The 165,968-nt window shown below is 51.7% G+C and carries 140 protein-coding genes, 2 riboswitches and 1 other annotated feature; of the genes, 106 read left to right on the top strand and 34 right to left on the bottom strand.

Features of this window, described 5'->3' with window-relative positions; translation table 11 throughout:
* Positions 1–422 precede the first annotated feature (422 nt).
* Complete coding sequence (locus tag RSX24_RS26230) at positions 423–1,427, top strand: ketoacyl-ACP synthase III (protein ID WP_343262222.1); 1,005 nt, start codon at positions 423–425, stop codon at positions 1,425–1,427.
* A gap of 135 nt (positions 1,428–1,562) precedes the next feature.
* Here RSX24_RS26230 and RSX24_RS26225 read toward each other — a convergent pair whose 3' ends face one another.
* Positions 1,563–3,500: an amidase family protein gene (locus RSX24_RS26225; RefSeq protein ID WP_343262221.1), complete on the bottom strand. Its 1,938-nt coding sequence runs from the start codon at positions 3,498–3,500 to the stop codon at positions 1,563–1,565.
* Positions 3,501–3,868: 368 nt separating this feature from the next.
* On the opposite strand from RSX24_RS26225, the gene RSX24_RS26220 reads away from it, so the two are divergent.
* A complete protein-coding gene (locus RSX24_RS26220; protein ID WP_343262225.1) occupies positions 3,869–5,998 on the top strand; it encodes a DNA topoisomerase III in 2,130 nt (709 codons plus the stop codon).
* Between the two features lie 70 nt (positions 5,999–6,068).
* On the opposite strand, the gene RSX24_RS26215 is transcribed toward RSX24_RS26220, so the two are convergent.
* Positions 6,069–7,253 (bottom strand): helix-turn-helix domain-containing protein, encoded by a 1,185-nt coding sequence (locus tag RSX24_RS26215; RefSeq protein ID WP_343262220.1) that lies wholly within the window; start codon positions 7,251–7,253, stop codon positions 6,069–6,071.
* Between the two features lie 228 nt (positions 7,254–7,481).
* Here RSX24_RS26215 and RSX24_RS26210 point away from each other — a divergent pair, with 228 nt between their 5' ends.
* The 24 genes from RSX24_RS26210 (at position 7,482) to RSX24_RS26095 (ending at position 32,665) form a co-directional block, all read left to right on the top strand.
* Positions 7,482–8,399, top strand: coding sequence for an ROK family protein (locus tag RSX24_RS26210; RefSeq protein ID WP_343262219.1), 918 nt, complete (start codon positions 7,482–7,484; stop codon positions 8,397–8,399).
* A gap of 114 nt (positions 8,400–8,513) precedes the next feature.
* Positions 8,514–8,651 (top strand): hypothetical protein, encoded by a 138-nt coding sequence (locus tag RSX24_RS26205; RefSeq protein WP_236420597.1) that lies wholly within the window; start codon positions 8,514–8,516, stop codon positions 8,649–8,651.
* 125 nt (positions 8,652–8,776) lie between these two features.
* The gene (locus RSX24_RS26200; protein ID WP_236420716.1) at positions 8,777–9,040 is read left to right on the top strand and encodes a DUF1294 domain-containing protein; all 264 of its coding nucleotides are present in this window, start codon (positions 8,777–8,779) and stop codon (positions 9,038–9,040) included.
* A 99-nt stretch (positions 9,041–9,139) separates the two neighbouring features.
* Entirely contained in the window at positions 9,140–9,574 is a 435-nt protein-coding gene (locus RSX24_RS26195; protein ID WP_236420717.1) for a universal stress protein, read from the top strand.
* A 260-nt stretch (positions 9,575–9,834) separates the two neighbouring features.
* Positions 9,835–9,936: riboswitch (purine riboswitch) on the top strand.
* A gap of 163 nt (positions 9,937–10,099) precedes the next feature.
* Positions 10,100–10,585, top strand: coding sequence for a 5-(carboxyamino)imidazole ribonucleotide mutase (gene purE / locus RSX24_RS26190; protein ID WP_339276050.1), 486 nt, complete (start codon positions 10,100–10,102; stop codon positions 10,583–10,585).
* Entirely contained in the window at positions 10,582–11,778 is a 1,197-nt protein-coding gene (gene purK, locus RSX24_RS26185) for a 5-(carboxyamino)imidazole ribonucleotide synthase (protein ID WP_343262218.1), read from the top strand. Before purE ends, purK begins: the two co-directional genes overlap by 4 nt.
* On the top strand, positions 11,775–13,073 hold the full coding sequence (purB, locus tag RSX24_RS26180) for an adenylosuccinate lyase (RefSeq protein ID WP_339276052.1): 1,299 nt from the start codon (positions 11,775–11,777) through the stop codon (positions 13,071–13,073). Before purK ends, purB begins: the two co-directional genes overlap by 4 nt.
* Positions 13,074–13,297: 224 nt before the next feature.
* Positions 13,298–14,173 carry a phosphoribosylaminoimidazolesuccinocarboxamide synthase gene (locus RSX24_RS26175; protein WP_236420601.1) on the top strand — a complete coding sequence of 292 codons (876 nt, stop codon included), beginning with the start codon at positions 13,298–13,300 and terminating at the stop codon, positions 14,171–14,173.
* Positions 14,174–14,608: 435 nt separating this feature from the next.
* On the top strand, positions 14,609–14,854 hold the full coding sequence (gene purS, locus RSX24_RS26170) for a phosphoribosylformylglycinamidine synthase subunit PurS (protein WP_236420602.1): 246 nt from the start codon (positions 14,609–14,611) through the stop codon (positions 14,852–14,854).
* A 4-nt stretch (positions 14,855–14,858) separates the two neighbouring features.
* Entirely contained in the window at positions 14,859–15,548 is a 690-nt protein-coding gene (purQ, locus tag RSX24_RS26165) for a phosphoribosylformylglycinamidine synthase subunit PurQ (RefSeq protein WP_343262217.1), read from the top strand.
* Positions 15,526–17,769 carry a phosphoribosylformylglycinamidine synthase subunit PurL gene (gene purL / locus RSX24_RS26160; RefSeq protein WP_343262216.1) on the top strand — a complete coding sequence of 748 codons (2,244 nt, stop codon included), beginning with the start codon at positions 15,526–15,528 and terminating at the stop codon, positions 17,767–17,769. Before purQ ends, purL begins: the two co-directional genes overlap by 23 nt.
* A complete protein-coding gene (purF, locus tag RSX24_RS26155) occupies positions 17,754–19,232 on the top strand; it encodes an amidophosphoribosyltransferase (protein WP_236420605.1) in 1,479 nt (492 codons plus the stop codon). The genes purL and purF overlap by 16 nt, the downstream gene beginning before the upstream one ends.
* A 2-nt stretch (positions 19,233–19,234) precedes the next feature.
* Positions 19,235–19,669 (top strand): immunity 26/phosphotriesterase HocA family protein, encoded by a 435-nt coding sequence (locus tag RSX24_RS26150; RefSeq protein WP_339276059.1) that lies wholly within the window; start codon positions 19,235–19,237, stop codon positions 19,667–19,669.
* 58 nt (positions 19,670–19,727) lie between these two features.
* On the top strand, positions 19,728–20,768 hold the full coding sequence (gene purM, locus RSX24_RS26145) for a phosphoribosylformylglycinamidine cyclo-ligase (RefSeq protein WP_343262215.1): 1,041 nt from the start codon (positions 19,728–19,730) through the stop codon (positions 20,766–20,768).
* Positions 20,768–21,388 (top strand): phosphoribosylglycinamide formyltransferase, encoded by a 621-nt coding sequence (purN, locus tag RSX24_RS26140; RefSeq protein WP_343262214.1) that lies wholly within the window; start codon positions 20,768–20,770, stop codon positions 21,386–21,388. Before purM ends, purN begins: the two co-directional genes overlap by 1 nt.
* Before the next feature lie 240 nt (positions 21,389–21,628).
* Positions 21,629–23,176 (top strand): bifunctional phosphoribosylaminoimidazolecarboxamide formyltransferase/IMP cyclohydrolase, encoded by a 1,548-nt coding sequence (gene purH / locus RSX24_RS26135; protein WP_343262213.1) that lies wholly within the window; start codon positions 21,629–21,631, stop codon positions 23,174–23,176.
* Between the two features lie 409 nt (positions 23,177–23,585).
* Positions 23,586–24,851, top strand: a complete 1,266-nt coding sequence (gene purD / locus RSX24_RS26130) for a phosphoribosylamine--glycine ligase (protein ID WP_343262212.1) — start codon at positions 23,586–23,588, stop codon at positions 24,849–24,851.
* Positions 24,852–25,354: 503 nt separating this feature from the next.
* Complete coding sequence (locus RSX24_RS26125; RefSeq protein WP_236420611.1) at positions 25,355–26,680, top strand: hemolysin family protein; 1,326 nt, start codon at positions 25,355–25,357, stop codon at positions 26,678–26,680.
* An 83-nt stretch (positions 26,681–26,763) separates the two neighbouring features.
* Positions 26,764–27,846, top strand: a complete 1,083-nt coding sequence (locus RSX24_RS26120; RefSeq protein ID WP_343262211.1) for a hemolysin family protein — start codon at positions 26,764–26,766, stop codon at positions 27,844–27,846.
* 204 nt (positions 27,847–28,050) lie between these two features.
* Positions 28,051–29,004 carry a ring-cleaving dioxygenase gene (locus RSX24_RS26115; RefSeq protein WP_236420718.1) on the top strand — a complete coding sequence of 318 codons (954 nt, stop codon included), beginning with the start codon at positions 28,051–28,053 and terminating at the stop codon, positions 29,002–29,004.
* Between the two features lie 11 nt (positions 29,005–29,015).
* The gene (locus tag RSX24_RS26110; RefSeq protein ID WP_343262224.1) at positions 29,016–29,627 is read left to right on the top strand and encodes an alpha/beta hydrolase; all 612 of its coding nucleotides are present in this window, start codon (positions 29,016–29,018) and stop codon (positions 29,625–29,627) included.
* Positions 29,628–29,821: 194 nt separating this feature from the next.
* Positions 29,822–30,700, top strand: a complete 879-nt coding sequence (locus tag RSX24_RS26105; RefSeq protein ID WP_343262210.1) for an alpha/beta fold hydrolase — start codon at positions 29,822–29,824, stop codon at positions 30,698–30,700.
* Positions 30,701–30,779: 79 nt separating this feature from the next.
* Positions 30,780–32,072 (top strand): threonine ammonia-lyase IlvA, encoded by a 1,293-nt coding sequence (gene ilvA / locus RSX24_RS26100; protein ID WP_339276065.1) that lies wholly within the window; start codon positions 30,780–30,782, stop codon positions 32,070–32,072.
* The gene (locus RSX24_RS26095) at positions 32,072–32,665 is read left to right on the top strand and encodes a GNAT family N-acetyltransferase (protein WP_343262209.1); all 594 of its coding nucleotides are present in this window, start codon (positions 32,072–32,074) and stop codon (positions 32,663–32,665) included. The genes ilvA and RSX24_RS26095 overlap by 1 nt, the downstream gene beginning before the upstream one ends.
* A 90-nt stretch (positions 32,666–32,755) precedes the next feature.
* Here RSX24_RS26095 and RSX24_RS26090 read toward each other — a convergent pair whose 3' ends face one another.
* Complete coding sequence (locus tag RSX24_RS26090) at positions 32,756–33,718, bottom strand: hypothetical protein (protein ID WP_343262208.1); 963 nt, start codon at positions 33,716–33,718, stop codon at positions 32,756–32,758.
* Positions 33,719–33,989: 271 nt separating this feature from the next.
* Here RSX24_RS26090 and RSX24_RS26085 point away from each other — a divergent pair, with 271 nt between their 5' ends.
* Together RSX24_RS26085 and RSX24_RS26080 are read left to right on the top strand one after the other, a co-directional pair.
* On the top strand, positions 33,990–37,193 hold the full coding sequence (locus RSX24_RS26085; RefSeq protein ID WP_343262207.1) for a stalk domain-containing protein: 3,204 nt from the start codon (positions 33,990–33,992) through the stop codon (positions 37,191–37,193).
* 72 nt (positions 37,194–37,265) lie between these two features.
* A complete protein-coding gene (locus RSX24_RS26080) occupies positions 37,266–38,243 on the top strand; it encodes an AraC family transcriptional regulator (RefSeq protein WP_343262206.1) in 978 nt (325 codons plus the stop codon).
* 120 nt (positions 38,244–38,363) lie between these two features.
* Here the strand turns inward: RSX24_RS26080 and RSX24_RS26075 are convergent, their stop codons facing one another.
* Complete coding sequence (locus RSX24_RS26075) at positions 38,364–39,185, bottom strand: DUF1129 domain-containing protein (protein WP_343262205.1); 822 nt, start codon at positions 39,183–39,185, stop codon at positions 38,364–38,366.
* 426 nt (positions 39,186–39,611) lie between these two features.
* On the opposite strand from RSX24_RS26075, the gene RSX24_RS26070 reads away from it, so the two are divergent.
* The 3 genes from RSX24_RS26070 (at position 39,612) to RSX24_RS26060 (ending at position 41,884) form a co-directional block, all read left to right on the top strand.
* On the top strand, positions 39,612–39,845 hold the full coding sequence (locus RSX24_RS26070; RefSeq protein ID WP_236420627.1) for a hypothetical protein: 234 nt from the start codon (positions 39,612–39,614) through the stop codon (positions 39,843–39,845).
* Positions 39,846–40,106: 261 nt separating this feature from the next.
* Complete coding sequence (locus tag RSX24_RS26065) at positions 40,107–40,940, top strand: alpha/beta hydrolase (RefSeq protein WP_236420628.1); 834 nt, start codon at positions 40,107–40,109, stop codon at positions 40,938–40,940.
* A 158-nt stretch (positions 40,941–41,098) separates the two neighbouring features.
* Entirely contained in the window at positions 41,099–41,884 is a 786-nt protein-coding gene (locus RSX24_RS26060) for a DODA-type extradiol aromatic ring-opening family dioxygenase (RefSeq protein ID WP_343262204.1), read from the top strand.
* A gap of 134 nt (positions 41,885–42,018) precedes the next feature.
* Here the strand turns inward: RSX24_RS26060 and RSX24_RS26055 are convergent, their stop codons facing one another.
* Together RSX24_RS26055 and RSX24_RS26050 are read right to left on the bottom strand one after the other, a co-directional pair.
* Positions 42,019–42,234 carry a hypothetical protein gene (locus tag RSX24_RS26055; protein ID WP_236420630.1) on the bottom strand — a complete coding sequence of 72 codons (216 nt, stop codon included), beginning with the start codon at positions 42,232–42,234 and terminating at the stop codon, positions 42,019–42,021.
* A gap of 180 nt (positions 42,235–42,414) precedes the next feature.
* Complete coding sequence (locus RSX24_RS26050; RefSeq protein ID WP_236420631.1) at positions 42,415–42,948, bottom strand: DoxX family protein; 534 nt, start codon at positions 42,946–42,948, stop codon at positions 42,415–42,417.
* Between the two features lie 352 nt (positions 42,949–43,300).
* On the opposite strand from RSX24_RS26050, the gene RSX24_RS26045 reads away from it, so the two are divergent.
* The 4 genes from RSX24_RS26045 (at position 43,301) to corA (ending at position 47,534) form a co-directional block, all read left to right on the top strand.
* Entirely contained in the window at positions 43,301–44,365 is a 1,065-nt protein-coding gene (locus RSX24_RS26045; protein ID WP_343262203.1) for a DUF3048 domain-containing protein, read from the top strand.
* 266 nt (positions 44,366–44,631) lie between these two features.
* Complete coding sequence (locus RSX24_RS26040; RefSeq protein ID WP_339276077.1) at positions 44,632–45,246, top strand: DUF47 domain-containing protein; 615 nt, start codon at positions 44,632–44,634, stop codon at positions 45,244–45,246.
* A gap of 13 nt (positions 45,247–45,259) precedes the next feature.
* On the top strand, positions 45,260–46,258 hold the full coding sequence (locus RSX24_RS26035; protein WP_236420634.1) for an inorganic phosphate transporter: 999 nt from the start codon (positions 45,260–45,262) through the stop codon (positions 46,256–46,258).
* 316 nt (positions 46,259–46,574) lie between these two features.
* Positions 46,575–47,534 (top strand): magnesium/cobalt transporter CorA, encoded by a 960-nt coding sequence (gene corA, locus RSX24_RS26030; RefSeq protein WP_236420635.1) that lies wholly within the window; start codon positions 46,575–46,577, stop codon positions 47,532–47,534.
* Positions 47,535–47,708: 174 nt separating this feature from the next.
* Here the strand turns inward: corA and RSX24_RS26025 are convergent, their stop codons facing one another.
* Together RSX24_RS26025 and RSX24_RS26020 are read right to left on the bottom strand one after the other, a co-directional pair.
* On the bottom strand, positions 47,709–48,794 hold the full coding sequence (locus tag RSX24_RS26025; protein WP_343262202.1) for a DNA alkylation repair protein: 1,086 nt from the start codon (positions 48,792–48,794) through the stop codon (positions 47,709–47,711).
* A gap of 166 nt (positions 48,795–48,960) precedes the next feature.
* Positions 48,961–49,572 carry a tyrosine protein kinase gene (locus RSX24_RS26020; RefSeq protein WP_343262201.1) on the bottom strand — a complete coding sequence of 204 codons (612 nt, stop codon included), beginning with the start codon at positions 49,570–49,572 and terminating at the stop codon, positions 48,961–48,963.
* Between the two features lie 456 nt (positions 49,573–50,028).
* Here RSX24_RS26020 and RSX24_RS26015 point away from each other — a divergent pair, with 456 nt between their 5' ends.
* Together RSX24_RS26015 and RSX24_RS26010 are read left to right on the top strand one after the other, a co-directional pair.
* On the top strand, positions 50,029–50,319 hold the full coding sequence (locus RSX24_RS26015) for a YerC/YecD family TrpR-related protein (RefSeq protein WP_017690665.1): 291 nt from the start codon (positions 50,029–50,031) through the stop codon (positions 50,317–50,319).
* A gap of 4 nt (positions 50,320–50,323) precedes the next feature.
* A complete protein-coding gene (locus RSX24_RS26010; protein WP_343262200.1) occupies positions 50,324–51,103 on the top strand; it encodes a sirohydrochlorin chelatase in 780 nt (259 codons plus the stop codon).
* A 165-nt stretch (positions 51,104–51,268) separates the two neighbouring features.
* Here the strand turns inward: RSX24_RS26010 and RSX24_RS26005 are convergent, their stop codons facing one another.
* The gene (locus tag RSX24_RS26005) at positions 51,269–51,985 is read right to left on the bottom strand and encodes an NPP1 family protein (RefSeq protein WP_343262199.1); all 717 of its coding nucleotides are present in this window, start codon (positions 51,983–51,985) and stop codon (positions 51,269–51,271) included.
* 485 nt (positions 51,986–52,470) lie between these two features.
* Here RSX24_RS26005 and RSX24_RS26000 point away from each other — a divergent pair, with 485 nt between their 5' ends.
* The 5 genes from RSX24_RS26000 (at position 52,471) to RSX24_RS25975 (ending at position 63,590) form a co-directional block, all read left to right on the top strand.
* Positions 52,471–53,352, top strand: a complete 882-nt coding sequence (locus RSX24_RS26000) for a diacylglycerol kinase (RefSeq protein ID WP_343262198.1) — start codon at positions 52,471–52,473, stop codon at positions 53,350–53,352.
* Between the two features lie 824 nt (positions 53,353–54,176).
* Positions 54,177–55,802, top strand: a complete 1,626-nt coding sequence (rlmD, locus tag RSX24_RS25995) for a 23S rRNA (uracil(1939)-C(5))-methyltransferase RlmD (protein ID WP_343262197.1) — start codon at positions 54,177–54,179, stop codon at positions 55,800–55,802.
* A 353-nt stretch (positions 55,803–56,155) separates the two neighbouring features.
* Positions 56,156–60,607 carry an endo-1,4-beta-xylanase gene (locus RSX24_RS25990; RefSeq protein WP_343262196.1) on the top strand — a complete coding sequence of 1,484 codons (4,452 nt, stop codon included), beginning with the start codon at positions 56,156–56,158 and terminating at the stop codon, positions 60,605–60,607.
* A 408-nt stretch (positions 60,608–61,015) separates the two neighbouring features.
* On the top strand, positions 61,016–61,915 hold the full coding sequence (gene cysD / locus RSX24_RS25980) for a sulfate adenylyltransferase subunit CysD (protein ID WP_343262194.1): 900 nt from the start codon (positions 61,016–61,018) through the stop codon (positions 61,913–61,915).
* A gap of 1 nt (position 61,916) precedes the next feature.
* Complete coding sequence (locus RSX24_RS25975) at positions 61,917–63,590, top strand: GTP-binding protein (RefSeq protein WP_343262193.1); 1,674 nt, start codon at positions 61,917–61,919, stop codon at positions 63,588–63,590.
* A 194-nt stretch (positions 63,591–63,784) separates the two neighbouring features.
* Here RSX24_RS25975 and RSX24_RS25970 read toward each other — a convergent pair whose 3' ends face one another.
* Positions 63,785–63,991 carry a DUF2536 family protein gene (locus tag RSX24_RS25970; RefSeq protein ID WP_343262192.1) on the bottom strand — a complete coding sequence of 69 codons (207 nt, stop codon included), beginning with the start codon at positions 63,989–63,991 and terminating at the stop codon, positions 63,785–63,787.
* Positions 63,992–64,672: 681 nt separating this feature from the next.
* Complete coding sequence (locus RSX24_RS25965) at positions 64,673–65,293, bottom strand: class I SAM-dependent methyltransferase (RefSeq protein ID WP_343262191.1); 621 nt, start codon at positions 65,291–65,293, stop codon at positions 64,673–64,675.
* 313 nt (positions 65,294–65,606) lie between these two features.
* Here RSX24_RS25965 and RSX24_RS25960 point away from each other — a divergent pair, with 313 nt between their 5' ends.
* Positions 65,607–66,176: an SF0329 family protein gene (locus RSX24_RS25960; RefSeq protein ID WP_339276092.1), complete on the top strand. Its 570-nt coding sequence runs from the start codon at positions 65,607–65,609 to the stop codon at positions 66,174–66,176.
* A 283-nt stretch (positions 66,177–66,459) separates the two neighbouring features.
* A complete protein-coding gene (locus tag RSX24_RS25955) occupies positions 66,460–67,449 on the top strand; it encodes a tRNA dihydrouridine synthase (RefSeq protein WP_343262190.1) in 990 nt (329 codons plus the stop codon).
* Positions 67,450–67,681: 232 nt separating this feature from the next.
* On the opposite strand, the gene RSX24_RS32375 is transcribed toward RSX24_RS25955, so the two are convergent.
* Entirely contained in the window at positions 67,682–67,756 is a 75-nt protein-coding gene (locus RSX24_RS32375) for a putative holin-like toxin (protein WP_438286888.1), read from the bottom strand.
* Between the two features lie 331 nt (positions 67,757–68,087).
* Between RSX24_RS32375 and RSX24_RS25950 the strand changes: the two genes are divergently transcribed.
* The 3 genes from RSX24_RS25950 to RSX24_RS25940 all read left to right on the top strand — a co-directional run bounded on the left by RSX24_RS25950 (position 68,088) and on the right by RSX24_RS25940 (position 73,953).
* Positions 68,088–69,248, top strand: coding sequence for a cobalamin-independent methionine synthase II family protein (locus RSX24_RS25950; protein ID WP_339276095.1), 1,161 nt, complete (start codon positions 68,088–68,090; stop codon positions 69,246–69,248).
* 429 nt (positions 69,249–69,677) lie between these two features.
* Positions 69,678–73,049 carry a HEAT repeat domain-containing protein gene (locus tag RSX24_RS25945; protein WP_343262189.1) on the top strand — a complete coding sequence of 1,124 codons (3,372 nt, stop codon included), beginning with the start codon at positions 69,678–69,680 and terminating at the stop codon, positions 73,047–73,049.
* Between the two features lie 94 nt (positions 73,050–73,143).
* Complete coding sequence (locus RSX24_RS25940; RefSeq protein ID WP_343262188.1) at positions 73,144–73,953, top strand: AAA family ATPase; 810 nt, start codon at positions 73,144–73,146, stop codon at positions 73,951–73,953.
* Positions 73,954–74,151: 198 nt separating this feature from the next.
* Here the strand turns inward: RSX24_RS25940 and RSX24_RS25935 are convergent, their stop codons facing one another.
* Positions 74,152–74,697: an NAD(P)H-dependent oxidoreductase gene (locus RSX24_RS25935; RefSeq protein WP_236420652.1), complete on the bottom strand. Its 546-nt coding sequence runs from the start codon at positions 74,695–74,697 to the stop codon at positions 74,152–74,154.
* Positions 74,698–74,921: 224 nt separating this feature from the next.
* Here RSX24_RS25935 and RSX24_RS25930 point away from each other — a divergent pair, with 224 nt between their 5' ends.
* Positions 74,922–75,323, top strand: coding sequence for a winged helix-turn-helix transcriptional regulator (locus tag RSX24_RS25930; RefSeq protein WP_343262187.1), 402 nt, complete (start codon positions 74,922–74,924; stop codon positions 75,321–75,323).
* A 257-nt stretch (positions 75,324–75,580) separates the two neighbouring features.
* Positions 75,581–76,759 (top strand): DUF4317 domain-containing protein, encoded by a 1,179-nt coding sequence (locus tag RSX24_RS25925; protein WP_236420654.1) that lies wholly within the window; start codon positions 75,581–75,583, stop codon positions 76,757–76,759.
* Positions 76,760–76,819: 60 nt separating this feature from the next.
* Here RSX24_RS25925 and RSX24_RS25920 read toward each other — a convergent pair whose 3' ends face one another.
* Positions 76,820–78,625: a flagellin N-terminal helical domain-containing protein gene (locus RSX24_RS25920; protein ID WP_343262186.1), complete on the bottom strand. Its 1,806-nt coding sequence runs from the start codon at positions 78,623–78,625 to the stop codon at positions 76,820–76,822.
* Between the two features lie 375 nt (positions 78,626–79,000).
* On the opposite strand from RSX24_RS25920, the gene RSX24_RS25915 reads away from it, so the two are divergent.
* The 8 genes from RSX24_RS25915 to RSX24_RS25880 all read left to right on the top strand — a co-directional run bounded on the left by RSX24_RS25915 (position 79,001) and on the right by RSX24_RS25880 (position 87,528).
* A complete protein-coding gene (locus tag RSX24_RS25915; protein ID WP_236420656.1) occupies positions 79,001–79,705 on the top strand; it encodes an ABC transporter ATP-binding protein in 705 nt (234 codons plus the stop codon).
* A gap of 5 nt (positions 79,706–79,710) precedes the next feature.
* The gene (locus RSX24_RS25910; RefSeq protein WP_343262185.1) at positions 79,711–82,044 is read left to right on the top strand and encodes an ABC transporter permease; all 2,334 of its coding nucleotides are present in this window, start codon (positions 79,711–79,713) and stop codon (positions 82,042–82,044) included.
* 112 nt (positions 82,045–82,156) lie between these two features.
* The gene (locus RSX24_RS25905; RefSeq protein WP_339276108.1) at positions 82,157–82,864 is read left to right on the top strand and encodes a DNA alkylation repair protein; all 708 of its coding nucleotides are present in this window, start codon (positions 82,157–82,159) and stop codon (positions 82,862–82,864) included.
* A 99-nt stretch (positions 82,865–82,963) separates the two neighbouring features.
* Positions 82,964–83,845, top strand: a complete 882-nt coding sequence (locus RSX24_RS25900; protein ID WP_343262184.1) for an aminoglycoside 6-adenylyltransferase — start codon at positions 82,964–82,966, stop codon at positions 83,843–83,845.
* A 60-nt stretch (positions 83,846–83,905) separates the two neighbouring features.
* Positions 83,906–84,154 (top strand) — a binding site (T-box leader).
* A gap of 52 nt (positions 84,155–84,206) precedes the next feature.
* Positions 84,207–85,013: a class I SAM-dependent methyltransferase gene (locus RSX24_RS25895; protein WP_343262183.1), complete on the top strand. Its 807-nt coding sequence runs from the start codon at positions 84,207–84,209 to the stop codon at positions 85,011–85,013.
* 45 nt (positions 85,014–85,058) lie between these two features.
* Positions 85,059–85,502 carry a GNAT family N-acetyltransferase gene (locus RSX24_RS25890; RefSeq protein WP_343262182.1) on the top strand — a complete coding sequence of 148 codons (444 nt, stop codon included), beginning with the start codon at positions 85,059–85,061 and terminating at the stop codon, positions 85,500–85,502.
* 40 nt (positions 85,503–85,542) lie between these two features.
* Positions 85,543–86,397: a GNAT family N-acetyltransferase gene (locus RSX24_RS25885; protein WP_343262181.1), complete on the top strand. Its 855-nt coding sequence runs from the start codon at positions 85,543–85,545 to the stop codon at positions 86,395–86,397.
* 105 nt (positions 86,398–86,502) lie between these two features.
* On the top strand, positions 86,503–87,528 hold the full coding sequence (locus RSX24_RS25880) for a phosphotransferase enzyme family protein (protein WP_343262180.1): 1,026 nt from the start codon (positions 86,503–86,505) through the stop codon (positions 87,526–87,528).
* 96 nt (positions 87,529–87,624) lie between these two features.
* Here the strand turns inward: RSX24_RS25880 and RSX24_RS25875 are convergent, their stop codons facing one another.
* Both RSX24_RS25875 and RSX24_RS25870 read right to left on the bottom strand, forming a co-directional pair.
* On the bottom strand, positions 87,625–88,617 hold the full coding sequence (locus RSX24_RS25875; RefSeq protein WP_343262179.1) for a DUF4003 family protein: 993 nt from the start codon (positions 88,615–88,617) through the stop codon (positions 87,625–87,627).
* Between the two features lie 71 nt (positions 88,618–88,688).
* Entirely contained in the window at positions 88,689–89,630 is a 942-nt protein-coding gene (locus RSX24_RS25870) for an AraC family transcriptional regulator (RefSeq protein ID WP_343262178.1), read from the bottom strand.
* A 231-nt stretch (positions 89,631–89,861) separates the two neighbouring features.
* Here RSX24_RS25870 and RSX24_RS25865 point away from each other — a divergent pair, with 231 nt between their 5' ends.
* From RSX24_RS25865 to RSX24_RS25855, 3 genes are all read left to right on the top strand, one after another.
* Positions 89,862–90,884 (top strand): glycoside hydrolase family 88/105 protein, encoded by a 1,023-nt coding sequence (locus tag RSX24_RS25865; RefSeq protein WP_236420664.1) that lies wholly within the window; start codon positions 89,862–89,864, stop codon positions 90,882–90,884.
* Between the two features lie 12 nt (positions 90,885–90,896).
* Positions 90,897–93,098 (top strand): 1,3-beta-galactosyl-N-acetylhexosamine phosphorylase, encoded by a 2,202-nt coding sequence (gene gnpA / locus RSX24_RS25860; RefSeq protein ID WP_343262177.1) that lies wholly within the window; start codon positions 90,897–90,899, stop codon positions 93,096–93,098.
* 87 nt (positions 93,099–93,185) lie between these two features.
* On the top strand, positions 93,186–93,917 hold the full coding sequence (locus RSX24_RS25855; protein ID WP_343262176.1) for an SMI1/KNR4 family protein: 732 nt from the start codon (positions 93,186–93,188) through the stop codon (positions 93,915–93,917).
* A 342-nt stretch (positions 93,918–94,259) separates the two neighbouring features.
* On the opposite strand, the gene RSX24_RS25850 is transcribed toward RSX24_RS25855, so the two are convergent.
* On the bottom strand, positions 94,260–94,655 hold the full coding sequence (locus RSX24_RS25850; protein ID WP_343262175.1) for a hypothetical protein: 396 nt from the start codon (positions 94,653–94,655) through the stop codon (positions 94,260–94,262).
* A 570-nt stretch (positions 94,656–95,225) separates the two neighbouring features.
* Between RSX24_RS25850 and RSX24_RS25845 the strand changes: the two genes are divergently transcribed.
* The 3 genes from RSX24_RS25845 to RSX24_RS25835 all read left to right on the top strand — a co-directional run bounded on the left by RSX24_RS25845 (position 95,226) and on the right by RSX24_RS25835 (position 100,634).
* The gene (locus RSX24_RS25845; protein ID WP_343262174.1) at positions 95,226–96,593 is read left to right on the top strand and encodes an amino acid permease; all 1,368 of its coding nucleotides are present in this window, start codon (positions 95,226–95,228) and stop codon (positions 96,591–96,593) included.
* 382 nt (positions 96,594–96,975) lie between these two features.
* Complete coding sequence (locus RSX24_RS25840; RefSeq protein WP_343262173.1) at positions 96,976–97,878, top strand: SDR family oxidoreductase; 903 nt, start codon at positions 96,976–96,978, stop codon at positions 97,876–97,878.
* A 377-nt stretch (positions 97,879–98,255) separates the two neighbouring features.
* Entirely contained in the window at positions 98,256–100,634 is a 2,379-nt protein-coding gene (locus RSX24_RS25835; RefSeq protein WP_343262172.1) for a GH36-type glycosyl hydrolase domain-containing protein, read from the top strand.
* 85 nt (positions 100,635–100,719) lie between these two features.
* Here the strand turns inward: RSX24_RS25835 and RSX24_RS25830 are convergent, their stop codons facing one another.
* On the bottom strand, positions 100,720–101,475 hold the full coding sequence (locus tag RSX24_RS25830; RefSeq protein WP_343262171.1) for a GNAT family N-acetyltransferase: 756 nt from the start codon (positions 101,473–101,475) through the stop codon (positions 100,720–100,722).
* Positions 101,476–101,660: 185 nt separating this feature from the next.
* Between RSX24_RS25830 and RSX24_RS25825 the strand changes: the two genes are divergently transcribed.
* From RSX24_RS25825 to RSX24_RS25800, 6 genes are all read left to right on the top strand, one after another.
* Positions 101,661–102,317: a M48 family metallopeptidase gene (locus tag RSX24_RS25825; protein WP_236420673.1), complete on the top strand. Its 657-nt coding sequence runs from the start codon at positions 101,661–101,663 to the stop codon at positions 102,315–102,317.
* An 83-nt stretch (positions 102,318–102,400) separates the two neighbouring features.
* Positions 102,401–102,787 (top strand): iron chaperone, encoded by a 387-nt coding sequence (locus RSX24_RS25820; RefSeq protein WP_343262170.1) that lies wholly within the window; start codon positions 102,401–102,403, stop codon positions 102,785–102,787.
* A 55-nt stretch (positions 102,788–102,842) separates the two neighbouring features.
* Entirely contained in the window at positions 102,843–103,376 is a 534-nt protein-coding gene (locus RSX24_RS25815) for an isochorismatase family protein (RefSeq protein WP_343262169.1), read from the top strand.
* A 171-nt stretch (positions 103,377–103,547) separates the two neighbouring features.
* Positions 103,548–105,137 (top strand): glycosyltransferase family 39 protein, encoded by a 1,590-nt coding sequence (locus tag RSX24_RS25810; RefSeq protein ID WP_343262168.1) that lies wholly within the window; start codon positions 103,548–103,550, stop codon positions 105,135–105,137.
* Positions 105,127–105,720: a hypothetical protein gene (locus tag RSX24_RS25805; RefSeq protein WP_343262167.1), complete on the top strand. Its 594-nt coding sequence runs from the start codon at positions 105,127–105,129 to the stop codon at positions 105,718–105,720. Before RSX24_RS25810 ends, RSX24_RS25805 begins: the two co-directional genes overlap by 11 nt.
* 398 nt (positions 105,721–106,118) lie before the next feature.
* A complete protein-coding gene (locus RSX24_RS25800) occupies positions 106,119–107,105 on the top strand; it encodes a phosphotransferase enzyme family protein (protein ID WP_343262166.1) in 987 nt (328 codons plus the stop codon).
* A 77-nt stretch (positions 107,106–107,182) separates the two neighbouring features.
* Here RSX24_RS25800 and RSX24_RS25795 read toward each other — a convergent pair whose 3' ends face one another.
* Positions 107,183–107,749 carry a hypothetical protein gene (locus tag RSX24_RS25795; RefSeq protein WP_343262165.1) on the bottom strand — a complete coding sequence of 189 codons (567 nt, stop codon included), beginning with the start codon at positions 107,747–107,749 and terminating at the stop codon, positions 107,183–107,185.
* Between the two features lie 238 nt (positions 107,750–107,987).
* Here RSX24_RS25795 and RSX24_RS25790 point away from each other — a divergent pair, with 238 nt between their 5' ends.
* Genes RSX24_RS25790 through RSX24_RS25775 form a run of 4 tightly spaced genes read left to right on the top strand, consistent with a single transcriptional unit; the run spans position 107,988 to position 111,303 of the window.
* Positions 107,988–108,560 (top strand): RNA polymerase sigma factor, encoded by a 573-nt coding sequence (locus RSX24_RS25790; protein ID WP_343262164.1) that lies wholly within the window; start codon positions 107,988–107,990, stop codon positions 108,558–108,560.
* Positions 108,535–109,380 carry an ABC transporter permease gene (locus tag RSX24_RS25785; RefSeq protein ID WP_343262163.1) on the top strand — a complete coding sequence of 282 codons (846 nt, stop codon included), beginning with the start codon at positions 108,535–108,537 and terminating at the stop codon, positions 109,378–109,380. Before RSX24_RS25790 ends, RSX24_RS25785 begins: the two co-directional genes overlap by 26 nt.
* Positions 109,361–110,236 carry an ABC transporter ATP-binding protein gene (locus tag RSX24_RS25780; protein WP_343262162.1) on the top strand — a complete coding sequence of 292 codons (876 nt, stop codon included), beginning with the start codon at positions 109,361–109,363 and terminating at the stop codon, positions 110,234–110,236. The genes RSX24_RS25785 and RSX24_RS25780 overlap by 20 nt, the downstream gene beginning before the upstream one ends.
* A complete protein-coding gene (locus RSX24_RS25775) occupies positions 110,233–111,303 on the top strand; it encodes an ABC transporter permease (protein WP_343262161.1) in 1,071 nt (356 codons plus the stop codon). Before RSX24_RS25780 ends, RSX24_RS25775 begins: the two co-directional genes overlap by 4 nt.
* A gap of 431 nt (positions 111,304–111,734) precedes the next feature.
* Here the strand turns inward: RSX24_RS25775 and RSX24_RS25770 are convergent, their stop codons facing one another.
* Entirely contained in the window at positions 111,735–112,220 is a 486-nt protein-coding gene (locus RSX24_RS25770; protein WP_343262160.1) for a hypothetical protein, read from the bottom strand.
* A gap of 220 nt (positions 112,221–112,440) precedes the next feature.
* Between RSX24_RS25770 and RSX24_RS25765 the strand changes: the two genes are divergently transcribed.
* Complete coding sequence (locus RSX24_RS25765; protein WP_343262159.1) at positions 112,441–113,367, top strand: copper amine oxidase N-terminal domain-containing protein; 927 nt, start codon at positions 112,441–112,443, stop codon at positions 113,365–113,367.
* 200 nt (positions 113,368–113,567) lie between these two features.
* Here the strand turns inward: RSX24_RS25765 and RSX24_RS25760 are convergent, their stop codons facing one another.
* Positions 113,568–113,972, bottom strand: coding sequence for a CBS domain-containing protein (locus RSX24_RS25760; RefSeq protein WP_236420722.1), 405 nt, complete (start codon positions 113,970–113,972; stop codon positions 113,568–113,570).
* A gap of 148 nt (positions 113,973–114,120) precedes the next feature.
* Here RSX24_RS25760 and RSX24_RS25755 point away from each other — a divergent pair, with 148 nt between their 5' ends.
* The 7 genes from RSX24_RS25755 (at position 114,121) to RSX24_RS25725 (ending at position 121,448) form a co-directional block, all read left to right on the top strand.
* Positions 114,121–116,226, top strand: a complete 2,106-nt coding sequence (locus tag RSX24_RS25755) for a penicillin-binding transpeptidase domain-containing protein (RefSeq protein ID WP_343262158.1) — start codon at positions 114,121–114,123, stop codon at positions 116,224–116,226.
* Positions 116,227–116,332: 106 nt separating this feature from the next.
* The gene (locus tag RSX24_RS25750; RefSeq protein ID WP_290371496.1) at positions 116,333–116,461 is read left to right on the top strand and encodes a hypothetical protein; all 129 of its coding nucleotides are present in this window, start codon (positions 116,333–116,335) and stop codon (positions 116,459–116,461) included.
* Between the two features lie 185 nt (positions 116,462–116,646).
* Entirely contained in the window at positions 116,647–117,885 is a 1,239-nt protein-coding gene (locus RSX24_RS25745; protein WP_236420687.1) for an FxLYD domain-containing protein, read from the top strand.
* A gap of 12 nt (positions 117,886–117,897) precedes the next feature.
* Positions 117,898–119,046, top strand: coding sequence for a S1C family serine protease (locus tag RSX24_RS25740; protein WP_343262157.1), 1,149 nt, complete (start codon positions 117,898–117,900; stop codon positions 119,044–119,046).
* A gap of 123 nt (positions 119,047–119,169) precedes the next feature.
* Positions 119,170–119,766 (top strand): TetR/AcrR family transcriptional regulator, encoded by a 597-nt coding sequence (locus RSX24_RS25735; protein ID WP_236420689.1) that lies wholly within the window; start codon positions 119,170–119,172, stop codon positions 119,764–119,766.
* Between the two features lie 88 nt (positions 119,767–119,854).
* Positions 119,855–121,078 (top strand): MFS transporter, encoded by a 1,224-nt coding sequence (locus RSX24_RS25730; protein ID WP_339276153.1) that lies wholly within the window; start codon positions 119,855–119,857, stop codon positions 121,076–121,078.
* A 202-nt stretch (positions 121,079–121,280) separates the two neighbouring features.
* The gene (locus RSX24_RS25725; protein ID WP_236420691.1) at positions 121,281–121,448 is read left to right on the top strand and encodes a DUF3934 family protein; all 168 of its coding nucleotides are present in this window, start codon (positions 121,281–121,283) and stop codon (positions 121,446–121,448) included.
* 72 nt (positions 121,449–121,520) lie between these two features.
* Here RSX24_RS25725 and RSX24_RS25720 read toward each other — a convergent pair whose 3' ends face one another.
* Positions 121,521–122,582 (bottom strand): hypothetical protein, encoded by a 1,062-nt coding sequence (locus RSX24_RS25720; protein WP_343262156.1) that lies wholly within the window; start codon positions 122,580–122,582, stop codon positions 121,521–121,523.
* 332 nt (positions 122,583–122,914) lie between these two features.
* Here RSX24_RS25720 and RSX24_RS25715 point away from each other — a divergent pair, with 332 nt between their 5' ends.
* The 3 genes from RSX24_RS25715 (at position 122,915) to RSX24_RS25705 (ending at position 124,877) form a co-directional block, all read left to right on the top strand.
* A complete protein-coding gene (locus RSX24_RS25715) occupies positions 122,915–123,538 on the top strand; it encodes a deoxynucleoside kinase (protein WP_236420693.1) in 624 nt (207 codons plus the stop codon).
* Positions 123,535–124,191, top strand: a complete 657-nt coding sequence (locus RSX24_RS25710; protein WP_343262155.1) for a deoxynucleoside kinase — start codon at positions 123,535–123,537, stop codon at positions 124,189–124,191. The genes RSX24_RS25715 and RSX24_RS25710 overlap by 4 nt, the downstream gene beginning before the upstream one ends.
* A gap of 206 nt (positions 124,192–124,397) precedes the next feature.
* Complete coding sequence (locus tag RSX24_RS25705) at positions 124,398–124,877, top strand: hypothetical protein (RefSeq protein WP_343262154.1); 480 nt, start codon at positions 124,398–124,400, stop codon at positions 124,875–124,877.
* A 747-nt stretch (positions 124,878–125,624) separates the two neighbouring features.
* Here the strand turns inward: RSX24_RS25705 and RSX24_RS32370 are convergent.
* From RSX24_RS32370 to thiM, 5 genes are all read right to left on the bottom strand, one after another.
* The gene (locus tag RSX24_RS32370; RefSeq protein WP_356724477.1) at positions 125,625–125,720 is read right to left on the bottom strand and encodes a hypothetical protein; all 96 of its coding nucleotides are present in this window, start codon (positions 125,718–125,720) and stop codon (positions 125,625–125,627) included.
* Positions 125,721–125,861: 141 nt separating this feature from the next.
* Positions 125,862–126,608 (bottom strand): MerR family transcriptional regulator, encoded by a 747-nt coding sequence (locus tag RSX24_RS25700; RefSeq protein WP_236420696.1) that lies wholly within the window; start codon positions 126,606–126,608, stop codon positions 125,862–125,864.
* A 239-nt stretch (positions 126,609–126,847) separates the two neighbouring features.
* Entirely contained in the window at positions 126,848–127,513 is a 666-nt protein-coding gene (gene thiE, locus RSX24_RS25695) for a thiamine phosphate synthase (protein ID WP_343262153.1), read from the bottom strand.
* Entirely contained in the window at positions 127,513–128,325 is an 813-nt protein-coding gene (gene thiD, locus RSX24_RS25690) for a bifunctional hydroxymethylpyrimidine kinase/phosphomethylpyrimidine kinase (protein ID WP_343262152.1), read from the bottom strand. Before thiD ends, thiE begins: the two co-directional genes overlap by 1 nt.
* Positions 128,322–129,152 (bottom strand): hydroxyethylthiazole kinase, encoded by an 831-nt coding sequence (thiM, locus tag RSX24_RS25685; RefSeq protein WP_438286887.1) that lies wholly within the window; start codon positions 129,150–129,152, stop codon positions 128,322–128,324. Before thiM ends, thiD begins: the two co-directional genes overlap by 4 nt.
* Positions 129,153–129,405: 253 nt before the next feature.
* A riboswitch (TPP riboswitch) is annotated at positions 129,406–129,505 on the bottom strand.
* A 213-nt stretch (positions 129,506–129,718) separates the two neighbouring features.
* On the opposite strand from thiM, the gene RSX24_RS25680 reads away from it, so the two are divergent.
* The 9 genes from RSX24_RS25680 to RSX24_RS25640 all read left to right on the top strand — a co-directional run bounded on the left by RSX24_RS25680 (position 129,719) and on the right by RSX24_RS25640 (position 139,792).
* Positions 129,719–130,594 carry a radical SAM/SPASM domain-containing protein gene (locus RSX24_RS25680; RefSeq protein ID WP_343262151.1) on the top strand — a complete coding sequence of 292 codons (876 nt, stop codon included), beginning with the start codon at positions 129,719–129,721 and terminating at the stop codon, positions 130,592–130,594.
* Positions 130,595–130,916: 322 nt separating this feature from the next.
* The gene (locus RSX24_RS25675; protein WP_236420723.1) at positions 130,917–131,585 is read left to right on the top strand and encodes a pectate lyase; all 669 of its coding nucleotides are present in this window, start codon (positions 130,917–130,919) and stop codon (positions 131,583–131,585) included.
* Positions 131,586–132,098: 513 nt separating this feature from the next.
* The gene (locus RSX24_RS25670; protein ID WP_339276166.1) at positions 132,099–132,692 is read left to right on the top strand and encodes an ECF transporter S component; all 594 of its coding nucleotides are present in this window, start codon (positions 132,099–132,101) and stop codon (positions 132,690–132,692) included.
* Positions 132,693–134,168, top strand: coding sequence for an ABC transporter ATP-binding protein (locus tag RSX24_RS25665; protein ID WP_343262150.1), 1,476 nt, complete (start codon positions 132,693–132,695; stop codon positions 134,166–134,168).
* Positions 134,143–134,937 carry an energy-coupling factor transporter transmembrane component T family protein gene (locus tag RSX24_RS25660; protein ID WP_236420703.1) on the top strand — a complete coding sequence of 265 codons (795 nt, stop codon included), beginning with the start codon at positions 134,143–134,145 and terminating at the stop codon, positions 134,935–134,937. Before RSX24_RS25665 ends, RSX24_RS25660 begins: the two co-directional genes overlap by 26 nt.
* A 140-nt stretch (positions 134,938–135,077) precedes the next feature.
* Positions 135,078–137,342 carry an outer membrane protein assembly factor BamB family protein gene (locus RSX24_RS25655; RefSeq protein WP_343262149.1) on the top strand — a complete coding sequence of 755 codons (2,265 nt, stop codon included), beginning with the start codon at positions 135,078–135,080 and terminating at the stop codon, positions 137,340–137,342.
* A gap of 131 nt (positions 137,343–137,473) precedes the next feature.
* Positions 137,474–138,256 (top strand): methionine ABC transporter ATP-binding protein, encoded by a 783-nt coding sequence (locus RSX24_RS25650; RefSeq protein WP_343262148.1) that lies wholly within the window; start codon positions 137,474–137,476, stop codon positions 138,254–138,256.
* On the top strand, positions 138,246–138,914 hold the full coding sequence (locus tag RSX24_RS25645) for a methionine ABC transporter permease (protein WP_236420706.1): 669 nt from the start codon (positions 138,246–138,248) through the stop codon (positions 138,912–138,914). Before RSX24_RS25650 ends, RSX24_RS25645 begins: the two co-directional genes overlap by 11 nt.
* A gap of 41 nt (positions 138,915–138,955) precedes the next feature.
* The gene (locus RSX24_RS25640) at positions 138,956–139,792 is read left to right on the top strand and encodes a MetQ/NlpA family ABC transporter substrate-binding protein (RefSeq protein ID WP_343262147.1); all 837 of its coding nucleotides are present in this window, start codon (positions 138,956–138,958) and stop codon (positions 139,790–139,792) included.
* 417 nt (positions 139,793–140,209) lie between these two features.
* Here the strand turns inward: RSX24_RS25640 and RSX24_RS25635 are convergent, their stop codons facing one another.
* On the bottom strand, positions 140,210–141,439 hold the full coding sequence (locus RSX24_RS25635) for a nitrate/nitrite transporter (protein ID WP_343262223.1): 1,230 nt from the start codon (positions 141,437–141,439) through the stop codon (positions 140,210–140,212).
* An 833-nt stretch (positions 141,440–142,272) separates the two neighbouring features.
* Here RSX24_RS25635 and RSX24_RS25630 point away from each other — a divergent pair.
* Positions 142,273–144,993 (top strand): glycoside hydrolase family 3 C-terminal domain-containing protein, encoded by a 2,721-nt coding sequence (locus RSX24_RS25630; RefSeq protein ID WP_343262146.1) that lies wholly within the window; start codon positions 142,273–142,275, stop codon positions 144,991–144,993.
* A gap of 102 nt (positions 144,994–145,095) precedes the next feature.
* A complete protein-coding gene (locus tag RSX24_RS25625; protein ID WP_343262145.1) occupies positions 145,096–146,640 on the top strand; it encodes a glycoside hydrolase family 30 protein in 1,545 nt (514 codons plus the stop codon).
* Between the two features lie 209 nt (positions 146,641–146,849).
* On the opposite strand, the gene RSX24_RS25620 is transcribed toward RSX24_RS25625, so the two are convergent.
* The 4 genes from RSX24_RS25620 to RSX24_RS25605 all read right to left on the bottom strand — a co-directional run bounded on the left by RSX24_RS25620 (position 146,850) and on the right by RSX24_RS25605 (position 149,896).
* Positions 146,850–147,638 (bottom strand): formate/nitrite transporter family protein, encoded by a 789-nt coding sequence (locus RSX24_RS25620; protein ID WP_236420725.1) that lies wholly within the window; start codon positions 147,636–147,638, stop codon positions 146,850–146,852.
* A gap of 383 nt (positions 147,639–148,021) precedes the next feature.
* Positions 148,022–148,432, bottom strand: a complete 411-nt coding sequence (locus RSX24_RS25615) for a hypothetical protein (protein ID WP_343262144.1) — start codon at positions 148,430–148,432, stop codon at positions 148,022–148,024.
* A gap of 109 nt (positions 148,433–148,541) precedes the next feature.
* Positions 148,542–148,763: a bacteriocin immunity protein gene (locus RSX24_RS25610; protein WP_343262143.1), complete on the bottom strand. Its 222-nt coding sequence runs from the start codon at positions 148,761–148,763 to the stop codon at positions 148,542–148,544.
* A gap of 140 nt (positions 148,764–148,903) precedes the next feature.
* Complete coding sequence (locus RSX24_RS25605; protein WP_343262142.1) at positions 148,904–149,896, bottom strand: zinc-binding dehydrogenase; 993 nt, start codon at positions 149,894–149,896, stop codon at positions 148,904–148,906.
* Positions 149,897–150,060: 164 nt separating this feature from the next.
* On the opposite strand from RSX24_RS25605, the gene RSX24_RS25600 reads away from it, so the two are divergent.
* From RSX24_RS25600 to RSX24_RS25590, 3 genes are all read left to right on the top strand, one after another.
* Positions 150,061–150,951: a LysR family transcriptional regulator gene (locus RSX24_RS25600; protein WP_343262141.1), complete on the top strand. Its 891-nt coding sequence runs from the start codon at positions 150,061–150,063 to the stop codon at positions 150,949–150,951.
* Complete coding sequence (locus RSX24_RS25595; protein ID WP_343262140.1) at positions 150,948–152,048, top strand: threonine aldolase family protein; 1,101 nt, start codon at positions 150,948–150,950, stop codon at positions 152,046–152,048. Before RSX24_RS25600 ends, RSX24_RS25595 begins: the two co-directional genes overlap by 4 nt.
* Positions 152,049–152,292: 244 nt before the next feature.
* Entirely contained in the window at positions 152,293–153,669 is a 1,377-nt protein-coding gene (locus RSX24_RS25590) for a discoidin domain-containing protein (RefSeq protein WP_343262139.1), read from the top strand.
* Positions 153,670–153,788: 119 nt separating this feature from the next.
* Here RSX24_RS25590 and RSX24_RS25585 read toward each other — a convergent pair whose 3' ends face one another.
* Entirely contained in the window at positions 153,789–154,832 is a 1,044-nt protein-coding gene (locus tag RSX24_RS25585; RefSeq protein WP_343262138.1) for a PocR ligand-binding domain-containing protein, read from the bottom strand.
* Between the two features lie 332 nt (positions 154,833–155,164).
* On the opposite strand from RSX24_RS25585, the gene RSX24_RS25580 reads away from it, so the two are divergent.
* The 5 genes from RSX24_RS25580 (at position 155,165) to RSX24_RS25560 (ending at position 161,859) form a co-directional block, all read left to right on the top strand.
* Positions 155,165–156,304, top strand: a complete 1,140-nt coding sequence (locus RSX24_RS25580; RefSeq protein ID WP_343262137.1) for a glycerol dehydrogenase — start codon at positions 155,165–155,167, stop codon at positions 156,302–156,304.
* Entirely contained in the window at positions 156,305–158,080 is a 1,776-nt protein-coding gene (gene dhaK, locus RSX24_RS25575; RefSeq protein ID WP_343262136.1) for a dihydroxyacetone kinase subunit DhaK, read from the top strand.
* Between the two features lie 206 nt (positions 158,081–158,286).
* Positions 158,287–159,462 carry an alanyl-tRNA editing protein gene (locus RSX24_RS25570; protein WP_343262135.1) on the top strand — a complete coding sequence of 392 codons (1,176 nt, stop codon included), beginning with the start codon at positions 158,287–158,289 and terminating at the stop codon, positions 159,460–159,462.
* Positions 159,463–159,623: 161 nt separating this feature from the next.
* Positions 159,624–160,928, top strand: a complete 1,305-nt coding sequence (locus RSX24_RS25565) for a DUF1963 domain-containing protein (RefSeq protein ID WP_343262134.1) — start codon at positions 159,624–159,626, stop codon at positions 160,926–160,928.
* Positions 160,929–160,983: 55 nt separating this feature from the next.
* Positions 160,984–161,859: a PhzF family phenazine biosynthesis protein gene (locus tag RSX24_RS25560; protein WP_343262133.1), complete on the top strand. Its 876-nt coding sequence runs from the start codon at positions 160,984–160,986 to the stop codon at positions 161,857–161,859.
* Positions 161,860–161,996: 137 nt separating this feature from the next.
* Here RSX24_RS25560 and RSX24_RS25555 read toward each other — a convergent pair whose 3' ends face one another.
* On the bottom strand, positions 161,997–162,569 hold the full coding sequence (locus RSX24_RS25555) for a GNAT family N-acetyltransferase (RefSeq protein WP_343262132.1): 573 nt from the start codon (positions 162,567–162,569) through the stop codon (positions 161,997–161,999).
* A gap of 283 nt (positions 162,570–162,852) precedes the next feature.
* On the opposite strand from RSX24_RS25555, the gene RSX24_RS25550 reads away from it, so the two are divergent.
* From RSX24_RS25550 to RSX24_RS25540, 3 genes are all read left to right on the top strand, one after another.
* Positions 162,853–163,308, top strand: coding sequence for a GNAT family N-acetyltransferase (locus RSX24_RS25550; RefSeq protein ID WP_236421049.1), 456 nt, complete (start codon positions 162,853–162,855; stop codon positions 163,306–163,308).
* 268 nt (positions 163,309–163,576) lie between these two features.
* Positions 163,577–164,926, top strand: a complete 1,350-nt coding sequence (locus RSX24_RS25545; RefSeq protein WP_343262131.1) for an amino acid permease — start codon at positions 163,577–163,579, stop codon at positions 164,924–164,926.
* 160 nt (positions 164,927–165,086) lie between these two features.
* Positions 165,087–165,812 carry an endonuclease V gene (locus RSX24_RS25540; protein WP_343262130.1) on the top strand — a complete coding sequence of 242 codons (726 nt, stop codon included), beginning with the start codon at positions 165,087–165,089 and terminating at the stop codon, positions 165,810–165,812.
* Positions 165,813–165,968 lie beyond the last annotated feature (156 nt).

Genomic DNA, 165,968 nt, shown 5'->3' with positions numbered 1-165,968 from the left:
ACACGACCGTTAAGCCCTCTAGCGCCGATGGTACTTGGACCGCAGGGTCCTGGGAGAGTAGGAAGCCGCCAAGCGAAGAACCACTGCCGATGTAATCGGCGGTGGTTTTTTTTGTTTAAACTAGCAGCCCAATAACTTAATTGGGCTGCTTTTTTTATTAAGAATCTTGTGCATCATTTGTTTTTGATGGAGCTGGACTCGGGCGTTGATCCTGTTCTGCAAACGGGTAATGCATGATCAGAGGCTCTTTAAGACATTACATATAATATTTATAAAGAGAACGTAATTTATCGTTACTTCTTGGAATAGATAACAGTATTGTAATGCCAATATGGCATGACTAATTAATCGATTATAATTTTAGTACCAGATACTAATAGTTGGTGCTATAATATTGAAAACACACTAACGGAGGTGCTAGCATGTTGCAGTCAAAAGCTAAAATCACCGCATTTGGAACGTATGTCCCAGAGCGCATTCTGAGTAATGCGGATTTGGAAAAAATGGTCGACACAAACGATGAATGGATCGTTCAGCGGACGGGCATGAGAGAGCGTCGCATCGCAGCTGAGGATCAATTTGTTTCGGACCTTGCCGTCAAGGCGGTGGAGGATATGATTCAACGCTACGGGGCAGACGTTCAAGACGTAGATATGATTCTGGTGGCGACGAGCACGCCAGAGTATCCTTTTCCCAACACGGCTTCAAGAATTCAGACAAAACTAAATATTCCGCAGACAGGAGCGATGGATTTAAGCGCAGCATGCGCGGGTTTTGTATATGGTCTGCAACTGGCAGACAGCCTGATTACGAGCGGGATGTATCGCAAGGTGCTAGTGGTCGGCACGGAGACGTTATCGAAAATTACGGATTATACGGATCGTTCCACATGCATTTTGTTTGGCGATGGGGCGGGGGCTTTTTTGTTGGAACGGACCGAGGGGAAAGGAAATTCCCTTGCAGCGTTGTCCGGAACGCAGGGCGAAGGCGGCATACACGTTTATAGCAGCGGGCTCTCTTCCGAAATGGACGGCGTATCTCTTCAGGGGAATGGCAGTCTCGTGCAAAACGGCAGAGAGGTCTATAAATGGGCTGTGCGTCTGATCCCGGAACAATTGCCGAAATTGATTGCCAAAGCCGGATTGCAGGCAGAGCAAATCGACTGGTTCGTGCCCCACAGCGCTAACCTGAGAATGATTGAAGCGATGTGCGAGCGCGGCCCGATTCCCATGGAACGTACGTTGACCAGTGCGGAATATCGGGGCAACACGTCGGCAGCTTCCATCCCGCTGGCCATCCAGCTTGCCGTGGATGCAGGGAAAGTAAAACAAGGACAGCGACTTGCTTTATTTGGATTTGGAGGCGGACTAACTTATGCTGGCCTTGTGGTGGAATGGGGAGTTCCTGATTTGGCTCAGCAAAGCTAAAGGTTGCATTGATTCGAGGAAAAATGAGTGTTAATGATCAAACAATGGTCAACTAAAAAAGTACACTTCACTGTGTTAAGAGTGAGGTGTACTTTTTTTTATGGAATGATTTTGTAATTAGTCCGTCATAACAGTTTATGGCGTGAATTTGGGTGCTTGGCGGTGGTGCGTTCCTTGCTCGTAGCTGTACGCCAGCTTGATCAGCGTACCTTCATCAAAGGCACGGCCAAGGAATTCCATACCTACGGGCAAACCTTCGCTGGTGAATCCGGCAGGCACGGTGATCGCCGGGAAGCCGGAGAATGGACTCAACCGGTTGTTGCCGCCGGAATTTTGTCCTTCGCCGATGACGCCCGCAGCTTGCGTGGATGTAGGATAAATGATGGCATCCAGATGATGGTCGGCCATCACTTTCAACAAGGAATCGCGAGTCAGCTGCGTACGTTTCAGCACGATATCCTTGTATTCGGTCGTATCGAGCGTGGCTCGCGCATCTCTGGCTTTCATGGATTGCTCTTGGGACTTATCGAACTGACCGGAAGCGATGATCTCGGACAGGCTGTGGTAAGGAGCTTCGTCTCCCAACGATTCCAGATAGTCATTCAATTGGAATTTGAACTCGTATCCGCTAAGGCTCGGGTACTTGTTAATTTCCGCAAGGTTCGGAATTTGGATCGGCACAGCCGTCGCACCCAGCGACTCCAGTTCTGCCACGGCATGGTTGATGACGTCGGCCACTTCTTTTTCCTCGGCTTTGGTGCTAGGAATCAGCTCGGTGGCTACGCCGATGCGTGCACCTTTCAACCCGTTCACATCCAGATAATCCGTGTAGCTGGAAGGAATACGGCCGACGCTGTACGCTGTGGCCGAGTCTTTTTTGTCATAGCCAACCGTGGCGTCGAGCATGATCGCAGCATCGCTGACGGTGCGTGCCATCGGACCGCCCACATCCTGGGTCAGCGCAAGCGGAATGATGCCGTCGCGGCTGGACAAGCCGATCGTTGGACGAATGCCGACCAGGCTGTTGAAGCTGGATGGGATCCGAATGGAACCGCCCGTGTCGGTACCCAGTCCGGCTGCGGCAAAGTTCGCGGCAATGGCTGCGCCCGTACCGCCGCTGGAACCGCCCGGATAGTGATCCAGTGCATAAGGATTCAGCGTTTGTCCGCCAAGCGAGCTGGAGGTGGTGATGCCAAAGGCGAATTCATGCAGGTTGGTTTTGCCCAAAATGATGGCCCCGGCATCTTTCAAACGTTTGACTTGCTCCGCATCCGTCGAAGGCACGGAATCTTTCAGGCAAAGGCAGCCCGCGGTTGTCGGCATGTCGTTGGTATCGAAGTTGTCTTTGACCAGCACCGGTATGCCGTGCAGCGGTCCGCGTGCGCCCTTCGTTGCGCGCTCCTCATCCAGAGCTTCGGCGATGTTCAGCGCTTCCGGATTCAGCGTCAACACGGCTTTGAGGCTGACGCCTTGATCATCGTATTTTTCGATCCGGTCCAGATACTTCTGAACCAGCTCTTTGGAGGTGATTTTTCCCTGCGTCATGGCAGCCTGAATCTCAGTAATCGTGGCTTCTTCCAGGACAAAAGGTTTGATGTAGTCATAAATGCGGTCTTTCAAGACGGCAACGTCATTTTCCGTTAATACCGCATTGGGCAGAAACAAGGATTCGGTGTATCCTTTCATCAGGCCCGCCTGGTTCAGGGCGCTTACGGCGCCAGCATAATCGGCATCATCCGGTACGTCCTTGAACGTCTCGGTCGCAGGCTCCAGCTTTAGCCATTGTTGCAGCGCCTTTGCCGCGTCCTTGCGTTTGACGGTTGTGCCTATAGGCGTGTCCATGGAAAAAGGAACGCCTGCAAATGTTGCGGCTTCTTCCATCGCTTTCACAAAGGCTGCTGCCGTAGCAGGAGCTTTCCCAGCCGTTGCTGCTGCTGTTTTGCCCGCAGGTACGGTTGTGCTGGCCGCTGCCGCTGCCGATGGAGCCGGGCTTCCAAAACCGGTGGCGAGCACTGCGCCTGCAAGAAGCAAGGCTCCTGTTTTTTTCATCATGGCTGATTGTTGATAACTCATGCCTTCACGCTCCCTTTTCTGAAAAAATCTGAAGATGTGCGATGGATCGGTGATCTATTTATTGATCCATTCTAATTACATGTTAGATATTCTAACAACATTTATATTTATTCAAAAAAACGCATACATAATGTTGTTTAATCTGTCATTCTTCGAATAGCTTTGATTCTCTTTCACCTAAAATAAAGTTGGGATTCGCTGTTATTTGTAATGTTATCTAACATTATAGTGGTGGTAAAAATTTAGGAGATTGGAATAAGGAGAAGATGAGGAGGCAGACGGATGTTGTGAAATGTTATAATGGACAGGATGGGAAAAACACGCCCCGAACGGGGAATTATGTGCTTCACGGGAAAGGAAGAGATCGATTGAAAACGTTGGTGCTCGCAGAAAAGCCTTCTGTCGCACGCGAGATTGCCCGAGTAATGGGCGCGCGTGATAAACATAAAAGTTACTTCGAAGGTCCGAAATATATCGTGACCTGGGCGCTGGGCCACCTGGTCGGCCTAGCCGAGCCCGAGGATTACGACAAAAAGTATGCCACCTGGAATCTGGAGGATCTGCCGATTCTGCCGGAACGCGCCAAGCTGAAGGTGCTCAAGGAGACGAACCATCAGTACAAAGCGGTGCAGCAGCTCATGAAACGCCAGGATGTCGGCGAATTGATCGTTGCCACCGATGCCGCGCGGGAAGGGGAACTGCTGGCCCGCTGGATCATGCAGATGGCGCAGTGGAAAAAGCCGTTCAAACGGCTGTGGATTTCCTCCCAGACCGATAAGGCGATCAAGGAAGGTTTCGCTTCGCTGAAGCCGGGCAGCCAGTTTGACCGTCTCTATGAGTCTGCGCGCTGCCGGGCCGAGGCTGACTGGATGATCGGGCTCAACGTGACGCGCGCATTGACTTGCCGCTTCAATGCCCAATTGTCCGCAGGCCGGGTACAGACGCCAACGCTGGGTATGATTATGGACCGCGAAAATGAAATCAACCGATTCCGTTCCGAGGAATATGAGACGTTGACCGCGGACATGGGCGGTTTCCAAGCGACGTGGAGAGCTTCGGGCGGGGACGCGCGCATTTTCGACAAACAGCAGACCCAAGCGCTCAAGAAACGGGTTGAAGGCCGAGCCGGTGTGATTGCCCAAGTCAAAAAGAGCGAAAAAGTCGAGCCGCATCCGCTGGCTTACGACCTGACCGAACTTCAAAGGGATGCCAACCGGAAATACGGTTTCTCGGCCAAGCAAACCTCCAACGTGCTTCAACGCCTGTACGAGCAGCACAAACTGGTGACATATCCGCGGACGGACAGCCGTTACTTGACTTCGGATATGGCCGGCACGCTCAAGGAGCGTTTGGAGAGCGTGGCGGTGGGGCCTTATGCCGCGCTGGCTCGTCCTCTTTTGCGCAAAAGCTTGAATCTGACCAAACGCATTGTGGACGACAGCAAAGTGACGGATCACCATGCCATTATCCCGACGGAACAGACAGTGCTGCTCAACCAGCTGAACCCGGAGGAACGCAAGCTGTACGATCTGATCGTGCGCCGTTACATCAGCCTGTTCTACCCTGCGGCTAAATACGATTCGGTGGCAGTGACGGTAAAGGTTGGCGAGGATTCCTTCCATGTGAAAGGAACGACCGTGAAGGATAGCGGTTGGCGCGAAGTCTACGGGTCCGATTATACGGACGACGACGACGAATCGGCGGACGATTCGCTGGACCAGGAGCGTGCGCTTCTGCCGGAGGTGCACCAGGGCCAGAGCGTGACGATCCAGCGCTGCCACATCAAAAGCGGGCGCACCATGCCTCCGAAACGGTACACGGAAGCCGCGCTGCTGGCGCAGATGGAAAAACACGGACTCGGCACGCCGGCTACGCGCGCGGACATTATCGAGAAGCTGGTCAGCTCCGACACCATCGATCGCCAAGGCAACAGCCTGCACCCGACAGGCAAGGGCAAACAGCTGATCGAACTTGCTGCGCCGCAACTGCGCACGCCTGAGCTGACCGCCCGTTGGGAAGCCGAATTGGAGCGCATCGCGAGGGGACAAGGCAAGCCTGAGCCTTTCCTGCAGGGCATCCGTACGATGGCACGGGAGCTTGTATCGACCGTCAAGGGGAGCCAAGCCGAGTACAAACCGCATAACGTGTCAAACAGCCACTGCCCGGACTGTAATGCAAGGTTGCTGGAGAAGAAGGGCAAGCGGGGAAGGTTCCTCGTTTGTCCGACAGAGGATTGCGGTTATCGCCGTTCGGCAGAGAAACAGCTGTCCAATCGCCGTTGTCCGCAGTGCCACAAAAAGATGGAGCTGAAGGAAGGCAAAGCGGGAATGTTCGTGCGCTGCCTGCCTTGCGGCATTACCGAGGTGCTGGACAAGGACAAGAAACATGTGAACAAGCGCGAGCAGCAGAAGCTGGTGAAGCAGTATTCCAAACAGGAGAGCCTGGGTTCGAACCTTGGCGACCTGCTGAAAGCGGCGCTGGAGAAAAAGGGCGAATAGGTTTTAGACTAGACGCGGATCTACGCTCTTGGCCCAATAGGATGCATGATGCGGTCGGCCGCATTCGCCGTCAGGACGTTCTGGCGGCAAAGCGGTCGCGGTATTGTTTCGGCGTGACGCCTGCATGCTTTTTGAATATTTTAATGAAATAACTTTGGTCGTGGAAGTTCAACAGGGGATAAATCTCGCTGAGACGATAGTCGGTAAAAACGATTAAATGTTTCGCTTCTTCAATCCGCTGTTTTTGAATGAACGTCTTGAGAGCCTCTCCCGTCTCGTCCTTGAATTTCCTGGACAGATAGGAGGGGCTCATTTTGACATGCGCTGCCAGTGTGCCTAAATCGAGGTCCTCATACAAATGCTCAAGAACATACTCCTGGCACATCAGGATATCCCTGGAAAAATGGGCTCGCTGAACGCGTTCCACCCGTTCCGTGAATTCAAGCAGGATCTGTTCCAACACAGGCTGAATGGAATCGATGTGAGGCATGCTTTCCACGTATTGAATGAACGTGTCGCTAAGCGTCAGTGCCACTTCCGAATACAATCCCCCCTCAATCGCTGCGCGGGTGCCCATCGTAATGGCCGCGATGATGAGGTTTTTTTTGCTGCGCAAATTGTCGGTTTTGGACAAGGTCCCATAGATTCCGTCCATGTTCACATGCTGGTTCAAGTAACGGAGCATCTTGACTTTGTTCCCCAGACGGATTTGTTCGAAAATCTTTTTCTCTGCCAGATAGGACTTATGGTAAAGGCTGTTCTCCCTTTGTTCCATGAGCGATATCTCGAGCGCATCCGCTTTGTGTTCTTCGTTCGGAAGCTGATCGTCCTCCAGTCTTTCGTTGTACAGAAGATAGTGCAATAGCGATGCGGTATGGATCAGTTGTCCGGGATCGGGCGGCTGCAATATTGAAGGCTCCAGGTGCTGGTCCATCGGATGAGGGTCCAAAAACTTGCGATAATTGGGCCACAGGATGAGACGGCCCTCGCCCATTTCGTGAGTGGTTAGGGGCATGACGATCATTTGATCCGCCTGATTGTTGATATTCACCAATTGTATCGGTTTCCGGAACTGGACGGATTGGATGGAGTGCAGCAGATCGGCAGGCGCCTTCTTCAGGTTCGAACGGGAAATGCGAAACCCGCCGAAAGACCACAGCTCATCCGAGCCGGGATACATATAAAAGACGGGAACGCGAGTGGCGTTTGCAACCAATTGAGAGGCCTGTTCAAGGGAAGTGATGGAGATCGGCATAAGATTAGAGCCTCCTTGTATGCACGAAGTCGAAAAAACACCTTTTTTCGCAAATAAATACCATAAATATAAGAGAGATCATTTTATATTTCAAGGGGACGTGCCATGAAGGTTTGGATGTAAAGCCAACCTTGGATATCCGTGTGCAACAGTTTGCATGATATGACTTAAGAGATAAGTGATAAGTACCTTTTGAGCCTTGAACTTAAATGCGGGGAGTCGATAAAGATGTATTTGGTTGTGGACATTGGCGGTACATTCGTGAAATATGCGTTGATGAGTTCCGGAGGGGAAATCCTGCATAAAGATAAACGCCATGTGGGCAGAACAAACCTGCAGGAGCTGGAAGATGTGTTATATTCGGTAATTGACGCACAGGACCTGTCCGACATTAAGGGCATCGCCCTGAGCTGTCCGGGAACGGTCGATGTGGATACGGGCGTCATCTACCACGGGGGCAGCTTTCCGTTTTTGCATGAAGTGAATTTGCGGAAAATGATTCATGATCGATACGGAATCGAAGTATCCATCGAAAACGACGGCAAATGCGCGGCCCTGGCCGAGCTGTGGCTCGGCAGCGTCCGCCATGTGAGCAATTCGATCGTGCTTGTCCTGGGCAGCGGCATCGGTGCGGGGATCATCGTGGACGGCAAACTGCATCGGGGAGCGAACCTGTCTGCCGGAGAAGTCAGTTACATCATGAGCGACGTGGCTCCGGTGACGCGGGAGGCGACGTATTTTGGCCTTGAATGCTCGGCGGTGGAAATGGTGCGTACCATCGGCATGATGAAAGGGTTGGAAGACCCGACGGATGGCGAAGCCGTGTTTGAATTCATTGTGAACAGAGACCCTGAAGCGGCAAAAGTTTTTGATAACTACTGCCTGAACGTGGCTGCACAGATCATGAATTTGCAATATGTCCTTGATCCGGACCTGTTTGCCATCGGGGGCGGAATCAGTGCCCAGCCTATCCTTATCGAGCGCATTCGGTGGGGTATCGACGAAATCAAACGAATCAACCCGTTCCATATGGCAAATCCCCAAATTACGGCCTGCGCATTCAGAAACGATGCCAATCTGTATGGAGCATTATATCATTTCATCGTGCAAAGGGATCTGAAGACGCGCAGCGCTCGGACATCATAACGCGTCGTTCGGAACTGGACGGGCTCAGGATAACGCAGCGGGGATGTACTGACCAGAACGTCTGAATAAGTTACCTCTTTTTCAGGAAACGTAACGGTGGGAGGTGACTTGCAAATGCCGTATCATAAGCCCGAAAAGATTCATAATCAGCAAAACAAAGACAGTATTAAGGAAGAAAGCATCGGTGCGCGCCCGCAAAAAGCAGGCAAGAGAGTGCCCAGCCTGAACGGGATCCCGAAACAGGAATCCTAGGATTGCATCTCGCGGCTCATCGGCTGCCCGTAAAAAGGAGAGGTCAAGCTTTGTAGTTTGGCCTTTCCGGGATTATAATGAGGGTACAGGGAGATGTCCCGGGTTAGGGGGGCCGCTTGCAACATATGCAAACCGGAATCATTGTATGGTTTATTTTCATTAACGTGGTCGGATACCTCGTCATGTCGGATGACAAAAAAAGAGCCCAGCGCCGGAAGGACCGCACACCGGAACGAACGTTGTTCTTGCTTGCCTTTATCGGCGGAGCGTTGGGTGTATGGATCGCGATGTACCGCAAAAGGCACAAAACCAAACATCCCAGTTTCGTGATCGGAGTACCGCTGCTGTTGTTCCTGAATGCAGTCATTTATGGATATTTTCTTTGGTAGACAAGCGGGACCTACCGAGGCTAAGGGCATGTTGCCTGTGATTCAATCGCTTGCGCAAGGTTTAAAGGGTGTTACATAACAAGGAAGGGACGGATGTTCATGTTATTCTCCAAAATTTTGGTTGCCTATGACGGTTCCAAAGCTTCAAACAAGGCTCTTGATCGTGCCATCGAGCTGGCAAAGGCGTCACCGGGGGCCGTAATAGATGTCGTCCATGCCTATGATTTTCCGCGCGTATTTATCGGTGAAGGACTGGCACCGCTGCCGCCATCGCTCAATAACGATTATTACAATCTGGCGGTGCAGACGACGGATGAGGCGAAAGAGCGTATCAAAGCTGCAGGCGTGACGGCAAATGTCGACCTGATCCAAGGGGCCGCTGCCGAGGTGCTGCTGGATTATGCCAAAGAGAACGGTTCCGACGTGATCGTGATCGGCAGCCGGGGGCTCGGCGGGATTCGCGAATTCGTACTGGGCAGCGTAAGCCATAATGTCGTGCAGCATGCCCGGATCCCTGTTCTTGTCGTAAAATAATCGTTTGTTCAATAGTGGAAAACGCCTTGCGGCGTGTGGGCCGGCTTTCTTCCTTCATGGAGAAGCCGGCTTTTCCGTTTTTTTCATAAGATAGACTGGTTTGATGTGGCTCGTTCAGTAATTTCCGAACATTAGATTTGTCAATATGTTAAATGTTCGTCTTTAAGTTGACATTCCTTGTAGGGGATTGTTAGAATGTTAGATGTGTCGATCAGATGAAAAAATGGTCGAACTGGTGCGAAAGTTTGGATTCATAATTCAATGACGAAATGATATTTGCTCGTATAATGCCGGGGATAGGGCCCGGAAGTTTCTACCTGGGAACCGTAAATTTCCGGACTACGAGGAGATACGGCTGTGAGTCGCATGCATTCCGATGCGGACAGCAAGCCCCCTTTTGGTATGCCCAAATGCTGGCGGCGTATTTCCTGGAGTCCGGTGTCCGGAGAAAATGTGATGTTTTCGCGGGTAGCGGACTTTTTGTTGTTTTAAACCAAAACGATCAGACGGGAGTGGAGTGAATTCATGTCAGTTCAGGTTGCTGTGATCATGGGCAGTAAGTCGGATTGGGAGACGATGAAGCATGCGTGCGAGGTGCTGGACGAGCTAGGGATCGGTTACGAAAAAAAGGTGGTATCCGCGCATCGTACGCCGGATTTGATGTTTGAATACGCCGAGCAGGCGGCCGGCAGAGGCTTCAAAGTCATCATTGCCGGAGCTGGCGGAGCAGCGCATCTTCCAGGCATGGTCGCTTCAAAAACGATGCTTCCGGTCATCGGCGTGCCGGTGCAATCCAAAGCGCTAAATGGTCTGGATTCCTTGCTGTCGATCGTGCAAATGCCTGGCGGCATTCCCGTGGCCACCGTGGCCATCGGCAAAGCGGGAGCGACGAACGCGGGACTGCTGGCTGCGCAAATGATCGGGGCATTCGATCCGGAAGTGCAAAGCCGGAGCGAAGCTCGGCGGGAGCGCATCAAGCAGGAAGTGCTCGAAAGCAGTGATGAGCTATGAGCGGAACGGAAAAAAGTAAAAACGGATCGCAGCATCGGGTGATGCTGCCTGGACATACGACGATCGGCATTCTTGGCGGGGGCCAACTCGGCCGCATGCTAACGCTTGCCGGTACTGCAATGGGATATCGCTTCATTACGCTGGATCCGGCGAAGGACGCTCCGTGCGGGCAGGTAGCCCGGCAGATCGAGGCCGGTTATGCGGATGAAGGAGCGGCGCTGGAGCTGGCTCGCCAATGCGATGTCATCACCTATGAGTTCGAAAATGTGGATGCGGGCGTAGCTGCCCTGCTTGAAAGGGAATCCTACGTACCGCAGGGAAGCAGCTTGCTTTATACGACGCAGCATCGACTCCGCGAAAAGAGAGCCATTGAAGCTGCAGGGGTCCGCGTTGCCCCTTATCGCGAGATTACGAGCGCGGACACGATGCAAGCAGCGGTTGGCGAACTGGGCGTGCCTTGCGTGCTCAAAACCGTTACCGGCGGCTATGACGGCAAAGGACAGCGCGTTATCCGCGATGCGGCCCAGGCTTTGAAAGCCTATGAGGAACTTGCAGCCACGGGAGCAGAACTCGTGCTGGAGCAATTCATCAAGTTCGATTGCGAGATTTCCGTCGTGGTCGCGCGCAGCACGGCAGGAGAGATCAAAACGTTCCCGCCTGCGGAGAATATTCATGTGAACAACATTTTGCATGCTTCTATCGTTCCGGCGAGAGTCCCTGCCGACATCCAGCTGGAAGCGCAAAAATTGGCCGCCGCGGTCGCGGAATCGATGGAGGCGGTTGGGCTGCTCGCCGTCGAGATGTTTGTGGCGGCGGATGGAAGGTTGTATGTGAACGAGCTTGCACCAAGGCCGCACAACTCGGGTCACTACACGATGGAGGCTTGCGCCACGTCCCAATTCGAACAGCATATTCGCGCGATTTGTGGATTGCCGCTCGGGGATACAACGTTGCTTAGTCCGGTGGTCATGGTCAACGTACTCGGGGAACATCTGGAACCGATCATCGAGAGAACGGGCGCGCCGGATGCCGATGCCATTGAACTGGGTGTTATCCCCAAGCTTCATATATACGGAAAAACCGAGGCGAAAACAGGACGGAAGATGGGGCATGTCAATCTGCTTTGTCACGATGTTGAAGAAGGATTACAATGGATTGAACAAACTACGATTTGGAGGAATACAAATTCATGATCGAACGTTACAGCAGACCTGAAATGAGAGCCATCTGGACGGAAGAAAACAAATTCAAAGCATGGCTGGAAGTCGAAATTTGCGCATGCGAGGCATGGGCGGAACTGGGCGTCATTCCTAAAGAAGATGCAGCGCTGCTGCGCGAGAAGGCTACTTTTGACATTGACCGGATTTACGAGATCGAGCAAGAAACGCGCCATGACGTGATCGCATTCACGCGTACCGTATCCGAAAGCCTGGGCGATGAGCGGAAATGGGTTCACTACGGCCTTACATCTACGGACGTCGTGGACACGGCACTCGGCTATCTGCTCCGTCAAGCAAACGAAATCCTGGAGCGCGACATCGTGAACTTCATCGACATTTTGCGGGAAAAGGCACTGGCATACCAACACACACCAATGATGGGACGTACGCATGGGGTACATGCCGAGCCGACGACGTTTGGTTTGAAAATGGCCTTGTGGCACGAAGAGATGAAGCGTAACCTGGAGCGTTTCCGCCATGCGGCAGACAACGTGCAATACGGCAAAATTTCCGGCGCGGTAGGCACGTACGCCAACATCGATCCGTTCGTGGAAGAGTTCGTTTGTGCAAAGCTCGGTACGAAAGCCGCACCAATCTCGACCCAAACGCTGCAGCGCGACCGTCATGCGGAATACATGGCGACGCTCGCCCTGATCGCTACATCGCTGGACAAGTTCGCTACAGAAATCCGTGCATTGCAGAAGAGCGAGTTCCGCGAAGTGGAAGAAGCTTTTGCCAAAGGTCAAAAAGGTTCTTCGGCCATGCCGCACAAACGCAATCCGATCGGCAGCGAAAACATCTCCGGCCTGTCCCGCGTCATTCGCGGACACATGGTATCGGCATACGAGAACGTTACGCTGTGGCATGAACGCGACATCTCGCATTCTTCCGTCGAGCGCGTCATCCTGCCGGATGCAACGATGCTGCTGAACTACATGCTGAACCGTTTCGGCAACATCGTAAAAAACCTGACCGTGTTCCCGGAAAACATGAAACGCAACATGGAGCGCACGTATGGCGTGCCGTTCTCCGGCCGCGTCATGACGAAGCTGATCGACAAAGGCTTCAGCCGCGAGCAGGCGTACGATACCGTTCAACCGCGTGCGATGCAGGCATGGGAAGAGCAGCGTCAGTTCAAGGACATCGTGAAGTCCACACCTGAAATTACCGAGGCGCTGAGCGAAGAGGAAATCGAAGATGCGTTCAACCCGGCGTGGCACCTGAAACACGTTGACACGATCTTCAAAAAGCTTGGCCTTACCAACTAATCAAAAATATAAGCTCATTATGAGTTCACGCAGAAACGGAGAAGGCAGAAAAACCTGGAGAAGCGAAGCGGTCGCCTTTATCCCCGGATTTTCACTTTGCAAACGTGTGATTCGAAAAATCCGGGGATAACAGCGATCGGAGGGTGTTCTGCATTCGTAGTGGCAAGCGTGATTAAGGGAATGAGCTTATATGTTTACCATCTCCTGAAAGAAGGTGAGCCTTCATGGCGCTGTCCACTGCGGCAGATCTTGTTAAAGCTCCATTGTTGTATAAAGGCAAAGTACGCGAACTGTACGATCTGGGCGAACACTTCCTGATCGTTGTGACGGACCGGATTTCGGCTTTCGACTACGTGCTGGAGCCGGCGGTACCGGAGAAGGGCAACGTGCTGAACAAACTCAGCAGCTTCTGGTTCGAGCTGACGGGCAGCATGATGGAAAACCATGTCGTTCATACCGACGTAAGCCGATTGGGCGATATCGTAACCGAACCCGAATTGCTAAAGGACCGCATTATGGTTACCCGCAAAGCGGAACGCATCGACATCGAATGCGTGGTGCGCGGCTACATCACCGGCGGCGGCTGGAGACAATACCAGCAAACGGGCGAAGTCAACGGCATCAAGCTGCCGGAAGGCCTTCGCAAGAATGACAAGCTGGCGTCCCCGATCTTCACCCCGGCAGCCAAAAACGACGTGGGGCATGACGAGGATATCCCGATGGAGCGCATGAAGGAACTGGTAGGCGACGAGCTGGCGGTGGAGCTTCAGGAAAAAAGCCTGAGGCTGTACGAATTCGCCCGCGACTACTGCGATCAGCGCGGCATCATCCTGGCGGATTGCAAATTCGAATTCGGCATCGTGGATGGCAAGGTCATCCTGATCGACGAAATATTCACCCCTGATGCATCACGCTTCTGGGCAAAGGAAAACTACGCGCTCGACATCGAGATCGACAGCATGGACAAAGAACCGGTGCGTGCGTATCTGTCAGGCACGGATTGGGACAAGAACAGCCAGCCAGACCCGCTGCCGCAAGAGGTGGTTGAGGCAACCACCGCCAGGTACGTCGATATTTACAACCGTTTGACGGCAAACTAAAGTTAATTGTTCTCAGCAATGTTCTTTCTACCATTACCGCCTAACGTAAAGGTTTAAGCCTTTTAAAGCTCGCATGGACTAGCGGAGGGACGGAATTGTTCTTAAAGGAGCGATAGTGTTCGCCTTTATCCCCAGGTTACGACCACTATGCAAACCGCAAAAAAACATACACACGTTAACGGAGAGGCAGAACCAATCTGGAGAAGCGAAGCGGTCGCATTTATCACCGGATTTTCCCCTTAGGAAGGGGATCAAAAAAATCTGGGGATAACAGCGATCGGAAGATGGTACTGCACTCGCAGTGGCCTTGTGTGATTGATTAGTGTTGGGGGCAACAGCGATCGAAAGCCAAACTTCTCCGGAGCAAGCGCCAACGCCACTTTTAACAGCATAAAGCATTTATCCCGTTCATTACTGAGGAGGAACTGAAGGATTATGATCAAAGCAACCGTCTATGTCACTATTAAGCAAAGCGTACTCGACCCGCAAGGCGTGGCAGTTCAAGGAGCGCTGCATTCCATGGGTTTCAATGAAGTGGAAGCCGTAAGAATCGGTAAAGTCATGGAGCTGAAACTGGATACGAACGATCGTGTCGAAGCGGAAAGCCGTCTGAAAGTGATGTGCGAGAAGCTGCTCGCCAACACCGTTGTTGAAGATTACCGCTACGAATTGGAGGGTTAATCCCATGAAATTTGCAGTTCTTGTGTTCCCCGGCTCCAACTGCGATATCGATTGCTACAAAGCCGTGGAAGAGGCGATTGGTCAAGAAGTGGATTATGTGTGGCATACGGCAACGGACTTGTCTGCCTATGATTGTATCCTTGTTCCGGGCGGTTTCTCTTACGGGGATTACCTGCGGTGCGGAGCGATCTCCCGGTTCGCCCCGGTCATGAATGAGGTAGCGAAGGCTGCGGCAGAAGGCAAATATGTGCTGGGCATTTGCAACGGGTTCCAAATTTTGACGGAAGCAGGCTTGCTGCCGGGTGCACTGATTCGCAACATGTCCCTGAAATTCCGTTGTCACGATACAGTATTGAAAGTGGCTAATGCAAATACGCCGTTTACCCGCGATTATGCGGCTGGCGAAGAGATCGTCATCCCGATCGCACACGGCGAAGGCAACTATTATTGCGATGAAGAAACGCTTGCCAGCTTGAAGGTGAACAACCAGATCGTCTTTACGTACGGCGACAACCCGAACGGTTCCCTGGCGGACATCGCGGGGATTTGCAACGAAGCAGGCAACGTGGTCGGCATGATGCCGCATCCGGAGCGCGCGGTGGATTCGCTGCTCGGCTCGGAAGACGGCAAACGTATGTTTACATCTATTTTGAAAGCATGGAGGGATCGACATGACGCAGCAGCTATCCGCTAAGGAGCCAACGGCAGAACAGGTCGCAGAACATAAACTATATGCACAAATGGGCGTATCCGACAGCGAGTACGAGCTGATCTGCGAGTTCATGGGACGCAAGCCGAACTATACCGAAATCGGCGTGTTCAGCGTGATGTGGTCCGAGCATTGCGCGTACAAAAACTCCAAGCCGCTCCTGCGTCGTTTCCCGACGAGTGGACCGCGCGTCCTGATGGGTCCGGGCGAAGGTGCCGGGATCGTGGACATCGGCGACAATCAAGCGGTTGTGTTCAAAATCGAGAGCCATAACCATCCTTCCGCGGTCGAGCCTTATCAAGGTGCGGCAACAGGCGTTGGCGGTATCATCCGTGACATTTTCTCCATGGGCGCAAGACCGGTGGCCTTGCTAAACTCCCTTCGTTTCGGCAAATTGGAGAGCGATCGCGTGAAATACCTGTTCGAGCATGTCGTTTCGGGTATTGCCGGATACGGTAACTGTATCGGGATTCCAACGGTAGCCGGGGAAGTGATGTTCGACGAAAGTTATGAAGGCAATCCACTCGTCAATGCAATGTGCGTAGGTTTGATCGATCACGACAAAATTCAGCGCGGCGTAGCCAAAGGCGTAGGCAACCCGGTGTACTATGTCGGTCCTCCAACAGGACGCGACGGAATTCACGGGGCAACGTTTGCTTCGGTGGAGCTGACGGAAGAATCCGAATCCAAGAAGACAGCGGTTCAAGTCGGCGACCCGTTCATGGAAAAACTCGTCATGGAGTCCTGCCTTGAACTGATCGACACTGGCATCGTGCTCGGTATTCAGGATATGGGTGCTGCAGGACTGACTTGCTCCAGTGCGGAAATGGCAAGCAAAGCGGGCAATGGACTTGAATTGTATCTGGATCAGGTGCCGCAGCGGGAAGAAGGCATGACGCCTTACGAAATGATGCTGTCCGAGTCCCAAGAGCGCATGTTGTTCGTCATCGAACCGAAGGATGAAGCGCAAGCGCTGGAAATCTTCGAGCGTTGGGGCGTCATCTGTGCGAAGGTCGGCAAAGTAACGGACGACGGCCGCCTCAAGCTGTTCCATCACGGCGAGGTTGTCGGCGACATGCCGGTAAAAGCGCTCGTGGACGAGTGCCCGGTGTACGACAAACCATCCACGGTACCCGCATACTACGAGCAAAGTGCTTCCATCGACACGCTTCGTTACGACGAAGTGACGGACCTTGGCGGTGCGTTGAAACAAGTGCTGGCTTCGCCGACCGTGGCGAGCAAAAAGTGGGTGTATGACCAGTACGATTACATGGTGCGTACAAGCACGGCCGTTCGTCCAGGTTCGGACGCGGCAGTCGTAACCATTCACGGCACGCGCAAAGGCCTGGCGATGACGACGGATTGCAACGGACGTTACGTGTATCTTGATCCGGAAGTAGGCGGACGCATCGCGGTCAGCGAAGCGGCGCGCAACATCGTTTGCTCCGGTGCGGAGCCGCTGGCTCTGACGGACAACCTGAACTTCGGCAGCCCGGAGAAACCGGACATTTTCTGGCAGATGGAAAAAGCGGTGGACGGCATGGCTGAGGCTTGCCGCGTGCTCGATACGCCGGTAATTGGCGGTAACGTCAGCTTGTACAACGAAAATGCCAAGGGTGCCATTTACCCGACGCCGGTGGTCGGCATGGTAGGTCTGGTGCATGACGTGGATCACATCACGACGCAAGGGTTTAAAGCTGAAGGCGACGTCATTCTCCTGCTCGGCGAGACCAAAGCCGAACTGGGCGGCAGCGAGCTGCAATACGTCGTTCACGGCGCAACGGAAGGCCGTCCGCCGGAGCTGGACCTGAACAAGGAAAAAGCATTGCTCGGCACGGTGCTCGAAGCGATTCAATCCGGCCTCGTTCGCTCGGCGCACGATTTGTCCGAAGGCGGTTTGGCTGTAGCGCTGGCGGAATCTTGCATCAGCGGCAAGCTGGGAGCTCAAGTGAATGTCGAAACGTCGCTGCGCGGCGACCATGCATTGTTCAGCGAAAGCCAGTCCCGGATCTTGTTGTCGGCTGCGCCGGAGCAAGCCGGCAAGCTGGAAGCTTTTGTGCGCGAACGGGGCGTGCCGGTTGCTGTCATTGGACGTGTTGAAGGAAGCAACCTGACGATTGAAGTGAACGGAACAACAGCCGTGAATGAACCCGTAGGAGGTTTGACACAGGTCTGGGAGGATGCGATTCCATGTCTCATGAACTGACGACAGGACAATTGTGGACAGGCGATTATTACAACCAAGGGTCCGGCAAGGAAGGACTCGACAAATTGAAAGAAGAATGCGGCGTATTCGGGGTGTTCAAGCACCCTGACGCGGCTTCCCTTTCTTATTACGGACTTCATGCCCTGCAGCACCGCGGGGAAGAAAGTGCCGGAATGTGCGTCAGCGACGGCAATGAGTTTCATTACCATCGCGGCATGGGATTGGTCAAAGAAGTATTTACGAAAGACCTGATGCAGACGCTCAGCGGCGACATTTCCATCGGTCACGTCCGGTATTCCACCAGCGGCGACAGCAAGCTGACGAATGCGCAGCCCTTGGTGTTCAAGTATCGCGACGGCGATTTGGCGGTTGCCACGAACGGAAACATCGTGAACGCACCGACCATTCGGCGCGAGCTGGAACAGAGCGGTTCCATTTTCCAGACGACCAGTGACACCGAGGTGATCGCGCATCTGATCGCGCGGTCGCCAAAGGGCCTTGTCGAAGCAGCAAAAGATGCGTTCCAGCGCATCGTTGGCGGATATGCGTTCCTCATCATGACCAACGACAAGCTGTTGGTCGCTTCCGATCCGCACGGTCTGCGTCCGCTGACGATGGGACGTTTGGGCGATGCCTATCTGTTTGCGTCCGAGACATGCGCGCTTGAAACGATCGGCGCAGAATTGATTCGCGATATCGAGCCCGGCGAACTGCTGATCTTGGATGCGGACGGTTTGCACGAGGACCGTTTCGATCATCACAAGCATCGCAAGGCGCTGTGCGCGATGGAATATATCTACTTTGCGCGTCCGGACAGCGACATGAACGGGGCGAACCAACACGCGGCCCGCAAACGGATGGGAAGCCGCATGGCCCTGGAAGCGTTCGTTGATGCAGACCTGGTGACCGGCGTGCCGGATTCCAGCATTTCCGCAGCCATCGGTTATGCCGAGCAAACGGGCATCCCGTATGAGATGGGCATGATCAAAAACAAATATACGGGCCGTACGTTCATCCAGCCAAGCCAGGAATTGCGCGAGCAAGGCGTGAAAATGAAGCTCAGCGCCGTACGCCGCGTGGTGGAAGGCAAACGCGTAGTCATGATCGACGACTCCATCGTTCGCGGAACGACTTCCCGCCGGATCGTAAACATGCTTCGCGATGCGGGAGCTGCCGAGGTCCATGTGCGGATTACGTCGCCGCCGTTCAAGAATCCGTGCTTCTACGGCATCGACACGCCGGACAGCCGCGAATTGATCGCGTCTTCCCTGTCGGTGGAAGAGATTTGCCGCGAAATCAATGCGGACTCCCTGGCCTTCCTCAGTCCGGAAGGACTGATTGCATCGATTCAGGGCAACAACGAAAGTGATTACAAAGGTGGCTTATGCCTCGCTTGTTTTGATAACGACTATCCGACCCGTCTCGATTTCGGCGGCGAAGAGAAATTCGGCTGCAGCTGTTAAACATGTTGAAACGGATAACGTATCACGAAGGCGATATCTTCCTTCTTCCGATGGAGGACGGCCGCACGGCGATCTGTCAGGTCGTGTGCGCGCTCAGAGGTCGGTTCAAAAAGGCGTTTTCCTTTGGCGTGATTCGCATTCAGCCTGACGAAACCGCCGAGCTGAGGGACGGTGACTTCCTGCCATATACGTTCGGCAAGCGGCGGAGCAGCGTCATTTTCGCTTCGCCGGCCTATATCCGAAGTGGAGATTGGAGGATCATTGGCAACATTCCTCTGACGCAAGAAAAAGAACAACTGAAAGTGTTTGAATGCGCCGGGCATTTATATTGCGGGGATGAGTATGTTCGGCATTTGCAGCAGGAGGAGTACGGCAAGTTCAACACGCTGGGTGTGGCCGGTTTTGAATTGGTGCAAATTCATTTGTCAGGGATGTAACGGTGGCAAGAACGATTGGAAATGTGATCTATAGAACCAGATGAAGGGTGCGATGGTAGTGTCAGAAGCATACAAAAATGCCGGTGTCGATATCGCGGCAGGTAACGAAGCGGTAGAACGGATGAAAAAACACGTGAAGCGGACCTTCCGTCCGGAAGTGATGACCGACCTGGGGGGATTCGGCGCCCTGTTTGGCTTGAACAAAGACAAATACGAAGAGCCTGTGCTCGTATCCGGCACAGACGGTGTAGGGACCAAGCTTAAAATCGCGTTTGCCATGGACCGCCATGATACCATCGGGATCGACGCCGTGGCCATGTGTGTGAACGACATCGTCGTGCAGGGTGCGGAACCTTTGTTTTTCCTCGATTATCTGGCCTGCGATAAGGTTATTCCCGAGAAAATTGAAGCTATTGTGGCCGGGATCGCCGAAGGCTGCCATCAATCGGGTTGTGCGCTGATCGGCGGCGAAACGGCGGAAATGCCGGGCATGTACAGCGAGGGCGAGTATGATATCGCCGGTTTCACGGTAGGTATCGTGGACAAGGCAAAAATCATCAACGGCTCTGCGATTGCGCCTGGAGACACGGTGATCGGACTGGCGTCCAGCGGCGTGCACAGCAATGGATTTTCCTTGGTGCGCAAGCTTCTCCTCGAGAAAGCCGGACTTGGCCTTCAGGATCACATTGAAGAGCTGGGCGGCAAGCTCGGCGACGTTATTTTGGAGCCAACCAAAATTTACGTCAAACCACTGCTTTCCTTGCTCGAAAAAGTGAACGTCAAAGGCATGGCCCACATTACGGGCGGCGGTTTCATCGAGAACATTCCGCGGATGCTGCCAGGCAGCGTGAACGTGGATATCGAATACGGCTCTTGGCCGATCCTGCCGATCTTCGACTTGCTTCAGAAAACGGGCGACGTTTCGAACCGCGACATGTTCACCACGTTTAATATGGGAATCGGTCTCGTGCTCGTCGTGAACGAGGCGGATGCCGCTCAGGCTGTGGAAGAGCTGAAAGCATCCGGAGAGGAAGCATACGTCATCGGCCGTGTAACTGAAGGGGATGCACGAGTAACCTTCACGGGAGCGGATGTTTAATGGCTCAATACCGCATTGCCGTATTTGCTTCTGGCGAAGGGACGAACTTTCAGGCCTTGGTCGATGCGGCACGGAACGGGGAGATCGAAGCTTCCGTTGACCTGCTGGTCTGCGACAAGCCTGCTGCACGGGTCGTGCAGCGGGCCGAAGAGGCGGGCGTGGCCTGCCATCTGTTTACGCCGAAAAACTATGCATCCCGCGAAGACTACGAAGCGGAAATCGTGGATGTGCTGGAATCCCGAAACATCGATCTCGTCGTCCTGGCCGGCTACATGCGCCTGCTGACTTCGGTCATGGTGGATCGGTATGCAGGCCGGTTAATCAACATCCATCCGTCCTTATTGCCGGCTTTTCCCGGCAAGGATGCGATCGGCCAGGCAATGGATTATGGCGCGAAGGTGACGGGGGTTACGGTGCATTTCGTGGATGGAGGCATGGATACCGGGCCGATTATTGCCCAGCATCCTGTACCAATTTTGCCTGGGGATACGCCGGATTCAGTTAGTGATGCCATTCATGCTGCCGAGAAGCAGCTCTATCCTGAAGTGGTGTCCTGGTTCGCCCAAGGTTTGGTCCAACTTGAAGGCCGTCAGGTTACGATTCAATCACGAATGGATTAAACGGATAAGCGGACATTTTGGTACATTGACGCCGAATAAGCGCGCATCAGAGAAATGATGGATTTTTGCGCATTCTGCGGCGTCAGGATTTGATCATCGCAAGAAATTTCCCGTGAGTGGCGGTCTGTCTTCTATGAAAGCACGGCAATCGACGTTTTCTAATATTTCTCGGGAAATAAATCGGCTCACGTTTCACCAAGAAGCGCGTGGAGTCCGGAGACAATAAAGGAGGAGCAAATTGTGAGTATCAAAAGAGCGCTGGTCAGCGTATGGGATAAAACGGGCATCGTGGATTTTTGCCGCGAGCTGTCGCAAATGGGCGTGGAAATTATTTCGACGGGTGGTACAAGCAGCCTGTTGGCAGAGGAAGGCGTGCCTGTCATCGGCATTTCCGACATTACCAACTTCCCTGAAATTATGGATGGCCGGGTTAAAACCCTGCATCCGGCGGTTCATGGCGGATTGCTCGCAGTTCGTGACAACGAGGAGCACACACGTCAGATGGAGGAATTGGGCCTGGGCTACATCGACTTGGTCGTCGTGAACCTGTACCCGTTCCAACAAACGATTGCGAAACCTGACGTATCCTATGAAGATGCGATCGAAAATATCGACATCGGCGGTCCAACCATGCTTCGTTCCGCAGCCAAAAACCATGCTTTTGTCACCGTCGTCGTAGATGCGGGGGATTACGGCAAAGTATTGGAAGAAGTACGCGGCAATGGAGATACGACATTGGAAACGCGCAAACAGCTCGCAGCAAAAGTGTTCCGCCACACGGCGGCTTACGATGCCCTCATCTCCGATTATCTGTCCAATATCAATGGTGATCCGCTTCCGGAGCGCCTGACGGTGACTTACGAGAAAATCCAGGACCTGCGTTATGGCGAAAACCCGCATCAACAAGCGGCATTCTATCGCAAACCGCTGGCAGCAGCCGACACGCTTACATCTGCCGAGCAATTGCACGGCAAAGAGCTGTCTTATAACAATATCAACGACGCGAATGCGGCGCTGCAAATCGTCAAAGAATTTGAAGAGCCTGCGGTGGTCGCGGTTAAACACATGAATCCGTGCGGCGTGGGCGTAGGCGCGAGCATTTTCGAAGCTTACGGCAAAGCCTATGCGGCTGACCCGACTTCGATCTTCGGCGGCATTGTCGCAGCAAACCGCATTATCGACAGCGATACGGCCGCGAAGCTGAGCGAGATTTTCCTCGAAATCGTGCTCGCACCAGACTTTACCCAAGAAGCTCTCGACATTTTGACGAAAAAGAAAAATATCCGCTTGCTCAAAACCGGCGAGCTGAGCGCGGCGCGCCATCGCGAAAGCCAGTTCGTTGTAACCTCCATCGACGGCGGCATGATCGTGCAGCAAAGCGATGTTCACTCCATCGAAGCAACCGAGCTGCAGGTCGTGACGGATCGTGCCCCTTCCGAAGAAGAAATGAAGCAGCTGCTGTTCGGATGGAAAGTGGTGAAACACGTCAAGTCCAACGCGATCGTGCTTGCAGCGAATGACATGACCGTGGGCGTAGGCGCAGGGCAAATGAACCGTGTCGGCGCAGCCAAAATCGCTATCGAACAAGCCGGCGATCTGGCCAAAGGTGCCGTGCTCGCATCCGATGCGTTCTTCCCGATGGGCGATACGCTGGAGCTTGCGGCAAAAGCTGGCATCACAGCGGTCATTCAGCCGGGCGGTTCCATCAAAGACGAGGAATCCATTAAAGTGGCGAACGAATACGGCATTGCCATGGTCTTCACGGGCGTGCGCCATTTCAAACACTAGAATATAAACGTCACAATGAAGATGAACAAGCATTCCCGGCTTGTTCATCCTCATTTTCGGCTTAAGGTACGATGCCTGACGACACTAGCGGCCGAATGTGTTTGGACGGGGAACGAGTTGTTTACGAAGTGTACTTCTATATAAGTTGAACTAGACATTTACACGATAACGGAGAGGGCAGAAAGAATCTGGAGAAGCGAAGCGGTCGCTTAAAAGCTTTCTGTAAGAAAGCTGCATCGGAAGCATAAGCTTCACCGGATTTTCCCTTTGAAAAAAGGGGATCAAAAAAATCTGGGGATAACAGTGATCGGAAGATGGTTCTGACCACGTAGTGACTCCGTGTAAAAATCATCGGTTCAACTTATATAATTTGAATTGATCCTGTTATTTTCATGGAGGGGAACAACGAATGGATATATTGGTCGTAGGCGGCGGAGGCCGCGAACATGCCATCGTGTGGGCTTTGGCTAAAAGTCCTAAAGCAGGCAAAATTCACTGCGCGCCGGGAAATGCCGGCATTGCCGAGCTCGCCGAATGCCACCCGATCGCGGTGCATGAATTCGACAAGTTAACGGCGCTCGCCGTGGAACTTCAAGTGGGCCTGGTGGTCATCGGACCGGATGATCCGCTGGCTGACGGCATCGTGGATGCGTTTGATTCGACAGGCATTCCCGTATTCGGCCCGCGCCGCAATGCGGCAGAGATCGAAGGAAGCAAAACGTTTATGAAGGATCTGCTGCACAAATACAGCATTCCGACGGCGGCGTACGAGAAATTCGACAATTACGAGCAGGCGCAGGCGTATCTTGATCAGCAGCCTGTCCCGATCGTCATTAAGGCGGACGGGCTGGCTGCAGGAAAAGGCGTGACGGTTGCCCAGTCCCGCGAGGAAGCGAACCAGGCGCTGCGCAGTATCATGGTGGACAAGGTGTTCGGCGAAGCCGGAGCCAAGGTCATCATCGAGGAATTTTTGGCAGGCCAAGAAATGTCGATTCTGGCGTTTGTCGACGGGGAAACCGTTCGTCCGATGGCGGCGGCCCAGGATCATAAGCCGGTATTCGACAATGACGAGGGACCGAACACGGGCGGCATGGGAACGTATTCGCCACTGCCGCATATCGCTTCCTCGATCATCGAAGAAGCGGTGGAAACGATCATCAAACCGACGGCCAAGGCAATGGTGGCCGAAGGACGCCCGTTTCGCGGGGTGTTGTTCGCGGGACTGATGATTACGCCGGACGGCAGACCGAAGACGATCGAGTTCAATGCCCGCTTCGGCGATCCGGAAACGCAAGTGGTATTGCCTCGCCTGAAGAGCGATCTGCTGGACATTTTCTGGGCTACCGTGCACGGCAAGCTGGCGGATATCGAGATTGAGTGGAGCGACGAGGCCGCTGTGTGCGTCGTGCTGGCATCCGGCGGTTATCCTGGCCCTTACCCGAAAGGCATCGTGATCGAAGGTCTGGATCAAGTACAGGATGCCGTCGTATTCCATGCAGGCACGGCTCGCGGCGAGAACGGCGAGTGGCTGACGAACGGCGGGCGCATTCTTGGCGTCGTCGGCTTGGGTGCGGACATCGCAGAAGCCCGGAACAAAGCATACACCGAGGCGGATCGCATCCGTTTCGAAGGCAAACATCAGCGTTCCGACATTGCGGCCAAAGCGCTGGTATAGTGAGCGAAATGTGAAAGAAAGCCCAGAAGACAAAACGTGTCAAAAACGTTTTGCATCTTTTGGGCTTTCTGCATCGTATAGATAAGTTAAAGATGTTTGGCGAGTGATTGAGCCTTTTAAGTTCTAGAACCATAGGTCATATATATAAGAAAATATCTACATATAGCTGAGGAATTGTGAACAAAATAGTGAACGGATCGATGGAACATTGGCCCAAACCATGACGTGCAACTGGATGGTTTGGTGATGAACATGCTATACTACTCTGAAATAATGAATATGTTTTGGCGAGGAGGTGGATATCCATTGGGTAGGCGATACTGCATACTGTCGAGATGGCTGATCTAGGTTGGCCCCTATGACTTTTCGATTTCATATAGCTTGTAGAACCCATGGTGAAATATTTTTTGAATAATACAGCCTGTTCTTTGTTAACTTCATGAAGTTAACGGTTAGCGCTGTAACTATATCTGGAGGTGAATCCCTGTCTACCGGGGAAGTCATTGGACATAATTACCGTCATTAATTTGGCATTACTCATTTTTTTGATTGCAGCAACTGCATTTTTCGTAGCATCCGAATTCGCTGTGGTTAAAATTCGGCCGTCACGCGTGGATCAGCTTGTGGCTGAGGGGAACAAAAAGGCCGTGTTGGCCCGTAAAGTCGTTTCGGATCTGGATTATTATCTCTCGGCGTGTCAATTGGGAATCACGGTCACGGCACTCGGTCTTGGCGCTTTGGGTAAACCCGCGGTGGAGAGATTGTTGTACCCGGTGTTTGATTGGCTGAGCATTCCGGCGTCGTTCTCATCGGCAGCTTCCTATGCCATTGCTTTTATACTCGTAACCTTCTTGCACGTTGTTGTCGGGGAGATGGCACCGAAGACGCTGGCCATTCAGTTTGCCGAAAAGCTGACCTTGTTGCTTTCGCCGCCGCTGTATTGGTTCGGGAAAGTGATGTATCCGTTCATCTGGGCGCTCAACGGCGCTTCCCGCGTAATCCTTCGTATGTTCGGCGTCAAGCCGGCAGGGCATGAACAGGCTTACTCCGAAGATGAAATCAAGATCATCATGAACCAAAGCTACGAAGGGGACGAAACCAGCCAGACCAAGCTGGCCTATCTGGAAAATGTATTTGTGTTCGACGAGCGTGTCGCCAAGGACATTATGGTACCGAGAACCGAGCTCGTCACGCTGGATCAGAGAATGAATTATGATGATATTATTCCTTTATTGGATGAATATAATTATTCCCGTTACCCCGTCACCGAAGACGGCGACAAGGACCGGATCATCGGCGTGGTCAACGTGAAAAAGATTTTGCCTGACATGGTTGCCAGCAGGGAACATCAGCTTGTTGATTTTCTGCGCGAAATCCCATTTGTATCCGAACTCACCAGCATCCAGGACGCCATGATCAAAATGCAGCAAGAGCGGGTTCATATGGCCGTTGTTGTTGACGAATATGGAGGTACGTCCGGGATTATCACGATGGAGGACATCCTGGAAGAGCTTGTTGGCGAAATCCGGGATGAATTCGATGCCGACGAGGTCGCGGACATTCAGGAAACCGGGGATCAAAAGTATCTGATCAATGGACGTGTGCTTTTGGATGAGCTGGAGAGGCAATTCGGCCTTCAGTTCGAAGGCAATGAAGAATTGGATACCGTCGCAGGCTGGATTCAGTTTCAAAAGGGTGTGCAGGTGGAGAACGGCGACATCGTGGTACAAGGCGAATATGTCTGGACCGTGGTCGAAGCCGACAACTTCCAGATCAAACAACTGATGCTGGAACGTGTGGCGAACGTTGAAGCCGAGCAGCAAGCCTGATCTTTTTCGGAATAATCACATGTTCACATTAAAAATACGATGGTAAAACTTTGGAGGTGAATCCCTCTGACGGAGGGAAATCATTGGACGGAATAATAGCGTTAAACTTATTTTTGGTCGCGGTATTCATTGGATTGACGGCGTTTTTCGTAGGGGCCGAATTTGCGATTCTGAAAGTGCGGATGTCCCGGATTGACCAATTGATTGCGGAAGGAAACAAACGGGCCGTCGTGGCGAAAAAGGTAGCCCATCAACTGGATTATTATTTGTCCGCGTGTCAATTGGGAATTACGATAACAGCTTTTGTTCTGGGCGCGCTCGGTGAACCCACCGTTGAGAAAATGCTGCATCCGCTGTTCGAGCGGCTGGCCGTGCCTGAGGCATTGGCGACCGTGCTTTCCTATGGTATTGCTTTGGCGGTAATCACGTTCCTGCACGTCGTGATCGGCGAACTTGCACCGAAGACGATGGCCATCCAGTTCGCGGAGAAAATGACGCTGATGTTTGCCGGTCCGCTTTACTGGTTCGGCAACATCATGAAACCTTTCATCCATGCCTTGAACGGATCAGCACGTTTTCTGCTTGGCCTATTTCGCATCAAGCCGGCCGGGCACGATACGGTTCACTCCGAAGAGGAGTTGAAGATGATCATGGCACAGAGTTATGAGAGCGGAGAAATCAATCAGACCGAGCTTGGTTACCTGAAAAACATCTTCGCTTTTGATGAGCGGCTGCTGCAGGAGATCATGATTCGCAAGGAAAAAATCGTTACGGTGGATAAAGAGATGCCGCTGGAACGCATGCTTGAAATTTTGAATCGGCATGAATATACGCGTTATCCGGTGACCGCGCCCGGCGATTCGAACCGTTTTGTCGGGTTTATCAATACGAAAGAGATGTTGACCAGCGTCGCCGCAGGGCGAGCTTTCGAGATTGATGCATATGTGCATGACATGCCCGGTTTCTCCGAACAGGCTCTGATCAGGGATGTCCTGATTCAGATGCAGCAGAGCCGCGTGCACATCGCCACAGTGCATAATGCAGAAGGGGATACCGTCGGTCTCGTGACGATGGAGGATATTTTGGAGGAAATCGTCGGCGATATTCGGGACGAATACGAACACAAGGATCTCGTGCAGCCTCCGAAAAAGCTTAAGTTGACGTAAAGTTGCGCCAATAAAATCAGGCTCTCGCATAAGGCGAGGGCTTTTTTTGCGGATAAATCTTAATTTTAAAATAAATGCTTGCATTCTGAAGGAATATGAATTAATATGAATTTAAAGAATCTTAAATTAAAGATAAATAACAACAAGCCATTTGGTTCAAGCTAAGATAACCGATCCATATTAAACCAAACCAAGGGAGTGGAGATTATGTTCAGAACGGCAGGCATTCACCACATTACGGCATTCGTGAACGATGCTCAGAAAAATGTTGATTTTTACGCAGGTGTACTCGGACTCAGACTGGTGAAAAAAACGATTAACTTTGACGCGCCGGACGTGTACCATCTGTATTACGGAAACGAGAATGGGGCACCAGGCACGATCATTACGTTTTTCCCTCATCCTAATGCGATGAGAGGCATCATCGGCTCCGGCCAAACTGGCGTGACCGTTTATACGATCCCTGTGGGTGGTCTGCCATTCTGGGAAAAACGCCTCGCTTCCTTCGATATTCCGTTCGAACGCAAAACCCGGTTCGGCGAGCAGTATATTCGTTTCTTCGACAAAGGTGGTTTGCTGCTTGAGTTGGTGGAACGCGAAGAGGGCGCACCAAGCAAATGGTCGTTCAATGGCGTAACGCCGGAATATGCGATCAAAGGATTTGGCGGCGCGGTATTGTATACATCTGTACCAGACAAAACGATTCAAGTGCTGGAAAAAATGCTCGGTCTGGAACCAATCGGCGAAGAGGACGGCATCATTCGTCTGCGGGCGAGCGGGGATATCGGACAGATCATCGACGTCCAGTCCACCGGCATCCAGCGGGGCGTCGGCGGCGCGGGTACGGTGCATCACATCGCATGGCGCGCCAAAGATTACACTGAGCATGAACAGGTGCAGAAACAGCTTGATCAAGCCGGATATAATCCAACGCCAATCATTGACCGCCAATACTTCAATGCCGTCTATTTCCAAGAACCGGGAGGCATCCTGTTCGAGCTGGCTACCGATCCTCCAGGATTTGCACGGGATGAGCCCCAGGAAAGCATGGGGACGAAACTGATGCTGCCTGAATGGTATGAACCGCACCGCGAGCAGATCGAACAGCTGCTGCCGCCGATTGAAGTCCGCGAATGGAAAGGAGATTCCCAATCATGAGTACAACTACGATGAAACATATCTATAAAGCAGGTTCCCGTCCCGATGCGCCAACGCTTCTTTTGCTGCATGGCACTGGAGGTAACGAAAATGATCTCATCGGCCTCGCAAGTCTTATCGCGCCGGGTGCAGCCATCCTCGGGGTGCGCGGCAACGTCTCCGAGAACGGCATGCCGCGTTTCTTCCGCCGGTTGGCGGAAGGCGTATTCGACGAGCCGGACCTGATCGCACGGACCGCCGAGCTGGGTAGTTTCCTCGATGCGGCTGCCGAGGAGTACGGCTTTGACCGCGCCAACGTATACGCACTCGGATATTCCAATGGGGCGAACATTGCCGCGAGCCTGATGTTCCATCAGGCGGGCGTATTTAAGGGAGCCATTCTGCATCATCCGATGGTGCCGCTGCGCGGCCTGGAGCTGCCTGACCTGAACGGCCTGCCGGTATTCATCGGCGCGGGCGAGAACGACCCGATCGTGTCCAGATCGGAGACGGAAGAACTCGCTTCGCTGCTGAGCGGAGCGGGAGCTGATGTTGAGATCCATTGGGAGCGCCAAGGGCATCAGTTGACGCGAACTGAAGCTGCTGCCGCTGCCGATTGGTTTAAGGCCCAAGCTTCCTCTTGATCTGAATGGAGGAAAACTGCGAATACTGTAAATATCGAAACAGCCTGATCCGCACGGATCAGGCTGTTTTTTTACCGTCCATTTGGCAGCGCGCCTTGTCGTTGATTAGGGAATATTTTATAATGGATCAAATGATAATGATTTTCAATTAGAGGCGGCGAGCAGTGAAACGTCGAATGGGTGGGAGGAGAGCCATGGGTCATAATCCAAAGCTGCATTCGTTGGGAACAAGTTCGTTTATTACGACAAAGGATGGGCGCAAGCTTCATTATATGAGCAAAGGGAGCGGGGACCTGACGGTTGTATTCGAATCGGGCATGGGAGCCTCGCGATCGAATTGGGGATTGGTGGCGCCATTGGTCGCCGAGCATTGCCGGACAGTGGTATACGACCGGTCTGGCTTGGGCCGAAGTGACGCGGATTCCGAGGATCGCATTCTTCGCCGGCTGGCAGATGACTTGGGAGAGCTATTGTCGGCTCTTGGGCCCGGACCGTATATTCTGGTTGGACATAGTTGGGGTGGGCCGGTTGTGCGTACAGCGGCAGCGACGGATTTGTCACGTATCAAAGGACTGGTGCTGGTCGACCCTTCGGATGAGCATTGCGGGCTGTACTTTTCCAGGTTGACCAAAATCAGTTTTGCATTGAACGGCCTGCTGCTGCCTTTCATGGCGCGCATCGGTTTGCTTCGGCGAATGGGCAGTGTCCTTGGCGAGGTCCTGCCCGAAGACGTGAAACAGGACCACCTTTTTGAGGATTTTACGGTGCAGGCTGCACGAACGGCGGCAGCAGAAGCGAAAGCGTTTCTGGACGATTTGTCTTCGCTTCAGGTTGCTCCTCCCCGTCTGGGGAATGCGGAGGTCAGCATCATTTCGGGAACGAGGGCAGGAAAAGGCGAGCGCAAGATCAGGCCGGCGATTGTGGAGGCTCATCATCGGACCGTGAGCAAACTGCCGAATGCAAGGTGGATCGAAGCAGCGGAGTCGGGGCATATGGTGATATATACGGAACCTCAGTTAATCGTGGACGAAATTCTGCGCATGGGAAATGTTGCGGGTCTTGGCGCAGAATGAGCCAAAAGTGATACAATAATACGTAAATACAAACAATGCTTGCAGCTGCAAGCCAATATAAGCGGAGTGTGGATAAGAGATGAAACCATTGGAACAGGAAGCAGCGGGAACGCCAAGCTACGCCCGTGCCCAAGTCGGCATGGAAGACATCGTGCGCGCGCATCATGTGCTTCGCGAAGTGATTGTGAGAACGCCGCTGCAGCGGGACGCTGTATTGTCGGCCAAATATAACTGCAATGTGTATCTCAAAAGAGAAGATCAGCAAGTGGTGCGTTCCTTCAAGATCCGCGGTGCGTACAACATGATTCGCAGCTTGTCTCCGGAAGAACTGGAAAGAGGCATCGTGTGCGCAAGCGCGGGCAACCATGCGCAGGGTGTTGCCTTCTCGTGTAATGCGCTGGGCATTTTCGGGAAAATATTCATGCCAAGCACGACTCCGAACCAGAAGGTGAAGCAAGTTCGACGTTTTGGCGGCAGCAATGTGGAAGTGGTGCTGACCGGCGACACGTATGATGATGCATATGAAGAAGCAATGCGTGCCTGCGACGAGCAGGGCATGACATTCATCCACCCGTTCGACCAACCCAAAATCATTGCGGGCAACGGTACGGTAGCGATGGAAATCATGGAAAGCCTTGAGGAGAAAGCCGATTATGTATTCGTCACGATCGGCGGCGGCGGTCTTGCCGCAGGCGTGGGCACATATGTGAAGACGGTCAGTCCGGAAACACGCGTCATCGGCGTTGAGCCGCTGGGTGCTGCCTCCATGAGCGAAGCGATGTTCCGGAAGCAGGTCGTCACGTTGGACGATATCGACAAATTCGTGGATGGTGCTGCCGTTAAACGGGTGGGCGACCTCACCTTCGATATCTGCTGTGACACGCTGGATGACATCGTGAAAGTGCCGGAAGGCAAAGCCTGCACGACCATTCTGGAGCTGTATAACGAAAATGCGATTGTAGTCGAACCGGCCGGTTCGCTCACCGTGGCGGCTTTGGACCAGTACCGCGAACAAATCGCGGGCAAAACCGTCGTTTGCGTCATTAGCGGGGGCAACAATGACATCGACCGCATGCAGGAGATCAAGGAGCGCTCCCTGATCTATGAAGGGCTCAAATATTACTTCATGGTTAACTTCCCGCAGCGGGCCGGAGCTTTGCGCGAATTCCTCGTGGACGTTCTGGGACCCGATGACGACATTACCCGTTTCGAATATACGAAGAAACATGACAAAGAAAACGGACCTGCGCTCGTAGGCATCGAATTGCTGCGTAAAGAGGACTATCAGCCGCTGATCGAACGGATGAACCGCAAAGGCATCGCTTATACCGAACTGAACAAAAATCTGAACCTGTTCAACATGTTAATCTGATGAACCATTACGATCCGAACAGGTTGACTGACGGGGTACTGCGGGCTGCGGTCAAGGAAGACGCTGCACAGGTGATTCCGCTTTTGGTGCAAGCGATCGATGATATTGCGTACGCCTTGGCGGGCGAAGGGGATCACGAGCAGGCCATGCACATTTTGCGGGAGCTTTACGAGCAGGAGGACACACGAATCAGCTATCGCAACGTAACCGTGATGGAACGCGAAGGCCATGTTGCGGGCATTCTCGTTGCCTATGACGGCGGAGATGCGGACCGGCTCGATCAGCCGATTCTGAACCGCCCGGGCCGCAGCAAAGACGAGAAGTATCGGCTTGGGAAAGAAACCCGGCCCGGTGAATACTACCTCGACACGTTATCCGTGGACCAGGCCTATCAAGGGCAAGGCATCGGAAAGGCGCTCATGGCTGCTTTCGAAGAGCAGGCCAGGGCGCTCGGGCATTCGCGGACAGCGTTAATCGTGGAACGAGACAATGACCGGGCCAGAATGCTGTATGAACGGCAGGGGTACGTCAAAGACGACGTCTTAATCATTTCGGGTCATGAGTATAACCACATGGTCAAGCCGATCGAATAAACAATCGAATTCGTTTACGGGTACAAACAAAAAAACATCGCCATGCGCCATAATGCGCCGGGCGATGTTTTTTTGAACTGACAGGGATCATCACTCCGAAGCCGGTACATGTTTTTCCAGCCAACGTTCCACCGCCGGTGTCTTTTCGAAGTTGGAAGCAGCGGCGACATCCAGGAAATCGGCGAGTTGTTCAAGAAACGGACTTTCTACGGAGGCGAGGCGTTCGATGACAGCCTTGTAACCTTTTTGAGCATTTGCGGTCATTTTGTTGGTTTCATAGTCGAATAAAGGCGTGTTGATCAATCCATAGAATGTATATTGGGTGTAGCTGTCAAACAGGCTTTGCACTTGGGCAGACCGTTTGGAATCCGGATATAGTTTCAGGAAATGCTCCTGACTGAGTGCACGCAACAGCATCTCCTGGTATCCGATGAGCAAATCGCCGTCTTCTGCCGGAATTTTGCGTGTCTCGGCAGCCATGATGTTGATGTAATTGGCGATATCCGGTTTGACGTATTGGTTGTATTTTTGGAACGCCGAGTAGTTCATGATCGGGTACAGCGCGCCTTCCAGCATGATCAGCTTGTACCCGTTATCCCGTGCTTCCTGCAGCAGATTATACGCGGCAGCATCGTCGATCCGGCTCATGAGCTTGGTGAAACTGTCCCCTGTTCGGTAAGCTTGCAGCAGCTTGGCTTGAACGTTGGGAACCAGCATGCGGTCTGTCATGGGCGACAGCGCCTTCAGCCGCGCGTTCTCCAGTTGGAGCACCATGAGCGAGGCGTGGTGGGACGTTACCCGTTTGATATTGGAGGCGAGATAGTAGTCAGCGGCGGGCAGGCCGTTCTTTTTTTGAAGCATGGATTGGTAGGTATTGTATATGGATGCGGATTGGCTTGCATGGGTCTTGTCCGTCTCATTGGACGTTGCGGCAGCGGCGATCCCCGCCACGGAAGCGAAACCGGGCTGCAGCATCAGAACAGCGGCTGTCACGGCGATGAGTGTACGCGTTGCACGGCCTTTGTCAGATAGAGTAGAGAAGAATGAAGGCATGGAACGGATCCTCCTGTTATTTTCAAGATGATTACTATAACCTTACCCAATATTTGAAATAGGTTGGTCTCGGAATGGTAACAAAATGTCTTGTTATTTTAACCTTTGAACGGTAGATGATGGAAGCGTGTTTCTGCCAAAATATTTTTTGGGCGGGATCGGAAACTTTTGGAGGGATTCGAACGTCTATGAATTGTACAGGAATAAATAGGAATTTTCCGACGAAAACAACGATACACCTTTCAATTAACGGGAGAATGGGGATACAGGTATGAAGAAAGCAGGAGGAAACCAAGTCAAAAAGGTGATGTCCGCACTGGCCGTTTCGGCCATGCTGATGTCCGCATTGCCAGCGCCGGCCATTGATGCCGCAGCACCGATCAGCATTTACATCAACGATTCCGCGCTAAAGGCGCCGCAGCCGCCGGTCATGAAGGCAGGACGGGTGCTCGTACCGCTCCGGTCCATCTTCGAAGGGCTGGATGCCAATGTGCAGTATACCAACAAAACCAAAACGATCAAGGCGACCCGCGGCGATCAGGAGGTCATCCTGAAGCTTGGTTCCAAGACGGCTTACATCAACGGGGAGCTGACCTATCTTGACGTGCCTGCGAGCACGATCAAAGGCAATACGATGGTGCCGATCCGCTTCGTAAGCGAGGCATTTGGAGAAAAAGTGTACTGGAATTCCCGTATGCAGCGCGTGGATATCAAAACGACGACAACACCGCCACCAGTGGATAACACTTCGTATGCTGCCTGGAACATTTATGGTACCGTATCCGGAAACAATGGGGATGGTCGCGATGTGACCGTAAGTTTTACGCGTCCTGCTTCCGAGAACGGGGTATCCGAATACCGCGTCATGCTGGTTAAAACGCGCGACGTCAACAGTTTTAACGAATCGGCTGCCACGGCGGTGCCTTCCGGCAATTACACGCGGGTCGTTCCGAACGGCACCAATCCGAAGCTGACGCTGAATGCGCAGACCCGTGACGTCAACGGCGATCTGCTCTCGACGACAGAAACCTATCGTCTGTACGTGCTTACGGTGGGCGGCAGCGGCAATAACTATAAAAACGCTCTTGCCTGGTCCTCGCAGGCGTTGAAACTGTCCAGCGTGAAGACGGAAGTTCAAGCGGTGAACAGCCTCAAAATTGCCGATGTAAGTGACTATGGTGACGGACGCGATCTGGAGATCAGTTTCAATCAGCCGTCCAACACGTCCAATATTACGTATTACCGCGCTTTTGTCGTTAAAGCGAAGGATGCGTCTTCGTTTAATCTGGCAGCAGCAAACAAGGTTTCGAGTTCCAACTCTACGATCATTTATAAGAACAACACGACATCGGTGACAAGCAAGCTGTCTTCCACGTCGCGGGATACATCCGGGGAATTGATCAAAAACGGCACGTCCTATGTGGTGTACATCATGTCGGTAAGCGCGAACACCGCATCGGCGGAAAGCAAATTATCCACCGTTTCATCGTCCCTGACACTGGGCGCGAATACGGCGGCTGCACCGGTCATTACGCAGGTTTCGGACAATTCGGATTATGGCGACGGCCGCGACATTCGAGTGAGCTTTAACCGGGTATCCGACGAATCCAAAGTTGGAAGCTACCGTATTTTCGTGGTGCGCAACTCCGTAGCCGGCAGCTTTAATTTGACCACGGCGAGCAATTTGTCATCCAGCCTGTATTATCAAGTGAACAAAACGGGCGGCAACATCACCGTCTCGCTGCCTTCCAACATGAGGGATACCAGCGGGTACAGCGTAACGAATTTGCAGGATTATCGCATTTACGTCATGGCGGTAGGCAACCAACAGAACAATTATACCAACGCGTTGTCTTCCTCGTCGTCGGTGTTGAGGCTGGCCACGAATGCCAATGCCCCTGCGGTAACCAACGTGGCGGCAGCAGACGTGAGCGATTACGGGGACGGCCGCGATTTACGGGTATCGTTCAATCGGCCTTCTAGTGAAGACAATATCGCTTCCTATCGGATCTATGTTGTACGTAATGGAAATACCGGCAGCTTTAATCTGAGTGCAGCGAATGCGTCCAATAACTATATCCAAGTGAACAAAACGGGCGGCAATCAATCATTGACGCTGCCGTATTACGCAGTAGATACAAATGGCTATACCCTGACTAATGGAGTAAGCTACCGCGTATTCGTCATGTCGGTGAGCACGAGCGGCAATACGAGCCAAAACGCGCTTTCCTCGTCATCGGCAAGCATTACATTATCGCAAAACTCAGCTATAGCAGCACCGACTAACGTGGTGGCTTCCGATGTGGGCGATAGCGGTAACGGCAGTGACTTGCAGGTTTCCTTTACCCGTTCCGTAGATGAAACAAATGTGAATCATTATCGCGTTTTCGTGGTGAAGGCGGATAGAGCCGGCAGTTTCAACCTGTCGACGGCGAATGCCATCAATAGTGCCAATTATACGTATGTGAGCAAAACCGGGAATAACCCGACTTTGAAGTTGTCCGGCACAGCCAGGGATACAGATGGTCAGGCGATCAGAAACGATGTGAGTTACCGTGTGTTTGTGCTCGCGGTCAATACCAATACATCGATTGCCAATGCCCTGTCCTCAGGGTCAACTGCGCTGACGCTGACGTCGGTTAAGGCCGTTTCCCAAGCAACCAATGTGAATGTGACCGTTAAAAATACAGGGCAGGCCGGTAATGCCTCCGATGTCACATTCAACTTCAGCAAACCTGCTGATGAATCGGGAATTTCGGGATATAAGGCGTTTATCGTTCCCGCAGGCCAGGTGAGTTCGTTCAATGTGGCCTCTGCGGAAAGAATCGGCAGCTATGTGGATATTGCCAAGTCGAGTGCGGGGTCAGCCATTCAACTGAATAGCGGCCATGTGGATATTAATGGAGGCACATTGGTTCCTGGAACCAAGTACAACATTTTCGTCATGTCCGTTGCGGATAGTCCTGCTCGCACTTCTGTCCTGTCGGCTCCTTCCCAGGAGTTTACGATTCTTGCCAAAGCGGCAGAGCCGGTGGTTGCGGATAAGGTCTCGGGCGTTTCAGCTACCGTGAATAATGCGACGACTTCTATCGATGTAAGCTTCAACAGAGCAACGAATCAAACGGGGATTTCAAGGTACGACGTTTACCTCGTCAGACAAGGCGATACGTTGAATCTGGGCAATACCAACATCGCCGGAGCAGTGCAAACGAATAGCGAAAACCCTGCTTTTAACATAACAAGCAGCATGAAGGATTCGGAAGGCAGACCGATTGAGGCAGGAAAATCCTACTCCGTATATGTCGTGAGTGTCGCCAACGGGCAAGCAGCTACAGTGAGCTCCATATCGAGTCCTTCCAATTCGGTGCAGTTTCCTTCCGCCCCTGCCAATCCAGCAGGAAGCGGGAACAGCGATTCTCCGGCTCCCGCTATAACTCCGCCTGTAACCGCAGCGCCGGAATCCGGGACGCCTTAACCCCCCGTCAATTTGAAATAGGTACAATAAGCCCTTATCCATTGGATAGGGGCTTTTCGGTGTAAAAGGGCCATGCCCAAAACAGTTCCTGTAACGCTTGCGGGCGGTACCCCGCCGGGAGATAATAAAGGGAAAAGAGCGTGGCCCGAAAGGAAGGATGAAATGCTTGCATTTCGCTTGAGTAGGCTGCCGGATGCCCGGCTGCCTTTATATCTGTATTGCGTAGGTACCCATGAAGAGAGAGCGCTGATCAGAGCGGATGGCTTCCCGGTGTACCAACTGTTTTTGTCGCGGAGCGGAGAAGGGCAGCTTAACGTTTCCGGTGAGGGGACGTGGAAGGTAACCGCCGGACAATTGTTCGTGTTGGCCCCTGACAAGGGTTATGAGTATTGCCCGCGTTTCAAAACCGATTGGGAGCTGGGGTACATCGGCATCGGGGGCGATGCGGCAGCTTCCATCCTGCGGGCCGCAGGTTTGTTGCAATCGGGGCCCCGAACGCTGCATGATTTCGAGCAATTCTGGTCAAGAATGACGGCGCTATGGCACTCCTTGAATCAAGGTTTGGGACCGGATGCGTGTTGGGAAGTTTCGGCCATGCTGTACCAGCTCATTCTGGATTTGTCGCGTTGGATCGATGGGGAGCCAGAGAATGCAGCCAAGAGAACGGGACGGGTTGCCAAACCGGCAATCCAAGCAGGACTCCAGCATCTCGGCCAGTCTGACCCAAGGCAGGAGGCCTTTGACCGGGCGGTCGACTTGATGCATATGCATTACAGGGATGATTTGCTCCTGAAACATGTTGCGGAGGCCGTCGGCTATTCGGTGCAGCATCTTAACCGGATTTTCCATCAAAAGCATGGTATAACGGGACACCAGTACATGCAGCGCCTGCGTTTGCGCAAGGCGGCGGATTGGCTGAACGAGCATCCGCATGCCAGCGTGAAGCAGGCCGCCGAGACGATCGGCATGGAAGTGAACTATTTTATCCGCATGTTCAAGCGGGAATTCGGGGAGACGCCGGGAAGATCCCACACCCACGCAAGAGAATGAATACGGCCTGCGAGAAAGAATATGACCACCTAGGTGGCATCGCAAACAAACGGGCGGACATCCGCGCCTCCTGCGGGATCAGAAAAGGCTGCCGAGTTCCCGGCAGCCTTCTTACAAACACTATAGCTTCTTGTTCCCGAAGATCGGTCTCAAGGTAAACAGTCCCGCCAAGCCGATCAGCAAGCTGACCCATGGCGGGAGCCAAAAGACCGGAAAGCTGTCACGCAGCGGGTATCCCACGAACAAAACAACGAGCACGATGGCGATATAGATCGCGATGCCGCGAAGATTGACTTGCGGACGGGTCGTCAGGTCAGCGCCTTCGTCATCCGGTCGCTCCGCCAGCCGGCGCAGCGTTTCCACGAGAGCGATGCCGCCTACAGCCGCGACGATCAGCGTGAACAGGCTGATGTGGCTGAAGGGTCCCGTATCTCCGTCGGTCCAGCCCATGAACAGCCCTGCTGCGCCCTGCATCAGCAGTACGACCGAAATGGCCGCCCATGCGATCATGATATACCATTTGAGCGTACGTTTCGTTCGAGCAGGAGGTTCGGCATCGTCTTGTTCTCCATCGTTTTCCTCTTCATGCTCGGGTTCGGGCGTCCACGTTTGGCTCAGAGAGTTCTTCATGTTTCCGTACCGAGTTACGGGAGCTGTCGTCATTTCTTCCGCGGTGCTGTCTTCTGCACCAAGGCGCGCAAATATATCTTTTTCCAGATCTTCGGCATATCGCGCGCGAGCGGACTCGCCGTTCTTCTGGGCTTGCACGATCGCTTTGCCTTCTTCGAGAATCCATTCTTCCTGCGTTTTCTCGTCAACAGGGATTTGGCGCGCAATGTCGCTGATCTGGTTGTACAATTTTGCATTTTCGGGAGTCATTTGGCTTAGTTCGGTAATTTGCCGATTCTGTAATTCTTTAAGCTTCTTATAAGAAATCCTCAATGATTGCTCCTCCTGTCTAAACACGCTACGGTATCCGGGTTAGGCAACCCTGACGATATTTTAGTATACGGGAAGGGCTCTCATTTCGCAAAGTCATTCCTTATAGAAAAGCTGTTTGTGATTCACCCACAGGCCGATGAAGGCCAGTACGACACAGGTGCAAAGAAGTGTCAGTTTGCCGTGGCTGCGGATCCATTCGATGAGATGTTCCATGATTCAAATCCTTTCGCCCGAAATCACCGGGTTCGAAAAACCGGCTTCGTTGTCGCTTTCCGTTGATGTATAGAATTCCCGAAATACTGGCAGAGATATACCTGTACATGGAACGTATTGTATCAATATGGTGAAACGTGAATAAAGAACGGCCGCTTCCTGCACAATATAAGCAATTTCCAACAGAATTCAGGGATGGGAGCGTGCGACAGGATGAATCAGAATCATAGCGAATTGACCCGCCGGCTGCTGCTGAACAGCAATTCCCGAGGCGTCAAGGATGAAGTGATTCCTATGGGACAAGAGGCGGAGGATGTCGAACTGGCTGGCGAATTAACGGAAGATGGCATCCATCAAGAAAGCATTTGGAGCAGTCTGGATGATGCGGCAGATGATTGGCAGGGACGGGTGGAAACGCATGAGATGTTCCGTCGGAGTTACGAGTAACCGGTAAGACTTCGGATCGGGTAGGGCCAGCTGACAAGCTGGCTTTTTTGCTATGGCCATAAAGTGATCCCGGATCGAGAATATTCAATTCCTGCAGGCCATTGCCGATAAAAGACGAATACAAAACCAACAAAACAAGCGATGCTTTCGTTGACTTTGTGCAGTGTACAATGATAATATACAGTTAACTTCTTTAATTCACATTAAACTCATCGGATTTATATATTATGAAATTGGAATTTGTGGAAAGGGGCAAGCGATATGGAGCGTCAGATCAGCATACGTCATGGGCAGGAGGAGCTTACGGCCACCATTCATTATCCGGTCGTTCAGGACATCAAGGAGGTTAACGCGCAGCAGAAACGCGTACCGCTCGCGGTGATCTGCCATGGGTTCGTGGGCAGCCGGATCGGCGTGGACCGCCTGTTCGTCAAGACCGGGCGCGAACTGGCCGAAGACGGGTATCTGGTTCTGCGCTTTGACTACATCGGGTGTGGGGAGAGCAGCGGCGAATACGGCGCGGAAGGCCTTGAATCGATGATTGCCCAGACGCGCTCCGTGCTGGATTATGCGGTAAACTGCAGTGACGTTGACCCTAGCCGCATCACCTTGATCGGACATAGCTTGGGCGGCGCGGTTGCGCTGTTGACGGCCATTCGCGATAAACGGGTCAAAAATCTCGTAATGTGGTCTTCCGTCGGGTATCCTTTCAACGATATTGTGAAAATCACCGGACGCGACGTGTACGATGATGGAGTGAAGCATGGTCATGCGGACTATTTGGGATACAAATTCACGCCGCGTTTCTTCGAATCGCTCGCCGAGCATCAGCCGTTTCAGGAAGCGGTCAAATTCAACGGGGATGTTCTGGTCGTTCACGGCACGTCCGACGACGTTATCCCGGTGGATTATGCGTTTCTGTATCAAAAGGTATTTTGGATGCGTCAGGAAGGACGCTGCGACAAGGAGATCATTTTCCAGGGAGACCATACGTTCTCGTCCGGCAAAGAGCGGGAGCAGTTGATTAACCGTACCAGGGAGTGGCTTGGCGAACGCCAGAAGATCGAACAGGATTGGCAGCACTGGATGATCTGATTGCAGAGATGAAACAGGTCCTGAATGCATCAACAAGGTGAATGGAGTGTATCACGGGCTCGGCTTGGCGGCTCCAGGGGATGTAAGCTTGGAAAAGCGCCTTCTTCGCGGTAAAATAGAAGAGTAACCATTCTATCCGTGTCTGGAGGTTGGCAGCAATGACATTACCCGCATTATTCATTGCACATGCTTCCCCCGCCCTGGCGGTGGAAAGCAACGACTACACTCGTTTCCTGAACCAGCTTGGAGAGAGGCTGCCGGCTCCGAAGGCTATCGTGGCATTCACGGCCCATTGGGATTGTCCCGAACCGTCCGTGACCATGGACGAAACGCATCGGACTTTGCATGACTTTTACGGATTTCCAGCAGATATGTATGATCTCGATTATCCAGCCCTTGGCATGCCAAGCCTGGCCAATGAGATTTGTGCGCTGTTTGCACGAAGCAACTTGCAGCATCTTCCGATCACCGGGCGTGGGCTTGATCATGGCGTATGGGTTCCGCTTTTGCATATGTACCCGAAGGCTAACATTCCGGTTGTGGCCGTATCCGTCGATTCCTTGCGTTCCCCGCAGGAGCAGTATGATATTGGTCGGATGCTGGAGCAGCTGAGGCATGATGACGTGTTGATCGTAGGCAGCGGGGGAATGGTGCATAACCTGCGTCTGCTTGGCGACAGCAAAGAACCGCAGGATTGGGCGGTGGAATTTGACGATTGGATGGGACAGCGGCTCGAGCAATGGAATACGAGGGAGCTGTTTCAGTACGACAAAAAAGCCCCGCATGCTCGCATGGCCGTACCTTCCTATGGAACGGAGCATCTGGCGCCATTGTTCTATGCCATGGGCACGGCAGATATGACGCGCAAGGCGAAAAGGCTGTTTCAAGCCTACTCCCACGGAACGCTTAGTCTGAACTGCTGGCAGTTCGGCGACGACGCATAACTTGGAGCAGACGACAGGGAATATGTGGAAACAGACCGCGTTGCGTAGGATGGACTCCAACAAAATGACATTGATCTTGTAAAAAGGTTCCGATCCCATTCATCAAGAAGGGAGGAACCTTTTTTGGCGTTGGATCAAGACTTCCGAATCTCGAAAAATTCGCAGTCGGTACGGGCGTGATAGGCGAGATCGCTTACGCTGGATTGAATGACGATGGTGTTGCTGTCAAAACGAATGATAATGCCGCCGGAATCGATCTGATGATTGTCTTTGAAAACACGAATTCGGTGCTGGCGATCCATCGCTTCCTGAAAATCGGCATCCGTCTCAAGACGGCGGTTAATGGCCATGTTTGCTGCTCCTTTGGCTTGTCTGGTATATGTTCATCATAATATGTCTTTCTACAGAGGGCAAATGCATACGGGTCAATCCATCTGCGTCGGGAGAAAGCTGGCCTTGGCGAAAGTAAGCTCGAATTCATAAAAAAGCCCCGCTCCGAATTGGAGCAGGACTTCCGTATTATTTATGAGTTACGCTGTTTTTTGTGCGCTGCTTATGGTTGGTGTATCTTTTGGACCTTTGTTGCGAGTGAACAATCCGCGGAGGTAAGGCAGTACCCAACGATCCAGGCCGATTTTACCAGCATTTGCGCCAGCGACAACCAGGAAGATTTCCATCAGTACCAATTGGGCGTTCGTGCTCACGGTGCCCGAGAAGAGGAACGCGAAGTTCATGACCATTCCCATCAGCGCTGCCAGCGTTGTGAAGCATCCGAGGATGAGGCCGACACCGACGAGGAATTCACCGAGCGGGATCAGGAAGTCGAACAATCCTGCATTCGGAATCGCGAATTTCTCAAGGAACGTTCCCCACCAAGCTTGCACTGCGGGATGGTCACCCGTTGTTTTTTCCAAAGCGCCTTGCAGGAACCCGCCTGCCGCGAATCCGCCGGTCAATTTTTCCCAACCGTGGGTCATCCAGTCGTAACCGATGTAAACCCGAAGCACCGTCAAAATCCACATTGCCACTTTATTCTCTCTAAGCCATACGTTGAAGCTGAACATATAAACCACTCCTTCATGGGATGTATTGAATTTTTTTGTTTTTTGGTTTCTCTAAAGTGATCACCTTTGATGTCTTTATTGTATAGTTCCAACGTCATTTTGTTTGTGATTAAAATCACAATCTAATTCAAATTTTAAGTAAGGACGTTTTAGTTCACATTTTATCCACATTGTTGTTCGTTTCCTGCGTTTCATTTCAAAGATTCAAGGGTAGACAATCCCGCCTAAAGCGAAGACAAACCGGGCCGTCTGTGATTAAATGGAAAGAAATACGTGGTAATGGCGATCCGCATCGAGATTGGAGCACCCGGAAATGGAAGCCATATTTCAAACCATCGGGAGGGACCATCGATTGAAGTTATGGAAATGGAATAAAAGCAGAACAGCCGCGTCGCTGCTCATTGTCGCCTTGAGTCTGTCCGCCTGCCAAAACAAGGAGCTTGCGCAGCCGACGCCGGAGCCGGTGCCTGCTCCCATTCAGGAAGAACAGGTGCCGGAAGAGGAGCCAGCGGCGAAGTTCAAGGCACCATTGACGGGGTTGCCCAGCGAAGAAGCGATTACCCGCCGCCCGCTGGCCGTTATGATCAACAATGCGCCGGCCGCTCGTCCCCAATCCGGGCTTAGCTCCGCCGACATTATCATGGAAGTGCTTGCAGAAGGCGGAATTACGCGGTATATCGCCATTTTTCAAAGCGAAGGCGCAGATGAAACCGTGGGACCCGTGCGCAGCATCCGTCCGTATCTGATCGAGCTGGGGGAGAGTTATGACGGAGTGCTGATTCATGCAGGCGGAAGTCCGGAGGCGTATTCCATTTTGCAGAAGCAGCAAAAGCAGCATATGGACGAAATTTCGAACGGGGGCCCCTATTTCTGGCGTTCTTCCGATCGCAAAGCCCCGCACAACCTGTACACTTCATCGGACAAGCTAAGGGAAGGCCTGCAGAAAAAAGGGTATGACCATGACAGCCTATCTCCGGTTTACCTCTACAATGAAGAAGGCTCTACGGCTGCGGGCGAAGAAGCAGCGGCGTTTGACGTGAAATATTTGCTCGATAGTTACCGCGTGACGTATGAATATGATGAAGTTAGCGGACGATATATGAGACTGGTCAACGGGAAGGCCGATGTGGATCAGGATAACGGCGAGCAGCTCGGTGCTGCCAATATCATCGTGGCGGGCGCCGATCACAAAGTGCTCGATAGTGTGGGCAGATTGTCCGTCGACGTGGATCAGGGCGGTGAAGCGATGTTGTTCCAAAAAGGAAAAATGATTCGGGGTCAGTGGGTCAGAAAGTCAGGGGATATTATTCGTTTTATTTATAATGGAAAAGAAGCCAATTTGATCCCGGGGAAAACGTTCATCTCCATCGTTCCGAATTCGCCTGATTTTGCAGGACACGTTCAAGTGAAACAATGAAAAACCGTATCGCAATGTCGAAAAATATAATGTCGAATAATGTAAAATAATGACTTTGGGTGGAGAAGTGTAAACGCAGTGTAAAATGTGAACATCATTTTTCCACTCTTTCCATATTATTAAGATTCATTTCAGAAATGTGTGATAAGAATATAAAAAAGGATCGCAGGTTTTGTACAAACCGTGAAACAAATATGATAAGATAGCAAAGGTTGTCATTTCATGTTTCAAGGTTATCAGCATTTTCTCGTAAAGGGGATAGAACGATGAAGTTTAAGAAGAAGGATATATTTTTCGAAACATTGGAGAATATGGCGGATACTGTCGTACAAGCGGCTGACTACTTCTCCCAGCATGTTTCCAACCTTCAGGATGTGACTCTGTTTACCAATGAAATGAAGAAATACGAGTCCAAATGTGACGACTACGTGCATACCATCATTATGGAGCTCAACAAAACATTCATTACGCCGATCGAGCGTGATGACATCATGGAACTGACAACAACCCTTGATGACGTATTGGACGGGCTTGAAGCAACGGCTTCCCGTTTCTATATGTACCAACTGACCGAGCCGGACGAATTCATCGTGCAGTTTGCGGAAATTTTGCGCCAATCTGCGTATGAAATCCAAAAGGCCGTTCATTTGCTGTCCCAGAAAAAATTGCTGGCGATCCGCGAGTATACGATCCGCATCAACGACCTGGAGAACCAAGGCGACGAAGTATTGCGCATGTGCATTAAACACCTGTTTGCCACGGTATCCGATCCGATCGAGTTGATCAAACGCAAGGAAATCTACGAGCGTCTTGAGACGACGACGGATGCTTGCGAAGACGTAGCGAATATGCTGGAATCCATTATCATGCGTAATTCTTAAGGAGCCATAGAACATGGAAACAACGATTTTGGTATTAGGTATAGTCGTCTTCCTTGCGCTGGCTTTTGACTTCATCAACGGGTTCCACGACACGGCGAATGCCATTGCAACGTCGGTGTCCACGCGGGCGCTCACGCCAAGACGCGCGATTCTTCTCGCGGCCGTGATGAACTTTGTCGGGGCGATGATGTTCACCGGCGTGGCGAAGACGATCGGGGGAAGCGTGACCGACCCCACGAAGCTGGACAACGGGATCGAAGTCGTCATCGCCACCTTGATCGCCGCGATCATCTGGAACCTCGTGACCTGGTGGTTCGGCATTCCGTCCTCTTCATCCCATGCACTGATCGGTGCGCTTGCCGGCGCGGTATTGGTGGGAGCGGGATCGGACAAGGTAAAATGGAGCGGTTTTATCGATATTGTCGGAGGTTTGATTCTTTCGCCGCTGATCGCGTTCGCGATCGGTTACGTGGTCATGATTATCCTTAAATACATTTTTGCCAGACGCAGTCCGCATACGGTGAACAAAGGTTTCCGTACGGTTCAGATTTTCACGGCTGCATTGCAGTCGTTCACCCATGGTACAAACGATGCACAGAAAGCGATGGGGATTATCACATTTGCACTCGTGGCTGCCAAAGTCCAGGATCACCTGGAGGTTCCGCTTTGGGTCAAAATTTCTGCGGCTACCGCCATGGCCTTGGGTACGTCCATCGGCGGATGGAAAATCATCAAAACGATGGGAACGAAAATTTTCAAAATTGAGCCGATCAACGGTTTTGCTGCCGATTTGTCTGCCGCTTCCGTTATTTTCACCGCAACTTTGCTGCACCTGCCGGTAAGTACGACGCATGCGATTACGTCGGCCATTCTTGGCGTAGGTTCCGCGAAGCGTTTCTCTGCGGTCAAATGGGGCGTGGCCGGGCGCATTGTCGTGACATGGTTCATCACCATCCCGATCTCGGGCCTCCTTGCAGGATTGTTGTACTGGATCATTTTCGACGTCCTTTAAAGGTAGAAGCTGTGAACAAAAATTTCCGCATGCCGCGGAGCGGCTGTTCATAACCGTGTGAATATCGGGATATGTGGACAATTTTTCATCAAAAAGAACGAACGCCTGTGCATGAACGTGTGGACAGGCTGGATATGTGGATAGCCATCCGTGGAATGATAAACCAAAAGCAAATAGATCCTGTGGATACAGGACGCTGTGGATAGAAATGAGAGAAGCCAACAGGGTTGGCTTTTTTTGTTTTGGTTTCGCACGGGACGTGCGGCCGTTCACGTTGTAAAATAACGTCAAGCCTATGAATAAGGACGTGATCAGCATGATTCGTACACTCGCCATTACGCGGGAACACCAGGTCTCCGTTAATCAGCCCCTCACAGACCTTATACTGGAAGACTACGCCTGGGTCTGGGCCGATTTCAGCAAGCCGACGGAAGAGGAGAGCCTTTTGCTGGATACCTATTTTCATTTCCATCCGCTGGCGATCGAGGATTGCTTGCATGTGCTGCAAAGACCCAAGCTCGATTATTACGATAACCTGCAGTTTTTGGTATTGCATGCGCTGAATCCGCAGACGCTCGAGGCCGAGGAAGTGGATCTGTTTTTGGGCTCCAATTTTCTGGTCTCCTATCACCATGGCGAGCTGAAGGAAGTCGATGAAGCATGGCAGCGGATTTTGCAGCATGCCCACGAACGCACCATATGGGCACGGGGGCCGGTTGCAGCGGCGTATACCGTGATGGACAAACTGGTGGATCATTATTTTCCGTCCCTGTTTGCCATCGAAGACGAACTGGCCGAACTGGAAAACCGGGGCGGACAGGAATCGGTGGAAGAACTGATGAACCAGGTGTTCGACCTGCGCAGCCGCCTGCTGAAGCTCAGACGAACGATCGTACCCATGCGGGACTTGCTCTACCGGGTGGTCAACTCCCAGCATGTGCAGCGAACGGGTGAGCATACCGCGTATTTTACCGATATCTATGACCATTTGCTCAAGCTGACCGACATGATCGAGGCAGATCGGGAAATGACGGCAGACTTGCGTGACAGCTACATATCGCTGAATTCCAACCGGATGAACGCCATCATGAAAACACTCACGGTCATTACGACCATTTTCATGCCATTGACGCTGATTGCCGGGATTTATGGCATGAATTTTGCCTATATGCCTGAGCTGCAATGGAAATATGGGTATGGTGCCGTCATGCTGCTGATGTTTGTGCTTGGCGGAAGCATGGTGGCCTGGTTTGTGAAGCGCGGCTGGTTCAAATGAATATCCCCATGTGGACAAGTCGAAACGTTCCTCGAAGATATGCAGTGTTGATAAAAAAACGGAGTGTTGCCTGCTCCGGCGCGAGAAAGACATCTTCATAGACGAAGATGTCTTTTTTGTCGTCTGGATTTGTCGCGGTTGAGCCGTTTTTGGACGAACGATTACTGTACCACATTATTCGCCCAAGGTAAACGTGGTCGAAGCAGCGGGCTGTCCATTAACGAGGATCGTTAAGGTATGTTCGCCGGGATAGTAGACCCGTGTTGTAATAACCTTGAACGATTGTTTGGTGGCCACGCGGGTTGTTCCAGACGAGTAACTTTTGTCCGAACATTTGAAGCGCTTGGGCGCCTGTTTGCCGTTTGCTTTCATATAACCGATCTCATATTCGATGCGCAGCATCTGGGGCTGTCCGCTATCATTCAATACATGAAAGGAGAAATGAAGCTCATCCCCCACAGAGATGCTGTCCTTGGCAAGCTGCAGCTGTTCGATGCGAACGGCTTCCTGCTCATGGTAACCGAAGAGGGCCAGCGCTTGGGGATGACCCTTCTTCAACAGGGAACGGCAGGCATGCCGGACGATCCAATCCGTATGCGGATGCTTCCCGTGCCAGTCGGCGGCCAAAGCGAGAACAAGGTCCGGATGGTCCTTCGAAATGTCGTTCAGGTGATTGGCGACGCTTTTGCGAACGTATAACGATTCGTCCTGCTTCAGAGCGTTTAGAATAGGCAAGGCAGGTGTCGGATCGGCGATGAGCGATCGCAATTTGGAGCCCCAAGGCAGGCGGGGCCGGCTGCCCTCGCTGGCGAGCCTGCGAACGTGCTCGTCGGCACTGCTCGTCCATTCCAGCATGCGTTTGAGCGTTTCTTCGGGGTACTTCTCGATAAACGGGCGCACCGCGAACTCCGAACTGGAATAGGGTGTGAATGTCGCAAGATATTCCATGGACAGTTCGTAATGCTCGGGCGCAAGCCCGTTGACTTCGATGAAATCCGGCACGAACAGGCATTCCACGCCGCGCAAACGGGGGGCTGCCTGTTCGAGCACATGCAGCGCCTCGGCATAGTCGCCCGGCAGCACTTCGGTCATGGACAGGGCAACGCGCCGAATGCGCCCCTTGAATTCCAATTCGTCCCATCCTTCGGCGAATACCAGATCGCGGAAGCGATGCTGGTCCAATGCCGGGGCAAACTGCTTGAGCAGCATGCCTGTCCGTTCAATCAGGGCTGGGGTGTATTTGTCTTTGAATAGTTCCATGGGCCGCCTCCTTTTGCTTACCATCCAGTATAACCTAAAATCGGAGAAATGAGAACATCAGTTCTTTTTTTGTTGGGATAGGATGGATTGGGGGAGGCGAGCTGGCGAGGTCCGTGCAGCAAAAGGCATCCCCTTTCCAGGAAAGAGAGATGCCTTGGTATTGTCGTTAACGTTTGCTGCTCTTGGGACGACGTTTAGCGGGATTCGATTTCTGCCGGCGCGTGGTGCCCGATGATTTCTTGCCCGATTTGCGCTTGCGACGGCGGGGCGATGTGTAATCTTCGTAATCTTTTTCCGCGGCTGAACTGCCGTTGGTGGTTTTGCTCTTGCCGAAGGGAAGCATGCCCATGAACAGCTTCACCATCGGGGCCATCTGCTGAATGCTGCCGACGACTTTTTGCATTTTGCCAATGCCGCTTATGATGCCATCGATCCCGCCGAAGCGGTCAATCATTCCTTTGAGCTCGCCAAGGTTGGCCAGCGAAAAGCCGGTGCTGCCGGAAGCCGAAGAGTTTTGCACGGGTACCGCAGGGCCGGAAGATCCGGAACCGCCACCGTAAAACGATTCTCCCGGCGCGTTCTGCCCATAAGGCACGATGCTTGATGCTTCCGCTTGGCCGAATGAAAATTGGGGTTCGACACCCGGATACATGGACTGGGTCTCGCCATCGGTCAACGCACGCTGCGCCGGCGCGTAAGCGGAGGTATTCGCCCGATGATGCTTGGAAGACGGACGCTGCCGTGGCGCTGGCGGACGGTGATAATAATGCTGTGGCATACATGATCACGTTCCTTCTGTTATGGATTTTGAAATTGCGTTCCGGCTCCTTGGCCCCAAGAGACCAAGGGGACTGTCGATGCGGAACTCCCTTTTGCTACAATGTATGTCATTCGCGGAGAGACGGCGTAGGCGGATACCCCGAGAAACGGGATATTTGCGGATTTGGGCGCATGAGGCGCCACAGGGAGAAAAGCGCCGGGAAAGCAGTTTTGACACAAAATTGTAACAAATAAGATGAATGAAATCCTACATAATTCATCGGGAATAAATGGGCCAAAAAAGGGCGAAATCCCGCCTATGGCCTTGGATGTCCACTGAGAGTGGACATTTGTATGTTTGTAAGCGATAACATGTATTTTTTCTCTGTAGTGCGTGAAATCGTTAACGCTTGAAATACCAACTCATGCTGAGTACAATGAAGGTACACAGTAACCGCTAGGGGATGATAATAAAATGCAGCTGAAGAAGCTAAATGATAAAAGTATTGAACAACTATTCGAAGCGATTTTGACGTTGAAGGATATCGAGGAGTGCTACGTCTTCTTTGACGACCTCTGCACCGTAAACGAAATTCAATCCATGTCCCAGCGGCTGGAAGTGGCGCGCATGCTTGGCAAAGGGAACACGTATAACCAAATCGAAGCAGAGACAGGCGCGAGCACGGCAACGATCTCGCGCGTAAAGCGCTGCCTGAATTACGGCAACGACGGTTACAAGATGACGCTGGAACGTTTGGGACGCTAAGACGATGAAACCGGGCGTTCTCATCATCAGCCACGGTTCACAGGAACAGAGCTGGGTGGAATCCGTCGATGAGGCGATCTCCCGGCTGCAGCTGCCTGCGGCGCTGCCTGTTGAAGCCGGTTTTCTTGAACTGGTGGAAGGACGATTGATCCAGGACGGTATCGACCGACTGGAGGCAGCCGGGGCAACGGATCTGTTGGTTGTTCCCCTGTTTGTGTCGTCGGGCAGCACGCATGTAGATGAGATCGAGTATGCCATCGGCGCCAAGCCGGCGCCGGAGCGGGAAACCGATCTGGAGCCGTTTCGGGTCTCGGCAAGGGTACATTTCGGTTATCCGGTCGATAGCGATCCCGACATCGCCGTCATGGTATGGGACAAAGTAAAGCCGTTGTCCCGGCACCCGCAGGAGGAAACGATCCTGCTTGTCGGACATGGGAGCGTGCATGACGGATTCCGCCAGCGCTGGGAAGAAGGAATCTCCTCGCTCGCTGGGCGGGTAAGGGATATCAGCGGCGTAGCGCATGCGGATGTTGCTTTGCTTAATCCGGACAACGTGCACGCCAAGGCAAAGTACTGGAGCGAGGAGCGGGGATGCCGCGTCATTGTGGCGCCGCTGTTTTTGAGCGCCGGTTATTTTACGATGAAGGCGATTCCCCATCGGCTTAAAGGGCTGGACTGCGCATACAGCGGAGAGACGCTGCTGCCGCATCCGCTGCTTGGCGGGTGGCTGGAACGCCAGATTGGGATTTTGCTGCAACGATGCCAGGAGCATCGGGAGACATGATGGTTCAATGAATGAATGATCGAATGAATAGCAAGCTTTTTGTTTCGCAGGCGACATGGAATAAAGGCTTTTTACGATATACACATACACAAGGAAAATCCCTGTCTTTCTCAAAGGCAGGGATTTTCCGCGTGCTCAGTATGGCGTGCTTCGGCGGCGAATGAGTCACTTGAACCAGGCTTTGGCCAGGTTGTTCACGAAATTGCTGTCATTCATGGGCACGTTGGCGCTGCCGAAGTCGGTAGTGTTCAGTGCATCTCTTGCTGCGGGGGTCAGGTCGTCCCAGCCGATTAGCGGCTGCTTTCCGCCAATGGTACCGTCCACGCCCAACTCGTGGTTAATGGGCCAAGTGCTGTTATACGTGATCAGGGGGCTGCTGCCGCTCATGCTGGTGCTGCTTGGTGCAACGTTGGTAAATTGGCCGTGGCCCGAATAAGCGATGGACAGGACCTTCGGTTCGGGAACGGCGGGATTGTCTACCCAGACGACGATGCCTTCCCAATCATGCCGATGGCCAAGGCCGGGAGAAGGCGAATCTTTGGGGAAGTACCAGGCATACATGATGGCCCAGACGCCGTTGTACCAAGCCGAGCGGGAGTATACTTGCCCGGTGCTTTGGCTGCACTGCCCATTGGATGCACCGCTTGTTTGCAATCCGCCGCTGGTGTTGCCTGCTGCATCGACTGCAGGGAAGGGCACGCAGCCATGATACACCTTCAGATAGGGCTGAAAGCGCTTGGCTGCCTGCTGCGTGACGGTTGCCGGCGTCACTTCCGCAAAGCCGACGACCTGGTCGTGGCCGATCACGGCTGCGGATGCGGCAGGGATTACGGTGAAGGCGGTCATCATGGCCGCAAGAAGCAGCAGCGTTATTTTTTTCATGCACATCGCTCCTTCATTCTGCGTTATAATGTAAGATACTGTATTTCTACCGAAATCATAGCAACGATATGTCAATGGAGACGGGTAGTATTTTAAATTTAACGTAAATAAGACCGGGGGCTCAGGTTAAATCGCTGACGAGCGGGCAGAATGGATGATTGATTAAAGGATTTGAAAAAGGACGGTACGGCCTGATTCATCGGGCTGGAAGAAGGTTTATGGTGTGGAGATACATATCGGATAACGCAGGGAGACGGAGCCTTGAAAGGCTAGGACATCTTAACATTTGATGATATGATATAACATATTGGCTTTGGAATCAGATGGAATTCCTTGTGCATAGATATAAAAAGAATGATATATATTCGAACGGCATAAACGGAAATGTGTTGTTTCGTAAAATATGCGAAGGTACGGAATCTCGTGATGACAACGATGAGGCTGGGATCAGCTTCATGGATTATGTGGAATAGGTGGCGTATGGAATGAAAAGAGCTCGATTAATATACAATCCGACCTCCGGCCGGGAGGAAATGAAGAAACGTCTGGCAGACATTTTGCAGCGTCTGGATGAAGGCGGCATCGAAGCCTCGTGCCATGCGACGACAGGCGAAGGGGATGCGACCCGGGAAGCGGCGCTCGCCGTCGAGCGCGGGTATGACATGATCATTGCCGCAGGTGGGGACGGAACGCTGTACGAGGTCATCAACGGCATGGCCGAACGCGAGAACCGGCCGCCGCTCGGCGTGTTTCCGCTCGGGACGACGAACGATTTTGCGCGTGCGCTGGGCATTCCAAGACAGTGGGAAGACTATGTCGATCTGGTGGTCAACCAGCAGACGCGTCCGCTCGATTTGGGCAAGGCCAACGACAGGTATTTTATCAATATCGCCGGCGGCGGATCGTTGACGGAACTGACCTACGAGGTACCTAGCCGCTTGAAAACGATGATCGGACAGCTTGCCTACTATATGAAGGGCATCGAGAAAATGGCGAGCCTGTCGCCCCAGGAGCTCTACATCCGCGCTGCGGGGCAGGAGGATATGCATGACGAGTTCATGCTTTTCCTCATTACCAACACGAACTCCGTGGGCGGCTTCGAGAAGCTGGCTCCGGGAGCAACGATCGACGACGGACTGCTGGACGTGATCGCCATTCGCAAATGCAACCTGGCAGACATGATCCGTCTCGTGACGCTGGCGCTGCGCGGGGAACATTTGAACGATAAAAAGGTCGTGCATTTCCAGACGGATTATATGGAAGTGACTTCGCCGGGATATGTGCAGCTCAATCTGGACGGCGAGCTTGGCGGCACGCTGCCGGCGACCTTCTCGAACCTGCGGCATCATCTGATGCTGTACCGGTAAAGGTGTTGGCCTCCTTAAGATTATATTTACCTCCCGCCGCCACCGTATCTATACTTGCAATGGCATTATGCCGCATCTAACCCTAATTCGGTCTAACAAGCTTGGGGATAGGGGACAGGGTAGTGGCGGAGTCGGTTGTAGGGTGGAAAGGTGCAGGCGGGACCGTGGTGAGTGGTGCAGGGGTGTGTTACGAGCAGACCGTGGTGCGAATGTCGCTTGTAGAGGATGCAAAGGATAGTTATGGAGGATGGAAGGTGCCAGCGTGCTTTTTCAGTTGCCGCGTGTGGCAAGGATCGCGTATAATCTCATGGTGCCGCGCGAGTGGAATATGCAAGATATATGCGTAAGTACGCATGAGATTGGCGTGAGAGTGCGCATGATGAAGTACGGTAAGATTTGCGTGAGAGTACGCATGAAGTACGTGTGAAGACGCATGATGTATGCATTGATGAATGTATGGGGTATGCGTGGCAGGAGAAATGGAGTAGGCTTAGTCTCGTTCAAGGCAGCCGGGAGCGGCTAACGAACCTAGGAAGTCTTATTTTGGCGAAAACGACGTTGCTGCTGCTCTAACGAACATCAGTGTCGCTATTGGGGCGGAAATGGCTGGAAAGCACGGTTATGAGGCGGAATAACGTGTCTGAAGTTCGTTAGAATATTAGAAGACGGTTTTAGGTGCGAATAAGGTGTGTCAGGTTCGTTACAATTCGAGGACGTGAGATTTGCGTTGGGAATTGCCTTAAGTTGTCGCTGGAATAGTAATGATAGAATCCCCTTGCCTACACAGGCAGGGTCATATATGGATAGAAAGAAGTGAATGTACGTTGTCAAACAGTAACCGCAGCGGTCGTGGAAAAAGCCGCCGGAATTCGGCTGGCCCGCAAGGTAAAGGAAGCGCAGCAGCGTCCCGCCAGCCGCAGAAAACATCTCGTCAGACTACACACCAGCAAACGAAGGAGGTGCGGCAACAAGGCGCATCTCTTTCTGCCGTTCGTCCGAAGGGGGGCGCTCGGAGCGCTCCGATCGAAGGACTGCCCGTGAGCAAAAATGAAGAGACCGTCATTGACATCATCGGCATGAACCATGACGGCGAAGGCGTAGGCCGCGCGAACGGGTACACACTTTTCGTGCAAGGTGCGCTTCCGGGCGAAACCGTGCGCGTAAAGGTGCTCAAAACCAAGAAGCAGTACGGCTACGCCAAACTGCTGGAGATCGTGAAAGCCAGCTCGGATCGCATCGCCGCCCCGTGCCCGATCTATGATCAATGCGGCGGCTGCCAGCTCCAGCATATGAGCTATGATGGACAGCTGGCATGGAAGCGTCAGCTCGTCATCGACAATTTGCAGCGGATCGGCAAACTGGACGTGCTCGCTGAGGGAGATGGCGCTGACAGCGAGAGTGAAAGCGGGACAGGCATTCGCGTGCTGCACACGCTCGGCATGGAGGAACCTTGGCGGTACCGCAACAAGGCACAGGTGCCCATGGGTGCGGTGGAAGGCGGCCTTGTCGGCGGTTTCTATGCCCGCGGCAGTCACCGCATCATCGATATGGAGGCGTGCCTGATCCAGCATGAGCACAACGACGAAGTGGTTGCCAAGGTGAAGGAAATCGGCAGCCATCTCGGCATCAGTGCATACAATGAGGAGACAGGCCGCGGGCTGCTGCGTCATGTCGTGGTCAAAAAGGCATTCCGCACAGGCGAAATGATGCTGGTGCTGGTCACCAACGGAAGCGACATCCCGCATCGGGACGAATGGATCGGCAGCATTCGCGAAGCTTTGCCGCAAGTCGCGAGCATTTGCCAGAACATCAACAAAAAACAGACCAACGTCATCTTCGGCGACGAAACCCGCGTCCTGTGGGGCCGTGACGTGATCTATGATTATATCGGCGACGTGCAGTTCGCCATTTCCGCACGCTCGTTCTACCAAGTCAACCCGGTGCAGACCGAAGTGCTCTACGGCAAAACGGTAGAATATGCCGAGTTGACCGGCAAAGAGACCGTCATTGACGCGTACTGCGGCATCGGTACGATCTCCCTGTTCCTGGCGCAGCATGCGGATCAGGTATACGGGGTCGAGATTGTTCCCGAAGCCATCGAGGATGCCCGCAGTAATGCCCGCCTGAACGACATGCGCAACGTTACCTTCGAGGTCGGCGCTTCCGAGGACGTCATTCCGCGCTGGAAAGAGCAGGGCATCGAAGCCGACGTGATCGTCGTCGACCCGCCGCGCAAAGGCTGCGATCTGCGCCTGCTGGAAACGATCCTGCAAATGCAGCCGGAACGCGTGGTGTACGTAAGCTGTAATCCTAGCACTCTTGCGCGCGATTTGCGTGTGTTGGAGGATGGCGGGTATAGGACGCTTGAGGTCACTCCGGTGGACATGTTCCCGCATACGGTGCATGTGGAGAGTGTGGCGGTGTTGATATGGAATGAAACAGAGCACTAGAAAGAGAGCAATGTGCGAAAGGCTCTATGCCAGAAGACCGACGCATTAAAAGAAATGAAAGACGCTGGGTAAATTCCTTCCCAGCGTCTTTTTTGTCAGTTTGCTTTCTAAGTACACTACAAACATTCCCGTATTTATCTCCCGCGGCCTGATCAGCGGAACGAAGAGCATCGTCTCGTACCCGTATCAAACTTTGTATAATTCTGAAATAATCTAGGATTCACCTTTAATTTGGAGTAAGATTTCTTTCCTATGAAATGGTATTATCTGGGGAGAAAGGAGGCTGGTTACAGTAAATTATGTAAGCGCTTTACATGGTTTTTGAAAAATTTCATGTGGGGGGAATGCTTCGAATGAGGAAATCATTTAAGCGGGTCGTATCCGGGTTGCTTGCAGCGGCTCTGCTTCTTCCAGGCGGCTTGGTTGCTCCGACAATCAGCGCGGCTGATCCAGTGGAATCTAATTCACAAATCGTTTACCAGGAAACGTTCCAGAATGGTCAAGGCAAGGCAGCTCAATCAGGCGGTGCCCAGCTGAGCGCTGTAACTGGCAAGCCGTTTGCCGGAAATGATGATGGAGCTGCTTTAAAAGTGAATAACCGATCCAATAACTGGGACGGCGTGGACCTCGCATTCAGTGACCTTGGTTTGGCGGTTGACAAACAGTATACTGTAACCGCTTCTGTTTATGTTGATGAAGATTCTGACGTACCTGCAGCCGGGAAAGCCGTCCTTGAAATTGTAACCAACAAGGGTGTCGCTGGCTCAGAGGCATACAATGGAATCAGCTCTTCGGACTTTAAAGCAGGAGAAGGTGTTTTACTGTCTGCAGATCTCTCCGTTACCAGTGTGGTCAATACAGCCCTGCGAATCAAGTCTGATGAAGCAGGGAAGGAGGTTCCCTTCTATATCGGGGATATCACGATCACCCAAGTAGCAACACCTGTCCAACCTGCTGTGGTCCTGAACCAAAGCTTTGAAGACGGAAATACCGGAGGCTGGGGCAAGCTGGGTTGGGGATCGAGCGGGGATATTGCGGTCGTTGACGGCGTAGCCTCCGAAGGTACGAAATCTCTGAAGTTCTTCAACCGGGCCGATGAGAAGGCCGTTCCTGCCCTCGTACTTACGGACAAGATGAAATCCGACCGTAAGTATGATATTTCCCTCAAGGTCAGACTCGGTTCAGGTGAAGGCGAATTCCATCTGGCTTCCAAGATGGATTCTGAAATATTGCCCGATGATCAGAAGTATCCTTGGCTTATAGGGAACAAGCTTGTAACCGCTTCCGACTGGACGCTATTTGAAACGAAAGGCTACGAAGTCCCTTCTAGAACGAATGAGATCATCATCTATGTTGAACCATCGGGAAATACGTTAACCTCCGATATTTACATTGATGAAGTCATCATCACCGATGTGACCCTTGGTGAAACCGCACCAGAGATTGTGGATAAAACGGGCATCTCTGCAGACTTTGAGAATGGTCTGGATGGATTCAAAGCACGGAACGGCCGTGAAACGGTAGTCCTTTCCCAAGACGATAATCATACACCTGACGGCAAGCAAAGCTTGCTTGTGACGACTACGGCGCAATATGATGCAGCCTTGGTGGGTGCTGCCGGTAAAATGGCAAAGAATCACGAATACGAGCTGTCTGCATGGGTGAAAATGGCGCCTGGCCAAGCACCTACAACACTTCGTATCAGTGTTCAATATGCGGACAGCGGCTTTGCAAACGTTTCACAGAATGCAACCGTTACAGATCAAGAATGGGTACGCCTAACAGGCAAGTATACGCTCACCACTACTCCAAGCGTACTCAACGCTTATATTGAAACGGCAAACAACGACGGCGGCAGCCGTACCTTTTACTTAGATGACTTTACTCTAAAATATTTGGGACCTGTAACTGCTGCGCCTCCGATTCAAGAAAATCTTCCTAATCTTAAGGATGTCTACAAGGATGATTTCCTGATCGGCAACATTGTTAATCCGTCCACCTTTGACGAGACAAGGCTTAAGCTTCTGAAGAAGCATCACAATGTCGTTACGTTTGAGAATGATATGAAGCCGGATTATGCCTATGACAAGGACAGAGAATTTGATTTCACCGCAGAAGATGCCCTTGTCCAAAAAGTACAAGATGCAGGTCTTGACTTGCACGGCCACGTGCTCGTCTGGCATGCGCAGTCACCTACATGGCTTCATACGGCAGCGAGCGGTGCACCATTGAGCCGTGATGAAGCTCTCACTAACCTAAGGACGCATGTTAAAACGGTCGTTGAGCACTTTGGTGACCAAGTCATTTCCTGGGACGTCGTCAACGAAGCCATGAACGATAACCCGCCTAATCCGGAAGACTGGAAAAATGCATTGCGTAATTCCGGCTGGCTGCAAGCCATCGGCCCCGACTTTATTGAGGAGGCATTCCTTGCGGCAAAAGAAGTCATTGATGAGAACGGCTGGGATATAAAGCTTTACTACAACGATTACAACGATGACAACCAGAATAAATCTACAGCCATCTACAGCATGGTGAAAGAGATCAATGAGAAGTACGCCGCCAATCACCCTGGCGAGAAACTGATTGACGGCATCGGCATGCAAGCCCACTATAACCTGGGCACGAGATTGGACAATGTCAAGATGTCGCTGGAGCGTTTCATTTCCTTGGGCGTAGAAGTCAGCGTGACCGAATTGGACATCATGGCAGGCACCAACTCTGCAATCACTGAAAAAGAAGCGAAACAGCAGGCATACTTGTATGCCCAATTGATGGATCTCTATAAGAAAAACAGCGAGCATATTCCGCGTGTCACCTTCTGGGGGTTAAATGACGGCACCAGCTGGAGAGCCGAGCAGAACCCGACCTTGTTCGATAAGAGTTTTCAAGCCAAAGAGGCGTTCTACGGGGTCGTTGATCCGGAGAAGTACCTGAGGGAAAATCCACCTGAAGAGCTTGAATACAAGAAATCAACCGCTCACTATGGGACACCGGCTATCGATGGCTCCGTAGACAGCATATGGAGCAACGCTCCTGAATTGAAACTGGATACGAAGCAAATGGCATGGTCCGGTGCGACGGGAACAGCAAAAGTACTCTGGGATGACGACAATCTGTATGTGCTCGTTCAAGTCAGAGACGATCAACTGAACAAGACCAACCCGAATGCATGGGAGCAGGATTCCGTCGAAGTTTTCGTTGATGAAAATAACGGAAAAACGTCCAGCTTCCAAGACGATGATGGACAATACAGAGTGAATTTTGAGAACGTCGCATCCTTTAATCCTGCGGAAATCGCAGCAGGTTTCGAATCCAAAGTCGCTGTTGCCGGTACCAACTACACCGTTGAAATGAAGATTCCATTCAAAAAGGTTAAACCTGCGAACAATGCCAAAATTGGCTTTGATGCGCAGATTAATGATGCCAAAGACGGCAACAGAATCAGCGTAAACGCATGGAACGATCCATCCGGTCAAGGCTACCAGGATACTTCCGTATTCGGTGAATTGACGCTGACTGGCAAACCTTCTTCCGGCGGCAACAACGGCGGAGGCAACAACGGTGGAGGTAACTATGGCGGCGGCAGTGGCGGATCGAGCTCAGGGACTACTCCGCAGCCCCAGCCTCAACCACAGCTGCCAGGGAACGATTCGGTGATTGTACCGGTAATTAAAGTCGAAAATGAAACAGCCACAGCAACCATTTCGAGCGAGAGCCTGAATAAAGCCATTGAAAAAGCTTCTCCAGGTGAAAATGGCAAAAAACAGGTTTCCATCGAAGTGCCGAAGCAAGCAAATGCACAATCCTATGTTGTGCAATTCCCGACTACAAACCTGCAAAGCAACAATAACATTGAGTTTGTGCTTAAGACGGACCATGCAACACTTCACATTCCGTCCAACATGCTTTCTGATATCACGGAACAAGCAGACCAAGTCTCTATTCAGATTAACAAAGTCTCGGCAGATCGCTTGAGTGCAGATGTTCGCGCTAAAGTGGGCAGCCGTCCGGTGATCGATCTAAGCGTAAAAGCCGGGGATCGTGTTCTGGCCTGGAACAATCCTGCGGCGCCTGTAACGGTATACGTTCCTTACACACCGGCTGCGCAGGAGCTTGTCAATACAGATCAAATCGTGATTCTACGCATTGATAATCAAGGACAGGCAACAGCGATACCAAACGGACGCTATGATGCTAAATCCGGCTCGGTTGTGTTCAAAACAACTGAATTTAGCACCTATGCCGTAGCCAACGTAACCAAGTCTTTTGCCGATGTACAACATGTCCTCTGGGCAAAACAAGCAGTCGAAGCGATGGCTGCGCGCGATATTATTAAAGGCGTTTCCGATGATAGCTTCGCTCCTGCGGCTTCCATCACAAGAGCAGACTTTATCACCTTGCTTGTTCGTGCGCTTGAATTGAAGGGCTCGGACACGAACAATGCAGCCTTCAGCGATGTACAGCCAAACGCTTACTATGCACAGGCCGTTGCTATTGCCAAAGAATTGGGTATCGCATCCGGATTCGCAGATAATACATTCAAACCAGGCAGCAGCATTTCTCGTCAAGATATGATGGTTCTGACGGCGAAAGCCCTGAAAGCAGCTGGTAAGCAAACTGTCGGCAGCGGAAATCTGGTTCCTTATTCCGATGCTGCAAGCATTTCCACTTACGCTGTAGATAGTGTAACATCCCTCGTAGGAAGCGAAATCGTCAACGGCAAAGATGGCAAAATTGCACCAGCCGAACCATTGACCCGCGCTGAAGCAGCGATGATTCTCTACCGGATCTGGAAAATGTAAGTGATTTTAAAGGATATCTCGAAAAATTAGGCAACTCATTGAAGCTGCTGTCTGTACTTTACAGGCGGCAGCTTTTTCAAATTCCATTGCCCTCGATCATGATTGTAATAGTACTGCAACTTTTGTAACCTTCGATGTTTTGCTTCATCCATTTCATAATTTGCAACTACTCGACTTTATGCCAATATGGGGCGAACTGAATCCCGTGAACCTAGAAACCGACTCAAAATCATTCGTTTACGCGATTTTATTTAGGAGGGAGCCGCTACTCAATGCGGAATATCGTTGATCCAATACATAAACATCATAAATTTTACTTTTTTCCACTTTGCAATAAAGATGGAATCTGATAGGATAAGGTTATAAATACGATGGTTTTAGTAAGGATTAAAAGGAGGCCGCCTTGCCATGCAAGAACTAACACATCTGGATCAACTTGAGGCTGAAGCGATATACATTATCAGAGAAGTAGCAGCGGAGTGCGAGAAACCGGTCATGTTGTACTCCATCGGCAAGGACAGCTCGGTCATGCTGCACTTGGCCCTCAAGGCTTTCTACCCCGAGAAGCCGCCGTTCCCGTTCATGCATATCGATACAACCTGGAAGTTTAAGGAGATGATCGAGTTCCGCGACCGAAAGGCGAAGGAGTTCGGTATCGAGATGATCGTGCACTCTAATGAAGAGGCTATTCAACAAGGAATCAACCCCTTCGACCATGGTTCCGCATATACCGACATTATGAAAACCCAAGCCCTGAAGCAGGGATTGGACAAATACGGATTCACGGTTGCGTTCGGCGGGGGAAGACGTGATGAGGAGAAGTCGCGTGCCAAGGAGCGGATTTTCTCGTTCCGGAACAAGAACCACTCGTGGGACCCGAAGAACCAACGTCCGGAGATGTGGAAGCTGTTCAACACGCGAATCAACAAGGGAGAGAGCATTCGAGTCTTTCCGCTGTCCAACTGGACCGAGAAGGATATCTGGCAATACATTCGTCGGGAGAACATCGATATCGTTCCGCTTTACTCCGCGGACGTAAGACCGATCGTTAATCGTGACGGGCATATCATCATGGTGGATGACGATCGGATGAAGCTTGAGCCTGGCGAGAAGGTAGAGATGAAGAAGATTCGCTTCCGCACGTTAGGTTGCTACCCGCTCACGGGCGGAGTCGAGTCCGATGCCGTTACGCTGGACGAGATCATTGAGGAGACTTTGGGTGCGGTATCTTCCGAACGGACCAGTCGGGTTATCGACCAAGAAGCGGCGGGAAGCATGGAACGACGCAAACGGGAGGGCTATTTCTAACATGAAGAGTCTACTTAAATTCATTACCTGCGGAAGTGTGGATGACGGCAAGTCCACGCTGATCGGACATATGCTCTATGACGCCAAGCTGCTGTTCGCCGATCAAGAACGCGCGCTTGAGCTCGATAGCCGACTGGGAAGCCGAGGCGGCAAGATCGACTACTCGCTGCTCCTCGACGGCTTGCTGGCTGAACGCGAACAAGGGATTACGATTGACGTGGCTTATCGTTATTTTACGACGTCTCATCGTTCCTTCATCGTGGCGGACACGCCGGGACACGAAGAGTATACGCGCAACATGGCTGTAGGCGCTTCCTTTGCCGATCTAGCCATCATTCTGGTGGACGCTACCAAAGGCATCATTACCCAGACCAAACGCCATGCTCGGATCTGCGCCCTGATGGGGATCAAGCACCTCGTATTGGCTGTGAACAAGATGGATCTGGTCGGCTTCGACCAGAGGACGTTCGAGGCGATCAAGGAAGAGTTCATCCAAACGACGGCTGAATTGCAAATCAAGAGCATTCAGGTCATTCCCGTGTCCGCTACGGAAGGGGACAATATCACAACCAAGTCGCCGAATGCCCCTTGGTACGAAGGGTTAGCTTTACTGCCGTATTTGGAAAATATAGATATTCATACTGCCGATGATGCGAAGCCTTTCATGATGCCGGTTCAGCGTGTAAGCAGACCGGACCATACGTTCCGTGGGTTCCAGGGCCAGATCGAGGCTGGTAAGATTTCGGTCGGAGACGAACTCATGACTCTGCCAAGTCGGGAGAAAGCAAAGGTTAAACGGATTTTGGTGACGGACCAAGATCGGGATTCGGCTTATGCCGGCCAACCGGTTACGATACAACTGGACCGCGAAGTCGATGTCTCGCGGGGCTGCGTGCTCACGATGGACAATCAAGTCCAAGAAGCGGAAAGCTTCGTATCTACGATCCTGTGGATGGACGATTCCGTCCTGACTCCGGGCAAGCATTATTGGGTAAAGGTCGGAACGAAGACTCTTCCGGGCACTGTAACGGCGATTACCCATAAGATTGACATTAACACGGGCCATACCGTTCCGGCGGATCAAATTGTTAAGAACGAATTGGCCAAGTGTGAATTCACGCTGTCGGATCGCATCGTCTTCGATTCCTTCGAACACAATAAGAGCATCGGAGGTTTTATCCTTATCGATCGTGTCACCAACATGACGTCGGCTTGCGGAGTCATCGATCAAGCGTTGAAGGGAGACAGCCGATTTGCCACACTGGATACGGGGATCACGAGAGAGGTTCGCGCCCAGCAGAAAGGACAATCTCCGCTCACCGTCTGGTTTACTGGCTCGGATACGGCAGCTCTCGCAAAGGAAGTGGAGAAGCGACTCATGTCATCCGGTCACCATACGATGCTGCTTGAGAGCGTCGGGGGAGAATCGTTCCGCCGCACGGCGGAGGTGGCAAAGGTGTTGAACGACGCCGGCCTAATCACACTGGTATCCCATGATTCTATCAGTGCGGGCGAACTTGAGACAGCTCGAGAGATCATCGGGGGCAAAGGATTTATCGAAGTTAACGCGGACGAGATCGGCGGAACGTCCACCCAGGATGCCGCGAAATCCGTGGTTAAACGAGTCGTGCAATCCGTTATCGCTCACAGTCCTTCGAATAGCTACGATATTTAATAAGCATGTCAGATACAGCGGTTGCCGTCAGGCAGCCGCTTGTTGTTTCATCAAGATTCCTTTAGGTGGGGAGAGTGATCTCTGAATTTGCTTTATTCTGGGGAAGGAGATTTGAGCTGTTACAAAAACAATAAAAAAACCGGATTGCTATATTTCGCACAATTCGGTTTTTTACTGTTCAACGTTCTGGTCCATCAATCTGCTGAAAAATGAACAACTGCACTATACAACATCTTGTTTCGAATCGGGTCGAACGTCACTTGATGCTGGACCTGCTTCACCCGCAGCAGCAGCGCCTTGTTCATTCCGATTCGGTCTTCAATCGCCCGTTCCAGTTCATGGAAGTCATAAGCCTGCAGGCATTCGACTTTGTCTTTGATCATATCCAATGAAATTTCCATAATATCGTTCAGACCTCCTCCATGTCACGATTTGCAGGTACAAAAACCTGCCGAGCTTTTATTGTAGAGGAGCTTTTCCGGTTCGGCAAGAGTAGACGAAGCGAAGAAAACGATGGAGACGGTTTGATTTCTATACTGGGGTTCAAGAATAAAGGGATAAAAGCATTTTACGAAATATCGACCATTGCAGAACATCAATCACTTTTGAGTTAGATGAAGCAAAGAAACAAGCTGCACCTATTGAAATGACCTTTTTCGGAAGATTTTCCGTCTTTCCTAACGATTATGATCGGCCCTCAGAGCATGGCAATATTTAAGCTAGCATACAAGATTCGCTTAACAATATAATAACCTTTAAAAAGTCCTGTAATCGATGAGGACGATGAGGTGGTCGACGCGATTGCGTTCTTAGTTGGCGCCCAATCCTTTCTATATTTCGGAAAATTTATAGGGCCTATTCTAGGCGGTTTTTTGTTGAACCGCTTAGGTGGAACAGGCCTTTTTATTATCATGGTTTTCTTCACTTTAATTAGGTACTGTATTTTATCGTATTAATGTAGAGAGAAATTTAGCGCAGCTTTAACATGAATAATTTGGACAAAATACTAAAAGAGGATAACAATATCTAGTAACGTTATCCTCTTAGCTTTAGATATTAAATTTGAATGACAGTATTTTGCATTATTTTTTGGTGATAATAATGGATCTTAGCTGAATCCAAGCATTACTTTGATGAGTGTAAGCGAGCTGCTCCTTGAAATGAGAAGTTTCCAAAATAGTGAAGTCTTTGAAATGCTCTCGTAGGTCATCATCAGTAAAAAAATGAGCGATTTTTCCTTGTTTATATTCATATGTAAAGGGTTCAATCTCAGTCCCTTTTTTATTGCTGTCTTTGTCTGAAAAAACAGTAAAGAAGCCTAACCCATTTTTCTTAAGAAGTTTTTTGCATTTGTCTATGATTAGAAGTCTTTCTTGCTGTTTGAATAAATGAAGAAGATTATAACAGAATATCGCGTCATATTTCTTTTCTAATTCGATATCAAAAATAGATGAATGAATAAAATTAGTCCTTGTATCAAATTCCTTAGCGTGTTTGATTGCAGTAGAAGAAATTTCAATCCCGTCTACGTCAAAAAAATTCGATAATTCTTTTGTATTTCGTCCATATCCGGCACCTAGGACTAGAATATTTTTAAAATTATATTGCCTAAAAAGCGATATTGCTTTATATACACTTTGGCTAGGATCTTCTCCCCAAATTTTCCCTTCCGTTTCGAACCTGTGCTCCCAATAAGATTCCATCAATCGGATTCCTCCTAAGCCCTCATTATAAAAAGTATGACTTTTTAGGTAGATTCAATATCTATTTTACAATAAAACAATATATATAATTTATCGTTTAAACTAAACTTTCTGAAAATTTTCGCTAATTCAAGGGATTTCGAGGATGTTTTAAATGGCGTTGCAGTGTTGGCTGCGGATACATACTCTAGCCCTACAGAAAACAGAATAAATGATGTAAAATATATAGTAAGTTATAAATGCCACACCTTTCAAAAAAAACGCCTAACAGCCGAGAGATACAGATAATAGGTCTTAGAACATAGGAGGGACCATGTCCTGGAGTAAATTGAAGCAAAATTTGGAGAGTTTCATCTCTCCTGCGTTAAATGAAAGGGTCGAATTTCGGGCAACCAGTTACCGTTATCTACCTGATAAATCCGGAAGTTGTTATCTCACTGTAGATAAAAAGAACGTGCTTAATATGAGTGATGCAACTAGCTCCATCCGTTGGTATAAGACAGAGCAGGAAATCAAAAATGATCCGGAACTCTACATCCCGATTAGCGTTGAAGACATTGAAGCGGTCCGAAAAGATGCCAAAGGCACGATTCCCGAGGATCGTCTAAAAGTCATTGCAAGAAGTCGGAAAATTTCAGAGCTTGCTAAAGAGCTTTTAGCCGCGCAGACCGCGTTAAGCAAATCCAATTTTACCGTTACAGCGACGACGTTCTTGTCGACTTCAATCGAGGAAAGTCTGGAGAGCAACGATATTTTACTGAATATTTTGGCTTTGGTGGACAAGCGAGTTGGCAAAAAGCGAATTTTAAATATGTCGGATAAGGTAAAATTAAAACATCCCGCCGTGCAGTATTTTTATGAGCTGCGGCGCAGTACGTTATGACAACAAACATCTTTCATTGACGAGGCACATCGTGTCATCCATCGGAGGTAAGCAGGGAGGGGCGGCGCCCTTCCTTTTTTTGCGAGTTCATTGGGGAGTCTGCTGGTCTCTTGGGTATGATATACTCATTTAGATGTCTGCCATATAACATATACCGTGACTGTCGTTTGAACTACGTTGCTAAAGCATGTTATAAGTGAAGATGAAGCAAGGGCATGAAGGGTTAATTTTTTTTATTTTCGAGGACAAAGAGTTGTCCTGATATTATAGAGGGGTTTTTGAGATGACGAACAATTTTTGGCGTGATTTGCCACGGCCTTTTTTTATACTGGCACCGATGGAAGATGTGACGGATGTGGTGTTTCGCCATGTCGTAAGCGCAGCAGCCAGACCGGACGTGTTTTTTACGGAGTTTGCGAATACAGAGAGCTATTGCCACCCGGAGGGGAATAAAAGTGTGCGCGGGCGTTTGACGTTTACAGAGGATGAACAGCCCATGGTCGCCCATATCTGGGGGGATAAGCCGGAATATTTCCGTGAAATGAGTATCGGTATGGCGAAAGAAGGCTTTAAGGGCATCGATATCAATATGGGTTGTCCTGTAGCGAATGTAGCCGAGAATGGAAAGGGGAGCGGCCTGATCTGCCGTCCTGAAACTGCAGCGGAAATCATCCAGGCTGCCAAAGCCGGAGGACTGCCCGTCAGTGTGAAAACAAGGCTTGGCTTCACTGCCGTAGACGAATGGCGCGACTGGTTAACCCATATTTTGAAACAAGACATTGTAAATCTGTCGATTCATCTGCGCACCAGGGAAGAAATGAGCAAAGTCGATGCTCACTGGGAACTGATTCCGGAGATTAAAAAACTTCGCGACGAGGTGGCGCCAGATACACTGCTGACCATTAACGGGGATATTCCTGACCGTCAGACTGGCTTGAAGCTCGCTGAACAATACGGCGTGGATGGCATTATGATTGGACGCGGTATTTTCCAGAATCCGTTTGCTTTTGAGAAAGAGCCGAAGGAACACAGCAGTGAAGAATTGCTTGGTCTGCTTCGGCTGCATCTGGATCTCTATGATCAATACTCAGCACAGGAGCCGCGTTCGTTCAGCCCTCTTGCCCGCTTCTTTAAAATCTATGTCCGTGGATTTCGAGGCGCAAGCGAACTTAGAAATAACTTAATGAACGCTAAATCCACAAGTGAAGTGCGTACATTGCTTGATGAGTTTGGAAGCAAGGATGATGAAGGGGCGGAGGAACGTGGAAATTAAGTCTCCATTTTGAGATACGACGGGTAATTATAAAGGCTCCCTCGTTCCATTGATGAGCACATCAAGATTGAAATCCTCTTCCATGATGTTATAATAAGGGAAAGAACAGCTTATAATGCAAAGAGAGCCGTGCTGTAACACGACTCTCCGCGCAATAGCCGCTTTTAAGGGCGGTGGGCTTAACAAGAGGAACACGATCAAGTAGACCGCAACCTTTGCATGGGAGGGCGGTCTACTTGTGTTTATTGGACAGCAGCGCTGCAATCAGCGAACCAAAGGTTAGCATCAGCATCATCGCTTCAAACACTGTCACAAGGCATCACCTCCCTTCAGGGAGATTAGCCGACCGCCCATATCAGCCTTTCTATCGCGTAACGATTATACCAAATATTTCTAGTCATTGAATAGATAAATAGCGCTAGTATAAATGTATTGTAATGTAATAAGAATTAATCAGGGGGGTAACAATGATCGGAAGATGGTACTGCGCTCGCAGTGGCCTGATGGGATTTATTACAGATTTATATAGTCCTTTCTTGCTATAGCTTTTAACTATAACTAGTTATGTTTTTTAAGTAATCCTACTAACCCTACTCTGCGTGATATGATAGGCCATATACAACGAGGGGGTTTTTTACATGACTGATAAGTTCCAGATCGTAGGCAGTTTGTTGCGTCCTGAGGAATTGTTGAAATATAAAACGCAAATTGAGCATCGTGATGATATCCAATATCCGTTCTATGAAAACTTTGAAGGGTATGCGCAGTGCGAGGCGCAAGCCATTGAGCAGGTTGTGAAGAAAGAAATCGAGCATGACCTGTCGGTGATTACGGACGGCGAGTTCTCCAAATCGATGTGGCATCTGGATTTTGTGTGGGGCTTTGATGGCGTAGAGCGTTATATCGCAGATCATGGCTATTTTTTCAGAGATGTGGACGGCACATCGAAATATGAAACACGCAAAGATATCGGTTTGCGCATTACGGGCGAGTTGAGCGGCAAAAATCATCATTTCATCCAAGTGTTCAAACAGCTGCAAGAGACGGCTGGCGACCAGCAAACCAAGCTTTGTGTACCGTCTCCTTCCCATATTTTCGGTGAACTCTCTTGGTCGGATAACATTGGCGGCAAGGATGCCGTTTACCAGAATAAACAGGAGCTCAAAGAAGGTCTGGTGCGTGCATATAAGGAATTCGTAGAGGAGTTCGCTGCGGCGGGCGGCAAAATCCTGCAATTCGATGATTGCTTGTGGGAGCTGTTTGCGGACGACAACCCCAACTCTCCGTTTACAGGCGAGCATATCAATCAAGAGGAAGTGGCGGGGCTGGCCACTGAATTTATTGACATTAACAATACGGTGATTGACTTCGGCCATAGCCTGGGCTTGAAAATGTGGACGCATAACTGCCGCGGCAACTATGACTCCCGCAACATGGGCGGTGGATCTTACGCAAAAATCGCGAATCTGTTCCTGAAACAGTTGAAATATGACCGCTTCTTCCTGGAATGGGACGATGAGCGCGCGGGTTCACTTGAAGCGCTGGAAGTATTCAAGGACCGCCCTGAAACGGAGATTGTACTGGGGCTGCTGTCGTCCAAAACCAATACCCTTGACGATGAGGAGCGTGTATATCGTCTGCTGGACGAAGCATCCAAAATCATTGACAAGGATCGCTTGCTGCTGTCCCACCAATGCGGATTTGCGTCCTGCGATGGCGGTAACGAACTCAGCGAAGCCGAGCAATGGGCGAAAATCGACCAGGGTCAGAAGATTGCCAAGCAATACTGGGGCAACTAAGAAGCTGCAAAGAGATTTGTACCCTGCTGTTGCTGAATAAGTCTCTATGGTTGTAACGCTTTCTTGATCTGTGTCTGAATTTGAAATAGTAACATGTTGAGCAAATAGAGATGACTCGAAGGTCCATGAACGGGCCGGAAGTCATCTCTATTTTTTATGCAGCGTTTCGGTCTGTCTGAGCAAACTTCATTGCACGTTCTTGCGTCATATATACTGCAAGGATTTATGGGAAAAACATTTGATCCGCCTATATGATTGAGGCTGCTCATAAGAGTCTAATCCAAGGCATATGCCTTCGCGAAACAAGGCCTTTAAACAGGAGAAGTTCGCGCTTGCGCAGAAGTTATAACCTTTCGAGCTTCTGTGCGAAATAATTGCACGGGTGCTTTCATCCGGTTACAAGACATAGAAAGGAGAGACACACCCATCATGACATTGAACCATAATCCGTTAGACAAAGAGCAAGTACTCGAAGAACTGGATTCGCTCGGTTACTCGGAAAGAATGAAGCACATTGCGCTTTTGGGACGTCAGCATCAAGACGAGGCGGCGTATTCTGCGCTGCTCATCGCTTTACTGGAAAGCGGCACCGCCTATGAGGGGCATCTGGCTTTAAGTGGTGCCAGCGTAGTGAAGGATGCCCAAGCTGTTTTGCTTGCCCTTGAGCATCCCAAAGCAGGCGTTAGAGGACGGGCGGCCGGGCTGCTGCCCGAAGTCGTTACAGATTCCAATTATTCGATCGAAGCCGCAATGGTTGCGCTGTCGTACCATGGTCGCCGTCAACTGCTGCGTAGCATCGTGAATACATATCGTCAGGATTGGGCGGAACGACTGCTGCCGCTCGTGCTTGCCCGGTGGGGCGCACAAGAAGCTTCGTTGATCTTGTCTGTATGCAGCGAGGAGACGGTTCGCAACCGGCTTCCGGAGCTTGGGTATGCGCTGCGAAATTGGCGGATCTTAACGAAGCGTTATCCCGATCTGGTTGCGGATTATTTGGAGAAATCTTTACAGAACGCCACGCATCAAGAGAAGGCCTATGTATGGTGGAGACTTTCTTCCGCGATCGAAGTGCTGAGCGTCTCAAGACCGGCGGTCGTTCTGGAATGTGCGTTGAAGTACGGACCTACGGATACGATTCACCCCGTGCTCAAACGGCAATTGGGCATTCTGATTCAGACGAATCCCGAAGGCGTATTCGAGCTGCTGACCCGGGAGGAGGCACGAGGGTATCTTCTGAATCATGGCGTGCCTGCAGGCGTTTTGAAAAAGAAAAAATGGTTCACCGCAGCACAATGGACAATGCTGACAGTATTGCTCGCCGATCAACCCCTGCATGTCGCCAAGGTGCTGGATGCCCTTGCGCCCTCATGCCGCGCGGCGATGTTTGATGCGGCATATCCGGAGAACGAGCGCAAGACGCGCGTTTTCCCTAAACAGCTATTGGACGTGCTGCCGCATCGACTGCGCGATAAAGAAGCCGCCCGCATGCTGGAACTGCGCGATATTCGGGATCATCGGGACAACATGCTTGAAATGACGGCGCGCCGATTAATTGCTCATTCTAGGGAGAAGCTGGAGCAAGCCGTGCAGGTGTCCAATGCGGATGAGCGTGCTGCGGCCTATGCGCATCTGATCCGGAGCACTGCTTTATCCCGGCGCGGGATGGAGGAAACGCTGCGTTTCCTGACACGGGTCAAAAACGACCAAGACCCGGTACGCAGCACGGTTATGGCGGAACTGTCAAACTGCCCCACACCCATGTTTACGGAAGAGCATATCGACGACCTGACTTTGCTGGTAGATAGCGTGATCGAGGCCAGAGATACGTCATATGGGACCAGGTCTGCCACGGAGAAACTGGCTTTTGCCATACTGCGAGAACATGCATTGGAGCCGGAGAGCGAACTGTTCCAGTTCGCCTTGAGAACGTTTGGAAGATTGGCGATGCGGGACGGGCACTTTGCGCCCTTCTCCATGGACTGGGACAGCATGCCAAGCCGTGCACTGGAAACGTTGTTCGAGACGATTTATGCCTTTGGCGTGGAAGCCAACAAGCGTGAAAACGATAATGTGGTCCTTCGAATGGCTGGTTCGTTTGGCAAAGCGGTGGAGCGATTGCCCAAGCTTCAGCTTTTGCTGAAGGAACTGGTGCATGCCAAAACGGTGTCGACTCAGGCAGTCCGCTATTGGCTGCTTCCGTATAAAACGCGGGATGAGAGGGTCAGAGAACTGCTGGACAGAGATCCATCCTTTATCTCGTTCCACGACGTATTTATGCATCTGCACCTGAAGCGCCAGGAATGGCTCGACCCCTTCATCTCGGGAAAAGTGATCAAAGGCAAACACTTGTCGGGTAAAACGATTTATGTTGTGCCTGCCCATAACGGGTTTCATCGGTGGCTGCCGCGCCAGCAAAAGGCGCTCGCATCCCTGCTGGAGCGGGTGGCACTGGATGGCAAACGGAGTTTCCATGAACGTGCATCCGCGATGCGCAGCTTGGCAAGCATGCCCGATTATTGCTCCGATCAACTGGAAGTCCTGTTGCAGGACGAGGAAGTGCATGTTGTAGAAGCAGCGCTTTATGCCTATTCGTTGTGGGAAGAGCCGGAGCAGGCACTGCCTGTATTGTTGGACAACCTGGACGGAGACCGTGCTCGTGTCGCCATGTATTCGATCCCTAGATGCATGCGCAGGGTGAGCCCAGTGTTGTTGACGTCGCTGCTTTCGGAATTGCTGAATCGGGAGAAATTGAAAATTACGGTCAGAAAAGAGGCCATCCGGCTGCTCGGTGCTTATAAAAGCAGTGAGAGCATGACGCTTCTCATTCGCGAATACGAGAAACCGAATGTACACAAAGATGTAGTCATCGCCATAGGCCATGCCGCAAGACAATGTCTGGACGATGAACGCAGCTGGACCATGCTGGGCACCATGGCTTCTTCCCCGCAGCGGGACATCGCACGAAGTCTGCTGAACCAGCATTCCGGGGAGCTTCCCGAGAAGGATCGACCAAGGTATTTGCAGTTGATTACCGAAATCGCAGACCATGACGATGCCGTTGTGGCAAAAGCCGCTTTCCAAACGATGAGCCTTTGGGTAAACGGAAACGAAGAGACGATCGCGGCCTCCGCGGGCAAGGCGATCATTGATTTGGAGGACAATGCCAGGTGGAAAACCGCGCTGGATACCCTCATTGCGGCCTGCCGTGACGGAAAAGTGAATGATCAGGTCATCGACGTCGGCAGGCAGTTGGCCGACACGAAGACAAAGGCAGAGTGGAACGCTGCCGCCGAGCGGGATGTTCCGGAGCGACAACGTTTGCTGGCATTGGTGGACAGGCTTGCCGCGCTGCCCCAAAATGCAAGGCGGGTGCTCATTCCTCTATATTTAGGCATGATCGATGTCCTCAAGTCCAAAGAAACGATGAAACCAGCCGTAATCAAGCTATATTTGGCGGTTGTCGAATGGAACCAGGCGGATAAAGCTGACGTACGGCTGGAACCGGTTATTCAAATGGCGGACACCCACCCGCATTTGTTGGATTACGCCTACAGACAAATAACGCAGGCAGTAAATGCCAGCAAGGCGTATTGGAGACCGGAGGCGATTCTGGATCTCGTGGACAGATTGCGAGCACGGCAGTCATTTGCGGCTCAGTATATCGGGCTTTCTTTGCTGAAGGCTGCCGGAACGGCGCTATTGTGGGATGAGGCTTGTGCTGACCGTTTGAGAGCTTACCGGAATCATGAGCATGAGGCCATTCGTTTGTCGGCATTGGATATTTGGACTGTGCTTGAGTAGAATGAACGGTACTTGGGCGGAACGGTTACACCATAGAATAATGGCCAACACGAGTGCCAAACTCGCATGATTTTCCGAAAGGGGGAGCGAGACGATGCTGTATCTAGGGAGCTTCAAACTTTCCCCGTATATCTCCAGCAATCCCAATATCTATCCCGATCATGTGTTCAAGCACATTGCAGGGGAAGTTCTTTTGTTTGACCGGATTACCGTATTATATGGCAGCAACGGCTCCGGCAAATCAAGCCTGCTGAATGTAATCGCTAATAAATTGGAAATTACGGGCTCTGAGCGAATGACCAGTTACGGCCACAATATTTATGCCCAGCGCTTTATTGAGGAAAGCAGCTACGAACTCGGACATGATGATCAGGAGCGTCGCATATACAAGCTTCCCGATGGGAGCCGGTACATCAAGTCAGAGGATATATTGTATGAAATCAAGAAAATACAGCAGTCCAGCGTGCTGCGCGAGGGATTGTTATATGAGCAGGCCGTACAGGGGAAGAGCAGGGAAGAGGTAGAGAAACTGGAGCAGTCATATGAATTCAAAACGAAAATGGCCAACATTCAATTCGCTCAAGAGAAATATTCGAATGGGGAAACCTCGATGCAGTTTTTTGAGGAATATTTGCTTCCCGGGCAGCTGTATTTGTTGGACGAACCGGAAACGTCGCTTTCTCCGGCGAACCAAATCAAGCTGGCAGAGCAGATGAACGATCTGGCGCGGTATTTCGATTGCCAATTTGTCATTGCTTCGCATTCTCCCTTTGTTCTCGGAACGCTTCATGCAAAGATCTACAATCTCGATGCCAAGGTTTTGCAGACGGCAGAATGGTACGAACTGGACAATGTACGATTTTTTTATCAATTCTTTCATCAGCATCAGCGATTGTTCGAATGAAAAGGACCCGGTACACATGGTCGGCGGGTTCCTCGCATAACGGTGTTTGAAACGGTAAGCGGCGCCGAAACAGAGCAACATGAATATGGAGTTGCGGAGCATTTCCGTACCTCCATGTTTCATTCGCAATCATGGCTTTCCTGCAAATCTTAAATCAGATGAGCAGGAGCTTTTTTTATCACAAATATCGAAAATGAATCAAGAAACGCTATATTGCTGGTCTTTCAAAATATGCTGGACATACTGTTCGGCGCTTTGGTCGATGTGCTCATCGCTGGCCTGAAACGAAGACCCAAAGACGGCGAAATAGGGGAGCACCGACGCGCCCACATGTTTTGCGCTGGCTTTGAACGGAGCGATCACTTCATCCACGGTAAACGAAACCGAGCCCTCTGGCCGGTAATTTTCCTCTTTGTCGCCGATGGACAGGGCAAGCCCGAACCGTTTTCCTTGGAGCTTGTCGCCTTTCGATCCGTAAGCCCAGCCGTGCGCGAACACATCGTCGAACCATTTTTTCAATAACGGGGGATAACTGTACCAATAGACTGGGAATTGAAAGACCACATGGTCGTACCCTTCCAGCAGCTCTTGTTCTTTCGGAACGTCAACGTTCCAGTCGGGGTATGCTTTGTAAATTTCATGTATGGCAATATCATCCGAATACTTCAGCAGCTCTTCTTTCCAGCGCCGATTGACCCTCGAAGCCTCTATATTCGGATGTGCCAAAATCACCAGTGTTTTCATCGTTCAAATCCTTTCACAGGCCAAAATTCAAATGTGTATTTGGATGTGCCTTGCCTCGTTTATTTGGAATAACCCCATTATGTTGCAGGTCCGTAGAAAAGAAAATACACACAATGAAGTAAGGTAGTTACCTCAAGGTATGTACTCGACTAGGGTGGTCAAATATGCAACAATAGAGGATCAGGCCCATGCGGTTAAGACCAGAATGAACGAGGTGTCCGTGCATGAAGCAATATCATTTAGGCATCGAGGCCACGCTGGAAATCATCGGGGGAAAGTGGAAGGCGCTGATCATCTGTTTGCTGATGTCCGGCGTCAAAAGAACGAGCGAACTGCAGCGGGGCATTCCGGGCATTTCGCAAAAGGTATTGATCCAGCAGCTGCGCGAGCTTGAACAGGACGGCATCGTCCAGCGCTACGTGTACCAACAGATGCCGCCCAAAGTCGAATATCGTCTCACGGAATACGGCGTGACCGCCAATCAGATCGTCGAAGTGATGTGTTCCTGGGGCAGGGAAAACATCCATATCCGGCAGCAGCGGGGCGAGCAGATCGTTTTGCTGGAGGACCAAAAGCAGGAGAATGGAGAGCCGGGAAGCAGCGATGTCAAGCCGCAAGATCGTTAACAAATTTTCGCTCAATAATTTATACTATATGAGTTGGACCAGACATTTACACGATAACGAAGAGGGCAGAAAGAATCTGGAGAAGCGAAGCGTTCGCATTTATCACCAGATTTTCCCCTTGAACAAAGGGGATCAAAAAAATCTGGGGATAACAGCGATCGGAAGATGGTTCTGACCACGTAGTGGCTCCGTGTAAAAATCATTCGTTCAACTTATACGATAAGCAAGAATATTTCTAAGGAGCTGCCAAACCTCATATGAACAAAAAAGAAATCGCGCATATTCGCAAGCAATTTAAGCTGGATCACGATTTACTGAATATTTACGATATTCTCAATGTCTATATTACGAAGGAAACCAATGAAATCTATCACTGGGAGCGCCTGCCGTTCGAGCTGGTAGATCGGGAGAAGCAAGAGCTGTACATGGGCAATTTCAAAAAACTGCTGACCGGCGAACTGGATCAGAAGTTGTTCGAGTTGAAGTTTCAGGAAGATGCGGAAGAACCGGCGCAAGTATTGCTCCACCAGGCACTCGTGACAGGCGATCCCGAGGAATGGCAGGACTTGATGCTGATGCTCGTGGAGAGAATGCTGGCGGATGCCAAGTATGAGCGGGATATGGTGGTCACGTTTGTGAAGGGACAGTACTATTTGCCGACCAAGGCCAGAAACGAGGCAACAGAAGAGAGCGAAAAGAACGAGGTTTTTGCCCATCCATTCATTCTGTCCAGCGTGAATTCGACGGAAAAACAAAAGAAGACGCTCTTGTTCGATTACGTGGAGCGAGAGTTCAGATATAATGTCATCGTGGATCCGATTATCAAGCTGAGCACGCCGGAGCAGGGGTTCCTGTATCCTAGCGTGACGGACAACTATTCCGACGTGAATCGCATTTTGTATTGTACGGGCAAATCGAATTTCCCGGACCCGCACTTTGTCGAACAGGTGTTGAACGGAGAAAGGTCCGTGACGGCCCTTGAAGAACGGGCGATCTTCGAAGATATCGTGAAGGAAGTAGCCGGCGAAGAGCTCGACGCAGCGACCATTGCACAGGTGTACGAGGAGATCAACCGGGTCATCGAAAGCAACGAAGAGGCGCATGAGGAAGAACCTGCGAAGCTGGATTTTAAAGACGTGGAGCGCGTACTGACCGCAAGCGGCGTAGAAGACGTGACGAGCGAAAAGGTGGAGCGTGCCTTCGAAACGATCGTGGACGACAGAAACTACGAAATGAAAGCGACCAGCGTCATGCCTAAGTTTACGTCCAAATCCATTAAAATCGAAACGAAGGTTGCTACGATCTCGGTGAGCCCGCAGGATTTAAGATATGTGAAACAGGTGAACTTTCAAGGAAAACGCTGCATCATGATCGAAGTCGACGAAGACGTCGCGATCGAAGGGTTTACGCTTGCTTCGGAGACGCTTTTAAGTTAATGGAATAGACAAATGCCCCTTCCAACAATGTGGACGGGGCATTTGTGCGTAGATGTTCCGTTATTTTAATAACTGCAGCATGGTTTGGGGATTCTGATTGGCTTGCGCCAACATCGCTTGGGCGGCTTGAGTTAAAATATTGGATTTGGTCATACCCAACAATTCTTTGCTCATATCGGCATCACGAATACGTGACTCCGCCGAGGTTAAATGGATGGTGGAATTGTTCGTATTGTTTAACGCATGTTCCATTCGGTTCTGTAGAGCCCCGTATAGGCCGCGATAACTCGTCACTTTCTCCAATGCGCGGTCGGTTCGGACCAAAGACTGATTGGGATCTGCCGGTGGTAACAGTCCAATATCGGTGAGCCCCAAGCCTTCGGCATCTACATTGAAGAGAGGGATGTATACGGATTGGCCTTCGTTGGCTCCCGTTTGGATGTCGAGCTTGGGCGGTATATAATCGATATCCGTAATATCCGTAACTACGGTTGTTTCGATATGTTGGGTTACTTCCGTTTCACGGGTGAATTCGAACACATCCATGTTTAAGGAAAAAGGTCCGTATGAGAAACCCAAAGTGATGCTTGAACCGCCAGGGATCGTCAGATCCCAGTCAAAATGAACCTGAGGCTCTCCACCTGCCGGATTATTTACCGTCAGCCCCGTCGGGGAGGTAAAACCAAGCGAATCGTCAAACGTGATGGATGCGTTGGCATCCGTTCCCGTCATAGTAAACGTGTTACCGGATGGGGGAGTGATCACACTCGTACCGGCCAGAAATGGATTTCCATTTGCATCATAGACAACAGAATCCACAGGCGGATTCATGAGGTTGCTCAGTTTAAAGCTGGAGTCCGATGAATCGCCATTATTAATGACATATTTAATTTCCATGGAGTTATCGGGCAAAACGGTTCGGAATCTCGTTATGGACAGATTGGTCCCGGGAAACGACATATAGTCCCAAGCCGGAACAGTTCCGGGGTTACTGCGTGAGGTATATTCCAGGGCTCTTGTGCTGCCGTTGACTTCAACGTTTTCGAATAATGAACCATATACATCGGCAAAGCCTTCCGGACCGAAGCTGGTTTGGTTCGTGCCAACGGAATGCCAATAACTGGGTTCCGAATATTTAGGGTCATTGGACAGCATCAGGCTTTCATGGATCGTTGTTGTTGTATCTGTGACAGTGGTTGTGTTGGTGTCGACCGTATATTCGTTATACCCCTGTCTTGAATCCGGTGAAACGATCGGCGTAATGGTACTGGTATTGGAATGTGTGCTGCTTGTTGCGGATGTCTGCGTGCTGCTTACCAGATGCCTTGGTTCTTCGGCCTCCCCCGGTCGTTTGTATACTACGGACTTCTGTATTGTTGTTGTTGGAGGCGGATCGCTGACGGTATGGACGGTATTGCTATTGGAACGATCGGCAAGTATTTCATAATCGTCTCTCGCCAATAAGTTGATGGTATTAAACTCTGTCTTTGTCGAAATGCTGTCGATTTCATTCGTAAGCTCACGTAATTCCTGGTCAATCATTTGCCGATCCTGATCGGTGTATGTATCGTTTAAGCCCTGTATGATCAGTTCTCTCTGCCTCTGCAAAATGCTGGTGATTTCATCGAGACCCCCCTCGGCAGTCTGGATGAGTGAAGTACCGTCCTGAATGTTTCTGGACGCTTGGTCCAAGCCTCTGATCTGTGCCCGCATCTTTTCGGATATCGCCAATCCTGCCGCGTCGTCGGCCGCTTTATTGATCCGCAATCCCGAGGATAATTTCTCCATTCGACTCGAACCGGCCTTCGAGCTTTCCTGCAATCTTCTTAGCGTATTTGAAGCTGCTAGATTATGTGAGATGATCATTTTTTTATACCTCGTTTTGAAATGGATATTCCAGATCTATTTTACCATAGAGCTATAAAATACGTCTAATGCTTCATGAAGATGAATGCCCGCAATCCCTTGGTGGATGGCGGTCTTTTTGCGTCCTACATAAACTGCCATATGTTCACACGTTAACGGAGAGGCAGGACCAATCTGAAGAAGCGCAGCGATCGGAAGATGGTGCTGTACTCGCAGTGCCCTAGTGTGATTGATAAGTGGGGTTTCAAACGAAATCCTTCTTGGGGCTGATGGAGGAATACATCCCTTGCCGGGTGCCTCATTTACCATAGAGTGTAACATGGAGATAAAGCACATCGAGGCCGACAGAAAATTCAATGCGAGGAGAGGGATGCAGTGAAAACGTTCATCGAATTCAAGAAGGTGAGCAAGGAATACCACATCGGGGAAGTGCAGATCAGAGCTCTGGACGGGGCGGAATTTTCCATCGAGGAGGGAGAGTTCGTCATTATTTTGGGCGCAAGCGGTGCCGGTAAAAGCACGATTCTGAATATACTCGGCGGCATGGATACGGCTACCTCGGGTCATGTGATCGTTGGCGATCAGGATCTCACCCAATCCAGCGAGAGAGCATTAACGGCCTATCGGGGCCAAAAAGTCGGCTTTGTATTTCAGTTCTACAACTTGATCCCGAACCTGAATGCGCTGGAAAATGTTGAGTTTGCCACTGAAGTAGGCAGCAACGGGCTGAATGCCGCCGATCTTTTACAACAAGTCGGATTGAAGCATCGCATGAATAACTTTCCCTCCCAGCTCTCCGGAGGAGAACAGCAGCGCGTCGCGATCGCCAGAGCTGTTGCGAAAAATCCGCTGCTCCTGCTCTGCGACGAACCAACCGGCGCCCTGGATTACGTAACAGGCAAATCGGTCCTCAAGCTTCTTCAAGACGTGAACAGGAATATGAAAAAATGCGTCGTTCTGGTCACTCATAATTCAGCAATCGCTCCGATGGCGGACAAAATCATCCGGGTCAAGAGCGGGAAAATCGAAAGCGTAACGATAAACGGCAATAAACAAAGCGTTGAAAGCATCGAATGGTGATGATGATGACGAAATTAGCCGTGAAGCTGCTCAGGGACGTTAAACAATCATTCGTTCAATGTACAGCTTTGGCGTTGGTGGTCGCGGTGGGGGCGTTTTTCTATGCGGGGTTAAACAGCTATAGCACAGAGCAGCGTGCGTATATCGAAGCTTATTTCACGCAGCATAATCGAAGTGATTTGAACGTGGTTTACGATCATATTTCCCAAGAAGACGCCGCTCGGTTAAGCCGAGTGGAAGGCATCGAGCGTATCGAAGCACGGTACACTATGGACGCAACGCAGCATGTCGAAGGGGATAAAACTTCGTTGAAGATCCATTCGATTCCCGCGGACAACCGGATCAATACCCCTAAGATCATCGAGGGGCGCATCCCCCAACAGAAAAACGAGATCATCGTGGATGCCCACTATGCCCAAGCGCATCATTATCAGGTCGGCGAGACGATTCATTTGGTGGCGAACGAAAGAGAGCTTGCGTTTACGATCAGCGGTTTGGTCGAAAATGTGGAATATGTGAAAAAAAATGCGACGCAAGACCATACCGCCTACGGATTTGCTTATATTCCAGAAGAAGCGATCGCCGAGGCTTCGGGTACAGGCCGCCTGTATTATAACGAATTGCTCGTTGATGCCAGCGAAGGCTATGACGTGGATCAGTTGGGCCAGGTCATCGAAGGACAATCCCAAAATCTTTCCTACTTGGACCAATTAAGCAAAGAGCGATCATTCGGTTACGCTCAGATTCATCAAACGATTTACAACAATGGCATGATGAGCAAGGTGATCCCTTTAGTCCTCTTTTTGATCTCAGCCATCATTCTGTTTCTTACGATGTCCAGGACGATCGATTCGCAGCGGCATCAAATCGGGATTATGAAAGCCTTGGGGGTCAAGGACAGAAACATCATGCTTCACTACATGGGATACCCCGTGCTCATAAGCATTGCAGGTTCGGTCATGGGGTGTGTCATCGCCGCTGCGGTGTTCATTCCATTGGTAACGGCGTCCAGTGCAAGGTCTTATGCATTGCCTGGCATCTCCTATTCACTTTCATTCTTCTCGCTTATACCGCCCATGCTGATCTCCGCTTTGTTCGGGCTCCTGTCCGTGTACTTCAGCGGTAGAAGCATCCTGAGAGAGCGTGCAGCCCAAGCGATGCGTCCCAAACCGCCAAGAACGATGAAAAAGCTGTTTATCGAACGTTTTCCGGGGTTGTGGCTCCGGACGTCCTACAGCCATAAGCTCATTTTGAGAAATTTGTTTTTAAATAAACGAAAAGCGCTGGCCAGCTCCATCGGCATCGTTGCAAGCACCGTGCTGTTAATCACTGCATTAGGGACGCAGGCTGCCTTGCAAAAAATAGCCGACCAAATTGAAAAGGTACACACCTATGACTTCAAGGTCGATTATAAGGCGGATTCGTCTGCGGATACGGTGCAGCTGCCCTCCGGCATCAAACACCATTATTTTTTGTCCGCCCTGCCTGTTGAATTGGTAAAAGGGAATGAGAAGGAAAATGCCACGTTGATGGCAACGGAGAAAGAGAACTCTCTCATTCATTTCTATGATGAACACGGCAATGAAATTTTTCTGGAGGATCACGGGGCGCTTGTGCCTAAATCCTATGCAGATCGTTATAACATTACAGAAGGAGACACCATCCAGCTCAAGCTCACAGAACCGAAGTATCGGAACCAGACCGTGGATATGCAGGTTCTAAAGATTTCAGACCAATATAACAACCCGGCCTTTTACGTCACGCCAGCGTATTTGGACAGTTTAATCATCAGCTACAGCCCGACCTCGCTTTTGGTTCAAAGCGATCATGTTTCGAATCTTGCCGGCATCCGCAGCTTCTTTGAACAGAATCAGCAGGTGGAGAGCATTGCGGACAAGACGGACTTAAAGGCATCGGCGGAATATATCATCAAACAAAACCGCTTTATGTTCATCATGTTTATCATCAGTGCCGTTCTGCTCTCCTTCGGCGCCGTATACACGATATCTTCCATCAACATTTACGAGCGGAAACGCGAGCTTGCCACGCTGAAGGTATTGGGTTACCCCAAACATAAAATAAACAGGCTTATCTTTGCGGAAAACGGGATATTAACCGCCTTTGCGGTCATTGCCGCCATGCCTGTGGGCATTTATTTTTATGCCATCGTGGTAAAGGCGCTGTCGAGCACCCATCAACAAATTCCGGATCAGTTGAGCCCTTCCGTCATACTGGTTTCCGCCCTCTTTGCCTTTTTGTTAACCGCGTTATGCAGCTTGTTGCTCAGGGTAAAAGTGACGAAGATCAATATGATTGAATCGTTGAAAAGTATCGAATAGAATGGTGAAAAGAAGAGCATACAAGGTCTGGACCAAGCAGCTGCATGTGGAAACAGGGAAGTGCGGCTGCTTGATTCGTTTTTTAACTATATCAATCAAGGAGCGTGGCCGCATGAATTTGGAAGAAGTGATGCAGGAGCTTGAGGCGCTGGGAAAGGAACGCACGAAAAAAATATATATGTCGAACGGTGCGCACGAACCGCTTTTTGGCGTAGCTACGGGAGCGATGAAACCGATTGCCCGCAAAATCAAAAAGGACCAGGCATTAGCCGAGCAGTTATACGCCACAGGGAACTATGACGCAATGTATTTTGCGGGCGTCATTGCTGATCCCCAAGCGATGACGGAGGCGGATTTCGACCGCTGGATCGCGGACGCTTATTTTTATATGATCTCCGATTACATCGTGGCCGTGACGCTGTCCGAGACGGATATTGCGCAGGAAGTGGCGGACAAATGGATTGCCAGCGGCGAAGAGCTGAAAATGTCGGCAGGCTGGAGTTGTTACTGCTGGCTGCTCGGCAACCGCCCGGACAGCGAATTTTCGGAAAGCAAGCTGAGCGGGATGCTGGCCAATGTGCAGGAGACGATCCATCAATCTCCCGAACGAACCCGGTATGCGATGAACAATTTCGTATATACCGTGGCCGTTTCCTACGTTCCGCTGCATGAGAAGGCTGTGGAAACGGCGAAAGCCATCGGTCCGGTCGAAGTTCAAAAGGACAAGCCCAAGAGCAAGTTCCTGAATGCTTCCGAAAACATTCAAAAAGCGGTGGACAAAAATCAGCTTGGCTTCAAACGCAAATATGTAAGATGCTAAGCGCAAATGAGCGCATAGATCGTGAATGTAAATGAATGTGGATAAATACGCGCCGGGGGCGTTTCTGCCTCACCCCATTTCCGAAAGGAGGGATATCTCGTGAGAACGGAACAGGAGATGTTTGACTTGATTTTGGGCGTTGCCCGAAAGGATGAACGGATTCGTGCCGTGTACATGAACGGATCGCGTACGAATGCGAACGTGCCGAAAGATATATTCCAGGATTACGACATCGTGTACGTCGTCACGGAAACGTCTTCTTTTATACAGGATGTCACGTGGGTCGACGTATTCGGCGACCGTATCATGATGCAGGAGCCTGACAAAAACGACCTGTCGATCGGCATGGACCTGGATGTTCAACGTTCATACGGATATTTGATGTTGTTTGCGGACGGCAACCGGATCGACCTTCACATCGAAACGAAAGAAGCGATGCTTGACCGATACGGCAGCGACAAGCTGACCGTCCCGCTGCTGGACAAGGATGGCTGCCTGCCGGCCATTCCTGCTCCGACGGATCAGGATTATCATGTAAAGAAGCCTACGGAGGCGTTGTATCTGGGCTGCTGCAATGATTTCTGGTGGTGTCTGCAAAATGTGGCCAAAGGCATCTGGCGTGATGAATTGCCCTATGCGAAACAAATGTTCGAAACCGTCATCAGACCACGCTTGGATCAAATGGTGTCTTGGTGGGTGGGTACGAAACAGGATTTCCAGGTTTCCATCGGCAAAATGGGGAAATACACGAAAACGTATTTGCCGGCATCGTATTGGCAGATGTACGAGCAGACGTATTCAAACAGCGACGATGAGAAGATGTGGGGGTCCGTCTCTGCGGCATGCGCATTGTTCAGGCTGCTTGCGAGAGAAGTGGCCGGGCATTTGGGCTACGTCTACAACGAAGCGGATGATATCCATATGAGCAAGTACCTGGGGCATGTAAGAAATTTACCGCGGGATGCGAAAGGGATCTATTGAAAGAAGTTGGGATTGACAGTCATAATATGGAAATTGTATACTTGCGTAAATTTCACATCGCAAAACGCTTGGATCGGGAATAGTACGGAAACATGCCGTTCAGAGAGCTGCCGCATCGGTGCGAGGCAGTCGGGGGGTTCCGGAAGCTCGCCCGGGAGCGGTAAGGCTGACCTCCGCAGGAGCAGGTCTTAACGGCTGCCGCCGTCATCGGCATGGAGATGATTCGCTGCTTTACGGTGACTCGAAGGTTCAGGAGAACGGCGAATCGAAGAAGAGTGGTAGCGCGAAGGGAAACCTGTCGCCTCTTTAAGAGGCGGCGGGTTTTTGTTTTTCCAACAATCTAAAAAGGCGGTAGGGGAGCATGAGCAATATTATCGATTATTATTCGCAATTTGACGAGTGGGGCAGGCTGGAGCGCGAGCCGCTGGAGTTTCGCATCAACTGGCATTACATGAGGCAGTTCTTGCCCGAGTCGGGACGCGTTCTCGATAATGGCGCAGGGCCGGGAAAATATGCGATGGAGCTTGCCCGGCATGGCTGCCAAGTGACGCTCTGCGACTTGACGCCGCGGCTGGTGGAGATCGCGGAAGCAAAGGCCGACGAACTGGGGCTCCGCGAACGGTTCGATGGTTTCCTTGTCCGCAATGCCGTCAACCTTGAAGGACTGCCGGATGAGCGCTTTGGTGCGTCGTTGATGATGGGGCCGCTGTACCATTTGCAACAGGAAGATGACCGTGCCCGGGCCGTGCAGGAGTTGTACCGCGTCACCAAAAAAGGAGGCATCATATTTGCGGCGTTCCAGAGCACGATGCGCATGACGCTGAACGCGCTGCAGCAGCCGCAGCATTGGAAGCCGCTGGAACGGATGGAGTCCATCCGGGCATTCCGCAGCTCGGGCGTTTTCGATCATGCCGATGAAGGGCGATTCACCGGCGCCTATTATTTCGACGTGCACGAGATTCGGCCGTTTATGGAGAGCCATGGCTTCGAAACGCTGGAGCTGATCGGCTCATCCAGCATCGGCCATCTGCTGAGCCGGGAGCAGCAGCATTATTGGGAGGAACGGGGCGAATCCGCCGAGCTGCTGGAGCTGCTGGTCGAAGCGGCCAAAGATCCGTCGATACTGGGCGTGTCCTCCCATTTGCTGTACATTGGTAGAAAGAAATGAGGATCGTTTGCTGATCTATATATCACCCAAAAAGGAGAATGAACGATGCATTACAAACAAGCGATGCCGCATGATTACGATTTGATTATGGAGCTGTGGAGCAAGTCGGTACAGGCAACGCATCCATTTGTACGTGCGGAAGACCTTCAGCAAATACACGGGGAAATCCCTGCATATCTCCCTCATCTTGATGTACGGCTATGGTATGCGGACAACGATGTTTGCATCGGGTTTTCCGGCGTACAGGGACATCATCTGGAGATGCTGTTTCTGGATCCGGAGTACACCGGCAGAGGGTATGGAACGCAGATCATGCGACATTTAGTCGGGGAATCCGGCGTGACGAGCGTCGATGTGAACAAAGACAATGGTCCTGCGATCGCGTTTTACAAGAAAAACGGATTTGCCGTGGTTGGCGAGGAGCCTACCGATGGAGAGGGACGCCCTTACCCCATATTGCATATGAAACGGATGACGGGCATGGAATAAGGCGGGACGCAATGGGAAGAAACCAGAGGAGAGTGGGAGCATGATTACGTACCGTTTTCTCGCAGGGACAAGCATTGAGGTTCTGCATGAGGCGTTTCTAAACGCTTTTGCCGATTATCAGGTGAACATGGACATGCCCTTGGGCAAATTCGGCGAGATGCTTCGCAGAAGAGGATACGAAGAAAATGTATCGATGGGAGCCTTCGCTGGCGAAACGTTGGTCGGGTTCGTGTTAAACGGGCTGCGGAACTGGCACGGGCAAACGACCGCCTACGATTTAGGCACCGGGGTACTGCCGGAATACCGCAGGCAAGGCTTGACCAACGAGATGCTGAAGCGGGTGAGCGCCAGGTTGAAGGCCGATTCCATAGGCGGTTACTTGCTGGAGGTGCTGACCACCAACTCGTCTGCGGTTGATTTGTATGCGAAGCAGGGTTTTGTCACGACCAGAACGTTGAGTTGTTACCGTTTGGAGCGAAGCCGGCATATCGTACGAGCGACATGGGCGATCCGCGAGGTGGAGCCGTTTGATCCGGAGCGATTCGCGCCGTTTGCTGATTTTGATCCTTCCTGGCAAAATGCGTCTGACTCCATTAACGCCGTTCCGGAAGTTTTTCGTTATGCAGCGGCGTTGGATGGGGATAAGGTCGTTGGTTACGGGGTCATCGATCCCCGGTCGGGAGACGTTCCCCAAATGGCGGTACATCCGGATTACCGGCGCCGGGGGATTGGCGCGAGCCTGCTGGATTGGCTGGTCCACATCGCGGAAGCGCCAAAGATCAGCGTGCTGAACGTGGACAAGGATTGCCGCTCCATGAACGTTTTTTTGAAGGCGGCGGGATTTGAGGTGTTTGCGGAGCAGTACGAGATGCTGCGGACCGATCCGCAAAAATGAATCCAGGCTGATCAAGGATTGATCAATACGTTTTCAGCGGGCCGGAAAGATCAATGTCATTTTTATGGTAGGCCATCATTGGCCGGTGGGAAGGAGAATTCCAAAATGGTGTATAACGAACCAACGGCTATGCGATCCGTGCTTAGCCCCAAGTATCTGAAACATGTTCTGGGTGGACAGTACAGCGTTGGGTGCTGGGATAACTGCACTTTTTGGCTGCGCGGATTAAACGATACGTATCGCGTTCAGACGGAGAAAGGAATTTATATCCTCCGCGTATACCGTACCGAAGTGACGGAGGCGGATGTCCAATATGAGCTGTCAGTATTGTCTAACCTGCAATCCATGCTTGCGGCATCGCCGTATGCCGATGTGGCTGAAGCCATAACCAAAACAGACGAGAGCCAGCATACCGTGGTACATGCCCCCGAAGGGCCTCGCGTGGCCGTCTTGTTCCGCTATGTGGACGGGGTGGAGAACGTGCTGCGGGACGAGGCATCTTGTCATGCTTTCGGTCAGTCCGCCGCCGAACTGCACGCAGCGATGGATCGGGTGGAGGTGGAACTGCCGCGATACGATCTGGACCTGCGTTTTCTGATCGACGATCCGCTCGAACGGATTGTGAACTACATCGGGGAGCAGCATGCAGCGGCTGCCATTCTCCGTGCGTTTGCGGAAGCTTTGAAAGGACGCATCGTCCATGCGGCCAGCCAAGGCGGCGGATTGGACTGGGGGCTGTGCCATGGCGACATGCACGGCAACAATAATGCGTTTCAGCAGGGCGGCAAGTACGTTCATTACGACTTCGAGTGGTCGGCGATGGGATGGCGTGCGTATGACCTTGCCCAGGTGAAAATTCGCAAGCGGCAAGCCGAGGAGGACAAGCCGACGCTCTGGCAGGCGTTCATGGCAGGGTACCGCTCCGTGCGCGATTTCTCTGCGGCAGATGAGCAAGCCGTCGACCTGTTTGCCATTGCCCGCAGATTTTGGGTTATGGGCCTCGATGTGGCATTTATCGAGAGCGACATGGGAGCACTCGACTATGGAGAGGATTGGCTGAACGGCTTCGTGGAGGAATTCCGCAGTACGAATATCGTGCAGGAGCCAGGTCATTCAAACCCGTTGAGCTAAAGCAACAAATAACCAGAAATGCCCCGGGTGCCGTCCCGGGGCATTTCTGGTTTCATATGCTGTCCGAGTTACGGCCTGAACATTGCCGATTCCACATCAGTGGCTGCTGGACGATGCTGCCGCAGCTGCAGCCCCGGCGGCTGCGGCAGCCATGGCGGCCTGCTGCGCGATAAGCATCGTCGTAATGCTGGTCGACAAGCTTGTCGCAAGCACGCCGCTGCGCAGGTCTTCGACATGGTTGACGGCCGCGAGGGCAGCCGAAAACAGCAGCAGTTCCTGCTTGGTGACCGACCAGGTGCCGAACCCTTTCCGCGCGCGCAGCTCGTCAAAGGTCCGGCTTACGTCATCCACCAGCGTATCCTGTTTAACCGGCAGCAGAGAAAGCACGCCTAAGGTAGGCAGCAAATCTCCTTTATCCATCCGCAAGCTGCGCTGGCGGAAAGCGTCTTTCAATTCGAGCAGCCGGGTTCCGGCATGCGCCGAATCTTCGCCAAGCGTCAATACCTGGGTCAGGGCCTGCAGGCCATTGCCGATCGGGAACTCGCGCCGCAGTTCGGCATACAGCTCCTCCATGCGGATCACGGAGGCTTCAGGCTCAAGCTCGGAAAGGGCAAGCATGGCCGCGAAAATGTAATCGTCCTGTCCCGTTAGGAAGGCATGCTCCGCTTTCATCCGGTCGTAGAACGTTTTGGCCCGCCGGATGACGGCATCGAACCGCTCCTTCGGCGCATGTGCGGCAATCTGGTGGGCTGCGATGACCAAATAATCCGACGTTCTGAATTTGATTTCCTTCATCTGGTCGTAGACCGACAACGTATCGGTGAGCCGGGTTTCCTGATCCGGCGCAAGGGAGAGAAACGCGGCTAGCGTTAGCGACGAATTACCCCTGAATGCCGAGAACAGGCGAGTGCTTTCCTTGATTCGCTCCAGATTGTGCCGGATGGCTTCGCAATCAGCGGTTTTGTTTTCGGAAGCAAATAACAGGGCGGCCAAGCGATGAAGGATCGCGTTCTGCCATTTGAACTCTTTTTTGATGGCCTGGGTATTGGAAACGAACAGCTCGACTCGCGCCTCATGCTGCTGCTGCATGTGCAGACCTCCATTTCAAGGATGTTGTGTTGTAACCAGTGTAAAGGATATTCGGGTTTCGTACCATGATTTTACACCCAGCCCGTGAATTCCAAAATGGCCGCTTTTGCGGATTGCGCTTCGGATTGGGCCCCTTTGCGCCATTGTTTGGGCGACTCGCCCATAAGCTTGGAGAAGCAGCGGTTAAAGCTGGAGATGGAACGAAAGCCGACTTGCTCGGAGATCGACAGAATGGAGGCGTCCGAGCTTTTCAACTGTTTGCAGGCCTCTTCGATGCGGGTGCTGTTGAGGAAATCGAGCGGCGCCGTGCCCATGATGTCATGGAATTTTCTGCGGAAATGGGTCGTGCTCAAATGGCAGAGGTCAGCCAGATCGTCGACGGTTATGGGAGACATGTAGTTTTTGGCGATGTGTTCGAGCGCTGGAGTAATGACCAAATCGCTCTTCGGGCGAGGCTCCGATTCGTGTTCAGTCCACGGGCTGCTGCTGGAATGGATGCGAAGGAGCTCAATGTATAAGGACAACAACAGACCGTAGGCGCTCTCCTGGTAGTGGGCATTCCGCTGCTTCAATTCCTCCACGACCGAGGTGGCGAGCGCATGGACTTTGGGATACCGCTCCTTGCTCAAAATGCAGTTCGTTCCTTGCACCGCCCACAGATTCGGCTCGAAGTCGCTGTAGGCGTTTTTCAACGAGTGCTGGAAGAGGTCTTCCGGCGAAAAAAAGATATACGACCAGAGGCTGGCCATGCCCTGCGAGCTGTACGTCGTATGAGGAAGGTATCTGGGAATGAAGGTGACATCGCCGGCTTGGAAGGGAACAGATTCTCCTTTGATGTCCATGAAGCCGCCATCCGAATAACAGATGCCGATCTCGAGATGGTTATGGAAGTGGAGATGCTCGCTTCGGATATCGGAAATCTTCCAGCGTTCCCCGCTTAACAGCAGAACCGGAAAGTCGATGGGCAGGCTATAGTGGCGATATTCGATGACGGGTTTTTTCGGTTTGGGCATGTTCGGCTGCTCCCATGACGTTGATTTGGGTGAATCGTGTGCAAATGAACGTGATGTCAGATGAAACCGTGAAATCAAGATAAATGGTCGAAATTGCGCAGTTTTGTTGCGAATATGCTTAGATGGAGACTATTTTACTGCGTACAATGAAAGAAGTAAAGCGTTTACAAATATGGACGGACAGCTCTCAAGCGCCATTTGAGGGCGTGTGCGCATGAGAGGGGAATCACGATGATTCAATTGAAGTATGATCGCGAGCAAATTCTGGGTGTCATCGACAGCGTCGCCAAAAAAACGCTGGCGATGGATTTAACGTGGGAATGGCCATGCGGGGTTGCGTATTACGGCGTATCGAGAGCCTACCAGACGACAGGGAACCAGGAGTATTTGGACAAGCTTGTCCAGTGGACGGACGAATACATCGAGCTGGGATTGCCGAGCTGGACGGTCAATACGTGTGCGATGGGCCACATGCTGATCACGCTGTACGAAGAGACCGGTGACGAAAAGTATTGGAATATCGCGCTGAGCAAAGTGGATTACATCCGCAACCATGCTCTCCGTTTCGGAGACAGCGTGCTGCAGCACACCGTTTCGGTTGCCAACGATTTTCCGGAACAGGCTTGGGCGGACACCTTGTTCATGGCGGCGTTTTTCCTGCTTCGCGTCGGCAGCAAATTGAACGATCAGGACATCATTCAGGATGCCTTGAACCAATATTACTGGCACATCAAATATTTGCAGGACCCGGGCACCGGCTTCTGGTACCATGGCTACAACAACGTGAACAAAGACCACATGTCCGGCTTTTTCTGGGGAAGAGCGAACGCTTGGGGCGCCTACACGATGTCTCAAGTCAAACCGCTGCTGAAGGACTGGTATTTGTATCCGCAATGCATGGACGTGGAGTGTTCGCTGCGGGACCAGCTGGCCGCCCTGAAGACGGTTCAGACGGAGAACGGGTTGTGGCGCACCGTATTGGATGACGAAGAATCCTACGAAGAAGTATCCGCTTCTTGCGGCATCGCGGCTGCGATGATCAACAACGGCAATCCATTGCATACGAAGTACGTGCAAAAGGCGCTGGAAGGCATTTTGAACAACATTACCGAAGACGGCCGCGTACTGGGCGTATCGGGCGGAACGGCCGTAATGAAAGACCGGGAAGGCTATCGCAACATTCCGAAAGACTGGATTCAGGGCTGGGGACAGGGCCTGGCACTCGCATTTTTGTCCGACATGCTGAGAAAATAGGAGGGGTTCGCGATGTCCAAGCCGACCAAAGGGGCCTTTACGCTGCCGGGAGAATCCGGTTACGAGGCGCTGACGCTGGAATTGGCCGAACGCTGGGGCGCCGATGTCATTCGCGACAGCGACGGCACGCAATTGTCCGATGAAATCATCAACGCCGGATACGGCATTTATTCGACGATCTGCATCATCAGGGATCATAACGAATGGGCCTCCCGCCATTTGGATAAGCTGCAGCAATGTTTCTTGATCACGCATCCGAAGGTAGCCGTTCAGGATTACTTATCGATTTATATCATGGAGGATTTTTTCGTTGAGCAATTCAGGGTGAACGATTCCAAAGAAGCCTTCAAATACTGGCAGGTGTACGACAGAACGACAGGTCAGGAGGTGCCGCGAGAACAGTGGAATTACGAGCGTGAATCCGGAAACGTCGTTCTTACCGGCATTGTGCCTTGGCATAAATATACGGTCAGTTTCATGGCATACCGGATCTGGGAAGAAATTTCGATGTACAATCACACGACGAACGATTGGGACAAAGAGCATTTAATGCAGATCGATCCGATCTATCCCGAAACGCAGGCATATTTGCTGAAATGGATGGAGGATTGGTGCGTGCAGCATCCGGAAACGACGGTTGTGCGGTTCACCTCCCTGTTCTATAATTTCGTCTGGATTTGGGGCAGCAATGAGCGCAACCGCCATTTGTTTACGGATTGGGGCTCGTACGATTATACGGTAAGCTCCAGGGCGCTGGATTTGTTTGCCCAACAATACGGGTATGCGATGACGGCCGAGGATTTCGTCAACGGCGGCAAATACCGCGTCAGCCATATTCCGGCCGAACGGCGCAAGCTGGACTGGATGGCGTTCATCAACGATTTCGTGATCGGCTTCAGCAAACAATTGATCGACATCGTGCATAAACACGGCAAGCTGGCGTACGTTTTCTACGATGACAGCTGGGTCGGCATGGAGCCGTACAACGATCGTTTCGAGGAGTTCGGCTTCGACGGCATGATCAAATGCGTGTTCTCGGGGTACGAGGCAAGGATGTGTTCGGGCGTCAAGGTGGATACGCATGAAATCCGTCTGCATCCGTACTTGTTCCCTGTTGGTCTGGGCGGGCTCCCGACCTTCAAGGAGGGAGGCAATCCAACGCTGGACGCCAAAAAATATTGGATTCAAATCCGGCGTGCCTTGCTCAGGGAACCCATCGACCGGATCGGACTGGGCGGATATTTGCATCTGGTGGAGCCTTACCCGGACTTTTGCGATTATATCGAGAAGATTGCCGACGAATTCCGGGAAATCAAAGCGCTGCATCGTCAAGGCAAACCTTATCGGATCCAAACGAAGGTTGCCGTACTGCATAGCTGGGGCAAGCTGAGATCATGGACGTTGTCCGGCCATTTCCATGAAACGTACATGCATGATTTGATTCACGTCAATGAGGCATTGGCGGGACTGCCGGTGGACGTGCAGTTCATCGATTTCGAGGATATCCGCCAGGGTGCGCTGGAGCATTGCGATGTCGTGATCAATGCGGGTACGGCCGGTTCGGCATGGAGCGGCGGAGAGCATTGGAAGGACAACAAGGTAGTCGATTTGCTGACGAAATGGGTGCATGGAGGCGGCACGTTGATCGGCATCAACCAGCCTTCGGCGGTGGAAGGGTACGATACCTTTTTCCGGATGGCACATGTGCTCGGTGTGGATGAGGATACGGGGGCCAGGGTAGCTCACGGAAGATGGACGTACGAGGTAGGCGACGAGCAAGGTTTGGTTCCTGAAGGAGCTCATATCGCACCGAAAAACAACATCTATCTTACCGACGGATCGGCGTCGGTCATCCATGAAACGAACGGTAAAATCGCGCTGTCCACGCATGCTTTCGGTAAAGGTAAAGGGATCTACCTGTCTTCGTTTGAATTCGGCTGGGAAAACGCAAACATGCTCTTCAACATCATTCGCCATGCCGGCAATGAGCCCACCGAGACGAAATATATGACGGATAACGTTTACACAGAATGCGCCTACTATCCGGACAGCAGCATCCTGGTGGTCATCAACAACAGCGACCAGATTCAACAAACGACCGTGGACACCGAGCATGGCTCACAGACGGTGAAATTGGAACCGTACGATACCCTGATCACCCGGTTGACGGGCAACATGGTTGGTGTGGGAAAGGGAACGGACTCGCGGTTATAATAGAAAAGAGGCTCAAGCTTAAGGCTTTCTGCCACGGCTTGGGTTCTTTTTGCTATGATGGCGATTTAATCCGTTGGGGGGATGAACTTGAAGGCGGCATTCGACGTATTGAACCGTGTGCTGGAAGGACACGTAGGTGCGGATGATTTCATTTCGGAGCAAGATCTATGCGAGCAGGAGCAGCGTTTGGGCATCCGGTTTCCGGACGTTCTGCGAGAATACTATAAAAGATTCGGGAACTGTCGATACATTACGCAGCATTGCAACAATCAGTATGAGCCAATGAGACTGCAGGAGACGTTTGTGCCAGGTCCCGATTTCTTTACGACAGACAAAGCGTTCCTGGTGTTCTATCAATGCGAGGAATCGGTGATCTACTGCGGTATCCGCTTAAGCGATGTATCCATGGAAGACCCGCCCGTGTATCTCTGCGCTTGGAACAATCCCGACTGGTCGCGGGAGAACGAATCATTGTCCAACTTTTTGGTGAGCAAAGCACTCGTACAGATGGCCGTGGAGGACAGATTGCCCTTTTGGGTTATTTTCGATGAAAACATGTGGCGGTTATCGGATTACCTAAGCTGCTGGGAGATGGAGGGTGACCCATGCGAAATCAAAGAGACGTCATCCGTGCAGGCGTGGCGTATCTTCTATAGAAATCATGTCATCGTTCTGTTTGAAATGTCCCTTGGGGATGACGATGAGGAACTGTTGGCCGTGTATCTGGCATCGTTCGATCGGGAAAATATAGCTCGCATGGTGGACACGACCGGGCGGGCTCAAACGCTGCCTGAATACCGGAGCAATATCGTCGTATAGTGGAGTAATCTATTGCGGATTTTCGACGGAGGATCGCGGCTGAGTTGAGCTGGATGTAGTATATTTCGTCTCGGGAACATAGGAACCAGGAATGTGTATCATGTGTAACGAACATGAGCAGCCTTATTTGGAGGGAAATTCTCGAATACGGAGGCTAACGAACCGTGGGCACGCTATTTTGCAGCAATGGCATGTCCTATTTCTCAATGGGCGGCGTTTAGCTTGCCTGATGTTCGTTAGCCCTCCATATTTGGCGAAATCATGCAATATAACGTGTCTGAGATTCGTTAGGCGAGAGACGTAAACTTGCCATGGGGGAAGGTACAGCCCCGCTGGCTCGGATCAATTGAATGTAATCGTGTAGGATACCGAAGGATATGCGGCTTCCGATCCAGGCACGCGTTCAACCACGGTAATCAATGTTCCCGGTTCATAATAGCCGGAGCCGGTGTTGTAACTGGTACTGCTTATGACGACCGTACCAAGGTCCAGGGTGGTATTGTTGTAGCTCCAGTAGTAATGCAGTCGAAGCGTGTTTGGCGCGGACGTCGTTACTTTTACGCTTGTGCCGGACGTTTTGGCATTAGGAAGTATGTAGGCATACCCTTGGCCGGCGGTAAGTGTATTGGAGTAGCTGCCTCCGTAACTGACAATGGCAGGGTTGGCCGACGCGGTCAGGCCGAACATCAAAGAGATGCCCATAAACAAGGCAAACAATGCGGTGCTCCACTTTTTCATCAAACGCTCATCCTCTCCAAATAAGTGTTTCAAGTTTAACTAGGTGTAAACCAAAAACCTTTTCGAAACGGATCGGAGCAGCCTCCTTTTTTCGTTTTTTGATAGCGCTAACATGTTGACGTCTATAATATATACCATAAAATTACAGCTGTAAACAGGAAATGCGAACAGCAGAAAAAGACCGCGATTTGCGGTCGGGTTATGGTAAATCTCGTTAAATTTGCATTACAAAATGAGCATTACCATATGTATTGCGGTCACTCCCCCCCAATGGATATACAATCGATCTGGAGAATACGTTTTTGAATTCATTGTGGGCATGCCCATTGGCTGACCTCGATCGGCTCGAACAAATGCGATATTTCATATGAAATGAGACTGTATTAGGTTCCAAACATTGGGAATGATTGTGGAAAGGAGGGGGTGCATGTACGCTTCCTCACATTCCTTGTTGTATTTCTCCGGCACATCTCGTACAATTTGGTGGAGCAATTCTGCATTGCGTTAAAACATAATAATGAGAAAGCAACATTACACCAAGAAAATGCACAAGAGAAGGGGAGTTTCGTTTTGGAATCGAAGGAGCTTTCACGCGGGCTGAAGCCCCGGCATGTGGAGCTGATCGCGCTGGGCGGCACGATTGGCGTTGGATTGTTCATGGGATCGGCGAGCACGATCAAGTGGGCAGGTCCTTCCGTGCTGCTGGCCTATTTGCTGGCCGGAATCATTATCTTTTTTGTTATGCGCATCATGGGGGAAATGCTGATCCAGGAGCCTGTGACAGGTTCGTTCGCCACATTCGCCCATAAATATATCGGACCGCTCGCCGGATTCCTGACGGCCTGGAGTTACTGGTTCCTTTGGGTTACCGTCGGCATGGCCGAAGTAACGGCGATAGGCATCTACGTCGGGTATTGGTTCCCGGACGTCCCGCAGTGGATTCCCGCGCTGGCCGGCGTGCTGATCATTGCGGCGGCCAACCTGGCGGCGGTGAAATTTTACGGAGAGTTCGAATTTTGGTTTGCGTTGATCAAGGTGGCAGCCATTTTGTTCATGATCGTGATCGGCACCGGGCTGATTTTCTTCGGCTGGGGGAACGGCGGAGAACCGATCGGCCTGTCGAACCTGGTCAGCCATGGCGGGTTTTTCCCGGGCGGGCTGAAAGGGTTCTTGTTTGCGCTATGCATCGTGACGGCGGCGTATCAGGGCGTTGAGATGGTCGGCATTACGGCAGGCGAAGCGGAGAATCCGAAGCATACGCTGCGCAAAGCGATCAAAAACATCGTATGGCGCATCCTGATTTTCTACGTGGGCGCCATCTTCGTCATCGTGACGCTGTACCCGTGGAACGAGGTCGGACAGACGGGCAGCCCGTTCGTGTTGACCTTTGCCAAGGTCGGGATCGTGGCTGCCGCAGGCATTATCAACTTCGTGGTGCTTACCGCAGCCATGTCGGGCTGCAACAGCGGCATTTACAGTGCGGGACGCATGCTCTACACGCTGGCGGAGAACGGTCAGGCACCGGCTTTTTTCAAAAAGCTGTCGAAAGGCGGCGTGCCGCGCAACAGCATCATCGTCACGATATCCCTGCTGCTGATCGGCGTGGTGCTGAATTATTTGATGCCGGACTCCAAGCTGTTCCTGTACATCTATAGCGCGAGCGTTCTGCCTGGCATGATGCCATGGTTCGCGCTGGCGATCAGCCAGTTTGGGTTCCGCAAGCGGTGGGGAAAGGACCTCAAAGAGCATAACTTCAAATCGAAGTGGTTTCCGATCAGCAACTACATCATCATCGTGTATCTGGTGCTTGTCATCATCGGCATGGCGTTTAATCCGGATACGCGCGTTTCGTTGCTCGTCGGTGCCGTCTTTATCGCCATTGTATTTGTAGGGTATTTTGTGTTCGGCCTGGGCCGGAAAGGGCAAGACCGCTCTTAGAATGTTCAACGTCAGCGGCATTTCAGTTGTCTCGCGGTAATGGGCGGGCCTCACGTATGTCGCAATGCATAACAGCAACCGTATAAGCATTCCTCGAATGCACCTTTGGGAACCTCTTCGGGCCCAGGTGCCCTTCCGGGAATGCTTTTTTTCGTTCCAATGACATGTTGAAGGACTCACCTAAGTTCCAATGATGCTAACTCCGCAGCTGTGGATACTTGGCAGCGACCTGCTCTAGGATCATAGGACATAGGAAATGCTCCCCGAAGGGTTTAGATTTTTCGGATCAAGGTTACAAAAGGAGAGAGTGAGAACCTTGGAAACGTCACATTGGAAAAAGACCCCGAATACGAACACGTTATCAGTTTAGGAGGAATGGATCATGGCGAATCAGGATCAGTATACGATGCAGGACCCGACTACCCAGTATCCGAAGGCGACGAAAGAATGGAAGCAGCAGCAGGATGAACCCGGACTGCAGCGGGAGATGACGCCGATCCCCGATTGCGGGGAGAAAAGCTACCGGGGCAGCGGACGCTTGACAGGACGCAAGGCCGTCGTAACGGGAGCGGACAGCGGGATCGGCCGTGCGGCGGCCATTGCGTTTGCGCGGGAAGGAGCGGACGTGCTGTTGTCCTATCTTCCGGAAGAAGAGGCCGACGCCAAAGAAGTCGTTGCCTTGATCGAGGAAGCAGGGCGCAAGGCCATCGCGATGCCGGGCGACCTGAAGAACGAGGCTTACTGCGAGCAATTGATCGAAGCTGCGGTGGAGAAGCTGGGAGGCATCGATATTTTGGCCAATGTAGCCGGCAAACAGCAGTACGTGGAGCAGATCGCCGACCTGACGACGGAGCAGTTCGACGCGACGTTCAAAACGAACGTGTACTCCATGTTCTGGCTCTGCAAAGCCGCGGTCAAACATATGAAGCCGGGCAGCTCCATCATCAATACGTCTTCCATCCAGGCCTACAAACCGTCGCCGATCCTGCTGGACTATGCGACAACCAAGGCGGCGATCAATACGTTCAGCAAGGCGCTCGCCCAGCAGGTCGGCAGCAAGGGCATCCGCGTCAACGTGGTTGCGCCTGGGCCCGTCTGGACGCCGCTTCAGGTGGTCGGCGGTCAGCCGGTCGAGAAGCTTGCCGAGTTCGGTTCCAACACGCCGCTTGGCCGTGCGGGCCAGCCCGCCGAAATGGCACCCGCATTCGTATTTCTGGCGAGCCAGGAGTCCAGTTACGTCAGCGGCGAAACGCTGAACGCCAACGGCGGAACGGTAAGTCCTTAAGGCCGTTCTCCCCAAGCGACGCATGAGTTTGAATCCGGTTCACCACAACTCCCCTCTACCATAAAGGCAGAAGGGAGTTTTTGGTTGCGTCCGTATGCATGTCCAGCATTAAGGTTAAAGAACGACGTAACTGCCGAGCGTGGCTAAGGTGACCGTTTCCAACAACGCTTCGTCCTGGATTCAGAAACGATGGGAACGGAACAAGGGAGAAGCAATGGGTTTTATTTTTTGTAGGTGACTGTAAGCGTTAACGTGTTATAATGGACTATAGTTGTATACAAGTATTCTGAATAAATTCTAAAACGTTTTCCGCCAGTCCTTGTTTATTTCCGTCTGAAATCCGTTCATCTTATCCAAGCCGAAAGAGAGGAATTTCCATGATCAGACCATCGGAAGACCAGCAATATTACGAGTTGACCAGCCCAACGAGCCTGCCCAAAGCTTCGGGATTTTTGTGGAACGAAAAAATGATGATCCATATGAATTGCCGTGGGTACGCCGTAGCGCAGTTCATGCAGCCGGAACCGGCCAAATATTCGCATGCGCCGAACCTGGAGGCCAAGACGTTCATGCAGCCGGAACAGCCGTATTATGCCCACCATCCCGGACGGTTCGTGTACGTAAAAGATGAAGTAAGCGGGGGCGTCTTTTCGGCACCGTATGAACCCGTGCGCAAACAGGCGGACAAATATGTCTTTTCCATCGGCAAGCATGATCTGCGTTGGCAAGTTGTAAGCGGTGACATCGAAGTGGAGATGGTTTTGACGCTGCCGAAGGCGGAGGCGATGGAGCTGTGGAGCGTGAAAGTGAAGAACCTGTCGTCCACGACGCGTAAGTTAAGCGTTTATCCGTATTTTACGGTAGGGTATATGTCCTGGATGAACCAGTCCGGCGAATATGTTGACTCGCTGCAAGGCATCGTGTGTTCCTCGGTGACACCCTACCAGAAGTACCAGGATTACGACAAAATCAAAACCTTTGCAGACAAAACCTTTTTGCTCGCAGATGAGCGGCCTGTTGCGTGGGAAGTTAACCAGGAAGCTTTTGAGGGCGAGGGTGGTCTCCATGCCCCGTCCGCTCTTGAGGCCGACACGCTGGCTTGCGGGGACGCAAGATATGAGACGCCGACATGTGCCCTACAGTATCGACTGGAACTCGAAGCCGGGGCAGAGAAGGCGTATCGTTTCATCTTTGGCGCCGCCCACAATGAACAGGAGATTGGGCAGATTCGTCAGAAGTACTTTGTGGATGTAAACGGTCAAGGGATGAACGGTTTTGCTGCGGCCGGGCTGGAATATGCCGCCTATGTTGCGGAAGGTCAGGGAAATATCGAGATTAAAACACCCGATGAAGGGTTGAACAACTTCGTTAACCACTGGCTGCCGCGCCAGATGTACTATCATGGCCAAACGAACCGTTTGACGACAGATCCCCAAACCCGGAATTATCTGCAAGACAATATGGGCATGAGCTATATTCAGCCAAGCGTTGCGCGAGGGGCGTTTCTTACGGCACTTGAGCAGCAGAATGTCAGCGGCGCAATGCCTGACGGCATTATTTTGCACCCGGACGCCGAACTCAAATATATCAACCAGGTACCGCATACGGATCATTGCATCTGGCTGCCGGTATGCATGAGCACGTATCTGGATGAGACCAACGATTACGGCATTTTGGATGAACAGGTCGGGTTTGCGGACAGCGAAGAGACGGCCACCGTTCTTGAACATATGCATCGTGCCATGCGTTGGCTAATTCAGGATCGCGACGACCGGGGACTGAACTACATCAACCAGGGAGACTGGTGCGATCCGATGAATATGGTCGGGTACAAGGGAAAAGGCGTATCCGGCTGGCTTACCATTGCTACGGCGTATGCGTTCAAGGTGTGGGCAAACATTTGCGAACAGGCAGGGCATGCGGAAGCAGCAGCCGAATTTCGGGAGGAAGCGGACAGAACCAACGAAATTGCCAATACGTATCTGTGGGACGGCAACTGGTATGCACGGGGGATTACCGACGACAACGTCGTATTCGGCATCAGCAAAGACAAGGAAGGGCGCATCTTCATCAACCCGCAAGGTTGGGCCCTGATGAGCGGCGCGGCCGATCCGGACAAACGGGAGAAGCTGATTCGCGCCGTGGAGGAACAATTGGAAACGCCATACGGCGTGGAAAAGCTGGCACCCTCCTTCACGGCGATGCGCGAGGATGTTGGACGCGTGACCCAGAAACATCCGGGCAGCGCGGAGAACGGAGCCGTATACAACCATGCTGCGGCGTTCTACATTTATGCGTTGTATCTGGTCGGGGAGAAGGAGAACGCCTATCGTTTGCTGCGCAAAATGATTCCCGGTCCGGACCTGGACGATATCGTTCAACGGGGACAATTGCCTGTATTTATCCCGAACTATTACCGCGGTGCCTATCGCCAATTCCCGCGTACGGCAGGCCGGTCCAGCCATTTGTTCAACACGGGAACCGTCCCGTGGGTATACCGCTGCCTGATCGACGGGCTGTTCGGTTTGCAAGGCCATGCGGAAGGTCTGCAATTGCGCCCGCAATTGCCGGCGGACTGGAACGAGGCGTCCGTGACGCGCAAGTTCCGCGGAGCGGTGCTGGAGGTGCAGATGAAGCGAAGCGAGAGTGTTCGCGAGCGGCAAGTATATGTGAACGGTAAGCCGATTGAAGGAGACGTGATCCGGAGTATTCAGGCCGGTGCCTCGTATGAAGTGTTGGTCAAGCTTCCGTTGTAAAAGTAAACGACCGAGCAGTCACGTTTTTTAGTACCTAGTGCCTTCCTACTATGATAAGGGAGGCACTTTTTTGGCATTACTCACTCTAAAGCTTCATCCGATACCAATAACGGTAGATCTCCTCGTATCCCAGCTTTTCGTATAACCGCCAAGCCGGCGCATTGTCGGCAACGACCGCGAGGTAACTGAATTCGGCTCCTTGGGCTTTGCCCCAGTGAAGCAGGTGCAGGATCAGATGCTCAGCCAGCCCTTGATTTCTGTACCGCCGATCTGTCACGATATCATACAATCCGATATAACCGCGTTCGACGACGCCCAGGCCGCAGGCAACCACTTGATCGTTCAACGAAAGAGAGATGTACCCCGTCGCCGTTCGGATATTCGAGAGCATGCGTGTCATCGTGGGTACCTTTTTCGCGTCAACCTCATTGATCCTGCAAAAGGATTCCAGCCACGAATTCGTTGCACAGTTATCGATTTGGATGTCAGCATGCTTTGGTGTCTTAAGTCCGTCCAGGCTGCGAGTTTGAATGCTGGTCAGGTCCAATACGGAATACCCTTTTTCATCCAAAATGTTATCCAGATTTTCAGGATGAATAAATGGGGTGATTTTAAAGACGGTGGGTAACCCATTACGCTCGTACAATTGCTCACATGTTTTTATTTTTTCATGGATGTCGAGCGTGGAGGTGTATATGGGCTGTATGGAGTTGGCGCGTTTGGTGCATCCGTCCGCAAAGCGAAGCACCCATCCGTCAACAAACAGGGTGGACAAGGAAGGCCAGTGGCCAAGGGACAATTCCTCGATCATTTTGTGGGATGATGCGGCAGCGGGAAACATGGGATCGGCATACCTCCTGTTTTATAATGATAAATATACTAATAAATAATAATACATATTATTGCATAAAAATTCAATTATGTGTACAAGCAGCTTTGAGTGCGAGGGCACGCGATATGAGGTACAATCAGGGTAGTCAGTACAGCGATGTGAACGGCATATTATGAACAGAAGTGGAGAAAACGATGTTTACGATTGAAGTGAAGGGCCAACTCATTCAGTGCCATCTGGAACTGGGCAAACGCAAAAAGGTATCCATCAGCCTGGACCTGCCCTACATGGTGACGATCAAGGCACCCAATGGCATCACAGAAGAGAAGATCGGAGAACTCGTGCGGCAGCACGGGGATGTCATTTTGCAGCGATCGGCCTTGATGCAGGAAGCGCTGGACGGACCGCAGCCTCGGACCTATCAGGACGAAGGAACGTTTATGTGGCTTGGCAAGGAGCATGCCTTGCATGAACTCATTGATGTGGAAGGTTTGGAAGAGGACGAGCTGCGGGTGCGTTTGAAAAAGTTTTATTTTGCCGAATGTAAACGGGTCATTGGGGAACGCATCGGTGCGTTTCAACAGGCGCTGAAGGTAAAGCCGAAGTCCATGGATATCGTGGAGTCGGCCACCAAATGGGGGAGCTGTAGTTGGGACAAAAAACTCACCTTTAACTATCGGCTTGCTATGGCTCCTGTAGACGTCATCGATTATGTCATCATCCATGAGCTGTGCCATATTCATCACATGAATCATGACCGTTCCTTTTGGCGGCTGGTAGGCAGCATAATGCCCGATTACGAGGAGAAGGAAGCGTATTTGCGAAGAAAAGGCCAAGCGATGACGCTCTAATAAACGGTATGATGGCATGTGGTGGAGTCAGTAATAAATGACCTAAGTTTGATCCAATCACACTTTGTTAAGGAGGCACAGGCATGACAGGGAAAAATCCAACCTCGGTTGAAGTCGACGAATATATTGCGGGATTCCCGCCAGAAGTGAAGGCCAAATTACAAATGATGCGTGAGCTGATCCGAGAGATTGCCCCGCAGGCGGAAGAGAAAATAAGCTACAAAATGCCGACGTATGCCCTGCATGGCAATCTGGTTCATTTTGCCGGATACGCGAAACATATTGGATTCTACCCTGCGCCGAGCGGGATTGAAGAATTCAAACAGGAGTTGTCGGCCTATAAAGGGGCCAAAGGCTCCGTGCAATTCCCGTTGGATCAACCGTTGCCGGAAGCGCTGATCCGCCGCATCGTGGCGTTCCGGGTGAAGGAAAACGAAGAGAAGGCCCGGCAGAAGAAGCAGGGGAAGTAGTCGTCAAACAGACAGGTTGAGGATGGACGAGCAGTTGCATAAAGGGGCTGGGAGCATGAACAAAGCGTTGATCGTGCTGGATGTGCAGGCAGGCATCGTATCGCAGAGGGACGTGACAGGTACAATCCATGCCATAGAAAGCGTCATCCGCGATTTCGAAGCGAGAAACGAGCCGATGGTCTTCATCCGGCATCTGGACTACGAGCAAGAGGAATCGCCGTTGTTCCATACTAAAGTGGACAATCTGAGGTTTGTGGTGGATTGGGGACGACATCAGGTCCTGGATAAAAGCAAACCAAATGCATTCAGCAATCCTGCGCTCAAATCCTGGTTGCAGAATCATCAGGTGGAGCACATCTTTATCATTGGGTTCAACACGGAATATTGCTGTTTGTTTACGGCTATTGCGGCCGAGCATGAGGGTTTCAAGGTTACGCTGATCGAAGATGCGACAGGTACGGTAAATACGGCGGAGACGTATGAAATGCCGGGGCTCGACATTCAGGATTTCATCGGCTCGGTTCTGAATTGGTCCGGCTGCATCGAGGTTTTGTATGTAGACGAGTACCGAGAGTTGTACTCCAAATAATATCCGTTACATCAGGAATCGTTGGATCGGATCACTGGATAAAGACGAAATCCGGACTGCCTTCTTTCGTTGCGAAGGTAGTCTATTTGTGCGTGACGCCGATTCAGCGATTTTTCAGCTTGAGCCCTTATAATACGTACCGAAATCCTGCATTCGAAAAGGAGTTTTGGCATGGCTAAGGTGATCCATAAGGGGCTCTATCTGATTCTTGCTTTGTTTATCGGACTGTTTATCGCATCAACCTTCGTCGTTCGGGCGCAGTACAATTATGCCGCTTACGGTGACAATCCGATTCTGGGATCGCAGCAATGGGGCATTTTCATCCCGCTCCTGATTGTGCTGTCGCTCGCCAGTGTGGTTATGTACCGACTGTGTCTGAAGCTGAACCGGTTTCGTCCAGTGGTCGTTATTCCTGTCGTGCTGCTGGCGTCCTTCGCCGTTCAGACCGCGATCATTTTTTGGTTTCCGCGCGTGCCGACGGACGATTCGCAGACAGTGCTTTCGCTGGCGATGGACATGCTGTATGACCAGGACTATTCCTCGTTTGATACGACCGGTTATCTGCACATGTTTCCGTTCAACTATTCGATCGTATTGATTTTGAAAACCTTGCTGTACCTATTTCCGGATAACTATCTGGTCATCAAGCTGTTTAACATTTTGTGCACGCTCGTAACGACGTTAATGATCTATCTCATCTATAAACAACTCCATGCCAAATCGGGCGGGCGTGATTACGGGGTTCTTGTCCTGGCAGCAACTTACCTGCCTGCCTTATTTATGAACAACTTGATCTATAACGATGTTATTGCCACCGCGCTGCTTACGTCGAGCCTGTACTTCCTGATCCGGTTCCTGAAGGAGAAAACGTACAAGTGGGTCGTCGCTGCCGCCATCTTGTTGGCCCTTGGCAACGACCTGCGCAGCATCGGCGCGATTGTGTTGATCGCGGCAATCCTTTGTATTCTTTTGAATATCAGGAGCCTTGGCTTCAAAAAATTCATGATTTCCATCGGCGTGCTCGCGCTTTTATTTAATGTCCCGGGGTGGACGCAGAAATGGGCACTGCAATCCGTCGTGGATGAGCCTGTCGGCGAAAACGCCGCGCCCGTCTATATGTGGTTGAACATGGGGATTAACCTGGAGCGCTTCGGGTTCTGGGATAACCGGGAAAGCTACGCCATCTACCAGAGAGAGGCGAATTATAACAAAGCCGAGAGTACGGAGTTGTTCAAGCAGGAGATCGGACGAAAGCTGTCGGAAGCCAGCGCGGACGACCTCGTGAGGATGTATACGAAAAAACTCATTTGGACCTGGACCGAAGGAACTTACCAAATGGATCGGTACGGCATCGGCAATGGCAGTTCGTTTGGCATGGGCAGAGGTGGGGGCGGAATCGACGGTTCCTATAGTTATGCCACTGCCGCCACGGATTGGTTCCAAGGGGATTCGGCACCTCGAATCGGCATTTTGTGGGTGGTATACACCATGAACGTGCTGATTTATGTTTTCGTGCTCGTCCGGTTAATCGGCGGAATTCGGGCCAAGAGATATGACGAGGTTTCGTTGATATTGGTTATTCTCGGGTTTATCGGATTTTATTTGCTCTGGGAAATCAAATCGAGGTATCTTTTTCCGGTGTACCCGCTGCTGCTCGTGCTTGCTTATATGGGATTCAAAGATGCGCATGACTCGATATTCCGAAGAAAACTTGGCGGGGAACGCATTTCCCTCGGAAAAGGTGATTCATATGCGAAGTAAAGCACTGTTCACATTGTTGATATCGGCCCTTATCGGCTGTTCCGTCCTGCTCACGGCTTGCGATGCCATCACGGCCCAGAATATTGAGAGAACCGGCGCTCCCGGTCAGGGAATGAACGGATTTCCCGGCATGAATGGCGGGGGTGGCATAGATGGTGGCGGCCAAGGCATGAGCAGAGGCGGCCGCATGAACGGCGGCGGAACGAATGGTCGAAACGGCGGTGGTGCCGAAGCGATGCAAGGCATGATGGATGCCGACGTTACGGGTCGGATCGTCTCCATAGAGGGTGGCACGATTACGGTGGATCTGTTGGAACAGGAGCAAACGGATGCGACGTCCAATCAAGGGCGACAATGGAATCCGGCAGACGGAAATACAGGGCTGAAAGAAACCGGTGTAGAAATGAAAATCAGCGTCAGCGACGACGTTCAGATCAGTCGGGGGATGACCATGGGCGGTCCGAATAACCGATCCGACTCCAGTGACGACATGTCATTGTCCGACCTGAAAACAGGCGATGTCATTCGTTTATGGTACAAGGACAACACCGAAACGGCAGCACGAATCGTTGTTCAATCCTAGGTTGAGGTAATGGCCATTGCCATATCGATAACTTGTGGATTATTATGGAAGTAACTTTGTTTCCCGAAGGGAGTGAGCGTCATGAAACGACGGGCTAAGATGATGCCGAAAGCGACTACAATTAAGGTGATCGTGAACTGAATAGATGCGGTGGACCGACGAGGACAGAACGAAGTGAAAGCTGCTTCGGTTGGTTATTTGGAGTCTGCCGAGATATAGGGATATAACTGCTCATTTTCCTGGTGTTGATGAGGTTTGTTTGCTTATGCATTTTGCAACTTCCTCGTGCATCACGAATTTTTAAGCCGCAGGCATAGCCTGCGGCTTTTTGCGCGCAAAAATAGTCGTTCGGACTTTGCAAGAAACCTACATTAAACGATCAAGAAGGAGAACTGCCCATGCTAAAGTTAAAATATTTATTTAATAACACCGATCTCGCCGAGATGATCTTGAAAAATTGGAGTTACGATAATCCCGAGTCTCTGGACATGTTCCGGTATTACCGCATATCCTCTAATGCCGTATATCCGTTCAGGGACCAGGGAGAGACTCGCTTGCTTCGTTTCGCCCCGGTTCAGGAAAAAGATAGAACCAATCTATACGCCGAACTGGAGGTTCTCGGCTATCTTCGACAGCGTGACTATGGGGCGATGGAGGCGGTGCCTTCCCATGCAGGAACAAAGCTCGCGGAGGTCAGCACACCATGGGGCACGTACTACGCTTCCGTGTTCAAGCGGGTACCCGGCACGCAGCTGAGCAGTACGGTTCTGAGCGACCAGGCCATATACAGCTATGGTCAGGCGCTAGGCAAGCTTCATCAACTGAGCCGGGATTATACGCCGGTGCAGGCTAAACGCTGGAGTTATGCCGATGTGCTGGACTGGATGCAGGAGGTTCTGAGGGAATTTCCGGATGAGACCGATGCCGCTCATGAAGTGGAGTTGCTCCGTACACATTTGGCAGCATGGCCGGTGACCAAGCTCAATTACGGATGTATTCATTATGACTTTGAGCCGGATAATGTCTTCTATGACGAAGAAAGTCAGTCTTGTTACGCCATTGACTTCGATGACGCCATGTACCACTGGTATGCGATGGATGTGGAACAGAGTCTGGATAGTTTGCGTGATGAGATTGAGCCGGAGCGTTGGGAACAGGCAAAGCAGACGTTCATGCAGGGGTACTGGGCCGAATCAGGAGACTCCTATGCCATGGAATCCATGTTCCCGGTTTGCAGACGCTTTGCCAACGTATACCGCTATGTACGTATGCTGCGGTCTGCGGCAGAACGGTGGACGCATGAGCCGGATTGGATGAACGTTCTAAGATCAAGGCTGGCTGAACGGATGAAGGAAGCAGCGAAGGGATTTGGCCAGAAGATTTAAAGTCGATCCCAAGAAAGAGCACAGGCTATTCCCGTAAAGGGAGGGGGTTGTGCTCTTTCTTTTCATGGGTTTGAAATCTAGTCCAGATTCAGATCAAAATCAGGCTCACGCATATAATCAATCGGATAGAGGTCATCCCGGGCGGAGATCAACGCGCGGAAGTGGAGGTAAAGAGGACGGGGATGTTCCGCAACACCACCAACACGATCAGGAGCAAGCTCTGCTACCACGAAAGCATCCTCGGCATTTGTGCATTTATAGATGACATTCTTTGGGTTGCACACTTCCTCCATATAACTGTAAGTCATGACATGAAATGATCGGCCGCGCCAATTCGTCTTAATCACTTTATAGGACTGCGTCCGTACAAGATCAAGGTAACGCTCCAGCGGAAACGTATGCTCAAATTGAGTAATATATCCTTTATGATCCACATCAATCGTAAATTCCACATCATAGCTTTCGTGAAATTCTTCCTTGTACGTTCCCTTCATCATCGTCATCGCATCAAAATGCGATCCGAAATTAAGGTCTTCTATGTAAGGGATGGCGATGAGTTGAGGATCAACATGATCGGTAATTTGGCTGTTGCTGGAAGCACCCTTGCTAAAGCGGGATGGCTGAAGTTCAATCGATCCAATCATACTTCCCGGAAAACCGGGACTGCAGGTTATTCGCATAGTCATCTCCTTCGTTGTTAGTCACTAATTAAACGAACGGGTGAGCAGAAAGTTTCACCAGAATAAGGAAGTCAATATGAGACCAATTCTGATGAAGACATAGTTGCATCAGGAACTTGTCTATATCCAAATAAATGAAATAAACATTTTTGATCTTTTATGGTCAAATTATCGTTAATTGAATTGAGGGGGTGAGGGAGCGTTGAATGATGAAGAGTTGATTCAGGAGATTCGTGAAGGCAGCCGGGCTGCCATGGAAGTGCTGGTGAAGCGGCATTATAAGTCGATATTCGCTTATGTGTACCGGAAAACGGGAGACTATCATACCGCTTATGATCTAACCCAAGAGGTATTCGTAAAAATGATGAAGTCGCTTGACAGCTACCGGGATCACGGAAAATTCAGTCACTGGCTGCTGAAAATTGCAGTAAATCATTGCCTGGATTATTTTCGGGGACGCGATTTCAAGCAACAACAGAGAGAAAGTGAGTTAACGGAAGAGGCGCTCCCTGCCAGCGAACACCAGAATGTATGGAACATATTCCATAAAAAGCTTCAGAACGAACAGGTCAGGCAGGCGGTATTAAGTTTGCCTGAGCACCAGAGGGACGCGGTGATCCTGAACTATTACAACGGATTGAAGATCAGGGAGGTTGCCGAGCTGACGGGAGCAAATGAATCGACAGTGAAGTCGCGCATACGCTTGGGCATAGCCAAATTAAGGGAAATCATTCTGGGAGGTGGACGGGATGAAACGAAGAGGACACGGAGATAAACGAAATCGGGCAGCTGAATTGGAGATGGAGGAGTACAACGAAATTGCTTCTTATCTGGACGAGTATGCGGTCGATTTTCCATCCGAAATGGAGATCGACAGAACGATCAGGGCATTGGATGCCCATATGCCGGATCCGGCGAGCGTTCGCCCGAAACCATCATACGGAAGGCGGATGAGGGAATTATTCCAGCTTGTTCGGGGGGAGGTCGCGGTTTTCCACAAATCATACTGGTTGGTTTGTTCCCTGCTCCTGCTGCTTGGATTTTGGCTGGGAACACACAGTAAAATCGATCCTTACATGAGCGGTCTCGTACTGGTTCCCGTACCTTTTGTGCTTGGATTGCTGGAAGTATTCAAAGGCAGGGATCATGGGCTCATGGAAATCGAGCTGACCTGCAAAATTACGGCACAACAGCTGATGCTGACCCGTTTGATCGTTGTACTCGCAGCAAATATGGCATTTGTACTTCTCCTTATGCTAGCGATATCCGGTGGAACAGGCAGTTCCATCTTATGGAGCGGAGTCGGTCTATGGTACGCACAGCTGATGATCGCTGCCGGGGCCAGTCTGTGGTTGGCGATGCGTGTCAGGGGTGGAGCGGCTGTCAGTATCTTTCTGACGCTATGGTTCGGACTGATATGGCTTGCATTAAGTAATCCCAAATTCATTGCGTTCGTTCAATCGATTCAGCCGTCAGTACTTTTAACGGCCGCCCTATGCGGAGTGCTCCTGTTGAGCAGTCAGATCTACCAGATGGCGCGAAAATACACATCACAAACGGAAAGAGGTTATTCCTTTGATATTGACCATGGATAACGTATCCAAGAAATACAGGAACAAGTGGGCAGTGAAATCGTTCTCGCTGGAGCTGTCCAGCGGTGGCGTTTACGGGCTGCTCGGACCGAACGGAGCGGGCAAAACAACGTTGCTTCGCATGCTTGTAGACATCTCCAAGCCGACGTCAGGACAGATTCTGCTGGATGGGCAACCCATCCAACAGATGGGGGACCGTTATCGCAGCATATTGGGTTATATGCCGCAGCGATTCGGATTTTACAACCGTTTCAGTGCTCATCGGTTTCTCATGTACATGTGTTCGCTCAAAGGGTTGAGTGTGAGTCAGGCCGGTGTTCGCGTGCAGGAGACATTGCGAATGGTTGATCTGGAACAGCAGGCCCAGCATAAAATCCGTACGTTCTCTGGGGGCATGAGGCAGAGACTAGGCATTGCGCAAGCCTTGCTGAATGATCCGCAAATTCTAGTCCTCGACGAACCTACGGCAGGTCTTGACCCCAAGGAGCGTATTCGATTCCGTAACATTATCGGGGAGCTGGGAAGAGACCGGATTGTACTGTTATCGACGCATATTATCTCTGACCTGGAGTTCTCGTGCAAGGAAATGATTCTGATGAACGAAGGTCAGCTGATCACCCGGAACACGCCGGAAGAGATCATGAACAGGATGCAGGGCCGCGTTTGGAAGGCAACGCTAACTCAGCAGCAGCTTGCCGAGCTTACCTCACATTTCAAAGTAAGCGGCTTGTCCTATCAATCGGATGGCATCGTAGCCAGAATCCTGGCCAAAGAACAGCCTGTACCGCATGCTGTACCGGAGACACCTCGCATAGAAGACGTATATATGCACTATTTTGACGAGGAGGCGACATCGTGATTCGTTTAACCCAATATGAATTTGCTAAAATCATCACGCGTAAAAGCGTTTACCTGGCACTCGCCGGACTGCTTGTGCTTCTTGCTTTGTACGCCTGTTTCGGGCATTCCGGGCCGTTGAACGGCACGTCATATTACAAGCCCTATGAAGGAGCCATCACGGAGGAGAAGGTTCAAGCCGCGCAGGATCAGATGCAAACCGAGGGTTACAGTGAGGAAAAGAATCAGAATCGATATGGCGTATTTTATGAGATTTCCATATTTTCGCCGGAATCCATCAAGAACTACACCAGATATGATGACAGCGGGAATGCCATGAAACGGACCGTAACCGTCTCCGAGATTCACTACAATAAACCATGGGGTTATCTGCTGGAATACATTGATCAATTTGGAGTACTCTTTATGATGATCGTCATTCTGCTGGGATTGGCGCCCGTATTTGCAGAGGAATACGCACGGGGAACCGCAGCATTGCTGCGCAGCAGCAAACGGGGGAGAAGCCAAATCGTATCGGCTAAGTTGATGGCTTCCATGTTATATGTGGTGTTATGCGTCATCTTGTTTACAAGTGTCAACTTGTTCATCTACTGGTTAAGGTTTGGGAATTTGGCTGGAGCAGATACGCCTATCCAGAGTGTTGGGATGTATTTTCGAGGCTTTGACTATGAGTTCTCTCCTTATCGGTTATCGGCGGTTCAGTATTATGGAGTACAGTTGGTCACTCACTTGGCAGGCACTCTGGTCTTTGCATGTGTTGTGTTATGCGTCTCGGCGCTTTGTTCAACGTCGTTTGTTGCGATCGTCATTAATGTTGCGATTGTAGGCGTGCCTTATCTGGCATTCGATGTATTGAACTTCAACCCGGGATGGGCCAAGTGGATTGAGGAATTTTCATTCAGTACAATGATGCGGGTAACGAGGTTATTCCAAAAGCCGGCAAGCTATTCCGTATTTGGACTGGAGCTGTCCTATTTAAATTTGTATATGATCATCATGGCTGTAGTTACGATTGGCGTTGTACTTGGTATTTATCGCACATTCCGCACTCGCGAGGTTTTTTCTTGATGAACCCGCTATAGAAACCGCATTAATCAATCACACTAGGCCACTGTGAGTGCAGTACCATCTTCCGATCGCTGTTATCCAAAATAGTCCGCAATGTTTTGCGGGCTTCTTCTTTTCATGTTATGAGCAGAATGTGATGTTTCCAAACGTTCTTCGATTTTGATACATTGTGGATATACTTTTCGGAGGAGGAGGGCATCACTCGGACGCGGATGTTTATGAAATTCAAAGATTGAGCCGCCGGGAGGCAGAGGGAACATATGTCTTCAATGCCCCGAATGCCAGCAGCGCTCAGCTGTATACCTATGGACAGCAGTTTGACATAGCACACGCGATTTCCGAGGTCGTCAGGCTCCGAAAAAGTATCTATCTTCTCAGAAATTGAACAATAATTTTCCCCATTAATAACAGTCAACAAGACTCACTAATCCCTAATCAATTAACGCAACTCTCCATGACTCATCTTTATTTTTTGTAAATGTTGTGGTGTGCATCTTAAGTTCTTTTTCATTTCCGCTTGTTCTGTAATAGAATACGATGTTAATTTTTCCGTTTTCGGAGGATTGGTCGATGATATAAGGTGTCCCGACAAATTCAAAGTCTTCATCGTTTTCTAGTAAAAACAGTTGACTATTCGCTACATCCTCTGAAACAAAACTATTTTTAAAGGCAGTTTTATTTTTCGCTGCCCATGCGGTTAAATTCTCTTTGAATAGGATAACGATATCTTGATATTTCTCATCATATTTCATTTCATCTAGTGAAAGTCCTTTTTTGAAGGGGCCCAGCTTATTGATATCTACTTCCTTTGGATCCTCAACCAGCACACTATTGCTTGGGTTCGTGTTCTCAGAGTTACTTGTACATGCCGTTAAGATCAAACAAACACACAAGATTGCAAAAGAAAAAATACGCATAGGAAAATCCCCCCAATAAGAGCTTCAAATTCGGAATCAACGGGACGTTCTTTGATGATAAAACTGCTCGAGATCGCAAATCTACCAAATAAACATTGATTTATATAATATAACGTTACGTAACACTGTATGAAAATGTATTATTTTATTTTTTTAAGTAACCTTATGTCTTTTTTCGCGTCTATAAATATAAAGATTGTAAATTTTGGGAGGTTTTCTAATGAAGAAATTAGCACTGTTTTCTCTGGCTGTTCTATGTTCTTCGCTGTTGGTACTTCCAACCAATGAGGCAGCTGCAGCTGTGCAAAGTTCAAAAGGAACACAGGTTGTTGTGAATAATAACGACTTAGATTCAAAAGAAATTCTCAACAAGAACAATCAGGTGTTTTTTAGCTTGACTTCACTCAAAAGTTTAGGTGGGTTAACGTTTTCCTGGAATAATACTACAAAGCAAGTGACAGTGAAGGGGAGCGACACAAACTTGCAGTTGACAATGAATAAAAAAGTAGCGCAAAAAAATGGAGCTTCGGTTTCATTAAGTACTGCTTCATTTATTCATAACGGTAAAACAATGATCCCCTTACGTTTTGTTGCAGAAGCGTTGGACGGTTCAGTAACATGGAATCAAAAAACCCAAACTGCATTTGTTTCGAAACCAAGCACGAAACTGCTGACTGATGTGAAGAGCAATGTATTAAGCACAGCAAGAAATGCTGCGATTAATCTTCCTAGAGTTTCACAGCTCACGGAGGAATTTGAACCATCTATAGAAACAGCCAGTCTTCAATATTATTTTCCGAAAAATACAAAAGATCGATTCATCGAAGTCAATAATAATGTAATCCGTTATTATCAAATTACGAATAACACAGCTTACCTTAAGTGGCAAGCTTTCATTGGGGAAAAGGCCGCTACGCAGCAAAATCTTTATTTCATAAACGGCTCCTTTACAAAAGAGAACGGTTCATTGCCCAATTTCAAAGATACGACATTCGCCAGCTTTCGCTGGATGCCTCATATTACTTCTACTGGATATGGTTTAATCAATAAGGAGAATTGGAAGGATGTTGAGTTTAAAGAAGCTGAAGTTCCCAAAGCTGATCTGAAGGAAAACTATATTATTGTCGATATTCCTGAAGAAAAATAATTGGTAAAGTTATAACAACGACTGACCCGACTGACGTAATGGCAAAGAAATCAGAATACGTATAGCGAATGTTTGTTCTTGTGAAATCAGAAAGGTGATGCACTAAAATTTTATAATTATGATAAAAAAGGCAAGCAACAAGCGTTTCAGCTCGTTGTTTGCCTTTCGAATGCCCGGCGGTCGGGCTGTGTTCGATTCCATTAATCCGAAATGTTGCGTGTGTAGTATTCAATGATGTCTTTGCGCCGGATGATGCCGAGAAAAACCCGGTCTACATCGACGACCGGCACGAAATTCTGGTCTGCGGCAAGCGTCAGCATGTCTTCCATTTCAGCCTTGATGTATACGCATTCATTGTAGACCCGGTTTTTGATTTCATGCACCGGTACCTGGTCCATGTTATCGAACGTCAATCCTGGGGTGCTGCGCATCTTCCATAACAAATCGCCTTCGGACAGTGTTGCAACGTATTTTCCATCCTGGTCAATGACGGGAATGGCGGTGTAGTGCTGGGATTCAAGCTGCTCAATGGCTTCCTTCATGGAGGCGGAGGACTTGATATAGGCCACTTCTGCTTTGGGGAGTAAAAAATAGCTGATTTCCATCATCGGGCTCCTTTGCTGTAAATTTCGTACTTACATTATACACATATTATGTGATGTTCCGGCTAGGTCTAATGATAAATTCGTCATATTTGTTTCATTGTTTCTCGGGCTCAGGAATTCTATAGTGTATCATAGAGGTGATTTAACGATGAAATCGAAACGCAAACTGATGTACGGATTGCTGCCCATTCTGTTCGCAGGCGGGATCGGTATGTACCTATATATGCAGAGCAACAAGGCGCCGGAACCCAAACCCGAAGTCGTCGTGGAACAATACATAGATCATTTGCAAAAGAAAGAATTCGACCAGCTCTATGGCTTGATGACGCCAGCTTCGTTGGAGGCCTCCGGAATGAACCGGGAGCAGTTCGCGGAAAAGTATAATGCGATCTACTCCGGCATGCAGGTTTCGGCGGTCAAGGCAGAGCTGAAACCGCAGCCTGTGGCAGAAACGCCGCAAGAAGGCGGCACAACGAGCGGGAAAAAGACTGCAGGAACGGAGGGGCCTGAACAGGATCCCAATGTTTACAAGGCTGAATATACATTGCGATTGACCACCTTTCTGGGTGAAGTGAATGAAACGCAAAGCTTGAATCTGGTGAAGCAGGAGCTGGACGATGGCGGCAAGGTATGGCGGATCGAATGGCAGCCGTCCATGATCTTGTCCGATATGGTCAAAGGCAGCAAGGTGAGGGTGCGGACGCTGCTGCCGGAGCGAGGCGACATTGTCGATCGGGATGGATTGCCGCTGGCAACCAAGGGGACTGCCCTAGAGTGGGGCATCGTTCCAAGCAAACTGGGTGACGCCCCGGATCAGATGATTGCCAGCATCGCGCAGCACTATAACGTATCCGAAGATGCAATTAACAAGGCGATAAACCAGAGCTGGGTCCAACCGGACTATTTCGTGCCTATCGCCATGACGGACGATGAACGAATACCGGCAGCGCTGAAAGGCGTTCAAATCCAGACGAAAGAGATCAGGCAGTATCCATTGGGTGAAGCAGCCGCTCATTTGATCGGTTACGTGCGGAAGGTGACCCGGGAGGATCTGGAGAAAGACGCGGAAGGATACTACCGGGCGGAAGACTGGATCGGCAAGGCGGGTCTGGAGCAGTCATTGGAGAAGCAGCTGCGCGGGGAACGCGGAGGAGTGATCGAGATCACGGATGAGAATGGCAATATGCGTTCCGAGGTATTGCGCAAGGATGCCGTTAACGGGCAAAACATTCAATTGACGATTCGCACCAAAACGCAAAAAGAGCTCTATAAGACGTTATCCAGCGGCGGAGATGCCGGCGCGATGGTTATGATGGATCCAACGAAAGGGGATCTGCTCGCCCTGGCGAGCGCTCCTTCCTATGACCCGAACAAAATGGTTACGGGGTTGACGCAGGCGGAATGGGACGCTTATTCCTCGAATGAACAGCTTCCGTTCGTTAACCGGTTCACTAACCGCTATGCGCCCGGCTCAACCTTTAAAGCCGTCACGGCGGCGGCAGGATTGATGGAGAAGGTAACTACGCCGGATAAGAGTCACGACATTGCCGGACTGCAATGGAGGAAGGATGCGAGTTGGGGAGGTTACTACGTAACCCGGGTCAAGAACGTCTCTCCGGTGAACATGGTGGATGCACTCGTGTATTCGGACAATATTTATTTTGCGATGGAAGCACTGGAGATGGGCAGCGAGCGGTTCATTGACGGCATTCGCAAATTCGGCTTTGGCGGCAATTTTGGATTGGACGAATTGTATTTGAAACCAAGCCAGTATGCCAACGAAAACAACAAGGAGCTGAAGTCGGAGGTATTGCTGGCCGATACGGCTTATGGTCAGGGTGAAATGTTGATGTCCCCCATTCACTTGGCCACGGCATTTACTCCCTTTGTGAATGAGGGGAAAATGGTGAAGCCGATCCTGATTTCCGGGAAGGAAACGTCCGCTCCGGAAGTGGTCATCACGCCAGAGGCAGCTAATACGGTGAAAGATGCACTGGGCGAAGTGGTATCCCGGTCAGGAGGGACGGCCCATTCATTAAGCACGCTTCCGACCAAACTTGCTGCCAAAACCGGAACGGCCGAGCTGAAGGCGAAGAAAGGGGAACGCGGGCAGGAGAACGGATTTTTTGTGGTGTTTGATACCGAGCAGCCAAGCTTTCTGCTGGCCGCGGTCATTGAGAACGTAAACGGAAGGGGCGGCAGTCATCATGTCGTCGACAAGCTGAAGCCGTTTCTTGAGAAATGGAATGGATAAGCCGTGAGCCATCTCCCATGATGCATGATAATAATAGACAACGCCAAAAAACTTTCCGGGTTACCGGGAAGTTTTTTTGGTTTTCGCGACCAGGGTGCATTCACACGTGGACCGCAGCCGCCTGAACTTCAAAGCCCGTCAAACGGCACATGCCAATGTGGGACAGGGTGGCAATGCTTTTGCATTCAACGCCAATGAAGTCGGGGACATCCGGGTGCGTGCAGGACGGCAATAACAACGAAGAAGGAAAGGGATGCCGCTTTCGGGCGGGTCTCTTTTTTTGCTGCAGGATATGGTGCAATTTCCCTTTTTGCTATATGATAAATGTCGATTCGTGAAGTGTCGCAGTTAGCGGCGGTAGCATCAACAAGCAAGCTTAGCATAGGATACATACGTTCTTTGGCAGATGGAGGGATTCGGGTGTATTGTCATGTGTGTGGGACCAAGAGCAGCCCCGGAGATGTCGCATGCGGAAAGTGCAAAACGAAGTTAATCAGCGCCAGTACCACGGAAGAGCAGATTTGGGCGGAAACGGCCGTCGGATTGGAAATGGGAGCAGAGTCTGCCCCATTGCTCTCCAGGCAGCAGTCTGCTCCCCAGCAAAGCGGGGGCGGGATCGGCCGGGCTTGGAGCATTCTCGTTCCACTGCTTCTGGCTGCGATTGTAGGAGCATTATTGACGTACTATTACAACCAGGAAAGCGCAGTGAACGATGAAGTGTTGACGTTGCACGAGCAGGCCGAGAAGGCGGCGTTGGAGGGAAAGTATGCGGAAGCGCTGAAGCTGCTTGATGCGGCCCTCGAAAAACGGCCAAACGTGGAAGCATTGACCGAGGATCGTCAGATCGCGGCGAAAGCCTTCAATCAGATGAATCAGTTGAAGCAGGCTGCCGAGAGCCTGAAAACCGGCAAGCTGTCGGAAGCGAGCAAAACGCTTCAAGCCGTGGCCAAAGCGCTCAAGGAGCGTGAAGAACCGGCATTCGACAACGTGCGCAGCGAACTCGGCAAGCAGCAGGTGACGCTGTCCGTGTTGAAAGTGAAAAAGGAAATCGACGGCCTGACTACAGTGTCTGCCCTTGCTGAAAAATTGGAGACCGTATCGGCCTTGAAAGGCAAAGAAGCTCAAGCGGTGCAAAAGCAAATTATCGACAAATTGGCAAGCATCAGTTATCAAGATGCAGAACAGCTGGTGAAGAAGAAAGACTTCACGGCAGCATTGCAAACGGTGGATCAAGGGCTTTCTTACGCGCCGGAGAATGAGAAGCTGACCGAATATCGGGAACGGGTTTTGAGCGAAAAAAAGGCATTCGAAGAGGCCGAGGCGGAGCGGATCCGGCTGGCTGAGCAGCAGGCGGCCGAAGAAGATTTGAAAAACCGTACGGCAGCGGTAAGCGTGCTGGATTTGCAAGCCGAACTCGACGAGTATGGCGATCTGTACATTGGCGGAACCGTCGTGAACAATGCCACCCGTCCGATCTGGTCGGTCGCGCTGACGATCGATATTTACAGCACCGACGGCTATTATATTGGCCAAACCGAAGCGTACGTGTACCCGGGCACATTGGCAGCCTCTGAACAAGGCAGTTTTGAAACGTATTACTACGGCGTGTACCAGTCGGCAAACGTGTCCGTGTCGGGTGCAACCTGGTATTTGGAATAGGAGGCATCGGACATGTCCAAACGAATATGGGGCACCATCATTGCCAGCGCGGTTATTATCGGTGCCGGGGCAGCGGGGGTCTTCTACATTCACCATATTTCAGCCCAGCAGCTGGAGCAGCAGAAGCCGCGTCTAGCCGTGGTGCCGGTGAAGGAAGAGAAGGGCCAAGCGAAAAACGAATCAACCGCAGCTGCCCCAAAAACGATCAAACAAATCATTGAGGACAGTCAGAAAAAAGTTGTTACCATCGAGACCGGCGGCGGACTTGGCTCCGGATTCCTGTATAACGAACAGGGAGATGTAGTGACCAATGCCCACGTGGTAGAGGGTTATACGGAGGTGACGATTCGTACCCTGAACCATGAAGAACTTACGGGCACGGTCATTGGCATCGGGGAGGAAACCGACGTCGCTGTGGTCAGGGTGCCTGGCCTGAAAAAGGTGAAGCCGCTCCCGATCGCCAAATCGAAGGCGGAGATCGGCGACGAAGTCTTGGCCCTCGGCAGCCCGCTTGGCTTTGAGAACACCGTGACAACAGGCATCATCAGCGGTCTGGGACGAAGCTTTGAGATCGACTCCTATATCTACAGCAATCTGTACCAAATCTCGGCACCTATTACCCATGGGAATAGCGGCGGGCCGCTCATCAGCGCGGAGACGGGCGAAGTGCTCGGCATCAATTCGGCCGTCGTTGAACAAGAGGGCGGGATCGGCTTCAGCATCCCGATCACCAGCGTGTTGAAGCAAGTGCAGGCCTGGTCCAGCGCAGGGTCCAATGCGGTGGCCGCAAAGACAGGCAAAGGCGATGCTTCGCAGACCAGTGTGGATGGGCAGCTTGCTGAGGACCTGGTGAAAGCTTTTTATGGAAGCCTTAATGCAGGGGATTACGTTACCGCTTATGCTTTTTTGGGAAGCGAGTGGCAGAGCGGGACCAGCTACACCAAATTCCGCGAAGGTTATATCAACACCAGCTATGTCACGATTGGCGAGGTTTCATCCGCCTCCAAGGGAGAGGAAGAGATGGAGGTCAAGGCCGTCATCACTGCGGATGAGCGAAGGGACGGCGAACTGGTGACGAGCAAATATAAGGTGACGTATCAGCTCGGTTACGAGAACGGACAGCTTAAAATTTTACATGGGCAAGGCAAAAAGATGAAATGAATGAAGAACTTCTTTATTGGGGAAAAGAGATATAACTCTTTTCTCCTTTTTGATTGCTTATATGAGCATGATTTGTTAAAATACAGAACGAACGTTCAGTATCAAGAAAGCGAAGTGGAGTCTATGAACAAGAAACAGCTTCAAACCGAGCAGACCAAACGCAAACTTGCGGAAGCCTCCAAGGCGCTGTTTGCCCAAAAGGGGTACAAGGCAACGTCGATCGAAGACATTGTCTCAGCCACAGGCAGCAGTAAGGGGAATATATACTATCATTTTAAAAGCAAGGAAGGCTTGTTCCTCTACCTCATTGACGAATGGAACCGGGAATGGGAGGAAAGCTGGGCTGCAAAGGTTCATATGTATCCTACCTGCACGGCCAAAATTTTCGGGTTGATGGAGCATCTGGTGATGGATGACATGAACCACCCGTTGACCAAGGCGGCGGATGAGTTCTTCACCGGGGAGAAGAAAGCCAACGATATCGAGGAACGGATCGACCAGATCATGAAAGACCATATTCAATTCAACCGAAACCTGATTCGAGAGGGCATCGAAAACGGGGAGTTCAAGGCAGACAATGTCGACCATCTGGCGATCCTCATGGAGAGCACCATCATCGGTCTGAGCCAGATGTCGCGCGGGATGGAGCCAGAACAGGCGCTTGCGCTGTATCATCAGGCCGCAGAAGTTTTTTTGCACGGCATTTCAGTAACCAAATAGCCGACCTGACCTTATTATTACGTTCTAGCGATCAGGTCGGCGACTCAAACCAACGGATTTTTTCTAAGACATATGGAGGAAGCAAATCATGGCATTGTTAACACGAAACAGGGGCGCACTGCTGCTGTTGATGCTTAATATTTTTCTGGTGTTTACGGGCATAGGACTGGTCGTGCCGATCATGCCGGCATACATGGACCTGTTGCACATTTCGGGTACGACGGTGGGACTGCTCGTTGCAGCCTTCTCGTTTACCCAGTTTCTGTTTTCTCCCATTGCGGGCAGGTGGTCCGACGCATGGGGACGCAAAAAGATCATCGTCATCGGCATGTTGTTTTTTGCCGTTTCGGAGTTCATGTTCGGCGCAGTGAACGCGCCGGTGCTGCTCTTTGCTGCCCGGATGCTGGGCGGAATCGGCGCAGCGATGATTTTCCCGGCCGTCATGGCCTACACGGCAGACATTACGTCGGACGAAGAACGCGGCAGAGGCATGGGCCTGATCAATGCGGCCATCACGACCGGATTCATCATCGGGCCGGGGATCGGCGGTTATATTGCCGAATTCGGCATTCGCGTTCCTTTTTACTCGGCAGGGGTTGCCGGTTTGCTGGCAGCGATCATTACATTGGTCATTTTGCCTGAATCGGTACGCCAAACGGCAGAACACAACGCACCGGCTGGGGCCAATGCGGTGAAGGAGAAAGGGCCGGGCCTGGTTACCCAGCTGCTTCGATCCTATCGGGAGCCGTATTTCTTCAGTTTGATCATCGTTTTTGTCATGGCCTTTGGATTGGCTAACTATGAAACGGTATTTTCCTTGTTCGTCGATCATAAATTTGGATTTACAACGAAAGATATCGCCTTCATTATTACTTTTGGCTCGATTGCAGGGGCCGTTGTGCAGGTTGCGTTCATCGGATGGCTGCTGAATCGTTTTGGCGAAAAGTTGGTCATCTCGGTATGTCTCTTCTTCGTTGCGGTATTTATTCTGCTTACGCTGTTCGTTCATACGTACTGGCTGATTTTCGTCGTAACCTTCGTCGTGTTCCTGGGCATGGACATTTTGCGACCGGCGATCAGCACGCAGATGTCGAAGCTCGCAGAAGAGCAGCAAGGCTTTGTGGCCGGACTGAATTCGGCATACACAAGCCTTGGCAACATTGCTGGCCCAATCGTGGCTGGCGCGTTGTTTGACGTCAATATCAATTATCCGTACGTATCCGCGGCTGCGGTGCTGGCCGTCTGCTTCCTGCTCTCGATCCGATTGATGAGAGGCACCAAAGCGACGGGGCAACCGAAAGCGGAGATGTAATGCAATCATTCGATACATCGTTTGTTCAACGAGAAGAACAGGTCCGCTGCACGAAAGTGTAACGGACCTGTTCTTTTTTGGAGGTAATGATGGCGATTTTTGTTATAATAAAAGTTGTTGAACTGAATAATATGGACTGGGTTGCCTAACAAGTTGCCAAGAACGATTATTTGAGCATATACGGGATCATTGGAGTGATAACATGAGCAAATCCAAAAAGGGCGGCACGGGTCGCGGTACGGGCAAAAAAGGCTGGAACCGTTGGCAAGCCAGCGCCAATCGGGCCAAAAGTGCCCCGAAGCCTTATAAAAGCAAAGGCACGAAGCGAAAGAACGAGGCCGGGGAGGCCGGAGGAACGACCGAGCGATAGACTGATACGTACCCCACATCAGAATAGTTAAAAAAAGAGATCTGACTGGATTCCAGGCAGATCTCCTTTTATTTAATGTTGTTTAATGTCAAGTTCCTTATAAGTTTTTGTGTAGTTTTTGTAGTCCGCTTTAACACGCTCAAACCTGCTCGCAGGTGTATAAAAATAAATTTCGATAAAGTGGTCGGACGTTTCAAGAAACGTATCCAATTGTCCGATTTTGCGATTGTTTACTTCTTTATAGTACTCAATTTGGATTCCCTTTAATCCGTTGATCGTGACTGCTGCCGGTTTCGGTAGGGGATCAGATCCGGCTAGGCTATCAAGCAAGGGTTCATAAAAATCTTTTAGCTTTGTTTGCGAGTCAAATTCGTTTTTGGAATTACGGAAGATGAGCAAATAATCTTGATTCGCCCCATTGCTTACCTCCAAGACGGACTCGGGATTTATTTTTTGTTTGTTTATTTTCCAATTGGAAGGTAATCGGATTTCGAAAGGAGAGAACATTCCTCCATTGCCATGAGGAGACAAATAGGGAGAAGAACTCATGATATCCGCGTTTGCTGGGTTATCGTTCATAATGCGAACGCTCTGAACCGCTTTTTCGAACAGCTTAGTGTCCGAGGAATTAAGCGGAGACTTGGACGAGTATGAGACAATGTTAAAGTGCTGTTCGCTTTCGAAAATGACGTAGATGTTTCCGAATACGGACCGGCCATTATCAATGTTGGCTTTCTTATAATATGCTTGATGCTCATTGATCTTCATGTTGCCCTTATCAATTTCATACTCTTTTGCATTCATGGATTCCTGTGTTTTATGTATGTTTTTTTCATATGTAGCTACATAATCTTGAAGTGAGGTGTCTGACGCGTAATCCGCGCGGTTCTTTCGATCAATGCGGAGTATTTTGGACTTATCGGCTGGAATGGCCTTTAGTAACGAGGGACTTTTGTAATCCGTATCGGTTCTCCAATCTGTAGGCAACGTGATGCTTACTTCCTCATACATCGAAAAAAGTTCATGCTCGGTAAAGGCCTTATCGCTACTGCCAGGCATGGTTGAGCAGCTGGTCAGGACGATCATGATAAATAGGATCAATGTTATTTGAATGGTTCGGTTATGAGACGACACGTCCGAAATCCTCCTTCTCCATTTTTCTTCAGATGATTCCTTAAGGTAAAGGGTTATTTTACCATTTAGAGAAAGGAAAGAGTATACATCTTAAGTATTACATTACACGTTTCTATTAGTTAGAAATTGTATAAATATGAAAAAATAATTACATAACTATGAATAACGTTGAAATGATTTGGAGAATGTTGTTAATCTTGTGCATTGGATATTAATGTTGAAAAAAATCCTCATAAAAATAAAACCGGGCTATTCGGAAGCTGTGATACAATAGGTGGGGTCTACATTAGAGACGGTCACACGCAAAAGGTATGAGGAGGAACAGGCACACAATGAACGCAGCCCCGTTTATTGCCGTGGAGGGTCCGATCGGAGCGGGGAAAACAACGTTGGCAACGATGCTTTCCCAAGAGTTCAACCTTCCATTGGTCAAGGAAATCGTAGAGGAGAATCCGTTTTTGGCTTCCTTCTATCAAAATATCGATGAGTGGAGTTTTCAGCTGGAAATGTTTTTCCTGTGCAACCGGGTCAAGCAATTGGAAGACACGGGCCTTCAATATATTGCCCAGCAAAAACCCGTTATTTCGGATTATCATATCTATAAAAACATGATTTTTGCGAGTCGGACGCTGAAGGGCCCGAAACGGGACAAGTATCAGCAAATTTATCATTTGCTGACCGATGACTTGCCCAAGCCAAATGTCGTCATTTATATCGAAGCTGAGCTGGACACGCTCATGTACCGCATTAACAAACGAGGCCGTTCTTTCGAACAGGACATGGACCCTGCATATATGGAGCAATTGATCGCGGATTACAAAACGGGCATGGCTGCGCTCGCGGCACAGCCCAACCCTCCGGCCATTCTGAAGGTAGATGCGGAGCAGCTGGATTTCGTGGAATATCCTGAACACTTCAGGCAGATCGTCAATCAGGTAAAGGAGTATATCATATGAATAAATACGGCATTCCGGCGAGTGCGTTGATCACCGTGGCAGGCACGGTCGGCGTGGGCAAGTCCACATTGACCGCTGCCCTGGCCGAGCGGCTGAATTTCAAAACCTCCCTGGAACAGGTCGACCATAACCCGTACCTGGAGAAGTTTTATCACGATTTCGAACGATGGAGTTTCCATCTGCAAATCTATTTTTTGGCTGAACGTTTCAAGGAGCAGAAGAAAATTTTTGAACTTGGCGGCGGTTTCGTACAGGATCGTTCCATTTACGAGGACACCGGCATTTTTGCGAAAATGCATGCCGATCAGGGCACGATGTCTGCCACGGATTTCGAAACCTACAGCAGTTTGTTCGAAGCAATGGTGATGACGCCGTATTTCCCGCATCCGGATGTGCTGATCTATTTGGAAGGCAGCTTGCCATCGATCCTGAACCGGATTCAGATCCGCGGGAGAGAGATGGAAATTCAGACGGACCGTTCCTACTGGGAGCACATGCATGAACGCTACTCCGTATGGATCGACCAGTTCACGGCTTGCCCCGTGCTGCGCCTGAACATCGACGAATACGACGTGCACGACCCGGCCTCGCTGGACGATATTTTGAAACAGATTGCATCGGTCATTCAGCAGTCCCAAGCCACCAAAGCCTGATTGATTTCATCGTACGGAATGAAACCTCTTGCTCTACGTTGATGACACGTTATGCGTGGATTCGCGAAAGGCAGGAGGTTTTTTGTCATTTAAGCTAGGCCTATAGATTTATATAGCTAGAAAAATGTTGAATTAAAGGATATCATGTGTTTTTATGTAAGAGGTGAATTCTGGAATTTTTATTAGTTTAGGAGGAGTAAAGGAAAGTGGAAAGTGAAAAAAGAATCAGCATTGTTTTACCCATCGTGGGCGCATTGATTGCAGCCATTCTGGGCGGAGCGTTATGGGCTGTCATAGCCGCGCAAACGGAAAAGGAAATCGGTTTAATTGCGATCGTGATCGGAGCGATGGCGGGATATACCGTCGTGTTGTTCTCCAACAAACGAATTGCGACGATTCATAAGATCATTGCGGTCGTTTTTTCGCTCGTGGGCATTTTGCTCGGGAAATATTTCACCGCAACGTATTTCACCGCCGAGCTGTTCAACGATACAAGCGTGATGGATCTGGTGTTTACGGGTGAAATGATCTCCGCGTTCGCCGAAAACATTCAGGAGTATTTCAGCGATCCGCTGGATGCACTATTCATTTTGCTGGCCGTGGTATCGGCTTGGCGAATTCCGGGCCGTATGGCCAAAACGAGCTTGGCGTCGGAAGCATCTTCGGGGGAAGCGCCGAGAGCGTAACGTTTTCTACGGCAAGTCTATAACTAGCGATATAGGTATATGACGGAAGCGTATCTTCGGGGAATTTTTTGGTTGGCTATATAAAACGCAAAAAACCTATACACGTTAGCGGAGAGGCAGAAGCAACCTGGACAGCGAAGCGTTCTAAAAGCTTTCTGAAGAAAAGCTGCAGCGGTGGGATTACAGCGATTGGAAGATGGTACTGCACTCGCGGTGGCCTTGTGTGATGGATTAGTGCGGTTTATATCGTTGGATAACGAAGGGATCACAAACCGGAGCGAATGGCGCATTCACCAGCGTTGTTTGCATTGCGGCCGGGAGTGTGAGACGAAGTTATGCTCGAAATGGCCTATATCATTAAACCAGTTCCGTAAATGGACGAAGAAAACTGCAAAAAGGAGTGAATGGCACGGTGGAAGCATTACCGTGTGAATTCACTCCTTTTTTATCTCTAACGAATCTCAGGCATCTTATATGGCCGGAAAACGTGACTCCACGCGGCTAACGAACCTCAGACACGCTAATATGGGCAAAATGAAGTCTAAGCATATCATATCGGGCAAATAGCGTGTGCAGGGTTCGTTAGAGCACGGCAGCGGCCTAAATTGGCCAAATAGGGTGTGTCAGGTTCGTTACATTTCGGTGTACATGGGAATCCCCGAAAAGCGCGATGAAAAGCAGACGAAAGCATGATAAAAGGCATGGTTAATAGTACGACGAAAATGATGAGGACGTCCGCCGTTTGAGTCAACAGCCTGGCCCGGCAAAGGTGCATCGAAACGTTTCCGCGATCGAATCCATTTCCTGCCTCTGTCCAGGTGCCGCCTTCAGCTTCACGAGCATCAATTTCCGCGACAGCTAGGGAGTGGGATCAAGCGAATGGACTTGGGTTGCGTCGACCAGCTTGCTCAACTGCAGGATCTGCCGCCATAGGCAATCGAGCAGCAGACTGTGGTACAGGTTGTAGGCCAGTAGGTTGGATGCCTATGGAGTCACCCGGTCGGCATACGCGGCCATCGCGTCACGCATAAATACGGCCAGCCCTTCGCCGAATTTGTCGATATTGCGGGTAAAACGCTCGTCGTCCACGTACATTTGTCCCAATCCGCGGAAAGCCTCCGGCGAATAACTTCCCATTTCGTTCAGGAAATCGTACCAAGCGGCAATCGCGGTTTGTGCTTCCTCGGAAGAAGGTGACAGATGGCGCAATGCTGCGAGGTTGCGGTAAATTTCATTCATTCGCTCGCCCAGAGCCTGCTGCTCTTGCGGAGACTGTTGTCCCAAGCGGGCATGCGCCTGGTCTACTGCTTCATTTCCCCAGCGCTGCCGGGCCTCCTGTTCATATGGGTTCCGGCTGAAATCAAAGCCTTCGAATTGTTCTTTGGCCGTCATGTGAATCTCTCCTTTCCAGTGTTGAACGGTTTTATCGATCGTGGCAATCATACGATCGATCCGGTCCCGTCTTTCCAGTAAAATGCGGCGGTGCATGTGAAACGCTTCCTCCCGATCGAAGGAAGGGTCGCTCAGGATATCCTTGATTTCTTTTAAAGAAAAGTCGAGCTCCTTGAAAAACAAAATTTGCTGCAGCTTTTCCAGATTGGCGTCCGAGTACAGACGATATCCGGATGAAGTGGTTTCGTCCGGAGTCAGCAGCCCGATCTCGTCATAGTGATGCAGCGTGCGCACGCTGATTCCGACGAGCTCGGAGACCTCCTTTACTTTCATGGCCATGAAATCCAACCTCCTTACACCACCGATTGTACAGGGTCACGTTACGTGAGAGTCAACAGGGAAAAAAATGTTCCAGCGAAGCATTTTCAGCCATAAATTTTGGTTTATGGGTGTATCGCCGAAGCATTCGCGGTGAGCAGCCGCGCCAAACCGAAAGCAAGCTTGGGAGTATAACCCGGCAATCACCCGGACCTTGGTGCGCGGGGCCTCATGATGTATGGGGATGCGCGTGTGCGAGGCTATGCCTGCATCCCGCGCACCGCAGCCGCCAGCTCCGCAGCGGCTGCGCGCACGTCGGCCGCGCCTGCGACGGCGGAGATGACGGCCACGCCGTCAGCCCCCGCCGCCATGACGGCGGCCGCGGTATCGGCTGCAATGCCGCCGATACCGACCAGCGGAACCGCGATGCCTGCGGCGCGCAGTTCCGCAATCCCGGCGGGGCCCAGCACGGCGTGGGCATCCGCCTTCGAGCGCGTCGGGTACATCGGCCCGACGCCAAGGTAGTCGGCGCCCGCCTGCACGGCACGGCGCGCCTCGGTCACGGAGTGGGCGGATACGCCAAGCATCCGCCCGGGTCCGATGCGGGCGCGCACCAGCGCCGCGTCCGCATCGTCCTGGCCGACGTGCACGCCGTCGGCCTGCAGGGCCACGGCCAGCTCCACGTCATCGTTCACGATGAACGGGATGCTATGCTGGCCGCACACCTCGCGCAGGCGCTCCGCAAGTGCGATGCGCGCCGTGCCCGTCAGGGCGCCAGTTCCTTTCTCGCGGAACTGGAACAGCGTGATGCCGCCAGCAATAGCCTGGCGCAGCACCTCAACCGGGTCATGGGTCGCATTCACACTGCCCATGACCAGATACAGCCGCATGGCGCGGCGCACCCTTTCCATGTCCAATCGTTCCATTACAACGCACCCCGCAATCTGCGCCCATACGCAAAATGGTTCGTCGGCCCGTGGCCTGCACCGATGCCGAGCTCATCCTCAATCGCCGCCTGTATGAAAGCACGAGCCGTTTCCACCGCTTCAGGCACCGCCGATCCTTTCGCCAATTCAGCCGCAATCGCCGCCGAGAAAGTGCAGCCCGTACCATGGGTATGACGCGTCAGAACGCGTGGGTTCTCGAAATAATGAAAGGAATGTCCATCATACAGCACATCCACGACGGAGCCGTGATCGCCTGCATGGCCGCCTTTGATCAAGACGTAGGCAGAGCCCATCTGCACGATGCGCCGTGCCGCTTCTTCCCGCGAAGCCAAACCGCCAATGGACATGCCTGCGAGCAGCTCGGCTTCCGGAATGTTGGGCGTGGTTACCAACGCAAGCGGCAACAAATCCGAAATGAGCGTCTGCACCGCTTGCTGCTGGAGCAGGGGGGCACCGCCCTTGGCGACCATGACCGGATCGATGACCAGTTTGGGCCAGCGATACGTCCGGCATTTTTCCGCGACAATCCGGATCAGGTCCGCGCTGAACAACATGCCGGTCTTGACGGCGCCTGGATAGAGGTCGGTTCCGATCGAGTCGAGCTGCGCGGCCACGCCTTCGTTCGGAACAGCGAAAACACTTTGTACACCGAGGGTGTTCTGCGCAGTGATGGCGGTGATTGCACTCATGCCGTACACGCCGAGCTCCTGAAAAGTTTTCAGGTCGGCTTGAATGCCCGCGCCGCCGCCGCTGTCCGAACCGGCAATCGTGAGAGCTTGCGGGATCGTCATCGTGCACCTCCGGCAGCTTGCCGAATTTGCGACCGTTCTGTCACCAGTGCCGGCGTGACTTGTGCCAGTTGGTTCAGCAGCTCGATTTGGAAGCTGCCGGGACCTTGTTGTGCCGTTCGTTCTGCCGCTTGTTCGGCGGCTATGCCGTAGAAGGCCAGCGCTTCGGCAATGCTGTCTAATCGTTCGCGCCCAGGCTCCGCAATCGCGGCAAACGCCCCGATGACTGAACTCAGCAGGCACCCGGCTCCGGTGACACGGGTGAGCAGGGCATGGCCATTGCCGATCACGTAAGTGGTTTCGCCGTCGGACACCACGTCTTCCTGACCGGTTACGGCTGCGATGCAGCCGAGCTGCTTAGCGGCACGCTCCGCAATGTGGATGCGGTCGCCTTTACCGTGTCCTGCATCCACGCCTTTAATCTCCCAGTTCTCCCCGATGACGTTGGCCACCTCGGCGACATTGCCGCGCAGCACGGTTAGCTGCAGTTCATGAACAAGCTTGCGTGCCGTTTCGGTGCGATAGGCCGTGGCTCCTGCGCCAACCGGGTCGAACACGACGGGCACGCTGTGGGTATTGGCTGCGCGTCCGGCAAGACGAATCGACGTCACGACGTCCTCATTCAACGTACCGATGTTAAGCACAACGGCTCCGGCCATTTTGGCAACGTCGGCGACCTCTTCATGAGCGTACGCCATGAAAGGAGAGGCGCCCAATGCAAGCAGACCGTTGGCGGTAAAAGGGGCTACGACAATGTTGGTAATGTTGTGGACCAACGGATTTTGGGTACGAACGCGTTCCAAATAGGACATATGTGAATGCCTCCTCATCAAGAATAGGTATTTCTGCGCGCTGGTTTCCGGATCGCAGGAAGATCAGTGAAGGGATGACTGGAAATAAATTCTGTCGCGGTGTGTTCGGCAACAACGATCGCATTGCGCGTTCTGGCATCTGCCCAATCGCCCGATGCGCCCCGTGACAAACAAAGCCCCTCCCATTTCCAAGGAAACGGGAGGGGCTTTTCAACGCAAATAGGGATACATGTCTTACGCAAGCCATACCCCTTGCATAATGTATTAATTGGTAAAGTCCGCTCCACTTCCCTACGCTGGTATGATCCAGATCAGGTTCAAAGGGTCCGAAAATCATTCGTCTCAGCCGTGAGGCTCCCCTAGTGACTGTTTGCAGCTTATGCAGTTGTGCATTCAGCATACCTCACAAGTGAGGATGGTGTAAATAGGACCCGGAGGGGCGAGCATCCTTTCCAGATGGAGAATTCCGTCAGTCGATTTACCTTGCTTGCGGAACCCGATATAATAATAAAGGCGCATTTTGGCCGCATCACGAATGAAGTCGGGAAGGGACTCATCCCCCTGACTGGAATGGGGACCACGCATTGAAAACGTTCAAAAAGGTTTATATAGAGATCACGAGCATTTGCAACCTGGCCTGCAGCTTCTGTCCGCAGACGAAGCGAGCCAAAGGATTTATTGATCCGGAAACGTTCAGCATGGTGCTGGATCAGATCAAGCCGCATTCAAGTTACATTTATCTGCATGTCAAAGGCGAGCCGCTGCTTCATCCCAAAATCGATTTGCTGCTGGACATCGCCCATGAGAAGGGTTTCAAAGTGAATATTACGACGAACGGAACGTTGCTGCCGAAAACGAGACACAAGCTGCTCGGCAAGCCGGCGCTGCGCCAGATGAACTTTTCCCTGCACAGCTTCGACGGGCATGAGGGCTCCAAAGATCGCGAAGGGTACCTGAGCAACATCTTTTCGTTTGTGCATGAAGCGACGAAGCATAACGTCATCGTGTCGTTCAGATTGTGGAATTTGACGCAGGACAATTTCACGAATGCCCAGAAGCAGCGCAACCGCGAAACGCTCGATCATTTGGAGCGCGAATTCAATCTGGATTATAAAATCGAGGAAAAAGTCGTACCGGGCAGCGGCGTCAAAATCGCGCCGAACGTGTACCTGAACCAGGACCATGAATTCCAGTGGCCAAGCCTGGATACGCCGGAGGATGACGGTAAAGGATTTTGCCATGCGTTGCGCACGCAAGCCGCGGTGCTTGTGGATGGAACGGTGGTTCCGTGCTGCCTGGACGGCGAAGGCGTCATTAATTTGGGGAACGTGCATGAACGTTCCTTCTCGGAGATTGTGGAAGGCGAGCGCGCCAACAATCTGTTCTATGGTTTTTCGAGACGCGAAGCGGTGGAGGAGCTTTGCCGCAAATGCGGATACCGTCAGCGGTTCGGTGCGTAGGATTGGATTTTGAATAAAAAGACGGGGACGGCTTGATTTCAAGTCTGCCCTTGTTGTCTTTCATCTGAAGGAAAATAAGGTAATTCCAGCACACCGAGAGTTAACACCGGCAGATGCGATGTTCGGAACGGGTACGGATAGGTCTCATTTTCTCAGAGCTGGCGTGAATGTCGGAGAGATGTGAACTACGGATTATTCTTGGAACGTTCCTTTCCTGATAGGATGAGGTTGCGGCCAGGACAAGCGGAGCTGTGCATCTGCGAGGCTTGCCGACAAACCGCCCGTAATGGCGGAAAATCCGATCGCCAAGGAGGAATTCATGATGAAAAAAATGTTGACCGTACTTTTGTCCGCCGGTTTGGTTGCCTCATTGTTTGCTGTGATTCCCGCAGCGGCAGCGCCCGAAATCGTCAAAACGACGATTATCGTCAAAAAGGGCGAAACGTACGACGGCAAGGGGAAAAGCGTGGCTGCCGATCCGAACACGTTGGGAGACGGAAGCCAGGCTGAGAACCAGAAGCCCATTTTCAGGCTTGAAGCAGGCGCAACCTTGAAAAACGTAGTCATTGAAGCTCCTGCTGCCGACGGCGTTCATTGTTATGGCAGCTGCAATATCGAAAACGTGACCTGGAAGGATGTCGGCGAGGACGCGCTAACCCTGAAATCCTCCGGCACCGTTAACATAACGGGCGGAGCGGCGTATAAGGCGTACGACAAAGTATTTCAGATGAATGCCTCGGGAACGATCAACATCAAAAATTTCAGGGCAGACGACATCGGCAAACTGGTGCGCCAAAACGGAGGCACCTCTTATCAGGTTACGATGAGTGTGGACAACTCCAACATCTCCAACGTCAAGGATTCGATTCTGCGCACGGACAGCAGCTCGACCGTCGGCAAAATCACCAATACGCGGTATTCCAAGGTGCCTACGCTCTTCAAAGGGTTCGCCTCCGGCAAAACGAGCCAATCGGGCAATACGCAATACTGAATCATCAGCGACGCGATTGCCAGAGAGTCATCTCTAATGTTCAAGAGTCTTGCCTGACCTTTGCGCCAACGATTGCCGATTCTACCGAAGGCATTCCTGTGATGGGGATGCCTTCACTATCGCTCGTGCATAAATGGGAATGATTCGGGATTGCCACAAATACCCTTCTGTTGTACAGTATAACCATTGAAATAACGAAAGCCGGGAGCTCAATGAAGTTGGGCTGAGAGGGTGGCCTTGTGCCGCTGACCGTATCTGATCTGGGTAATGCCAGCGTAGAGAACCATTCGATCCATGATGGGGAAAATAAACACGCAATTCGTGCACACAACGTCTCATGAATTCGGCAGCATATCCTTTGCCTTATTCCTGAATGGGATAAGTGTGGGTTGTCCTGTTTATGTGCCATTTTCCGCCCATGTTTCGTCAACTGTACGCATGGCCTGCCCGATATCGGGGAGGCTTTTTTGTTATTTTCAAACTACTGACGATAAGAGAAGGGGAGTAGAGAAAATGGTAAATGCGGGGAGCAGCAGCAAATTAAGATTAACGGATATTTTGGTCACGATCGTGATCGCGGTTGTATTCGGGGTGATCTACAAAATATGGGGACCGACCTATGATCTGATGAAACCGTTCGGCGTGCATGCCGAGCAGATGATCTACGGTATGTGGTTCATGGCGGGAACGTTTGCCTTTCTCGTCATTCGCAAGCCGGGCGTTGCCATTCTGGCCGAGGTTGCGGCCTCCACGGTCAGCGCTTTCCTCGGCAGCGAATGGGGCATGTCCACGCTTGTATACGGGCTGCTGCAAGGGCTGGGCGCGGAAATTTTCTTTGCGGCATTCCTGTATCGGAAAACGAATTTGCCCGTGACCTGCCTGGCCGCCATCGGGGCAGGACTTGCTTCGCTCATACTGGATTACCAATACGGGTACATCGAGTCCCTCTCGACTTGGAACTACACCCTGTTTATCGGGTTCCGCCTGATCGGCAGTGCCGTGATCGCAGGCGTATTTGCCTATTATTTGGCGAAGGCACTGGAGCTGACCGGCGTGACCCGTACGTTAAGACCTGCATCGAAGCAGGATTACGAGGCATTGGATTAAATGCACAGGCAAGAATGCGTGCGGGAAACCGGGCTAGCAGCGAGCATCGTGAACTTGAGATGCAAGTTTCCCGGGGAACAAGGCCTGTTGTTTCAAGGGCTCTCTTTATCGGTGAGCCAAGGAGAGAAGGTGCTATTACTTGGAGCAAGCGGATCGGGAAAATCCACGTTGCTGCAAATATTGAGCGGAATCATTCCGCATGCGGTGGAGATGCCCATGAAGTGCGACGACATTCTGGTGCCAAAGCGGGCAGGCATCGTGTTCCAGGACCCGGATGCCCAGTTCTGCATGTCGCATACGGATGAGGAAATTGCATTCGTGCTGGAGAACCGGAACGTTCCTCGGGAGCAAATGGCAGCGCGGATCGGCCTTGCTTTGCAGCAGGTCGGGTTGGCCTTCGAGGGCCATCGTGCTCCGATCCAATCCCTGTCCCAGGGCATGAAGCAGCGGCTGGCCATTGCCTCGATTCTTGCGCTGGAACCGGACGTTTTGTTCATGGACGAACCGACGGCGCTGTTGGACGGGGAAGGCACGTCGCAGGTCTGGGATACGGTGAAACGGATCGCCCATAACAAAACCTTGATCATCGTGGAACACAAAATCGACGAAATCGTGGACTGGGTCGATCGGATCGTTGTGCTGTCCCCCGAAGGGCAGGTCGCCGCGGACGGTCCGGCAGCGCAAATATTTGCAGAGCAGCGGGATCTGCTCAGGTCATATGGCATTTGGTACCCGGGCGTATGGGAGGAACAGGGACAGCAGGCAGGGAGCGCGGCAGGGCCTGAACCTGCCGTGCGGCAACGACTTCGCGAGGAACCTGTACTGGAGCTGCGCGACGTCATCGGATGGCGGGGCAGCACCGAGGTGATCCGGGTCAACAAGCTGGAAGTCCGCCCCGGCGATTGGATCGGCGTCGTTGGGGCCAACGGTGCCGGCAAAAGTTCGTTGCTGCTGTCCATGATGCATATTCTGAAAACGACGGGGGACTATCGCGTGATGGGGAAACCCGCCGACACGACGCAGCAGCTGGCGGAACGGATGGCCTTTGTGTTTCAGAACCCGGAATTCCAGTTCGTGACGAACTCGGTTGTGGACGAAGTGGAATTTTCGCTGCTCGGTACCGCAATGTCACCTGCAGAGAGGCAAGCAAATACGCTGGGCATGCTGGAGGAATTCGGGCTTGCGGCATTGGCAGACCGCCATCCGTATCAATTGTCCATGGGGCAGAAACGGCGGCTGAGCGTAGCTTCTGCCCTCATACGCGGCCAGCGCATCCTGCTGCTGGATGAGCCGACGTTTGGGCAGGATGCCCGCAATACGTTCGCGATGCTGTCAAGGCTTGACGAACTTAGACGGAAAGGGACGGCCATCGTGATGGTGACCCATGACAGCGAAATCGTAAGCAGGTACTGTACCCGGACTTGGAAGGTTGATGGAGGGAGGGTCATGGATGCAGCTGTCTTTTCCCCATCGTGAGACATGGCTTCATCACGTCAATCCCGGGTTGAAGATGGTCGTGCTGACGCTGCTGTTCATATACGTCATTTTCATCCACAATTTAAACGTGATGGCGAATACGGCCGTGGCAATGCTGTTGCTTCTGATCTGGAGCGGCCATCCATGGCGCAGGCTGCTCTTGTATGCTTCGCCGTTCATCCTCGTGTTTATCTCCACGTCGACGGGCATGATGATGTTCGGGAAAGGAGAGACGACGTGGTTCCGGTATGGCCTGATCCATGTGACCGAAGAGAGCTTCTATCGCGGCTTGCATCTCGGTTTCCGTTCGCTCTGCATGGCTGCTGCCGGATTGCTGTTCGGTTTGACGACCCGTCCCGTCCGGCTGTTCTATTCCCTGATGCAGCAGTGGAGGCTTCCGCCTAAATATGCCTACAGTTTCCTCGCGGCAATGCGCATGATCCCGATTCTGCTGGATGAATTCCAAACGCTGCGGTATGCGATTCGCATCCGCGGCATGGGTGGCCGGCGATCGCGCTGGAACATCTACGGCACCCTGAAACGTTACGCGATTCCACTGCTGGCCCAGAGCATTCGCCGCGCCCAGCGGATGGCGGTGGCCATGCAGGCGAAGGGATTCGCCGAAGGCGCAAGCCGGACGTATTATGTTCCGGTCGGGTACTCCCGGACAGACACCTGGTTTCTTTTGTACATGGTCATCTCGTTCCTGCTGGCTTATCTGGCTGGCGTGGGTTACCCTTATCAACCGGAAATGGTGGATGTAAGGTAGGTCGCAGGAATTCCGGCAATGCACGCTTAGAATGATATGTCTTTTTGCAAACCGGTAACTTTTTGCCGGGTCCAAACGTCCTTATTTGGAAATAACTTCAATACAAAAAGGCGAAGACCTTGGTGAATGGAGGCCAAAACATGCGGACGAAAAGATATGGGCGGTTGGGAATCGCCGGGGCTGTGGCCGTAATCGCGGCCGGAAGCATCCTGTTGAACATGAATACAAAGGTCATGGGCGCGAAAAACGAGGGAGGCGCTCAGCAGGTACAGCTTGCTTCAGCCGCGTTCAAACGGGGAGACACCGTTGCGCTTCCCGCAAACGTTCCTTTGTTTTCGAACATAAAGGACAGCAGCGTGGCCGCCGATTTGATGAAAATCAAGAACTATACGGCAAATGGAGCTAAGTTGAAAGTGAATGCCGTCAAGGACGATTGGATTCAAAGCAAAGACGAGATCAACGGAGAGCAGTGGTTGCCGGCATGGTATGCAACGAAAGATGCGGCCAGCATCAAACCCGTTTCTCCGCGCACGTTCCATCTCCGGCCTGGAAGCAAGTTTTATCTTTATCCCGGCAGCGCTACGGTCTGGGATGCGGGACCTGCGCTCGAAAAAAAGGCGTTTATCGTCGCGCAGCAGGGGCAGTGGTACGGCGTTTCGCTGGCTCCCCGCATCTGGAACGCGGATTTTTATTCGTTCCGGCCGTCCATGCAATGGATTCAAGCCAAAGACGTGTCGCAGCAGGAGGATATCCCGGACGGGTGGATGAAGTCCGAATCTTCTCTGTCGACGGGCCAGGTGCGCCATCTGACGGATATTCTGATCCATAAGGGAGATACGGAAAGGCAGATCGCGAAGCGGCTTGGCGAACCGGATTGGACCGAGCATTCCCCGAACCTGAGCCAGACCGGCGACCCGATGCGAATAGGGGAAACGTGGCGATACGAGCATGAAGACGGGCAGGTGCTTTTGACGTTTACTCCGGAAGGCAAGCTGGAGAGAATGCATTGGAATTTGCCGCAGAATGGCAGCAATCCCGGGAAGGTCAGTGCAGAAACGGAACGCAGCGATCGTTATGAGTTTACGTCCCGGATGGATGGCAAGGCGCTGGCGGCAACGTTGCCTTGGGAGCCGGTATGGGTCAATCAAGGCGACATTAATTATACGTTCCTTCAGGCAGGGAATGAAGATGTTCTGTTGATCAAAGGCGATGACGGCGGATTCAGCGGTTTTTACCATGAAGGCTCCGTTTATGCACTGGATCGGCATACAGGCAAAAAGCTGTGGCAAATCAATACCGGCTTCGGCATGTTCCTGACGAAACTTGATGCAAGCCGCGAGTATGTGACGCTGTATGCCGACTATGATCCGGCTGAAAGAGATTACGTGCATCGGTTACGTCATATTCGCCTGAAGGACGGGAAGGTGATGTGGGAGCGGACGGCCAAGCAAGGTTTCGAAGGTAACACGGTTACTGCTGCCGCGAATGTTGTGGTTGTGGAGGACCAGGTGCAATCGGACGGCAAAAAAGCCCGTATTACCGTACTGAATGCAAAGAACGGAAAAACATTGTGGACGCTGAACCTGAGCGGGGAATATCGCCTTTTGAACGAAGGAGCCGACGATCCTTACGTCCTGTACTGGAATAAAAATAAACTGGTTGCCGCAGAACCTTATACGGGCAAGGTGGTTTGGAGCAAACCGGCGAAAAAGTCGACGATCGACGATCCGCAGCACGATCCTTACTTCGACGGCATCCAACGGCTGGATCCTTTCGCTGCTGCTTCACAGGAGCGCTGGATGCTGCTGGATGATCAGTGGGTGTTGATCGACCTGAAGACCGGGGAGGAACAGGCGAAGTTCTCTGCCCGGAATGGGCAGCGTTTCGAGGTGTTGAACGACGGTCGTCTGCTCATCCGGGAAAACCAAAACGGTCAAAATTACGGAGATGTCCATGACTATACCACGACATTATTCGATCCGAAAAGCAACAAAAAGCTATGGGCGATCGAAGGAAAGTTCGACCGTGGATTGGTGGAAGGGAATCGATTGTATGGCGTCTTGAACGGTTTTCCGGCGGCATTGGATTACGATTCGGGCAGCGTAGTGTGGAACGTCGAAGAGGAAGGGGCCGCGATTCCGATGCTGCTCAATCAGGGAAGCTACGTTCTTGCGGGCGACCAGCTTCTGCTGCCTCGGGGGGATGACCTGCTGGTACTGGACAAAAATACCGGAAAGATCGGCGGACGCATCCACGATATCGTCATGGGTACGCCGGAGCATCGGGATCGGGATGCCAAAAACGGCACGATGAACCGCATCGGCGATGACATTTATATCGGATCGGCCAATGGACGCTTCGGTCTCTATTCGGCAGACACGCTATCAGCGAACATCTCGCGCTAAGGCTTGTCTCCCGCCAAAGGATGATTTATTATAGATGAACAGGATTGCTCGCGCTCCGGTTATCGGCTGTGCGGGCTTTTCTCCATGTGTTCTGAAGAACCATGCATGATCCTATCGCGGGGGGAAGCTCCATGATTTCATTATACGGCGTGAGCAAGCGTTACAGCGAACGCGGATCTCGTACGGATCAAGGATTCGAAGCCCTCAGCGCAGTGTCGCTGGAAGTGGGCCAAGGCGAAATCCACGGCATCATCGGCTCGAGCGGGGCGGGGAAATCCACGTTGCTGCGCATGCTGAACGGGCTCGAGAAGCCGGACGAGGGCGAAGTGGTCGTGAACGGCCAGCGATTTACAGGCATGAACGAACGGGCGCTCCGAGAAGCTCGTCGATCGATCGGCATGATCTTTCAGCATTTCAACCTGGTCAGCAACCGGACGGTGATCGGCAACGTGTGCATGCCGTTGGAGCTTGCGCGCATGCCGAAATCCGACCGGGTTGCGCGCGGCTTGGACGTGCTGCGGTTTGTCGGCCTGGAAGACAAAGCCCGGCAGTACCCGGCCCAGCTAAGCGGGGGGCAGAAGCAGCGCGTGGCCATTGCAAGAGCGATTGCGAGCCGTCCGGACTTGCTTCTCTGCGACGAGCCGACGTCCGCGCTTGATCCGCAAACGACGAGCGGAATCATTGACTTGCTGCGTCATGTCAATGCATCGCTGGGCGTCACCATCGTGCTCGTGACCCATGAGATGGAGGTAGCACGGCAGCTGTGCCATCGCATTTCCGTGATGCGGGAAGGACGGATCGCGAAGACGTTATCCGAGGCGGAGGTACGCAGCATCCCGGCTCCCGGTCCGGATATGCTCACTGCATTGCTGACAGGGGATGCCTTAACGGGAGGTGGCAGGAATGATACCTGACATCGTGCTGCAATATCAGCATGAAATCTGGCAGGCGATTGGAGAGACCTTCGTCATGGTGGGCATTTCCATTGCGGCTGCCGTTCTGATCGGTTTGCCCCTTGGCACGCTGCTTTACCTGTTCAGGAAAGGACAGCGTTACGAGAATCGGCCATTATTCACGATCTTGGGGAGCCTGGTGAACATTATTCGTTCGTTCCCGTTCCTGCTGCTCGTGGTGTTCATGATTCCGTTCACGCGCATGGTTGTCGGCACGTCGATCGGCACGCTGGCCGCGACGGTGCCGCTGTCGGTGATTGCGATCGCCTATTATGCACGGCTTGCGGAGCAAGCATTGCTCGACGTACCCAAAGGCGTGCTGGAGGCTGCGGCTTCGATGGGGGCTTCGACGATGCAGTTGGTGTTCAAGTTCCTGTATGTCGAAGCACGCTCAAGTCTTGTGCTGGGCTTGACCACCGCAACGATCAGTTTCATTTCCTATTCCACGGTCATGGGGATCGTGGGGGGAGGCGGCGTTGGCGATTTTGCCATTCGTTACGGTTATCAGCGCTTTGAAACAGAGCTTATGGCATTTACGATCATTATCATGATCATCCTGGTCCAAGCGATCCAATATACGGGCACGCGGCTGTCCCGCTGGATTGACCGCAGATCGTGATCCAACAAACAGATTATTTACGAGAAGGGGTTATTACATTGATGAAAGCAAAATGGATGCTGCTTGTACTGGCACTGATGCTCGTGCTGGCCGGTTGCGGCAAAAAAGAGGAAACACCTGCGGCGGAAGGCAACGCAAACGGTTCTGACGCCAAACAGGAAGTGACACTGAAAGTAGCGACCCTGATTCCACCAATGACAGACGTGCTTGATATTGTGAAGCCTTTGCTGAAGGAAGACGGTGTGAACTTGGAAGTGGTGGTTCTGTCCGATAACGTGCAGCCGAACACGGCGCTTGCCAACAAGGAAGTAGATGCTAACTTCTTCCAGCATGTGCCTTATATGGAGCAGTACAACGAAGCGAACAACGCTACCTTGGTACCGGTTCAACCGATTTACAACGCGATTTACGGCGCATACTCCAAAAAGTACAAATCGATGGACGAGCTGCCCGAAGGCGCGACGATCGCGATCGCGAACGATCCATCCAACATCGGACGTTCCCTTGTGATGCTGGAGCAGAACGGCATTATCAAGCTGAAGGAAGGCGTTGGATTTAACGCTACCCAGGCCGATATCGTGGAGAACAAAAAGAACTACAAGTTTGAAGAGGTCGACCTGCTGATGCTGGCCCGCATGATGGATGACGCCGACCTGGTTGCCATGACCCCGGCTTACGCTAGCCCGCTGGGTCTTACGCCGAAGAAGGATGCATTGCTCACCGAAAAGGATGATTCCCATTTTGCAATTACGCTGGTTGCCCGGGAAGACAACAAGGATTCGGAGGCGGTCCAGAAGCTGGCGAAACGCATGGCCGGCCCGGAAGTGAAAGCCTTCTTTGAAAAAAATTACGCGGATATCGCCATTCCTGCATTTTAAAAAAAGTGCGTCAAAGGCCCGAGCCGAATAGGCTCGGGCCTTTTTTTCGGGGTAAGTATTCATCAAATAACGAGAATGGGAGTCCTTGATGAGATGGCTACCGAATTGCTAAAGAACCTGACACACGTTCTTTCACGGAAATGGGCCAAGTTTGTGCTCTAATGAACCTGTGACACGCTATTCCGGGGAAATAATCTTGTTTTTCCTGTTGTGACCGTAAATAGAGTGTTTGAGGTTCGTAAGGATTGGAAAAGGATGCAAACCGGCGAAATAAGGTGTCTGAGATTCGTTAGCGCTCCGGGACAGAAACTGTCGACGCGTTCATTCTGCATTTTCCTCGTGATTGGAGAGAACCGTACAAAAGAAAAAGCCGCAAGCGCGGCTCTCATTAGGTAAATCATTGAAACTCGGGCCTGATTAAGCAGAGAAAGAGGTTGATTCATTTTTAGCTGCCAGCGAGTTTTTAAGCCAGTGGGCACGCCATTTGGACTGCATGACCAGCACAAGCGCCATGGAGGCGGCCGCGATCAAGCTAAGGATGACAAAGCCCGGAGTATAGGATTGGTACGTGCTGTAGAGCTGGCCGAGAATCAGCGGAAGGGCGTATCCTCCGATTCCGCCTGCCGCGCCGACAATGCCGGTCATCAGCCCGATTTCGTTGCCGAATCGCTGCGGCACAAGCTGGAAGACGGAGCCGTTCCCGGCGCCCAGACACATCATACCCAGGAAAAGCATGACAACGACGACAGGCAATGGCGGCAGAAAGGACACGCCGATTAACATGATGCAAGCTCCCATGTACAGGTATGTCAGCATGCGGGTACCGCCGAGTTTGTCGGCCAGGAATCCGCCGACGGGGCGGAAGAAGCTTCCCGCGATGATGCAAAAGGTTGTAATATCGGCTGCATGCACCGCAGACAGGCCGTATTGCGTGTTGAAAAAGATGGTCAAATAGTTGGCCAGGCCGACGAATCCGCCAAAGGTGACGCAGTAGAAGGCGCAGAACACCCAGGCGTCACGCTGCTTCAACAGGCTGCTGTATTCGGACAGCTTTTTGGGAGCAGGCCGGTTGGGGCTGTTGCGGGCAAATAGGGAGAAAAAGACGAAGACGATTACGATCGGGATCAGTGCAAGGCCGAACACGATTTCCCAGCTGCCGAAATGGGTGGCCAATCGATTGGCAAAGAGGGTTGCGAGCACGGTTCCGCTATTCCCGGCACCGGCGATCCCCATGGCCAGCCCCTGATGTTCCTTAGGATACCATTGGCCGGCAAGCGGAAGCGCTGCGGCGAAAGATGCGCCGGCAATGCCTAACAGCAGGGCGACGACATACAGCTGGTTCAGGGAGTCGACCCACAGCCAGCCCAGCAGCAGCGGAATGACGGTGACGCCCATTCCGATCTGCGCAGTGAGTTTGGGGCCGATGTAGTCGGACATAAAACCTAACACGAGTCGAAGAATCGAACCGCCGAGGATGGGCAAAGCGACCAGGTTGGCTTTTTCCACCGGAGTCATCGGGTAATCCATCGCAATAACGACGGCGAGTGGGCCCAACATGCCCCAGATCATAAAACTGATGTCGAAATACAGGAATGCACCGAACAAAGTAGGCTTGTGGCCGCTTTTCCAAAAACTTTTCCTCTCCATCATCATCATTCATCGCTCCTCATCCTATTGATCATTCTCTAGTATTTTGTGATCCGTGCATGACTTCAGGCAGAAAAGGCCGCAATTCGTCCAGAAAGCTGAACGAGTTGCGGCCCCATTGCCGACAGGCGGTTCACGTCATTGTGCCCCGCACCTGTTATGATCACTGCACTGTGATTTTGATTCAAATTATAAAAAGTCTTGAATCATATGTCAACTAAAATAACATTATTTTTGAAAAATTTATATTTTAGTGATTTTTATGATGTTTCATGTGATGTTAAATGACATAAAAAGTAGTTGAGTGAATATGGGGATTATGCTTAGTGAACTACTCTGATTTACCTGGTAGTCAAAGTTAGAGCTTCTTGGGATCAGCCAGCAGGATGACCGCCAATGTATCCGTTGTCGGAAAAGGAAGGGGGCTACATATCGTTTGTTCATTCCAAATCATTGAATTTAATAGAATAAAAAGGAGAATCGGGAATGGGACGATTCGGCTGTTTTTGCATTGGAGGAATTCAAGCAATAAAGGTTACGGAAATGTAATTAATTCGCTTTCTTTTCTTGTTATATGCACTTTAAAGGGGGTGATTCGCAAGAACTAGATTGTTTAAACCCAATCGATTTCCAATTTTAAGGGGGTGAAATTTACGCTTGGGTCGGCTATCGTAAGAAAGTGCTCGCTTGTCGGTGAACACGACTTTTCTCAGCGATGAGCAGGGGCTCATGATATGGGCAGGTTGGACAAAGCGAGCTTACATTTTCTTGTATACATGTATTCAAATGTGCGCGAGGAAATGATCAAAGGAAGAGAAGGAGAGCATAACAACATGAACAGAAGCATCAACAGAGCTCTATCCCAACGCCAACGGCGATGGTTTACGATGATGATCATCGTTGCATTGGCAGTCATGCCGCTGCATGCCTATGCCTCGCAAGCGGAATCCAAGGCTGACCGTCCATGGATGAACGCCTCCCTGAGTGCAGAGGAGCGCACGGAGCTGCTGCTCCAGGCGATGACGTTGGAGGAAAAGGTCAGCTTCGTTACTGGTAAGGTCAATAACTATTATGGTTTCTATAATGACGGCGTGGAAAGGCTCGGCATCCCTGCGCTGCAGATGGCAGACGGACCTGCCGGAGTGCGGGTGGCCAATCCGGATGTGCAGGATAAGAAATCCACCGCCCTCCCGGCACCGATTGCGCTTGCAGCGTCCTGGGATACGGAGCTGGCCGAAAAGTACGGAGACCTGATCGGTCAGGAAGCGCATGACACAACCCATAACGTGGTGCTTGGGCCGGGACTGGACATTGCCCGCACGCCATGGGGATCGCGCAACTTCGAATCACTTGGCGAAGATCCGCTGCTGGCTTCCGGGATGGGAGCGGCTTATGTAAAGGGAATTCAAAACAACCCGGTCATTGCGACAGCCAAGCACTACATCCTGAACAACCAGGAGACGGAACGTTTCACGACGAATGCGATCGCGAGCGAACGGGCCATTCAGGAAGTGTATGCACGTCCGTTCAAAGCGATGGTCGAGCAGGCGAATCTGGGAGCAGCGATGTGTTCGTTTAACCAGGTGAACGGTACATATGCTTGCGAGAACAAGGACATGCTGACCGGCGTTCTCAAAAAGCAATTTGGATTCGAAGGCTTCGTCATGAGCGACTATGGCGCGAATTTCAGCACCGCAAAATCCGCGAATGCAGGTCTCGATCTTGAAACGCCAGGCGAACCATACGGCAAATGGGGCGACAAGCTGTTGGAAGCCGTAAAACAGGGCGAGGTCAGCGAACAGACGCTGGACGACAAGGTCAGACGGATTTTGCTGCAAATGTTCGAGAAAGGTCTCTTCGATCAACCGGTTCGCAATCAGCAGATCGATGCCAAGGCGGACGGTAAGAAAGCCCGTGAATTTGCGGAAGAAAGCATGGTGCTGCTGCAAAATGACAACAATGTTCTTCCGTTATCCGGCAAAAATATCAAGTCGATTGCGGTCATCGGGCCCGATGCGGATACGTCGTCGGCAGCCGGAGGCGGCAGCAGTTTGGTCAACCCGACCTATACGGTAAGCCCGCTTCAGGGTATTCGCAACCGCGCGGGCCAAGGCGTCGAAGTCAACTATGCTGCCGGTACCGATCCGATCTCGGCAGGAGATGCGTTCAACGGTCCGGATGCGGTGCCATCCACGCTGTTATCGCCTGTCGATGCGGCACAAAGCGAAAGAAATGATAGTACCGACCATGCGGAAAATGGACTGCGTGCCGAATATTGGACCAATGCCAACATGGAAGGAAATCCTGAATTGGTCCGCATCGACCGGCAGGTGAACGTGAATCTCGGCTTCTATAACTACGAAGGCTTCAACGCGCAGTCGTCCAAGCTTCCCGTGACGCCAACGAAGTTCAATAGCAAGATGTCGGCACGCTGGACAGGTTCGATTACTGCCCCGAAATCGGGTGAGTATGCGTTATCCCTGACCAGTCTCGGCTCGGCGAAGCTGTATGTGGATAATCAACTGCTTGTGGACAATGAGGGGAAGGCTTTGGGAACAACGGAAAAGACGATTGCGCTCAAAGAAGGAGAGTCCCGCGAGATTCGGATCGAGTACCGCACGGACTTCCCTGTTCAGGCCAGCCATGACATGGGCGCCCAGGTTCGTTTCGGATGGAAGCCCGCAGAAGGCGCCGTGGATGCCCAAATGCAGAAGGCCGTCGAGCTTGCCAAAAAATCCGACGTAGCGGTGGTGGTGACCCGCACGTATGACAGCGAAGGGTATGTGGATCGGTCTGATCTGGAGCTGCCGAACAATCAGGAACAACTTATTCGCGAGGTAGCCAAGGCGAATCCGAAAACGATCGTTGTACAAATGAGCGGTCGCGCGGTCGAAACCGACTCCTGGCAGAACGAGGTGCCATCTATCGTTCAAGCCTGGTACGCAGGTCAGGAACAAGGAAATGCCGTGGCGCGCGTTCTCTTCGGCGACGTGAATCCGTCGGGCAAGCTGCCCGTAACGTTCCCGGCGGACGAGACGAAAACACCGGTGTCTACCGCGAAGCAGTTTCCGGGCGTGAACGGAGTCGGCAGCTATTCCGAAGGCATCTTCGTGGGTTATAAGGGGTATGAAAAAGAGAACCTGACCCCTGCGTTTGCGTTTGGGCACGGTTTGTCTTATACGAGCTTCGATTATCGCAATTTGCATGTGAAAAATAAGGGCAAGGGTGACAAGGCAACGGTTGAGGTATCTCTAAATCTGCGCAACACGGGTAAACGCGCCGGTGCAGAAGTGGTACAGGTCTATGTCGGTCCATTGCCTGCCCGAGCGGAGACGCCAAAGAAACAACTTGCGGGCTGGGCCAAAGTCGATCTGAACGCAGGCAAGCAGCAGCGCGTTCAGATCGAGCTGGACCCATCGGCGTTGTCCTACTGGGATGAAACGTCGAACAAGTGGGTGACGCCGAAGGGCAAAGTCCCTGTTTACGTCGGCAGCGCATCGGACGATATCCGCCTGACAGGCAGCGTGAATATCGGAAATGCTTCCGGCAAATAATCGGTGTTACGAATATGGAAATCAATGAAGTCGCGGCCGCCTGGTTGCGGCTTTTTCCACCCTTGGGAATCCGGGCGGAACGTATGAAAGGAGGGAGCAGCGATGTATCGGCGAACGAGAACTTGGATGGTAAGGGGTGGCATCGGTCTGTTGGTGGCGGGGTGCGCCGTTTGGCTGATGTGGGCATTCAGCCCTGCAGCCGTTCAGCCGCCTGCGCCGATGCCTTTGCCCGAAAAGAAAAGGATGACGGAGGCAGAGGTATGGCTGACGACAGGGGATCAGAGTCAGCTGCTGGCAAGGCAAGAGCCTCGGTCGTGGAAGCCCGTTGGGCCTGACGATGAGAAGAAACGCCAAAACGTCGCGTCCATTCGAGTAAATGCCGGGCAAGCTCATCAGAAGATGGAGGGGTTCGGCGCGGCCATGACGGGGTCATCCGTTTACCTGATCAACAGCCTTCCCCAAGAGCAGCGGGAAATGTTGCTGCACGAGCTGTTTACCGCAGAGGGATTGAATCTCAATATGGTACGGCATACGATCGGTGCATCGGATTATTCCGTGAATGCATCCGGAGAACCTTCAAGCTATACGTATGATGACGTCGAAGAAGGAACGGATTACGCCCTCGAACATTTTTCGATCGAACAAGATGAGGGAGGCGTAGCCATGCTGGAGGATGTTGTTCGGGTCAAGCCGGATGTGAAGGTCATGGGTACGCCCTGGACTGCGCCGGCCTGGATGAAATACGGCGAGCGGACGCATAACGGCTGGTACCTCAACTATAATGATCCTGGGGTGTATGCGGCTTATGCAGCATATTTCGTAAAATACATTCAGGCCTACCAGGCCAGAGGTGTGCCGATTCACAGCATCACGGTACAAAACGAACCGGAATTCACGTCGCCGAACTATCCCAGCATGAGCATGGGGGCAGCGGAGCAGGCGATGTTCATCCGGGATTATCTAGGTCCTGCCTTCATGGAGGCCGGGCTGGATACGCGCATCATAGCGTATGATCACAACTGGGACCAGGCCGTGAGGTATACGGAAGAGTTGTTTGAGGATCGCCGGACGGCAGCCTCCGTTGAAGGCTCGGCCTTCCACTGTTATGCGGGCGATCCGTCTGCAATGACTGAGGTCCATGACAGGCACCCGGACAAAATGATCTATGTGACCGAATGCAGCGGAGGCGAATGGAGCCCGGATTTCGGAACTAACCTGAGCTGGCAGATGTCCAACCTGATCATCGGTGCTGCGCGAAATTGGGCCAGCAGCGTACTGTTCTGGAATATCGCGCTTGATCCGCAAGGTGGACCGACCAATGGCGGATGCGCCAACTGTCGGGGGATGGTGACGATTGACCCGGAGAGCGGCAAGGTCGAGCGGAACGTGGAATATTACGCCATGGGGCACATCAGTCGGTATGTTCGTTCGGGAGCCGTCAGGGTGGAAACGAACCAGGAACCGGGCGTTTTGGAGAATGCGGCTTTTCGCAATCCGGACGGTTCCATGGTGCTGATCGCCAGCAATTCCGGACAGGATGCGTTGGCTTTCGAGATCGTGATGGACGGCAATGCATTGCGTTACACATTGCCTCCGCAATCGGCGGCGACCTTTCGCTGGAAGGAAGCGGGGTCCGCAGCACGGTAATTCGATGGCGGCAAAAAAACATAATCGTGGTCACGCGCTGCGACAACGAGATCGAAGACATTCCGTGAAAGGGCTATCCTTGATATATCCGCCACGGAAGAGACAGAGGGAAGGTCAGTGACACTGCCTTCCCGTTGCAAAGCCCCGTGCAGCCTTTCCCTCTGAAGGGATAAGCTGCACGGGGCTTTGGCTTTCTTTTCACACATCCATTAATGTTGTTCCTCATCCAGGAAAGGTTTGTTCACCGCATAATACATAAAGCCCATCAGCAGCACTCCGCCTACCAGATTGCCGAACGTGACCGGGACCAGATTGTGAAGGACGCCCTCGAACGAGATCGTTCCCGGATGGTTCAGTACCAGCGCAATCGCAAACGTACACATATTCGCCACGCTGTGCTCATATCCCGAAATAAAGAAGCAGAACACGAACAGCATCATGGCAAACATTTTGGCGCCGTTTTCCTTCATGAACATCGGGATGAAAAACGCCAGGCAGACGAGCCAGTTACACAGAATTGCCCGGAAAAAGAGCTGCATTGCCGGAGCTTCCATCTTGTGTTCGACCACGCTCAGGAGGAAGCCGTTGACCTGGGACGAATCAAACAGTCCTGTCAGGTAGATCAGCAGCGCAAACACCGCCGCACCCATCAGGTTGCCCCCGTAACTCGCCACCCACAGCTTGACCACCTCTAACCAGCGTAGTTTCTTACGCAAAGCGGCATAGGTGTAATAGAACGTGTTTCCGGTAAACAGATCCCCGCCGCCGTAGGCGATGAGAATGATTGCTGCTCCAAACGTCAGTGCGGCCATCGGATAGGTCAGCGGAGATTGCTCCATATAGAAAAAATTGCCCGTCTTGAACGCCACGATGACCCCGAAGCCGATGAACATGCTGGCCAGCATGGAACGTGACAGATAACGGACCAGACTTTGTTTATATATTTTGTGCTTTTTTAATGCCAACTCTTCGACTTTGCGCAGACCTTCAGTTTCCATCATTCGCCTCCTGTACTTATGGGTAGTATTACATCTATTTACATATTTTTTGAACTTTCTATATTATAACGAAATTTATGGGAGAGGTACCTGTTACATATAAATAAAGGGTTGATTATATAGATTCATATAATATGCATGCAAATATTTTGCATTTTTGTGCTAATTCTTAGCATCTTTTTCTTGGTTGAACAAAGTACCATGATAATCCGGATGATATCGATGATCGATTGAACCTAAAATTTGGAGGGAGAAAGACATGAATGCGAATAAGATGCGGGTATTCTGAATGGCTGTAAATCAATGAGTTAAAAAAGTATGGGGCATCGTACTCAATGAATGATAGAGCGCAAAGAGGCAGCCGCCAGGCCTGCCTCTTTGTACTATGATAGCGGAAAGGGAAACATGCAGCTTCGGAGAATTTCGGCCTTCAGTTCCTCGGATCGCTCTCGAGGAGCCAGCTCTTCCGCATAGGATCGCTCCAGTTTCTTCCGCATAAAGGTCTCGGCATGCGGGTTGGGGCGTGCGTGGAAGCTCTCCGCAAATTCCCTGTAAACGTCCGCGCTAAACGCCTTTTCCAGCACGCTATTAAGCAGTGGGCTGCCTGCATACAGCAGCGAGTCCGTTTCTTCGCACTCAAATTTCAAATACATGATGGCTTTCCGCAGGGCATTCAACTCGCCTTGGGTCAAGTATACGGGAGTGACTGCTTCTTCTCCGCCTTTGAATTGCTGTTCTGGAGCGCGATGTTTCGTTGGACGGTGGGAGCTGTCTGAACCTCGGGATTCACTCATGCATAATCACCTCCTAGAGTTTGTCGAACTTCTTGTAGAAATGCCGGTCTTCCGGTTGGTGGTGTAGCGAATCATTGGACTCGGTCATATCGGTTCGCAACTCTAAACATTAAGGTTGTGTTGGCGGAAGGATGATTGGGCGTGCGGCTAACGCTTCCTCTACGATCTGTTCCGGAGTCAATTCACGGTCGTCCCAAAATATCAGGTTACTGATCGCAGGGTGTGGGACCTGACGTTCCAGTTCTGACAGCATGTTATCCAATTCGGCTTCGGTTCCTTCCGCATGCATCAATTTGCGTACCAATTCTACCAAATGGGTTCTACCGTTCATTGTGGGAACCTCCTTGTCCTGTTCCAAAATGCTCTAGCTATGTCAGTTGAACCAATGATTCTGCACGGAGTCACTACGTGGTCAGAACCATCTTCCGATTGCTGTTAAGCAACGGGAGCAAGAGTCATTGTCTATGATCATCAGTCGATCCGGATGGCGATATTGCCGAACTGTTCGCCTTGGGCTATCCGTTCAAAAGCGCTGCGGGTGTTCTCCAGCGAATATGCGCGATCAATGACAGGACGAATATGATGCCGGCCGATATACTCCAGCATCTGCACATACTCTTCGCGGCTGCCCATAGAGGTGCCCAGCAGGCTCACTTGCGGGAAAAAGATGGCACGGATCGGCACCTTCAGCTCATCGCCGGAGCTTGCTCCATACATGACGATTCGTCCGCCGGGGCGCAGCATTTCGAAATAACGGGAGAAGAGGCTCTGTCCGATGCTGTCCATGACGAGGTCGACGGGTCCAAGCGCATTTTCTTTCTGCCAATCTCCGTGGCTGTCAAAGGTCTGGTTCGCGCCAAGGCGCAGCGCTTCCGCACGTTTGGCTTCGCTGCGGGACGTCACCGTCACGCAGGCTCCGGCGGCCTTGGCCAGCAGCAGCGCCGAAGTGGCCACCCCGCCGCCGATGCCCGGAATGAGCACATGCTCGCCGGCAAGCAGGTTTCCGCGTGTGAACAGCGCGCGGTAGGCGGTCAACGTCGACAGCGATAATACGCCGGCTTCTTCCCAGCTAAGCATAACGGGTTTGGGCAGAGCATTGTCGGCAGGCAGCGTAATGCATTCGGCCAGCGTGCCGTGATCGGGCCCGCCCACAATGCCAGGCACGGCAGGCACATCGGCGGCGTGGTTCCAGCCCAACGTAGGGTGGATGATGACTTCGTCGCCTTTACGGAATGCATCCACGCCTTCCCCGATTTCTTCTATTATACCAGCTCCGTCCGACCCCGGAATGAGCGGTGAGTCCTGTGCGGTGCGATCGTTCATGATGAACAAGTCGCGATGGTTGATGCCCGCAGCCTTCAGACGAATTCGTACTTCTCCGTAACCAGGCGCTTTCGCCGGAGCTTCACTCGTATATTGCAGTCCTTCAAGGCCGTTTTTTCCAGTGTGATACATAGCTTTCATGGTCGTTCATCCTCCAGTGCATGTTCATTCGTCTAGCCCGTGATTGAAACTGAGGCTCATTGTACAGCCGACTGGCTTTGGCGTAAAATGAACAGAAACGAACGCAGATATCAAAAATGTTCATGGCAGATACCGGCGTGATTGTAGAAAGAAGGTGAACGCGCTTGGATGCCGGCGATTTGAACATTTTCCGGACGGTTGCCCGTGAAGGAAGCATCAGCAAGGCCGCGAAGACCTTGAACTATGTGCAATCCAATGTCACGGCGCGCATTCGGCAGCTGGAACAGCAGCTTCAGGTGCCCCTGTTTCATCGCACCAATCGGGGGATGACGCTAACGTCTGCCGGGGAAAATTTGCTGGGTTATGCGGATAAAATATTGCACCTGCTCGACGAAGCCGAAGAGGCTGCACGGGCGGGGACGACTCCAGCAGGACCGTTGCGGCTGGGTGCGATCGAGGCAGGCGCTTCCTCGTTTCTGACGCCGTTCATGGCGGAATACCAGGCGAGGTATCCGGACGTGCAGCTTTCCCTGATCACGGGCGGAACCCATGAACTGGCGCAAAAAGTCATTCGCCACGAACTCCATGGTGCCCTCGTATATGGGCCGATGGTTCATCCGGAGCTTGAGTACGTCAAGCTGTATGACGATGAACTGGTTCTGGTTGCCGGGAGGAGCATGCATGAATCGAACGGGCTGCCGGAGCTGCTGCATAAACCGATGCTTTTTTTCGAAGTAGGGTGCACGCATCGGACGCAGGCAGAGGCTTTTCTAAAGGAACATGGGGTTGAAGCTCCGAACATAACGTCTTACGGCACGCTCGATACGATTCTGAACGGAGTGTCGGCAGGCTTGTGCGTAACCCTTTTGCCGAGATGTTCCGTAATACGTGCTGAAGAACGGGGTGAACTTGTTACGGTCACATTGCCGGAACGTTATCGCAGGTTGGAAGCAGGGTTCGTCGTGTCGACGGGAGAACGCCGGGCAGGGGCGTTAGGGGCATTGGTTCGTATGTTGAGCCCAAAACAGGAGGAGAAAAGGAGCGAAGAATCATGAGCAGTGAAACGTTGACGCTTGCGGACGCGTTCCGGCAGGCCGAATACACGGTAGGCGGAAATGGTCCGCGCAAAATCAAAGTGCTTCAGGAAGCGATATCACAACTGGATGGAGAAATGGACAGCGATCATTACGGCCGCGGCGAAACGATCGAGCAGTTTCAGCGGCAAATGGCCGAGGTGCTGGGCAAAGAAGCGGCCGTCTTCTTTCCGAGCGGCACGATGGCCCAACAGATTGCTCTCCGCATTTGGTGCGACCGCAAGGGCGTAAAACGGGTAGCGTACCATCCGCTGAGCCATTTGGAAATCCATGAAGAAGATGGATTGAAAGAATTGCATCAAATCGAAACCGTTCTGCTTGCGGACAAGGATCGGCTGATTCGGCTGGAAGACGTAACGGGCATGAACGAGGAGATTTCCTGTCTCCTGCTGGAGCTTCCCCAACGCGAGATCGGCGGGCAGCTTCCGCCATTTGAGGAATTGGAGGCGATCTCGGCGTACTGCCGGGAGCGCGGAATCAAACTGCATCTGGACGGTGCGCGCTTGTTCGAGATCACGCCATACTATCAAAAGACGCCGGCCGAGATTTGCAGTCTATTTGATACGGTATATGTGTCTTTTTATAAAGGGATCGGAGGAATCGCAGGAGCGATTCTGGCCGGGGAAGCTGACGTGATGCAGGAATCTAAAGTATGGAAAAGGCGTCATGGCGGGGATTTGATCGGCCTGTATCCGTACATCTTAAGCTCGCAATATTACTACAACAAACGTATTGGCAAAATGGGGCTCTATTACGAGCAGGCCAAAGAACTCGCCGCCCTGTTGAACGAATGCCACGACATCCGCACGCTGCCTGAGGTACCTGTATCGAACATGTTCCATGTGCATTTTGCATATCCCCCCGCCGAGGTCGAACCTGTTCTGGCCGAAATGTACCAGCGATTCGGGATCGGCATGACGCCGTATTTGAATAGGACGGACAGCGGGTGTGTTTTCGAATGTTCGATCGGGGACCAGTACGAGACGGTTCCGCAAGATACCTTGCGTGCGGCGTTGAAATGGCTGGATGCGGAGCTGGAATTAAAACACACGATCTGATCGAAGAACCTATCCGTGTAACGGGTAGGTTTTTTTACATTGGAAATCGTCATTCCCGCCGAAGATGCACAATTGAGCACAAAAAAACCATGTTGCATTCTATGAAAACAGGTCATAGGAATCATGGAAGCCAAAGATTAGTAATGTAAAATACATATTATAAAGGTAATAAATACCATAAAGAAAGCGGGATTAAGGAGTGAAGTGATCCGTTACAAATTTGAATAGGGAAAGGATGAAAATGATGTTTACAAGACGTAAATTTGCATTAACCGTAATGTCTCTGGCCTTATCCGCAACGATGCTTGGAGGTGGGGCCTGGGGGCAAGCTCCGCAGGCAATGGCTGCATCTGACCCGGGGATTGCCGTCAACGCGGTTTTAACGGACATGCCAGCTGAATTGAAATCGTCCATTGAATGGGTGTATACGAATCGCATGCTCAAGGAAAACTCCGTCGGCCGAAAAAACTTGATCTACGACCAGATTTTCGCCGGGAAAGGAACGCTCAACTACGTCGTTCGCTGGCAATCGGCCAAAAACCTCACCTTGCAGCAGCGAAAAGACATCGAACGGATGCTTGGCCGCCAGATCAACAATTGGACCAAACACTTGCAGGGATACGATGGCTGGCCCTATGGAGAGATTGCTGTGAAAGTCGTCGGTTGGGCGGTCGCGAATCCAGCGCAGATTTTGGACAAACAATCCGGCGAGATCGTGTACACTACAACCACGGTAGACGAACTAAGCAAGTCCGATCCGCGAATTCCGGCGGCATTGCCGCACGCACCGAATGAATTGTCACGCTTCGAGCATTTCTCGAATCCGAATTATGCATATCCCGGCGGGCTGGACAAGCGTTTTGACATGTATTTGTGGGCAACGTCCAATTTCGGCGGTGGTGCCGGCGGTGACTGGGGGCAGCGCATGTCTGACGATTATATTCTAAGCACGGTCAACCAGAACGAGATCCAGATTACTGAACACGAGATCGGGCACGGTTTCGGCATGCCTGATTTCTATGAGCCGCAGGACCGCCCGCCAGGAGGTTTCCCGGTGCCGACCATCATGTGGGCAGGCAACTCTCCCACGATTACGAATTGGGATGTCTGGCTGTTGAGGTATACATGGAGTCAACTTAAAAAGGATACGTCGCGGTTCCCGCTGGTGCCGGCGGGAAATGAGCCTGTGAACGTAGCGAGCAATGCCAAGGTGTCTGCGTCTTATGTTTCACCCTGGGAAACGGTTGCAGCCCTAAATGATGGATATGATCCCTTGCATTCGAATGACCGGGCACATCCGGTATACGGCAACTGGCCGGAAACGGGTACGCAATGGGTGCAATATGATCTGGACCGTACGTATACCCTCAGCCGAAGTGATGTGTATTGGTTCAAGGATCATGGTGGCATCGATGTGCCTCGTTCGTACAGTATCCAATATTGGGACGGGAACGTATGGCGCGACGTGCAAAATGCCCAAGGCTTGGGCACGAATGTGGATGCATACAACACAACGACGTTTGATCCAGTGAGCACGACGAAGATCAGGCTTCAAATCTCGGCGAACGCTCCGGCTTCTACCGGTATTTTGGAGTGGAAGGTCCTGGGGACGGCCCAATAATGCAATCCTGAATGATATGATTGGATAAGCCGAAGAGCGGCTGTGCAGTAACGGTTGCGTGCTGTGCAGCCGTTTTTTGCAGGGAAACCACCATTTTTGAAAATCCACGAATCAGGCAGCTAGTTCCGCTGCTCCTGAATGTATTTTCGATATAGTGCAGGCGTGATTTCTTCGTATTTTTTGAATGTTTTGATAAAATACCCGGATTCGTTGAATCCCAATTCGTCGCTGATTTGGGCGATTGGCATGTCGGTGACCTCAAGCAGCTGTTTAGCCCAATTGATTTTGAGGCGCGCAGCGTAGCTGCTGAAATTTTCGCCAGTTTCCTTGGCGAACAGTCGGCTGAAATAGCTTGGGCTCAGATGGCAGAGCTCGGCTGCTTTTTTGAGCGTCAGTTGTTCGTTTTTGTGGCTATGCATGAAGTCCAGCGCCGGTTGAAGGGCCGGGCTCGTGATGTCCACTGCTTTGGGACTGCTGCTCAAGTAAGCGTCAGCGATGGCATTGGTCATTTCCCGTTTGATCGATTCGATGTTCCGAATGGAGTAGCCGGGCAAAATGGTGGATAGGCTCAGCGACTCCTGCGTTCCGGATGCGGATGCCCTTTCGAACAATTCGACCAGCAGGTTTTTGTTCAGGGCTTCCTCCACGATGTAATTGCACAACAGAGACAACATATTGGAAATTTTGACGATCTCTTCGTAGGTCATGACCGGCAGCTGATCGTATTGTTCGCTTAATTCCGCGAGTTTGCGTTCATGCAGCCCGGGGTTCTGAGGGGAGACGATTTGTTCCAGGTCACGTGCGCTCTCGGGATTGGACAGCTTCACCTGTCCAGCCATGACCGCGCCGATGTATTTGCCATCAATCGTAATCGGAATCGCAATGTCGATGATATTGAAATGGCATGAATAGACGTAAGGCTCGTTCAACCGAACTGCTTCCAGGCCGCCGCGCGAGTCGCATTTTTGGCAGTAGGGCAGCAGTTCGGGATCTTGGCGTACGCTCTGGCAGAACGCTTGGCAGCTGCTGTGGCCTGTAACGGGATTGCCTTTGTAGTCCACGGTCAGGATGGCCAGCTTGGTGACGGTGGCGAGCGAGTCCTGCAATCGCTTCCACTTATCGAGGTCGAGTATTTTGTTAATGTGCAAGTATTCCTTGATCATGGCGGCATGCCTCCATCGTTCACAGATTAACCGAGCCTTGGGCTGAATTCATATTAAAAAACAACTGAAAGGGTAATGTATATTAGGCGCCTTTTGTAATGAACACGCTCGAGGCAAAGATACACCTTCGCATGACAATAACATACCATCTTTCCGGCAAAAAGCAAAAAATTACGATTGCAAATTATAATTATTTGTTATCAAATTCCACTGTCAGTGCGATGCCCCTGTTATATATTGATAGTACAAGCCGGTCATTCAAATTTAAAATGGTATAACGTTCATGCGATGAAATATCAGCCATTCGAGTTATCCATAGGAGGTTTTTCGTGATGAGAAAAGCATTTATCAGCCCGACCAAATACGTGCAAGGTGAAGATGAGCTGTTGAACTTGGGGTATTTCGTGAAATCCTTTGGCGACTCCGCCTTGTTAATCGGTCATCCCGACGATGTCGCGCGCGTAAAGGAAAAATTGGATGCCACGGCAGCCAAGTTCGATATTACTTTTGTTGAAAGCGGTTTTAAAGGGGAGTGTTCCCGTCAAGAGGTGGCCCGGTTGCAGGACATCGCTCGCGAGCAAAAATGTACCTGCACGATCGGTCTGGGGGGCGGCAAAGCGATCGACGCGGCCAAATGCGTGGCCGAAGGCGAAGCCTTGATCATCTGTCCGACGATTGCGGCCACGGATGCGCCAACGAGCCATTCTGCCGTATTGTACACGCCGGATGGCGCGTTCGACGATTACGCGTATTTCAAACAAAGCCCAAGCGTGGTGTTGGTGGACACAACCGTCATCGCCAATGCGCCGACGCGATTCCTCGTTTCCGGCATGGGCGACGCGCTGTCCACGTACTTTGAAGCGAGAGCCACGGCGAAATCCTATTCGCGCGTCAATGCCAGCTTGCCGATGGGCGCACGCGAAGGACTGACGCCGCCTGCATTCGGCACCAACGCAGCGCTGGCGCTGGCGAAGCTGTGCTACGAAATGCTTCTTCGCGATGGGGTAAAAGCGAAGGCCGCCTCCGACAGCAACATGGTTACTCAGGCGCTGGAGAACATCGTGGAAACGAACATTTTGCTGTCCGGGCTCGGATTCGAGAGCGGCGGCTTGGCTGCGGCCCATGCGATCCACGACGGATTAACCATTCTGGAGGGCACGCATCATTATTTTCACGGCGAAAAAGTGGCCTTCGGCACGATCGCGCAGCTCGTATTGGAAAACGCGCCGACCGAGGAACTGAACGAAGTACTCGACTTTTGCCTGAATGTGGGCCTGCCCGTAAGCCTGGCCGACATCGGCGTAGAGACGATTACGCAGGAAGAACTGCTGGAAGTCGCCGAAAAGGCATGCATTCCGGAAGAGTCCATCCATGCCATGCCGTTCCCGTTCACGGTGGCCGAGGTGGCCGGAGCGATTGCAACGGCGGACCGGATCGGTCGTGAATACAAAGCGCGCCGGGAGGCGAAATAAATGAAAAAAATTATCAATCAAGCCGAAAACGTCGTGCTGGAAATGTGCAGCGGGATCGCGCTGGCGCATCCGGAGCTTGAATTTTTGCCAAAGTACAAAGTGATCAAACGCAGAGAAGTTCGGGCGGACAAGGTCAGCCTGATCAGCGGCGGCGGCAGCGGTCATGAGCCGGCACACGCCGGTTACGTGGGCAAGGGCATGTTGGATGCGGCCGTTTGCGGCGACGTGTTTGCCTCCCCGTCCCAGATTCAGGTGTACCAGGCGATCAAAGCGACGGCAGGCAGCAAGGGTACGCTTCTGATCATCAAAAACTACAGCGGCGACATGATGAATTTCAAAAACGCGGCCCACCTTGCCGAAGAAGACGGCATCGAAGTGCAGTACGTGAAGGTCGAGGACGACATTGCCGTACAGGATAGCTTGTACACGGTAGGACGACGCGGCGTGGCCGGCACGGTGCTCGTTCATAAAATCGCCGGGGCGGCGGCAGAATTGGGACGCAGTCTGGCCGAAGTGAAAGCGGCGGCCGAGCGCGCGGCGGCAAACGTGCGCAGCATCGGGTTTGCGTTTACGTCCTGCACGGTGCCTGCCAAAGGCACGCCGACGTTCGAGATTGCCGAAGACGAGATGGAATACGGCGTAGGCATTCACGGCGAGCCTGGCATTCGGCGCGAGAAAATCGCGACGGCGGATGAATTGGCAGGCCGGATGGTCGGTGCACTGCTGGCAGACTTGAAGCTGGATGCCAGGGAACCGGCTGAAATTGCGGTGCTCGTCAACGGTTTCGGGGCGACGCCGCTGCAGGAGCTGTACCTGTTGAACAATGCGGTGCAGCGCGAGTTGGCAGGACATCCGGCGCTGACGGTTGCAGCAGCGTTTGTGGGCAACTACATGACCAGCATCGACATGGCCGGCGCTTCCCTTACAATTCTGAAGCTGGACGAGGAGCTGAAGTCGCTGCTGTTTGAGGAGAGCGAAGCGCCTGCATTCAAGGTGTCCGGTCCTCCCGCAGCGCCGGTTGTCTATACGGACGTGTTGGAACCTGCTGGGGGCTCTGGTGCAGAGACTAAGGTTTCCTTCGGGGTCCAGACTTCCGATGAAGCGGCCGTGATTCGAAACGAACGTTTTACGTTGGACAACGTCGTCTATTTGATCGACAAGATGAGCGAAATCATCATTCGAAACGAAGTACCGTTCTGCGAGCTCGACTCCCATGCCGGGGACGGCGACTTTGGCATGAGCGTGGCGAAAGGCTTCCGACAGCTCAAGCGGGAATGGAGCCATATCGTGGGGGAGGAAAAGAAGGATATCGGCTCCTTCCTGGACGCTTGCTCGCTCGTCATTATGGAACACTGCGGCGGTGCTTCCGGACCGATCTGGGGATCGGCATTCCGGGCGGCAGGCAAGGCCGTGGGCGACAAACTGGAACTGAGCGTTTCCGATTTCGCTGAAATGATGCAGGCTGCGGTCAAAGGCATTCAATCCACCGGCGAACGCTCCTTCGGTCGCGGCGCGGTCGTCGGCGACAAAACGCTGATCGACGCGCTGGTGCCTTGCGCCGATGCCTGGGCGCAGAGCGCTCGGTCCGGCGATGACTTCAAGACCGCGTTTGCCAAAGGCGCGGCGGCAGCCGTGGACGGCGCGAAGAAAACGGAAGACATCGTTGCGCGCATGGGCCGTGCCGGTACCGTAGGCGACCGCAGCTTGGGCTATCCTGATGCGGGGGCGTATGCGCTCGGCGTCATTTTCACGGAACTGTCCGAGGCGCTGAAATAAACGATTACAACATCGGTACGTTGTTAACGAAACCGGATAAGACCGTTCTGCATATGGGCATGCAGAGCGGTCTTTTGCCGTCTTTTTCTCCTGAAATTGGCATGAGGGAATGCAATAGTGTAATCTTAGTTTAATGTAATTAAGCGAAGGATATTACGCAACATACACATATAGCCCACGTTGAACGAGAAGGGACAGAAGAGACGATGACGCACAAATTATATTATGACTCTGCATACACACGGGAGTGGCATACGCGCATTACCGGCAAAATGGACAAAGAGGACGGAACCTACGTGACGCTGGCCGAGACGGCGTTTTATCCGCACGGTGGCGGTCAGCCTTGCGATCTGGGACAAATCGGCGGAGTTGACGTCCTGGACGTCATTTCCGAAGGGGATGAGGTTTGGCACAAGGTGGAGCGTGCACCTGAGCAAGAGGAAGTGGATTGCCGGATCGATTGGGAGCGCCGGTTCGATCATATGCAGCATCATACCGGTCAGCATCTGCTGTCTGCCGTTACGTTGAAGCTGGCGGACGCAATGACGCTCAGCTTCCATCTCGGTACGGACTATGCCACGATCGACGTCGCTTCGGCCGAACTGGGAACCGAGCAGATTGCCGCCATCGAGCTCGAGGCCAATACGCAAATTTACCGCAATGCCCGCATCGCCGCTTCGTGGGTTACGGCAGAGGAAGCGGCGAGATTGCCGCTCGTCAAACAACCGTCGGTGACGGAGAACATCCGCATCGTGGAGATGGAGGGCGTGGAATACAATGCCTGCGGCGGAACGCATGTCGCATCCACGGGCGAGATCGGCATCATCAAAATTTTGAAAACAGAGCGCGTGAAGGGCAGTACCCGCATCTATTTCAAATGCGGCTTCCGGGCGCTCGAAGAATTCGGCGCCGTGCAGCGCGTAACCCAAGCGATCTCCGCGAAGCTGAAGACGGGCAGGGACGAGCTGCTGGAACGTTTGGACAAGCTGGAAGCGGAGCAGAAGCAGCTTCAGGCCGAAATATCCGCGGTCAAAGCCGCGAATGATACATATTTTGCCCAGGAACTGCTCGCACAGCGTCAAGGGCTGGTCATCGCGCAAGTGTTTGAGGACAAATCCGTCAAAGACATGCAAAGCCTGGCGACCAAGCTGACCGCCGAGCATGAAGGCATCGTGCTGTTTGTTTCGCGTTCCGAGGCCAAAGTCGTGCTCGCGCAGAAGGGTCAGCCGCATTGGGCGTGCGGAGCCTTTTTCAAAGGCAACCTGGGTGCGTATCAGGGCAAGGGCGGCGGCAGTGACAGCATAGCTCAGGCGGGATTCCCAAGCGTCGATGAGGCGCTTGCCTTCTTTGAATTCACCCGGGACCAATTGGGGCACCATTGAGGCATAAAGGATATCAGGCAATAAACAGCATGGCAACTCGGGCACGCCACATCGTGGCGTGTTTTTTATGCATCCATGGCTAGCAAGAATACTTCATCCTTCCCTCCGAGGCGTATGGTATACTCGTCCCTAGAAGATTTTACCTCAAGGAGGGTGATTCCATGGCGGAACGAATTCCGTGCGCAAGGGAAGGATGCGGCAATACCGTTTTACCGGCCACGGCGGCCAAAACCGGCGGCATTTGCATGCCGTGCAAGCAGGAGATTGAGCGGGAGGAACGTCGCAGGTACATCGAAGCAAATCGCCGGGACGTGAACCTGTACGAAGGTATTTCGGATCCGGTGGAGATTCTGAGCATCATGCATACCGATCAGCCTCGCGATCCGTTGATTCATTACCTCCCTTATGAACGTTCGAAAGAGCAGGTATATCTGTCATTGTCGGAACAAGAGCAGCTTCGCATGGCTGACCTTGCAATGGAGATGATCCGGGACGGCGATGAGGATACGGGGACGGAAATCCTGACGCTGCTATCGGGATATCACGATCTGCCCCTTACGGCATATTTGCCGGAATTGCTGGAATATGAAGTATATTATCCGGCCATGTTGTTCCGAAGCGCGTCATCTTCGCTGCGGGATCGGCTGTTGCGAGAGGTCGAGACGGACGACGAACACCGCAATCATTTGCTGCTGATGCTGGCTTATATCGGGGATGAGCGGGTTGTGCGGCAGTTCCGGGAATGGAGGCAGTCGCCGCCGGCGTGGAGAGATCGGCTGCATGTGCCTCCGGAGCATTATGCGATGGAAGGGGGCTGGGAGCTGACGGCCGAAGGAACGCGCAGAGATTTGTTTATCCAGCCGAGTTATGCCTTGTTTCGTGTGCGGGAGCAGGAGAACGCGGCTGCTTTCGAACACGGCGACCCTGTGCGAATGTTGGCGGTTAACTCGGCATGCTGTCCATGGTGTAACGGGCCGCTGACCACGTTGATTGACCTGGATGCCGGGCATCCGGCATTAGCCGGTCTTTCATGGAAGGCGGATCGGTTTGCCGCTCGGACCTGTGTCGTTTGCAGTTGTTACGTAACGGTGTATATGGAGATCGACGAACACGGCGAGCCGGTCTGGAGCGAACATAATGTGATGCCGTACAGAGCGGGAGAGATGGATACGGATGATTATGATCGTTCGTACACTGCGGTAACGGAACAATTCCGAATCGCGCGGGAGCCCCGGCATCCGTTTCATGGCAGCGAATGGGCGATGGAACCTTCCTTGTCCCAGATCGGCGGCCATCCCGGCTGGGTACAGGACGCGGAATACCCGAATTGTCCCTGCTGCTCAGCTCGGATGAAGGCAGTCGGCCAGCTAGATTGGGGAATGGTCGAGGAGTACGGTGAGGGCATGTACTACATATTTGCCTGCGAGCCATGCGGAATGACGGCTGTATCGTATCAGCAGAGTTAATTTGCGCGAATTTGGGAACATCAGCCTTTCAATGATGGGAGAGGACGAGCTTAACATGAAGGTGGAAGTATATACATTAAATGCGTTTGCAAAAGGGGAACGTGGCGGGAACCCGGCTGGCGTGGTGTTGGATGCTGCTGCGCTGGATGCTGCCGAAATGCAGCTCATTGCAAAGGAAGTGGGTTTCTCGGAGACGGCTTTTATGGAAAAGTCTTCGGTTGCGGATTACAAAATCCGTTACTTCACGCCCACGAACGAGGTCGATCTGTGCGGACATGCCACGATTGCCGCATTTGGACTGCTGCACTCGCTGGGTTTGGCAGAGGCGGAAACCTCCTGCACCACAGAAACGAAAGCCGGAGTTTTGGATGTCGATATCGGCGTCGATGGCCTCGTCTATTTGTCACAGGCTTTGCCGCAATTTTTTGAAAAGATATCCGCTGAGGAAATCGCCCCATCTTTGGGGGTGGATGCCGACGATCTGGAAGCAGGGCTGCCCATCCAGATTGTTTCGACGGGGCTGCGGGACATTTTGATTCCGATTCGCAGCAGGACACTCTTGAATAAGGTGCAGCCCGATTTGGACGCCATAACCGCCATTAGCCAAAAATACGATGTGGTCGGCTATCATCTGTTCGCGTTGGATACTCCAGACGATGCAGTCGCGGAATGCCGAAATTTTGCGCCGCTTTACGATATTCCCGAGGAGAGCGCGACAGGAACCTCCAACGGTGCACTGCTCAGCTATTTGTATAAATATGGTCAACGCTCTTTGCGGAAAGCGGAGGATGTCACCTTCAGGCAAGGGTATTCCATGGATTGTCCTTCCGAAATCAAGGCAGGCTTGCGCCTGAACGAGGACGGGGAAATCAACCAAGTTCGGGTTGGCGGTACCGTAACTGGCATTGAACGAAGACATTTCATGGTATAAGCGGAATGAAAAAGGCCTGCTTGCAGCCCGCGTAACATGGGTGCAAACAGGCTTTTTTGCTGCCGCAAGGAAGGGCTAAAGCGCAGCGGGTGAGCTTGGAATGTGCCCGATCCATTCGCTGACTTCCGCATTCCTTGTCATGCTTTTCCCTCCATAGGGATGGATTGACCGGCTTCCCACTCTTCGCGCAGCATACCCATCATCAGCCGGTCATATCGCTTGCCATCGCGGTATACGGCAGAACGAATGCGTCCCTCCAACTGAAATCCGACCTTTTCGTATGCGCGGATGGCTCGTTCGTTGTACGCGATAACGTCCAGGCCGACCCGGTCCAGATTCATTTCGTAGAAAGCGTATCGCAGCATCAGTTGCAGCGCTTCCGTGCCGTACCCTTTGCCGCGATGTTCCGCAAGCCCGATGCCGATTGCGAGCTGACCCGTACGATTGTTCCACTCGATGCCATGGATGACGACAAAACCGATCAGTCGATCGTCTTCCCGCGTGCGCAACCGGAAATACACTTCCCGGTGTTTGGTTTCGCCTTCATCCTCAAGTTGTTTTTCCGAGAAAGGGACAGCGAGGTCGGTGTCCACATTCCGCAGGTATTCGGGATCTTCATTCCATTGCAGCATAACCTGCACGTCTTCCGCGCGGGGAGCTGTCAATTTCAGGCGTTTGCCATAAAACAGATGCGATGTTGTCAAGGTCATGGGCTTCTCCTTTGAAATGGGGTTATTAGAATGGTTTCACCTCTGAACGACTGGCCGATATGTTAAACGTACGCAATAACCTCGCCCCTTTGCTGTGAGTTAGCTTCATCGTATTCGATCAGGGCGTAACTGGCAATAGGAACCGATTGACGTCACAGATGAATCTTGTGATAAAACCTGACATGGTAGTAAAATAGGAGAAAGTTGAAATTTGAACATCCGCGTTTCCGGCAATGATTGCAGGATATTCGGGTGGTATCATACGTTGGCAGGAGTGGTCGGATTGGAGATTCGGGTAGACGATTTAAGCGGAAATCAAGTTAAAGCATTGATCGCGGAGCATTTGGCAGGTATGTTTGCCGATTCGCCGCCGGAAAGCGTGCATGCGCTGGATCTGGAAGGATTGAAAAGGCCGGAGGTAACGTTCTGGTGCGCATGGGAAGGCGAAGAACTGATGGGCTGCGGTGCGATGAAGGAGCTGGATTCGCAGCACGGCGAACTGAAATCGATGCGTACGGCAGCGGCGCATTTGCGCAAAGGCGTGGCAAGGAACATCCTTGCCCACATTATCGAGGTGGCGAAAGAGCGGGGTTACAAGCGCCTCAGCCTGGAGACGGGATCGATGGATTCTTTCATTCCCGCACGGAAGCTGTATGAGGATTTCGGTTTCAGTTACTGCGGACCTTTCGCCGATTATGCGCCGGACCCGAACAGTGCCTTTATGACGAAAGAATTATAGACGGAGATGGAATAGACCGATCCGGAATGTGTTAAAACAAAAACGAATAGGCATTAAATGCGAATAAATGGGAGCTTTGCAATAATGCAGGGCTTTTTTTCATCTTTCCAATCGATCCTCCTTGACGTCTCAATGTGGGTGGTTTTGGATATAAAAAACTTACGTGCTGAGTCATGAATAATCGGGTATACTGGACATTATGTTGTTTAGCGCTTGAACGCCAAGAAGCTATGCAGACAGACGTTTTACTCGGGAGGACTTCAATTCAATGGCTCAGACAGAAGGAACATTGCAAAAAAAGCTTAAGGCAAGGCATATCAGCCTGATGGCCATGGGCGGCGTCATCGGAACGGGCATATTCAAAGGCAGCAGCGAAACGATCGGACTGGCCGGCCCCGGCGTCGTCATTACTTACATTTTCGCGGGATTGCTGTTGCTCGTGGTCATGGCCGCGATGGCCGAAATGGCCACCGTGTACAAAAACAAAAACATGAAAGACTTCATCCAGCAGGCCTTTGGCAGCAGGGTATCTTTCGTCATGGGATGGATGTATTGTTTCCTGTGGCTCTCCGTCTGCGTGATTGAGGTCATCGCGGCAGGCAGCTTCCTGCAGTACTGGTTCCCGGGGGTGCCGCTGTGGGTGCTCAGCCTGTTGTGCGCCGCGTTCATAATATCGGTCAACTTGCTCAGCGTCGGTGTCTTCGGCGAATTCGAATTTTGGCTGGCAGGGATCAAAGTAGCGATGATCATCGTCTTTATCGTGCTTGGCGCGGGGTTGATCTTTGGCATCATTCCGAGCGATAATACCCCCTATTTGCAAAATTATACCCAGTCCGGCGGCTTCCTGCCGAACGGCTGGTCATCGATTTTCTCGGCGCTGCTCGTGGTCATGTTCTCTTACGGCGGTTCCGAACTGATCGGTATGACCTTGACTGAGACGGAAAATGCGGAGCGCGTGCTGCCCAAAGTGGTGGGCAACCTGATTCTGCGCATCATGCTGTTTTTCACCTTGCCGATTCTTATTATTTGCGGGCTCATTCCGTGGAATGAACTTGGACCGGAGAGCAGTCCGTTCGTGCAGGTGCTTGCGTCCACCGGGTTGCCGGGCGCGGCACACATCATGAACTTCATTCTGGTGACGGCGGTGCTGTCCGCGGCCAATTCCGGCATCTACGGAGCATCCCGTATGCTGCATTCCATGGCCGTCGGGGGAGAAGCGCCGAAGGCGTTGGCCCGCACGAATCGCAGCGGCAGCCCGATCAATACGCTGCTGTTTTGCGCGGTCATTTTGCTGGCAGGCTCCTTGCTCGGACTGTTCGCCCAGGACCAGTTGTTCCGCGTGCTGCTGGCGGTGCCGGGCTTCGTCGTCATCCTGGTCTGGATCTGCATCGCGGCATCGCAGTTGAAGCTGCGCAAGCAATATCCCGTGCAGCCGACCTTCAAGCTGTGGGGATTCCCTTACATTACGGGAGCGGTGGTGCTGTGCCTTGGCGTGATCGCCATTATGTTTATTTTCGATGAGGGAAACCGGTTCAGCATCAGCATTTGTCTTGTGGTGCTCGCCGTCCTTATTTTGTGGTCGCTTGTTCGTTTTCGGAAAACGAAAAGAGGAGCATAAGCATTGAGTTGGAGACCGCTGTGCGTAAGAACATGACGAGAGGCATCCTGACATTGGCGTCAGGGTGCCTTTATGTTTTTTTGCGTGTAATGACAGTGTAGAATAGAGGGGATTAAGAGAACGTGGATGCACAATGAAAGGAAGGGAATGGGGGACAAGGATGGAAGCCATGGAGAAAATATTGCCGGATCAATGGACGGAGGAAACGTTCGATCAGATCCAGTTGGAATTGGTTCGCCACATTGAATTGGAAAATCGACTGGAGCAGGAGAACATTCATCTTGTCGCTGGCGTTGATCTTGCATATTGGGAGAGCGCAGGAACCACGCATGCCGTATGCTGCATCTGTGTCGTGGATGTTCGCACACATGCCGTGCTGGAGGTGCAATCGCTGCGGGACGAGATCAAGGTGCCTTATATTCCGGGGTATTTGTCGTTCAGGGAGCTGCCGCTGATTATGGACACCTTCAAGCAGTTGGAGCACGATCCGGACATCGTCATGTTCGACGGCAACGGATTCCTGCACCCGCGGAATATGGGCATTGCCACGCATGCCTCCTTTTATATGAACAAGCCGACGATCGGCGTTGCAAAGAGTTATCTGAAAATCGGCGACACGGACTATGTAATGCCCGCGGATAAGGCGGGAGCTTACACGGATATCGTCGTTGATGGCAGAGTATACGGGCGCACGCTGCGCACGCACCAGAACGTCAAGCCCGTGTTCGTGTCCTGCGGGAACTGGATCGATCTCGATACGGCCACCGGCATGGTGCTGGGGCTGGTCAATAAAGAGAGCCGATTGCCGATCCCTGTACGGCTGGCCGATTTGGAAACGAAGAAGTGCAGGGCTGCCTTTATGCGAGAGTCGGAGGTAACGGAGTGAGTAGCTGGCAGGTGGATCTCTAACGAACATGACACACCTTATACGGCCCATTTGGCCGTATTGAACTTTCTAACGAACATCATGCTCTTCTGTCAATAAAGTGGACACTCTCGTTTATGAGGTTTTTTGGTAATACTGTTGCTCGAATTCCAAAGG

Origin of the sequence: Paenibacillus hubeiensis, assembly GCF_032334105.1 — a bacterium.
GTDB classification, from domain to species: domain Bacteria; phylum Bacillota; class Bacilli; order Paenibacillales; family Paenibacillaceae; genus Paenibacillus; species Paenibacillus hubeiensis.
This window is presented reverse-complemented; position numbering and strand designations above follow the sequence as displayed.

Bases quoted from the DNA above. Each gene is read 5' to 3' on its own strand.
- RSX24_RS25765 (WP_343262159.1), top strand. From the start codon at position 112,441: ATGAAGAAATTAGCACTGTTTTCTCTGGCTGTTCTATGTTCTTCGCTG.
- RSX24_RS25840 (WP_343262173.1), top strand. From the start codon at position 96,976: ATGGCGAATCAGGATCAGTATACGATGCAGGACCCGACTACCCAGTAT.
- RSX24_RS26215 (WP_343262220.1), bottom strand. From the start codon at position 7,253: ATGCCGATCTCCATCACTTCCCTTGAACAGGCCTCTCAATTGGTTGCA.
- ilvA (WP_339276065.1), top strand. From the start codon at position 30,780: ATGAAACCATTGGAACAGGAAGCAGCGGGAACGCCAAGCTACGCCCGT.
- RSX24_RS26015 (WP_017690665.1), top strand. From the start codon at position 50,029: ATGCAGCTGAAGAAGCTAAATGATAAAAGTATTGAACAACTATTCGAA.
- RSX24_RS25815 (WP_343262169.1), top strand. From the start codon at position 102,843: ATGAACAAAGCGTTGATCGTGCTGGATGTGCAGGCAGGCATCGTATCG.
- RSX24_RS25755 (WP_343262158.1), top strand. From the start codon at position 114,121: ATGAAATCGAAACGCAAACTGATGTACGGATTGCTGCCCATTCTGTTC.
- RSX24_RS25555 (WP_343262132.1), bottom strand. From the start codon at position 162,569: ATGACCTTGACAACATCGCATCTGTTTTATGGCAAACGCCTGAAATTG.
- RSX24_RS26060 (WP_343262204.1), top strand. From the start codon at position 41,099: ATGACATTACCCGCATTATTCATTGCACATGCTTCCCCCGCCCTGGCG.
- RSX24_RS26200 (WP_236420716.1), top strand. From the start codon at position 8,777: ATGCAAACCGGAATCATTGTATGGTTTATTTTCATTAACGTGGTCGGA.
- RSX24_RS25590 (WP_343262139.1), top strand. From the start codon at position 152,293: ATGTTTACAAGACGTAAATTTGCATTAACCGTAATGTCTCTGGCCTTA.
- RSX24_RS25785 (WP_343262163.1), top strand. From the start codon at position 108,535: ATGAAACGAAGAGGACACGGAGATAAACGAAATCGGGCAGCTGAATTG.
- RSX24_RS25730 (WP_339276153.1), top strand. From the start codon at position 119,855: ATGGCATTGTTAACACGAAACAGGGGCGCACTGCTGCTGTTGATGCTT.
- RSX24_RS25540 (WP_343262130.1), top strand. From the start codon at position 165,087: ATGGAAGCCATGGAGAAAATATTGCCGGATCAATGGACGGAGGAAACG.
- RSX24_RS25585 (WP_343262138.1), bottom strand. From the start codon at position 154,832: ATGATCAAGGAATACTTGCACATTAACAAAATACTCGACCTCGATAAG.
- purQ (WP_343262217.1), top strand. From the start codon at position 14,859: ATGAAATTTGCAGTTCTTGTGTTCCCCGGCTCCAACTGCGATATCGAT.
- RSX24_RS26205 (WP_236420597.1), top strand. From the start codon at position 8,514: ATGCCGTATCATAAGCCCGAAAAGATTCATAATCAGCAAAACAAAGAC.
- purE (WP_339276050.1), top strand. From the start codon at position 10,100: ATGTCAGTTCAGGTTGCTGTGATCATGGGCAGTAAGTCGGATTGGGAG.
- RSX24_RS25850 (WP_343262175.1), bottom strand. From the start codon at position 94,655: ATGAAAAAGTGGAGCACCGCATTGTTTGCCTTGTTTATGGGCATCTCT.
- RSX24_RS25665 (WP_343262150.1), top strand. From the start codon at position 132,693: ATGCACAGGCAAGAATGCGTGCGGGAAACCGGGCTAGCAGCGAGCATC.
- RSX24_RS26000 (WP_343262198.1), top strand. From the start codon at position 52,471: ATGAAAAGAGCTCGATTAATATACAATCCGACCTCCGGCCGGGAGGAA.
- RSX24_RS25625 (WP_343262145.1), top strand. From the start codon at position 145,096: ATGTATCGGCGAACGAGAACTTGGATGGTAAGGGGTGGCATCGGTCTG.
- purF (WP_236420605.1), top strand. From the start codon at position 17,754: ATGTCTCATGAACTGACGACAGGACAATTGTGGACAGGCGATTATTAC.
- RSX24_RS26210 (WP_343262219.1), top strand. From the start codon at position 7,482: ATGTATTTGGTTGTGGACATTGGCGGTACATTCGTGAAATATGCGTTG.
- RSX24_RS25670 (WP_339276166.1), top strand. From the start codon at position 132,099: ATGGTAAATGCGGGGAGCAGCAGCAAATTAAGATTAACGGATATTTTG.
- RSX24_RS26150 (WP_339276059.1), top strand. From the start codon at position 19,235: ATGTTGAAACGGATAACGTATCACGAAGGCGATATCTTCCTTCTTCCG.
- RSX24_RS25565 (WP_343262134.1), top strand. From the start codon at position 159,624: ATGGCGGAACGAATTCCGTGCGCAAGGGAAGGATGCGGCAATACCGTT.
- RSX24_RS25610 (WP_343262143.1), bottom strand. From the start codon at position 148,763: ATGAACGGTAGAACCCATTTGGTAGAATTGGTACGCAAATTGATGCAT.
- RSX24_RS25640 (WP_343262147.1), top strand. From the start codon at position 138,956: ATGAAAGCAAAATGGATGCTGCTTGTACTGGCACTGATGCTCGTGCTG.
- RSX24_RS25715 (WP_236420693.1), top strand. From the start codon at position 122,915: ATGAACGCAGCCCCGTTTATTGCCGTGGAGGGTCCGATCGGAGCGGGG.
- RSX24_RS26105 (WP_343262210.1), top strand. From the start codon at position 29,822: ATGGGTCATAATCCAAAGCTGCATTCGTTGGGAACAAGTTCGTTTATT.
- RSX24_RS25760 (WP_236420722.1), bottom strand. From the start codon at position 113,972: ATGGAAATCAGCTATTTTTTACTCCCCAAAGCAGAAGTGGCCTATATC.
- RSX24_RS25615 (WP_343262144.1), bottom strand. From the start codon at position 148,432: ATGAGTGAATCCCGAGGTTCAGACAGCTCCCACCGTCCAACGAAACAT.
- purS (WP_236420602.1), top strand. From the start codon at position 14,609: ATGATCAAAGCAACCGTCTATGTCACTATTAAGCAAAGCGTACTCGAC.
- RSX24_RS32370 (WP_356724477.1), bottom strand. From the start codon at position 125,720: ATGCTCGTGAAGCTGAAGGCGGCACCTGGACAGAGGCAGGAAATGGAT.
- RSX24_RS25990 (WP_343262196.1), top strand. From the start codon at position 56,156: ATGAGGAAATCATTTAAGCGGGTCGTATCCGGGTTGCTTGCAGCGGCT.
- RSX24_RS26225 (WP_343262221.1), bottom strand. From the start codon at position 3,500: ATGAGTTATCAACAATCAGCCATGATGAAAAAAACAGGAGCCTTGCTT.
- RSX24_RS25905 (WP_339276108.1), top strand. From the start codon at position 82,157: ATGAATTTGGAAGAAGTGATGCAGGAGCTTGAGGCGCTGGGAAAGGAA.
- RSX24_RS25740 (WP_343262157.1), top strand. From the start codon at position 117,898: ATGTCCAAACGAATATGGGGCACCATCATTGCCAGCGCGGTTATTATC.
- RSX24_RS26095 (WP_343262209.1), top strand. From the start codon at position 32,072: ATGAACCATTACGATCCGAACAGGTTGACTGACGGGGTACTGCGGGCT.
- RSX24_RS25920 (WP_343262186.1), bottom strand. From the start codon at position 78,625: ATGATCATCTCACATAATCTAGCAGCTTCAAATACGCTAAGAAGATTG.
- RSX24_RS25885 (WP_343262181.1), top strand. From the start codon at position 85,543: ATGATTACGTACCGTTTTCTCGCAGGGACAAGCATTGAGGTTCTGCAT.
- RSX24_RS26070 (WP_236420627.1), top strand. From the start codon at position 39,612: ATGAATCAGAATCATAGCGAATTGACCCGCCGGCTGCTGCTGAACAGC.
- RSX24_RS26230 (WP_343262222.1), top strand. From the start codon at position 423: ATGTTGCAGTCAAAAGCTAAAATCACCGCATTTGGAACGTATGTCCCA.
- RSX24_RS25620 (WP_236420725.1), bottom strand. From the start codon at position 147,638: ATGGAAACTGAAGGTCTGCGCAAAGTCGAAGAGTTGGCATTAAAAAAG.
- RSX24_RS26025 (WP_343262202.1), bottom strand. From the start codon at position 48,794: ATGGAACTATTCAAAGACAAATACACCCCAGCCCTGATTGAACGGACA.
- RSX24_RS25875 (WP_343262179.1), bottom strand. From the start codon at position 88,617: ATGCAGCAGCAGCATGAGGCGCGAGTCGAGCTGTTCGTTTCCAATACC.
- RSX24_RS25870 (WP_343262178.1), bottom strand. From the start codon at position 89,630: ATGCCCAAACCGAAAAAACCCGTCATCGAATATCGCCACTATAGCCTG.
- RSX24_RS26175 (WP_236420601.1), top strand. From the start codon at position 13,298: ATGGCGCTGTCCACTGCGGCAGATCTTGTTAAAGCTCCATTGTTGTAT.
- purB (WP_339276052.1), top strand. From the start codon at position 11,775: ATGATCGAACGTTACAGCAGACCTGAAATGAGAGCCATCTGGACGGAA.
- RSX24_RS25545 (WP_343262131.1), top strand. From the start codon at position 163,577: ATGGCTCAGACAGAAGGAACATTGCAAAAAAAGCTTAAGGCAAGGCAT.
- purN (WP_343262214.1), top strand. From the start codon at position 20,768: ATGGCTCAATACCGCATTGCCGTATTTGCTTCTGGCGAAGGGACGAAC.
- RSX24_RS25605 (WP_343262142.1), bottom strand. From the start codon at position 149,896: ATGAAAGCTATGTATCACACTGGAAAAAACGGCCTTGAAGGACTGCAA.
- RSX24_RS25830 (WP_343262171.1), bottom strand. From the start codon at position 101,475: ATGTTTCCCGCTGCCGCATCATCCCACAAAATGATCGAGGAATTGTCC.
- RSX24_RS25655 (WP_343262149.1), top strand. From the start codon at position 135,078: ATGCGGACGAAAAGATATGGGCGGTTGGGAATCGCCGGGGCTGTGGCC.
- RSX24_RS25975 (WP_343262193.1), top strand. From the start codon at position 61,917: ATGAAGAGTCTACTTAAATTCATTACCTGCGGAAGTGTGGATGACGGC.
- thiD (WP_343262152.1), bottom strand. From the start codon at position 128,325: ATGACGATCCCGCAAGCTCTCACGATTGCCGGTTCGGACAGCGGCGGC.
- RSX24_RS25945 (WP_343262189.1), top strand. From the start codon at position 69,678: ATGACATTGAACCATAATCCGTTAGACAAAGAGCAAGTACTCGAAGAA.
- RSX24_RS25800 (WP_343262166.1), top strand. From the start codon at position 106,119: ATGCTAAAGTTAAAATATTTATTTAATAACACCGATCTCGCCGAGATG.
- RSX24_RS25865 (WP_236420664.1), top strand. From the start codon at position 89,862: ATGATTCAATTGAAGTATGATCGCGAGCAAATTCTGGGTGTCATCGAC.
- RSX24_RS25595 (WP_343262140.1), top strand. From the start codon at position 150,948: ATGAGCAGTGAAACGTTGACGCTTGCGGACGCGTTCCGGCAGGCCGAA.
- RSX24_RS26085 (WP_343262207.1), top strand. From the start codon at position 33,990: ATGAAGAAAGCAGGAGGAAACCAAGTCAAAAAGGTGATGTCCGCACTG.
- RSX24_RS25965 (WP_343262191.1), bottom strand. From the start codon at position 65,293: ATGGAATCTTATTGGGAGCACAGGTTCGAAACGGAAGGGAAAATTTGG.
- RSX24_RS25650 (WP_343262148.1), top strand. From the start codon at position 137,474: ATGATTTCATTATACGGCGTGAGCAAGCGTTACAGCGAACGCGGATCT.
- RSX24_RS25930 (WP_343262187.1), top strand. From the start codon at position 74,922: ATGAAGCAATATCATTTAGGCATCGAGGCCACGCTGGAAATCATCGGG.
- RSX24_RS26195 (WP_236420717.1), top strand. From the start codon at position 9,140: ATGTTATTCTCCAAAATTTTGGTTGCCTATGACGGTTCCAAAGCTTCA.
- dhaK (WP_343262136.1), top strand. From the start codon at position 156,305: ATGAAAAAAATTATCAATCAAGCCGAAAACGTCGTGCTGGAAATGTGC.
- RSX24_RS25660 (WP_236420703.1), top strand. From the start codon at position 134,143: ATGCAGCTGTCTTTTCCCCATCGTGAGACATGGCTTCATCACGTCAAT.
- RSX24_RS25560 (WP_343262133.1), top strand. From the start codon at position 160,984: ATGAAGGTGGAAGTATATACATTAAATGCGTTTGCAAAAGGGGAACGT.
- RSX24_RS25835 (WP_343262172.1), top strand. From the start codon at position 98,256: ATGATCAGACCATCGGAAGACCAGCAATATTACGAGTTGACCAGCCCA.
- RSX24_RS26050 (WP_236420631.1), bottom strand. From the start codon at position 42,948: ATGTTCAGCTTCAACGTATGGCTTAGAGAGAATAAAGTGGCAATGTGG.
- RSX24_RS26010 (WP_343262200.1), top strand. From the start codon at position 50,324: ATGAAACCGGGCGTTCTCATCATCAGCCACGGTTCACAGGAACAGAGC.
- RSX24_RS25570 (WP_343262135.1), top strand. From the start codon at position 158,287: ATGACGCACAAATTATATTATGACTCTGCATACACACGGGAGTGGCAT.
- purL (WP_343262216.1), top strand. From the start codon at position 15,526: ATGACGCAGCAGCTATCCGCTAAGGAGCCAACGGCAGAACAGGTCGCA.
- RSX24_RS25825 (WP_236420673.1), top strand. From the start codon at position 101,661: ATGTTTACGATTGAAGTGAAGGGCCAACTCATTCAGTGCCATCTGGAA.
- RSX24_RS25810 (WP_343262168.1), top strand. From the start codon at position 103,548: ATGGCTAAGGTGATCCATAAGGGGCTCTATCTGATTCTTGCTTTGTTT.
- RSX24_RS25735 (WP_236420689.1), top strand. From the start codon at position 119,170: ATGAACAAGAAACAGCTTCAAACCGAGCAGACCAAACGCAAACTTGCG.
- RSX24_RS25795 (WP_343262165.1), bottom strand. From the start codon at position 107,749: ATGATTGGATCGATTGAACTTCAGCCATCCCGCTTTAGCAAGGGTGCT.
- cysD (WP_343262194.1), top strand. From the start codon at position 61,016: ATGCAAGAACTAACACATCTGGATCAACTTGAGGCTGAAGCGATATAC.
- corA (WP_236420635.1), top strand. From the start codon at position 46,575: ATGATTCGTACACTCGCCATTACGCGGGAACACCAGGTCTCCGTTAAT.
- RSX24_RS26090 (WP_343262208.1), bottom strand. From the start codon at position 33,718: ATGCCTTCATTCTTCTCTACTCTATCTGACAAAGGCCGTGCAACGCGT.
- RSX24_RS25770 (WP_343262160.1), bottom strand. From the start codon at position 112,220: ATGCGTATTTTTTCTTTTGCAATCTTGTGTGTTTGTTTGATCTTAACG.
- RSX24_RS26020 (WP_343262201.1), bottom strand. From the start codon at position 49,572: ATGCCACAGCATTATTATCACCGTCCGCCAGCGCCACGGCAGCGTCCG.
- RSX24_RS26055 (WP_236420630.1), bottom strand. From the start codon at position 42,234: ATGGCCATTAACCGCCGTCTTGAGACGGATGCCGATTTTCAGGAAGCG.
- RSX24_RS26040 (WP_339276077.1), top strand. From the start codon at position 44,632: ATGAAGTTTAAGAAGAAGGATATATTTTTCGAAACATTGGAGAATATG.
- RSX24_RS25630 (WP_343262146.1), top strand. From the start codon at position 142,273: ATGAACAGAAGCATCAACAGAGCTCTATCCCAACGCCAACGGCGATGG.
- thiM (WP_438286887.1), bottom strand. From the start codon at position 129,152: ATGAGGAGGCATTCACATATGTCCTATTTGGAACGCGTTCGTACCCAA.
- RSX24_RS25960 (WP_339276092.1), top strand. From the start codon at position 65,607: ATGTCCTGGAGTAAATTGAAGCAAAATTTGGAGAGTTTCATCTCTCCT.
- RSX24_RS25895 (WP_343262183.1), top strand. From the start codon at position 84,207: ATGAGCAATATTATCGATTATTATTCGCAATTTGACGAGTGGGGCAGG.
- RSX24_RS25890 (WP_343262182.1), top strand. From the start codon at position 85,059: ATGCATTACAAACAAGCGATGCCGCATGATTACGATTTGATTATGGAG.
- purD (WP_343262212.1), top strand. From the start codon at position 23,586: ATGGATATATTGGTCGTAGGCGGCGGAGGCCGCGAACATGCCATCGTG.
- RSX24_RS25805 (WP_343262167.1), top strand. From the start codon at position 105,127: ATGCGAAGTAAAGCACTGTTCACATTGTTGATATCGGCCCTTATCGGC.
- RSX24_RS25880 (WP_343262180.1), top strand. From the start codon at position 86,503: ATGGTGTATAACGAACCAACGGCTATGCGATCCGTGCTTAGCCCCAAG.
- RSX24_RS26080 (WP_343262206.1), top strand. From the start codon at position 37,266: ATGCCCAAAACAGTTCCTGTAACGCTTGCGGGCGGTACCCCGCCGGGA.
- RSX24_RS25710 (WP_343262155.1), top strand. From the start codon at position 123,535: ATGAATAAATACGGCATTCCGGCGAGTGCGTTGATCACCGTGGCAGGC.
- RSX24_RS25580 (WP_343262137.1), top strand. From the start codon at position 155,165: ATGAGAAAAGCATTTATCAGCCCGACCAAATACGTGCAAGGTGAAGAT.
- RSX24_RS25940 (WP_343262188.1), top strand. From the start codon at position 73,144: ATGCTGTATCTAGGGAGCTTCAAACTTTCCCCGTATATCTCCAGCAAT.
- RSX24_RS26035 (WP_236420634.1), top strand. From the start codon at position 45,260: ATGGAAACAACGATTTTGGTATTAGGTATAGTCGTCTTCCTTGCGCTG.
- RSX24_RS25645 (WP_236420706.1), top strand. From the start codon at position 138,246: ATGATACCTGACATCGTGCTGCAATATCAGCATGAAATCTGGCAGGCG.
- gnpA (WP_343262177.1), top strand. From the start codon at position 90,897: ATGTCCAAGCCGACCAAAGGGGCCTTTACGCTGCCGGGAGAATCCGGT.
- RSX24_RS26065 (WP_236420628.1), top strand. From the start codon at position 40,107: ATGGAGCGTCAGATCAGCATACGTCATGGGCAGGAGGAGCTTACGGCC.
- RSX24_RS25925 (WP_236420654.1), top strand. From the start codon at position 75,581: ATGAACAAAAAAGAAATCGCGCATATTCGCAAGCAATTTAAGCTGGAT.
- thiE (WP_343262153.1), bottom strand. From the start codon at position 127,513: ATGGAACGATTGGACATGGAAAGGGTGCGCCGCGCCATGCGGCTGTAT.
- RSX24_RS26110 (WP_343262224.1), top strand. From the start codon at position 29,016: ATGAAACATATCTATAAAGCAGGTTCCCGTCCCGATGCGCCAACGCTT.
- RSX24_RS25955 (WP_343262190.1), top strand. From the start codon at position 66,460: ATGACGAACAATTTTTGGCGTGATTTGCCACGGCCTTTTTTTATACTG.
- RSX24_RS25635 (WP_343262223.1), bottom strand. From the start codon at position 141,439: ATGGAGAGGAAAAGTTTTTGGAAAAGCGGCCACAAGCCTACTTTGTTC.
- RSX24_RS25725 (WP_236420691.1), top strand. From the start codon at position 121,281: ATGAGCAAATCCAAAAAGGGCGGCACGGGTCGCGGTACGGGCAAAAAA.
- RSX24_RS25935 (WP_236420652.1), bottom strand. From the start codon at position 74,697: ATGAAAACACTGGTGATTTTGGCACATCCGAATATAGAGGCTTCGAGG.
- purK (WP_343262218.1), top strand. From the start codon at position 10,582: ATGAGCGGAACGGAAAAAAGTAAAAACGGATCGCAGCATCGGGTGATG.
- RSX24_RS25675 (WP_236420723.1), top strand. From the start codon at position 130,917: ATGAAAAAAATGTTGACCGTACTTTTGTCCGCCGGTTTGGTTGCCTCA.
- RSX24_RS25950 (WP_339276095.1), top strand. From the start codon at position 68,088: ATGACTGATAAGTTCCAGATCGTAGGCAGTTTGTTGCGTCCTGAGGAA.
- RSX24_RS25820 (WP_343262170.1), top strand. From the start codon at position 102,401: ATGACAGGGAAAAATCCAACCTCGGTTGAAGTCGACGAATATATTGCG.
- RSX24_RS25700 (WP_236420696.1), bottom strand. From the start codon at position 126,608: ATGGCCATGAAAGTAAAGGAGGTCTCCGAGCTCGTCGGAATCAGCGTG.
- RSX24_RS26005 (WP_343262199.1), bottom strand. From the start codon at position 51,985: ATGAAAAAAATAACGCTGCTGCTTCTTGCGGCCATGATGACCGCCTTC.
- RSX24_RS25910 (WP_343262185.1), top strand. From the start codon at position 79,711: ATGACGAAATTAGCCGTGAAGCTGCTCAGGGACGTTAAACAATCATTC.
- RSX24_RS25970 (WP_343262192.1), bottom strand. From the start codon at position 63,991: ATGGAAATTTCATTGGATATGATCAAAGACAAAGTCGAATGCCTGCAG.